General features: G+C 72.6%; 219 protein-coding genes and 1 riboswitch (2 of these 220 running past the window's edge). Of the genes, 102 read left to right on the forward strand and 117 right to left on the reverse strand.

Annotation, left to right across the window (positions count from 1 at the left end; all coding sequences use genetic code 11):
• Positions 1–509: the start of an asparaginase gene (locus ACSBPG_RS00525; protein WP_435535129.1), read on the reverse strand. It extends 610 nt beyond the left edge of the window; the window shows 509 of its 1,119 coding nt (coding positions 1–509); its start codon is at positions 507–509; its stop codon lies beyond the left edge, outside the window.
• Between the two features lie 46 nt (positions 510–555).
• Here ACSBPG_RS00525 and ACSBPG_RS00530 point away from each other — a divergent pair, with 46 nt between their 5' ends.
• A complete protein-coding gene (locus ACSBPG_RS00530; protein ID WP_435535130.1) occupies positions 556–1,119 on the forward strand; it encodes an RNA methyltransferase in 564 nt (187 codons plus the stop codon).
• Positions 1,120–1,141: 22 nt separating this feature from the next.
• Here ACSBPG_RS00530 and ACSBPG_RS00535 read toward each other — a convergent pair whose 3' ends face one another.
• Both ACSBPG_RS00535 and ACSBPG_RS00540 read right to left on the reverse strand, forming a co-directional pair.
• Entirely contained in the window at positions 1,142–1,813 is a 672-nt protein-coding gene (locus ACSBPG_RS00535) for a ChrR family anti-sigma-E factor (protein WP_435535131.1), read from the reverse strand.
• Positions 1,810–2,385, reverse strand: a complete 576-nt coding sequence (locus ACSBPG_RS00540; RefSeq protein WP_435535132.1) for a sigma-70 family RNA polymerase sigma factor — start codon at positions 2,383–2,385, stop codon at positions 1,810–1,812. Before ACSBPG_RS00540 ends, ACSBPG_RS00535 begins: the two co-directional genes overlap by 4 nt.
• Between ACSBPG_RS00540 and ACSBPG_RS00545 the strand changes: the two genes are divergently transcribed.
• From ACSBPG_RS00545 to rlmN, 3 genes are all read left to right on the forward strand, one after another.
• A complete protein-coding gene (locus ACSBPG_RS00545) occupies positions 2,384–2,551 on the forward strand; it encodes a hypothetical protein (RefSeq protein WP_435535133.1) in 168 nt (55 codons plus the stop codon). The genes ACSBPG_RS00540 and ACSBPG_RS00545 overlap by 2 nt on opposite strands.
• Before the next feature lie 103 nt (positions 2,552–2,654).
• Positions 2,655–3,191, forward strand: coding sequence for an invasion associated locus B family protein (locus tag ACSBPG_RS00550; RefSeq protein ID WP_435535134.1), 537 nt, complete (start codon positions 2,655–2,657; stop codon positions 3,189–3,191).
• A gap of 77 nt (positions 3,192–3,268) precedes the next feature.
• Positions 3,269–4,465 (forward strand): 23S rRNA (adenine(2503)-C(2))-methyltransferase RlmN, encoded by a 1,197-nt coding sequence (gene rlmN, locus ACSBPG_RS00555; protein ID WP_435535135.1) that lies wholly within the window; start codon positions 3,269–3,271, stop codon positions 4,463–4,465.
• Between the two features lie 134 nt (positions 4,466–4,599).
• On the opposite strand, the gene ccmI is transcribed toward rlmN, so the two are convergent.
• The 11 genes from ccmI to coaBC all read right to left on the reverse strand — a co-directional run bounded on the left by ccmI (position 4,600) and on the right by coaBC (position 13,996).
• Positions 4,600–5,964: a c-type cytochrome biogenesis protein CcmI gene (gene ccmI / locus ACSBPG_RS00560; RefSeq protein ID WP_435535136.1), complete on the reverse strand. Its 1,365-nt coding sequence runs from the start codon at positions 5,962–5,964 to the stop codon at positions 4,600–4,602.
• On the reverse strand, positions 5,964–6,470 hold the full coding sequence (locus ACSBPG_RS00565; RefSeq protein ID WP_435535137.1) for a cytochrome c-type biogenesis protein: 507 nt from the start codon (positions 6,468–6,470) through the stop codon (positions 5,964–5,966). The genes ccmI and ACSBPG_RS00565 overlap by 1 nt, the downstream gene beginning before the upstream one ends.
• The gene (locus ACSBPG_RS00570) at positions 6,467–7,012 is read right to left on the reverse strand and encodes a DsbE family thiol:disulfide interchange protein (RefSeq protein WP_435535138.1); all 546 of its coding nucleotides are present in this window, start codon (positions 7,010–7,012) and stop codon (positions 6,467–6,469) included. Before ACSBPG_RS00570 ends, ACSBPG_RS00565 begins: the two co-directional genes overlap by 4 nt.
• Before the next feature lie 16 nt (positions 7,013–7,028).
• Positions 7,029–9,017 carry a heme lyase CcmF/NrfE family subunit gene (locus ACSBPG_RS00575; RefSeq protein WP_435535139.1) on the reverse strand — a complete coding sequence of 663 codons (1,989 nt, stop codon included), beginning with the start codon at positions 9,015–9,017 and terminating at the stop codon, positions 7,029–7,031.
• A gap of 7 nt (positions 9,018–9,024) precedes the next feature.
• Positions 9,025–9,486 (reverse strand): cytochrome c maturation protein CcmE, encoded by a 462-nt coding sequence (ccmE, locus tag ACSBPG_RS00580; protein ID WP_435535140.1) that lies wholly within the window; start codon positions 9,484–9,486, stop codon positions 9,025–9,027.
• On the reverse strand, positions 9,483–9,713 hold the full coding sequence (gene ccmD / locus ACSBPG_RS00585) for a heme exporter protein CcmD (RefSeq protein ID WP_435535141.1): 231 nt from the start codon (positions 9,711–9,713) through the stop codon (positions 9,483–9,485). The genes ccmE and ccmD overlap by 4 nt, the downstream gene beginning before the upstream one ends.
• 102 nt (positions 9,714–9,815) lie before the next feature.
• Positions 9,816–10,535 (reverse strand): heme ABC transporter permease, encoded by a 720-nt coding sequence (locus ACSBPG_RS00590; protein ID WP_435535142.1) that lies wholly within the window; start codon positions 10,533–10,535, stop codon positions 9,816–9,818.
• A 220-nt stretch (positions 10,536–10,755) separates the two neighbouring features.
• The gene (cysK, locus tag ACSBPG_RS00595; protein ID WP_435535143.1) at positions 10,756–11,730 is read right to left on the reverse strand and encodes a cysteine synthase A; all 975 of its coding nucleotides are present in this window, start codon (positions 11,728–11,730) and stop codon (positions 10,756–10,758) included.
• A gap of 75 nt (positions 11,731–11,805) precedes the next feature.
• Positions 11,806–12,261, reverse strand: a complete 456-nt coding sequence (locus ACSBPG_RS00600) for an RrF2 family transcriptional regulator (RefSeq protein WP_435535144.1) — start codon at positions 12,259–12,261, stop codon at positions 11,806–11,808.
• Positions 12,261–12,734: a dUTP diphosphatase gene (dut, locus tag ACSBPG_RS00605; RefSeq protein WP_435535145.1), complete on the reverse strand. Its 474-nt coding sequence runs from the start codon at positions 12,732–12,734 to the stop codon at positions 12,261–12,263. Before dut ends, ACSBPG_RS00600 begins: the two co-directional genes overlap by 1 nt.
• Complete coding sequence (coaBC, locus tag ACSBPG_RS00610; RefSeq protein WP_435535146.1) at positions 12,731–13,996, reverse strand: bifunctional phosphopantothenoylcysteine decarboxylase/phosphopantothenate--cysteine ligase CoaBC; 1,266 nt, start codon at positions 13,994–13,996, stop codon at positions 12,731–12,733. Before coaBC ends, dut begins: the two co-directional genes overlap by 4 nt.
• 270 nt (positions 13,997–14,266) lie before the next feature.
• Between coaBC and ACSBPG_RS00615 the strand changes: the two genes are divergently transcribed.
• Together ACSBPG_RS00615 and ACSBPG_RS00620 are read left to right on the forward strand one after the other, a co-directional pair.
• Entirely contained in the window at positions 14,267–15,655 is a 1,389-nt protein-coding gene (locus ACSBPG_RS00615) for a sigma-54-dependent transcriptional regulator (RefSeq protein WP_435535147.1), read from the forward strand.
• Between the two features lie 347 nt (positions 15,656–16,002).
• The gene (locus ACSBPG_RS00620) at positions 16,003–16,212 is read left to right on the forward strand and encodes a cold-shock protein (RefSeq protein ID WP_435535148.1); all 210 of its coding nucleotides are present in this window, start codon (positions 16,003–16,005) and stop codon (positions 16,210–16,212) included.
• Here ACSBPG_RS00620 and ACSBPG_RS00625 read toward each other — a convergent pair.
• Positions 16,190–19,228 carry a response regulator gene (locus ACSBPG_RS00625; protein ID WP_435535149.1) on the reverse strand — a complete coding sequence of 1,013 codons (3,039 nt, stop codon included), beginning with the start codon at positions 19,226–19,228 and terminating at the stop codon, positions 16,190–16,192. The two genes, ACSBPG_RS00620 and ACSBPG_RS00625, sit on opposite strands and share 23 nt — an antisense overlap.
• A gap of 176 nt (positions 19,229–19,404) precedes the next feature.
• Here ACSBPG_RS00625 and ACSBPG_RS00630 point away from each other — a divergent pair, with 176 nt between their 5' ends.
• Positions 19,405–20,187: an SAM hydrolase/SAM-dependent halogenase family protein gene (locus ACSBPG_RS00630; protein WP_435535150.1), complete on the forward strand. Its 783-nt coding sequence runs from the start codon at positions 19,405–19,407 to the stop codon at positions 20,185–20,187.
• On the opposite strand, the gene ACSBPG_RS00635 is transcribed toward ACSBPG_RS00630, so the two are convergent.
• The 4 genes from ACSBPG_RS00635 to ACSBPG_RS00650 all read right to left on the reverse strand — a co-directional run bounded on the left by ACSBPG_RS00635 (position 20,184) and on the right by ACSBPG_RS00650 (position 22,182).
• A complete protein-coding gene (locus ACSBPG_RS00635; protein ID WP_435535151.1) occupies positions 20,184–20,561 on the reverse strand; it encodes a response regulator in 378 nt (125 codons plus the stop codon). The genes ACSBPG_RS00630 and ACSBPG_RS00635 overlap by 4 nt on opposite strands.
• 94 nt (positions 20,562–20,655) lie before the next feature.
• A complete protein-coding gene (locus ACSBPG_RS00640) occupies positions 20,656–21,315 on the reverse strand; it encodes an HAD family hydrolase (RefSeq protein WP_435535152.1) in 660 nt (219 codons plus the stop codon).
• Between the two features lie 59 nt (positions 21,316–21,374).
• On the reverse strand, positions 21,375–21,584 hold the full coding sequence (locus ACSBPG_RS00645) for a hypothetical protein (protein ID WP_435535153.1): 210 nt from the start codon (positions 21,582–21,584) through the stop codon (positions 21,375–21,377).
• A 166-nt stretch (positions 21,585–21,750) separates the two neighbouring features.
• Positions 21,751–22,182, reverse strand: a complete 432-nt coding sequence (locus ACSBPG_RS00650) for a Fur family transcriptional regulator (protein ID WP_435535154.1) — start codon at positions 22,180–22,182, stop codon at positions 21,751–21,753.
• Positions 22,183–22,359: 177 nt separating this feature from the next.
• On the opposite strand from ACSBPG_RS00650, the gene ACSBPG_RS00655 reads away from it, so the two are divergent.
• Positions 22,360–23,238 (forward strand): transglutaminase family protein, encoded by an 879-nt coding sequence (locus tag ACSBPG_RS00655; protein WP_435535155.1) that lies wholly within the window; start codon positions 22,360–22,362, stop codon positions 23,236–23,238.
• A gap of 208 nt (positions 23,239–23,446) precedes the next feature.
• Positions 23,447–24,688: a sensor histidine kinase gene (locus ACSBPG_RS00660; RefSeq protein ID WP_435535156.1), complete on the forward strand. Its 1,242-nt coding sequence runs from the start codon at positions 23,447–23,449 to the stop codon at positions 24,686–24,688.
• Positions 24,689–24,730: 42 nt separating this feature from the next.
• Here ACSBPG_RS00660 and dnaJ read toward each other — a convergent pair whose 3' ends face one another.
• The gene (gene dnaJ, locus ACSBPG_RS00665; RefSeq protein ID WP_435535157.1) at positions 24,731–25,882 is read right to left on the reverse strand and encodes a molecular chaperone DnaJ; all 1,152 of its coding nucleotides are present in this window, start codon (positions 25,880–25,882) and stop codon (positions 24,731–24,733) included.
• Positions 25,883–26,009: 127 nt separating this feature from the next.
• Positions 26,010–27,938, reverse strand: coding sequence for a molecular chaperone DnaK (gene dnaK / locus ACSBPG_RS00670; RefSeq protein ID WP_435535158.1), 1,929 nt, complete (start codon positions 27,936–27,938; stop codon positions 26,010–26,012).
• Between the two features lie 597 nt (positions 27,939–28,535).
• Between dnaK and ACSBPG_RS00675 the strand changes: the two genes are divergently transcribed.
• Positions 28,536–28,736 carry a hypothetical protein gene (locus ACSBPG_RS00675; RefSeq protein WP_435535159.1) on the forward strand — a complete coding sequence of 67 codons (201 nt, stop codon included), beginning with the start codon at positions 28,536–28,538 and terminating at the stop codon, positions 28,734–28,736.
• A gap of 19 nt (positions 28,737–28,755) precedes the next feature.
• Here ACSBPG_RS00675 and ACSBPG_RS00680 read toward each other — a convergent pair whose 3' ends face one another.
• Positions 28,756–29,253 carry a hypothetical protein gene (locus ACSBPG_RS00680; RefSeq protein ID WP_435535160.1) on the reverse strand — a complete coding sequence of 166 codons (498 nt, stop codon included), beginning with the start codon at positions 29,251–29,253 and terminating at the stop codon, positions 28,756–28,758.
• A 40-nt stretch (positions 29,254–29,293) separates the two neighbouring features.
• On the opposite strand from ACSBPG_RS00680, the gene ACSBPG_RS00685 reads away from it, so the two are divergent.
• Positions 29,294–30,214 (forward strand): DUF1848 domain-containing protein, encoded by a 921-nt coding sequence (locus tag ACSBPG_RS00685; RefSeq protein ID WP_435535161.1) that lies wholly within the window; start codon positions 29,294–29,296, stop codon positions 30,212–30,214.
• A 38-nt stretch (positions 30,215–30,252) separates the two neighbouring features.
• Here the strand turns inward: ACSBPG_RS00685 and grpE are convergent, their stop codons facing one another.
• Complete coding sequence (gene grpE / locus ACSBPG_RS00690) at positions 30,253–30,891, reverse strand: nucleotide exchange factor GrpE (protein WP_435535162.1); 639 nt, start codon at positions 30,889–30,891, stop codon at positions 30,253–30,255.
• 67 nt (positions 30,892–30,958) lie between these two features.
• A complete protein-coding gene (gene hrcA / locus ACSBPG_RS00695; RefSeq protein WP_435535163.1) occupies positions 30,959–31,993 on the reverse strand; it encodes a heat-inducible transcriptional repressor HrcA in 1,035 nt (344 codons plus the stop codon).
• Positions 31,994–32,197: 204 nt separating this feature from the next.
• Here hrcA and rph point away from each other — a divergent pair, with 204 nt between their 5' ends.
• The 3 genes from rph (at position 32,198) to hemW (ending at position 34,752) form a co-directional block, all read left to right on the forward strand.
• A complete protein-coding gene (rph, locus tag ACSBPG_RS00700) occupies positions 32,198–32,914 on the forward strand; it encodes a ribonuclease PH (protein ID WP_435535164.1) in 717 nt (238 codons plus the stop codon).
• A gap of 78 nt (positions 32,915–32,992) precedes the next feature.
• Entirely contained in the window at positions 32,993–33,598 is a 606-nt protein-coding gene (gene rdgB / locus ACSBPG_RS00705) for an RdgB/HAM1 family non-canonical purine NTP pyrophosphatase (RefSeq protein WP_435535165.1), read from the forward strand.
• The gene (gene hemW, locus ACSBPG_RS00710) at positions 33,595–34,752 is read left to right on the forward strand and encodes a radical SAM family heme chaperone HemW (RefSeq protein WP_435535166.1); all 1,158 of its coding nucleotides are present in this window, start codon (positions 33,595–33,597) and stop codon (positions 34,750–34,752) included. The genes rdgB and hemW overlap by 4 nt, the downstream gene beginning before the upstream one ends.
• Positions 34,753–34,893: 141 nt before the next feature.
• Here the strand turns inward: hemW and ACSBPG_RS00715 are convergent, their stop codons facing one another.
• Positions 34,894–36,048 carry a penicillin-binding protein activator gene (locus ACSBPG_RS00715; RefSeq protein ID WP_435535167.1) on the reverse strand — a complete coding sequence of 385 codons (1,155 nt, stop codon included), beginning with the start codon at positions 36,046–36,048 and terminating at the stop codon, positions 34,894–34,896.
• 32 nt (positions 36,049–36,080) lie between these two features.
• On the opposite strand from ACSBPG_RS00715, the gene rsmI reads away from it, so the two are divergent.
• The 5 genes from rsmI to ACSBPG_RS00740 all read left to right on the forward strand — a co-directional run bounded on the left by rsmI (position 36,081) and on the right by ACSBPG_RS00740 (position 39,502).
• Positions 36,081–37,007 (forward strand): 16S rRNA (cytidine(1402)-2'-O)-methyltransferase, encoded by a 927-nt coding sequence (gene rsmI, locus ACSBPG_RS00720; protein WP_435535168.1) that lies wholly within the window; start codon positions 36,081–36,083, stop codon positions 37,005–37,007.
• The gene (locus tag ACSBPG_RS00725; protein ID WP_435535169.1) at positions 37,004–37,378 is read left to right on the forward strand and encodes a YraN family protein; all 375 of its coding nucleotides are present in this window, start codon (positions 37,004–37,006) and stop codon (positions 37,376–37,378) included. Before rsmI ends, ACSBPG_RS00725 begins: the two co-directional genes overlap by 4 nt.
• A gap of 87 nt (positions 37,379–37,465) precedes the next feature.
• Positions 37,466–38,299, forward strand: coding sequence for a SirB1 family protein (locus ACSBPG_RS00730; protein WP_435535170.1), 834 nt, complete (start codon positions 37,466–37,468; stop codon positions 38,297–38,299).
• Positions 38,300–38,331: 32 nt separating this feature from the next.
• On the forward strand, positions 38,332–39,273 hold the full coding sequence (gene gshB / locus ACSBPG_RS00735; protein ID WP_435535171.1) for a glutathione synthase: 942 nt from the start codon (positions 38,332–38,334) through the stop codon (positions 39,271–39,273).
• Positions 39,274–39,334: 61 nt separating this feature from the next.
• Complete coding sequence (locus ACSBPG_RS00740; protein WP_435535172.1) at positions 39,335–39,502, forward strand: hypothetical protein; 168 nt, start codon at positions 39,335–39,337, stop codon at positions 39,500–39,502.
• A 29-nt stretch (positions 39,503–39,531) separates the two neighbouring features.
• Here the strand turns inward: ACSBPG_RS00740 and ACSBPG_RS00745 are convergent, their stop codons facing one another.
• On the reverse strand, positions 39,532–40,425 hold the full coding sequence (locus tag ACSBPG_RS00745; RefSeq protein ID WP_435535173.1) for an SDR family oxidoreductase: 894 nt from the start codon (positions 40,423–40,425) through the stop codon (positions 39,532–39,534).
• 92 nt (positions 40,426–40,517) lie between these two features.
• Here ACSBPG_RS00745 and ACSBPG_RS00750 point away from each other — a divergent pair, with 92 nt between their 5' ends.
• Positions 40,518–41,384 (forward strand): helix-turn-helix transcriptional regulator, encoded by an 867-nt coding sequence (locus tag ACSBPG_RS00750; protein ID WP_435535174.1) that lies wholly within the window; start codon positions 40,518–40,520, stop codon positions 41,382–41,384.
• A 305-nt stretch (positions 41,385–41,689) separates the two neighbouring features.
• The gene (locus tag ACSBPG_RS00755; protein WP_435535175.1) at positions 41,690–42,808 is read left to right on the forward strand and encodes an adenylate/guanylate cyclase domain-containing protein; all 1,119 of its coding nucleotides are present in this window, start codon (positions 41,690–41,692) and stop codon (positions 42,806–42,808) included.
• Here the strand turns inward: ACSBPG_RS00755 and ACSBPG_RS00760 are convergent.
• A complete protein-coding gene (locus ACSBPG_RS00760; RefSeq protein ID WP_435535176.1) occupies positions 42,774–43,604 on the reverse strand; it encodes a c-type cytochrome in 831 nt (276 codons plus the stop codon). The two genes, ACSBPG_RS00755 and ACSBPG_RS00760, sit on opposite strands and share 35 nt — an antisense overlap.
• The gene (locus ACSBPG_RS00765) at positions 43,601–44,467 is read right to left on the reverse strand and encodes a thermonuclease family protein (protein ID WP_435535177.1); all 867 of its coding nucleotides are present in this window, start codon (positions 44,465–44,467) and stop codon (positions 43,601–43,603) included. Before ACSBPG_RS00765 ends, ACSBPG_RS00760 begins: the two co-directional genes overlap by 4 nt.
• A 212-nt stretch (positions 44,468–44,679) precedes the next feature.
• On the opposite strand from ACSBPG_RS00765, the gene ACSBPG_RS00770 reads away from it, so the two are divergent.
• The gene (locus ACSBPG_RS00770; RefSeq protein ID WP_435535178.1) at positions 44,680–46,581 is read left to right on the forward strand and encodes an adenylate/guanylate cyclase domain-containing protein; all 1,902 of its coding nucleotides are present in this window, start codon (positions 44,680–44,682) and stop codon (positions 46,579–46,581) included.
• A gap of 78 nt (positions 46,582–46,659) precedes the next feature.
• Here ACSBPG_RS00770 and ACSBPG_RS00775 read toward each other — a convergent pair whose 3' ends face one another.
• The 5 genes from ACSBPG_RS00775 to ACSBPG_RS00795 all read right to left on the reverse strand — a co-directional run bounded on the left by ACSBPG_RS00775 (position 46,660) and on the right by ACSBPG_RS00795 (position 49,752).
• On the reverse strand, positions 46,660–47,370 hold the full coding sequence (locus ACSBPG_RS00775) for a glutamine amidotransferase (protein ID WP_435535179.1): 711 nt from the start codon (positions 47,368–47,370) through the stop codon (positions 46,660–46,662).
• A gap of 176 nt (positions 47,371–47,546) precedes the next feature.
• On the reverse strand, positions 47,547–48,473 hold the full coding sequence (locus ACSBPG_RS00780; protein ID WP_435535180.1) for an MBL fold metallo-hydrolase: 927 nt from the start codon (positions 48,471–48,473) through the stop codon (positions 47,547–47,549).
• Positions 48,474–48,535: 62 nt separating this feature from the next.
• A complete protein-coding gene (locus ACSBPG_RS00785; protein ID WP_435535181.1) occupies positions 48,536–49,360 on the reverse strand; it encodes an alpha/beta fold hydrolase in 825 nt (274 codons plus the stop codon).
• Positions 49,361–49,367: 7 nt separating this feature from the next.
• Positions 49,368–49,505 carry a hypothetical protein gene (locus ACSBPG_RS00790; protein ID WP_435535182.1) on the reverse strand — a complete coding sequence of 46 codons (138 nt, stop codon included), beginning with the start codon at positions 49,503–49,505 and terminating at the stop codon, positions 49,368–49,370.
• Between the two features lie 16 nt (positions 49,506–49,521).
• On the reverse strand, positions 49,522–49,752 hold the full coding sequence (locus ACSBPG_RS00795; RefSeq protein ID WP_435535183.1) for an isochorismatase family protein: 231 nt from the start codon (positions 49,750–49,752) through the stop codon (positions 49,522–49,524).
• Between the two features lie 132 nt (positions 49,753–49,884).
• Here ACSBPG_RS00795 and ACSBPG_RS00800 point away from each other — a divergent pair, with 132 nt between their 5' ends.
• Positions 49,885–50,088: a hypothetical protein gene (locus ACSBPG_RS00800; RefSeq protein WP_435535184.1), complete on the forward strand. Its 204-nt coding sequence runs from the start codon at positions 49,885–49,887 to the stop codon at positions 50,086–50,088.
• Between the two features lie 44 nt (positions 50,089–50,132).
• Here ACSBPG_RS00800 and ACSBPG_RS00805 read toward each other — a convergent pair whose 3' ends face one another.
• The 7 genes from ACSBPG_RS00805 to ACSBPG_RS00835 form a co-directional block, all read right to left on the reverse strand.
• Positions 50,133–50,906, reverse strand: coding sequence for an ABC transporter ATP-binding protein (locus tag ACSBPG_RS00805; protein ID WP_435535185.1), 774 nt, complete (start codon positions 50,904–50,906; stop codon positions 50,133–50,135).
• Positions 50,900–51,964 carry a FecCD family ABC transporter permease gene (locus ACSBPG_RS00810; protein WP_435535186.1) on the reverse strand — a complete coding sequence of 355 codons (1,065 nt, stop codon included), beginning with the start codon at positions 51,962–51,964 and terminating at the stop codon, positions 50,900–50,902. Before ACSBPG_RS00810 ends, ACSBPG_RS00805 begins: the two co-directional genes overlap by 7 nt.
• Complete coding sequence (locus tag ACSBPG_RS00815) at positions 51,961–53,082, reverse strand: ABC transporter substrate-binding protein (RefSeq protein WP_435535187.1); 1,122 nt, start codon at positions 53,080–53,082, stop codon at positions 51,961–51,963. Before ACSBPG_RS00815 ends, ACSBPG_RS00810 begins: the two co-directional genes overlap by 4 nt.
• Entirely contained in the window at positions 53,079–54,311 is a 1,233-nt protein-coding gene (locus ACSBPG_RS00820; protein ID WP_435535188.1) for an MFS transporter, read from the reverse strand. Before ACSBPG_RS00820 ends, ACSBPG_RS00815 begins: the two co-directional genes overlap by 4 nt.
• A gap of 32 nt (positions 54,312–54,343) precedes the next feature.
• A complete protein-coding gene (locus ACSBPG_RS00825) occupies positions 54,344–56,707 on the reverse strand; it encodes a TonB-dependent siderophore receptor (protein WP_435535189.1) in 2,364 nt (787 codons plus the stop codon).
• A gap of 239 nt (positions 56,708–56,946) precedes the next feature.
• On the reverse strand, positions 56,947–57,894 hold the full coding sequence (locus tag ACSBPG_RS00830; protein WP_435535190.1) for a FecR family protein: 948 nt from the start codon (positions 57,892–57,894) through the stop codon (positions 56,947–56,949).
• A gap of 81 nt (positions 57,895–57,975) precedes the next feature.
• Entirely contained in the window at positions 57,976–58,497 is a 522-nt protein-coding gene (locus ACSBPG_RS00835) for an RNA polymerase sigma factor (protein ID WP_435535191.1), read from the reverse strand.
• Between the two features lie 348 nt (positions 58,498–58,845).
• Here ACSBPG_RS00835 and ACSBPG_RS00840 point away from each other — a divergent pair, with 348 nt between their 5' ends.
• From ACSBPG_RS00840 to ACSBPG_RS00865, 6 genes are all read left to right on the forward strand, one after another.
• Positions 58,846–59,715: a FadR/GntR family transcriptional regulator gene (locus ACSBPG_RS00840; RefSeq protein WP_435535192.1), complete on the forward strand. Its 870-nt coding sequence runs from the start codon at positions 58,846–58,848 to the stop codon at positions 59,713–59,715.
• Positions 59,716–59,719: 4 nt separating this feature from the next.
• Entirely contained in the window at positions 59,720–60,745 is a 1,026-nt protein-coding gene (locus ACSBPG_RS00845; RefSeq protein WP_435535193.1) for a TRAP transporter substrate-binding protein, read from the forward strand.
• Positions 60,746–60,858: 113 nt separating this feature from the next.
• The gene (locus ACSBPG_RS00850; protein WP_435535194.1) at positions 60,859–61,455 is read left to right on the forward strand and encodes a TRAP transporter small permease subunit; all 597 of its coding nucleotides are present in this window, start codon (positions 60,859–60,861) and stop codon (positions 61,453–61,455) included.
• Between the two features lie 4 nt (positions 61,456–61,459).
• Positions 61,460–62,788: a TRAP transporter large permease gene (locus tag ACSBPG_RS00855; RefSeq protein ID WP_435535195.1), complete on the forward strand. Its 1,329-nt coding sequence runs from the start codon at positions 61,460–61,462 to the stop codon at positions 62,786–62,788.
• A 12-nt stretch (positions 62,789–62,800) separates the two neighbouring features.
• Positions 62,801–63,949: a galactonate dehydratase gene (gene dgoD / locus ACSBPG_RS00860; protein ID WP_435535196.1), complete on the forward strand. Its 1,149-nt coding sequence runs from the start codon at positions 62,801–62,803 to the stop codon at positions 63,947–63,949.
• A complete protein-coding gene (locus tag ACSBPG_RS00865; RefSeq protein WP_435535197.1) occupies positions 63,943–66,084 on the forward strand; it encodes a dihydroxy-acid dehydratase domain-containing protein in 2,142 nt (713 codons plus the stop codon). The genes dgoD and ACSBPG_RS00865 overlap by 7 nt, the downstream gene beginning before the upstream one ends.
• Positions 66,085–66,097: 13 nt before the next feature.
• On the opposite strand, the gene ACSBPG_RS00870 is transcribed toward ACSBPG_RS00865, so the two are convergent.
• The gene (locus tag ACSBPG_RS00870) at positions 66,098–67,036 is read right to left on the reverse strand and encodes a phosphotransferase (protein WP_435535198.1); all 939 of its coding nucleotides are present in this window, start codon (positions 67,034–67,036) and stop codon (positions 66,098–66,100) included.
• A gap of 236 nt (positions 67,037–67,272) precedes the next feature.
• On the opposite strand from ACSBPG_RS00870, the gene ACSBPG_RS00875 reads away from it, so the two are divergent.
• From ACSBPG_RS00875 to ACSBPG_RS00885, 3 genes are read left to right on the forward strand one after another with little or no spacing between them, the layout of a single operon-like run.
• Positions 67,273–68,322, forward strand: coding sequence for an ABC transporter substrate-binding protein (locus ACSBPG_RS00875; RefSeq protein ID WP_435535199.1), 1,050 nt, complete (start codon positions 67,273–67,275; stop codon positions 68,320–68,322).
• A complete protein-coding gene (locus ACSBPG_RS00880) occupies positions 68,319–69,338 on the forward strand; it encodes a FecCD family ABC transporter permease (RefSeq protein ID WP_435535200.1) in 1,020 nt (339 codons plus the stop codon). Before ACSBPG_RS00875 ends, ACSBPG_RS00880 begins: the two co-directional genes overlap by 4 nt.
• Positions 69,335–70,132, forward strand: a complete 798-nt coding sequence (locus ACSBPG_RS00885; RefSeq protein WP_435535201.1) for an ABC transporter ATP-binding protein — start codon at positions 69,335–69,337, stop codon at positions 70,130–70,132. Before ACSBPG_RS00880 ends, ACSBPG_RS00885 begins: the two co-directional genes overlap by 4 nt.
• A 275-nt stretch (positions 70,133–70,407) precedes the next feature.
• Here the strand turns inward: ACSBPG_RS00885 and ACSBPG_RS00890 are convergent, their stop codons facing one another.
• The 5 genes from ACSBPG_RS00890 to ACSBPG_RS00910 form a co-directional block, all read right to left on the reverse strand.
• Entirely contained in the window at positions 70,408–71,295 is an 888-nt protein-coding gene (locus ACSBPG_RS00890) for an RNA polymerase factor sigma-32 (protein WP_435535202.1), read from the reverse strand.
• Between the two features lie 331 nt (positions 71,296–71,626).
• The gene (locus ACSBPG_RS00895) at positions 71,627–72,445 is read right to left on the reverse strand and encodes a hypothetical protein (RefSeq protein ID WP_435535203.1); all 819 of its coding nucleotides are present in this window, start codon (positions 72,443–72,445) and stop codon (positions 71,627–71,629) included.
• A gap of 146 nt (positions 72,446–72,591) precedes the next feature.
• On the reverse strand, positions 72,592–73,092 hold the full coding sequence (locus tag ACSBPG_RS00900; protein WP_435535204.1) for a CarD family transcriptional regulator: 501 nt from the start codon (positions 73,090–73,092) through the stop codon (positions 72,592–72,594).
• 359 nt (positions 73,093–73,451) lie between these two features.
• Positions 73,452–73,790: a ferredoxin FdxA gene (gene fdxA, locus ACSBPG_RS00905; RefSeq protein ID WP_435535205.1), complete on the reverse strand. Its 339-nt coding sequence runs from the start codon at positions 73,788–73,790 to the stop codon at positions 73,452–73,454.
• A gap of 145 nt (positions 73,791–73,935) precedes the next feature.
• Positions 73,936–74,847 (reverse strand): LysR substrate-binding domain-containing protein, encoded by a 912-nt coding sequence (locus ACSBPG_RS00910; protein WP_435535206.1) that lies wholly within the window; start codon positions 74,845–74,847, stop codon positions 73,936–73,938.
• Between the two features lie 74 nt (positions 74,848–74,921).
• Here ACSBPG_RS00910 and ACSBPG_RS00915 point away from each other — a divergent pair, with 74 nt between their 5' ends.
• Entirely contained in the window at positions 74,922–76,166 is a 1,245-nt protein-coding gene (locus ACSBPG_RS00915; protein WP_435535207.1) for a YbfB/YjiJ family MFS transporter, read from the forward strand.
• 62 nt (positions 76,167–76,228) lie between these two features.
• A complete protein-coding gene (locus tag ACSBPG_RS00920) occupies positions 76,229–76,825 on the forward strand; it encodes a DUF938 domain-containing protein (RefSeq protein ID WP_435535208.1) in 597 nt (198 codons plus the stop codon).
• Positions 76,826–76,834: 9 nt separating this feature from the next.
• On the opposite strand, the gene ACSBPG_RS00925 is transcribed toward ACSBPG_RS00920, so the two are convergent.
• The 3 genes from ACSBPG_RS00925 to ACSBPG_RS00935 all read right to left on the reverse strand — a co-directional run bounded on the left by ACSBPG_RS00925 (position 76,835) and on the right by ACSBPG_RS00935 (position 80,670).
• Positions 76,835–77,587, reverse strand: a complete 753-nt coding sequence (locus tag ACSBPG_RS00925; protein ID WP_435535209.1) for a TerC family protein — start codon at positions 77,585–77,587, stop codon at positions 76,835–76,837.
• A 121-nt stretch (positions 77,588–77,708) separates the two neighbouring features.
• Positions 77,709–78,140: an RNA-binding S4 domain-containing protein gene (locus tag ACSBPG_RS00930; RefSeq protein WP_435535210.1), complete on the reverse strand. Its 432-nt coding sequence runs from the start codon at positions 78,138–78,140 to the stop codon at positions 77,709–77,711.
• 10 nt (positions 78,141–78,150) lie between these two features.
• Positions 78,151–80,670 carry a helicase-related protein gene (locus tag ACSBPG_RS00935; RefSeq protein WP_435535211.1) on the reverse strand — a complete coding sequence of 840 codons (2,520 nt, stop codon included), beginning with the start codon at positions 80,668–80,670 and terminating at the stop codon, positions 78,151–78,153.
• 149 nt (positions 80,671–80,819) lie between these two features.
• Here ACSBPG_RS00935 and ACSBPG_RS00940 point away from each other — a divergent pair, with 149 nt between their 5' ends.
• From ACSBPG_RS00940 to ACSBPG_RS00970, 7 genes are all read left to right on the forward strand, one after another.
• Positions 80,820–82,394 carry a hypothetical protein gene (locus ACSBPG_RS00940; protein ID WP_435535212.1) on the forward strand — a complete coding sequence of 525 codons (1,575 nt, stop codon included), beginning with the start codon at positions 80,820–80,822 and terminating at the stop codon, positions 82,392–82,394.
• Between the two features lie 127 nt (positions 82,395–82,521).
• Positions 82,522–84,399: a molecular chaperone HtpG gene (htpG, locus tag ACSBPG_RS00945; protein WP_435535213.1), complete on the forward strand. Its 1,878-nt coding sequence runs from the start codon at positions 82,522–82,524 to the stop codon at positions 84,397–84,399.
• 109 nt (positions 84,400–84,508) lie between these two features.
• The gene (locus ACSBPG_RS00950; RefSeq protein ID WP_435535214.1) at positions 84,509–84,724 is read left to right on the forward strand and encodes a hypothetical protein; all 216 of its coding nucleotides are present in this window, start codon (positions 84,509–84,511) and stop codon (positions 84,722–84,724) included.
• A gap of 178 nt (positions 84,725–84,902) precedes the next feature.
• A complete protein-coding gene (locus ACSBPG_RS00955) occupies positions 84,903–85,712 on the forward strand; it encodes a hypothetical protein (RefSeq protein ID WP_435535215.1) in 810 nt (269 codons plus the stop codon).
• 72 nt (positions 85,713–85,784) lie between these two features.
• The gene (locus tag ACSBPG_RS00960) at positions 85,785–86,573 is read left to right on the forward strand and encodes a HesA/MoeB/ThiF family protein (RefSeq protein ID WP_435535498.1); all 789 of its coding nucleotides are present in this window, start codon (positions 85,785–85,787) and stop codon (positions 86,571–86,573) included.
• 23 nt (positions 86,574–86,596) lie between these two features.
• The gene (locus tag ACSBPG_RS00965) at positions 86,597–87,037 is read left to right on the forward strand and encodes a DsrE family protein (RefSeq protein WP_435535216.1); all 441 of its coding nucleotides are present in this window, start codon (positions 86,597–86,599) and stop codon (positions 87,035–87,037) included.
• 20 nt (positions 87,038–87,057) lie between these two features.
• Positions 87,058–87,321 (forward strand): hypothetical protein, encoded by a 264-nt coding sequence (locus tag ACSBPG_RS00970; RefSeq protein ID WP_435535217.1) that lies wholly within the window; start codon positions 87,058–87,060, stop codon positions 87,319–87,321.
• An 88-nt stretch (positions 87,322–87,409) separates the two neighbouring features.
• On the opposite strand, the gene phoB is transcribed toward ACSBPG_RS00970, so the two are convergent.
• The 10 genes from phoB to ACSBPG_RS01020 form a co-directional block, all read right to left on the reverse strand.
• Positions 87,410–88,114 (reverse strand): phosphate regulon transcriptional regulator PhoB, encoded by a 705-nt coding sequence (phoB, locus tag ACSBPG_RS00975; RefSeq protein WP_435535218.1) that lies wholly within the window; start codon positions 88,112–88,114, stop codon positions 87,410–87,412.
• Positions 88,115–88,157: 43 nt separating this feature from the next.
• The gene (gene phoU, locus ACSBPG_RS00980; RefSeq protein ID WP_435535219.1) at positions 88,158–88,883 is read right to left on the reverse strand and encodes a phosphate signaling complex protein PhoU; all 726 of its coding nucleotides are present in this window, start codon (positions 88,881–88,883) and stop codon (positions 88,158–88,160) included.
• A gap of 43 nt (positions 88,884–88,926) precedes the next feature.
• Positions 88,927–89,673 carry a phosphate ABC transporter ATP-binding protein PstB gene (pstB, locus tag ACSBPG_RS00985; protein WP_435535499.1) on the reverse strand — a complete coding sequence of 249 codons (747 nt, stop codon included), beginning with the start codon at positions 89,671–89,673 and terminating at the stop codon, positions 88,927–88,929.
• Positions 89,674–89,749: 76 nt separating this feature from the next.
• Positions 89,750–91,081: a phosphate ABC transporter permease PstA gene (gene pstA, locus ACSBPG_RS00990; RefSeq protein WP_435535220.1), complete on the reverse strand. Its 1,332-nt coding sequence runs from the start codon at positions 91,079–91,081 to the stop codon at positions 89,750–89,752.
• Positions 91,074–92,456 carry a phosphate ABC transporter permease subunit PstC gene (gene pstC / locus ACSBPG_RS00995; RefSeq protein ID WP_435535221.1) on the reverse strand — a complete coding sequence of 461 codons (1,383 nt, stop codon included), beginning with the start codon at positions 92,454–92,456 and terminating at the stop codon, positions 91,074–91,076. The genes pstA and pstC overlap by 8 nt, the downstream gene beginning before the upstream one ends.
• 102 nt (positions 92,457–92,558) lie before the next feature.
• Positions 92,559–93,599, reverse strand: coding sequence for a PstS family phosphate ABC transporter substrate-binding protein (locus tag ACSBPG_RS01000; RefSeq protein WP_435535222.1), 1,041 nt, complete (start codon positions 93,597–93,599; stop codon positions 92,559–92,561).
• 171 nt (positions 93,600–93,770) lie between these two features.
• Complete coding sequence (locus tag ACSBPG_RS01005; protein WP_435535223.1) at positions 93,771–95,336, reverse strand: ATP-binding protein; 1,566 nt, start codon at positions 95,334–95,336, stop codon at positions 93,771–93,773.
• Positions 95,337–95,461: 125 nt separating this feature from the next.
• A complete protein-coding gene (locus ACSBPG_RS01010) occupies positions 95,462–97,738 on the reverse strand; it encodes an NADP-dependent malic enzyme (protein WP_435535224.1) in 2,277 nt (758 codons plus the stop codon).
• 191 nt (positions 97,739–97,929) lie between these two features.
• Positions 97,930–98,676 (reverse strand): creatininase family protein, encoded by a 747-nt coding sequence (locus tag ACSBPG_RS01015; RefSeq protein ID WP_435535225.1) that lies wholly within the window; start codon positions 98,674–98,676, stop codon positions 97,930–97,932.
• A 229-nt stretch (positions 98,677–98,905) separates the two neighbouring features.
• Positions 98,906–100,591, reverse strand: a complete 1,686-nt coding sequence (locus tag ACSBPG_RS01020) for a methyl-accepting chemotaxis protein (RefSeq protein ID WP_435535226.1) — start codon at positions 100,589–100,591, stop codon at positions 98,906–98,908.
• A 236-nt stretch (positions 100,592–100,827) separates the two neighbouring features.
• Here ACSBPG_RS01020 and ACSBPG_RS01025 point away from each other — a divergent pair, with 236 nt between their 5' ends.
• The 4 genes from ACSBPG_RS01025 (at position 100,828) to ACSBPG_RS01040 (ending at position 103,837) form a co-directional block, all read left to right on the forward strand.
• Positions 100,828–101,457, forward strand: a complete 630-nt coding sequence (locus tag ACSBPG_RS01025; RefSeq protein ID WP_435535227.1) for a DUF5671 domain-containing protein — start codon at positions 100,828–100,830, stop codon at positions 101,455–101,457.
• The gene (locus tag ACSBPG_RS01030) at positions 101,454–101,888 is read left to right on the forward strand and encodes a hypothetical protein (protein ID WP_435535228.1); all 435 of its coding nucleotides are present in this window, start codon (positions 101,454–101,456) and stop codon (positions 101,886–101,888) included. The genes ACSBPG_RS01025 and ACSBPG_RS01030 overlap by 4 nt, the downstream gene beginning before the upstream one ends.
• A 132-nt stretch (positions 101,889–102,020) precedes the next feature.
• The gene (locus tag ACSBPG_RS01035) at positions 102,021–103,556 is read left to right on the forward strand and encodes a YifB family Mg chelatase-like AAA ATPase (RefSeq protein WP_435535229.1); all 1,536 of its coding nucleotides are present in this window, start codon (positions 102,021–102,023) and stop codon (positions 103,554–103,556) included.
• Positions 103,557–103,624: 68 nt separating this feature from the next.
• A complete protein-coding gene (locus ACSBPG_RS01040) occupies positions 103,625–103,837 on the forward strand; it encodes a hypothetical protein (protein WP_435535230.1) in 213 nt (70 codons plus the stop codon).
• A 44-nt stretch (positions 103,838–103,881) separates the two neighbouring features.
• Here the strand turns inward: ACSBPG_RS01040 and ACSBPG_RS01045 are convergent, their stop codons facing one another.
• From ACSBPG_RS01045 to adh, 4 genes are all read right to left on the reverse strand, one after another.
• Positions 103,882–105,741, reverse strand: coding sequence for a NahK/ErcS family hybrid sensor histidine kinase/response regulator (locus tag ACSBPG_RS01045; RefSeq protein ID WP_435535231.1), 1,860 nt, complete (start codon positions 105,739–105,741; stop codon positions 103,882–103,884).
• Positions 105,738–106,922: a nitric oxide-sensing protein NosP gene (gene nosP / locus ACSBPG_RS01050; protein WP_435535500.1), complete on the reverse strand. Its 1,185-nt coding sequence runs from the start codon at positions 106,920–106,922 to the stop codon at positions 105,738–105,740. Before nosP ends, ACSBPG_RS01045 begins: the two co-directional genes overlap by 4 nt.
• A gap of 121 nt (positions 106,923–107,043) precedes the next feature.
• Complete coding sequence (locus ACSBPG_RS01055) at positions 107,044–107,424, reverse strand: DUF779 domain-containing protein (RefSeq protein ID WP_435535232.1); 381 nt, start codon at positions 107,422–107,424, stop codon at positions 107,044–107,046.
• 78 nt (positions 107,425–107,502) lie between these two features.
• Complete coding sequence (adh, locus tag ACSBPG_RS01060) at positions 107,503–109,023, reverse strand: aldehyde dehydrogenase (protein WP_435535233.1); 1,521 nt, start codon at positions 109,021–109,023, stop codon at positions 107,503–107,505.
• Between the two features lie 289 nt (positions 109,024–109,312).
• On the opposite strand from adh, the gene pedF reads away from it, so the two are divergent.
• From pedF to ACSBPG_RS01080, 4 genes are all read left to right on the forward strand, one after another.
• Positions 109,313–109,762, forward strand: coding sequence for a cytochrome c-550 PedF (gene pedF, locus ACSBPG_RS01065; protein ID WP_435535234.1), 450 nt, complete (start codon positions 109,313–109,315; stop codon positions 109,760–109,762).
• Positions 109,763–109,956: 194 nt separating this feature from the next.
• A complete protein-coding gene (locus ACSBPG_RS01070; RefSeq protein WP_435535235.1) occupies positions 109,957–111,837 on the forward strand; it encodes a methanol/ethanol family PQQ-dependent dehydrogenase in 1,881 nt (626 codons plus the stop codon).
• 67 nt (positions 111,838–111,904) lie between these two features.
• The gene (locus ACSBPG_RS01075) at positions 111,905–112,513 is read left to right on the forward strand and encodes a pentapeptide repeat-containing protein (RefSeq protein ID WP_435535236.1); all 609 of its coding nucleotides are present in this window, start codon (positions 111,905–111,907) and stop codon (positions 112,511–112,513) included.
• Between the two features lie 197 nt (positions 112,514–112,710).
• A complete protein-coding gene (locus ACSBPG_RS01080) occupies positions 112,711–113,358 on the forward strand; it encodes a response regulator (protein ID WP_435535237.1) in 648 nt (215 codons plus the stop codon).
• A gap of 13 nt (positions 113,359–113,371) precedes the next feature.
• Here ACSBPG_RS01080 and znuA read toward each other — a convergent pair whose 3' ends face one another.
• Positions 113,372–114,415 carry a zinc ABC transporter substrate-binding protein ZnuA gene (znuA, locus tag ACSBPG_RS01085; RefSeq protein WP_435535238.1) on the reverse strand — a complete coding sequence of 348 codons (1,044 nt, stop codon included), beginning with the start codon at positions 114,413–114,415 and terminating at the stop codon, positions 113,372–113,374.
• A 103-nt stretch (positions 114,416–114,518) separates the two neighbouring features.
• Between znuA and znuC the strand changes: the two genes are divergently transcribed.
• Together znuC and znuB are read left to right on the forward strand one after the other, a co-directional pair.
• Positions 114,519–115,337 (forward strand): zinc ABC transporter ATP-binding protein ZnuC, encoded by an 819-nt coding sequence (znuC, locus tag ACSBPG_RS01090; protein ID WP_435535239.1) that lies wholly within the window; start codon positions 114,519–114,521, stop codon positions 115,335–115,337.
• Between the two features lie 13 nt (positions 115,338–115,350).
• Entirely contained in the window at positions 115,351–116,139 is a 789-nt protein-coding gene (gene znuB / locus ACSBPG_RS01095) for a zinc ABC transporter permease subunit ZnuB (RefSeq protein ID WP_435535240.1), read from the forward strand.
• Positions 116,140–116,146: 7 nt separating this feature from the next.
• Here znuB and ACSBPG_RS01100 read toward each other — a convergent pair whose 3' ends face one another.
• Genes ACSBPG_RS01100 through ACSBPG_RS01110 form a run of 3 tightly spaced genes read right to left on the reverse strand, consistent with a single transcriptional unit; the run spans position 116,147 to position 116,891 of the window.
• Positions 116,147–116,398: a hypothetical protein gene (locus ACSBPG_RS01100; RefSeq protein WP_435535241.1), complete on the reverse strand. Its 252-nt coding sequence runs from the start codon at positions 116,396–116,398 to the stop codon at positions 116,147–116,149.
• Positions 116,395–116,727, reverse strand: a complete 333-nt coding sequence (locus ACSBPG_RS01105; protein WP_435535242.1) for a hypothetical protein — start codon at positions 116,725–116,727, stop codon at positions 116,395–116,397. The genes ACSBPG_RS01100 and ACSBPG_RS01105 overlap by 4 nt, the downstream gene beginning before the upstream one ends.
• Positions 116,715–116,891, reverse strand: coding sequence for a hypothetical protein (locus ACSBPG_RS01110; protein WP_435535243.1), 177 nt, complete (start codon positions 116,889–116,891; stop codon positions 116,715–116,717). Before ACSBPG_RS01110 ends, ACSBPG_RS01105 begins: the two co-directional genes overlap by 13 nt.
• 149 nt (positions 116,892–117,040) lie before the next feature.
• Between ACSBPG_RS01110 and ACSBPG_RS01115 the strand changes: the two genes are divergently transcribed.
• From ACSBPG_RS01115 to ACSBPG_RS01145, 7 genes are all read left to right on the forward strand, one after another.
• Positions 117,041–117,844, forward strand: coding sequence for a (Fe-S)-binding protein (locus ACSBPG_RS01115; RefSeq protein WP_435535244.1), 804 nt, complete (start codon positions 117,041–117,043; stop codon positions 117,842–117,844).
• Between the two features lie 13 nt (positions 117,845–117,857).
• Positions 117,858–119,297: a LutB/LldF family L-lactate oxidation iron-sulfur protein gene (locus ACSBPG_RS01120; protein WP_435535245.1), complete on the forward strand. Its 1,440-nt coding sequence runs from the start codon at positions 117,858–117,860 to the stop codon at positions 119,295–119,297.
• A complete protein-coding gene (locus tag ACSBPG_RS01125) occupies positions 119,294–119,983 on the forward strand; it encodes a LutC/YkgG family protein (RefSeq protein ID WP_435535246.1) in 690 nt (229 codons plus the stop codon). Before ACSBPG_RS01120 ends, ACSBPG_RS01125 begins: the two co-directional genes overlap by 4 nt.
• A gap of 14 nt (positions 119,984–119,997) precedes the next feature.
• Positions 119,998–120,552 (forward strand): Smr/MutS family protein, encoded by a 555-nt coding sequence (locus ACSBPG_RS01130; RefSeq protein WP_435535247.1) that lies wholly within the window; start codon positions 119,998–120,000, stop codon positions 120,550–120,552.
• 421 nt (positions 120,553–120,973) lie between these two features.
• A complete protein-coding gene (locus ACSBPG_RS01135; RefSeq protein ID WP_435535248.1) occupies positions 120,974–121,378 on the forward strand; it encodes a helix-turn-helix domain-containing protein in 405 nt (134 codons plus the stop codon).
• A 101-nt stretch (positions 121,379–121,479) separates the two neighbouring features.
• Positions 121,480–122,277, forward strand: a complete 798-nt coding sequence (dapB, locus tag ACSBPG_RS01140; protein WP_435535249.1) for a 4-hydroxy-tetrahydrodipicolinate reductase — start codon at positions 121,480–121,482, stop codon at positions 122,275–122,277.
• 66 nt (positions 122,278–122,343) lie between these two features.
• Positions 122,344–123,171: a DUF1206 domain-containing protein gene (locus ACSBPG_RS01145; protein WP_435535250.1), complete on the forward strand. Its 828-nt coding sequence runs from the start codon at positions 122,344–122,346 to the stop codon at positions 123,169–123,171.
• A 13-nt stretch (positions 123,172–123,184) separates the two neighbouring features.
• Here the strand turns inward: ACSBPG_RS01145 and ACSBPG_RS01150 are convergent, their stop codons facing one another.
• From ACSBPG_RS01150 to hisB, 7 genes are read right to left on the reverse strand one after another with little or no spacing between them, the layout of a single operon-like run.
• Positions 123,185–123,550, reverse strand: coding sequence for a histidine triad nucleotide-binding protein (locus ACSBPG_RS01150; protein ID WP_435535251.1), 366 nt, complete (start codon positions 123,548–123,550; stop codon positions 123,185–123,187).
• Positions 123,551–123,558: 8 nt separating this feature from the next.
• Positions 123,559–123,897, reverse strand: a complete 339-nt coding sequence (locus ACSBPG_RS01155; protein ID WP_435535252.1) for a phosphoribosyl-ATP diphosphatase — start codon at positions 123,895–123,897, stop codon at positions 123,559–123,561.
• On the reverse strand, positions 123,890–124,654 hold the full coding sequence (hisF, locus tag ACSBPG_RS01160) for an imidazole glycerol phosphate synthase subunit HisF (protein ID WP_435535253.1): 765 nt from the start codon (positions 124,652–124,654) through the stop codon (positions 123,890–123,892). The genes ACSBPG_RS01155 and hisF overlap by 8 nt, the downstream gene beginning before the upstream one ends.
• Positions 124,651–125,403, reverse strand: coding sequence for a 1-(5-phosphoribosyl)-5-[(5-phosphoribosylamino)methylideneamino]imidazole-4-carboxamide isomerase (gene hisA, locus ACSBPG_RS01165; protein ID WP_435535254.1), 753 nt, complete (start codon positions 125,401–125,403; stop codon positions 124,651–124,653). Before hisA ends, hisF begins: the two co-directional genes overlap by 4 nt.
• Complete coding sequence (locus tag ACSBPG_RS01170) at positions 125,400–125,963, reverse strand: N-acetyltransferase family protein (protein ID WP_435535255.1); 564 nt, start codon at positions 125,961–125,963, stop codon at positions 125,400–125,402. The genes hisA and ACSBPG_RS01170 overlap by 4 nt, the downstream gene beginning before the upstream one ends.
• A 3-nt stretch (positions 125,964–125,966) precedes the next feature.
• Positions 125,967–126,611, reverse strand: coding sequence for an imidazole glycerol phosphate synthase subunit HisH (gene hisH / locus ACSBPG_RS01175; RefSeq protein WP_435535256.1), 645 nt, complete (start codon positions 126,609–126,611; stop codon positions 125,967–125,969).
• A 20-nt stretch (positions 126,612–126,631) separates the two neighbouring features.
• Positions 126,632–127,255, reverse strand: a complete 624-nt coding sequence (gene hisB, locus ACSBPG_RS01180; RefSeq protein WP_435535257.1) for an imidazoleglycerol-phosphate dehydratase HisB — start codon at positions 127,253–127,255, stop codon at positions 126,632–126,634.
• 189 nt (positions 127,256–127,444) lie between these two features.
• On the opposite strand from hisB, the gene ACSBPG_RS01185 reads away from it, so the two are divergent.
• The 3 genes from ACSBPG_RS01185 to hslU all read left to right on the forward strand — a co-directional run bounded on the left by ACSBPG_RS01185 (position 127,445) and on the right by hslU (position 130,711).
• The gene (locus tag ACSBPG_RS01185; RefSeq protein ID WP_435535258.1) at positions 127,445–128,743 is read left to right on the forward strand and encodes a serine protease; all 1,299 of its coding nucleotides are present in this window, start codon (positions 127,445–127,447) and stop codon (positions 128,741–128,743) included.
• Between the two features lie 103 nt (positions 128,744–128,846).
• On the forward strand, positions 128,847–129,395 hold the full coding sequence (gene hslV, locus ACSBPG_RS01190; protein WP_435535259.1) for an ATP-dependent protease subunit HslV: 549 nt from the start codon (positions 128,847–128,849) through the stop codon (positions 129,393–129,395).
• Positions 129,395–130,711, forward strand: a complete 1,317-nt coding sequence (gene hslU / locus ACSBPG_RS01195) for an ATP-dependent protease ATPase subunit HslU (protein WP_435535260.1) — start codon at positions 129,395–129,397, stop codon at positions 130,709–130,711. The genes hslV and hslU overlap by 1 nt, the downstream gene beginning before the upstream one ends.
• Positions 130,712–130,744: 33 nt before the next feature.
• On the opposite strand, the gene ACSBPG_RS01200 is transcribed toward hslU, so the two are convergent.
• Positions 130,745–132,256 (reverse strand): alpha/beta hydrolase, encoded by a 1,512-nt coding sequence (locus tag ACSBPG_RS01200; RefSeq protein WP_435535261.1) that lies wholly within the window; start codon positions 132,254–132,256, stop codon positions 130,745–130,747.
• Between the two features lie 217 nt (positions 132,257–132,473).
• Between ACSBPG_RS01200 and ACSBPG_RS01205 the strand changes: the two genes are divergently transcribed.
• From ACSBPG_RS01205 to ACSBPG_RS01245, 9 genes are all read left to right on the forward strand, one after another.
• Positions 132,474–132,698 carry a hypothetical protein gene (locus ACSBPG_RS01205; RefSeq protein WP_435535262.1) on the forward strand — a complete coding sequence of 75 codons (225 nt, stop codon included), beginning with the start codon at positions 132,474–132,476 and terminating at the stop codon, positions 132,696–132,698.
• Between the two features lie 186 nt (positions 132,699–132,884).
• A complete protein-coding gene (locus ACSBPG_RS01210) occupies positions 132,885–133,112 on the forward strand; it encodes a hypothetical protein (protein ID WP_435535263.1) in 228 nt (75 codons plus the stop codon).
• Positions 133,090–133,485 (forward strand): MarR family transcriptional regulator, encoded by a 396-nt coding sequence (locus tag ACSBPG_RS01215; protein WP_435535264.1) that lies wholly within the window; start codon positions 133,090–133,092, stop codon positions 133,483–133,485. Before ACSBPG_RS01210 ends, ACSBPG_RS01215 begins: the two co-directional genes overlap by 23 nt.
• Before the next feature lie 211 nt (positions 133,486–133,696).
• Positions 133,697–134,581 carry a helix-turn-helix domain-containing protein gene (locus ACSBPG_RS01220; protein WP_435535265.1) on the forward strand — a complete coding sequence of 295 codons (885 nt, stop codon included), beginning with the start codon at positions 133,697–133,699 and terminating at the stop codon, positions 134,579–134,581.
• 154 nt (positions 134,582–134,735) lie between these two features.
• Complete coding sequence (locus tag ACSBPG_RS01225; protein WP_435535266.1) at positions 134,736–136,889, forward strand: TonB-dependent siderophore receptor; 2,154 nt, start codon at positions 134,736–134,738, stop codon at positions 136,887–136,889.
• A 118-nt stretch (positions 136,890–137,007) separates the two neighbouring features.
• Positions 137,008–137,796: an ABC transporter ATP-binding protein gene (locus ACSBPG_RS01230; RefSeq protein WP_435535267.1), complete on the forward strand. Its 789-nt coding sequence runs from the start codon at positions 137,008–137,010 to the stop codon at positions 137,794–137,796.
• Positions 137,793–138,698 (forward strand): ABC transporter substrate-binding protein, encoded by a 906-nt coding sequence (locus tag ACSBPG_RS01235; RefSeq protein WP_435535268.1) that lies wholly within the window; start codon positions 137,793–137,795, stop codon positions 138,696–138,698. The genes ACSBPG_RS01230 and ACSBPG_RS01235 overlap by 4 nt, the downstream gene beginning before the upstream one ends.
• Positions 138,691–140,700, forward strand: a complete 2,010-nt coding sequence (fhuB, locus tag ACSBPG_RS01240) for a Fe(3+)-hydroxamate ABC transporter permease FhuB (protein ID WP_435535269.1) — start codon at positions 138,691–138,693, stop codon at positions 140,698–140,700. The genes ACSBPG_RS01235 and fhuB overlap by 8 nt, the downstream gene beginning before the upstream one ends.
• Positions 140,701–140,750: 50 nt before the next feature.
• Positions 140,751–142,442, forward strand: coding sequence for an ABC transporter ATP-binding protein (locus tag ACSBPG_RS01245; RefSeq protein ID WP_435535270.1), 1,692 nt, complete (start codon positions 140,751–140,753; stop codon positions 142,440–142,442).
• A 155-nt stretch (positions 142,443–142,597) separates the two neighbouring features.
• Here the strand turns inward: ACSBPG_RS01245 and ACSBPG_RS01250 are convergent, their stop codons facing one another.
• The 3 genes from ACSBPG_RS01250 to ACSBPG_RS01260 form a co-directional block, all read right to left on the reverse strand.
• Complete coding sequence (locus ACSBPG_RS01250) at positions 142,598–143,215, reverse strand: pyrrolidone-carboxylate peptidase (RefSeq protein ID WP_435535271.1); 618 nt, start codon at positions 143,213–143,215, stop codon at positions 142,598–142,600.
• A 4-nt stretch (positions 143,216–143,219) separates the two neighbouring features.
• Entirely contained in the window at positions 143,220–144,224 is a 1,005-nt protein-coding gene (gene trpS / locus ACSBPG_RS01255) for a tryptophan--tRNA ligase (protein WP_435535272.1), read from the reverse strand.
• Between the two features lie 101 nt (positions 144,225–144,325).
• The gene (locus tag ACSBPG_RS01260) at positions 144,326–145,318 is read right to left on the reverse strand and encodes a helix-turn-helix transcriptional regulator (protein ID WP_435535273.1); all 993 of its coding nucleotides are present in this window, start codon (positions 145,316–145,318) and stop codon (positions 144,326–144,328) included.
• Positions 145,319–145,630: 312 nt separating this feature from the next.
• Here ACSBPG_RS01260 and ACSBPG_RS01265 point away from each other — a divergent pair, with 312 nt between their 5' ends.
• Positions 145,631–149,173, forward strand: coding sequence for a beta strand repeat-containing protein (locus ACSBPG_RS01265; protein WP_435535274.1), 3,543 nt, complete (start codon positions 145,631–145,633; stop codon positions 149,171–149,173).
• Between the two features lie 39 nt (positions 149,174–149,212).
• Here the strand turns inward: ACSBPG_RS01265 and murJ are convergent, their stop codons facing one another.
• From murJ to ACSBPG_RS01280, 3 genes are all read right to left on the reverse strand, one after another.
• Positions 149,213–150,763: a murein biosynthesis integral membrane protein MurJ gene (gene murJ, locus ACSBPG_RS01270; protein ID WP_435535275.1), complete on the reverse strand. Its 1,551-nt coding sequence runs from the start codon at positions 150,761–150,763 to the stop codon at positions 149,213–149,215.
• 45 nt (positions 150,764–150,808) lie between these two features.
• Positions 150,809–151,507 carry a hypothetical protein gene (locus tag ACSBPG_RS01275; RefSeq protein ID WP_435535276.1) on the reverse strand — a complete coding sequence of 233 codons (699 nt, stop codon included), beginning with the start codon at positions 151,505–151,507 and terminating at the stop codon, positions 150,809–150,811.
• A gap of 141 nt (positions 151,508–151,648) precedes the next feature.
• Entirely contained in the window at positions 151,649–154,528 is a 2,880-nt protein-coding gene (locus ACSBPG_RS01280; RefSeq protein ID WP_435535277.1) for a [protein-PII] uridylyltransferase, read from the reverse strand.
• A gap of 204 nt (positions 154,529–154,732) precedes the next feature.
• Between ACSBPG_RS01280 and ACSBPG_RS01285 the strand changes: the two genes are divergently transcribed.
• A complete protein-coding gene (locus ACSBPG_RS01285) occupies positions 154,733–155,653 on the forward strand; it encodes a GGDEF domain-containing response regulator (RefSeq protein WP_435535278.1) in 921 nt (306 codons plus the stop codon).
• On the opposite strand, the gene ACSBPG_RS01290 is transcribed toward ACSBPG_RS01285, so the two are convergent.
• The 9 genes from ACSBPG_RS01290 to ACSBPG_RS01330 form a co-directional block, all read right to left on the reverse strand.
• Positions 155,646–156,194: a phasin family protein gene (locus ACSBPG_RS01290; RefSeq protein WP_435535279.1), complete on the reverse strand. Its 549-nt coding sequence runs from the start codon at positions 156,192–156,194 to the stop codon at positions 155,646–155,648. The two genes, ACSBPG_RS01285 and ACSBPG_RS01290, sit on opposite strands and share 8 nt — an antisense overlap.
• Positions 156,195–156,321: 127 nt before the next feature.
• A complete protein-coding gene (gene metZ / locus ACSBPG_RS01295; RefSeq protein WP_435535280.1) occupies positions 156,322–157,554 on the reverse strand; it encodes an O-succinylhomoserine sulfhydrylase in 1,233 nt (410 codons plus the stop codon).
• 42 nt (positions 157,555–157,596) lie between these two features.
• Positions 157,597–157,676: riboswitch (SAM riboswitch) on the reverse strand.
• 152 nt (positions 157,677–157,828) lie between these two features.
• Complete coding sequence (locus ACSBPG_RS01300; RefSeq protein ID WP_435535281.1) at positions 157,829–158,746, reverse strand: hemolysin family protein; 918 nt, start codon at positions 158,744–158,746, stop codon at positions 157,829–157,831.
• On the reverse strand, positions 158,743–159,291 hold the full coding sequence (ybeY, locus tag ACSBPG_RS01305; protein WP_435535282.1) for an rRNA maturation RNase YbeY: 549 nt from the start codon (positions 159,289–159,291) through the stop codon (positions 158,743–158,745). Before ybeY ends, ACSBPG_RS01300 begins: the two co-directional genes overlap by 4 nt.
• On the reverse strand, positions 159,288–160,331 hold the full coding sequence (locus tag ACSBPG_RS01310; protein WP_435535501.1) for a PhoH family protein: 1,044 nt from the start codon (positions 160,329–160,331) through the stop codon (positions 159,288–159,290). The genes ybeY and ACSBPG_RS01310 overlap by 4 nt, the downstream gene beginning before the upstream one ends.
• A 5-nt stretch (positions 160,332–160,336) precedes the next feature.
• Positions 160,337–161,731 (reverse strand): tRNA (N6-isopentenyl adenosine(37)-C2)-methylthiotransferase MiaB, encoded by a 1,395-nt coding sequence (miaB, locus tag ACSBPG_RS01315; RefSeq protein WP_435535283.1) that lies wholly within the window; start codon positions 161,729–161,731, stop codon positions 160,337–160,339.
• Positions 161,732–161,991: 260 nt separating this feature from the next.
• The gene (locus ACSBPG_RS01320; protein WP_435535284.1) at positions 161,992–162,834 is read right to left on the reverse strand and encodes a lysophospholipid acyltransferase family protein; all 843 of its coding nucleotides are present in this window, start codon (positions 162,832–162,834) and stop codon (positions 161,992–161,994) included.
• Between the two features lie 27 nt (positions 162,835–162,861).
• Complete coding sequence (locus ACSBPG_RS01325; RefSeq protein WP_435535285.1) at positions 162,862–163,683, reverse strand: GNAT family N-acetyltransferase; 822 nt, start codon at positions 163,681–163,683, stop codon at positions 162,862–162,864.
• 258 nt (positions 163,684–163,941) lie between these two features.
• Positions 163,942–164,358, reverse strand: a complete 417-nt coding sequence (locus ACSBPG_RS01330; protein ID WP_435535286.1) for a MucR family transcriptional regulator — start codon at positions 164,356–164,358, stop codon at positions 163,942–163,944.
• Between the two features lie 121 nt (positions 164,359–164,479).
• On the opposite strand from ACSBPG_RS01330, the gene ACSBPG_RS01335 reads away from it, so the two are divergent.
• Positions 164,480–164,704: a sulfurtransferase TusA family protein gene (locus ACSBPG_RS01335; protein ID WP_435535287.1), complete on the forward strand. Its 225-nt coding sequence runs from the start codon at positions 164,480–164,482 to the stop codon at positions 164,702–164,704.
• On the opposite strand, the gene ACSBPG_RS01340 is transcribed toward ACSBPG_RS01335, so the two are convergent.
• Entirely contained in the window at positions 164,701–165,177 is a 477-nt protein-coding gene (locus tag ACSBPG_RS01340) for a GNAT family N-acetyltransferase (RefSeq protein ID WP_435535288.1), read from the reverse strand. The two genes, ACSBPG_RS01335 and ACSBPG_RS01340, sit on opposite strands and share 4 nt — an antisense overlap.
• The gene (gene tsaB, locus ACSBPG_RS01345; protein WP_435535289.1) at positions 165,174–165,857 is read right to left on the reverse strand and encodes a tRNA (adenosine(37)-N6)-threonylcarbamoyltransferase complex dimerization subunit type 1 TsaB; all 684 of its coding nucleotides are present in this window, start codon (positions 165,855–165,857) and stop codon (positions 165,174–165,176) included. Before tsaB ends, ACSBPG_RS01340 begins: the two co-directional genes overlap by 4 nt.
• Before the next feature lie 179 nt (positions 165,858–166,036).
• On the opposite strand from tsaB, the gene ddpX reads away from it, so the two are divergent.
• Complete coding sequence (ddpX, locus tag ACSBPG_RS01350) at positions 166,037–166,588, forward strand: D-alanyl-D-alanine dipeptidase (protein ID WP_435535290.1); 552 nt, start codon at positions 166,037–166,039, stop codon at positions 166,586–166,588.
• A 158-nt stretch (positions 166,589–166,746) separates the two neighbouring features.
• The gene (locus tag ACSBPG_RS01355) at positions 166,747–167,775 is read left to right on the forward strand and encodes a polysaccharide deacetylase family protein (protein WP_435535291.1); all 1,029 of its coding nucleotides are present in this window, start codon (positions 166,747–166,749) and stop codon (positions 167,773–167,775) included.
• A 5-nt stretch (positions 167,776–167,780) separates the two neighbouring features.
• Here the strand turns inward: ACSBPG_RS01355 and ACSBPG_RS01360 are convergent, their stop codons facing one another.
• Positions 167,781–168,329 (reverse strand): NifU family protein, encoded by a 549-nt coding sequence (locus ACSBPG_RS01360; protein ID WP_435535292.1) that lies wholly within the window; start codon positions 168,327–168,329, stop codon positions 167,781–167,783.
• A 182-nt stretch (positions 168,330–168,511) separates the two neighbouring features.
• Here ACSBPG_RS01360 and ACSBPG_RS01365 point away from each other — a divergent pair, with 182 nt between their 5' ends.
• Both ACSBPG_RS01365 and ACSBPG_RS01370 read left to right on the forward strand, forming a co-directional pair.
• Entirely contained in the window at positions 168,512–169,702 is a 1,191-nt protein-coding gene (locus ACSBPG_RS01365; protein ID WP_435535293.1) for an adenylate/guanylate cyclase domain-containing protein, read from the forward strand.
• Complete coding sequence (locus tag ACSBPG_RS01370; protein WP_435535294.1) at positions 169,699–171,141, forward strand: fused MFS/spermidine synthase; 1,443 nt, start codon at positions 169,699–169,701, stop codon at positions 171,139–171,141. Before ACSBPG_RS01365 ends, ACSBPG_RS01370 begins: the two co-directional genes overlap by 4 nt.
• Positions 171,142–171,164: 23 nt before the next feature.
• On the opposite strand, the gene ACSBPG_RS01375 is transcribed toward ACSBPG_RS01370, so the two are convergent.
• From ACSBPG_RS01375 to ACSBPG_RS01390, 4 genes are all read right to left on the reverse strand, one after another.
• Positions 171,165–171,692, reverse strand: a complete 528-nt coding sequence (locus tag ACSBPG_RS01375; RefSeq protein ID WP_435535295.1) for a universal stress protein — start codon at positions 171,690–171,692, stop codon at positions 171,165–171,167.
• A 2-nt stretch (positions 171,693–171,694) separates the two neighbouring features.
• Positions 171,695–172,462 (reverse strand): TIGR02186 family protein, encoded by a 768-nt coding sequence (locus ACSBPG_RS01380; RefSeq protein ID WP_435535296.1) that lies wholly within the window; start codon positions 172,460–172,462, stop codon positions 171,695–171,697.
• A complete protein-coding gene (locus ACSBPG_RS01385; RefSeq protein WP_435535297.1) occupies positions 172,459–173,379 on the reverse strand; it encodes a sulfite exporter TauE/SafE family protein in 921 nt (306 codons plus the stop codon). Before ACSBPG_RS01385 ends, ACSBPG_RS01380 begins: the two co-directional genes overlap by 4 nt.
• A gap of 91 nt (positions 173,380–173,470) precedes the next feature.
• Positions 173,471–174,466 carry an adenosine kinase gene (locus tag ACSBPG_RS01390; RefSeq protein WP_435535298.1) on the reverse strand — a complete coding sequence of 332 codons (996 nt, stop codon included), beginning with the start codon at positions 174,464–174,466 and terminating at the stop codon, positions 173,471–173,473.
• A 143-nt stretch (positions 174,467–174,609) separates the two neighbouring features.
• On the opposite strand from ACSBPG_RS01390, the gene ACSBPG_RS01395 reads away from it, so the two are divergent.
• Together ACSBPG_RS01395 and ACSBPG_RS01400 are read left to right on the forward strand one after the other, a co-directional pair.
• On the forward strand, positions 174,610–175,287 hold the full coding sequence (locus ACSBPG_RS01395) for an EI24 domain-containing protein (RefSeq protein ID WP_435535299.1): 678 nt from the start codon (positions 174,610–174,612) through the stop codon (positions 175,285–175,287).
• Between the two features lie 357 nt (positions 175,288–175,644).
• The gene (locus tag ACSBPG_RS01400) at positions 175,645–176,217 is read left to right on the forward strand and encodes a bactofilin family protein (RefSeq protein WP_435535300.1); all 573 of its coding nucleotides are present in this window, start codon (positions 175,645–175,647) and stop codon (positions 176,215–176,217) included.
• A gap of 30 nt (positions 176,218–176,247) precedes the next feature.
• On the opposite strand, the gene nth is transcribed toward ACSBPG_RS01400, so the two are convergent.
• Positions 176,248–176,907: an endonuclease III gene (gene nth, locus ACSBPG_RS01405; RefSeq protein ID WP_435535301.1), complete on the reverse strand. Its 660-nt coding sequence runs from the start codon at positions 176,905–176,907 to the stop codon at positions 176,248–176,250.
• 56 nt (positions 176,908–176,963) lie between these two features.
• Between nth and ACSBPG_RS01410 the strand changes: the two genes are divergently transcribed.
• Positions 176,964–177,482 carry a DUF2244 domain-containing protein gene (locus ACSBPG_RS01410; protein WP_435535302.1) on the forward strand — a complete coding sequence of 173 codons (519 nt, stop codon included), beginning with the start codon at positions 176,964–176,966 and terminating at the stop codon, positions 177,480–177,482.
• Positions 177,483–177,556: 74 nt separating this feature from the next.
• Entirely contained in the window at positions 177,557–178,444 is an 888-nt protein-coding gene (locus ACSBPG_RS01415) for a bifunctional transcriptional activator/DNA repair enzyme AdaA (RefSeq protein WP_435535303.1), read from the forward strand.
• Position 178,445: 1 nt separating this feature from the next.
• Here ACSBPG_RS01415 and mltA read toward each other — a convergent pair whose 3' ends face one another.
• Both mltA and ACSBPG_RS01425 read right to left on the reverse strand, forming a co-directional pair.
• Positions 178,446–179,660 carry a murein transglycosylase A gene (gene mltA, locus ACSBPG_RS01420; RefSeq protein ID WP_435535304.1) on the reverse strand — a complete coding sequence of 405 codons (1,215 nt, stop codon included), beginning with the start codon at positions 179,658–179,660 and terminating at the stop codon, positions 178,446–178,448.
• Positions 179,657–180,334: a Tim44/TimA family putative adaptor protein gene (locus ACSBPG_RS01425; RefSeq protein WP_435535305.1), complete on the reverse strand. Its 678-nt coding sequence runs from the start codon at positions 180,332–180,334 to the stop codon at positions 179,657–179,659. Before ACSBPG_RS01425 ends, mltA begins: the two co-directional genes overlap by 4 nt.
• Before the next feature lie 154 nt (positions 180,335–180,488).
• On the opposite strand from ACSBPG_RS01425, the gene ACSBPG_RS01430 reads away from it, so the two are divergent.
• Entirely contained in the window at positions 180,489–181,019 is a 531-nt protein-coding gene (locus ACSBPG_RS01430) for an FxsA family protein (protein WP_435535306.1), read from the forward strand.
• Between the two features lie 254 nt (positions 181,020–181,273).
• Positions 181,274–181,804, forward strand: coding sequence for a protein-export chaperone SecB (gene secB, locus ACSBPG_RS01435; protein WP_435535307.1), 531 nt, complete (start codon positions 181,274–181,276; stop codon positions 181,802–181,804).
• A gap of 65 nt (positions 181,805–181,869) precedes the next feature.
• Here secB and rho read toward each other — a convergent pair whose 3' ends face one another.
• Positions 181,870–183,126: a transcription termination factor Rho gene (rho, locus tag ACSBPG_RS01440; RefSeq protein ID WP_435535308.1), complete on the reverse strand. Its 1,257-nt coding sequence runs from the start codon at positions 183,124–183,126 to the stop codon at positions 181,870–181,872.
• 546 nt (positions 183,127–183,672) lie between these two features.
• Between rho and ACSBPG_RS01445 the strand changes: the two genes are divergently transcribed.
• A complete protein-coding gene (locus ACSBPG_RS01445) occupies positions 183,673–186,384 on the forward strand; it encodes a cation-transporting P-type ATPase (protein WP_435535309.1) in 2,712 nt (903 codons plus the stop codon).
• A gap of 1 nt (position 186,385) precedes the next feature.
• On the opposite strand, the gene hemJ is transcribed toward ACSBPG_RS01445, so the two are convergent.
• Positions 186,386–186,811 carry a protoporphyrinogen oxidase HemJ gene (gene hemJ, locus ACSBPG_RS01450; protein ID WP_435535310.1) on the reverse strand — a complete coding sequence of 142 codons (426 nt, stop codon included), beginning with the start codon at positions 186,809–186,811 and terminating at the stop codon, positions 186,386–186,388.
• 30 nt (positions 186,812–186,841) lie between these two features.
• Complete coding sequence (gene hemE / locus ACSBPG_RS01455; RefSeq protein WP_435535311.1) at positions 186,842–187,888, reverse strand: uroporphyrinogen decarboxylase; 1,047 nt, start codon at positions 187,886–187,888, stop codon at positions 186,842–186,844.
• A gap of 402 nt (positions 187,889–188,290) precedes the next feature.
• Here hemE and ACSBPG_RS01460 point away from each other — a divergent pair, with 402 nt between their 5' ends.
• The 5 genes from ACSBPG_RS01460 to dnaQ are packed head-to-tail and all read left to right on the forward strand — an operon-like array spanning position 188,291 to position 191,921.
• A complete protein-coding gene (locus ACSBPG_RS01460; protein ID WP_435535502.1) occupies positions 188,291–189,127 on the forward strand; it encodes a pyruvate, water dikinase regulatory protein in 837 nt (278 codons plus the stop codon).
• A gap of 3 nt (positions 189,128–189,130) precedes the next feature.
• Positions 189,131–189,763, forward strand: coding sequence for a Maf family protein (locus ACSBPG_RS01465; protein WP_435535312.1), 633 nt, complete (start codon positions 189,131–189,133; stop codon positions 189,761–189,763).
• Positions 189,763–190,599, forward strand: coding sequence for a shikimate dehydrogenase (locus ACSBPG_RS01470; protein WP_435535503.1), 837 nt, complete (start codon positions 189,763–189,765; stop codon positions 190,597–190,599). Before ACSBPG_RS01465 ends, ACSBPG_RS01470 begins: the two co-directional genes overlap by 1 nt.
• Positions 190,600–190,606: 7 nt before the next feature.
• A complete protein-coding gene (gene coaE, locus ACSBPG_RS01475; RefSeq protein WP_435535313.1) occupies positions 190,607–191,251 on the forward strand; it encodes a dephospho-CoA kinase in 645 nt (214 codons plus the stop codon).
• On the forward strand, positions 191,244–191,921 hold the full coding sequence (gene dnaQ / locus ACSBPG_RS01480; protein WP_435535314.1) for a DNA polymerase III subunit epsilon: 678 nt from the start codon (positions 191,244–191,246) through the stop codon (positions 191,919–191,921). Before coaE ends, dnaQ begins: the two co-directional genes overlap by 8 nt.
• 3 nt (positions 191,922–191,924) lie before the next feature.
• Here dnaQ and ACSBPG_RS01485 read toward each other — a convergent pair whose 3' ends face one another.
• Genes ACSBPG_RS01485 through ACSBPG_RS01495 form a run of 3 tightly spaced genes read right to left on the reverse strand, consistent with a single transcriptional unit; the run spans position 191,925 to position 195,472 of the window.
• Positions 191,925–192,902: a quinone oxidoreductase family protein gene (locus ACSBPG_RS01485; RefSeq protein ID WP_435535315.1), complete on the reverse strand. Its 978-nt coding sequence runs from the start codon at positions 192,900–192,902 to the stop codon at positions 191,925–191,927.
• 57 nt (positions 192,903–192,959) lie between these two features.
• Positions 192,960–193,421, reverse strand: coding sequence for a methylated-DNA--[protein]-cysteine S-methyltransferase (locus tag ACSBPG_RS01490; protein ID WP_435535316.1), 462 nt, complete (start codon positions 193,419–193,421; stop codon positions 192,960–192,962).
• Between the two features lie 5 nt (positions 193,422–193,426).
• Entirely contained in the window at positions 193,427–195,472 is a 2,046-nt protein-coding gene (locus ACSBPG_RS01495; RefSeq protein WP_435535317.1) for a thioredoxin domain-containing protein, read from the reverse strand.
• Between the two features lie 186 nt (positions 195,473–195,658).
• Between ACSBPG_RS01495 and ACSBPG_RS01500 the strand changes: the two genes are divergently transcribed.
• The 7 genes from ACSBPG_RS01500 to ACSBPG_RS01530 all read left to right on the forward strand — a co-directional run bounded on the left by ACSBPG_RS01500 (position 195,659) and on the right by ACSBPG_RS01530 (position 201,934).
• Complete coding sequence (locus ACSBPG_RS01500; protein ID WP_435535318.1) at positions 195,659–195,910, forward strand: DUF6489 family protein; 252 nt, start codon at positions 195,659–195,661, stop codon at positions 195,908–195,910.
• On the forward strand, positions 195,907–196,266 hold the full coding sequence (locus ACSBPG_RS01505) for a (2Fe-2S) ferredoxin domain-containing protein (RefSeq protein ID WP_435535319.1): 360 nt from the start codon (positions 195,907–195,909) through the stop codon (positions 196,264–196,266). The genes ACSBPG_RS01500 and ACSBPG_RS01505 overlap by 4 nt, the downstream gene beginning before the upstream one ends.
• Positions 196,267–196,293: 27 nt before the next feature.
• Positions 196,294–197,622 carry a tRNA uridine-5-carboxymethylaminomethyl(34) synthesis GTPase MnmE gene (gene mnmE / locus ACSBPG_RS01510; protein ID WP_435535320.1) on the forward strand — a complete coding sequence of 443 codons (1,329 nt, stop codon included), beginning with the start codon at positions 196,294–196,296 and terminating at the stop codon, positions 197,620–197,622.
• Positions 197,623–197,708: 86 nt separating this feature from the next.
• Entirely contained in the window at positions 197,709–199,577 is a 1,869-nt protein-coding gene (gene mnmG / locus ACSBPG_RS01515; RefSeq protein WP_435535321.1) for a tRNA uridine-5-carboxymethylaminomethyl(34) synthesis enzyme MnmG, read from the forward strand.
• Positions 199,578–199,585: 8 nt separating this feature from the next.
• Positions 199,586–200,191 carry a 16S rRNA (guanine(527)-N(7))-methyltransferase RsmG gene (rsmG, locus tag ACSBPG_RS01520; protein WP_435535504.1) on the forward strand — a complete coding sequence of 202 codons (606 nt, stop codon included), beginning with the start codon at positions 199,586–199,588 and terminating at the stop codon, positions 200,189–200,191.
• Between the two features lie 46 nt (positions 200,192–200,237).
• Positions 200,238–201,020: a ParA family protein gene (locus ACSBPG_RS01525; RefSeq protein WP_435535322.1), complete on the forward strand. Its 783-nt coding sequence runs from the start codon at positions 200,238–200,240 to the stop codon at positions 201,018–201,020.
• Positions 201,020–201,934, forward strand: a complete 915-nt coding sequence (locus ACSBPG_RS01530) for a ParB/RepB/Spo0J family partition protein (protein WP_435535323.1) — start codon at positions 201,020–201,022, stop codon at positions 201,932–201,934. Before ACSBPG_RS01525 ends, ACSBPG_RS01530 begins: the two co-directional genes overlap by 1 nt.
• A 73-nt stretch (positions 201,935–202,007) precedes the next feature.
• On the opposite strand, the gene ACSBPG_RS01535 is transcribed toward ACSBPG_RS01530, so the two are convergent.
• Positions 202,008–202,997 carry a zinc-dependent alcohol dehydrogenase family protein gene (locus ACSBPG_RS01535; protein ID WP_435535324.1) on the reverse strand — a complete coding sequence of 330 codons (990 nt, stop codon included), beginning with the start codon at positions 202,995–202,997 and terminating at the stop codon, positions 202,008–202,010.
• Positions 202,998–203,102: 105 nt separating this feature from the next.
• Between ACSBPG_RS01535 and ACSBPG_RS01540 the strand changes: the two genes are divergently transcribed.
• Positions 203,103–203,999 carry a LysR family transcriptional regulator gene (locus tag ACSBPG_RS01540; RefSeq protein ID WP_435535325.1) on the forward strand — a complete coding sequence of 299 codons (897 nt, stop codon included), beginning with the start codon at positions 203,103–203,105 and terminating at the stop codon, positions 203,997–203,999.
• A 22-nt stretch (positions 204,000–204,021) separates the two neighbouring features.
• Here the strand turns inward: ACSBPG_RS01540 and holA are convergent, their stop codons facing one another.
• The 7 genes from holA to ACSBPG_RS01575 all read right to left on the reverse strand — a co-directional run bounded on the left by holA (position 204,022) and on the right by ACSBPG_RS01575 (position 212,043).
• Entirely contained in the window at positions 204,022–205,044 is a 1,023-nt protein-coding gene (gene holA / locus ACSBPG_RS01545; protein WP_435535326.1) for a DNA polymerase III subunit delta, read from the reverse strand.
• Positions 205,045–205,060: 16 nt separating this feature from the next.
• Positions 205,061–205,576: an LPS assembly lipoprotein LptE gene (lptE, locus tag ACSBPG_RS01550; protein WP_435535327.1), complete on the reverse strand. Its 516-nt coding sequence runs from the start codon at positions 205,574–205,576 to the stop codon at positions 205,061–205,063.
• Positions 205,563–208,133 carry a leucine--tRNA ligase gene (gene leuS / locus ACSBPG_RS01555; protein ID WP_435535328.1) on the reverse strand — a complete coding sequence of 857 codons (2,571 nt, stop codon included), beginning with the start codon at positions 208,131–208,133 and terminating at the stop codon, positions 205,563–205,565. The genes lptE and leuS overlap by 14 nt, the downstream gene beginning before the upstream one ends.
• A gap of 62 nt (positions 208,134–208,195) precedes the next feature.
• On the reverse strand, positions 208,196–208,738 hold the full coding sequence (locus ACSBPG_RS01560) for a DUF3576 domain-containing protein (protein ID WP_435535329.1): 543 nt from the start codon (positions 208,736–208,738) through the stop codon (positions 208,196–208,198).
• A gap of 116 nt (positions 208,739–208,854) precedes the next feature.
• Complete coding sequence (locus ACSBPG_RS01565) at positions 208,855–209,367, reverse strand: invasion associated locus B family protein (RefSeq protein ID WP_435535330.1); 513 nt, start codon at positions 209,365–209,367, stop codon at positions 208,855–208,857.
• A gap of 192 nt (positions 209,368–209,559) precedes the next feature.
• Positions 209,560–210,630: a porin gene (locus ACSBPG_RS01570; protein ID WP_435535331.1), complete on the reverse strand. Its 1,071-nt coding sequence runs from the start codon at positions 210,628–210,630 to the stop codon at positions 209,560–209,562.
• Between the two features lie 333 nt (positions 210,631–210,963).
• Entirely contained in the window at positions 210,964–212,043 is a 1,080-nt protein-coding gene (locus ACSBPG_RS01575; RefSeq protein ID WP_435535332.1) for a porin, read from the reverse strand.
• A gap of 356 nt (positions 212,044–212,399) precedes the next feature.
• On the opposite strand from ACSBPG_RS01575, the gene ACSBPG_RS01580 reads away from it, so the two are divergent.
• On the forward strand, positions 212,400–213,140 hold the full coding sequence (locus ACSBPG_RS01580; protein ID WP_435535333.1) for a YggS family pyridoxal phosphate-dependent enzyme: 741 nt from the start codon (positions 212,400–212,402) through the stop codon (positions 213,138–213,140).
• An 81-nt stretch (positions 213,141–213,221) separates the two neighbouring features.
• On the opposite strand, the gene ACSBPG_RS01585 is transcribed toward ACSBPG_RS01580, so the two are convergent.
• The 3 genes from ACSBPG_RS01585 to ribA all read right to left on the reverse strand — a co-directional run bounded on the left by ACSBPG_RS01585 (position 213,222) and on the right by ribA (position 216,109).
• A complete protein-coding gene (locus ACSBPG_RS01585) occupies positions 213,222–213,785 on the reverse strand; it encodes a L,D-transpeptidase family protein (RefSeq protein WP_435535334.1) in 564 nt (187 codons plus the stop codon).
• A complete protein-coding gene (locus ACSBPG_RS01590; protein ID WP_435535335.1) occupies positions 213,785–214,783 on the reverse strand; it encodes a hypothetical protein in 999 nt (332 codons plus the stop codon). The genes ACSBPG_RS01585 and ACSBPG_RS01590 overlap by 1 nt, the downstream gene beginning before the upstream one ends.
• Before the next feature lie 183 nt (positions 214,784–214,966).
• A complete protein-coding gene (gene ribA, locus ACSBPG_RS01595) occupies positions 214,967–216,109 on the reverse strand; it encodes a GTP cyclohydrolase II (RefSeq protein ID WP_435535336.1) in 1,143 nt (380 codons plus the stop codon).
• A 233-nt stretch (positions 216,110–216,342) separates the two neighbouring features.
• Between ribA and ACSBPG_RS01600 the strand changes: the two genes are divergently transcribed.
• The 4 genes from ACSBPG_RS01600 to ACSBPG_RS01615 all read left to right on the forward strand — a co-directional run.
• Positions 216,343–217,227: a RibD family protein gene (locus tag ACSBPG_RS01600; protein ID WP_435535337.1), complete on the forward strand. Its 885-nt coding sequence runs from the start codon at positions 216,343–216,345 to the stop codon at positions 217,225–217,227.
• A complete protein-coding gene (locus ACSBPG_RS01605) occupies positions 217,220–218,188 on the forward strand; it encodes a zinc-dependent alcohol dehydrogenase (protein WP_435535338.1) in 969 nt (322 codons plus the stop codon). Before ACSBPG_RS01600 ends, ACSBPG_RS01605 begins: the two co-directional genes overlap by 8 nt.
• 76 nt (positions 218,189–218,264) lie before the next feature.
• Positions 218,265–218,669: a 6-pyruvoyl trahydropterin synthase family protein gene (locus ACSBPG_RS01610; protein WP_435535339.1), complete on the forward strand. Its 405-nt coding sequence runs from the start codon at positions 218,265–218,267 to the stop codon at positions 218,667–218,669.
• Positions 218,666–219,091, forward strand: the beginning of a protein-coding gene (locus ACSBPG_RS01615) for a glycosyltransferase (protein WP_435535340.1). 633 nt of this gene lie beyond the right edge of the window; 426 of the gene's 1,059 nt are visible here — the first part of the coding sequence; it begins with the start codon at positions 218,666–218,668; the stop codon falls past the right edge of the window. Before ACSBPG_RS01610 ends, ACSBPG_RS01615 begins: the two co-directional genes overlap by 4 nt.

Below are 219,091 nucleotides of genomic sequence, written 5' to 3' on the forward strand. Positions count from 1 at the left end.
CAGTTGTTGTGCAGCGCCGTCGGCGCGGCGCCGTCGCGCAGCAGCGCGTGCGCCGTCTCCTCGTCGTAGGGCAGGTGGGCGCCGCATTCGCAGTCGTCGACGGTGCAGCCGATGCGTTCCAGCCAGCGCGCCGCCAGCGCGGTGTGCACCGGCTCGCCGTTGTGCGAGGCGCAGGCCAGCGCCAGCTCCTCCTCGCCCAGCCCGAAGGCGTCGAAGGCGCCGCTCTCCAGCAGCGGGACCGCCTGCAGGGACTTGATGGCGGAGCGCGGGAACACCGGCGCCTCGACGTCCCCCCAGCGGGCCAGCACGCGCCCGCCGGCGTCGACGATGCAGGCGTGGCCGCGGTGGCGCGACTCCACCGTGCCGCCGCGGGTCACCTCGACGAGGATCGGCGCGCCGGCGGGTCCGGAGAGCGCCGCGTGCCCGGCGGCCCCGGCGTGGTCCCGCTCATGGTGCCCGTCGTGGTGAGGGTGGCCGCCGCAGCAGCCGTCGGTGTGATCGTGGGTCATGGCCGCAAGACTTGCCCCAGCCGGGGCTCCTGTGCAAGGTGCGCGCATGCGTGGATATTTCGCCATAGGGGTCGAGCGCGTCAGCAAGCCGGGCAACGTCGGCAACCTGGTCCGCTCCGCCCACGCCTTCGGGGCCTCCTTCTTCTTCGCCGTCGATCCCGAACCGGACCTGCGGGAGATGCGGTTCGTCGACACCTCGGGGGCCGACGTACACCTGCCGCTGTACGTGTACGACAGCGTGCCGTCGCTGATGCTGCCGAAGGACTGCACCCTGGTCGGCGTCGAGCTGACCGAGGACGCCGTCGAGTTGCCGAGCTTCCGCCACCCCCTGCGCGCGGCGTACGTGCTGGGGCCGGAGCGCGGCAGCCTGTCGCCGGAGCTTCAGGAACGCTGCGCCTTCACGGTGAAGATCCCGACCCGCTTCTGCGTCAACGTCGGCGTCGCCGGGGCGCTGGTGATGTACGACCGGATGATCTCGCTGGGCCGCTTCGCCGAGCGTCCGGTGCGTACGGGCGGCCCCACAGAGGCGGCGCCGACGCATGTCCACGGGCCGCAGAAGATCCGCAACCGCGCCGCCCGGCGCAAGGCCCTGCGCGGCGGCGCGGCGTAGGGGCGCGGCGCCGGCGCCGCCGTCACAGGCGCAGGAAGGGATTCAGCAGCCGCCCGAACGGCCCGGTCAGACGCAGGGAGCCCACCGTCACCGACAGGCACAGGCAGCCCTCGGCGTCGGCGCGCGGCCGGTGGTCGACGTTCTCGTCGCCGACCGCGACGTCGCCGCGCAGGAAATGGCCATAGTGGTCGGTGAAGCCGCCGTCCAGCACCATCGACAGCTCCATGCCGTCGTGGCTGTGCCGCGGCACGGCGGCGCCCGGAGCGATGCGGACGAGCTGGGCGCTGCCGCTGGCGAGGGGGATGTCGGCGACGCGGATGCCCGGCACCTTGGTCCGCCAGGCCAGCGACTCGACGCAGCCACCGAGGTAGGAGCGCAGCGGCTCCGGCAACAGCGGCCCGCCGGCGCGCCCGGCCGGCGGCAGGCGCACGATGTCGCCGACGGGGCGCAGCGGCGCCGGCCCGTCGTCGTCGAGCCGGGCCAGCGTGCGCTCCAGGCAGTCGGGCGACAGCGGCTCCGGCTCGATGCCGTCGAGCATGGCGCCGCCCACCGCCTCCAGATCGACCACCGCGGCGCGGCAGTTCGGGCACAGCGTCATGTGGGACGCCACGACCAGCGCCGGTCCCTCGCCCAGGCCGCCGCTGGCGTAGTCCAGCAGCAGCGCGTCGCCGGGATGGTGGGTCGGCAGGCTCATGACGGCTCCCTCAAGACCTTGCGCAGCCGCTCCAGGGCCAAGCGCAGTCGCGATTTCACGGTGCCCAGCGGGATGCCCCGCTCGACGGAGATGGCGCTGTGCGGCTTGTCCTCGAAATAGGCCAGGCGCAGCAGCTCCGCCTGTTCCGGCGGCAGGTCGTCGAGCGCGGCGCGCAGCCGGCCGGCGCTCTGCGCCGCCTCCAGGCGGCGATCGGCGGGCTCCGCCGGATCGGGGACCAGCGCGGGGTCCGCGGGGTCGACCTCCGGCCGCGACTCGCGGCGGCGCAGGTCGACGCGGCGGTTGCGGGCGACGGTGAAGATCCAGGTGGCCGCCGAGGCGCGCACCGGATCGAACAGCTCGGCGCGGCGCCACACCAGCAGCATGACGTCCTGCACCAGCTCCTCCGCCTGCTGGGGATCGCTGCCCTGGCGGCGCAGGTACGCCTTCAGCCGCGGCGCGACCTGCGTGAACAGGGCGGCGAAGGCGGCGCGGTCGCGCTCACGGCCGACGGCCAGCAGCAGATCGTCGAGCGAGGGGGTCGCCTCGGCCGCCGTGGAAGGAAGGTCCTGCATGGCCGCATTGAAGGCGAAGCCAGGCCGCCGCACAAGTCGCTCGTGGCGGGCGGTCCATGAAAAGAGGCAGGACCACGCGGCGGACGTGGTCTCGATGGCCGGGCAGCATCGCATCATGGGGGCTTTTACGACGAACACCGGGCAATGGATCACGGCCGCGGCATGAAAGTGCGGCACCGCCGCCACGGTATTGCCCGTTTTGGGTTCAATCCTCATCCGAATTGGGATAACGTCTCCCGCACCCGAAACCACTTCGCAGTTGCACAACGATGCCGCAAACCCGCACCGTTCGTGGCGCCGCCGTCTCCGCCGTTCTGGCGCTGGCCGCGGCCGTCCTGCCCCACGTGGCGTCGGCGGCCGAGCCCAAGTACCTGGGCAGCTTTCGCGACTGGAACGCCTTCTCGTTCGACGAAAACGGCCAGACCGTCTGCTACATGTCGAGCCAGCCGAAGAAGAAGGAGCCGGCGCGCGCCAGGCGCGGCGACATCTACGCGCTGGTCACCCATCGCCCCGCCGAGAACACCTACGACGTCGTGAGCATCATCGTCGGCTATCCGTTCAAGGCGAACAGCGAGGCGACGATCCAGATCGACGGCAAGGACTTCGCCCTGTTCACCGACGGCGAGACCGCCTGGGCCCGCGACAGCCAGACCGACCGCGCGATCGTCGAGGCGATGCGGGCGGGCCGCTCCATGGTCGTCAAGGGCCAGTCGTCGCGCGGCACCAACACCACCGACACCTACAGCCTGATGGGCGTGTCCGACGCCTACGAGGCGTTGGCCGGCGCCTGCAACGTGAAGCGCTGACGTCCGCGGCGCGGTCGTCGGTTTTTCACATCGCTGCCTTTTGACAGCGGCGGGGGCGCGGCCTAAGTATGTGGGCCATGAACGCGCTCCCCCTCGCTGCCCCCTCCGTCGTGCCCGCCCCGCCGCCGGCCGCCCCTCTGCCGGCCGCCGACACGGCCGGCCGCAAGAACCTCGTCGGTCTCTCCCGCCCGGAGCTGGAGGCCGAGATGGTCGCCTTCGGCCTGGAGAAGTTCCGCGCCCGCCAGCTCTGGCACTGGATCTATCACCGCGGCTCCACCGACTTCGCGGCGATGACCACGCTCGCCAAGCCGGTGCGCGACCGTCTCGCCGAGGCCTACGCGGTGCTGCGCCCGACGGTGGTGCGCGACCTGTCCTCGACGGACGGGACGCGCAAGTGGCTGCTGCGCATGCCCGACGGCCAGGAGGTGGAGAGCGTCCACATCCCCGAGGAGGACCGCGGCACGCTGTGCGTCTCCTCCCAGGTCGGCTGCACCCTGACCTGCCGCTTCTGCCACACCGGCACCCAGCGCCTGGTGCGCAACCTGACGGCGGCGGAGATCGTCGCCCAGGTGATGCTGGCCCGCGACGCGCTCGGCGAATGGCCGGCCCCGCCCGACGGGCGGATGATCTCGAACATCGTCATGATGGGCATGGGCGAGCCGCTGTTCAACTACGAGAACGTGGCCCAGGCCCTGAAGATCGTCATGGACGGCGACGGCATCGCCATCTCCAAGCGGCGCATCACCCTGTCGACGTCGGGGGTCGTCCCGGCGATGAAGCGCTGCGGCGAGGAGCTGAACGTCAACCTCGCGGTCAGCCTGCACGCGGTGACCGACGAGCTGCGCGACCTCATCATGCCGATCAACCGGAAATACCCGCTGGCCGAGCTGATGAAGGCCTGCCGCGAGTACCCCGGCCTGTCCAACGCGCGGCGCATCACCTTCGAGTACGTCATGCTGAAGGGCATCAACGACAGCCCGGCCGACGCCCGCGCCCTGGTCCGGCTGCTGGAGGGCGTTCCGGCGAAGATCAACCTGATCCCCTTCAATCCCTGGCCGGGCGCGCCCTACGAGCGCTCCACCGAGCGGGCGATCCAGGTGTTCGGCGACATCGTCAACGCCGCCGGCTACGCCAGCCCGGTGCGCACGCCGCGCGGCGAGGACATCATGGCCGCCTGCGGCCAGCTCAAGAGCGCCAGCCAGCGCCTGTCGGCCGCCGAGCGCGCGGCGATGGAGCGCGTGGTTGCCGAGAAGGACGCCGCTCTGTCATTGTGAGCGGCACAGAACGGATCCCGAAGGACCTCTCGCCGGCCAGCCCTCCCCCGCTCTCGGCGGACCGCCGGTCTGCGCGAGAGCGAAGCGGGGGGCCGGGAGGGGGACCTTATTCAGCCGCCTGTTCCGGAACCGCCTCAGCCCCCCTGCTTCAGCGCGTCGATGCGCTGGCGCAGGATATCGCGGTTGGGGTCCTTGGGGTCCATCGACGCCAGCAGGCGGTTCCACAGCTCCGACGCCTCGTCCTTGCGGCCGCTCATGGCGGCGTCGAGGCCGAGCAGCCACAGGGCGTCGGCGTTGTCCGGGGCGATCTGCAGCACCTGGCGCAGCACCGCGGCGGCCTCGGCCGGCATCCCGCCGTTCTCGCCCTGGGGCGCGCGGGCCAGCAGGGCGTCGGCGTAGGCCAGCAGCGCCTCGGCGTCGCCGGGGGCACGCTCGACCGCCTGCTTGCCGGCCTCGACCGCCTTGTCGTGCTCGCCCAGCACCGAGTAGGAGCGGGCCAGGCGCTTCCACCCCGCCACGTCCGAGGGGTCGTCGCGCAGCCGGTCGGCCAGCGACTGGACCATGCCGCGGATCTGCGGGTCGTCGACGGCGCCGTCGACGGTCTGCGGGGCGGCCGGCGGCGCCGGCTGCGGCACGGCGGCGTCCGCGTCGAGGCCGAGCCGTCCGGCGGCCTGGCGGATCTGCGCCTGGATGGCGGGCAGCCACGGCGCGTCGGCCGGCGTGTCCGCCGCCAGCGCCTGCCAGCGCTGCAGGGCGCCCGGCACGTCGCCGGCCTGGAAGCGGGCGAGCGCGAGATAGAAGCGGGCGCGCGGCTCCTTCGGATCGGCGGCGGCGACGGCGGCGAACGCCTCCTGCGCCGGCTCCGGCACGATGCCGCCGTTGGCGTTGGTCAGCGCCTCCGCCCAGGCCGCCTTGAGGTCGAGGTCGCCGGGCGCCAGCGCCGCGGCGCGGCCGAGCGCCTGCGCGGCGTCGGCGTAGCGGCCCATCTTGGCGTAGGTGCGGCCGAGCAGGTCCCAGCCCGCGCGGTCGTCGGGGTTGGCGGCGAGGTGCTCCTTCAGCTTGTCGATGGCCGCCAGCACCTGCGGCGGCGGGCCGCCCTGCTCCCGCTGAAGGTCGCGCGAGGCCAGCGGCATGGCCGGCACGTCGGGGTGCCCGAGCGGCAGATAGACCGCCAGCGCCCCCAGCGGGATCAGCACGGCGAGCAGGACGGCCAGGACCTTGGAGCGGGCCGGCACCGCCGCCGGCGCCGCCGGGGCTCCCTTGCCCTCCCCGGCGACGGCCAGCATGCGGCGGCCGATCTCGGCCTTCGCGGCGGCCGCCTGGGCATCGCTGATCAGGCCGCGCGCCCGTTCGCGCTCCAGCTCGGCGAGCTGGTCGCGGTAGACCTCCAGGTCGTAGGCGGCGCGGGGGCCGGCGACGGGGCGCGGCTTCAGGAGCGGCGGAACGATCAGCAGCACAACGCCGGCGGTCATGGCCGCGGCGACGATCCAGAACAGCATCAGGGCCCGTCCTTGAGAAGCGCGTCGAGGCGCCGGCGCTCGTCCTCGCTGAGCGGTGCCGTGTCGCCGCCGCCCGGCGCCTGACGGCGGCGCAGGTAGACGGCCACCGCCGCGGCGCCGACGGCGAGCAGCGCGAAGGGGCCGCCCCACAGCAGCAAGGTGGTGCCCTTGAACGGCGGCCGCAGCAGCACGTAGTCGCCGTAGCGGTCGGTGACGTAGTCCAGCACCTCGGCGTTGCTGTCGCCGGCGGTCAGGCGCTCGCGCACCACCACCCGGAGGTCGTGGGCCAGCGGCGCGTTGGAGTCGTCGATCGACTGGTTCTGGCAGACCAGGCAGCGCAGTTCCTTGGAGAGCTCCCGCGCCCGCGCCTCGAGGGCGGGATCGGCCAGCATCTCGTCGGGCTGGACGGCCAGCGCCAGCGGCGCCAGCCCCAGGAGGGCGGTGACCAGGAGGGCGGCGACCAGGAGCGCCGCGCCCGGCCGCCGGGAGGTGGCGCGCGCCCTCATCCCTTCCTCAGCGTCTCGACCAGGGGGAGGATGGTGGTCTCCACCGCCTCGGGCGTCAGGGGGCCGGTGTGCTTGTAGCGGATGCGCCCCTGGCGGTCGACGACGAAGGTCTCGGGCACGCCGTAGACGCCCCAGTCGATGGCCACCCGGCCCTCGAGGTCGGCGCCGACGCGGGCGTAGGGATCGCCGTTGCGGGCGAGCCAGGCCTGCGCGTCCTCGGTCTTGTCCTTGTAGTTGATGCCGTGCACCGGGATCTTCAGCTCCCGCGACAGGCGGGTGACGATGGGGTGCTCCTGCTTGCAGGGCACGCACCAGGAGGCGAAGACGTTGACCAGCGTCACGTCGCCCCGCAGGTCGCCGCTGGCGAGCCCGCCCGCCCCCTCCTTGTCGCGGCCGGGCAGGCCGGGAAGCTGGAAGGCCGGCACCGGCTTGTCGATCAGGACCGAGGGGATCTCCCGCGGGTCCCGCTTGAAGCCGACGAAGAAGGCGACGCCGATGCCGACGAGCAGCAGCAGCGGCAGGAGGAAGAGAAGGCGGCGCATGGTCGTTCGCTGATCCTCATTCGGCCGCGTGCGCGGCGGCGGTCGGCTTGGCCGCGCGGCGGCGCTCCGGCGCGCCGATGCGCAGGCGCCGGTCGCTCAGGGACACCAGGCCGCCGACCACCAGGCCGACGCAGCCCAGCCAGATCCACGGCACGAAGGGGTGGTGGTAGAGGCGCACCGTCCACTGCCCGGCCTCGTTGGGGTCGCCCAGCGCCACGTAGACGTCGGCCAGCCAGTTGGTGTGGATCGCCGCCTCGGTCGTCGTCATCTGCTGCGACGCGTAGAAGCGCCGTTCCGGCGTCAGCACGGCGACGACGTCGCCGCCGCGGCGCACGGTGAAGCGGCCGATGTCGGTGCGGTAGTTCTCGACCAGGCCCTGGTCGACGCCGTCGAAGGTCACGGCATAGCCGGCGATCTCGGCGCGGTCGCCCACCCGCATGGCCTGGATGTGCTCGCTCTGCCACGCCGAGGTGCCGACCATGCCGACGATGGCGATGCCGAGCGAGGCGTGGGCGATGGTGGTGCCCCAGGCGCCGCGCGGCAGGCCGGCGGCGCGGGCCAGGCTGTCCTTCAGCGGGATGCGGAACAGGCGGACGCGCTCGGCCATCTCGGCGAGCGCGCCGAAGAAGGCCCAGGCGGCCAGCCCCATGCCGACCAGCGCCATGACCGGGCCGCCATAGGCCCACACCGTGACCAGCACCACCGCCACGGTGGCGGCGGCCGCACTCCACAGCCGCTTCAGCGCGCCCGGCAGGTCGCCGCGCTTCCACGAGAGCAGCGGGCCCACCACCATGACCGCCACCACGGGGATCATCAGCGGCACGAAGGTCGCCTCGTAGAAGGGCGGGCCGACCGACACCTTGCCGAGCTCCAGGACGTCCAGGAACAGCGGGTAGAGCGTGCCGATGAACACCGTCGCGGTGGCCGTGGAGAGCAGCAGGTTGTTCAGCACCAGCGCCCCTTCGCGGCTGACCGGGGCGAACACGCCGCCGGCCTTCAGGGCAGGGGCCCGCCAGGCGTAGAGGGCCAGCGAGCCGCCGGTGGCGATCAGCAGCAGGAACAGGATGAAGACGCCGCGCTCCGGATCGACCGCGAAGGCGTGCACCGAGGTGAGGATGCCCGAGCGCACCAGGAAGGTGCCCATCAGCGACAGCGAGAAGGTGACGATCGCCAGCAGGATGGTCCAGGTCTTCAGCGCGTCGCGCTTCTCCACGACGATGGCGGAGTGCAGCAGCGCCGTGCCGGCCAGCCACGGCATGAAGGAGGCGTTCTCCACCGGGTCCCAGTACCACCAGCCGCCCCAGCCCAGCTCGTAGTAGGCCCACCAGGAGCCCATGGCGATGCCGAGCGTCAGCGACGACCAGGCCACCAGGGTCCACGGCCGCACCCAGCGCGCCCAGGCCGGGTCGACCCGCCCCTCGATCAGCGCCGCCGCGGCGAAGGAGAAGGCCATGGAGAAGCCGACGTAGCCGAGATAGAGGAAGGGCGGGTGGAAGGCGAGGCCGGGGTCCTGCAGCAGCGGGTTGAGGTCGTTGCCCTCCAGCGGCGCCGGGATGACGCGCACGAAGGGGTTCGAGGTGATGAGGATGAAGAGGTAGAAGCCGACGCCGATCATCGCCTGGACGGCGAGCACCCGCGCCTTCAGGGTCGGCGGCAGGTTGCTCCCGAACAGGGCGACCGCGGCGCCGAACAGCGCCAGCATGGCGACCCACAGGATCATCGACCCCTCGTGGTTGCCCCACACGCCCGACAGCTTGTAGAGCATCGGCTTCAGCGAGTGGCTGTTCTGGACCACGTTCTGCACGCTGAAGTCGGACACCACGTAGGCCCAGGTCAGCGCCAGATAGGCGACGGCGATCAGCAGCACCTGCGCCAGCGCCGCCGGCCGGGCCACCGCCATCCAGGCGGCGTTGCCGGTGGCGGCCCCCGCCAGCGGCAGGCTGGCCTGGACCAGCGCCACGAACAGCGCCAGCACCAGCGCGTAATGGCCAAGTTCGGGAATCACCGGACCGTCACTCCTTCGCCAGCGTCTTGGCGGTGTCCTTGAAATGCTCGGCGCGCTTCAGCGCGTCGGCCACTTCGGGCGGCATGTAGTTCTCGTCGTGCTTGGCCAGCACCTCGCGGGCGATGAACACGCCGTCGGGGCGCAGCTTGCCCTCGGCCACCACGCCCTGGCCCTCGCGGAACAGGTCGGGCAGCTGGCCGCGGTAGGTGACCAGCACGCCGGCGACGCCATCGGTCACCCGGAAGTCGGTGGTGACGCCGTCGGGCAGGCGCTTGACGCTGCCGTCCTCCACCAGCCCGCCGAGACGGAAGCTGCGGCCGTCCACCTCGGCGGCCTTGGCCTGCAGGTCGGACGGGCTGAAGAAGAAGACGAGGTTGTCCTCGAACGCGGTGAGCGCCAGCGCCGTGGCGGTGCCCAGCCCCAGCAGCGCGAGGCCCAGCATGTAGAGACGCCGTTTCTTCCTGGTCATCCTTCACCCATCTCCGCCGCCGTCCGGTGCACGGCGGCCTTGGTGGCGGCCTCGCGACGGGCGCGGCGGCGCGGCGGCCGGCTGCCCTCCAACGCTTTCAGCGTCGCCTCGCGCCCGCGCAGTCCCTTCAGCGAGGCGGCCAGAAGCCCGATCAGCACCAGCGCCGTCACTCCGTAGGACGGCCAGACGTAGGCGGCGTATCCGCCCATATCGAAGAATTCGGTCATGGCGCTCGACGGGCCGTTTCCTGGACTGTGCACAAACGAACAGCAACGGTGTGGCGGTTTCAAGGCATTTCGCTAATTTTGCACTGCAAAAAATCAGCGCCGTCAGCCCTGCGCCTCGCTCAGCCGCAGCGTCTGTATTTTGCGCGCCAGGATCTCCGACTTCAGGCGCAGCAGCACGACGCTGACGAAATAGGCGGTGAATCCCAGCGCCATCACCGCCAGCGGCACCAGCATGGCGGCGTCGATGGTCGGCCCGCCCATGCGGATCACGCTGGCCGGCTGGTGCAGGGTGTTCCACCAGTCGACGGAGAACTTGATGATCGGGACGTTGACCACCCCGACCAGCAGCAGCACGTTGCCCGCCTTGAGCCCCCGCTCGGGATCGTCGAAGGCGTTCACCAGCGCCATGTAGCCGAGGTAGAGGAAGAACAGGATCAGCATGCTGGTGAGGCGGGCGTCCCACACCCACCAGGTGCCCCACATGGGCGCCCCCCACAGCGAGCCGGTGATCAGGCAGACCGCGGTGAAGCCGGCGCCGACGGGGGCGGCCGCCTTGGCGAAGAGATCGGCCAGCGGATGCTTCCAGACCAGCGCCACCGCCGCCGCCGCCGCCATGTTCACATAGATGAACAGGGCCATCCAGGCGGCCGGCACGTGGACGTACATGATCCGCACCGTCTCCCCCTGCTGGTAGTCGGGGGGCGAATCGAACAGGCCGAGGTACAGACCCGCCGCCAGGAACACGACCGCCGTCCCCGCCGCCCAGGGCTGGATCGCGGAGGCGAGACGGAGGAAGCGGGCTGGATTGGCGAATCGATGCATGGTGCGCGCCGTCTTAAGCGGATCTTCCGGTCCATATAAGCTCAGACATGCCCGACGGCGAGGGGCTTTGCCTTGATCTCGGTCAGAAGTTCCGGCGCCCGTCCGCGGAACCCGGGCCCCGACGGCGTGCGTCATTGTGAAGCAGGCCGGAGGGCGGGGCCGGCCCGGGGCCGGCGCCGATGGTTCCGCCCGGCGGGCGGAACCATCGGCGCCGGGCGGCTTACTCCAGCCCCTCGAACAGGGCGGTCGACAGGTAGCGTTCGGCGAAGGACGGCAGGATGGCGACGATCAGCTTGCCGGCGTTCTCCGGCCGGCCGCCGACCTCCAGGGCCGCCGCCAGCGCCGCACCCGACGAGATGCCGACCGGCAGCCCCTCCAGACGGGCCACCTTGCGCGCCGTCTCGAAGGCCCGCTGGTTGGAGATGCGCACCACCTCATCGATCAGCCCGGTGTCCAGGATGTCCGGCACGAAGCCGGCGCCGATCCCCTGGATCTTGTGCGGGCCGGGCATGCCGCCGGACAGGACCGGGCTGTCCTCGGGCTCCACCGCGACCGCCTGGAAGCCGGGCTTGCGCTCCTTCAGCACGCTGGCGACGCCGGTCAGGGTGCCGCCGGTGCCGACGCCGGAGATCAGGATGTCGACCTTGCCGTCGGTGTCGCGCCAGATCTCCTCGGCGGTCGTGCGGCGGTGGATCTCGGGGTTGGCGGGGTTCTTGAACTGCTGCGGCATGAAGGCGTCGGGCAGCGACGCCAGCAGCTCCTCCGCCTTGCGGATGGCGCCCTTCATGCCCTCGGCGGCCGGCGTCAGCTCCAGCTCGGCGCCCAGCAGCTTCAGCATCTTGCGGCGCTCGATCGACATGCTCTCGGGCATGGTCAGGATCAGCCGGTAGCCCCTGGCGGCGGCGACGAAGGCCAGCGCGATGCCGGTGTTGCCCGAGGTCGGCTCGACCAGGGTCGTCTTGCCCGGGGTGATGCGGCCGTCGCGCTCGGCCGCCTCGATCATGGCGCTGCCGATGCGGTCCTTGACGCTGGCCAGCGGGTTGAAGAACTCGCACTTGCCGACGACGTCGGCGGCCACCCCGGCGTCCTCGGCGAGGCGGCGGACGCGCACCAGCGGCGTCGCCCCGATGGTGTCGAGGATGCTGTCGTAGACCTTGCCGCGGAACTCGGAACCTTTGGAGTCTGGGCCGGCCATGATTCTCCCCCTATCGTTCGTGAAATGCCCGTGTTTCACACCTTGGCAGCGAGAGTACTCCGCGGCCGCCGGGTTTCAAATGCTAAAGTCGATGCGGTCCTCGGTCTCGCTCTCCACCCCGGCGGTGCGGGCGCGCATGCAGAGGTCCTCGATGGTGACGGAATCGAGGCGGCGCATGCAGTCGTCCTGCAGCTCGGCCCACAGGGGCCGCACCACCTTGTGGCCGAGGATGGAGCCGGCGGGATCCTCGATGGGGTCGCTGGCGGTCTCCATGGCGCGGACGATGCGGACGATCTCGCCCACCGTGATGCGCCGGCGCTCGCGGGCCAAGCGGTAGCCGCCGCGCGGGCCGCGCACCCCGGCCAGCACGCCGTCGCGCACGAGCTGCTGCAGCACCTGCTCCAGGTAGCGCTTGGGAATGCCCTGGCGGCGGGTGATCTCGCCGGACTGCACCGGCTCGGTGCCGGCGTTGTAGGCGATGTCGAGCACCGCCTCGATGGCGAACATCAGCTTCTTGGAAATGCGCAACATCACGGGGCGTCCTGGCTGAACTGTCCGGTCGAGCCGAAGCCGCCGGTCCCGCGCGCGCTGTCGGGAAGGGCGGCCGTCTCGTCCCAGGCGATCCGGTCGTAGCGGGCGACCACCAGCTGGGCGATGCGCTGGCCGCGCTCCACCACGAACGGCCGGTCGCCGTGGTTGATCAGGATGACCCCGACCTCGCCGCGGTAGTCGGCGTCGATGGTGCCGGGGCTGTTGAGCACGGTCACCCCGTGCTTGAGCGCCAGGCCGGAGCGCGGGCGCACCTGCGCCTCGTGGCCGTCCGGCAGGGCGACGGCGATGCCCGTCGGCACCAGGGCGCGGCCGCCCGGCGGGAGCTCCAGCGGCGCCGCCACCGCGGCGAGCAGGTCGAGGCCGGCGGCGTGGGCGGTGGCGTAGGCGGGCAGGTCCAGGCCGTCGGCGTGCGGCAGACGCACGACGGGAACGTGGACGCGGGGGCTGGTCACGGAACCTCTCTCTCCAGCTGCGCGGCGATGGCGGCGGCGAGGCGCGCGGCGACCGCGTCCTTGCCCATGGTCGGCCAGTGCTCCACGGCGTCGCCGCGGATCAGGTGGACGGTGTTCTCGGCGCCGCCGAAGGTGCCGGTGTCGGGCGACACGTCGTTGGCGACGATCCAGTCGCACCCCTTGCGCGCCCGCTTGGCCAGCGCGTGCTCGACCACGTCCTGCGTCTCCGCCGCGAAGCCGACCACCAGGCGGGGGCGCTGCGCCGCCGCCTGCCCGGCCAGGGTGGCGAGGATGTCCGGGTTCTCGGCGAGCTCCAGGCGCGGCGGGCCGCCGGCGTCCTTCTTCAGCTTCTGACCCGCCGCGTCCTTCACCCGCCAGTCGGCGACGGCGGCGGCGCACACGGCGATGTCGGCGGGCAGCGCGCCGAGGCAGGCCTCCAGCATCTGGCGCGCCGTCTCGACGGCGACGACGGTGCAGCCCGCCGGGTCGGGCTCGCGCGTCGGGCCGCTCACCAAGGTGACCCGGGCGCCCAGCGCGGCGAGCGCCGCGGCGATGGCGTGCCCCTGCTTGCCCGAGGAGCGGTTGGCGATGTAGCGCACGGGGTCGATCGGCTCGTGGGTCGGCCCCGAGGTGACGAGGGCGTGCCGGCCGGCGAGCGGCGGCGCCGCGCCGGAGCCGGCCGGCGCTCCGGCGAAGTGGGCGGCGACCGCCTCGACGATCTCCATCGGCTCGGCCATGCGGCCCGGGCCGTGCTCGTTGCAGGCCATCGGCCCGACGTTGGGGCCGACGCGGCGCACGCCGCGCCGCTCCAGCAGCGCCATGTTGGCCTGGGTGGCCGGGTGCAGCCACATCCGCACGTTCATCGCCGGGACCACCAGCACCGGCTTGTCGGTCGCCAGCAGCACCGTGGCGGCGAGGTCGTCGGCCATCCCCGCGGCCATGCGGGCGAGCAGGTCGGCGGTGGCCGGCGCCACCACCACCAGGTCGGCCTCGCGCGACAGGCGGATGTGCCCCATCTGCGACTCGTCGGTGAGCGACCACAGGTCCTGGTACACCGTGTCCTCGGTCAGCGCCTGCACCGACAGCGGCGTGACGAACTGCGCGCCGCCGCGGGTCAGGACGGCGCGCACCGCGGCGCCGCGCTCGCGCAGGCGGCGGATGAGGTCGAGGCACTTGTACGCCGCGATGCCGCCGGCGATCACAAGCAGGATGCGCCGTCCCTGCAACGACGACGGCACCGCCGGGGCCTGGGGACCGCTCACAACCGCACCTCGACCTTGGATTTACGAATCGGTTTGTAGAATTCAGATATTCCATCACGGCGATTTGGACAAGCGCCGATCGCGTGCCGGCGGACTGGCAAACCCGCCAGCGCGAAACGATCTTACAGGCAGACGGGCATATTCCGACCGGTGCCGGACATCCTGAACCCCCCGGCTTAGTGATTCCTTCACCAGTCCCATGCCCTATTCGACATAAGGATGGGATTTGGCCCTTTTGCCGACGACCCGCCCCATTCCCGCCGGGATGCCATGGACACCACCGCCACCGTTCTGCTCGTCGAAGACACCCCGTCGCTGGCGCGCGTCTATGCCGAGTATCTGAAGAAGGACGACTATCGCGTCGTCGCCGTGGAGACCGGTGCCGCGGCCCTGGAGGCGCTGGCCGACGGCAAGCCGCGCATCGTGCTGCTCGACCTCCAGCTCCCCGACATGCACGGGATGGAGGTGCTGAAGCGCGTCGAGGCGCAAGGGCTGCCGTGCGCCGTCGTCATCATCACCGCGCACGGCTCGGTCAACGTCGCCGTCGAGGCGATGCGGCACGGCGCCTACGATTTCCTGGTCAAGCCCTTCTCCGCCGACCGGCTGACCATCACCGTGCGCAACGCCATGGAGCGGCTGCGCCTGTCGCAGATCGTCGACACCTGGCAGGCCGACCTGGCGCGCGCGCGCTTCCACGGCTTCATCGGCTCCTCCCTGTCGATGCAGGCGGTCTACCGCATCATCGACAGCGCCGCCTCGTCCAAGGCGACGGTGTTCATCACCGGCGAGTCCGGCACCGGCAAGGAGGTCTGCGCCGAGGCGATCCATCGCCAGAGCCCGCGGCGCGACCGGCCCTTCGTCGCCATCAACTGCGGCGCCATCCCGAAGGACCTGATGGAGAGCGAGATCTTCGGCCACGTGAAGGGGTCCTTCACGGGCGCCGTCTCCGACCGCGAGGGGGCGGCGGCGCGGGCCGACGGCGGCACGCTGTTCCTGGACGAGATCTGCGAGCTGGAAGCCAACCTGCAGACCAAGCTGCTGCGCTTCATCCAGACCGGCACCTACATGCCGGTGGGCGGCACCCGGCTGGAGAAGGTCGACCTGCGCATCATCTGCGCCACCAACCGCGACCCGCTGCACGAGGTCGAGGAGGGGCGCTTCCGCGAGGACCTCTACTACCGCCTCCACGTCATCCCCATCCACCTGCCGCCCCTGCGCGAGCGCGAGGACGACGTGGTGGCGATCGCCCGCCATCTGCTGCTGGAGTACGCCCAGGAGGAGGGCAAGGGGTTCGTGCGGTTCGCGCCCGAGGCCGAGGCCGTCTTCCGCACCTACCACTGGCCGGGCAACGTGCGCCAGGTGCAGAACGTGGTGCGCAACATCGTCGTGCTGCACGACGGCGACACCGTCCTGCCGACCATGCTGCCGCCGCCGCTCGCTCCCGGGCTCGCCGTGGCGGCCGCCCCGCCGGCGGCCGCCCCGGCCGCGGCGGCGCCGCCGCGGCCGATCAAGCCGCTGTGGGAGGTCGAGAAGGAGGCCATCGAGGAGGCCATCGCCACCTGCGACGGCAACATCCCGCGCGCCGCGGCGCTTCTGGAAATCAGCGCCTCGACCATCTACCGCAAGCGGCTGGCCTGGCAGGCCGAAGGAAAGATGTGACGCCGCAAGCGAAGGCCGTTCCGCCTGCGCATCCTCCGACGCCGGACCTTGGCGGCGGGCGGGGCTCACGCCTTCGCCGGGACCGCGTATTTCTTTGCGGCGGCCCTCCGCCGTTGGGCATAGGCCGGCGATCCCTCTTGCCGCCCGGGGACGCGCACGTTTAGCCTCGGATGCGCGTCATCGTTGGTGCCGCACGGCCGACGGCACCCGGCCGCGGCCGCGCGCCAGCCGATGCGCTCGGGGCCGATCGCGTTTCAGGCCGTTCGGCCGCCACCCGGCCGCGTTTCCGGCGAGCGCCTGCGCCCGGCCGTGCCCGCCCACCGACCACGGAGCAAGGAGTTCGCTCAATGGCCACCGGCACCGTCAAATGGTTCAACACCACCAAGGGCTATGGCTTCATCGAGCCGGAAGGCGGCATCAAGGATGTGTTCGTGCACATCACCGCGGTGCAGCGGTCGGGGCTGCGCGGCCTTCTGCAGGGCCAGCGCGTGCAGTACGAGGTCGCGCGCGGCAACAACGGCAAGGATGCCGCCGTCAACATCCTGGTGATGGAGTAGCTCCGGCCGCCGCCCGGTCGTCCGCGGGGTCGAGCAGGCCGCGCGTCCGGTAGGCCTCTTCGGCGGCGCGCGCCAGCACGGCGACGTCGCGGCGCATGGCGGCCATGGCGTCGCCGTCGCCCTCGCGGCACGCCTGCTCCAGGTCGCGCGCCCGTTGCGCCAGCCGGCGGGCTCCGAAGGTCCCCGCCGTGCTCTTGAGGGTGTGCGCCTCCCGCTGCAGGGTGGCGGCGTCGAGTTCGGCGCCGGCGATCCGCCGCACACGGTCGCGGGTCTCCTGGACGAACTGGCGGACCAGATCGGCCACCAGATCCGCATCGAGATCCTCGGCGAGCTGCGCCAGCACGCCGGCATCCAAATCAGGGTTTGCCAAATCAGGGTTTGCCAAATCAGGGCCTGCCGCCTCTGGGCCGGCCGGAGTGAGGCCGGCCGGAGCGGAATCCTCCGGCGGGGGGGTGGCCGGTTCGCGGATCGGTGCGGTCATGGCGGGATCCTCGCGGTCGGCCGTCGCGGACCCGGCGGGCCGCGCGGCGGCGGTGGGAGCGGCCGGTTCCGGGGCGCGGAGCCAGCGGGCCACCGTCTGCAGCAGGTGCAGGCGGTCGACGGGCTTGGCGATGTGGTCGTTCATCCCGGCGGCCAGGCAGCGCTCGCGGTCGCCTTCCATGGCGTCGGCGGTCATGGCGACGATGGGCAGCGCGCCGGCGGGCGGCGGCAGGGCGCGCAACGCCCGCGCCGCCTCGAGGCCGTCCATTTCCGGCATGGCGATGTCCATCAGGACGAGATCGTAGGGCAAGGTGCGCGCCGCCTCCACCGCCTCCAGGCCGTTGGCGGCGACGTCGACCTGATGGCCGGCGGCCTTGAGGATGGCGACGGCGACCATCTGGTTGGTCGGGCTGTCCTCGGCCAGCAGGATGCGACCGCCGCCGGCGCCGACCGCCGGCCCGGCGGGCGCGGCCGGCCGCGGCGCCGGCTCGTCGCCGGCGCCGAGCGCGGCCAGCAGGCGGCCCTGGCGCACCGGCTTCACGACCACCGCCGCAAGGTCGCGGCCGCGGCCTTCGACGGCATGGCCGACCAGCGTCATCAGCACGAGGCGCCCGACGCCGGCGCGGTGCAGCGCCGGGACGAGGGCCTCCAGGTCGGCGTCGCCGGCCGGCAGCGCGTTGGCGTCGATGAGCGCGGTGTCGAAGCCGGCGTCCGGGGCGGCGGCGCAGCTCCGCTCCTGGGCCGCCGCGAGGTCGGCGGTTTCCGCCACCTCGGCGCCCCAGGAGCGGAGCTGGGTGGCCAGGGTGCGGCGGCTGACCGGCTGCGCGTCGATCAGCAGGAGGCGCCTGCCGTCCAGGGGCATCGCCCCTTCGGCGGCGCCGGGCACGCGCTCGAAGGGAACGACGAACCAGAAGCGGCTGCCGCCGCCGGGCCGGCTGTCGAAGCCGATGCTGCCGCCCATCGCCTCCACCAGCCGCTTGGAGATCGCCAGGCCGAGCCCGGTGCCGCCGTAGCGGCGCGACAGCATCGGGTCGACCTGGGTGAACTCGGTGAACAGGGTCGGCCTTGCGTCCTCGGGAATGCCGATGCCCGTGTCGGTCACCTCAAAACGCAGGGCGACGGAGGATTCGTCGCCGTGGCCGTCCGCCGCCGAGACGCAGACCGCGACGCCCCCCCTCTCGGTGAACTTCACGGCGTTGCCGGCGAGGTTCAGCAGGACCTGACGGAGCCGGCCGGCATCGCCGCGCACCGCCGCCGGCAGCCCGCCGGGCACGCAGGCGACCAGGGCGATGCCCTTGGCGGCGGCGCGGGCCGCCAGCAGGCCGACGGCGCTCTCCACCACGTCCACCGGCGAGAAGCGGTTGGCCTCGAGGACGAGCTTGCCGGCCTCCATCTTCGACAGGTCGAGGATGTCGTTGAGGATGGTCAGCAGCGCCTCGCCGGATTCCCGCGCCGTCTGGGCGTAGAGCCGCTGCTCCTCGCCGAGCGGCCCGTCCAGCAGCAGCCCGATGGTGCCGAGGACGCCGTTCAGCGGCGTGCGCAGCTCGTGGCTGATCATGCGCAGGAAGTCGGACTTGGCCTGGCTGGCCCGCTCCGCCTGCTCCTTGGCGAAGCGGAGCTGCGCCTCGGCGGTGCGGTGGACGGTGATGTCGTGGGCCGAGACGATGGTGACGGGACGGCCGTGATGGGTCGTCTGGCGCGTCTCGCCCTCGACGATGCGGCGTTCGCCGTCGACGCGGCGGCAGGTGACCTCGAAGCGGTCGTCCCGGCGTTCGGCCAGGCGCCGGCGCACCAGGTCGTGGTCCTCCGGCACCACCAGCGCCAGCACCGGCAGGCCGATCAGCCCTTCCAGCGGCCGCCCGGTCAGGGCCACGGCGGCCCGGTTGGCGTCCAGCACGATGCCGTTCTCATGCACCAGGATGGCGTCGGTGGCGGCATCGGACAGCTTGCGGAAGCGCTCCTCGCTCTCGCGCAGCTCGTCCTCGCGCCGCTTCAGTTCGGTGATGTCGGTGTGGATGCCGACGAAGCCACCGTCGGCGGTGCGCCGCTCGTTGACCTTGACCCAGCGGCCGTTGCCCAGGCGCAGTTCCAGCGGGCGGGACGGCATGCGGTGGTGGCGCAGCCGCTCGGCGATCCAGTCCTCGTGGTCGGCCGGGTCGCAGTCGGCATACTGCCCCCGCTCGGCGCCGGCCCGCAGCAGGTCGCGGAAGACGACGCCCGGCGCGACCGGCCCGCTCAGCGCGTAGAAGGCCCGGAACGGCTCGTTGCAGACGACCAGCCGGTCGTCGCCGTCGAACAGCGCGAACCCCTCGTTGATCGTGCCGATGGCCTCGGCGAGCCGGTGCTCGGCCAGGGTGACGCTGGCCTGGGCCTTGCCGATCACCGCCGCCTCGCGGCGGAACACCAGCAGCAGCAGCAGAAGCGCCGTCAGGGAGCCGGTCACCGCCCACAGGGCTTCCCAGCGCGACTCGTCCAGCGCGTCGAACAGGGCATGCCCCATGCTGGCCAAGACCAGCAGCGCCGCAATCAGCTTCATCGGCAGCTCGCGTGTGCGAACAAAGGCAGAGGACATGGGCGGCGCGACCCTGGCATCCCGGAACTCGGGCGATCCTATCCGAACCGCCGCGACCACGGACAGGAAAGTTCCTCGGGGCAACGAATTGCGATGCACCGTGGCTTAACGGGCCCGTCCCGCGCCGCTATCATGGCGCCATGATCGTGCTGTTCACGGATTTCGGCCTGGCCGGCCCCTACACGGGGCAGGTCAAGGCGGTTCTGGCCGGGCTCGCGCCGGGCGTCCCGGTGATCGACCTGATGGCCGACGCGCCGGCCTGCGATCCCCGCCGCGCCGCCTATCTGCTGGCCGCCTACGCCCCGGAATTCCCCGCCGGGTCGGTCTTCGTCTGCGTCGTCGATCCCGGGGTCGGCGGCGAGCGGCGGCCTCTGGTCGTCGACGCCGACGGGCGGCGCTACGTCGGGCCCGACAACGGCCTGTTCGAACTGGTCCGCCGCCGCGCCGGCGACGTCCGCGTCCGGCGCATCGACTGGCGGCCGGCGCGCCTGTCGGCCAGCTTCCATGGCCGCGACCTGTTCGCCCCGGTGGCGGCCCGGCTGGCGCTCGGCCAGACGGTGGCCGGCGCTCCCCTCGCCCCGGCGGCGATCGCCCGGCCGGACTGGCCGGACGACCTCGCGGAGATCGTCTACGTCGACGTCTACGGCAACGCCATGACCGGCCTGCGCGCCGCCGCCCTGCCGCCGCAGGCGGTTCTCGAGGCCGGCGGGCGGGCGGTGCGCCGCGGCCGCACCTTCGCCGACGTCGGCCCGGGCGAGGCGCTGTGGTACGAGAACTCCAGCGGGCTGGCCGAGATCGCCGTCAACCGCGGGCGGGCCGACCGCGATCTCGGCCTGGCCGTCGGCAGCGCGGTCACGGTCGCGGCCCAAGCCGGTTTGCCCGGATCGGGCCACACCTCGGCCGGCCCGGGCGCACCAGCCTAGCCGGCCTCGGCCAGGCAGCGGTCGAGCTGCTCCAGGTCGACCGGCCGCGGCAGGACGGGCAGGGCGCCGTCGCACGCCGGTTCGGCCCGGCCGCCGGTGAGGATGATCCGCGTGTGCGGGCAGACGATGCGGGCCACCGCCGCCACCCGGTCGCCGTCGTAGGGCGCCATGCTCCGGCACAGCAGCGCCAGCGCCGGCTCCTGTTCGCCGATCAGCGCCAGCGCGCGGTCGCCGTCCGCGGCCTCGGCGACGGCGTAGCCGCGTTCGGTCAGGTGGCGCACCAGGAGGGCGCGCTGCGCGGGGTCGTCGTCGGCGACCACCGCCCGCAACGCGCCGGATTCGGCGCCGCCGACCGGCAGGTCGATGCTGAACACGGCCGCAACCCTCCGTTCGTCCGTCCGCCGACGCTGCATAGCACAGCGCCGGCCGGTACGGGGCGGGGCGGTCGCGGGTGCGACAAATCGCGCTTCAGCGGATCTTCACCACCACCTTGCGGTCGAGCAGTTCCAGCATCGGCCGGTCGCTCGGGTGGTTGCCGTAGCCCCAGGTCTCGCCGAAGGGACCGTGCGCGGCGAGCCAGGCGCGCACCCGCGTCGCCTTGTCGGCGCGCACGCAGTTGCCGGTGCTGAGCTTGCCGGTGAGGCACCCGTCGGCCACCTCCATGCCGGTCGCCAGCAGGTCGTCGACGGCGACGCCGCGCAGCAGGACGGGCATGTAGACGTCCAGCGCCCCGGTCGCCACGACGACCCGGCGTCCGGCCCGGCGGTGCGCCTCCAGCGCCTCGACGGAGGGCTGGTACCAGCGCAGGCGGCGGGCCAGCCGCTCGGCGGCGGCGGCGGCGTCGGCCAGCGGCAGGCCGCGCAGCGTCCGCTTCAGCAGGATCGCCTTGACCGAGCCGGGGAAGTCGCAGCCCGGGCCGCGGCCCCGCAGATGGCGGTGGCAGGCGGAGCGGATGGCGTCGGCCAGCGCCAGATGGGTGCGGCGGCGGCCGATCACCTCGCCGACGAACATCAGCAGGCTGTCGCCATGGATCAGGGTGCCGTCGAAGTCGAAGAAGGCGACGCCGCCCGGCGTCGCGGTCGCCGACGGGAGCGGTGCGCAAGGGGCGGAGGAAAGGTGCGTCGCCATGGCGGTGGTGTAGCAGAATCCGCGGGCGGCGGCAGGTGAAAAAGGCGGGACCGCCACTCTCAGTGGCGCACGCCGGGCTGCGGCAGCGGGGCCCCGCCCTCCTCGGCGTCCTCATCGTCGACGAGGTCGCGCAGCGCCTCGTCCAGCCCCTGGCGCAGGGCCACGATCTGCTCGAACACGGCGGCGGTGTGCTGTTCCAGCCGCCGCACCCGTTCCTCCAGTCCGTCGAGGCGGCGGACGAGGTCGTCTCGGTGTGCGTTGTCCATCATTCGGGTCCCGTCGCGATCGAAGCCGTCGCTTTTAAAGCTGGACCCGACATCCGCCGCCGCCCAGGGCCGCAGGCGGCGCACCCCGCAAGAGCCCGGACGAATCCCGTTGGCTACTCCGCGACGCCCGTCCGTACGGCGGCTCCGGCGGCGTCGGCCCGGCGGTCCCTCAGTCCGCCCCTCCTTCGCCGCTGCGCGCCAGCGGCACGGCGTAGAGCTCCAGCCGGTGGCCGACCAGCCGGTAGCCCAGCTCGCGGGCGATGGCCTCCTTCAGGCGCTCCAGCTCGTCGTTGGTGAACTCCACCACCTCGCCCGACTCGAGGTTGATGAGGTGATCGTGGTGTTCGTCCTTCTTCTCCTCGTAACGGGCACGTCCGTCGCCGAAATCGAGTCGCTCGATGACCTGGGCGTCCTCGAACAGGCGCATGGTGCGGTAGACGGTGGCGATGGAGATCCGCGGATCGAGCGCGACGGCGCGGCGGTGCACCTCCTCGACGTCCGGATGATCGGTCGATTCCGACAGCACGCGCGAGATCACGCGGCGCTGGTCGGTCATCTTCAATCCCTTGTGGGCGCAGATATCTTCGATGCGCGAGGACATAGCTCTGTGATCCCAACCCTTCCTGGCCCTATTCTTATGCCGCCCGGAGGCGTATCGGGGCAAGGCCGAGTCCCCAGGTAAAGATAGAGCGGACGGAACCATTCTCAAACATCCGCGTTGCGTCGCCGCCGCCCGCATGGGGTGGCCGCCCCCATCCCGCAGCCGAGAGCCAAGACGATGACCGTCCTCTCCGTCCGCCACACCACCACCTACCGCTACAGCCAGCCGGTCCGGTTCGGCGATCATCGGCTGATGTTCCGCCCCCGCGACAGCCACGACCTGCGCCTCCTGGAAACCCTGCTGGTGATGAGCCCGCCGGCCGAGGTGCGGTGGATGCACGACGTGTTCGGCAACTCCATCGCCATCGCCCGCTTCACCGAGGAGGCGGCGGAGCTGCGAATCGAAAGCCGCATCCGCCTGGAGCCCTTCACCCCCGAGGTGCCCGACTTCCCGGTGGAGGAGTACGCCCGCACCTACCCCTTCAGCTACTCGGCCGAAGAGGTACCGGATCTCGGCCGCACCATGGAGCGCCACTACCCCGACCCCGAGCACCTCGTCGACGCCTGGGCCAAGGAGTTCCTGCAGGCCGAGGACGGCGTGCCGGAGACGCTCGACCTGCTGACCCGGATGACCGGCGCCATCAAGGAGACTTTCACCTACGCGGCCCGCGACGAGGAAGGCACGCAGGACCCCGTGACCACGCTCACCAGCCGCAGCGGCAGCTGCCGCGACTTCGCGCTGCTGATGATGGAGGGCGTGCGCAGCCTGGGCTTCGCCGCGCGCTTCGTCTCCGGCTACCTCTACGACCCGGCGCGCGACGACGGCAGCGCGATGGTCGGCGGCGGGGCGACGCACGCCTGGGTGCAGGTCTACCTGCCCGGCGCCGGATGGGTCGAGTTCGATCCCACCAACGGCATCGTCGGCGGCCAGAACCTGATCCGCGTGGCGGTGACCCGCGACCCCACCCAGGCGGTGCCGCTGTCGGGCTCCTGGATCGGCCCGTCGAACAGCTATCTCGGCATGACCGTCGACGTGCAGGTCGCGGCGGAGGAGTAGCCGCTGGAGCGGGATCACTCCAGGTGGAATTGTCTGGAGTGATCCCGCTCTAAATTCAAATGTTCAGAGCAAGATTCACGCTTTTGGCCGGACCGGCCAAAAGCGATCTTGCTCTAGCCGCCGCAACAGCGAATCCGTCACAATCCGGTGCTACTGTCCCGTCATGACCGGCCGGTTCCGATCCCCAGGCACGACGCGGGACTCAGCGGTGGACGTTCTCGATTCCCCGAGTGCCGGCACGGCCGGCGGCGCGAGCGCGGCGGCGCCCTTCGACGAGGACGCCGCCTTCACCGCCGCCCGCCTGGCCCGGCCGGAAGCGCCGGTCGCCCCCGAGACGCCGGGCCAAGCCGTGTTCGAGCGCTTCGTGGCGTCGCCCTCTCTGCACGCCATCGCCGTGGTCGAGGACGGGCGCGTGGTCGGGCTGGTCGACCGGGCGGAGCTGCTCACGACCTTCGCCAAGCCGCTGATGCGCGACCTCTACGCCCGCCGGCCAGTGCGCCTGCTGATGGATGCGGAGCCGCTGGCGGTGGAGGCGGCGTTGACCCTGGGCGAGGTCGGCCAGCGGATCGCCGCCAAGCCCGAGGCGCTGGCCGCCGGCTTCGTCGTCACCGAGGGCGGGCGCTACCGCGGCGTCGCCTCGGCCATGGACCTGATGGCGTCGTCGGTGGAGCAGGCCGACCTGCGGGCCCGCCAGGTCGAGGAGGCGCGCGCCGCCGCGGAAGCGGCCAACCGCGCCAAGACCGCCTTCCTCGCCAACATGAGCCACGAGATCCGCACGCCGCTCAACGCCATCATGGGCTTCGCCGAGATCCTGCAGCAGGAGATGGCGGGGCCGCTCGGCAACGACCTCTACCGCGAGTACGCCGGCGACATCGTCGAGAGCGGCCGCCACCTGATGGAGCTGATCAACGACCTGCTCGACCTGTCGAAGGCGGAGGCCGACAAGCTGGATCTGCAGGAGGGGCCGGTCGACGCCGCCCGCGTCGCCCACGGCTGCGTCCGCCTGGTGAACGAGCGCGCGGCGCGGGCACGGGTGCATCTCGAGGTCACCGTGCCGCGCGACCTCGCCCCGCTCCACGCCGACGAGCGCAAGCTGCGGCAGATGCTGCTGAACCTGCTGTCCAACGCGGTGAAGTTCACGCCCGTGGGCGGCACGGTGATGCTGGCCGGCGGCCTGGGCGGCGACGGCGGCGTGCGCCTGTCGGTCCGCGACACCGGGGTCGGCATGACGGCGGACGAGCTGGCCAAGGCGATGGAGCCGTGGGGACAGGTGAACAGCGCCCTCAACCGCCGCCACGTCGGCACCGGCCTCGGCCTGCCGCTGACGCGGCGCCTGATCGAGCTGCACGGCGGCGCGCTGGAGACCGACAGCGTCCCCGGCCGCGGCACCACCATGACGCTGGTCTTCCCGCCGTGGCGGACGGGGAACGCGGATTCGGGAGGGCGATGAACCGGGCGGCGTGGCCGCATCGGCCACGCCGCAGCGGCCGCCCTACTCCTTCAGGTCCTCCCACAGCTCCTTCACCTTGGCGAAGAAGCCTTCGGACTGGGGATGGCTGCCCTCGTTGCCGGCCTTCTCGAACTCGCGCAGCAGCTCGGTCTGGCGCTTGGTCAGGTTGACCGGCGTCTCCACCACCGCCTGGATGTACATGTCGCCGCGGTGCGGGCTGCGCAGCACCGACATGCCCTTGCCCTTGAGGCGGAACTGGTGGCCGGTCTGGGTGCCGGAGGGCACCGAGATCTTGGCCCGCGTCCCGTCGATGGTCGGCACATCGACGGTGCCGCCCAGGGTCGCCGTCACCATGGGGATGGGCACCCGGCAGTGGATGTTGGCGCCGTCGCGCTGGAACAGCGGGTGCGGCGCCACGGCCAGGAAGATGTAGAGGTCGCCCGGCGGGGCGCCGCGCAGGCCCGCCTCGCCCTCGCCGGCGAGGCGGATGCGCGTGCCGTCCTCGACGCCCGCCGGGATGTTGACCTGGAGCGTCTTCTCCTTGCGCTGCCGGCCGGCGCCGCCGCAGCCCTTGCAGGCGTCCTTGATGATGCGGCCCTGGCCGTGGCAGGCCGGGCAGGTGCGCTCGATGGTGAAGAAGCCCTGCTGGGCGCGCACCTTGCCGTGGCCGGCGCAGGTCGGGCAGGTGATCGGCTGGGTGCCGGCCGCGGCGCCCGAGCCGTTGCAGGAGTCGCACACCACCGAGGTGGGGACGCGCACGGTGGACTGGGAGCCCTTGAAGGCCTCCTCCAGCGTGATCTCGAGGTTGAAGCGCAGGTCCTGGCCGCGGCCCGAGGCGCCGCCGCCGCCGCCGCGCCGGCCGCCCATGAACTCCCCGAACATCTCGTCGAAGATGTCGGCGAAGCCGCCGCCGCCGAAGTCGAAGCCGCCGAAGCCGCCGCCGGCGCCGCCGCCCGGCCCGCGGCCGCCGTCGAAGGCGGCATGGCCGAAGCGGTCGTAGGCGGCGCGCTTCTGCTCGTCCTTCAGGACGTCGTAGGCCTCGTTGATGTCCTTGAACTTATGCTCGGCCTCCGCGTTCCCCGGATTGCGGTCGGGGTGGTGCTGCATCGCCAGCTTGCGGTAGGCCTTCTTGATCTCGTCCGGGCTGGCGGTCTTGGCCACGCCGAGCAGTTCGTAATAATCCTGTTTCGCCATGGGGCTTCGAACGCCTCGCCTCTGTCAACGGCCGATGGGGGCGGCCCCGCCGGCCGCTCCCCGTCCGCCCGCGCGGCAGGCGCGGGCGGACGGGGTGTAGCACGGACCCGGTCGGGCCGGCGTGACGTTACGCCGACTTCTTCTTGTCGTCGTCGACCTCTTCGAAGTCGGCGTCGACCACGCCCGGCTCGGCTTGGCCGCCGGCACCGCCGCCGGCCGCCTCGCCGCCGCCGGCGGCGGCCGCCTGGCCCTCGCCGGCCTTGTACATCGCCTCGCCGAGGCGCATGGAGGCCTGGGCCAGGGCGTCGGTCTTGGCCTTGACGGCCGCCGGGTCGTCGCCCTCCATGGCGGTCTTCAGCTCGGCCACCGCCTTCTCCGCCGCCTCGCGGTCGGCGGCCGGGATCTTGTCGCCGCCTTCCTTGATGGTCCGCTCGGTGGTGTGGATCAGGGCGTCGGCGTGGTTGCGGGCGTCGACCATCTCGCGCCGCTTCTTGTCCTCCTCGGCGTGCGCCTCGGCGTCCTTCACCATCTTCTGGATGTCGGCGTCGGACAGACCGCCGGAGGCCTGGATGCGGATCTGCTGCTCCTTGCCGGTGGCCTTGTCCTTGGCGCCGACGTTGACGATGCCGTTGGCGTCGATGTCGAAGGTCACCTCGATCTGCGGCACGCCGCGCGGCGCCGACGGGATGCCGACCAGATCGAACTGGCCGAGCAGCTTGTTGTCGGCCGCCATCTCGCGCTCGCCCTGGAAGACGCGGATGGTGACGGCGGTCTGGCTGTCCTCGGCGGTCGAGAACACCTGGCTCTTCTTGGTCGGGATCGTCGTGTTGCGGTCGATCAGCCGGGTGAACACGCCGCCCAAGGTCTCGATGCCGAGGCTGAGCGGGGTCACGTCGAGCAGCAGGACGTCCTTCACCTCGCCCTTCAGCACGCCGCCCTGGATGGCGGCGCCGATGGCGACCACCTCGTCCGGGTTGACGCCGCGGTGCGGCTCACGGCCGAAGAACTGCTTCACCGCGTCGAAGACCTTGGGCATGCGGGTCATGCCGCCGACCAGGATCACCTCGTCGACCTCGCTGGCCTTCAGGCCGGCGTCCTTGAGCGCCGCCTGGCAGGGGCCCATGGTGCGCTGGATCAGGTCGTCGACCAGCGCCTCGAGCTTGGCGCGGGTCAGCTTGATGTTGAGGTGCTTCGGGCCGGACTGGTCGGCGGTGATGAAGGGCAGGTTGACTTCCGTCTGCATCGACGAGCTGAGCTCGATCTTCGCCTTCTCCGCCGCCTCCTTCAGGCGCTGCAGGGCGAGACGGTCCTTGCGCAGGTCGATGCCCTGCTCCTTCTTGAACTCGTCGGCCAGGTACTCGATGACGCGGGCGTCGAAGTCCTCGCCGCCGAGGAAGGTGTCGCCGTTGGTCGACTTCACCTCGAACACGCCGTCGCCGATCTCCAGGATGGAGACGTCGAAGGTGCCGCCGCCCAGGTCGTACACGGCGATGGTGCCGCTGCCCTTCTTCTCCAGGCCGTAGGCCAGCGCGGCGGCCGTCGGCTCGTTGATGATGCGCAGCACCTCGAGCCCGGCGATCTTGCCGGCGTCCTTGGTGGCCTGGCGCTGGGCGTCGTTGAAGTAGGCCGGCACGGTGATGACCGCCTGGGTCACCTTCTCGCCGAGATAGCTCTCGGCCGTCTCCTTCATCTTGCCGAGGATGAAGGCGCTGATCTGGCTCGGGCTGTACTTCTTGTCGAACGACTCCACCCAGGCGTCGCCGTTGTCGCCGGCGATGATCTTGTAGGGAACGAGCCCCTTGTCCTTCTCGGTCAGCGGATCGTTGTAGCGGCGGCCGATCAGGCGCTTGATCGCGAAGAACGTGTTCTCGGGGTTGGTGACCGCCTGGCGCTTGGCCGGCTGGCCGACCAGCCGCTCGCCGTTCTGGGCGAAGGCGACCATCGACGGCGTGGTGCGCGCTCCCTCGGCGTTCTCGATCACCTTGGCGCTGCTGCCCTCCATGACGGCGACGCAGGAGTTGGTGGTGCCGAGGTCGATGCCAATGACTTTGCTCATGTCTAACCTCTGGTTTCCGGCAGATCCGGGGCGGCCCTTCCGACCGGCACCGCCCGGGTCCCCATGGGGTTCGTTGGGTGGGGTTCGATGGAACGGTTCGGGTGAACTGTGACGGCTCGCGGGAGATATAGGCAGGTCGGGTAGCGCGTGCAACGCCCCGTCGCCGCGCCGCGCCGCATGCCGGGCGCGCGCCGCCTCCGCCGCGGACGTCCCACGGCGCTTGCCGGACGCCGGGGTTCGCCTTGCAGGAGAGGCGAGAGCACACGAAGAGATGCGCGGTATATATCCGGGTATTCACACACGCGTATGATGGCGCGGCGTCTCGCCACAGTAGCGGCGATCAAAAATCGGAATTCTCATCCCCCCTTAACTTTTCGTTAACAGTGCTCGATGTTGCTCTGCCGCATCAGTGACTTATGATCGCCGGTCTTTACTGCTGTCGGCAAGAATCTCGTGGTGAAAAGAGCTCCGCAGCATGGTATATGCTTCGATGCATCCGGTGGCGGGCCTTGGCCCGGACTGGCGCGGCGGGACCGACGGGAACCGATCGACGAGCAACCTCTTCATGACGAGCAACCGCTTCATAGGGTGACCACGATGAAGGAAGATCGGCGCGGCGTGGCGCTTGCCATCAAGTCCTGCCTGGACAGCCTGAAGGACGACGCCGCCAAGAGCGAGCTGGACGACCTGGCGCGCTTCATCGGCCTGGCCGCCCTGGCGGCGGAGGAGGCGGCGCTCGGCGACGCCAAGGCGCCGCCGTTCGAGCGCTACTTCGCCGGCGGGGTCGGCCACTGCTGAGGCGGCCCCACACGACGCCCTACACGGCGTCGGCCAGCAGGTCCGCCGCCCGGACCGCCGCGTCCAGCGCCGCCAGGGTGTCGACGTAGGGTGCCCGCCCGTCGCACGCCGCCGGCAAGGCGAAGCTGAACATCGCCACCCGGACGCTTCCCTCCCGTTCGGCCCCGACCAGCCAGAGATAGTGGGTCTCGGCCCGGCCGTCCTCCTCGGCCACCAGCACCGCCATGGCCAGGGTGGCGCCGTCGGCGCGCCGCTCCACCGTGCGGTCGCCGACGCGGGCGTCGTCGGGCCGCACGAAGCGCATCGTCATCTCGTGCAGCAGGGCCGCCGCCGTGCCGCCGGCCCGCGGCGCGCGCTCGTCCACCAGCACCCGCAGCTCGCCGGCGTCCGCCGCCGGCCGGAACACGGCGACGTCGTGCCCTTCCGCCCGCTCCGTCAGGGCGATCCAGTCCGGCGGGATGCGGAAGCGCACCCGCCCTTCCCATTCGACGCTGCGCCAGCTCCGGTCCGTCTCCATATCATGCCTTTCCCTGTCCTGGTCCGTTCCGGTCCGGCCGATGATCGTCTCCGCCAGCTACCGCACCGACATCCCGGCCTTCTACGGCCGCTGGTTCCTCAACCGCCTCGCCGCCGGCTACGCGCGGGTCGCCAACCCCTACGGCGGCCCGCCGGCCCGGGTCGACCTCACCCCGGCGGCGGTCGACGGCTTCGTGTTCTGGACGCGCAACCTCGCCCCCTTCCGTCCCGCCCTCGACGCGGTGGAGGGGCTCGGCCTGCCCTACGTGGTGCAGCACAGCATCACCGCCCTGCCCCGCCCGCTGGAACGTTCGGTCGTCGCCTGGGAGACCGCCGTGGCGCAGGTCCACGCCCTGCGCCGGCGCCACGGCCGGCGGGCGGCGGTCTGGCGCTACGACCCCGTGGTCACGACGACGCTGACCCCGCCGGACTGGCACCGGGCCACCTTCGCCCGGCTGGCGGGGGCGCTCGCCGGGACGTGCGACGAGGTCGTCGTGTCGTTCCTGCAACCCTACCGCAAGACCGCGCGCAACCTCGACCGCGCCGCCGGCGAGCACGGCTTTTCCTGGCGCGATCCCGACGCGACGGAGAAGCGCGCGCTGCTGGCCGACCTCGCCGGGCTGGCGGCCGAGCACGGCATGGCGCTGACCCTGTGCAGCCAGCCCGACCTGCTCGCCGGACCCGGGCCCGCCGCTGTCGGGCCCGCCGGTGTCGGGCCGGCGCGCTGCATCGACGCCGCGCGGCTGGCCGACGTCGCCGGCCGCCCCGTCGCCGCCCCGACGCGGGGCAACCGCCCCGGCTGCCTGTGCGCCCGGAGCCGCGACCTCGGCGACTACGACACCTGCCCGCACGGCTGCGTCTACTGCTACGCGGTGGCCGACCGCGACCGCGCCGGCGCCCGCTTCCGGGCGCACGACCCGGCCGGGGACTTCCTGTTCCCGCCGCGCCGGGCGGCGGGATGACGGGCGGCCCTCAGGCCGCCCCGGTCACGCCGCCCCGGTTACGCCTTGGTGTCGACGCGCTGGCCGCCGGTCTCCTCGGCGCCGGCCTTGGCGACGCCGACCATGGCCTCGCGCAGCAGACGGCCGTGGATGGTGTAGCCGGCCTGCAGCACCTGGACGATGGTGCCGGCGGGCTTGCCGGTGTTCTCGATCTCGAACATCACCTGGTGGAAGTTCGGGTCGAAGACCTCGCCCTGGGGGTCCAGCTTCTTGATGCCGGCGCGCTCGAAGGCGGCCAGCAGCTGGCGCTCGGTCGCCTCGACGCCGGTCGCCAGGCTCTTCAGCATCTCGTCGTGCTCGCGCCCTTCGGGCGGCACCGCGTCGAGGGCGCGGCGCAGGTTGTCGGCGACGCTCACCAGCTCCTTGGCGAAGCTGGAGACGGCGTACTTGGAGGCGTCCTCGCGCTCGCGCTGGGCGCGGCGGCGGGTGTTCTCGGTCTCGGCCATGGCGCGCAGGAGCTGGTCCTTGAGGCCGGCGACCTCGGCTTCCAGCTTGGCCACGCGGTCTTCGGCCTTGTCCGCGGCGGGAGCGGCGCCGGCCTCGGCGGACGGCGCCGCCGCCTCGCCGCCGACGGCGTCGGCGGGCTGGCCGTTGATGGCGGTGTCGGCGTCGGTGGGCTTCTTGTCGGGGTCGCTCATGATGTCTCTCAAGGTCAGGTTTCGCTCTGTGCGGTCGGCGGGGGCGGCGGTGGAGGCGGGGGCGGGGTCAGCCGACGAGGCGGCCGATCACCTTGGCCGTGTAGTCCACCAGCGGGATGATGCGGGCGTAGTTGATGCGGGTCGGGCCGATCACGCCGATGGCGCCGATCACCCGCTCGCGGCTGTTCTGGAAGGGGGCGATGATGAGCGAGCAGCCGGAATGGCCGAACAGCACGTTCTCCGCGCCGATGAAGATCTGCACGCCGTCGCCCTTGCCGGTGGCGTCCAGCAGGCGGAGCATCGCCTCCTTGGTCTCCAGCGCCTCGAACAGGGCGCGCACCCGCTCCAGGTCGGACAGCGCGGTGACGTCCTGCAGCAGCTTGGACTGGCCGCGGACGATGAGCTGGCCGTCGCCGCGGCTGCCGCCCCAGGTGGCGAGGCCGGCCTCGACGACGCGGCGCGACAGCTCGTCCAGCTCGGTGCGCTGGCTCTCGATCTCGGTGCGGACCTCCTGGCGCGCCTCCTCGATGGTGCGCCCGACCAGCTTGGCCGTGAGATAGTTCGAGGCCATCCGCAGGGTCGAGCCCGGCAGCCCCAGGGGCACCTCGACGACCCGGTTCTCCACCAGCCCGTCCTCGTTCACCAGCACCACCAGGGCGCGGCCGGGACCGAGCGAGACGAACTCGATGTGCTTGAGCGGCCGGTCGGTCTTCGGCGCCAGCACCAGCCCGGCGCAGCGCGACAGGCCGGACAGCATGGAGGACGCCTCGGCCAGCGCCTCGGGCAGGGAGCGGCCGGCGGCGTGGCACTTGGCCTCGATCGCCTCGCGCTCCTCGTCCGGCAGGGAGCCGATCTCCAGCAGCCCGTCGACGAACAGGCGCAGCCCGGCGTCGGTGGGGATGCGGCCGGCCGAGGCGTGCGGCGCGTAGAGCAGCCCCTGCTCCTCGAGGTCGGCCATGACGTTGCGGATGGTCGCCGGCGACAGGCTCATGCCGAGCCGCCGCGAGATCGTGCGCGAGCCCACCGGCTCGCCCGACTCCACGTAGGCGTCGACGATGAGCCGGAAGATGTCGCGCGATCGCTGGTTCAACTCGCTGATCATGGGTGCCTGCCGGTCCACGGGGGCGCCGCCGGCCCGCCGAAAGGCGGCGGACCGTCGCGCGCGGTGAAATTTAGGCAGAAGCCGTTGGTGAATCAATGAGCCCGGGGCGGCCGGCGGCGCGCCCCGCCCGATGCGCCACTGGACGCCGCCCCCCGCGAGCGGCTAGCGTGCCGGCCCGTCAACAACCCCTCTGGACCGACTCCGATGCGCCCCTCCGGCCGTGCCCCCGACCAGCTCCGCGCCGTCTCCCTGGAGCCCGGCTTCGCCAAGTACGCCGAAGGCTCCTGCCTCGTCCGCTTCGGCGACACCCACGTGCTGTGCACCGCCAGCGTCGACGACGGCGTGCCGCGCTTCCTGAAGAACACCGGGCTCGGCTGGGTGACGGCGGAGTACGGCATGCTGCCGCGCTCCACCCACAGCCGCACCGACCGCGAGGCGGCGCGCGGCAAGCAGAGCGGCCGCACCCAGGAGATCCAGCGCCTGATCGGCCGGGCCCTGCGCGCCGTCACCGACCGCGCCGCCATGGGCGAGGTGCAGATCAAGATCGACTGCGACGTCCTGCAGGCCGACGGCGGCACCCGCACCGCCGCCATCACCGGCAGCTACGTCGCCCTGCACCTCGCCTTCCAGCACCTGATGGAGATCGGCGCGGTCAAGCGCATGCCGCTGACCGACAGCGTCGCCGCCGTCTCCTGCGGCCTGTTCAAGGGAGCGCCGGTGCTCGACCTCGACTACGCCGAGGACTCCAACGCCCAGGCCGACGCCAACTTCGTGCTGACCGGCAACGGCGGCATCGTCGAGATCCAGGGCACGGCCGAGGAGAAGCCCTTCAGCGACGCCGAGTTCCAGGCGCTGATGACGCTCGCCCGCCAGGGCGTGGCCGAGCTGACGGCGCTGCAGAAGGCGGCGCTCGGCGGTTGATCCGTGGGAGGCGGCCCGACCGGCCGCCTCGATCGGCACCACCGAACAGGCGACACACCGAACAGGAGTGAGCGTGCCATGCCCGACACCGCCCCGCGCCGTTTCTCCGGCGACACGCTGGTCATCGCCAGCCACAACCCCGGCAAGGTCCGCGAGATCGCCGCGCTGCTGGGGCCGTACGTGAAGCACTTCCCCTCCTGCGTCGAGGTCGGCCTGCCCGAGCCGGAGGAGACCGGCGACAGCTTCGTCGCCAACGCCGTGCTGAAGGCCCGCGCCGCCGCCGCGGCCGGCCACGTCGCGCTGGCCGACGACAGCGGGCTGGCGGTCCACGCGCTGGGCGGCGCGCCCGGCATCTATTCGGCCCGCTGGGCCGGCCCGGCCAAGGACTTCCGCGCCGCCATGGAGCGGGTGGAGGGCGAGCTCGCGGGCACGGCCGACCGCTCCGCCCACTTCGTCTGCGCCCTGGCGCTGGCCTGGCCGGACGGCCACGTCGAGACGGTCGAGGGGCGGGTCGACGGCGCCCTGGTGTGGCCGCCGCGCGGCGACCGCGGCTTCGGCTACGATCCGGTCTTCAAACCGACCGGGCTCGACATCACCTTCGGCGAGATGGACCCGGCGGAGAAGCACCGCATCAGCCACCGGGCCGACGCCTTCCGCCAGCTTGTGGAGCGATGCTTCCGATGACCCCCGATCCCGGCTTCGGGATCTACGTCCATTGGCCCTTCTGCCTCTCGAAGTGCCCGTACTGCGACTTCAACAGCCACGTCCGCGAGCGGGTCGACCATCAGGCCTGGCGCGGCGCGCTGCTGCGCGAGCTCGACCATTACGCCGGCGCCACCGCCGGCCGCCGGGTCACCTCGGTGTTCTTCGGCGGCGGCACGCCGTCGCTGATGGAGCCGGCCACCGCGCAGGCCGTGCTCGACCGCATCGCCGCCCGCTGGCCGCTGGCCGAGGGGCTGGAGGTCACCCTGGAGGCCAACCCCACCTCGGTCGAGGCCGGGCGCTTCCGCGCCTTCCGCGCGGCCGGGGTGAACCGGGTGTCGCTGGGCATCCAGGCGCTGGACGACACGGCGCTGCAGGCGCTGGGCCGCCGCCACAGCGCCGCCGAGGCGCTCGGGGCGATCGCCCTGGCGGCGCGCACCTTCGACCGCTTCTCCTTCGACCTGATCTACGCCCGGCCCGGCCAGGGGGTCGCCGCCTGGGAGGCGGAGCTGGGCCGCGCCCTCGACTTCGCCGTCGGGCACCTGTCGCTCTACCAGCTCACCATCGAGGAGGGGACGGCCTTCCATCCCCTGCACGCCCGCGGCGAGCTGGTGCTGCCCGACGAGGAGGTCGCCGGCGACCTCTACGAGGCGACGCAGGCGCGCCTGGCCGCCGCCGGCCTGCCCGCCTACGAGATCTCCAACCACGCCCGCCCCGGCGAGGAGTGCCGGCACAACCTGACCTACTGGCGCTACGGCGACTATGTCGGCGTCGGTCCCGGCGCCCATGGCCGCCTCACCCTGGACGGCGGAAAGGTCGCCACGCGGGCCCACCGCGCCCCCGAGGTGTGGCTCGACCGGGTCGCCCGCCACGGCCACGGCGCCCATGCGCCGGAGCCGGTGGCCGTCGCCGACCGCGGCGCCGAGCTGCTGATGATGGGCCTGCGCCTCGCCGAAGGCGTCGCCCGGGCACGGCTGGTCGAGGAGACCGGGCGCGACCTGCCAGGGCTGGTCGACGCGGCCGCCCTCGACCGGCTGGTGGAAGCCGGCTTCCTGGACCTCGACGCGACCACCCTGCGCGCCACCGCCGCCGGCCGCCAGCGGCTCAACGCCGTCCTGGGAGCGCTGCTTGGGTAGGACGCGACGTCGTCGCCTCGGTCCCCCACCCAACCCCCTCCCCCACTGCGCGGGGGCGGGCTTTCTCCTCCCCCCGCGCAGTGGGGGGAGGCCGGGAGGGGGGACTGGGCGCGCGCGCCAACAGACGCGGCGGGCCGGAGGTCACTGCCCCAGCGCCTCGAAGCTGCGCGGGGCGGGATCGAGGACGCGGGCGCCGGTCGGGGTGATCTCCAGCACCGCCAGGCCGCGCTCGACGATGCCGGTGGGGTGCAGGCGGAACAGGCCGTCGACGCCGCCGAAGCCGTTGGCGTCGGTGAGGGTGGAGCGCGAGAAGGGCTGCGAGGCGCCCATCCGCGTCAGCACCGCCGCCAGCGCCGTGGCGTCGTAGGACAGGGTCGCCAGCCGCGGCGGCTCCTTGCCGTAGGCCTGGCGGAAGCGCGCCTCGAAGTCGCGGCGCTGGTCCGGTTCGGGGGCGGCGAACCAGGCGCCGACCATGGCCGGCTCGCCGCCCATGCCGGGTTCGTCCCACAGGCCGGTGCCGAGGAACTGCAGCGGCTGGGCGGCGACGCCGGCGCCGCGCAGGGCGGCGGCGAGATCCTTGACCCGCTGGCCGCCCTCGGCGAGCAGCACCGCCTGCGGCTGGGCGGGCGACTGGGCGACCTGGCGGGCGAGGATGGAGAAGTCGTTGAGCCCCGGCGCGTAGCGCTCGGCCTGGACCACCTGGGCGCCGGTGCGGCCGGCCGCCGCCTGCAGGGCGCTCACCACGGCGTCGCCGTAGGCGTCGCTGGGCGCCAGCACGGCGACGCGGGTGACCCCGCGCGAGCGCGCGAAGCCGACCACCCGCGCCACCTGGTCGGCCGGCACCAGCCCCATGACGTAGGTGCCGGGGCCGCCCTGGGTCCAGTCGGTGGTGAAGGCGACGACCTCGACGCCGGCGTTGAGGGCGATCGGCCGGACCGCCGCCACCTCCTGCGCGAACAGCGGCCCGAGGATCAGCCGCGCCCCTTCCGACACGGCGGAACGGGCGGCCTCGGCGGCCCCCTGCGGCGTGCCCTTGGTGTCGCGCGGCAGCAGCTCGAAGCGGTCGCCGGCGCGCTCGAACAGGGCGAGCTGGGCGGCCTCCAGCATCGGCTGGCCGATGCTGGCGCTGGGGCCCGACAGCGGCAGCAGCAGCGCCACCTTCACCGGCTGGGCCACCGGCGCCGCCGCCGGCGCCGGCTGCGGCGCTTGTGCGGCCGGCGGCCGCCCCGTTACAGTCGGGGCGCAAGCGGCGAGCGCCAGCGCCGCCGTCACGAACAGGACGCGGACGCACGTCAAGCCGCGCGAACGAGAGAGAGGTGTCGCCAGTCGTGCCACCGAAAGTCTCCACTCCAGGTCGGGCGCCCAGCGCCGCCCACGGTCCGGCTGAAGGTAGCGACGGCGGAGCCACAAGTAAACTCGCGGCCGGCCTTTATCTCGTCGCCACCCCCATCGGCAACGCCGCCGACATCACCCTGCGCGCGCTGGACACCCTGCGCCGCGCCGGCGCCGTGGCCTGCGAGGACACCCGGGTGACGGGCAGGCTGATGCAGATCCACGGCGTCACCACGCCGCTCGTCTCCTACCACGAACACAACGCCGCCCGCATGCGTCCGCTGCTGATCGAGCGCATGCAGGCCGGCGAGGCGCTGGCGCTGGTCTCCGACGCCGGCACGCCGCTGGTCTCCGACCCCGGGTACAAGCTGGTGCGCGCCTGCGTCGAGGCCGGGGTGGCGGTGACCGCCCTGCCCGGCCCGTCGGCGCCCTTGACGGCGCTGGTGCTGTCGGGCCTGCCGAGCGACCGGTTCCTGTTCGCCGGCTTCCTCGCCAGCAAGAGCGCCGGGCGGCGCGCCGCCCTGGGCGAGCTGCGGACGGTTCCGGCGACGCTGGTGTTCTTCGAATCGCCGAACCGGCTGGCGGCGTCGCTGGCCGACATGGCGGAGCTGCTGGGTGCGCGGCCGGCGGCGGTGGCGCGCGAGCTGACCAAGCTCTACGAGGAGGTGCGCCGCGGCCCCCTGCCCGAGCTGGCCGCCCATTACGCCGCCGCCGGCCCGCCGCGCGGCGAGGTGGTGGTGGTGGTCGGTCCGCCGGACGCCGACGCCGCGCCGGAGGAGGCGGACGTCGACGCCGCCCTGGCCGAGGCGCTGGGCCGGCTGTCGGTGCGCGACGCCGCCGCCGAGGTGGCGGTGCGCACCGGCCGGCCGCGGCGCGCCGTCTACGCCCGGGCCCTGGAACTGGCGCGGGGAAGCGGGTCGTGAGCCCGATCGGCACGGAGGAGCGGCGGCGCACCGAGGCCTACGGCCGCTTCGCCGAGGCCCTGTGCCGCCTGAGCCTGCGCCTGAAGGGCTACCGCATCCTCGCCGAGCGGCTGCGCACGCCGCTCGGCGAGATCGACATCGTCGCCCGGCGCGGCGACACGCTGGCGGTGGTCGAGGTCAAGGCGCGCGCCGACTGGGCCGCCGCCAGCGAGGCGGTCAGCGCCCGCCAGCGCGGCCGTCTGGCGCGGGCGGCGCACGCCTACCTGGCCACCCACCCGCAGTACGCCGGCTTGACCTTGCGCTTCGACGTGATGCTCGTTACCCCTTGGTCCTGGCCGCGCCACCTGCGCGATGCCTGGAGGGTGACCTAGCCCGCCGAGATGGACGGCCGGCACCAGCCGCATACATGGTTTTGCACGATGCGGGCCCGGCGACGGGACCCGCAGGAGAAGGACACCGTGACCAGCCGCGCCGACGCCCGCGAGACCCTGCGCCGCATAGGCTCCCAGCCCGACGAGGCGATCGACCTCGCCGAGGCGGCACTGGCGCTGGGCGCGCTGGAGCGTCCGCAGGTGCCGCTGGAGCGTTACCGCCGTCACGTCGCGGCCCTCGCCCGCGACATGGCCGACCGCTTCGATCCCGCCACCGACGGACTGGAGAGCCGCATCGCCGCGCTGCACGCCGTGCTGGTGGAGCGGCACGGCTACGTCGGCGACACCGAGACCTACGACGACCTGCAGAACGCCAACCTGCTGCGCGTCATCGACCGCCGGCGCGGCCTGCCGGTGGCGCTCGGCATCCTCTACCTGCACGCCGGGCGGGCCCAGGGCTGGCCGATGGTCGGCCTGAACTTCCCCGGCCATTTCCTGGTGCGCCTGGATTGCGAGGGGGACCGGGCGATCCTCGACCCCTTCAACGACGGCCGGGTGCGCAGCGTGGTCGAGCTGCGCGAGCTGCTGAAGGCCAGCGCCGGCAACGCCGCCGAGCTGGAGCCCGGCCACTACGCCGCCGTCGGCAACCGCGACATCCTGCTGCGCCTGCAGAACAACCGCAAGCTCCGCCACCTCTCGGCCAACGAGGTGCCGCAGGCGCTGGAGGTGCTGGACTCCATGCGCCTGTTCGCCCCCGACGAGCCGGCGCTGTGGCGCGAGACGGGCCTGCTGGAGGCGCACCAGGGCAACCTGGAGGCCGCCATCGGCGCGCTCGAGACCTTCCTCGGTCTGGCCGACGACGACCGCCAGCTCCATCAGGCGGCGATGCTGATCCAGCAGCTCAAGCACCGCCTGGATTGAACCGAACAGGCCCCCACCGGAGACATTCCGCCATGAGTCTCGCCGTCGCCTTCCAGATGGATCCCATCGAGTCCATCAACATCGACACCGATTCCAGCTTCATGATGGCGCTGGAGGCGCAGCGGCGCGGCCACCGCCTCTTCCACTACCACCCGCGCGACCTGTCGCTGACCGGCAACCGGCTGACCGCCCGGGTGCGGGCGATGACGGTGGAGCGCAAGCGCGGCGCCCACTACACGCTCGGCGAGCCGCGGGTGGCCGAGCTCACCGAGATGGACGTGGTGCTGATGCGCCAGGACCCGCCCTTCGACATGGCCTACATCACCGCCACCCACATGCTGGAGCACATCCAGCCCAAGGTGCTGGTGCTGAACGACCCCAAGTCGGTGCGCAACGCCCCGGAGAAGCTGTTCGTCACCCACTTCCCCGACCTGATGCCGCCGACCCTGATCACCAGCGACAAGCAGGCGATCCTCGACTTCCGCGCCGAGCACAGGGACATCATCGTCAAGCCGCTGTTCGGCAACGGCGGCGCCGGCGTCTTCCACCTCAAGCCCGACGACGAGAACCTGGGCTCGCTGCTGGAGCTGTTCACCCAGCTCTACCGCGAGCCGGTGATCGTCCAGAAGTACCTGCCGGAGATCCGCCAGGGCGACAAGCGCATCATCCTGGTCGACGGCGAGCCGGTCGGGGCGGTCAGCCGGATGCCCCAGGAGGGCGAGGCGCGGGCCAACTTCCACGCCGGCGGCTCGGCGCGCAAGACCGAGCTGACGGCGCGCGAGCGCGAGATCTGCGCCGCCATCGGCCCGACCCTGCGCGAGCAGGGTCTGGTCTTCGTCGGCATCGACGTCATCGGCGACTTCATGACCGAGATCAACGTCACCTCCCCCACCGGCATCCAGGAGATCAACCGGCTGGACGGCGTCCAGCTGGAGGTGCTGCTGTGGGACGCCATCGAGCGGCGCCGCGGCTGACCGCAACCTCCGCCCGTCTCTCCGGTTGAGGGTGGCGATGCCCGAAACCGGAGGGGACGCGATGAAGCAGCCGCACACCGAACAGGACGTGAAGCACGACGAGGGCCAGCAGAACACCGGCAACCACCGCAAGCCGGACTCGCCGGCCTCCCACGGCGCCGACCGCTTCGGCGGCACCCGCGCGGGGGCGGAGAACGTGGAGCCGACCCGGGGCGACAAGGGCAAGTAGGTCCTCCCGTCGCCGCCCCGGCGCCCCGCTCAGGCGTCGAAGTAGCCCGTCTCCTCGACGTCGGCGAGCAGCCCGGTCTGCGTCGGCTGCCAGCCGAGACGCGCCCGGGTCCGCTCGCTCGCCGCCGCGAGGTCGGCACCCACGAAGTGCGCGAACCAGCCGAAGTGAGCGGCCGCGTCCTCCGCGGACGTGGCGACGGCCGGCACGCCGAGGCGGCGGCCGATCAGGACGGCGATCTCCTTGAACGGCACGCCCTCCTCGGCGACGGCGTGGTAGGGCCCTCCGGCCGCGCCGTCCTCGAGGGCCAGCCGGAAGGCGCGGGCGGCGTCGAACCGGTGCACCGCGGCCCAGCGGTTGAGGCCGTCGCCGACATAGGCCGACACGCCCTTGTCCCGGGCGATGCCGATGAGGATCGGAACGAAGCCGTGGTCGCCGCGGCCGTGGACGGAGGGCGGCAGGCGGACGACCGCGGCGCGCACGCCACGGTCCGCCAGTTCGGCGGCGGCCGCCTCCGACATGCGGGGATAGGTGCCCGAGGGGGCCGGAGGCGCGTCCGCTTCGGTCGCGGCGCGACCCGCCGTCAGGCCGGCCACCCCGGAGGTGACGAGGAGGGGACGGTCGGAACCGGCGAGCGCGGCGCCGAGCGTTTCGATGGCGCGGCGGTCCAGCGCGCAGCTTTCGGCGAACCGCGAGAAGTCGTGGTTGAAGGCGGTGTGGATCACGCCGTCCGCGGCGGCCGCACCGTGGCGCAGGCTGTCGAGATCCTCCAGCGAGCCGCGCAGGACCTCCGCGCCGGTCGCCGCCAGCTCCGCCGCTCCGGCCTCGGAGCGGACGAGACCGAGCACCGTGTGGCCGGCGGCGATCAGATCCCGGACGACGGCGGAGCCGACGAAGCCGGTGGCGCCGGTGACGAAGACACGCATGGGAAACTCTCCGAAAGTGGTCGGAGGCCACTGTCCGCGCGCGCCGTATCCTGGTAAAGTAGTGACCTTATCGGGGTATAACGGCTAACAGGATGAAGGCGCAGGGGGCGGACGACAACCGGCTGGGACGCTATCTGAGGGACCGCCGCAGCAAGCTCGACCCGGCGGCCTTCGGCCTGTCCGGCAGCCGCAGGCGCACCCCCGGCCTGCGCCGGGAAGAGGTGGCCCAGCGCGCCAACATCAGCCCGACCTGGTACACCTGGCTCGAACAGGGGCGCGGCGGCGCCCCGTCGGCCGACGTGCTCGACCGCATCGCCCGCGCCCTGATGCTGACGGACGTCGAGCGCGAGCACCTCTTCCTCCTCGGCCTGGGCCGGCCGCCGGGGATGCGTTTCCAGGCGGCCGAGGGCGTCACGCCGCGGCTGCAACGGGTGCTCGACGCACTGGACGCCAGCCCGGCCATCGTCAAGACCGTCACATGGGACGTCGTCGCCTGGAACCGCGCGGCGGCCGCGGTGCTGACCGACTACGGGGCGCTCCCGCCCGAGCGACGCAACATCCTGCGCCTCGTCTTCTGCGACCCCCGCGTCCGCGCCGCCCAGTTCGACTGGGAGAGCGTCGCCCGCTTCGTGGTCGGGGCGTTCCGGGCCGACGCGGCGCGCGCCGGCGCCGAGGCGGCGGCGGGCGCCCTCGTCGACGAGCTCTGCCGACTCAGCCCGGAGTTCGCGGCGATGTGGCGCGACCACGACGTCCGCAGCTACGGCGAGGGGGTCAAGCGCCTGCGGCACCCGATCCTCGGGCCGATCGCGTTCGAGTACTCGGCCTTCGCCGTCGACGGCCGGCCCGACCTCGGCATGGTCGTCTACAACCCGGCGACGCCGGCCGACGCCGACCGCATCCGGGCGCTGATCGGATCGCGCCCCGCGCCGCCCGTCGCCGCCGTCGCGGACGGAGGCTGAGCGGCCGACCTGCACCGCCGCGCGCGGTTCCCGGCCCTCCGCGGCGCTGCCGGCCACGCAAGACCGCCCGGCGGCACGCCCACCCCCTCCGATGGGGGAGCGGGCCACCCGGAAGACCTGCGCCTCTCCTTGCGCGGCCTGGAGTGCCGGCGCACGATGCCCGCAATGATACGTTGCGGCCCGGCCGCAGGGCCGCTCCGCGCACGCCGGGGGAGCGCCGAGCAGGGCGACCGGCGGGCCCCGCCCGCGCGGCGAAAGGCGGCGGAACGGGCGGCGGACAGGGCGGACAGAAGGATCCCACCATCATGGCCGACGAGGCCCCGCTGATCCTGGTCGTCGAGGACGACGACAGCAGCCGTTTCGCCCTGGTCCGCCGGTTGCGGTGCGAGGGTTGGGTGCGGGCGACCGGCGCGGCCGACGGGCCCGGGGCGCTGGCCGTCCTCCAGGCGCGGGACGTCGACCTCGTGCTGCTCGACGTCGTCATGCCGGACATGAGCGGCATCGAGGTGCTGGCGCGCATCAAGGCGGACACGCGCTGGCGCGACATCCCGGTCGTCATGATCTCCGGGGTGACGGAGCCCGACCGCGTGGCGCACTGCATCGAGCTGGGAGCCGACGACTGCCTGCCCAAGCCGTTCAACCCCGTGCTGCTGCGCGCCCGGATCGCCGCGTGCCTGGAGAAGAAGCGTCTGCGCGACCGCGAGGCGCTGCACCACGAGCGCGTCGAGGCGGAGCAACGGCGCGCCGACGAGCTGCTGCGGGCCATCCTGCCGGCCCGGGTGGCCGCCGAGCTGAAGGAGCGGACGGTGGTTCCGCCGCGCCGCCACGACGGGGTCGCGGTCCTGTTCTGCGACATCGCCGGGTTCACCGGCTATTGCGACCGCAATCCGCCGGAGCGGGTGGTGAGCGATCTCCAGCGCGTGGTCCATGCCTACGAGGTGGTCATGGCGGTGCACGGGATGGAGAAGATCAAGACCATCGGCGACGCTGTCATGGCCACCGCCGGGCTGCTGAGCCCGACGCCGGACCCGGTGCTGACGGCGGTGCGCTGCGGCTTCGACCTGATCGCCGCGACCAAGCGCTGCATGCCGCACTGGCAGGCGCGCGTCGGCATCCACGCCGGGTCGGTGGTGGCCGGAGTCATCGGCCGCCGGCAGTTCCTCTACGATCTCTGGGGGGACACCGTGAACATCGCCGCCCGCATCACCGCCTGGGCGCCGCCCGACTCCGTGGTGGTGAGCGGCGACGCCTGGCGCGGCGTGACGGCCCGCTGTCCCGTCCGCACGTGCGGCCGGGTCGAGCTGAAGGGCAAGGGGCTCATGGAACTGGTCGAGCCCCTCGCCCCGCCCGCCGCCGCCCGCCCCGTTCGCGGCGACCGCCGGCCGGAGCTCACGGCGCCGTCTTGCGGCCGGCCATGTGGGTGAGATAGGCGACCACCAGGTCGATCTCCCGGTCGCTCAGCATCTCCGGCGTGAAGTCCGGCATCTGCCGGCCGGGCCAGGTGCGCAGCGACGAGCCGGCGCGGATCAGCCGGTGCAGCATGCCCGGCTGCAGGTACTCGGTGGGGTTCATCGGACGGTTGAGGTCGGGGCCCATGGTGGCCGCGCCGGCCCCGTTGAGGGTGTGGCAGCTCATGCACTGGACGACGAACAGCGCCTGCCCCGCCCGCGCGGGATCGTCGGCCGGCAGCGACTCCGCCACCGCCAGCTCCGGCCAGCGGGCGGCCGGCGCCTCGGCGTCGGTGATGCGGGCGAGCTGGTAGGGCCAGTGCTCGCTGCGCACGCCGGACGCCGCGGGACGCAGCCAGACCACGTAGAACGGGCCGGCCGAGACGTCCTTGCCCGGCAGCGGCGGCCACGGGGCGTCGGCCGGCTCCACCGCCACGTAGGGCACGGCTCCCGCGCCGCCGTCGGTGAACACCAGGTCGACCGGCAGCAGGGCGACGAAGCCGTCGCTCGCCACCCCCTCCAGGACGCGGCCCGGCGCCAGGCGGTGGCGCGGCAGCAGGTGGGCCAGCGGCACCGCGCGGTAGGTCATCGCCCGGCCGTAGGCGATGTCCTGCACCGTCACGTCGGTGGCGTCGGCCCGCTCCAGCAGGGCCGCCCGGGTGAAGGTCCGCTCGTCGCCGCCGACCGCCACGGTCAGCGCCGGTTCCGCGGCCCACCCGCCGGCCGGCAGCGTCAGGACCAGCAGCAGCGCCGTCATCACGGCACGGATCATTCGTCTCCTCCCTCTTCGAAGTCCTCCCCGGCGGCGGGATCGCCGGGCCCGGGTACGGCGGGCCCGGGTACGGCGGCCCCGCCGGCGGAGGGCGGCGGGGCCGCCGCATTCGCGCCGTCCAGCCGTTCGACCTGCTCCGGGTGCGTGAGGGCGATCATGGGGCCGTTCCAGTCGCCGATCCAGCCCCGCACGCGCACCGCCGCGCCTTGCAGCGCCAGCGGGTCCATGCCGGCCTCGGCGAAGAGCCGCAGCGCCGGCCCGTCGATGCGCGCGGTGACGTCGCTCCGCCAGTCCGCGCCGAAGTTCAGATAGACCTGACCGCGCATCTTGGCGGCCCGGACGACCCGCCCTTCCACCACCTGCACGGTGTGGCGGTCGCGGCGCAGCGCCTCCGGCTCGGCCGGCCGCACGGCGAAGGCGGCCGTCCCCCACAGACCGCGCCCGGCCTGCCGCGCCGCCGCCTCGACGGCCAGCATGGCGGCCGCGCGGTCGCGGGCGTCGGGCCGCGTCATCACCCGGGCGAGGCCGCGGCGCAGCATCTCCCCCTGCAGCCACAGCCCGTCGTCCCGTTCGGCCTGGGCGAGCAGGCGGCCATGGCGGTCCTCCGGCGGGTGGTCGGGCAGGCGCAGGGTCCGGCCGGCGGCGAGTTCGCCGAGCGCGGTCGCGGCGGCGGCGGCCAGCGGCCAGGGACGGTCGGCCTCCAGCCCCGGCGGCGGCTTCGGCGCCTCGATGCCGGCGAGCCGCAGCCGGCGCCCGTCCTCCAGCGCCAGGGTGTCGCCGTCGACGACGGCGGCGACGCGCGCCTCCGCGGCGGCGGCGGACGCCGCGGCGAACAGCAGCGCCAGGACGAGGAGGACGCGCATCGGTGACCTTGGCAGGGCGGCCGGCTGCCCTCACGTTCACGATGCACGGAGATCCGCACAAGCGAAAAAGGAAGCCGCCGCCATGCGCGTCGGCACCCGGGCGAGCGGGTGAAGATCGTGTCCGGATGATCCGTATTCCCAGCGCTATGACAATCCGGCGCACCGGCCGCGGCGCCGTTGCCCCGCGGCCGGTGCGTGGCTAGGGTGCTGCGATGACCGACACCGTCCCCGTGCCCGCCTCCCCGCAGCCCGGCAAGCGCCGCCGGCTGCACCTGCCGATCGCCGCGGTGCTGGTGGCCGGGTTCGGCTCGCTGATGCTGCTGGCGGTGGCCAGCGTGCTGGTGCTGGGGCTGGTCAGCGCCGGGCGCAACACCTTCAGCCTGCTGAACGACAAGGCGGATCTGGCGCTGTCCGGCGTCGAGGTGCGGGTGCGCCACCAGCTCGACCCCGCCGCCGACCTGGCCAAGTACGTGGCCGGGCTGATCGAGTCCGGCGACCTCGACCCGGCGGACCGGGCGGCGCTGACGGCCACGCTCCGCGGCTCGCTCGCCGCCGTGCCGCACGTCACCGGCGTCGGCTTCATCGGCGCCGACCGCACCGGACTGCGGGTCGGCCGGCTCGACGGCAAGCTCCAGGTCATGCCCATCGACCTGAACACCGCCGACGCCGTGCCGCCGGAGGCGCTGGACGGCGCCGACCGCACCGGCCCGGAATGGGCCGATCCGGCGTGGAGCGCCAGCGCCGGCACCACCTTCATCTCGCTGTTCCACCCCGTGCGCCGGGCCGGCGCCTACGTCGGCCAGGTGGCGGTGGCGGTGTCGCTGGGCGACCTCTCGCGCTTCCTGTCCAACCTCTACGTCGAGCGCGGGGTCAACGCCTTCGTCCTCTACGACGACACGCACGTGCTGGCCCACCCCTCGCTGGCCGCGCTGAAGTTCGACTTCGGCGGCAAGGCGGGGCCACCGCTGCCGCGCATCGACCAGGTGGAGGACCCCGCCCTCGCCGCCCTGTGGACCGAGGGCCGCCAGGCCGAGAGCCTCAAGAAGCGGACCGAGATGCGCTTCGTTCCGACCGGCGGCATCGACACCCTGTTCCTGATGCGCAAGATGGCCGGCTACGGCAAGCAGGAATGGACGGTCGGCATCGCCATGCGGGCCGAGGAGGCCGAGGCCGAGGTGCAGCGGCTCTACACCACGGCGCTGGCGGGGCTCGGCATCCTGCTGGTGTCCGTCGGCGTGGCGCTGCTGGTGGGGCGGCGGATCAGCCGGCAGATCGGCCGGCTGGCCGAGGCGGCCGACCGGGTGCGCGCCTTCGATTTCCGGTCGGTGGCGGAACTGCCCGACTCCAGCCTGCGCGAGCTGAGCCGCGCCGCCACCGCCTTCAACGCCATGGTGGCCGGCCTGCGGTGGTTCGAGACCTACGTGCCGAAGGCGCTGGTGCTGCGGCTGATGCACCGGCAGGGCGGCGCCGCCGGCCTCAGCTCCGAGGAGCGCGAGGTGACGGTGATGTTCACCGACATCCGCGGCTTCTCCGCCCTGGCCGAGGATCTCGGCGCCGCCGACACCGCCGCCCTTCTGAACGAGCATTTCACCCAGCTCGCCGACTGCATCGAGGCCGAGGGCGGCACCGTCGACAAGTTCATCGGCGACGCCATCATGGCCTTCTGGGGCGCGCCGGAGGAGCAGGCCGACCACGCCGCGCGGGCCCTGCGCGCCGCCCACGCCATCGCCGACGCCGTGCACGCCGACAACCGCCGCCGCGCGGCGTCCGGGCTGGCGCCGGTGCGGGTGCGCATCGGCCTGCACTCCGGCCCGGTGGTGGTGGGCAACATCGGCTCGGCCAGCCGCATCAACTACACCATCGTCGGCGACACGGTGAACGTCGCCGCGCGCGTCGAGGAGCTCGCCGCCCGCCTCCAGGGCGAGGCGGAGATGATCGTGCTGGCCAGCGCCGCCACCGCCGCCCGCGGCGACGGCGTCGCCCCCATGGCCTGCCTGGGCAAGCACCGCCTGCGCGGCCGCAGCGGCTCCACCGAGGTGTGGCGGATGATGCCGAACGGCAGCGAGGCCCTGGCCGAAGGCCTGGCGGACGAGGCCAAGCTGGCGCGGTCCTGAGCCGGGGCCCATTTCACGTGAAACGGCGCCCGCCGGCAGCCGGCGCGCCCGCGCCCGGCGGAGGGACGGGAGCGGTCGTCATCGCCGCTGCCCGAGGCCGGCGAGCCATTCCCGGATCATCCGGGCGGAGGCGCCGGCGAGCGTGCGGCCATGCCGCCCGGCATCGACGCGCAGAGCCGCCACGTCGATGCCGGCGGCGGCGAGCTCGTGGGCGTGGCCGACCAGCCAGCGCTCGAACCCGGCACCGACGTCCACCTCCGGGTGGAACTGCAGACCGAGAACGTCGCTGCCCAGCGAGAACGCCTGCTGCGCCACGGCGGCCGTCGAGGCGAGATGCGTGGCGCCTTCCGGCAGGGCATAGGTGTCGCCGTGCCAGTGCAGAACCGCGCAGCCGTCCAGATGGCGGAGCGGGCCCCGCTTTCCCTCGTCGGTCAAGGACAGGGGCGAGAAGCCGATTTCCTTGACCCCGGAGGGGACGACCTTGGCACCGAGCGCCGCGGCGATCAGCTGCGCCCCGAGGCAGATGCCGAGGGTCGGCCGGCCTTCGGCGAGCCGGCCCGCGATGAAGGCCCGCTCGCGGTCGAGGAACGGATAGGCGGCGCCGTCGTAGACGCCGACCGGACCGCCCAGGACGATCAGCAGATCCGGCTCCCGCGGGTCGAACGCGAGGAAGTCGGCATCGCCGACGTCGTCGTACCGGACGGCGTAGCCGTTCTCCTCCAGCGGCGCCGCGAAGCTTCCGAGATCCTCGAAGTGAACATGCCGCAGGGCGACTGCGCTCTTGCCCATAACCCGGTCCTCATGCTGTGCCGAAATCCCACCGGGATCGCCCCATCGGCGATCCGGCCGGTCGATCGGCGGTCTTCCCTCCGGTCACCAGCGGCCCGTCGACGACGGCACGGGGCCCGCCGCCCCGTCCCTGTTCGCACGGCGCGCCGCGGCCGGCAGACCGGGGGGATCTCCGGTCACCCGAGGGCGACGAAGCGGTAGGCGCCGCCGCGCCGCTCGGCGATGCCGAAGCCCGGCGCGGTCCAATGGTAGCCGAGCAGCTTCAGCTTCTCCGCCGCCGCCCGCTCGATGAGGGTGGCGCGGCTGCGGATCGCCAGCTCCTGGTCGGTGTCGAAGCCGAAGCGCCAGCGTGGATGCTCGAACGACACCACGACGTTGGTGATCGCGTCGCCGGTGACGACGAGGCCGTCGTCGCCCGCCAGCTCCAGCGCGATGTGGCCCGGGGTGTGCCCCGGCGTGCCGAGCGCCCGGATGCCGGCGACGATCTCGTCTCCCGGGCGCACCAGCCGCAGCCGGTCGCGGACGGCGCCGAGGTCGCGTTGGGCGCCGAGGGCGAAGCCGTGCAACGCCGCCGGCATGGCGGTGCGGAAATCCGGGTTCATCCAGAACGCCCACTCCGCCTCCGCCACCACGTAGGCGGCGTTCGGAAAGCTCAGCGCCCCGCCCGGCAGCAGCACGCCGCCGGCGTGGTCGGGATGGGCGTGGGTCAGCACCACCATGGTGACCGCCGCCGGATCCACCCCGGCGGCCAGCAAATTGTCGCGCAACCGTCCGGCGGAGGGCTGGAACTTGTCGCCCGAGCCGGTGTCGACCAGGATCAGTTCGTCGCCGGCGCGGATCAGCGGGATGTTGACGCCGACCGGGGCGGCGCCGTCCCGGCCGCCCAGGCGGGCCAGGATGTCGGCCAGTTCGGCCGGCGAGGCGTCGGGCGCGATGACATTGCCGGGCAGCGTGATGAAGCCGTCGCTGAACACCTCGATGCCGAACGCGCCGTGGCTGAATCGGCGGGGCGCGGCGGCGACGGCGCGCGTCGACATGGGCGGAGCCGCGGCCAACGCCGCCGCGCCGGCCAGCACCCGCCGGCGGTCGATGGCAATGGGCATGGAGAACCTCCTCCGGTTCGGCGGCGCGGAGGGAGGAGCGCGCCCCCCTCCGCCCATCCGGGTCACGCCTTGAGAAAGTCCAGCAGGTCGGCGTTGAGCTGGTCCTTGTGGGTGTCGGTGAGCCCGTGCGGCGCGCCCGGGTAGACCTTGAGGATCGAGCCCTCGACCAGCTTGGCCGAGGCGCGGCCGGCGGCGTCGATCGGCACCACCTGGTCGTCGTCGCCGTGGATGATCAGGGTCGGCACGTCGAACGCCTTCAGATCCTCGGTGAAGTCGGTCTCCGAGAACGCCTTGATGCTATCGTAGGTGTTCTTGTGGCCACCCATCATGCCCTGCATCCAGAAGCTGTCGATCATGCCCTGCGACGGCGTGGCGCCGGGCCGGTTGAAACCGAAGAACGGCCCCGCGGCGATGTCCTTGTAGAGCTGCGAGCGATCCTTCAGGCTGCCGGCGCGGATGCCGTCGAACACCTCGACCGGCAGGCCGCCGGGGTTGGCGTCCGTCCTGACCATCAGCGGAGGCACCGCGCCGACCAGGACGGCCTTGGCGACGCGCCCGGTGCCGTGGCGGCCGATGTAGCGGGTGATCTCGCCGCCGCCGGTCGAAAAGCCGACCAGGACCACGTCCCTCAGGTCGAGCGCCTCGATGAGCTGGGCGAGGTCGTCGGCGTAGTGGTCCATGTCGTTGCCGGTCCAGGGCTGGCTCGACCGCCCGTGGCCGCGGCGGTCATGGGCGACGGCCCGGAAGCCGTTGGCCGCGACGTGGAACATCTGGGCTTCCCAGCTGTCCGACGTCAGCGGCCAGCCATGGCTGAAGACCACCGGCTGACCGGAGCCCCAGTCCTTGTAATAGATCTCGACGCCGTCCTTGGTGGTGATCGTGCTCACGGTCTCTTCATCCTTTGGCGGCGGCCGAGGCGGCCTCGGCCTGGGTGGGAACGGTGACCGGGCCGGCGACGGCCAGTCCGGCGGCGAGGCCGGCGCTGCCGGCGAGCAGGTCACGGGGCGGGGTGCCGGTGCGCGACTCGGTCATGGCGCGGGCTCCGTGATCAGGCGGCCGGGATGGTGACGCGGCAGCCGAGATCGTTGGCGGCATACGTGCAGGCGCCGACGCCCATGTGACCCATGGCGCCGCAGGTCGCGATCGCGTCCACGCCGTGCCCGTCGAGGGTACGCTTGAGGTCGGTTTCGCGGAAGGCGCCGAGCGGCGCCCGGAGATCTTCGCCACGTTCCACCATCTCACCGCCGCCATCACCACCGTCCGCTTCGTCCGGCGCCACCCGCGCTGTCAATCCCGGGTCTTGCCGGGCGCTCTCCTGTCCGCCCGCGACGGCGCTGTCCGCTTTTTGGCACAGCACGAGCGCTTGCGGATGCTTAGCCTTCCACGAGGGAAGACGAAGGGAGGATGGGACATGCTGCGGCTTGGAACACGGGTAAGGCTGAATGGTCAGGATGCCCTGATTGTCGCTCGCACGCTCGTCGGCACTCCTTCATACGACGTTCGCCTTACTGATGGCCGCATCGTCAAGTACGCGGCCGAATCGGACCTCGATGTCCCGGGGATCGCCGGTTCCCAGGAAGGCCCGGCCCATGCCGGCGTGGGCGGCCAACCGTGATCCGCCTTCCGATCATCGGGGCGTGACCCCGGGGCACAGGACCCTCAGTCGAGCCCTGCGGCCCGCTGGATCACGCCGTCGACCATCACGTGACGCCAGCCGCGCGAGCACACCTCGATCCGCGCATCGACGCCGTAGACCCGCCGCAGCAGGTCCGTGGACAGGACGTCGCCGGTCGGTCCACAGGCCGCCAGGGTGCCCCCGGCGATGACCATGGTCGTGTCGGCGTACCGCAGGACGTCGTTCAGGTCGTGCAACGCGGCGAAGACAAGGATGCCGCGGTCGCGGGCCAGGGTGCGGATCAGCTCCAGCACCTCGATGCGGCGTCCGAGATCGAGGGCCGATGTCGGCTCGTCCAGCAGCAGCACGGCCGGCTCGCGCACCAGAGCCTGGGCGATGCCGACGAGTTGGCGCTGGCCGCCGCTCAGGTGACCGAGCGGCCGGTCGGCGAGCGGCAGGATGCCGAGCGCGGCGAGCGACGTGTCGACGGCGTGCAGGTCGCCCTCGGCGACCGCCCAGGCGGAGCCCTGCTTGCGCGCGAGCAGCACCACCTCGTACACCGACAGGACCGCCGTCCCTGCCGTGTCCTGCGGCATGTAGCAGATGGCGGCGGGGCCGCGGCTCGTCCCCTCCAGCCGCACCGTGCCGGGGCCCGGCAGCAACCCGGCCATGCGCTTGAACAGCGTCGACTTGCCGGCGGCGTTGGGGCCGATGACGGCGACCACGTCTCCCGCGGCGGCCGGCGGCGTGGTGATGTCGGCCAGCACCTGGCGCCGGCCATGCCGGGCACCGACGCCCTCCAGGCGGAGCGTCACCATGGCGTCCTCCTGGTCAGGACGAGGGAGACGAACACCGGGATGCCGACCAGCGCCGTCACGATGCCGATGGGCAGGATGGCGCCGGGGATCAGCGCCTTGCTCGCGACCGAGCTGGCCGACAGCAGCAACGCTCCGGCGAGCGCCGATCCCGGCAGGAAGAAGCGCTGGTCCTCGCCGATCAGCAGGCGGGCGATGTGCGGACCGACCAGGCCGACGAAGCCGATGGTGCCGACGAAGGCCACCGGGATGGCGGCCAGCAGGCTGACGAGCAGGAGCGTCTCGAGGCGCAGGCGTGCGACCTTGATGCCGAAGCTCGCCGCCTTTTCGTCGCCCAGGCGCATGGCCGTCAGCGTCCAGGCGCGGCGGACGAAGAGGGGCAGCACGGCCAGCAGGCAAGCGGCGGTGACGGCGACCTTCGTCCAGGTCGCCTTGGTCAGGCTGCCCATCGTCCAGAACACCACCGCCGCCAGCGCCTCGGCCGAGGCCAGATACTGCACCAGGGCCAGCAGGGCGTTGAAGCTGAACACCATGGCGATGCCCAGGAGCACGATGGTCTGCGCGTCGACTCCCCGGCGCATGCCGAGCGCGTGGATCAGCAGGGCGGCGAGCATGGCCATGGCGAAGGCGTTGACGGGCACCATGACGCTCACCGCGGCGGGAACCAGGGCCAGCCCGAAGGCGAGCGCCAGCGCCGCCCCGAAGCCGGCGGCGGCGGACACGCCCAGCGTGAAGGGGCTGGCCAGCGGATTGTTGAGGATGGTCTGCATCTGCGCGCCGGCCACCGAGAGCGAGGCCCCCACCACCACCGCCATGACGGCGACCGGCATGCGGATGTCCCACACCACCACGGCCGTCCGCGGCGGCGCACCCGCCGGGTCGACCAGGGCGGCCAGCACGTCGCCCAGGGAGAGACGCGCGGGCCCGAGCGCCAGGTCGAGACAGACCGACAGCCCGAGCGCCACGGCCAGGCCCAACAGCAGCCAGAGCCGCCGGCCGACGCGCGCACGGTAGCGGGCGCGGGCATCCGCCGGACCGGCGACGGTGCCAGCGGGGCTCACGGCCGGGGCTCCAGCGACCCGAAGTAGCCGGGCCGGTAGGGGATGGGCAGGAAGCGCTCGTGCAGCTCGCGGAACGTCGCCTCGGGGTCCAGGTCGGCGAACAGATCCGGATGGAACCATTTGGCCATCTGCTGCACGGCGACGAACTGGTAGGGGCTGTTGTAGAACTGGTGCCAGACCGCGTGGAAGCGGCGGTGTCGTTGCGCCGTGGTGCCGCTGTAGGCGGGATGATCGAGATAGGCGGCCAGCTTGCGGCGGATCGCCGGACCGTCGCCGCCCGGGCCGACCGGGATCCAGGCGCCACCCGGGACATAGGCGTCCCACCGGGCGCTGGTGACCACCACGTGGGCCGGGTCGGAGACGATGACCTGCTCCGGGTTGACCTGCCCGAAGGTGCCGGGAATGAACGGTTCGGCGACGTTGCGTCCGCCGGCGAGCGTCACCATGGCGCCGAAGTTCGCCGCGCCGAAGGAATGGCAGCACTCGTCGTAGAACCCGCCGGCGCGCTCCACGAACACCGCCGGGCGTTCCGGCCGCGCCGCCGCCAACCGCGCGCTCACCCGCTCCAGCTGGGTACGGCGGAAGCGGATCAGCTCCTCGGCCCGGCGCTCACGGCCCAGCAGCGTGCCGAACAGGCGGATCGACGGCTCGGTGTTGGTCTCCGGGGCGTGGCGGAAGTCGACGTAGACCACGGGGATGCCCAGGGCCGCCAAGGTCCCGACATAGTCGGTCTCCTCGGTCGCCCGGCGCGTCTCCAGGTTGAGGACCACCACGTCGGGTTTCTGGCTGACGGTGGTTTCGATGTCGATCAGGCTCTGTTCCAGGCCGGAGAAGGCGGGGATGCCCGCGAAGGCCGGGAACCGCGTGCGGTACGCCTCCCAGCTCGCGGGGTCCGCCTCGATCAGGTCGTTGCGCCAGCCGACGATGCGGCCCGCCGGGTCCTCGCGGTCGAGGGCGGCGATGATGTAAAGCTGACGCCCCTCGCCGAGCACCATCCGCCGCACCGGCGCCTCCACCGTGACGGTGCGGCCGGCGACGTCCCGCACCGTCACCGCCGCGGCCGGGGCGGCCGGCAAGAACGGGGCGGCGAGGAGCGCCCACAGCACGATTCGGATCATTCCTGGTCTCCTGGGAGCGACGGGCGCACGACGGCCGGCCGGATCGCCAGGCGGGTCGCGATGATCAGCGCGACACCGGCGGCGTAGAGGGCGGCGACCACCGCGTAGACATGGTCGAGGCCGAGCGAGCCGGCGGCCCAGCCGCCGACGGCGATGCCGGCCACGGACGAGAGCTGCGCCGTCCCCTGCGCCAGGCCGAGCAGCCGTCCCTGACGGTGGTCCCCGGCCCCGCGCGAGAGGACGGCGAGGAGCACCGGTGTGGTGGCGGCGAGCAGTCCGCCCCAGACGAAGTGGAGGGCGGCGAACAGCGCGACGGAACCGGTGGTGCCCAGCACGCCCGCCACCGCCACGCAGCCGGCGACCACCGGCCAGAGCCGCTCCAGCACCTCGGCCGGAGGGCGGCCTTGGAAGTGGTCGGCCCAGCGCCCCGCCGCCGCGACGAAGCCCAGGGCGAGCAGCCCGTAGCACAGGCCGACGACCCAGTTCTCCACGGCGAAGGTGGCGACGACGTAGGGTGCGAACGTCGCCTGGGTGACCATCCGGGCGGCCAGCAGGACGCCGACGATGGCGAGGATGGCGGCGACGGGAACGGCCGGCGGCGACGCGGCGGCTCCCGCGGCCGGACGCCGTCCGCCGGCGACCGGGGGCCGGCCGCTCGCCTCCGGCAGCATCAGCGCCACCGCCGCCAGGCAGCCGGCGCAGAGCACGGCCGCCGTCACGTTGATCCAGGCGAACGGAGCATGGTCGAGGATGACGCCGCCGGCGACCGCCCCGGCCAGCGACCCGACGTTGGTCGCCGCCTGCAGCATGGCGAACAGCCGTGCCCGCCGTTCCGGGCTGACGACGCCGACGCCGTAGGCCTGCGCCGGCGCGATGTAGCCGGCGCAGGCCCCTTGCAGGAAGCGCAGCAGCAGAATGGCCCAGACGTCGTTCGCCCAGGCCAGCGCGAGTTGGGTCGCCGCGAGACCGGCCAGGGCGCGCAGCATCATCAGGCGGTGGCCGAACCGGTCGCCGAGGCGTCCCCAGGCGGTGCTGGTCACAAGCACGCCCAGCATCGGCCCGACATAGACGGCCACGCCGGCGACCGCGGGGGGCGCGCCCGACGGGTCCACGGTGCGCAGGTGGAGCGGCCAGAAGGGCCCGCTCATCTCCATGGCGCCCATGGAGATGAACTGGACCACGAGGAGGATCGCGACGGGTCGGCGCGCGGCGACGGCGGGCGAAGTCATCGGCGTTCGGCGGACGAGGGCGGCAGCGTCGCTCAGAATTCCGCGCTCACCGACAGGAGCGCCGTGCGCGGCGCACCGAGCGTGATCATGCCCCAGCTGTTGACGCTCGCCCAGTAGTCCTCACCCAGGACGTTCTGCACGGTCGCCCGAACCGTCACCGGGGTCCGGGCGATCTCGGTGCGGTAGCGCGCGCCGATGTCGAGGGTCGTCCAGGCCGGGATCGACTGGGTGTTGGCGGTATCGACGTACTGGCGGCCGGTGTGGGTGACGGTGCCGACCAGCGTCAACCCAGGCGCGAAGGGGGTGTCCCACTCGGCCGTGAGGTTGGCCTGGACCTCGGCCACGCCGACCGGGGTGTTGCCGCGGGTGGCGGCGCTGCCGGTCTCGGTGAGATCCGCGTCGAGCAGCATGACGCCGCCCAGCAGACGGACGCCCGGCGTCACCTCGCCGAACACCGTCAGCTCCAGGCCGCGGTTGCGCTGCTCGCCGTCGCTGGTGTAGACGCCGCCCGCCAGTTGGCCCGAGGGCTTGGTGATCTGGAAGGCGCCGAAGGTGGCGCCGAAGGTGCCGAAGTCCAGCTTGATGCCCGCCTCGACCTGCTTGGCGACATAGGGGGCCATCGCCTCGCCGGCGTTGACGGCGGTGGTCGGAGCGATGTCGCCCTTGCTCAGCCCCTCGATGTAGTTGGCGTAGAGCGAGACGCGGTCCCACGGCTTGACCACCACCCCGACCATCGGCGTCACGGCATCGTCGTCGTAGGTCGAGGTCACGGCGCCGTCGGCGCCGAAATTGGTGGATTCGATCGTCTGGTATCGCACGCCCAGCGTCAGGTCGACCCGGTCGTTCCAGAACGACAGGGTGTCGGCCAGCGCCACGCCGCGCAGTTCGGTCTCCGAGATCTTCGGACGCGACGCCGGCTCGGCGACGGCGGTCGGGGCGACGATGACCGGCGTGTAGAGGTTGGACCGGATCGGGACGGTCGAATAGACGGCGCCGCGCCGGAAGGTATCCTCGTAGTGCGTGGCCTGCAGGGTGACGCGATGGCCGACGCCGGCGGTGTCGAACGTTCCGCGCACGCCGGTGTCGGCGGTGAGGCGGCTGGTCTTGAACCGCATCGCCGACACGCTGTCCTGGGTGTCGCCGGCGGTGTTCTGGATCTGCGGATAGCCGAACAGGCGGTCCACCTCCGTGGTGCCGCCGCCGACGTCGCCGAACAGGGTGACCGCATCGGTCAGGTCGTACTCGGCTCGGAACAGGACGGAGCGGTCGGTGGCTTCCGACCACTCCCACGGCTGGGTGATGTTGTGCCGCCCGTCGGGTGCGCCGGGTACGGGAACGCCGGCACGGATGAGCAGCTCGCGCGTCGGGGCGTTCATGTCCTCGCGCTGATAGACCAGATCGAGGCTGGCCCGCAGCCGGTCGCCGGCGTAGTCCAGCGCGGCGGCACCGAAGCCGGCGGTGCGCGTCTGATGGTCGAGGGCGGTGTCGCCGTCGTGGTACCCGGCGTTGAGACGGACGCCGAACGCCCCGTTCTCGCCGAAGCGCCGGCCGACGTCGGCGCTGCCGCCCGCCTGTTCCCCCGGCCCGTAGTCGGCGGTGACCCGGGTCACGTCCTCGGCACCGGCCCGCTTCGGCACGATGTTGATGACGCCGCCGACCCCGCTGTTGGGGGCCATGCCGTTGAGCAGCGCCGTCGGCCCCTTCAGCACCTCGATCCGCTCCGCGAAACCGGCCAGGGCGCGGTAGTTGGGGGCGACGCCGTAGACACCGTTGAACGCCATCTCGCCCGAATTTCCGTTGTTCATCGCGAAGCCGCGGATGGAGTAGGAATCGAGCATGCCGTTGCCGCTGCTTTGCGCCCGCACCGACGGATCGTTGCGGATGACGTCGGCGACGGTCTGGGCCTGCTGGTCCTCGATGCGCTCGCGGGTGTAGCTGGTGATGCTGACCGGCGCGTCCATCGCGTCGATGTTGCCGAGGAGGCCGACCTGCCCGCCCCGCGCCACCTGGCCGCCGGCGTAGGCCGGCAACAGCGCGCCGGCGGGCGCCGTCTCTTCGACGCGGACCGGGTCGAGCACGGTGATCCCGGCGGCGGACGGCGCCACCAGCACCGCGGCGTTCTCCTCGGTGAGGCGGTAGGTGATGCCGGTGCCCTGGAGCAGGCGGTCCAGCGCCTCGGTCACGGTCATGGTGCCCTGGACGACGCGCTCCCCGTCGAGGACCGGCAGCTCGGCCGTGTAGGCGATGCGCCAGCCGGTCTTCAGACCGATCGCGGCGATGCCGTCGGCGAGCGAGCGGGTGCGGATGTCGAAGGTGTGACGCGCGTCCCCCGCCTGGACCTGCTGTGCCGCTGCCGGCGTGACGGCCGTCACGACGCACGGACTGACGCCGGCCATCAGGGCCGCGGTGATCGCCGGATGAATCGAACGCCTGAACGGAACCGACGGCATCTCGTCTTGCCCCCTCGCATGTGCCTTGGACCGGCAGGTTTCCCCTGCTCAGCCCGATCAGACGCACGGCGCGGGCGAGTCCTCACATGGGCGGCGGAAAATTCCTTAGAGCAAGATCGCTTTTGGCCGATCCGGCCAAAAGCGATCTTCCTCTAAACATTTGAATTTAGAGTGTGAATCCCACTCTAGTGGACGAGGGTCAGCCAGGGCGACAGGGCGACCACGGTCGAGCCGGCGGCGGCCGCCGCCGTCTCCAGGGACCCCTTCGGATCGGTGAGCGGGAAGGTGCCCGAGACGCGGCGTTCGGCAGCGGCGCCGAGCACGAGGATGCGGCCGGCGACGTGGCGTTCCAGGACGGCCGCCAGATCGGCCAGCGTGATGCCGCGGACGCTCAGGCGGCCGGCGGTCCACGCCAGCGCCGGGGCGACGGAGGCGGGCGCCGACCGGCGGACGGTGCCCGCGGCGACCTCGGCCTGTTCCCCGACCTGCAGGAGGATGCCCTCGTCGGTGGCCGTGCGCACGCGCACCGTCCCCTCCGCGACGCTGACCACCGTGCGGTCGGGAAGCAGGTCGACGCCGAAGCGGGTGCCGACGACCTGCACCCGGGCGTCGCCGGCGGTGACCACGAAGGCGTCACCGTCGCGGTGCCGGACGTCGAAGACGGCCTGCCCGCGCAGCAGTGCGACGGAGCGGTGGCCATCGGCGAAATCGGTGGCGAGCGCGGTGTCGGCCCCGAGATGCAGAAGGGAGCCGTCGGGCAGCGTGGTCACGGTGACGATCCGCCGGTCCGAGACGATGTCCGCCCGCCAGTCCTGCACGACGCCGGGATCGATCACGAACAGAACGGCGACGGCGACGGCCACCGCCGCCGCGGCGCCGAGCCATGACCGCCGGATGGCGCGGACGGTGCGCGGCAGGAGCGCCGGCCGCCCGGCCAGGCGCTGCGCCGGCTCGCCCAGTTGGGCCCAGACCACGCGCATCTGGTCGAACGCCTGCCGGTTCCCCCTGTCGGCGGCAAGCCATGCCTGCAGCCGCGCCTCGTCGTCGCCGGACATGGACCCGCCGGCCCGCTTGGCGAGCCACAGCGCGGCCGCGTCCTTCTGTTCGTCGCTGGGCTGGGGATCGGGTCGCATCACGGTCGGTCGCGTCGTCGCGAGGGTGCCCCTTGCTACCAGATGCCGCCGACGGGCGGCAATCATGCCGGCCGGACTCGGCTACCGCACGTCGTCGCGGTGGAGCGCCAGCCGGTCCTGGCAATGGCGCATCACCCGGGCCAGCTGCTTCTCCACGGCACTCACCGAGATGCCGTAGCGTTCCGCCAGCTTGGCGTTGCTGACCCCTTCCAGGCGGTGGAGGATGAACATCTCCCGCGCGCGCGGCGTCACCTCCATGAGGGCGCGGTCCAAGGCGGACACCGCTTGGCGTGCCTGCACCTGTCCCTCCGGCGGCATGGTCTCGGCGATCCCGATCTGGAAGGGCAGGACTCCGCACAGCGCCTGGTCGCGCGTGCTGGCGCGGCGACGGTGGTCGATCACCGCGTTGCGCAGCGACGCGTACAAGGTCTTGACGTCCGTCTCACCGCCGCGGTGCTGCGGTGTCTCGATCAGGCGCGCATAAACGTCCTGGACCAGCTCCGCGGCGACCTCGCTGTCGCGCACCCGCCGGGTCGCCAGCGCGACGAGGTGGCGCCGATGTTCCTCAAACAGGGCCGCGAGCGTCGAGCGCCAGGAGGTCATGACTGACAGCTTCCGTCGAAAGGCACGGGTCGCGAGGGGGGTGAACACCCGCGCGGGCGGGTCCGCCCGGCACGGGGAGGGGCGGCGCCTCGGCCACGCTATCAAGAGTGATTATCATTTTCAATTGGATCGGCGGCCCGGTCCGACACCGCCGCAACGGCGGCGTCGGGACCGTGCGCGCCGGACGGAACGACCTCCGCCCGGAAGCCGAACGACACCCCGACGTCTCATGTTTGCTTTTGCTGCGACGCAATATTGACTTGGTGCGGTGCAATGTAAGATTTACCTGTACTCTATGTCAGACATAAACTATAAGGACGAGGCAGAGCACGACCAACGGAGGGGGCCATGCCGACACCGCGCCCGGCATCCGCCACGGCCCGCGACCTCGGCACCCGGGTGGCCGAATGGCTGGCGGCGGACCTCTTCTCCGGCCGCTATCAGCCGGGCGAGCTGCTGCCCAAGGAGACCGAGCTGTGCGAGCGTTTCGCCATGAGCCGCCCCTCGGTGCGCTCGGGCCTGCAGATCCTCGCCTCCCTCGGCATCATCCGGCGCATTTCCGGCCACGGCACGGTGGTGGAGGAGTTCCGGGAGTGGAACATCCTCGACCCGCTGGTCACCCGCTGGATGGCCGAGCACGCCGCCCCCAACCCGCAGTTCGTCGCCGGCATCTTCGAGTTCCGCCACGCCACCGAGCCCTACATCTCGGCGCTGGCCGCCCGCAAGGCGACGGCGCGCGACCTGCTGGCGATGGAGGAGTCGTTCCACGGCATGGAGCGCACCATCCGCACCGACCGCACCACCGTGGTCGACGCCCTGGGCCTCACCTTCACCGACCACGACGTGGCGTTCCACGCCGCCATCTACCGCGCCACGCACAACCTGGTGTGGGCGCAGATCGCCCACATCCTGCGGCCGGCCATCACGCTCGTCGTGCGCACCTCCAACGAGACGGCGGAGGAGCTGCGCGACAGCCTGGAGCGCCACCGCCACCTGATGGAGTGCATCCGCCTGCGCCGTCCCGAGGACGCCTTCGACGCCGCGCGCAGCGTGATGGACCGCACCGCCTTCGACCTCGGCCTGGAAGACGTCGGCGCCGCCGACGACCCCCTTCTGGCCCGCTGGAAGCGCACCCTGCTTTCGCCGGGCCCCACTCCGGCGGACGGGATGCTGTTCGCCACCCCCTCAAGCGTCCGAGAAAAGAACCAGGAGGAATAGGCTCATGCTCATGCGTTCCCTCACCCGTGCCGCCGGCCTTGCGCTGGCCGCGACGATCGGCCTCTCGGCCGCGGCCCACGCCGCCGAGTACGAGTGGAAGTTCCAGACCTCGGAGACCGCCGGCGAGCCGCAGTACAAGCTGAAGCAGCAGTGGGCGGACAACGTCGCCACCATGTCCGGCGGCCGCATCAAGATCGACATCCTGCCGACCGGCGCGGTGGTGCCGCACAACCAGACGCTGGAGGCCGTGGGCGCCGGCATCCTCCAGGGCCACCTGACCGACCCCAGCTACTTCTCCGGCAAGAATCCGGCCTTCTCGATGCTGGGCAACCTGGTGGGCGCCTGGGGCGACCCGCTGGAGTTCCTGGAATACATGAACAACGGCGGCGGCGAGGCCCTCTACAACGAGCTGGTCGAGCCCTACGGCGTGCACCTCATCGGCGCCGCCGCCACCGGCCTGGAGTCCTTCCCCTCCAAGCGCCCGATCAAGGCCGTCTCCGACCTCAAGGGCCTGAAGGTCCGCGCCCCCGAGGGCATGGTCTACGACATCTTCTCCAAGGCGGGCGCCGCGCCGGTGAACCTGCCGGGTTCGGAGGTCTACACCGGCCTCGAGAAGGGCGTCATCGACGCCGCCGACTACACCGTGTTCGCCACCAACCAGGCGCAGGGCCTGCACCAGTTCGCCCGCTATCCCGCCTATCCCGGCTTCCACTCCCTGCCGATGGTCGCCGTGTCCATGAACAAGCAGCTCTGGGACGGGCTGCCCGACGACCTCAAGACGATCCTCGCCACCTCGGTCGACGCCCTGGCCTACAACATGGTGTTCGAGCTGAAGAAGCTCGACATCAAGGCCGTCCAGGAGGCGCGCAAGAACCCGGACATCGAGATCATCGACCTCCCCGCGGAGGAGCGTAAGAAGTTCCGCAACATCGCCAAGGAGGAGTGGAAGAACTGGGCCACGAAGAACGAGATGACCCAGAAGATCTACGACTCCGTGACGACGTTCCTCAGCGAACGCAACCTCATGTAGCCGCACCGGCGGGGCGGCGTCCCGGCGGGCCGCCGCCCCGCCCCCCTTCCCAACCGATGACCGGCAATCGTCCGGGGCGCCCCGGCGACGCCCCAGCGGGGGTTTTCTGCGCCATGACGACCAAACCCGACACCATCCCCCCAGACGGCGTGGCCATGGAGCCGCCCGTCGACCGCAGCGGCCAGGACGGCCACGCCCGCGGCGCCCTGGACGCCCTCATCACCGAGGGCGGCCGCGTGCTGGCCTGGCTCGTCCTCGTCGGCGCCGTGATCAGCGTCTACGAGGTCGGCATGCGCTACCTCCTGGACAGCCCGACCTCGTGGGTGCACGAGACGACGGTCTTCCTGATCTCCGTGATTTTCGCGCTGGGCGGCCCCGTCGCCATGGCCCGCGACAAGCACATCCGCGTGCGGCTGATCTACGACGCCGTGCCGCCGCGCTGGCGGCGCTGGCTCGACGTGGCGAACTCGGTGATCACCCTGGTCTTTCTCACCGGCATGACCTACGCCGCCTACGTCATGGTGTGGACGGCCACCCACGCCCCCGGCGGGGCGATCCAGCTCGAACGCTCGGGCACCTCGTGGAACCCGCCCTTCCCGGCCTGGACCAAGGCGATGATCCTGCTCTCGGTCGGCCTGATGCTGGCGCAGACGCTCGTCCACCTGGTGCGCGCCCTGCGCGGCACCGACTACCCCGACGCGGAGGGCTGACGCCATGTGGAATCTCGGCTTCTCGGCGATGGGCATCGAGTGGGGCACCTACGCCCTCGTCGGCGGCATCTTCGGCCTGCTGCTGACCGGACTGCCGCTCGCCTTCGTCACCGGGCTGGTGGCGCTGGTCTTCACCTTCGGCTGGTTCGGGCCGATGGCCCTGCCGCTGGTGACCTCCCGCGTCTACGGCTTCATCACCGAATACTCGCTGGTGGCCGTGCCGATGTTCGTGTTCATGGCGTCGCTGCTCGACCGCTCGGGCATCGCCAAGGACCTCTTCAACGGCATGCGCATCCTCGCCGGCCGGCTGCCCGGCGGTGTCGCGGTGCAGACCCTGGTGGTGGCGTTCTTCCTGGCCGCCATGTCCGGCATCATCGGCGGCGAGATCGTGCTGCTCGGCCTGCTGGCGCTGCCGCAGATGCTGCGCCTCGGCTACGACCGCGACATCTCGATCGGCGTGGTGTGCGCCGGCGGCTCGCTCGGCACGATGATGCCGCCGTCCATCGTGCTCATCATCTACGGGCTGATGGCCAGCGTCTCCATCGCCGACCTGTTCACCGCGGCGATCACGCCGGCGGCGCTGCTGATGTTCTCCTACATGGGCTACGTGCTGTTCCGCACGCTGCGCAACCCGGAGCTGGGCCCGCCGCTGCCGCCGGAGGAGGCGAACATGCCCTTCTCCGAGAAGCTCAAGGCGATGCGCGCCATGGTGCTGCCGGCGCTGATCGCCTTCCTGGTGCTGGGCACCATCTACGGCGGCGTCGCCTCGGTGACGGAAGCGGCGGCGATGGGCGTGCTCGGCGTCTTCATGGCCACCGTGGTGCGCCGCGAGCTGACCTGGCGCCTCGTGCACGAGGCGGTGGTGCAGACCCTCAACACCTGCGGCATGATCATCTGGATCGGCATCGGCGCCGCGGCGCTGGTCGGCGTCTACAACCTGATGGGCGGCAACGCCTTCGTCTCCAACGCCATCCTCGGCCTCGACGCGCCGCCGATCGTCATCATCATGGTGATGATGCTGATCCTGCTGATCCTCGGCCTGTTCCTCGACTGGATCGGCATCGCCATGCTGGCCCTGCCGATCTTCGTGCCGATCGTCATCAAGCTGGGCTACGACCCGATCTGGTTCGGCATCCTGTTCGCCGTCAACATGCAGGTCAGCTTCCTCAGCCCGCCCTTCGGCCCGGCCGCCTTCTACCTCAAGGGCGTGGCGCCGCCGTCGATCACCCTGAAGCACATCTACGGCGCCGTCGCTCCCTTCATCGTCATCCAGATCCTCGTCCTGGCGGCCATCCTGTTCTATCCGCCGATCGCCATGTGGGTGCTGGATTAGGAGTTCCCCGTCATGAAGATCACCAAGCTGACCACCTGGCAGGTGCCGCCGCGCTGGCTGTTCCTGAAGATCGAGACCGACGCCGGCGTCGCCGGCTGGGGCGAGCCGGTGATCGAGGGCCGCGCCGCCACGGTCGAGGCCGCCGTCCACGAGCTGGCCGACCATCTCGTCGGCAAGGACCCGCGGCGCGTCGAGGACATCTGGCAGACCCTCTACCGCGGCGGCTTCTACCGCGGCGGGCCGATCCTGATGAGCGCCATCGCCGGCATCGACCAGGCGCTGTGGGACATCAAGGGCAAGCATCTCGGCGTGCCGGTGCACGAGCTGCTGGGCGGCCGGGTGCGCGACCGCATGCGCATGTACTGCTGGATCGGCGGCGACCGCCCGGCCGACGTCGCCCGCCACGCCCGGGAGGTGGTCGCCAAGGGGTTCACCGCCTTCAAGATGAACGGCACGCCGGAGATGCAGATCGTCGACAGCCACGCCAAGGTGGAGGCGGCGGTGGCCCGCGTCGCCGAGGCGCGGGAGGCGGTCGGCTCCGACGTCGGCATCGCCGTCGACTTCCACGGCCGCGTCCACCGCCCCATGGCCAAGGTGCTGCTGCGCGAGCTGGAGCCGTTCCACCCCCTGTTCGTCGAGGAGCCGGTGCTGCCGGAGCACCTGCACTGCCTGCCCCAGCTCACCGCCGGGCTGGGCTATCCCATCGCCACCGGCGAGCGGCTGTTCAGCCGCTTCGACGTCCGCGCGGTGCTGGAGGCGCGCTGCGTCGACATCCTGCAGCCCGACCTGTCCCACTGCGGCGGCCTCACCGAGGGGCGCAAGATCGCGACCTTGGCCGAGACCTTCGACGTCGCCATCGCCCCCCACTGCCCGCTGGGGCCGCTGGCCCTCGCCGCCTCCCTGCAGCTCGACGCGGTGTCGCACAACGCCTTCATCCAGGAGCAGAGCATGGGCATCCACTACAACCAGGGCAACGACGTGCTCGACTACCTCGTCGACCCGGCCCCGCTCGCCATCGTCGGCGGTTACACCGCCATTCCCAGCGGCCCCGGCCTCGGCGTCGAGATCGACGAGGACTTCGTCGTGGAGCGGGCCAAGGAGGGCCACCGCTGGCGCAACCCGGCGTGGCGCCACGAGGACGGGAGTGTGGCCGAATGGTAGACCGTCCCGCCGCCATCGTCATCGACGAGGCCGCCAACCCCTACCGCGACTGCATCCAGGGGCTGGCCAACGAGCCGATCACCGTCGTCCGCCTGCTGGAGGACGCCGTCCGCGAGGTGCCGGGCGCCGACCCCGGCGACGTGACCATGGCCGAGGTGGTCTCGCGCCTCGTCGCCAACCGGCCGCGGGTCGTCGTCATCGGCGGCTCGCCCGACCACCCCGCCCATCTGCTGGACCGGGCGCACACGCTGATGGCGGCGGTGCGCATCTGGCAGAACGGCGGCGTGCCGTTCGCCTTCTCGGTGCCGGTGATCTGCGACGGCACGGCGCAGAACAACATCGGCCAGAGCTACAGCCTGGCGTCGCGCAACGACACGGCGCGGGCGGTCAACATCAACTTCGAGGGGCACAGCTACCACGCCGCCTACGTGCTGGCGGGCTGCGACAAGAGCCCGAGCGCCGTCCTCTCCGGCCTCGCCGCCGCCGAGGTGGCGCGCCGCCACCGCGGCGACCAGGCGCCGGTGTGGGCGGTGTTCGCCCCCTCCCACGTGCTGAAGGGCGGCACGATCCCCAGGAACGTCCGCGGCGACCTGGAGCGCCTGGCCGAACGGGCGCGCGCCGCCGGCCACGCCGACCTCGCCGGCGACATCGTCGAGAACCTCTCCTACATCCTGCAGTGCTCGTCCGACGAGGCGTTCGCCGGCCAGCTCCGGCGCGCCCGCAACCTCGACCTGGTGGACGCGGCGGAGGAGCGCCGGCTGCTCGACGCGCTGGCCGAGCACACCTGCGACAAGGCCGGCGGCGTGTGCGCCTTCAACGGCACCGGCAACTCCTCGCGCACCCTGCTCGCCGCCTTCGGCCTGACCCCGCCGGAGCTGGAGCTGCTGACCGGCCTGCCCGGCCCCGACGCGGTGGCGCGCGGGGTGGACCGGCTGTTCGCCCTCTTCAACAAGCCCGCGTTCAGCGTCTGCGCGCTCCTCCAGGCGAACTTCGCCAACGCCGTGCGCATCCACAACGCCACCGGCTCGTCCAGCAACATGCTGCTGCACCTGCCCTGCATCATGCGCCATGCCGGCTTCGACGTGACGATCGCCGACTACGCGGCGATCCGCGACACGACGCCGGTGCCGGAGATCTTCGCCCACAGCCTGACCGCCGGGCGCGACACCTTCGTGCTGGCCCAGCAGTTCGCCGCCGGCAAGCACCGCGGCATGGAGAGCCTCTACCGCGTGCTGGCCGACCTCGGCGTCGCCATGGACCTCGACGCGCCGACGGTCACCGGGACGACGTGGCGGCAGCGCGTCGCCGGCCTCGCCACCCCCGTCGATCCGGCGCTGGGCGACGCGGCGGTGATCCGCACCACGCCGGTGCGCCGGCGCTCCGGCGTCGAGGTGCTGAGCGGCAGCTTCTTCGAGAGCTGCGTCGTCAAGGTGTCCGGCATGTCCGACGCCCAGCTCGCCCACTTCGACGACCACGTCTTCGTGGTGCGCGTGTACGAGAACGAGCACCTCTGCAACGCCGACTTCGCCGCCCGCGACCTGGTCGAGCGGCTGGGCGCCACCGACGGCGTCGACGAGGCGCTGCTGCGCGCCGTCGTCGCCCGCAACGGCGGGACCTTCGGCGGCGTGCGCGAGATGCTGGAGGCCAACGCCCTGTCCTTCGCCTTCATCATCGCCGGCCAGGGGCCGATGGCCTACGGCATGCCGGAGATGTTCGCGCCGAGCCAGAACCTGCGCCACCACCGGCTGCTCGAGGCGTCGTCGATCCTGATGACCGACGGGCGCTATTCCGGCGTGACCAAGGGGGCCTGCATCGGCCACGTGACGCCGGAGGCCTTCGCCGGCGGCGGCATCGGCGCGCTGCGCGACGGCGACGTGCTGCGCCTCAGCCTGACCCGGCGCCGCATCGACCTGCTCGACCGCGCCGCCTTCCTGGAGGGCCGCGAGGTCGCCGTCGATCCCACCGCCGACCCGGCGCGCCGGGCGCTTCAGGCCGCCCGCCAGGCCCGGATGGAGGATCGCCGCCTCGACATCGCCGCCTGCAACGTCATGGACGTGGTGTCCGACGCCGCGCGCGGCGTCGTGCCGCTCGCCGTCGACCGCCGGGCGACCCGGAACTGGCGGGAGGTGCCCTGACCGCCGGCGGCGGTCAGGCCGCGTCCCCCGCCACCAGGGCGGCCCATTCGGCGGACAGCCGCTCCCACGGCTTGGCGCGCGCGGCGCGCTCGCCAAGCAGGTGGCAGGCCAGGCCGTCGGCGAAGGTGAAGGCGTCGCCGTGGGCGTCGGCGAACATGCGGCGCGCGCCGTCCTGCACCAGGCGGTGCCTGGTGAAGCGGCGGGCCAGCAAGAGCAGGTCGGAGCCGACGATGTCCTCCCGCGCCATCTCCCAGTCCAGGAAGATCGCCCCGCCGCCGTCGACCGCCAGGTTGGAGACCGAGAGGTCGCCGTGGCACAGGCTGACCGCCACCAGCGGGTTGCGCTCGACCAGCCGCCGGAGGTGGGCGACCAGCGGCAGCGCGCCGTCGGCGTCGCGCAGCGCCGCCGCCGGCATCATTCCGTCCAGCGGCCGGCGGGTCACCCCGTAATGGCGGGCGAGACGGCGCAGCGGCTCGACGATCTCCTGCTCGAACCGGTCGCCGTCGCAGCAGATGGTCCACTGGCGGCCGCGGACCAGGTCCTCGTCCATGAGGAGATAGCCGTCCCGACGGATCACCGTGTCGATCCGCGGGAACCGGATGCCCGAACCGGGCAGGACGTCGCGGCGCACCCGCCTCTCGTTCTCGGTGCCCGGACCATAGCGGCTGTCGATGACCACGACCTTGTAGGAACGGTCGCGCTGCAGGTCGAAGACGCGCAGCCGGAACCCGTCCTCGCTGATCTGCATGGCGTCGGCGGTGGTCGGCAGATGCACCGGGTGGCGCCGGCCGACCAGCCAGAGCTGCAGGATGCGCCGGCGGTTGAAGGCCGGCAGGCCGCTCGGCCGGAAGGTGAAGGCGTTGCGCGTCAGGCGCGGCAGCGCCTTCGTCCCGGCGAGCCGCGCCTTGTGCTGGACGAAGGGCGTTTCACCCGTGGGGTAGAGGGCCTTCAATTCCTGTACAATCGGGAATGCTGAGAACATGGTCGTTTGGGAGGATCGAGGGGTTGGTTAAGGTGTTATTTTTAGGAAGGAATACATGATTTTCCGGAGATCGCTGCAACAAAAACGTCATACTAATTCGTGCGTTCCTCCGACCGGCGCTGCCGCGCCGGCGGGCGCTCGACGGGCCGGGCCGCTTCGGCCTGCCGTCTGGCGGGAAGCGCCGGCGCCGGTATAGACTGCGGCCCATGGGCGCCTCCTTCCTTCCCGGCCGGCTCGCCGCCGCGCTGGCCCTCGGACTGGCCCTGCTGGGCGGGGCGGCGCCGGCCGCTGCCCGCAGCGTCACGGACTCGGCCGGACGCACGGTCACGGTGCCGGACAGCGTCGGCCGCGTCTTCGCCGCCGGGCCCCCCGCGGCGGTGATCCTCTACACGCTGGCCCCCGACCTGCTGGTGGGCTGGCCGCGCGCCCTGCCCGACGCGGCCGCCCCCTTCGTCGCCGAGCGCTACCGTGCGCTGCCGGAAACCGGTCGGCTCGCCGGGCGCGGCGACAGCGCCAACCTGGAGGTGGTGCTGCGCCACCGCCCCGACCTGATCGTCGACTACGGCTCGCTGGCGCCCACCTTCGTGTCGCTGGGGGAGCGGGTGCAGGAGCAGCTCGGCATCCCCTTCGTGCTGATCGACGGCCGGTTCGAGGCGATCCCCGAGGCCTATCGCACCCTGGGCCGCCTGCTCGGCCGCGAGGAGCGGGCCGGGCGGCTGGCCGCCGCCGCCGAGGCGATCCTCGCCGAGCGCGACTCCCTGCTGGCGGCGGTGCCGCCGGCGGAGCGGCCGCGCGTCTATTACGGCCGCGGCCCCGACGGGCTGCAGACCGGCCTGGCGGGCTCCATCAACGTCGAGCTGATCGAACGGGCCGGGGCGGTCAACGTCGCGGCCGGCGCCGGCCGCGGCTCGCTCGCCGACGTGTCGATGGAGCAGGTGCTGGGCTGGGATCCCGACGTCGTCGTCACCATCGACCCCACCTTCTTCCGCGGCGTGCGCGACGACCCGCGCTGGCAGGGCATCCGCGCGGTGCGCGCCGGGCGCATCCATCTCGCCCCCGCCCTGCCCTTCAGCTGGATCGACTTCCCGCCCTCGGTGAACCGCCTCATGGGCGTGCGCTGGCTGGCCCATGCGCTCTATCCCGACCGTGCCGCCGGCGACCTGCGCGCCCAGGCGCGGGACTTCTACGCCCTGTTCTACGGCCACGACCTCGGCGACGCCGACCTCGACGGCCTGCTGGGGGCGGCCCGGCCGTGAGCCCCGGGCGGACCGCCGCCGGGTTGGCGCTGGCGACGGCGGCGCTGGCCGTCCTGGCGCTCGCCGCCTTCACCGTCGGCCAGTTCCCGGTGGCGCCGGCCGACGCCCTGGCGGTGCTGGCGGCGCACCTGACGGGCGCCGCGCACGGCCTGCCGCCGGTGGTCGACACCGTGGTGGTGCAGGTCCGCCTGCCGCGGGTGCTGTCGGCCATGCTGGTGGGGGCGGCGCTGGCGGCGGCCGGCGCCACCTACCAGACGATGTTCCGCAACCCGCTGGTCTCCCCCGACATCCTCGGCGTCTCCTCGGGCGCCGGGCTGGGGGCGGCGCTGGGGATCGTCCTGGCCCTGCCGGCGGCGGCGATCCAGGGCGTGGCCTTCGCCTGCGGGCTGGCGGCGGTGCTGGCGGTGTCGCTGATCGCCCGGCTGGTGCGCGGCAGCCACGACGAGACCCTGGTGCTGGTGCTGGCGGGCGTCGTCGTGGGGTCGCTGCTGGGGGCCGGCATCGCCCTCCTGACCTATCTCGCCGACCCGTACGACCAGCTCCCGGCGATCGCCTTCTGGATGCTGGGCAGCCTCGCCTCGGTCAAGCTGCCGGACCTGCCGTCGTCGCTGCCGGCCATCGTCGCCGGGCTGGTGCCGCTGGCGCTGCTGCGCTGGCGGGTCAACCTGCTGGCGCTCGACGAGGAGGAGGCGCAGGCGCTGGGCGTCCACACCGGCCGGCTGCGGCTGGTGCTGATCGTCGCCGCGACCTTGATGACGGCGGCGGCCGTGTCGATCACCGGCATCGTCGGCTGGGTCGGGCTGATCGTGCCGCACATCGCCCGCCTGCTGGTCGGGCCGGAGTTCTCGCGCCTCCTGCCGGCGGCGGTGCTGATCGGCGCCGCCTACATGCTGGGCGTCGACACCCTGGCGCGCACGGCGGCGCCGGTCGAGCTGCCGCTCGGCGTGCTGAACGCCTTCGTCGGCGCGCCCGCGTTCCTGTGGCTGCTGGCCCGCAGCCGGCGGAGTTGGCGATGACCCTGGCCGCCGAATCCCTGGCCTTCGGCTATCCCGGGAAGCCGGTGGGGGCGGACGTCGGCTTCACCGTCGCGCCGGCCGAGGTGCTGGTCCTGCTCGGTCCCAACGGCAGCGGCAAGACCACCCTGTTCAAGACGCTGCTCGGCCTGCTGCCGCCCCGCGGCGGGCGGGTGCTGGTGGACGGACACCCGCTCGACCGCCTGCGCCCGGCCGACCGGGCGCGGGCGCTGGGCTACGTGCCGCAGGCCTCGGCCGGCACCTTCCCCTTCACCGTGCTGGACACCGTGCTGATGGGCCGCGCCGCCCGCCTCGGCCTGTTCGCCGCCCCGTCGCGCGGCGACCGCGCCGTAGCCCTGGCGGCCCTCGAACGGCTCGGCATCGCCGACCTCGCCGGGGAGCCCTACACCCGCATCAGCGGCGGCCAGCGCCAGCTCGCCCTGTTCGCCCGCGCCCTGGCCCAGGAGGCCCGCTTCCTGGTGATGGACGAGCCGACCGCCAGCCTCGACTTCGGCAACCAGGTGCGGGTGCTGCGCCACGTCCGCGCGCTGGCCCGGTCGGGCATCGGCGTCGTGCTGTCGACCCACGATCCCGGCCACGCCTTCCAGGTCGGGCATCGCGTGGCGCTGCTCCGCGACGGCCGCCTGACGGCGCTCGGCGCCCCGGAGGCGACGATCACGGCGGCCAGCCTGAAGGAGCTTTACGGCGTCGACACCGTGGTCGACGCGGTGTGGGACGCCGCCGGCGGGCGCCGCGTCCACGTCAGCGTGCCGCTGCTCGGCGCGCCCGGCGGCTGAGCCGCCGGCATGGCGGGAGCATGTCCACACAAGCGGGTGAGGTGTGGCGTTGATCCCTCCCTCGCCCCCGGCGGGTGAGGGAGGGGCCCGGCCGGAGGCCGGGAGGGTGGGGGCAAGGTGTTCCTGACCGGGCCGGCGCCCCCGCCACGCATCGTCGGTCTTCGGTATGCCCGCCGGACCTTGCCCCCACCCGGCCCCCCCCCCCGGCGGTGCCGGGGGAGGGCCTAAATCGGTCGGCTCGCGGGATGTCGTACCGCGACGTCCGTCGCCCGGCGTCACGCCTCGGCGAGCAGGTCGGCGTAGCCTTCGACGCGCTTCAGCATGGACTGGCGCAGCTTCATCAGGGCGCGGTGCTCGAGCTGGCGCACCCGTTCCTTGCTGACGCCCAGCTCGCGGCCGAGCTCCTCCAGGGTCGCCCCCTCCTCGCGCAGGCGGCGCTCCTCGATGATGGTGCGCTCGCGCGGCGACAGCTCGCCCAGGGCCTCGGCCAGCCAGTGCGAACGGGTGCCGGCGTCGCGCATGCCGATGACGACGTCCTCCGGGCTCGGCCGCTGGTCGGCCAGGAAGTCCTGCCAGTCGTCGTCGGAGCCGTCGGCGACCGGCGCGTTCAGCGACTGGTCGGCGGCGGACAGGCGCATCTCCATGGCCTCGACCTCGGCGACGTCGACCTGCAGCTCGGTGGCGATCCACTCGCGCCCCTCGCGGGTCATGCCGGTGCCGTTGCCGGCGCTCTCGATGCGGGCGCGCAGGCGGCGCAGGTTGAAGAACAGCGACTTCTGCGCCGCCGTGGTGCCGGTGCGCACGATCGACCAGTTGCGCAGGATGTAGTCCTGCATGGCCGAGCGGATCCACCAGGCGGCGTAGGTGGAGAAGCGCACGTCGCGGTCCGGCTCGAAGCGGCTGGCGGCCTGCATCAGGCCGACGTTGCCCTCCTGCACCAGGTCGCCCATCGGCAGGCCGTAGTTCCGGAAGCGCGCCGCGGTGGCGACGACGAGGCGGGTGTAGGCCCGCACCAGCGTGTGCAGCGACCGCTCGTCGCCGGTGTCGCGCCAGCGGCGCGCCAGGTCGAACTCGTGGTCGCGCGACAGCAGCGGTTCCCGCATCGAAGCCTTGATGAAACTCAGGTTGGCGCGCTGAGTCTCCGGATCGTCGATATAGGCCATCGGCTTGTCCCTTCCTTCCCGTCTCCTCGGCTGCGCATCGCGTCGGCGCGCACGCCCCCGTTTGCGGCCAGACGTTTCGACAACAGCCGGTCTTCCACCCCGTTGCATGCTTTTACGCAGGGGACGGCACGGCGGATCACCGCCGCGCCGGGAAAAGCGGCGGAGCCGGACGCACGCGGGTCACCCGGCGGCGCGGCAAGGGACGGGCCGCGCCGACGCACAGGGCCGGCCCCGGCCGGGGGGAGGTCGGGGGAGACGGGGGGGTCGGCACCCCCTCACATATCCGTGATGGGCGGGACGTCAAGCCCCTCCCCCGGAAGGCCGGGGGCCCTCAGGCCTGGAACAGCTCCAGGAGGTCGCCGGTGGGGGAGACGACGCCGCACACCAGCGGCCCGCCGAAGCCGCAGCCGCCGTCCAAGGTGGCGGTGAAGTCGCCGGCCTGGACGCCCTGGCGGGCGGGATCGTAGCCGCGCACGACGCGGGCGAAGCCGCCGTAGGGACCGTCGATGCGGGCGAAGCCGCTGCCGCCCCACCAGAAGCTGTCGCCCTGGTGGCCGAAGGGCCGGCCGGGGTCGATGCCGGCGTTGACCAGCAGCACCCCGCCGGGTTCCACCGCCTCGGGGCTGCCGGTGAAGGCGGCCCGCCGCAGCGCGCTGAACAGCGTGGCGTGGCCCGGCCGGTCCTGCATGGCGGCGCGCAGCGCCGCCGTCCAGCGGCCGAGCGCGACGTTGCCGCCGCGCGCCGCCGCCACGCCCTGCTCGGCGCTGCCGCCGTAGGCCGCCAGCACCGGCGCCAGCCCCTGGCGCATCATCCAGTCCAGCACCTCACGCGGGTTGGGGGCGAAGTGGAGCTGCAGCAGCTTCTGCCACATCTCCTCCTGGCTGCCGCGGAGATAGACGACGTCCTCGGCCATCAGGCCGCGCATCGCCAGCAGGGAGCGGCGGAAGGCCAGCAGCTCGTCCAGGGTGGCGAGCGCCGCCTCGCCCCAGCCGATCATGTTGCCGAGATAGACGAGCCGGTCGCCGGGCCGGAACTCGGCGGCGATGGCCGCGTGCAGCGCCGCCAGGCGGTCGACCTGGGCATGGACCGCGGCCACCGCCCAGATGCGGCGGGGGCGGCCGAGATCGGCGAATTTCTGCGTGTCCGACATCGGCAAGGGGCGGGTGCGACTCGGCTGTTGCGCGAAGGGCGGTCGGCCGAGTGTATGCGGGGCCCCGCGGCGAAGGAAGGCAAAACGAAGGGGGCGGTGCCGCGGCACCGCCCCCTTCGCCAAAACGTCGCAACGCTGCGGGCCGCTCAGGCGGCCTTCTTGAGAACCTGCTCGAGGCGCTCGGTCGCCTTCAGCTCGTCGATCTTCTCCACCGCGGCGAGCTCGCGGGCCAAGCGCTCCAGCGCCGCCTGGTAGATCTGGCGCTCGCTGTAGGACTGGTCGGACTGGTCGGTGCCGCGGTAGAGGTCGCGCACCACCTCGGCGATCGACACGGGATCGCCGGAATTGATCTTCGCTTCGTATTCCTGCGCCCGCCGGCTCCACATGGTGCGGCGGATGCGCGAGCGTCCCTGCAGCGTCTCCAGCGCGACCTTGATGCGGTCCTTGGTGCTGAGACGGCGCAGCCCCGAGTTCTTGGCCTTGGTCACCGGGACCTTGAGCGTCATGCGCTCCTTTTCGAAGGTGATCGCGTAAAGCTGGATCTCCTGGCCCGCGATGTGGTGGGTCTCGATCCCCTCCACCCGACCGACTCCGTGAGCCGGATAGACGACGAAATCCCCGGCCTCGAACTCAAGCTTGTTCGACATCTTGGTTGGCTCTCTTCTCGCGACCACGCCATTTTGCCGCTCCGGGCCCGCCCTGCCCCGTCGCCCGGGCGAAGCAAAGCCGCCCCGGACGTGCGGAGCGAAAAAGGACCCTGTGACGCCCGGCCATCCGGTGGGAATGACTTCACCACGACGGTCGCGACATCAGGAGTCCCTGTTCGATAGGAGTACCGGCAATGGCGCTGTGGCCGGCCCCGGCGCAGGAGTATAGCGATGTTACGCCGGAGTTACAAAGGTTACGGCCCGGCGGTGGCGCGAAATCGGGCGGATCGGCCGAGAATGGCCGACCCGATCATTTTGCATAGCAACATGCGCGCCGGCCCGGCACCGGCGCGCCGGCCTCACGAGCCGCTGCCCGGCTTGGGGCTGAAGAACTTGTCGAACTTGCCGTCCATGCCCTTGAAGCTGTCGGCGTCGGACGGCGCGTCCTTCTTGCGGGTGATGTTCGGCCACTGGGTGGAGTAGTCGCGGTTCAGCTCCAGCCACTTCTCCGCGGCGCCGTCGGTGTCGGGCAGGATCGCCTCGGCGGGGCATTCCGGTTCGCAGACACCGCAGTCGATGCACTCGTCGGGGTGGATGACGAGCATGTTCTCGCCCTCGTAGAAGCAGTCGACGGGGCAGACCTCGACGCAATCGGTGTACTTGCACTTGATGCAGCCGTCGGTGACGACGTAGGGCATGCTTCGGTCTCCGTGTTCTCGCCGGTGCCGGCGATGGGCGCCGTCCGGATGCCCCCGGGGGACGCGACCGAACTGCGACCGAATCGCAATCAAATCGGGAACGACTCGGAGGAAGCACATCGCGTCGCGTGGGCGGCAGGTTTGCCTAGCATGGCGCGTCGGGCCGCTGCAACCCCATCGCGCGTGTGGGCGCTTCCGACGCAGCGCCGCCGCCGCCGCCCCGCGCCGCCGCCAGGAAGGCGGCGAGCGCACGGCTGCCGACGGCGTCGGCGCGGCGGACGAACGATGTCGGCATGCGGCCTAGGCCGCCGGGCAGCGGCCGCGCCGCCACCATGCCGCGCCACGGCTCGCGCTCGACCACGGCGCGCGGCAGCACCGTCACCCCCATGCCGGCGGCGACGCAGCCGAGGATGGCGTCGAGCGCGCCGAACTCCATCACCCGGTAGGGCACGGCGCCGGTCTCGCGCAGCGCCGACTCGGCGCGCGCCCGGTAGGCGCAGCCGCGCCGGAAGGCCAGCAGGGTGCGCCGCGCCGCCGCCGCGCCGTCCGGCGGCCCGACCAGCACCAGCTCCTCCACGAAGGCCGGTTCGGCCAGCAGCTCGGGGTGGTCGACGGCGCCGCCGACAAACGCCCCGTCGAGTCGGAAGGCCAGCACCTCCGCCAGGAGCTGCTCGCTGGGGCCCGGCACGATCGTCAGCTCGACCCGGGGATGGGCGCGGTGGAAGCGGGCCAGCACCGGCGGCAGCCGCACCGCCGCCGTCGTCTCCATGGAGCCGATGCGCAGGGCCCCGCCATGCTCGGCGACGTCGGCCACGGCGGTGCGCGCCTGCTCGATCAGGTGCAGCACGCGGCCGGCGTAGTCCGCCAGCACGCGGCCGGCCTCGGTCGGCACCATGCCGCGGCTGGCGCGGTGGAACAGCGGCGTCCCCAGCTCCGCCTCGAGGCGCTTGAGACGCGCCGTCACGTTGGACTGCACGCAGTTCAGCGTGCGCGCCGCGGCGCTGACGCTGCCGTCCTCGGCCACCGCCCTGACCACCCTGAGCGCGGGAACGTCCATCGCCGGCCCTCCATCACTTTCAGTGAAGATTATCATTCCAACATTTCATTGGAAATGGGGGAACGGCCGGTGCCATGCTGCGCCGCACGACAATGGGGGCCGCCGGCGGCGGCGCCCCGGACGGCGGGGAGGGCGGTGCGATGGTGCGGGAGCTGGTCGGCGGCGTGCTGATGCTGGCGATCGCCATGGGGGTGGGGCGGTTCGCCTTCACGCCGATCCTGCCGGCCATGCAGGACGCCACCGGGCTGGGCGGCGACGGCGCCGGATTCCTCGCCTCGCTCAACTATCTCGGCTATTTCCTGGGGGCGGTGGCGGCCGGGCTGGTGCCGCGCGGGGCGGCGCGCACCGCGACCTTCCGCGTCTCGCTCGTCGCCAGCCTGGCGACGACCGCGGCCATGGGGCTGACCGACGACCTCGTGGCCTGGTCGGCGCTGCGCTTCGTCGCCGGGCTGGCGAGCGCCGGCGTCTTCATCCTCGGCATCGCCATGGTGCTCGACACCCTGGCGCGCGGCGGCCGCGAGGCGCTGGCCGGCTGGATGTACGCCGGCGTCGGCCTCGGCATCGCCGGCTCCGGCCTGTTCGTGGCGCTGGCCGGCGGCCGCCTCGGCTGGGCCGGCGACTGGCTGGCGCTCGGCGCCCTGTGCACGGCGCTGGCCGTCCCGGTGTGGCGCTGGGTGCACGACCGGGCGGCGCCGGCGCGGACGGCCGGCGCGGCGGCCGCCGGGGGCGGCGGCCTGTCGGCGCCGCTCCTGCTGCTCACCCTCGCCTATTTCCTGGAAGGCGGCGGCTACATCATCACCGGCACCTTCGTGGTCGCGCTGCTCAAGGCCAGCCCCGACACCGCCGCGGTGGGCGAGGCGGCGTGGGTGGTGGCCGGGCTGGCGGCGGTGCCGTCGGGGCCGCTGTGGGCGGCCGTCGGCCGGCGGATCGGCCTGTGGCGGGCGCTGATCGCCGCCCATCTCGTGCAGGCCGTCGGCGTGGCCCTGCCGCTGCTCGGCGGGCCGGTGGCGGGCGTGCTCTCGGCGGCCTGCTTCGGCCTCACCTTCGTCGGCATCGTCGGCGTCTCCTTCACCCTGGGCCGGCGGCTGTCGGGCGGCGCCTCGGCGCGGGTGATCGGCGCCCTCACCGCGGCCTACGGCCTGGGGCAGATCCTGGCGCCGCTGCCGGCCGGGATCGCCGTGGAGCACACCGGCAGCTTCGACGGCGCGCTGGCGGGCGCCGCCGCGGCGGTGGCGCTGGCGGCGCTGTGCCTGGCCGCCGGCATGGCGCTGGCGCGCCGCGGCGACGCCGCGCCCCGCGAGGTGCCGTCCGGCGCCTGACCGCGGGCGTTGCGGCGGCGGCCGAGGCGGGGTAGCGTTCGCGCTCCCGGAAGGAGAGGCCGATGACCGACGCCCGCCGCTCCGCCCCCGCGGCGGAGCGCAACCGCGACCCCATCCTGGACGTCCTGCGGCGCGTGCTGCCCGCCACCGGCCTGGTGCTGGAGGTGGCGAGCGGGACCGGCCAGCACGCCGTCCATTTCGCCGCCGCCCTGCCCGGCCTGGAGTGGCAGCCCAGCGACGCCGACGCGCGGGCGCGGGCCAGCGTCGCCGCCTGGCGGGCCGACGCCGGCCTCGCCAACCTGCGCGAACCGCTCGCCCTCGACGCCGCCGCCGGCTCCTGGCCGGTGGCGCGGGCCGACGCCGTGGTCTGCATCAACATGATCCACATCGCCCCCTGGGCGGCGGCGCAGGGGCTGCTGCGCGGTGCGGCGCGCCTCCTTCCGGAGGGCGCGCCGCTGGTGCTCTACGGCCCGTTCCGCCGCGACGGCCGGCACACCGCCCCCGGCAACGCCGCCTTCGACGCCGACCTGCGGGCGCGCGACCCGGCCTGGGGGGTGCGCGACCTGGGCGAGGTCGCCGCCGCGGCGGCCGGCTTCCGGCTGGGCGAGGTGGTCGAGATGCCGGCCAACAACCTCACCGTGGTGTTCCGCCGGGTGTAGCGCAGCCCCCTACTCCCCGGCCGCCCTCTTGCGCCGCCGCGCGTTGCGGGCCAGCAGGTTGAGCGCCTCGACGCCGGCCGAGAAGGCCATCGCCGCGTAGATGTAGCCCTTCGGCACGTGGTAGCCGAAGCCGTCGGCGATCAGGGTCATGCCGATCATCAGCAGGAAGCCCAGCGCCAGCATGACCACGCTGGGGTTGGCGTGGATGAAGTTGGCCAGCGGCGTCGCCGCCAGCAGCATCACCGTCACCGCGACGACCACCGCCACCACCATGATCGGCACGTGGTCGGTCATGCCCACCGCGGTGATGATGCTGTCGATGGAGAACACCAGGTCGAGCACCAGGATCTGGCCGATGGCCGAGGCGAAGCTGGTGCCGGCCTTGCCGGATTCGAACAGGTCCGGGCCGGGGTCGGGGTCGACGTTGTGGTGGATCTCCTTGGTCGCCTTCCACACCAGGAACAGGCCGCCGGCGATCAGGATCAGGTCGCGCCACGAGAAGCCGTGCCCGAAGGCGGTGAACAGCGGTTCGGTGAGCTGGACGATGATGGCGATGGTGCCGAGCAGCGCCAGGCGCAGGATCAGCGCCAGGCCGATGCCGATGCGGCGCGCCTTGGCGCGCATCTCCTCCGGCAGCTTGTTGGTGAGGATCGAGATGAAGATCAGGTTGTCGATGCCGAGCACCACCTCCATGACGATCAGCGTGGCGAGGGCGGCCCAGGCGGCGGGGTCGACGAGAAGGGCGGAGATGGTCTCCATCATGGGTGCTCGGGGCTCCGGATAGGGGCAGGCGCGTCTGGATATGCGCCGGCACTCCGGGCGGCGCAACCACGCCGAACCGCAGAGATGGCGCTCCCGCCCCGGCCGCCGACGGGCCGGTCCCCTACTCCTCCGCCTCGCGCAGCCGCTCCACCGCCCGGCGGTCGCGCTTGGTCGGCCGGCCGGCGCCGGGCGGGCGGGCGGCGGGCGGCCGGACGGCGACGTCCATCGCCGTCTCGCGGGCCGGCGGCGCCAGGTCCTCGTAGAGGGTGCGGGCCTCCTCGGCCGGGCCGCGGCGGCTGCCGAGCGCCAGCACCCTGACGACGCGGATGTGCCGCCCCTGGGGGAAGGTCAGCACGTCGCCGGGGCGGACGGCGTGGTGGGCCTTGGCGACCAGCGCGCCGGAGCAGCGGAAGCCGCCGGCCGCCACCATCTTGGCGGCGAGGCTGCGCGTCTTGTAGAAGCGCGCGAACCACAGCCACTTGTCGATGCGCAGCCGCCCGGCCGCGGTGTCGGCCGGAGACTCGTCGAGGAGGTCGTCGTCGTGGTCGGTCATGGCGGCAGGCTCATCCCGCTCCCTGGAAGTGGCGCAACTTGGCGAAGGGATGGTCGGCGGAGGGCGCCGTCTCGCGCCGCGGCCGGGGGCGGGCGGGCCGGCGGCGGCGCCAGGAGACGGTGCCGTCGGCGGCGACCGCGCGGGCGTAGCCCAGGGCCGCCAGCACCTCGGCCAGCTCCTCGGCGCCGGTGCCGATGATCTGCGCCAGCACCGCCTCGGCCGGCAGGACGCCGTCGCGCGCCTTGACCAGCTCGACCTCCAGCCGGTCCAGCATGTCGACCCGCACCGCCCGCGGCCCGGCCAGGGGATAGCCGATCGCCTCCCAGAACCCGGCGGGCCAGGAGGTTCCCCCCTCCGCCGGCTGCGCCACCACCGAGACGCGGCCGGGCGGCGGCGCCGGCGCCGGCAGGGGGAGCCCGGCGTGGACCGCCCACAGCAGCGCCCGCAGCTCCACCGCCGCCGGCTTCATCAGCGCCGGCACGAACAGGCGCGTCACCCCGAGCCGGACGCCGCGCCGGGCCAGCGCCCGGCGCTCGTCGCGGCCGAGCCCGTCGATCAGCCCGGCGACGGCGGCGCGCGGCAGCACGCCCAGCCCCTCCTCGAGCTGGAAGGCGAGGCCGCGGGCCGCCCCGGCCAGCTCCTCCGCCTTGCCGAGCGCCAGCAGCGGCTTCAGCCGCCGCGCCACGAGCCCCTTGAGCCACGCCTCCAGGCGCACCCGCAGGCGGTCGCGCTGCGGCTGGTCGAGCAGGGTGTCGCCGTGCGGCACCACCATCGGCGCCAGAACCGACGGGCCGGCGGCGAGCCGCGCCACCGCCAGGCCGCGCCACAGCAGCGTCCCGTCGGCGCCGAGCGCGAACGCGTCGTCGGGTTCCTGCTCGAAGGCGCGCACCCGCCGGGCCAGCTCGTCGGCCAGCGCGCGGCGCGCCGCCGACAGCAGCGCGCGCGCCTCGTCGGAGCGGTCGGGGGCGTCGGGGACGAAGCGGAAGCCGGCGAGCTGGCCGACCGGATGGCCTTCGACGACCACCTCGCCGTCGGCGCGCACGCCGCCGACCAGCGCGCGCCCGTCCTTCAGGGTGCGCACCAGGGTCGCCGAGCGGCGGTCGATGAAGCGCTGGGTCAGACGCTCGTGCAGGGCGTCGGACAGCTTGTCCTCGATGGCGCGGGTGCGCTCCTGCCAGTGCACCGGGTCCTTCAGCCAGGCCGGCCGGTTGGCGACGTAGGTCCAGGTGCGGACGTGGGCGATGCGGGCGACCAGGGCGTCGATGTCGCCCTCGGTGCGGTCGAGGCGGGCCACCTGGCGGGCCACCCAGTCCTCGTCGAGCCGGCCGGCGGGGGCGCGCAGGTAGCGGTAGATCTGGCCGAGCAGGCGGGTGTGGGCGTCCGACAGCACCTTGCGGAAGTCGGGCACCTGGCAGACCTCCCAGAGGAGCTGCACCGCCGGCTTGCCCTTGGCCAGGTCCATCACCTCGGGGTCGCGCACCAGGGCCTGCAGCGCCAGATGGTCGTCGGCGTCGCGCGCCCGGATCAGCTCCGGCAGGGGGGCCCGCTCCTCCAGCGACTTCAGGAGGAATCCCGGCGTCTCGAAGCGCAGCGCGGCGTTGCGCCACATCAGGCTCTTCAGCGTCTCGAAGCTGTGGTTCTCGACCCGCTCCACCAGCTCCGGCTCCAGCTCCCCCACCTCGTCGGTGGTGCCGAAGGTGCCGTCGCGCATGTGCCGCCCGGCGCGCCCGGCGATCTGCGCCACCTCGGTCGGCCGCAGGCGGCGCGGCTGGAAGCCGTCGAACTTCACCATGCGGGCGAAGGCGACGTGGTCGACGTCCATGTTGAGGCCCATGCCGATGGCGTCGGTGGCGACGAGATAGTCCACCTCCCCCGCCTGGTAGAGGCCGACCTGGGCGTTGCGGGTGCGCGGGCTGAGCGCCCCCAGCACCACCGCCGTGCCGCCGCGCTGGCGGCGCAGCAGCTCGGCCATGGCGTAGACGTCGGTGGCGGAGAAGGCGACCACGGCGGAGCGCGGCGGCAGCCGGGTCAGCTTGCGGTGGCCGGCGTAGGTGAGCTGGGAGAAACGCGGCCGGCTGACGAACTCGACCCGCGGCACGAGGCGGCGGATCAGCGGCTGGATGGTGTCGGAGCCGAGGAACATGGTCTCCACCAGGCCGCGCGCGTGCAGCAGCCGGTCGGTGAAGATGTGACCGCGCTCGGGATCGGCGCAGAGCTGGATCTCGTCCACCGCCAGGAACTCGACGGCGCGGTCGAGCGGCATGGATTCGACGGTGCACACCCAGTAGGACGGGTGCGGCGGCAGGATCTTCTCCTCGCCGGTCACCAGGGCGACGGCGTTGCGGCCCTTCGCGGCGACGATGCGGTCGTAGTTCTCGCGCGCCAGCAGGCGCAGCGGAAAGCCGATCATGCCCGTCCGGTGGCCGAGCATCCGCTCGATCGCGAGATAGGTCTTGCCGGTGTTGGTGGGGCCCAGCACCGCGGTCACCCGCCCCGCCGGACCGGACGGATCGTAGAGGGCTTCTGCCATAGGTTTAACCATTGGTCCGCGCGCTCCGGGATGCAAGCACAAGCGCCGCCGCGCCGCCAGCACCCGATCTATGCCTCGCCGCCCGTGGACCGCGGACCGCGAACCCTGTTAACTGGGGTGGACCGACCCCGACCGCCAGAGAGGCCCCCATGCCGCGCCCGTCGCGACGCCCGTTTCCCGCCCTCGCCGCCGCCCTCGCCCTGACGCTCGCCGGCGGCGGCGCGTCGGGCGCGCTCGCCCAGACCGCCGCGGCGCCGGGCGATGCGGCCGCCGCGGCTCCCGCGGTGACCGACCAGGGGGCGGCGGCGATGACGGCGGCGCTGGCCGCCGGCATGGAGCGGCTGCTCGCCGACCAGGAGGGGGTGCAGTCCTACGACTGGGACGGCGAGCCCGCGGTGACGCCGGCCGGCGATCATTACGAGGTGACGCTGCCGCCGATCACCGCCGCCTTCGCCGACGGCGGCCGGGCCGACCTCGGCGCGGTGCGCCTGCAGGTGCGGCCGCTGGGCGACGGCCGCTACGGCTTCGCGGCCACCCTGCCCTCGTCCATCGCCCTGGCGGCGGACGACGGGGCGCCGACCGGGTCGATCACCATCGGCCGCCAGACGGTCACCGGCGTGTGGCTGGCCGCCCACGACACCACGGTGTCGTTCGACGCCGCACTGGCCGACGTGACCATGGTGGCGCCGGACAGCGGCGAGCGCCACACCATCGGTTCCGTCACCATGATGGAGGACCTGCAGCCCGACGGCCCCGCCACCTGGAGCGGCCCCATCGCCCTGGCGCTGAGCGACGTCTCGGTGACGCCCGGCGAGGCCGGGGCCCCCGCCTCGCGCTTCGACGGGCTGACGGCGGAGGTGACGGTCAGCCGCCTCGACCTCGAGAAGGCGAACCGCTTCGGCGATCTGGCGAAGGCGGCCGCCGCCGGCGACGCCTCGCCGGCCGGGCTGGTCGGCAGCCTGCGCACGGTGCTCGACGGCGCCACGTTCCGCCTGCGCTTCACCGGCCTGGCCGGGATCGAACCGGCGACCGGCCAGACGGTGCGGCTCGACCAGCTCGCCGTCAGCGGCGGCGTGGAGGGCGTCGACGCCGAGCGGGGCAGCGCCAAGCTGGGCTTCGAGGCGCGCGGCCTGCACCTCGAACCGGCCGCCGCCCCGCCCGCCTTCATGCCCGACCGCTTCGACGTCGACCTGACGCTGGCCGACGTCCCCAGCCGGGCGCTGTGGCAGGCGCTGGCCGGCGCCGCCGAGGACGCCGGCGCGCCCGGCGGGAGGAAGGCGGGCGGGAGGAAGGACGCCATGGACGACCTCGGCGACCGGCTGGTGGCGGTCCTGGCGCAGGCCGGGACGGCGCTGCGCATCGAGCGGCTGCAGCTCAACACGCCGGCGCTGGGGGCGCGGACCACCGGCACCGCCCGGGTCGCCGCCGACAGCGCCTTCGGCGCCGTCGCCGACCTGACGGTGGAGCTGCGCGGCCTCGACGCCGCCGCCGAGGCGTTGCGGCCGGCCCCCGGCCGCCAGCCCGACGAGGAGACCCAGGAGACGCTCGGCATGATCGCCATGCTGCAGGCGATGGGCCAGCAGGCCAAGGACGAGGCCGGCACCGACGTGCGCACCTACCGCATCGAGGCGACCGAAGCGGGCGCCCTGCTGCTCAACGGCGCCGACATGAGCGCCCTGTTCGCCGCGCCGGCGCCGGAGCCCATGGTCAAGCGCAAGGAATAGGCGTCGGCACCGCCCCTCTTGCGCCGAACGGGGCTCTCCCACACATATCCGCCGGGCTTGCCTCCGGCGGCTGCGCCGGCCTGCGTCCCCGACCGAACGACAACAACCCGTGGAAATGGTGATCCCGATGACCGAGGAACGGCTCAGCTTCCAGGCCGAGGTCAGCCGCCTGCTCGACATCGTCGCGCACTCGCTCTACAGCGAGAAGGAGGTGTTCCTGCGCGAGCTCGTGTCCAACGCCTCCGACGCCTGCGACCGGCTGCGCTACGCCGCCCTGACCCAGCCGGAGCTGACCGCCGGCGACGCCGACTTCAAGATCGTGCTGGCGGTGGACAAGGAGGCGCGCACCCTCACCGTCGCCGACAACGGCGTCGGCATGAACCGCGAGGACCTGGTCGAGAACCTCGGCACCATCGCGCGGTCGGGCACCGCCGCCTTCATGCGCCAGCTCTCCGGCGACAGCAAGAAGGACGTCAGCCTGATCGGCCAGTTCGGCGTCGGCTTCTATTCCGCCTTCATGGTCGCCGACCGGGTCGAGGTGCTGACCCGCAAGGCCGGCGAGGAGCAGGGCTGGCGCTGGACCTCCGACGGCAAGGGCGAGTTCACCGTCGCCGAGGCGGCCGACGCGGCGCGCGGCACCCGGGTGGTCCTGCACCTGCGCGAGGGCGACGACGAGTACCTGGAGGAGACGCGCCTCGCCACCATCGTGCGCAAGTACTCCGACCACATCGCCATCCCCATCCGCTTCGGCGAGGGCGACGACGCCAGGACCCTGAACAGCGCCAACGCCCTGTGGATGCGCTCCAAGAGCGAGGTGACGGAGGAGCAGTACAAGGAATTCTACCACCACGTCGGCCACGCCTTCGACGACCCCTGGCTGACCATCCACTGGCGGGCGGAAGGCGCCATCGAGTACACGAACCTGCTGTTCGTGCCCTCCATGAAGCCCTTCGACCTGTTCGACCCCAAGCGCGCCCACCGGGTGAAGCTGTACGTCAAGCGCGTCTTCATCACCGACGGCGCCGAGGGGCTGGTGCCGCCCTATCTGCGCTTCCTCAAGGGCGTGGTCGACAGCGAGGACCTGCCGCTCAACATCAGCCGCGAGATGCTCCAGCACAACCCGATGCTGGCGAAGATCCGCTCCGGCCTGACCCGCCGGGTGCTGAGCGAGCTGGGCAAGAAGGCCGGCGACGCGGCGGTGGCGGCGGAGTACGCCACCTTCTGGGAGAACTTCGGCGCCGTGCTGAAGGAGGGCCTCTACGAGGACTTCGAGCACCGCAAGGAGCTGCTGAAGCTCCTGCGCTTCCGCACCACCGCGGGCGACGGGCTGGTCTCGCTCGAGGAGTACGTCGGGCGCATGAAGGAGGGCCAGGAGGCGATCTTCACCATCGCCGGCGACGACGAGGAGGCCCTGCGCCGCAGCCCGCAGATCGAAGGCTTCAAGGCCAAGGGCGTCGAGGTGCTGCTGCTGACCGACCCGGTCGACGAGTTCTGGGTGCCGGCGGTCGGCGAGTACGAGGGCAAGCGCTTCAAGTCGGTCACCAAGGGCGGCGCCGACCTCGGCCGCATCAAGGGAGCGGACGCCGACGCCGCGGAGAAGACGGACGAGCCGGCGAGCGGCGACCTCGACAGCCTGCTCGCGCTGTTCAAGCTGACCCTGGGCGACGCCGTGAAGGACGTCCGCCGCTCCGAGCGGCTGACCGACAGCGCCGTCTGCCTCGTCGCCGACGAGAACGACATGGACATGCACCTGGAGCGGCTGCTCAAGCAGCACAAGCAGCTCGGCGCGGCGGCGGCGGCCCGCATCCTGGAGCTCAACCCCGGCCATCCGCTGGTGGCGCGGCTGGCCGAGCGGGCCAGGGCCAACGGGTCCGACCCCGACCTCGGCGAGGTGGCGTGGCTGCTGCTCGACCAGGCGCGCATCGTCGAGGGCGATCCCGTTCCGGATCCCGGCGCCTTCGCGCGGCGCCTGTCGTCGCTCGTCGCCAAGGGGCTGGCGGCATGACCCGCGGCTGATTTCCGCGCAGCGGGAAACATTCCGGCGCTCGGGGGTGTCATCGCGGCGCCCGGGTTCCCACCCTTGTCGGGGACCCGAATCGCCAAGGGAGGGCGCGATGACATCCTACGAGACGCTGGCCGACTGGTGCCGGCACGAGCGCATGCAGCAGCAGGCCCGGCTGGAATGGCTGGAGTCCGGCCGCATGCAGGTCGCCACCCGCGACGGCACCGGGCAGGTGATCGACATGACCCTGCAGAGCATCGCCGAGGCGCGGCGCAAGGTCGCCGAGCTGGACGAGCTGCTGGCGCGGGAATCCGCCGCGAACGAATAGTCGCCGATTGTCGCGCCCGCGGCGCCGGTGTACACTTCCCGGGTGATGCCGCCGCTGCGGCCGGCCCCGAGCGGCAGCGCCGGTTGACAATTTGATTGCATTTTATTAAATTGGCATCGCTCGCCGAAGCGGCGTCGCGGCGCGCGGTCCGGGCATCGCAGCAAGGGAGTTGGCGGCCATGGGCGTGACGATCCCCAACGCCTCGGATTGGAAGCTCTTCAAGATCACCGGCTCGACCAGCGAGCTGGGACCGAAGGGGATGTCCACCGACTACCGCCAGTTCGTGGTGTCGAAGCCGGGCGAGTTCAACTTCAAGCTCAACAACTCCTTCACCAGCGTCAAGATCGTCAACGACCGCAACGAGGTCATCGTCGACGCGAAGTCCGCCGAGGACATCGCGACCGCCAGCGCCAAGCTGCAGGCCGGTTCCTACACCGCCATCATCTCGCAGCAGATCCGCGGGGTGAACGGCCGGGCCTACGATCTGGAGGTGTCGCAGCGCTCCTCGGCCATGGTGCTGGCCTCCGGGGCGACCCTGACCGGCACCGCGCGCGACGCCGCCGGCATCGACTCCGGGGTGCAGAAGCACACGCTCAACGTCGTCCAGGGCGGCGACTTCAACATCGACTTCAGCCTGCCCAACAGCCGCTGGGCGATCATGAGCAAGGACGGCAAGGTGGTCGCCTCCGGCGACACCATGAAGGCGGGCACCAACGGCGATTTCATGAAGAACACCACCCACAAGCTGGAGCCCGGCGAGTACGAGGTGGTCATCGTGCCGCCCACGGACGTCGGCGGCCAGGAGGTGCCGTTCCGCCTGACCTTCGTGCCGAAGACCGCCAGCATCGACACCGCGGCCGCCGAGGAGCGGCCGATCGACAAGATCTTCCGCGAGCGCGAGGCCCGCCTGCAGCAGTGGGCCGCCGAGGAGGCCAGCGGCGCGACGACCGGCAACCAGCCCTACAAGATGACCTTCGCGCTGGTCTGAGGGGGCAGCGCTGCGGCACGGTCCGGCGTGAATCCGTAGGCAGGGCGGGCGCGCTGCGCTATGCTCGGCGCCATGGACTTCACCGAATCCCAGCTCCACCGCTATTCGCGCCACATCATCCTGCCGGAGGTCGGCGGGACCGGTCAGGCGAGGCTGCTGCAGTCGAAGGTGCTCGTGGTCGGCGCCGGCGGGCTCGGGTCGCCGCTGCTGCTCTACCTCGCCGCCGCCGGCGTCGGCACGATCGGCGTCGTCGACGACGACGTGGTCGACCTGTCGAACCTGCAGCGCCAGGTCATCCACGACGAGTCGGCGCTCGGCCGGCCGAAGGTGGAGAGCGCCGCCGCCCGCATGGCCGCCCTCAACCCGGACGTCCGGGTGGAGGCACACAAGACCCGGCTGACCCGCGACAACGCGCTGGACCTGATCGGCCGGTACGACCTGGTGGCCGACGGCTCCGACAATTTCGCCACGCGCTTCCTGCTCAACGACGCCTGCTATCTCGCCGGGCGCACGCTGGTGTCGGCGGCGATGCTGCGCTTCGACGGGCAGGTGTCGACGTTCAAGGCCCATCTCGGCGACGAGCATCCCTGCTACCGCTGCCTGTTCCGCGAGCCGCCGCCGCGGGGCATGGTGCCGTCCTGTTCGGAAGGGGGGGTGCTGGGGGCGCTGGCCGGGCTCGTCGGCACCCTGCAGGCGACCGAGGTGCTGAAGGAGCTGCTGGGCGTCGGCGAAAGCCTGTCGGGCAGCCTGCTGATGGTCGACGCCCTCAACGCCGGCTATCACCGGATCGCCGTGAAGCCCGACCCGGAGTGCCCGCTGTGCGGGCACCATCCGTCCATCACCGACCTGTCCGCCCATTGACGGCTCTCGCGGGGAGGCCCGCCATGCAAGGTCCCGACAGCCTGTCCATCGTCGTGTTCTCCGGCGGCTTCGACCGGGTGCACTACGCGCTGGTGATGGCCAGCGCCGCCGCCGCCACCAACCGCCGGGTCACCCTGTTCTTCACCGGCCGGGCGCTGCGCGCGCTGGTGCACGAGCACGAGCCGGGCGTGCTGGGCTGGCACGACCTGGACGCCGCCGACGACGGCAGCCGGCCGCTCGAGCGCGACCGCTACTTCGCCAAGCAGGGCCTCGCCACCTTCGAGGAGCTGCTGGGCGCCTGCGTCGCCCTGGGCGTCACGGTGATGGCCTGCGAGATGGGCCTCAAGGCGCTGGGGCTGCCGGCCGAGCGCGCCCGCCTGCGCGACGACGTGCCGGTGCAGCGCGGCGGCGTGGTGACCTTCCTGAACGAGGTCACCCCCGGCGGCGCCACCCTGTTCGTGTGATCCCTCTGTCCGTGCGAGCCATGACCGACCCCGCCGTGCTCCACGCCGCCAACCGCTTCGAGGCGGTGGCCGCCGCCGCCCTCGACGGCGTCCCCCATGACGCGGACCTCCGCCGCCTGGTGGCCGAGACGCGGGCCCGCGGGCCCGCCTTCACCGGCCAGGTGGCGCACGCCCTGACGATGATGATCGGCTGGATCGCGGAGGACGACGCCGTCCGCTTCGCCCCCAAGATCGCGATCCTCAATGAGGCGGTGGTCGCGTTGGTGGGAAAACCAGATGAATAAATTAGAAGATCGGAAGATTATAAGAATGAAAGAATGATTTCTCGCCCAATCCTTCGATCTTCCGATCTTCGATTTTCATATCAGCACGTCACGTGGACTTCATGTCGAGAGCGTAGCCGGCGGAGCGGACGGTGCGGATGAGGTCGCTCTCCGTCTCCTCGTTCAGCGCCTTGCGCAGGCGGCGGATGTGGACGTCGACGGTGCGCGGCTCGACGTAGACGTCGTGCCCCCACACCACGTCGAGGAGCTGTTCGCGCGAGAACACCCGGCCGGGGTGCTGCATGAAGTGGCGCAGCAGCCGGAACTCGGTGGGGCCGAGATGGACGTCGCGGTTGTTGCGGCGCACCCGGTGGGCCGCCAGGTCCATCACCACGTCGCCGAAGCGCAGCGTCTCCTCCGCCAGTCCCGGGGCGGCGCGGCGCAGCACGGCGCGCATGCGGGCCACCAGCTCGGTCGGCGAGAAGGGCTTGGCGATGTAGTCGTCGGCGCCGGAGTTGAGGCCGCGCACCCGGTCGGCCTCCTCGCCGCGGGCGGTCAGCATGATGATCGGGATGTCCCGGGTCTTGGGATTGCGGCGCATCTGCCGGCACACCTCGATTCCCGACATCAGCGGCAGCATCCAGTCCAGCAGCACGATGTGCGGCGTCTGCTCGTTGGCGAGCAGCAGGGCCTCCTCGCCGTCGCCGGCGGAGATCGCCCGGAACCCCTCCTTCTCCAGATTGTACTTCAGCAAGGTGACGATGTCGGCTTCGTCCTCGACCACGAGGACCAGCGGCTTCAACGCCGAATTCATGACTCCCCCACCGTGTCGGCGCCCCTCTTGCGCCCGCGTCTGCTCAAGCATCGCCGTCCGCCTCCGGCGTCACCACCGCGAAGCTGCTGGCGTCGCTCTTCGGTCGTTCCATCATCAGCGGCTCGCCGACGACGAGGAAATGGATCGTCTCCGCCACGTTGGTGGCGTGGTCGCCGATCCGTTCGAGATTCTTCGCCATGAACAGCAGGTGCGTGCACGGCGTGATGTTGCGCGGGTCCTCCATCATGTAGGTGAGGACCTCGCGGAACAGGCTGGTGTAGAGGTCGTCGAGCTCCTCGTCGCGCTGCCAGGCGGCGATCGCCTTCTCGACGTCGCGCTCGATGTAGGCGTCGAGCACGTCCTTCATGATCTCCTCGACCAGCCGGCCCATGCGCGGCAGCGCCGCCGCCGGGCGCACCGTCGGCACCTGGGCGAGCGCCAGCGACCGCTTGGCGATGTTGGCGGCGTAGTCGCCGATGCGCTCCAGGTCGGCGGCGATCTTGAGGGCCGAGACGATCTCCCGCAGGTCCTGCGCCATGGGCTGGCGCAGGGCGAGCAGGCGGATCGCCTCCTGGTCGATCTCGCGTTCGTACTCGTCCAGGCGCAGGTCGGCCTGCATGACCTGGGCGGCGAGGCCGACGTCGCGCCGCGCCACCGCCTTCACCGAGGAGCCGACCTGCGCCTCCGCGACCCCGCCCATCTGGGTCACGAGGTTGGACAGGCGCTGCAGTTCCTGGGCGAAGGAACGGACGATGTGCTCGTTGCTCATGGCGTTCCCCCCATCCGGACGCGTTCGACCGCGCCGGCGCCGATCAGCCGTAGCGACCGGTTATGTAGCCCTGGGTGCGCTCGTCGCGCGGGTTGGTGAAGATCTCCTCGGTGTCGTCGCACTCCACCATGTCGCCGAGGTGGAAGAACGCCGTCTTCTGCGAGACGCGCGCCGCCTGCTGCATGTTGTGGGTGACGATGACGATCGTGTAGTTCTCGCGCAGCTCGTCGATCAGCTCCTCGATGTGCGCGGTGGCGATCGGGTCGAGGGCCGAGCAGGGCTCGTCCATCAGGATCACCTCCGGGCTGACGGCGATGGCGCGGGCGATGCACAGGCGCTGCTGCTGGCCGCCGGACAGGCCGGTGCCGGGCTCGCGCAGGCGGTCCTTCACCTCGTTCCACAGGCCGGCGCGCTGCAGCGAGGTCTGGACGATCTCGTCCATCTCGTCGCGGTGGGTGGCCAGGCCGTGGATCTTGGGGCCGTAGGAGATGTTGTCGTAGATCGACTTCGGGAACGGGTTCGGCTTCTGGAACACCATGCCGACCCGCGCGCGCAGCTGCACGGCGTCGATCCGCTTGCCGTAGACGTCCTCGCCGTCGAGGGCGATCAGCCCTTCGACCCGGCAGTTCTCGATGGTGTCGTTCATGCGGTTGAGGCAGCGCAGGAACGTCGACTTGCCGCATCCCGAGGGGCCGATCAGCGCCAGCACCCGGTTCTCCAGGATCTCGATGTTGATCCCCTTGAGCGCCTGCTTGGCGCCGTAGAAGACCTTGACGTCCCGGGCCACCATCTTGGCGCCGGGGGTGGCGGCGGCGGGCGCGGCCACGGCCGGGGACGCCTGAACGTTGGTCTGGATGTTCATCGGGTTACCACCGCCTCTCGAATTTCTTGCGCAGGATGACCGCGACGGCGTTCATCGCGATGAGGAAGCCCAGCAGGACCAGGATCGCCGCCGAGGTGCGCTCGACGAAGGCGCGTTCCGGGCTGTCGGCCCACATGAAGATCTGCACGGGCAGCACCGTGGCGCTGTCGGTGAAGCCGCCGGGGACGTCGACGATGAAGGCGACCATGCCGATCATCAGCAGCGGCGCCGTCTCGCCGAGCGCGTGCGCCATGCCGATGATGGTGCCGGTGAGGATGCCCGGCATGGCCAGCGGCAGCACGTGGTGCAGCACCGCCTGCAGGCGCGACGCCCCCACCCCCAGCGCCGCCTCGCGGATCGACGGCGGCACCGCCTTCAGCGCGGCGCGCGCGGCGATGATGATGATGGGCAGGGTCATCAGCGCCAGCACCACGCCGCCGACCACCGGCGCCGAGCGCGGCATGCCGAAGAAGTTGAGGAACACCGCCAGGCCGAGCAGGCCGTAGACGATGGACGGCACCGCGGCGAGGTTGTTGATGTTCACCTCGATGAGGTCCGTCCAGCGGTTCTTCGGCGCGAACTCCTCCAGGTAGATGGCGGCGGCGACGCCGATCGGCACCGACAGGGACATGGTCACCACCAGCGTCAGGAAGGAGCCGACGATGGCGCCCCAGATGCCGGCCTGCTCCGGCTCGCGCGAATCGCCGGCCGTGAACAGGGTGGTGTTGAAGCGCTTCTCCACGTCGCCCTTGGCCGTCAGCGCGTCGATGGCGCCGACCTGCAGGTCGTTGACGCGGCGCTGGCTCTCCGGCACGTCGCGCGGGATGAAGCCCTTGACGAACTGGTCGACGTCGTCCGACGCGTTGACCCAGACGGCCTGCGTCGTGCCGATCAGGTCGGGATTCTCCTGCAGCATCCGGATCAGCGTGTAGGGCGCGCCCGACGACAGGATGTCGGACAGGGTGCGGCGCTCCGACCGGCCGGTCACCTCGGGGAACTGCGCCGCCAGCGCGTCGCGCAGCAGCTTCATCGTGTTGGCCTGGCCGATCACCGCCGGGTCGCGGGTGCCCTGCGGGTCGATCTCGGCCGGGTCGAAATGGACCTCCAGGCGCACCTGGGTCTGCCAGAAGGCGGTGTAGCCCTGGGCAAAGATGGTGCCGAGCAGGACCACCAGCATCACCGCCGCCAGGCTGACCGCGGCGATGCCGTAGGCCTTGAACCGCTGCTCCGCAGCGTAGCGGGCGCGCAACCGAGCGGCGAACGCATCGCTCTGGTAGTGCGACCGGGGCCGGGCGACGGTCATCTCCCGTGTGCCCTGTTCGACCATGTCAGTCATACTTCTCCCGGTACTTCTGGACCACCCGCAGGGCGATCATGTTGAGGGACAGGGTGACGGCGAACAGGACGAGGCCGAGCCCGAAGGCCGACAGCGTCTTGGGGCTGTCGAACTCCTGGTCGCCGACCAGGAGCGTGGCGATCTGCGTGGTCACCGTGGTCACCGCTTCGAGCGGGTTGGCCGTGAGGTTGGCGGCGAGGCCGGCCGCCATGGTGACGATCATGGTCTCGCCGATGGCGCGGCTGCCGGCCAGCATGACCGCGGCGACGATGCCGGGCAGCGCCGCCGGCAGGACCACCTGGCGGATGGTCTCCGACTTGGTGGCGCCCAGCCCGTAGGAGCCGTCGCGCAGCGACTGCGGCACCGCGTTGATGACGTCGTCCGACAGCGAGCTGACGAAGGGGATGATCATCACGCCCATGACGAAGCCGGCGGCCAGCGCCGATTCCGACGAGACGTCGAGGCCCAGCGACTCGCCGATGCCGCGCACGAAGGGCGCCATGGTGAGGGCGGCGAAGAAGCCGTAGACGACGGTCGGGATGCCGGCCAGCACCTCCAGGATCGGCTTCAGCGCCGAACGGACGTGGGGCGGGGCGTATTCCGACATGTAGATCGCCGCCATCAGGCCGACCGGCACCGCGACGATCATGGCGATGAGGGTGATCAGCAGGGTGCCGACGAACAGCGGCACCGCGCCGAACGACCCGGACGAGCCCACCTGGTCGGCGCGGATCGCCGTCTGCGGGCTCCACTGCAGGCCGAACAGGAAGTCGAGCACGGGATAGGCGGCGAAGAAGCGCATCGCCTCGAACGCCAGCGACAGCACGATGCCCAGCGTGGTCAGGATGGCGACCAGCGAGCAGAGCACCAGGAAGACGTTGATGACCCGTTCCACCTGGTTGCGGGCCCGCAGGTCCGGGGCGATGCGCTGACGGGCGAGGACGAGGCCGGCGAGCGCCAGCGACGCGCCGACGGCCAGCAGCATCCAGTCGCCCAGCGCGTGCAGCGTGTTGTAATGGTCCGCCGCGGCGAGGATGGCGGGATCCGGCGTCCGCCCGGTGGCGATGCCGGCCGCCAGGTTCAGGATGTCCGCCTTGACCAGGCTGAGCGCCTGGGTGCTGCCGTCGGTGAGCTCGGCCGGCAGCGCCCCGACCACGAGCTGCATGACGATCCAGCCCTCGGACGCCGTCCAGAACAGGAACAGGAGGAGGGCGGGGAGGCCGGCCCACAGGGCGACGTACATGCCGTAATAGGCCGGCACGGAATGAAGGGCCGCGATCCGCCCGCCGACCGCGTGGACGGCCGATGCGCGCCCCAGGAAGTAGCCGGCGACCGACAGGCCGGCCAGCACCAGGAGGAGAACCGTGATCTGCATGCGACCCCGCCGATGGGTGGCTTATGGATGGCTTGAAAAGGGATCAAAGAGCGCGGGACGGGAATGGACGGCCCCGGGGGGCCGTCCGTCCCGACGGAACCGTCAGAGCTTCATCGGGGTCATGTTGACCACCGTGGAGCGGACGTCGTCGCGCTCCGCCTTCGGCAGGGCGATCAGGCCCTTGTCGGCGAGGTAGCCGTCCTCGCCCATGGCGCGCTCGGCGGTGTACTCCGCCACGAACTCGCGGATGCCGGGGATCACGCCGACGTGCGCGTTCTTGATGTAGACGTAGAGCGAACGCGACACCGGGTACTTGCCCGAGGAGATGTTCTCGTAGGTCGGGTCGACCTTCTCGACCTTGGAGGCCTGCAGCTTGTCCTTGTTCTGGTCGAGGAAGCTGTAGCCGAAGATGCCGAAGGCGTCGGGGTTGGCGACCAGCTTCTGGACGATCAGGTTGTCGTTCTCGCCGGCCTCGACGTAGGCGCCGTCCTCACGCACCGCGGCGCAGGCCTTGGTGAGCTCCTTCTTGTCGGTGAGGATCTGGGCGACCTCCTTCACCTCGGAGCAGCCGTGCTCCATGACCAGCTCGGTGAAGGCGTCGCGGGTGCCGGAGGTCGGGGGCGGGCCGAGGACCTCGATCTCCTTGTTGGGCAGGCTGGCGTCGACGTCCGACCACTTCTTGTAGGGGTTGGCCACCATCTTGCCGTTGACCGGCACGTCCTTGGCCAGCGCCTTCCAGAGCTGCTCGCGGGTGACGTCGATGTGCTTGGCGTCCTTGGAGGCCGCGAAGACGATGCCGTCGAAGCCGACCTTCAGCTCGGTGATGTCCTTGACGCCGTTGGCGGCGCACTGCTCGACCTCGGACTTCTTGATGCGGCGCGAGGCGTTGGTCATGTCCGGATGAGCCGGGCCGACACCGGCGCAGAACAGCTTCAGCCCGCCGCCCGTGCCGGTGGACTCGACGACCGGCGTCTTGAACTGGCCGGTCTTGCCGAAGGTCTCGGCGACCGCCGTGGTGAACGGGAACACGGTCGACGACCCGACGACGCGGATCTGATCGCGCGACTGGGCGTTGGCGGCGCCCGCGACGACGGACAGGGCCACGGCCGCGGCGGCCGTAAGGGCGAGCTTCTTGGTGATCACGATGATCCCTCCTGAGAACCGGTTTGGCTGACGGCGGGGCCTGGGATCCCGCCTTGTCGCAACGGGGTACCCCGTCGACGGCTGGGCCGGACGTTAGTCGTCGTTCGCGACCACCTTATTGCAGTTCGATGACGGTTTCGTGACAGCGGTCAGGGAATCCGCGAGGGTCCCCTATGCGGCGCCGGAACCGGTCCGCCGCAGCGCCACCTCCGGCGCCGGCAGCGCCGCCGGCTCGGCGACGGGCAGATAGACCGTGAAGGTGCTGCCCACCCCGACCTCGCTCTCGATGGTCAGGCGGGCGCGGTGGCGGTTCAGGATGTGCTTGACGATGGCCAGCCCCAGCCCGGTGCCGCCCATGGCGCGCGAGCGCGCGGCGTCGACCCGGTAGAAGCGTTCGGTCAGCCGCGGCAGGTGGGTGCGGGCGATGCCCTCGCCACGGTCGGCGACCGCCACCGACACCATGCGCACCGGCGTGCGCGGCGGCCGCCGGCCGCCGGCCGCCGCCGCGGCCCCCGCTGCGACGGCGGTTGCGGCGGCGAGTCCGGCCATGGTTCCGGTGGCCCCCACCGCGGCGCCGTCGGTGACCGCCACGGTGACGGTGACGGGGGTGTCGGACCGGGCGTACTTGATGGCGTTGCCCACCAGGTTCTGGAACACCTGGGTGAGCTGGTCGGCGTCGCCGACCACCGCCGGCACCGTCTCCGGCGCCTCCAGGCGCAGGGCGATGCGCCGCGCCGCCGCCTTCAGCTCGAAGGCGTCGAGCACGCCGCGCACCCGCCCGACCACGTCGACCCGGTCGGACGGCGGCATGTGCTCGTCGAGCTCGATGCGCGACAGCGACAGCAGGTCCTGGACCAGCCGGGTCATCCGGCTGGCCTGCTCGTGCATGATGCCGAGGAAGCGGTCGTGCGCCTCGGCATCGTCGCGCGCCGGCCCGCGCAGCGTCTCGATGAAGCCCAGCAGGGTCGACAGCGGCGTGCGCAGCTCGTGGCTGGCGTTGGCGATGAAGTCGGCGCGCATCTGCTCCGACCGCCGCAGCGCGGTGATGTCGTGCAGGGTCAGGATCGCCATGCGCGTCACCGCGCCCGGCCGCCCCGCCGCTCCGGCGGCGGCCGGGTCGGCCGGCAGGGCGCGGCGCTGGAACGGCTTCACCCGCAGCTCGAACACGCGCTCCACCGGCACCGGCAGGCTGAACTCGATGGTGCGCGAGGCGGCCCCGGCGAGCACCGCGTCGACCGCCTCGAGCACCGCCGGGGTGCGCAGCGAGGAGGCGAGGTCCCGCTCCGTCATGCGCTCGCCGAACAGGCCGCGCGCCGCCGTGTTGGCGCGCGCCACCCGGCGGCCGGAATCCACCAGGACCAGCGGGTCGTGCAGGGCGTCGAGGATCGACTCGTCGACGTCGAGCAGCAGCTCCGCCTGCTCGCAACGCCGGGTCAGCGCCCGGTGCAGCCGGCCCACCGGCCCGGCGAGGCCGCGCACGGCGGCGATGCCGCCCGCCGGCGGCGGCTCCCCGGCGGCGCCGTCCGCCAGGCGGTCGATCCAGGCGGCCACCGCCGCCGCGTCGCGGACGACCTGCCGCAGCACCAGCAGCGTCGCCGCCAGCGCCAGCGCGGCGACGGCGAGCCCCGGCAGCGCGCCGGAGCCGCCGAACGGCAGGACCGCGGCCGCGGCCAGCACCAGCAGGACCGCGGCGGCGACGAGGACTGTCCGGAGCGAGGGCGAAACCGCGGATCCCATGGGCGCACGACGTGACGGATCGGGGGACACGCCCCCGGGGGACCATACATCTACACCAACGCGGCCCGGCCGGTGAGGGGTTCACAAAAGATTCACGCCGCGCTCCCGGGGCCGGGCCGCCGGCCTCACCACGCCAGCGAATCGTGGGCGGCCAGCGCCGCCATGGTGACCACGTCGCCGACGCCCGCCCCCATGGGAACGATCTGCGCCGCCTTGTCCAGGCCGATCATCAGCGGACCGATGACCTGGCTGCGCGTCGTCTTCTGCAGCAGCTTGGCCGAGATGTTGGCGGCGTGCAGCGCCGGCATCACCAGCACGTTGGCCGGGCCGGAGAGGCGGCAGAAGGGATAGACCCGCCTCATCAGCTCGACGTCGAGCGCCACGTCGGCGGACATCTCGCCGTCGTACTCGAAGTCGACGCGGCGGGAATCGAGCACGGTGACCGCCTCGCGCACGCGCGCCACCTGGCTGCCCGCCGCCTGCTGGCCGAAGTTGGAGTAGGACAGCAGCGCCACCCGCGGCTCGTGCCCCATCTGCCGCGCCTTGGCGGCGGCCTGGACGGCGATGTCGGCCAGGGTCACGCTGTCCGGCACCTCGTGCACGGTGGTGTCGGCGATGAACACGGTGCGCGGCCGGCTGACCATCACCGTCAGGCCGAACACCCGCTCGTTCGGCCGCGGGTCGAGGACGCGGCGGATCTCGTCGAAGCAGACCGAGAAGGAGCGGGTCAGGCCGGTGACCATGGCGTGGGCGTCGCCCTGCGCGACCATGCAGGCGGCGAAGACGTTGCGGTCCTGGTTGACCATGCGCTGGCAGTCGCGGTAGAGCGCGCCGCGCCGCTGCAGCCGGCGGTACAGGAAGTCGCCGTAGCGCTGGGTGGCGTCGGACAGGCGGGCGTTGTGGATCTCCAGCTCCGCCACCGAGTGCTGGCCGAGGGCGGCGAGCCGCTCGCGGATCACCTCCTCGCGGCCGAGCAGCACCGGCGTGCCGTAGCCGGCCTGGCGGAACGCCAGCGCGGCGCGGATGGCGCGGTCCTCCTCCCCTTCGGCGAAGACGACGCGGCGCGGGTTGGCGCGCACCTTGTCGAGGATCAGCTCCAGCGAGTCGGCGGTCGGGTCGAGGCGGGTGCGCAGGGTGTGGCGGTAGCCCGCCATGTCGATGATCGGCTTGCGGGCCACCCCCGACTCCATGGCCGCCTGGGCGACCGCCGGCGGCACGGTGACGATCAGGCGCGGGTCGAAGGGGACGGGGATGATGTAGTCGACGCCGTAGCGCAGGCGGCGGCCGGCATAGGCGGCGTCCACCTCGTCGGGCACGTCCTCGCGCGCCAGCTTGGCCAGGGCGTTGGCGGCGGCGACCTTCATGGCGTCGTTGATGGTGGTGGCGCGCACGTCCAGCGCCCCGCGGAAGATGTAGGGGAACCCCAGGACGTTGTTGATCTGGTTGGGATAGTCGGAGCGGCCGGTGGCGACGATGGCGTCGGCGCGCACCGCCCGCACCTCCTCGGGCGTGATCTCGGGATCGGGGTTGGCCAGCGCGAAGATGATGGGGCGGTCGGCCATCGACGTCACCATGCGCGGCGTCACCGCCCCCTTCGCCGACAGGCCGACGAAGACGTCGGCGCCGGCCAGCGCGTCGGCCAGCGTGCGCGCCGGCGTGTCGACGGCGAAGGAGGACTTCCACTGGTTCATGCCCGTGGTGCGGCCGCGGTAGACCACCCCCTTGGTGTCGCACAGCACGATGTTCTCGCGCGCCACGCCCAGGGCGTTGAACAGCTCGGCGCAGGCGATGCCGGCGGCGCCGGCGCCGTTGACCACCATGCGGACGTCCGGCAGGCGGCGGCCGGTGATGTCGCAGGCGTTGATCAGGCCGGCGGCGGCGATGATGGCGGTGCCGTGCTGGTCGTCGTGGAAGACCGGGATGTCCATCAGCTCGCGCAGGCGCTGCTCGATGACGAAGCAGTCCGGCGCCTTGATGTCCTCCAGGTTGATGCCGCCGAAGGAGGCGCCGAGATAGCGCACGCAGTTGACGAACGCATCGACGTCGGCGGTGGACACCTCCAGGTCGATGCCGTCGACGTCGGCGAAGCGCTTGAAGAGGACGGCCTTGCCCTCCATCACCGGCTTCGACGCCAGCGCGCCGAGGTCGCCCAGCCCCAGCACCGCCGTGCCGTTGGAGACCACCGCCACCAGGTTGCCCTTGGCGGTGTAGTCGTAGACGGTCGACGGATCCTCGTGGATGCGCAGGCAGGGCGCCGCCACCCCCGGCGAGTAGGCCAGCGACAGGTCGCGCTGGGTGGTGAGCGGCTTGGTGGCGCTGATCTCCAGCTTGCCGGGGCGGCCGCCGGCGTGCAGCAGCAGGGCTTCTTCTTCGGTGATGCGCTTGGTGTCGGTGTCGGCCATCGGAGTGTCCTCGCGGTCTGACGCTTGACGGCCGGTTCTGTCGGCTGCCGGCCTTGAGCGGAGCGCGCGATGGTAGTCCCGTTGCCGCACGCCCGCCAGCGCGCCATCGCCGCAACGCGCACGTTTCGATCGGAAACGGCCGTGGAAACGACCGATTGCCGCGGCGGAGCGTCCGCCCCGGCAATCTTCGTTCAGGCCTGCGATACGAAGGTGCGGTACTGCACGGCGATCGCCTGCACCGCCGCCTCGAGCAGGCGGGCGCCGTGCTCCGGCCGGGCGAGCGAGGGGGCGGAGCCGATGCGGCCGTCGGGATAGCGGCGGCGGAAGTCGCGGGCGTCGTAGAAGCTGCCCGACGGGGCGACGTGCGGCTCCATGGCCGCGGTCTTGATCGCCTCGGGGAAGAGGTGCTGGGTGAGCGACACCTCGGACGGGGTGGCGTGGGAGCCCTCGGCGCTGCCGAACAGCTCCTTCGACAGGGCGCCGACGGCGGCGTTGTCCCACCAGTTGACGAACTGGCAGCGCAGTTCGGGCGCCGCGGCGCCGAGGCGGGCGCGCTGGTCGGCGTAGATCTCGTAGAAGGCGGCGCGCAGGGTGGCGATGTTGCCGCCGTGGCCGTTGACGAACAGGAAGCGCTCGAACCCGTGTTCGGCCAGCGCCGTCACGTAGTCGCGCAGGAGCGCGATCAGGGTCGACGGCCGCAGGGTCATCGAGCCGGGAAACTCCATGTGGTGCACCGCCATGCCCACCGGGATGGTCGGCCCCACCAGGGCCGAGACCGCCTCGCCGACGCCGCGGGCGACCGCCTCGGCGCACAGGGCGTCGGTGCCCATCAGGCCGTTCGGCCCGTGCTGCTCGATGGAGCCGATGGGCATGACGATCCCCTTCGACGTCTTCAGATAGGCCTCGACCTCGGGCCAGGTGCACAGCGACAGGAGCACGGGACTCGTTCCTTCGTTCGAATGATCCGGCATGGACCGAGAGAGAATAGGGCGGCGCGGCGGCCGGCCCAAGGCGCGGACCGGGATGCGGTACGGCGTCTCCCCCGGCCGGCCGCAGCCTAGGGTATGTCCCCGTCTTTCACCATGCGCCGCCACAGGCCCTCTCCCGGCGGAGCCGAGGGAGGGTTACCCAGCGGTCGACCTGTGCGTTGCGTAGGGCCGGCCGCCCTCAGGCGGCGCGCACGCTGGCGAGGAAGGTCGTCACCTCGCTGCGCAGCCGCTCCGCCTCGCGCGCCAGCAGGCCGGCGGCGCCCAGCACGTTGCCGGCGATGGACGCCGTCTCCTCCACCGCCTTGTGGGCGGCGTCGACGTTGCCGGCCACGCGCTGCGTGCCGTCGGCCGCCTGCTGCACGCTGCCGGCGATCTCGCGGGTCGCCGCACCCTGCTGCTCGACCGCCGCCGCCACGGTGGCGGTGATCTCGTTCATGCGCGCCACCGTGCCGCCGACGCCCTGGATCGCCGTCACCGCGGTGCCGGTCATCGACTGGATCTCCGTCACCGTCGCCTGGATCTCTTCGGTGGCGCGGGCGGTCTGGGTGGCCAGCGCCTTGACCTCGGAAGCGACGACGGCGAAGCCCTTGCCGGCCTCGCCGGCGCGCGCCGCCTCGATGGTGGCGTTCAAGGCCAGCAGGTTGGTCTGTCCGGCGATGCCGCTGATCAGGGCGACGATGTCGCCGACCCGCTTGGCCGAGTCGGCGAGCTTGGTCATGGCGGCGTTGGCGCGGTCGGCCTCCGACACGGCGTCGGCGGCGATCTGCGAGGAGTGGGCGACCTGGCGGGAGATCTCGTGGATCGACGACGACAGCTCCTCGGTGGCCGAGGCGACGGTGCCGACGTTGGCGCTGGTCTGGTCCGCCGCCCCGGCGGCGGCCGTCGTCTCGCCGCCGGCCAGCGCGGCCGAGGCGCTCATGGCGTTGGCCGAGGATTCCATCTCGACCGCCGACGAGGCGATGGCGTCGACCACCGACTTGACCGAGCTCTCGAAGCCGTCGGCGAGGCCGCGCATGGCGCGCTGGCGCTCGTCGGCCGCCTCGCTCTTGAGACGGTCCTGCTCGGCGTCGAGGCGCGCCGCCTCGGCGGACCGCTCCTTCAGCACGGCGACGGCCTGGGCCATGGTGCCGATCTCGTCCCGCCGGTCGACCCCGGGGATGGCGGTGCCCAGCTCACCGTCGGCCAGCCGGTGGGTGGCGTCGGACAGCGCCAGGATCGGCCGGGTGATCCGCCGCCCGAGCCAGAGGGCGGCGCCGAAGGTCAGCAGCGCCACGGCGGCGACGATGCCGCCGGTCAGGACCGTGTTGTCCCAGACGTCGGCCTCGACGTCGTCGAGATAGATGCCGGACCCGACCACCCATTTCCACGTGCCGGTGAGCTGGGAATAGGACGCCTTGCGCACCGGCGGGGTGTCCTTGGCCTTGGGCCAGAGATACTCGGTGAAGCCGCCGCCGGCCTTGGCCGCCTCGATCATGTCGTAGCTGAAGCGGGTGCCGTTGGAGTCCTTGTCGTCGATCGAGGCGACGCCCTCGCGGTCCTTGCGCAGCCCGTGGACGATGATCACGCCGTCGAGCCGGCGCACCATCACGTACTCGTTGCCGTCGAAGCGGATGGCCCGCAGCGCGTCCTTCGCGGCCTCCTGCGCCGCCTCCACGGGCAGTTCGCCCTTGGTCGCCTTGTCCTCGTAGAAGGCGACGATCTTCGATGCCGCCTCGACGACGACGCGCGCCCGGGCGCGGTGCTCGTCGACGGTGACGGTGCCGATGGTCCGGATCGACAGGAGGCCGACCACCGCCAGGGCAACCAGGGCGACGATCGGGATGATGACGATGCGGCCATTGATGCTGCGGAATGCGGTGCGCACGGTCGGGTCTCTCACGCTGCTTCGGGACGTCTTGCGCCCCTCGAAAGAGGCACCCCCTTTGTCACATACGAAAATGAAGTGCGCGTTAACATTCCGTCTCGCAAACTGATAATCGGCGCGACCAGGGCCGCCCTGCGGCGGTGCCGGAGGGGCCGCGGTGCGCTGGCATTCCCCCGTCGCCGGACCTACATTCGCGCGCGACGGTCGCTTGGCCGGTACCGGAGGGGATCGCACCGATGACGTCGCAGGCAACCGAGTTCGTGCGCGGAGCCCTCGCCGCGGGCATCGACCGCCGGCGCATCGCCGAAGCCCTTCGCCAGGCGGGCTGGCCGGAGTCCGACACGCGGGCGGCGCTCGACTCCTATGCCGACGTCGCCTTTCCGCTGCCGGTGCCGCGCCCGAAGCCCTCCCCGTCGGCACGCGAGGTGTTCCTTTACCTGCTGGCCTTCGGCGCCCTGTACGTCTGCGCCTGGCACGTGGGAGCGATGGCGTTCGCCTTCATCGACCGCTTCCTTCCGGATCCCGCCGCCTACGACCACGGGTACCGCGGATTCGCCGACACGGTGCGCTGGAACGCGGCGGCGCTGGTCGTCTCCCTGCCGCTCTTCCTGCTGACCTTCCGCACCGTCGAAAACGCGATCGTCGCCGACCCGACGAAACGCGGTTCGTGGCCACGGCGATGGCTGACCCACCTGACGCTGCTGTTCGCCGCCGTGGTCATTTCGGGCGACCTGGTGGTGCTCGTCTACAGCGTCCTGGGCGGCGAGTACGGGCAACGCTTCCTGCTGAAGGTGGCGACCGTCGGGGTCATCGCCGGCGGGATCTTCACCTATTTCCTGTCCGACATGCGTCGCGAGGCCCCATGAGGCGCCCGGCCGCCCTGTTCGCCGGCGCGGTGGCGGCGGCGGGCCTCGCCGCCCTCGCCGCCGGCATCGTCGCCATCGGTCCGCCGTCGGAGATCCGCGAACGGCGGCTCGACACCGAGAGGATCGCCGACCTGCGCGAGATCGCCGGCGCCATCGACCGTCACCTGCACCGGACCGGCGCCCTGCCGGCCGGGCTGGACGCGCTGAACACCGCCGACCAGCCGGTCGCCCTGCGGTCGGCCGACCCGGCGACGGCCGAACCGTACGACTACGCGGCCACGGGTGCGCGCTCGTACCGGCTGTGCGCCACCTTCGGCCGCCCCACCCCGACCGACGGGGACGGCGGCAACCCCGATCGCACCCCGGGTTTCTGGCGCCACGGCGCCGGCCGCCAGTGCTTCTCCATCGACGTCCCCCCGGCGCCCCGATGACCGCCGCCGCCCCGCCCGCAGGGCGGTAGGGAGGCGCGGGCGGCCCGGCCGAGCCTTGGGCGACCCTTCCGGCTGGCAAACGCCGGGCCGCCACCATACAGTTGCGTGTGCGCGGCGAGGGGGTGGTGCGGCATGGTTGCGCGGGTCAACACGGTGGCGTTCCAGGGCATCGAGGTCATGGACATCGACGTCCAGGTGCAGATGTCGGGCGGGCTGGTCGCCTTCACCGTGGTCGGGCTGCCGGACAAGGCGGTGGGCGAGAGCCGGGAGCGGGTGCGCGCCGCCCTGCACGCGCTGGGCCTGGCGCTGCCGGCCAAGCGCATCACCGTCAACCTCGCCCCGGCCGACGTGGTGAAGGAGGGCAGCCACTTCGACCTGCCCATCGCGCTCGGCCTGCTGACCGTCATGGGCGTCCTGCCGGACGAGGAGATCGGCCGCTTCTCGGCGCTCGGCGAGCTGGCGCTGGATGGCGCGGTGACGGCGGTGGCCGGCGTGCTGCCGGCGGCGATCAACGCGCTGGCCGGCGGGCGCGGGCTGATCTGCCCGGAGGCCTGCGGCGGCGAGGCGGCGTGGGCCGGCGAGGAGCTGGAGGTGCTGGCGCCGGGCTCGCTGCTGGCGCTGGTCAACCACTTCAAGGGCACCCAGGTGCTGGTCCCGCCCAAGCCCCGGCTGCAGGAGGCCGATCCCCACGGCGGCCCCGACCTCAAGGACATCAAGGGCCAGGAGACCGCCAAGCGGGCCCTGGAGGTGGCGGCGGCCGGCGGCCACAACCTGCTGATGGTCGGCCCGCCGGGGTCGGGCAAGTCGATGCTGGCGGCGCGCCTGCCCGGCCTGCTGCCGCCGCTCGACCCGGCGGAGGCGCTGGAGGTGTCGATGATCCATTCGGTCGCCGGCCACCTCGCCGACGGCAAGCTGCTGACCCGGCGCCCCTTCCGCGACCCCCACCACAGCGCCTCGCTGCCCGCCCTGGTGGGCGGCGGCCCGCGCGCCCGGCCCGGCGAGATCTCGCTGGCCCACACCGGCGTGCTGTTCCTCGACGAGCTGCCGGAGTTCCCGCGCCCGACCCTGGAGGCGCTGCGCCAGCCGCTGGAGACCGGCCGCTCCACCGTCAGCCGGGCCAACGCCCACGTCACCTACCCCGCCCGCGTCCAGCTCGTCGCCGCCATGAACCCGTGCCGCTGCGGCCATCTCGACGACCCGGCGCTGGCCTGCGCCCGCGCCCCCAAATGCGCCGCCGAGTACCAGGCGAAGATCTCCGGCCCGCTGTTCGACCGCATCGACCTGCACGTCGACGTCCCCGCCGTCGCCGCCGCCGACCTCAGCCTGCCGCCGCCGGCCGAGGGCAGCGCCGCGGTCGCCGCCCGGGTCGCCGCCGCCCGCGCCGTCCAGGCCGCGCGCTACGCCGCGTTCGGCGCGGCGCCGGGCGGGCGGGCGCTGCGCACCAACGCCGACGCCGACGGCGAGCTGCTGGAGACGGTGGCGTCGCCCGACGCGCCGGGCCGTGCCCTGCTGACCGAGGCGGCGGAGCGGCTGAAGCTGTCGGCGCGCGGCTACCACCGCGTCATGCGGGTGGCCCGCACCCTGGCCGACCTCGACGGCGCCGCCGGCGTGCGCCGCCTGCACGTTGCCGAGGCGCTCAGCTACCGCCGCATGGCGCCGGGGCGCTAGGCATTTGCGCAACGGCCCGATCGAGCGTCAAATACCCGTACAACGATGCCGCCACGCCCGGGGGACCAATGACCGACCTGATCGAGGCACTGTGGGAGCTGCTGATCGAGAACAGCCTGGTGCGCTGGTTCTTCATCGGCCTGCTGGTCGGGCTGGCGGCGATCGGCTGGATGCTGTGGACGGGCGTCGAGATGGACGGCGGCGACGCGGTGATGGGCATCGTCGCCAGCGGCGTCGTCGTGCTGGGCCTGCGCCTCGCCCTGTGGTTCGTCCGCGGCTGAGCACCGCTCCGGGCCGGTTCCGGCGCCCCGTCGGCGCCCCGTCGTCACCCCGCCGCCACCAATTCCGACATGACGGCGCGGAGCTGCGCCGGCTTCACCGGCTTGGTCAGCAGCAGACAGCCGGCGGCCCGCGCCTCGTCGGCCAGTTCGGTGGTGCGGTTGGCGGTGATGATGACGGCGGGCAGGACGGTGCCGGCGGCGGCCCGCAGGCGGGCCACCTCGTTCACACCCAGCGCGCCATCGTCCAGATGGTAGTCGGCGATCAGCAGATCGGGCGCCCGCGGCAGCTCGGACAGGCGGGCCAGCGCCTCCTCCCCGGTGGTGGCCGACACCACCTCGCACGACCAGCCGCGCAGCAGCACCTCCATCCCCGCCACCACGGCCGGCTCGTTGTCGAGCACCAGAACCGAGGTGCCGGCGAGCCGGTCGGCCAGCGGCCGGGCCGCGGCGGCGGCGATGCCGCCGGCGCCGCGCGCCACGCGGCGGTCGGTGCCGCGCGGGACGGTGACGGCGAAGACCGATCCCCGCCCCGGCTCCGACCGGACGGTGACGCGGTGCCCCAGCATGCGCGCGACACGGTCGACGATGGCGAGGCCGAGGCCCATGCCGCGGTCGGCGCCCTTGGCACCGGGCGTGTCGAGCCGGCGGAACTCCTGGAAGATCTCGCCCAGCTTGTCGGGCGGGATGCCGGGGCCGCTGTCCCACACCTCGATGCGCACGCCGCCCGCCACCCGCCGGCAGCCGACCAGCACCCGGCCCCGCTGCACGTAGCGCAGGGCGTTGGACAGGAAGTTCTGCACGATGCGGCGCAACAGGCGCATGTCGCTGCGCACCACCGCGCCGCTGCCCACCACCCGCAGCGCGATCCCGCGCTCCATCGCCACCGCGGCGTATTCGTTGGCGAGCGGCACCAGGATGCCGCGCAGGGGGAAGTCCGTCACCTCCGGGGTCACCGCCCCGGCGTCGAGCTTCGATATGTCCAGCAGCGCCGACAGCAGGTCCTCGACGGAGGCGAGGGCGGCGTCGACGTTGCGCACCAGCTCTCCGTTCGGCTCCGGCTGTTCCAGGTCGGCGAGGGCGGAGACGAACAGGCGGGCGGCGTTCAGCGGTTGCAGAAGGTCGTGGCTGGCCGCCGCCAGGAAGCGGGTCTTGGACAGGTTGGCCTGCTCCGCGTCGGCCTTGGCGAGGCGGAGCGCCGCTTCGGCCGCCACGCGTTCGCTCACCTCCTGCTGGAGCTGGTCGTTGAGGCGCATGAGCGCGGCCTTCTCCGCCTGTTCGGCCTCGCGCCGCCGCTCCTCCTCCCGCTTGATGTCGGTGATGTCGGTGTAGACGCCGACGATGCCGCCGTCGCGGATGCGGCGCTCGTTCACCTGGATCCAGCGTCCGTCCGACAGGCGGCTGATGAAGGGGCCGTTCATGCCGTGGCGGTGCTGCAGCCGCTCGGTCAGCCACACCGCCGGCACCGGCTCGCTGACGGCGGCGGTCCCGGCCACCATGACGGCGATGTCGGCGAAGCGGATGCCGGGCTGGATGCGGTCGGCCACGCCGGTCCAGTAGGACAGGTACTTGCGATTGCACAGCACCAGCCGGTCCTCGGAATCGAACAGGGCGAAGCCCTCGTTCACCGACTCGATCGCCTCGTAGAGGCGCGAGCGCATGGTCTCCGCCAGCTCCTTGGCGCGGGCCAGGTCGCGGTGGCTGTCCTCCAGCTCGCGCAACGCCCGCTCCAGCTCGGCGGTGCGCTCGCGGATCTTGTGCTCCAGCACGATGGCGGTCTGGAACAGGGAGAAGGCGCCGCCCTGGAAGTCCATGGAGCGCTCCACCCGGTCCATCAGCACCCGGTTGATGCGGCGGAGCTTGGCGTTCTCGCGCTCCAGCTCGGCGATGCGGGCCGCGTCCGTCACGACCGCCTCCCGCCGATCGCCACGCCGGTGAAGGTCTGGTTGACGTGCATGCCGTTGTACTGCTCGCCGTAGGCGCAGAAACCGACGACGCGGTGCCGCGCCAGGCGGGCGGAGATCTCCGCGGCCAGCCCCCGCTGCTCCATCTCCAGCCGCCGCAGGATGCAGTCGCAGCCGAGGATCAGCGCCGGTTCGCCCACCTCCGCCCGGATGCCCTCCATCAGCGCGTCGAGGTTGGCAAGCGGGTCCACCCCCTCCGCGACCGTCAGCACGATTCCCTCGTCGATCGCGCAGAAGAAGGTGAGGCTCGCGTCCTCGTTCACCTTCTGGATGGAGCGGACATGGTACTGGCCGCCGACGCGCACCACCACGGGGTGGCTGGCGAAGATCATCGGCGTCAGCGCCTCTCCCTCCAGCCCGACGAGGCGGGCGTATTCCGGGCCGGCGGGCTCGGCGTTGATCTCGGTGACGACGCGCCGCTGCGGGTCGGCGCCGGTCACCACCATCTTGCGGTCGGCGCTGACGAAATGCTGGGTGCGGAAGACGCTGAAGGGCCGCGCCGTGGTGAACAGCGCCACCACGCCGGCGTTGGCGTGGAAGACACCGCCGTGCAGCACGAAGGTGCGCTCGAAATGCAGGTCGTCGCCGGCCGAGGCGCCGAACAGCGGGATGTCGAGCAGCGCGCCGTGCAGCGCGCTCACCACCAGATCCTCGCTCAGGGACAGGCCGTCGATCAGCAGCATGGCGAAGCTGTCCGCGGCGGGGCCGAGCGGCCGGGCGCGCGCCGCCAGCGCCGCGTCGCGCCGGCCCAGCAGCGTGCGCGCGGTGGTGCCGCCGTCCTCGAAGCGGAAGCCGTCCACGCCCTCCACCAGGGTGGTGACGATGCTGAAGTCCGCGGAGGGGAAGCCCACGGCCACCACCGCCCCGGTGGTGTAGCCGTCCGGCCCGATCTCCCCCGCGGTGGTGCAGCCGATCACCGGAACCGGCCCGAACCGTTCGGCCAGCGCCGCGGCCAGCGCGCCGCGGTCGTAGCGCGGCGCCACGAAGACCAGCACCAGCTCCAGTGGCTCGCCGGCCATCCCCTCGTGCAGCTCCCGCGCCGCCGCGGCGGGGTCGTCGGCCCGCGACAGGGCGCACGGCAGGGCGGGCGGTCCGGCCGGCGCGCGCGGCACCTCGGCGACCATCTCCGACACGGCGGATCCCTCCGGCATTGGTGCGTGTGCGGCCAGGGTACTCCACGGGTGGCGGCGGGCAACCCCGATCCTGGGGATGGTGGATGAGACCATGGTCGGACCACCGCGCCGGTCAGACCGGATCGCCGGCCGGCGCCGGCGCCGCAAGCCCCGCCATCTCCTCGTCCGTGAAGAGGCGGGCGCGCGCGATGAAGCGGACGCCGTCCGGCGCCTCCAGCGAGAAGCCGCCGCTGCGCGACGCCACCACGTCCAGCACCACCTGGCTGTGCTCCCACCAGCCGAAGGTGTCGTCGGCCATGCAGAAGGGCGCGCCGCCCACCGTGCCGAGGCGGAGATCCCGCCCGCCCAGCCGGAATTCCCCACGCGGCAGGCAGAGCGGCGCGCTGCCGTCGCAGCAGCCACCGGACAGGTGGAACAGCAGCGGCCCGTGCTTGGCGGTCAGCCGCGCGATCACGGCGAGGGCCGCGCCGGTGGCGGTCACGCGGTCGGTCATGAGCGTTCCCCGACGAAGGTTCGGGCCGGGAGCGACGCGCCCCCGGCCCCGGTCCACCCGATGGAAGGACGGCGCCGATCAGAAGAAGCCGAGCGCCTTCGGGCTGTAGCTGACCAGCAGGTTCTTGATCTGCTGGTAGTGGTCCAGCATCATCCGGTGCGTCTCGCGCCCGATGCCCGACTGCTTGTAGCCGCCGAAGGCCGCGTGCGCCGGGTAGAGGTGGTAGCAGTTGGTCCACACGCGGCCGGCCTGGATGCCGCGGCCCATGCGGAAGGCGCGGTTGCCGTCGCGACTCCACACGCCGGCGCCCAGGCCGAAGGTGGTGTCGTTGGCGATGGCCAGCGCCTCCTCCTCGGTCTCGAAGGTGGTGACCGACACCACCGGCCCGAAGATCTCCTCCTGGAAGACGCGCATCCGGTTGTGCCCTTCCAGCACCGTCGGCGTGACGTAGTAGCCGCCATCCAGCTCGCCGCCGAGATGGGCGCGCTCGCCGCCGATCAGCACCTTGGCACCCTCGGCCCTGCCGATGTCGATGTAGGACAGGATCTTCTCGAGCTGCTCCTGCGAGGCCTGGGCGCCGATCATGGTCGCCGGGTCGAGCGGGTGGCCCTGCTTCACCTGCGCCACGCGGGCGACGGCCCGGTCCATGAAGCGGTCGTAGACCGACTTCTGCACCAGCACGCGGCTGGGGCAGGTGCAGACCTCGCCCTGGTTCAGCGCGAACATGGCGAAGCCTTCCAGCGCCTTGTCGAGGAAGTCGTCGTCCTCGGCCATGACGTCGGCGAAGAAGATGTTGGGCGACTTGCCGCCCAGCTCCAGCGTGACCGGGATGATGTTCTCCGCCGCATACTGCATGATCAGGCGGCCGGTCGAGGTCTCGCCGGTGAAGGCGACCTTGGCGATGCGCCTGGAGGTGGCGAGCGGCTTGCCCGCCTCGATGCCGAAGCCGTTGACCACGTTGATCACGCCGGCCGGCAGCAGGTCGCCGACGATGTCCATCAGCACGAGGATGCCCATCGGCGTCTGCTCGGCCGGCTTCAGCACCACGCAGTTGCCGGCGGCCAGGGCCGGCGCCAGCTTCCAGGCGGCCATCAGCAGCGGGAAGTTCCAGGGGATGATCTGGCCGACGACGCCCAGCGGCTCATGGAAATGGTAGGCGTAGGTGGTGTGGTCGATCTCCGCGATCGAGCCCTCCTGCGCGCGGATGCAGCCGGCGAAATAGCGGAAATGGTCGATGGCGAGCGGCACGTCGGCGGCGCGCGTCTCGCGGATCGGCTTGCCGTTGTCCAGCGTCTCCGCCAGGGCCAGGACCTCCAGCCGCTCCTCCATCCGGTCGGCGATCTTCAGCAGCAGGTTGGCGCGCTCGGTGGGCGAGGTGCGGCCCCAGGCGTCCTTCGCCTTGTGCGCCGCGTCCAGCGCCAGCTCCACGTCGGCGGCCTGCGACCGCGCCACCTCGCACAGCGGCTTGCCGCTGATGGGGGTGATGTTGATGAAGTACTGGCCGTCCAGCGGGGCCACCCACTGGCCACCGATGAAGTTGTCGTAGCGCGGGCGGAATGCCACTTGCTTCTGCAGCGTGTCGATGGCTTGGTGGAGCATTGGCCGATCCTCATCGTTGCTTCCGGCCGCCGGGCATCGGCCAGGCCGGAATGTTTTCCCGGCTCCGTCATCCGACGTTTTCGTGGTTCGGGTAAATGATACTATGGTCGGATGGGACGGCCGGCCGCCCGATACCGCCGCTGCCGCGCCACGCCATCCGACCATCGTATCATGGGCGCGGTGTCGGCGATCCGCCGGCGTCGCACCATGGTCCAATTATTTGGTGGTCGAACGACCTTCTATGATCCCGGCCGACGAGCAAAGCCCGGTTCATGGAAAGGACGCACCAATGACCTCCACGTCCCCCCGGACGCCGCCCCTCGCCGGCCTGGTCCTCGGCACCGTCGCGGCTCTCTCGGTGGCCGTCCAGGCGCCGTCGGCCAGCGCCCACGGCGACATGACTCCCCAGGCGGTCGACACCACCGGCCTCGATCGCCTCGGCCCCGACTGGCGGGACAGCAACCCCTACCGCGGCAACACGCGCGCCATCGACATCGGGGAATCGGCCTTCAACCAGAACTGCGCGCGCTGCCACGGGCTGGGTGCGGTGTCCGGCGGCATCGCGCCGGACCTGCGCTTCCTGGAGAAGGGCGACAGCGGCGACGAGTGGTTCAGGGAGCGGGTGACCAACGGCGCCATCCGCGGCGGCGTCACCTACATGCCCCGCTTCGGCGAGGCGCTGGGTCAGGAGGCGCTGTGGGCGATCCGGAGCTGGCTCGAGACCGTCCACGAGGAATGACCGGCATGCCGGCGCCGCGGCCGGTCGCGCCGGCGGCGGCCGGCGCCGTCCGCGCGCCGCGGCGGCGGAGGGGCGCGACATGGCGGAGGTGCCGGACCGCCCGCCCCCCGAGAAGAACGCCGCCGGGAAAGGCGGCAGAACCACGCTCCCCGCTCATCGGAGCGCCGGGAACAATCATGGAAGGGAAAACGCTCATGACCCTCATCCGGTCAACCGCAGGAACGTCGCTGAAGAAGACCGTCAATCCGCTGGCCGTGGTCACGGTGAGCGTCCTCGCCGCGACGGCGCAGCCGGTCACCGCCGGTCCGGTCACCTGGGACGCCATCGCCGAGGACGCCGCGACCACCAAGGACGTCCTCATGTACGGCATGGGGCTGGAGGGCAAGCGCTTCAGCCCGCTCGCCCAGATCAACAGCGACAACGTGGCGGGGCTGGTCCCCGCCTGGTCCTTCTCGTTCGGCGACGAGAAGCAGCGCGGCCAGGAGACGCAGGCGCTGGTGCACGAGGGGGTGATCTACATCACCGCCTCCTATTCCCGGATGTTCGCGCTGGATGCGAAAACCGGGCGCAAGCTGTGGTCCTACAGCGCGCGGCTGCCGGACGACATCCGTCCCTGCTGCGACGTGATCAACCGCGGCGCCGCCATCTACGGCGACAAGGTGTTCTTCGGGACGCTCGACGCCTCGATCGTCGCCCTGAACAAGGACACGGGCAAGGTCGTCTGGCGCAAGAAGTTCGGCGACCACAAGGCCGGCTACACGATGACCGGCGCGCCGACGATCATCAAGGACATGAAGACCAACCGGGTCATGCTGATCCACGGCTCGTCCGGCGACGAGTTCGGCGTGGTCGGGCAGCTCTACGCGCGCGATCCCGACACGGGCGAGGAAATCTGGATGCGGCCGCTGGTCGAGGGGCACATGGGCCGCCTCGACGGGAAGGACAGCACGCCGACCGGCAACCCCGACGCGCCGTCCTGGCCCCGCGCCGCGGACGGCAGGCCGGTGGACGCCTGGCACCATGGCGGCGGCGCGCCGTGGCAGAGCGCCACCTTCGACCCGGCGACCAACACCATCGTCATCGGCGCCGGCAACCCCGCCCCCTGGAACGGCTGGGCGCGCTCGCCCGGCGACAGCCTCTTCACGTCGGGCCAGGCCTATGTCGACCCGACCACCGGCGCGCTGAAGGGCTTCTACCAGCACACGCCGAACGACACATGGGACTTCTCGGGCAACAACGAGATCATCCTGTTCGACTACACCGACGCCTCGGGCAAGACCGTCAAGGCGTCGGCGCACGCCGACCGCAACGGCTTCTTCTTCATCACCGACCGCGACAGGCTGGCGGCTCCGGGTGGCGAGATCAACCGTCCGACGGCGCTGATCGCCGCCTACCCGTTCGTCGACGGCATCACCTGGGCGAAGGGCTTCGACACCAGCACCGGCCGTCCCATCGAGGTCGAAGGACAGCGCCCGCCCCTGCCGGCGGAGGGCGAGAGCAAGGGCAAGGTCGTGGAGGTGTCCCCGCCCTTCCTGGGCGGCAAGAACTGGAACCCGATGGCCTACAGCGAGGACACCAAGCTCTTCTACATCCCGGCCAACCACTGGAAGGAGAGCTACTGGACCGAGCATGTGAGCTACAAGGAGGGGGCCGCCTATCTCGGCATGGGCTTCCGCATCCACAAGATGTTCGATGACCATGTCGGCGTCCTGCGGGCGCTCGATCCCAAGTCCGGCAGGACGGTGTGGGAGCACAAGGAAGAGCTGCCGCTGTGGGCCGGCGTCGTGACGACGCGCGGCAACCTCGTGTTCACCGGCACCGGCGACGGCTACCTCAAGGCCTTCGACGCCCGGACGGGCAAGGAGCTGTGGAAGTTCCAGACCGGCTCCGGCATCGTCTCGTCGCCGGTCACCTGGGAGCTGGACGGCGTCCAGTACATCGGCGTGGCCTCCGGCTACGGCGGCGCGGTGCCGCTGTGGGGCGGCGACATGGCCGACCTGACGACCCGCGTGTCCCAGGGCGGTTCCTTCTGGGTGTTCAAGCTGGCCGACATCAAGCTCGCCGGCAACCGCTGACCGCCGTCCCCGCGGCCGGCCACGGAACGGCCGGCCGCCCCCCTGTGCGCCCCACCCCTGAACGGGCATGACCATGATCGCGACCTTGCAGGACCGTCTTCTGATGCCGGCGGCGCTGGCTCTGCTGCTCGCCCTCGCCATCCCGGCACGGGCCGAGGAGGCCGACGACGAGCCGCCGCGCCAGGAGGCCGGCGGCTGCCTCCTCGTCCCGCAGACATCGTGCCCCGGCGCCGATCTGCGGCACCGCGACCTGCGCAACCTCGACCTCCGCGGTGCGGACCTGCGGGGTGCCAACCTGTCCCGCGCCGACCTGCGGCACGCCAACCTGACCGGGGCGGAGCTGGCCGGCGCCAACCTGACCGCCGCCGACCTGCGGCTCGCCTTCCTGCAGGGCGCGTCGTTCCGCGGCGCCCGGATGATCGGCGCCGACCTCGAATTCGCCCGCGCCGCCAAGGCGGATTTCGAAGGCGCCGATCTGGAATCCGCCAACCTCGAGATGATCCGCGCGAACGGCATCCGTCTCGTCGGCGCCAACCTGACCAACAGCAATCTTCAGGAAGCCAAGCTCTACGACGCGAACATGATGAACGCCCGGATGGAGGGGGCGAAGATCCGGTTCGCGATCTTCCAGAGCGCCTTCATGGAAGGGTGCCGCGGATGCCCGTTCGACTGGTGACGGAAACGACGGGGAATTCACAGGGAAGCCGGGGAGGGAAGCCGGCATAGGGAAGCCGGTGGCCCGCCGCAGACCCCGAACGTCCCGCCAAAGGATTACCGTTGGCGCCGCCAGCAATTCTCTTGGCGCCTCCTCGCCGGGTCTGTCATGATCGTGCCCGAGGGAACGCTCATCAAGACAAGCGTGGACAACACGCCATGACACGCATCCTGATCGCCGACGACCACCCGATGGTGCGCGACGCCCTGCGCAGTGCCGTGTTCTACTCCTGCCAGGTCACCGACGTGCTGGAGGCGGACGCGTTGGACGGCGTCGTCAGCGCGCTGGAGGAGCGCGGCGACCTGGACCTCGTCCTGCTCGACCTCAACATGCCCGGCATGGACGGGCTGTCCGGGCTGCGCATGCTGCGCCGGCGCTTTCCGGCCACCCCGGTGGTGGTCGTCTCGGCCCACGACGAGCCGCGGCTGGTGCGGGAGGCGATCCAGTCCGGCGCCACCGGCTTCATCCCCAAATCCACCCCGCGCGACGCCATCGCCGGCGCGCTCCGCGAGGTGCTGCTGGGCAACGTCTACGTCCCCGCCGCCGCTGAGGAGGCATCCGCCGAGGACGAGGCGGAGGAGAAGGAGGCGGCGGAGATCGCGCGCCGCATCGCCACGCTCACCGCCCAGCAGCAGCGCGTCCTGGAGTTGCTCGGCACCGGCAAGCTCAACAAGGAGATCGCCTTCGAGCTGAGCATCACCGAAACCACGGTGAAAGCCCACGTCTCCGCCGTCCTTCAGAAGCTCAAGGTCTACAGCCGCACCCAGGCCGTGGTGATCGCCGGACGGGCCATGTCACGGCGCTGAAGCGAAGTCCCGCTTAGCCCTTCAGGCAGCCCGCCAGCGACGCGGCGAGGCCCCGCATCAGCGCCGGATAGAGGTCCGGCCCGTCGGGCAGGTCGGCGCCGACCGGATCGAGCACGCCGGTGCGCGCCCCGGTCCCCTCGACGATGGTGCCGACCAGCTTCGGCTCGAACTGCGGTTCGGCGAAGACGCAGACGGCGTCCAGCCCGGCGATCTTGGCGCGGATCTCCGACAGGCGCCGGGCCGAGGGGCGCTGCTCCGGGCTGACCGTGATGGCGCCGACGGCGTTCAGGCCGTAGCGCGCCTCCAGATAGGGATAGGCGTCGTGGAAGACGACGAAGGGCTTGTCCTTCACCGGCGCCAGGGTCGCCGCCAGCTCGCCGTCGAGCGCGTCGAGCCGGGCCGCGGCGGCGGCGGCGTTGGCGCGGTAGGCCGCGGCGTTGGCCGGGTCGGCGGCGGCCAGCGTGTCGGCGACCGTGGCGACGATGGCCTTGGCGTTGCGCGGGTCCAGCCAGAGATGGGCGTTCACGTGCTCGTGCCCTTCGTGGCCGTGCTCCCCGTGGTCATGATCCCCGTGGTCATGATCCCCGTGGTCATGATCCTCGTCGTCATGATCCTCATGGGCGTGCTCCTCGTGGTCGTGCCCGTCGCCGTGGTCGGCGTGCTCGCCGCCGTGGCTGTGGGCTTCCCAGGCGCCGCCCCCGCGCGCCTCCAGCAGGGTCAGGCCGGGGGCCTCCATCAGCTCGACGATCCGCGCCGTGCCGGCGATGCTGTCGAGGGGCTTCTCCAGGAAGCCCTCCAGCCCCTCGCCGATCCAGAACACCACGTCGGCGCCCTGCAGGGCGCGGGCGTCCGAGGGCCGCAGCGCGTAGGTGTGGGGCGAGGCGCCGCCGTGCACGATCAGGCCCGGCTCGCCCACGCCCTTCATCACGGCGGCGACCAGGGAGTGCAGCGGCTTCACCGAGGCGACCACGGCCGGCGCCGCGGCGGCCGGCGCGGCGGCGCCGGCGAGCACGCCGGCGACCAGGGGAACGGCGAGGAGGGCTGGCAGCGGGCGCATGGCAGGTCCTTTTCGGTGGGCGCCCGCGGCGCGGCGCTGGACAGCCGCGGCGTTTGGGCGCATAGGAGAACGCGCGCCGCAGATTGTGACGTTATAACATAACATGTCAAGCCCCTCCCCGCCCCCCGGCGATCCTCTCCCGCCCGCCAGCCCGCTGGTGGAGGTGCGCGGCCTGACCGTCGCCCTCGGCGGCCGGACCGTGCTCGACGGCGTCGACCTCACGGTCGGCCGTGACGAGATCGTCACCCTGATCGGCCCCAACGGCGCCGGCAAGACGACCCTGGTGCGCGCCGTGCTGGGGCTGGTCGCGCCGGGCGCCGGCACGGTGGTGCGGCGGCCGGGTCTGCGGGTCGGCTACATGCCCCAGCGCATCGCCGTCGACGCGACCTTGCCGCTGACGGTGCGCCGCTTCCTCGGCCTGTGGCGGCGGGTGCGGCAGCCGCGCCTGGCGGCGGCGATGGCGGCGGCGGGGGTGGCGCACCTCGCGGACTCCCCGGTGCAGTCGGTGTCGGGGGGAGAGATGCAGCGGGTTCTGCTGGCCCGCGCCCTGCTGGCCGAGCCCGACCTCCTGGTGCTGGACGAGCCGGACCAGGGGGTCGACGTGCACGGCCAGGCCGAGCTGTTCGCCCGCATCGACGCGGTGCGCAAGGAGCGCGCCTGCGGCGTGCTGCTGGTCAGCCACGACCTGCACACGGTGATGGCGCGCACCGACCGGGTGCTGTGCCTCAACCGGCACGTCTGCTGCTCCGGCCGGCCGGAGGACGTGCGCCGCCACCCGGAATACCACGCCCTGTTCGGCCGCCACGCCGACGCGCTGGCGGTCTACGTGCACCACCACGACCACGCCCACACCGGCGACGGCCGCGTCGTCCCCGGCCCCGGCCCCGGCCCCGGCCCCGGCCACGACTGCTGCGACCACTGACGGAGGCCGGGCGATGGACGACTTCATGATCCGGGCGCTGGTGGCGGGCTGCGGCATCGCCGCGGTGGCGGGGCCGCTCGGCTCCTTCGTGGTGTGGCGCCGCATGGCCTATTTCGGCGACACGCTCGCCCACTCGGCGCTGCTGGGGGTGGCCCTGGGATTCCTGCTGGACGTCGAGCCCACCCTCGGCGTGGTGGCGGTGTGCGTCGTGCTCTCGCTCCTGCTGGTGGCGCTGCAGCAGCGCCGGGCGCTGGCCTCGGACACGCTGCTCGGCATCCTCTCCCATTCCTCGCTGTCCCTGGGGCTGGTCGCCATCGCCTTCCTGGAGACCCTGCGGGTCGACCTCGTCGGCTATCTCTTCGGCGACATCCTGGCGGTGACCACGGCCGACATCGTGCGGGTCTACGTCGGCGGCGGGCTGGCGCTGGCCGGCGTGGCGGCGCTGTGGAACCGCCTGCTGGCGGTCACCGTCGACGAGGACCTGGCGCGCGTGGAGGGCATGCCGGTGGTGGCCCTGCGCCTCGCCTTCATGCTGCTGATCGCGGTGGTGATCGCGGTCGCCATGAAGATCGTCGGCATCCTGCTGATCACCTCGCTGCTGATCATCCCCGCCGCCGCCGCCCGCCGCTTCGCCCGCACGCCGGAGCGGATGGCGGTCCTGGCCTCGCTGATCGGCATGGCGGCGGTGGTCGGCGGCATGCTGGCGTCGCTGGCCTGGGACCTGCCCGGCGGCCCCAGCGTCGTGGTGACGGCGGCGGCCCTGTTCCTGGCCAGCGCGCTGGTGCCGGTGCGGGCGGGATGAGGGATGGTCAGACGCCCGGTTCGGGATCCGGCAGCCACGACGTCTCCACACCGTCGGTCTCCGACGGAATGTCGATGATGGCCGGATTTGGATTGCGCCGGGCCGCGCGGACGTTGCGCCAGATGCTCTCCGCAGCACCCGCTGGCAACGCGCCGGTCCGTTCGAGACCAGTGAGGAACGCCCGGGTCGACACGGAGTGCACCGGACGGGGTCCGTAGAACTGTGGATCGGCGAGGCGAGATTCCTCGAACAGGATCATATGGGGCCGTCACCCACCCGCCCCAGCTTGATGGCGTTGAGCACCGGCTCCTCGCCGAGGTCGGACGGGGCATTCATTCCGGAGCGCCGCAGCGCCGCCGCCATGCGCCCCACCTCGGTCTCGACGATCTCAAGATAGGAAGGCTTGCCGTCGATCCAGGCACGGATGATCCGTCCGGCCTCGCTCTTCGGGTTCCAGGTCGCCTCGTAGACGACCTCGTCGGTCAACACCACCGGGACGGAAAGACGACCCAGCAGGTCCAACGCCTGGCCCAGCGCCAAGGTGAACAGCGGCCCGGTGTCGGCGAGTACGACCGTCACTCGGGCCATGGTTCGGCACCCAGCAGCGCCGCGACGATGTGGGCCTCGATCTCCACCGCCTTCTTGTCCTCTTCGGTTTCCGATTTGGCGAGGACGTAGGCGACGATGGCGTCGGGATCGCGGGGATCCCAGCCCTGGGCACGAATCCACTCCCGGCGCGGCGGCATTCTCATGGGGTCGGCTTCTGGCAAAGCGGCGGAACGGGACCAACGGCGCCGATCGTAGGCTGTTTCCTCGGAGGCGGCACCTTCCTTGCTGACGGCGCGGCCACCACGTATTGTCCAGCGCTCCGCCCTGTTCGTTTCCGGAACCGACCGTCTCCATGCCCGATCCCGCGCCCACCCCCGATCCCCAGCCGTCGCCGCCGACGGGACGCCGCGTCGGGCTGTTCGTCACCTGCCTCGTCGACCTCTACCGGCCGACCGTCGGCTTCGCCGCGGTCAAGCTGCTGGAGGAGGCGGGCTGCACGGTGGAGGTGCCGGCCGGGCAGACCTGCTGCGGCCAGCCCGCCTACAACGCCGGCCGGCGGGCCGACGCGCAGGCGCTGGCGCGCCGCACCATCGCGCTGTTCGAGGGGTTCGACCACGTGGTGGTGCCGTCGGGCTCCTGCGCCGGGACGATCCGCGTCCACTACCCCGAGCTGCTGGCCGACGATCCCGCCTGGGCGCCGCGGGCCCGCCATCTGGCGGCGCGCACCCACGAGCTGGTGTCGTTCCTCACCGACGTGCTGGGGCTGTCGGCGGTGGCGGCGCGCCACGCCGGCGCCGTGACCTACCACGACTCCTGCTCCGGCCTGCGCGAGCTGGGGATCCGCGAGCAGCCGCGCCGGCTGCTGCGCTCGGTCGCGGGACTGGAGCTGCGGGAGATGGCGGGGACCGAGGTGTGCTGCGGCTTCGGCGGCACCTTCTGCGTCAAGTATCCCGACGTCTCCGGCCGCATGGTCGCCGACAAGGCGGCGGCGGTCGCCGCCACCGGCGCCGCGACGGTGCTGGCCGGCGACATGGGCTGCCTGCTCAACATCGCCGGCAAGCTGTCGCGCGACGGCTCCCCCGTCGCCGCCCGCCACGTCGCCGAGGTGCTGTCGGGGCTGGCCGGCACGGTGCCGCCGATCGGCGCCAAGGGCTGAAGGGGGGACGCCCATGCAGCCGACATCCCGCCGCTTCCCCGAGAACGCCCGCGCCGCGCTGGCCGACGAGCGCCTGCAGTACATGCTGGGCAAGTCGGCCGGCGGCTTCCAGGTGCGCCGCGCCATGGCGGCCGAGCGCCTGCCCGAGTTCGAGACCCTGCGCGACCAGGGCAAGGCGATCAAGGACCACACGCTCGCCCACCTCGACCTCTACCTCGAACGCTTCGAGCAGGCGGTGGCCGCCCAGGGCGGCACCGTCCACTGGTGCCGCACCGCGGCGGAGGCCCGCGACACCGTCCTCAGCCTGTGCCGCGAGGCCGGGGCGAAGACGGTCACCAAGGGCAAGTCGATGATCGCCGAGGAGATCGCGATCAACGACCACCTCGAGGCCAACGGCCTCGTCCCCATCGAGACCGACCTCGGCGAGTACATCGTCCAGCTCCGCAAGGAGCCGCCCAGCCACATCATCGCCCCGGCCTTCCACGTCTCCAAGGAGCAGGTCGCCGACGCCTTCCGCGCCGCCCACGCCGAGCTGCCCGCCGACCGCCCGCTGGCCGAGCCGCGGGAGCTGCTGGCCGAGGCGCGGGCGATGCTGCGCCGCCGCTTCCTGGAGGCCGACGTCGGCATCACCGGCGCCAACCTGCTGATCGCCGAGACCGGCCAGACCGTCATCGTCACCAACGAGGGCAACGGCGACCTGACGCAGACCCTGCCGCAGACGCACATCGTGCTCGCCTCCATCGAGAAGGTGGTGCCGACCCTGGAGGACGCCGCCACCGTGCTGCGCCTGCTGGCGCGCTCGGCGACGGGCCAGGAGTTCTCGGCCTACACCACCTTCTCCGCCGGCGGCCGGCGGCCCGGCGATCTCGACGGGCCGCAGGCCTTCCACGTGGTGCTGCTCGACAACGGCCGCTCCGCCCTGCTCGGCACGGAGTTCCAGGAGGTGCTGCGCTGCATCCGCTGCGGCGCCTGCATGAACCACTGCCCGGTCTACGGCGTGGTCGGCGGGCACGCCTACGGCTGGGTCTACCCGGGGCCGCTCGGCGCCGTGCTCGACCCGGCGCTGATCGGGCTGGAGGAGGCCGGGCACCTGCCCAACGCCTCGACCTTCTGTGGCCGCTGCGAGGCGGTCTGCCCGATGCGCATCCCGCTGCCCAAGATGATGCGCCATTGGCGCGAGCAGGAGGTGGCGCGCGGCCTGCAGCCGGCCGCCATGCGCCGCGGCCTCGGCCTGTGGGCGTGGTTCGCCAAGCGCCCCGCCCTCTACCACGCCGCCGCGCGCACGGCGGTGCGCCTGCTGAAGGCGGTCACCCGGGGCAAGGGCCGTGCCGCCGCCCTGCCGCTGGCCGGCGGCTGGACCCGCCACCGCGACCTGCCGCCGCCGGAGGGGCGCACCTTCCAGGAATTGTGGGCCCGGGAGCTGCGGACCGGACGCCGGGGAGGCCGGCGATGAGCGAGGCCCGCCGCCAGATCCTCGACGGCATCCGCCGCTCGCTCGGCCGGCCGGAGGCCGACGGCGAACGCGCCGGCACCGTCGCCGCGCGCCTCGCCCGCCACCCTCGCAACCTCGTCCCCGCCCGCGCCCGCATCGCCGAGGCCGAGCGGGTCGCCCTGTTCGTGCAGATGGCGACCGAGGCCTCGGCGACCCTGGAGCGGCTGCCCGACCTCGCCGCCGTCGCCGGGGCGGTGGCCGACCACCTCGCCGCCCACAACCTGCCGGCCGAGCTGCGCGTCGCCCCCGACCCGCTCCTCGACGCGGTGCCCTGGTCGGCGCGGCCGACCCTGACGGTGAGCCGCGGTCCCGCCCGCGGCGGCGACGCCGTGTCGCTGACCGGGGCGGCGGCGGGGATCGCCGAGACGGGCACCCTCCTCTTCGTTTCGGGACCGGAACATCCCACCACCCTGAACTTCCTGCCCGACACCCACATCGTCGTCCTGGAGCGCCGGCGCATCCTCGCCACCTACGAGGACGCCTGGGATTCGTTGCGGGAACGTTTCCCCGAAGGGCCGCCGCGCGCCGTGAACCTGGTCACCGGCCCGTCGCGCACCGGCGACATCGAACAGACCATCCAGCTCGGCGCCCACGGGCCGCGGCGGCTGCACATCCTCCTCGTCGGGGATGGCGGGCCGGCCGGCTGAGGGGCGGCGGGACGATGGCGCGCAAGCGGACGCTCAGCGAGGAGGAACGCCGGCTGTGGCGCCTTGTCATGCGCGATGCCCAGCCCCTGCCCGGCCGCACCCTGGCCGAGGAGATGACCTCGGCGCCGCCGGCGCCCGCCCCGCCGCCGGAGGCGGCGCCCGCCGCGGCGCCGACGGCGCCGGCACCGGCCCGGCGGGGCAAGCCGGCGCTGCCGCCGCTGCGCCCGGGCGAGCACGTCGACATGGACCGCCGCTCCGCCGACCGGCTGCGCCGCGGCCGCATGGAGATCGACGGGCGCATCGACCTGCACGGCATGACCCAGGCGCAGGCGCACGGGGCCTTGGCCGCCTTCGTCCACCGCTGCTGGCACGAGGGCCGGCGCTGCGTGCTGGTGATCACCGGCAAGGGCAGCTTCAGCCCGGAGGGCGGCGTGCTGCGCCGCGCCGTGCCGCGCTGGCTGGCCGATCCGCCGCTGCGGCCGATGATCCTGGCGGTGCAGCCGGCCCAACCCATGCACGGCGGCGAGGGCGCGCTGTACGTGCTGATCAAGCGGCGCCGGGACCGCTGAGGACCGTGCCGTCGCCCGCCCCCGCTCCGCCCCGCCGCCCGCGTCCCAGGCGCGCCTCCGCCCGCTGGGGAGAGGACTCCCGCGACGCCCGGACGCTTTTGACGAGTCCCCCTCAATCCACCCATCGGACGAAGAAAAAAGCCCCTCTCCCCGTGCGGGAGAGGGGTTGGGGTGAGGGGGCGGCGCCGCAGGCGCGGTCAACGGCGGCTTACAGATGCCTAACCGCCGGATGGCAGCCCCCCCCTTGCCGGGCAACAGGTTTCCTTTGCGCTGACGCGCGACGGTCCCCTCACCCCAGACCCCTCTCCCGCAAGGGGAGAGGGGCTTTTGGAGACCGCCGGCCGGTCCATCCCGCCGGATGTGGGACCACGATGGCCCCTCCGGGAGCGGGTCCGGTCCTCAGCCGCCGCCGGTCGGCGCCATGACCCCGTTCGGCGAGAGGGTCCGCACCTTGCGCGCCGCCAAGGGCGTGACGCTGAAGCAGATGGCGGCCGACCTGCACATCTCCTCGGCCTACCTGTCGGCGCTGGAGCACGGCAAGCGCGGCCAGCCCTCGGCCCAGCTCGTCCGCCAGGTCTGCGCCTATTTCGGCATCATCTGGGACGAGGCGGAGGAGCTGGAGCGCCTCGCGGCGCTCTCGCACCCCCGCGTCACCGTCGACACCGCCGGGCTGAGCCCGAAGGCCACCGAGGTCGCCAACCGGCTGGCCGAAGGCATCCACGCCCTCGACGACGGCGCCCTGGACGCCCTGCTGGGGGTGCTCGACGCCGCCGCGCGGGCCGCCGCACGGGCCGGCGGCCGCCGCCGCCGCGCCGGCCGCCGCTGAGCCGCCGCTGGGCCGCCGCTGGGCCGCGCAACCGCTGGCCGGGCCCCGTCCATGTGTGCTACAGGCCGGACGTTGGTTGGTCCTGCGGGCGGGAGGCGGACATGAAGATCGGCGTGGTCGGGTGCGGTGGTCGGATGGGGCAGATGCTGGTGCGCGAGATCCTCGCCACGCCGGGCTGCACGCTGGCCGGCGGCACGGAGCGGGTCGGCGGCCCCCTGGTCGGCCGCGACGTCGCCGTCATCGCCGGGCTGGAGCCGGCGGGGGTGGCGGCGGTCGACGACGCGGTGCCGCTGTTCGCCGAGGCCGACGCCGTCATCGACTTCACCACGCCGGAGGCCACCGAGCGCCACGCCGCGCTGGCGGCGCAGAGCCAGACCGTTCTGGTGGTCGGCACCACCGGCCTCAACCCGGCGCAGCAGGAGTCGCTGGCCAGGGCGGCGACCCACACGCCGATCGTCCAGGCCCCCAACATGTCGGTCGGCGTCAACCTGCTGTTCGCGCTGGTCGAGCGGGTGGCCGGCGTGCTGGCCGAGGACTACGACATCGAGATCGTCGAGATGCACCACCGCCACAAGGTCGACGCCCCGTCGGGCACGGCGCTCGGCCTCGGCCGCGCCGCCGCCGCCGGCCGCGGCGTGGCGCTGGACGAGGTCTGGCAGAAGGTGCGCGACGGCCACACCGGCCCGCGCACGCCGGGCGCCATCGGCTTCGCCACCCTGCGCGGCGGCGACGTGGTGGGCGACCACAGCGTGGTCTTCGCCGCCGAGGGCGAGCGCATCGAGCTGACCCACAAGGCGTCGAGCCGCCAGGTCTTCGCCAAGGGCGCGGTGCGCGCCGCGCTGTGGGCCAACGCCAAGCCGTCGGGCCTCTACTCCATGCGCGACGTGCTCGGGCTCTGAGGCGCCCGGACGGAACCGCCGCGCCGCCGCCGGGGTTGTAAGCGGCACCGGAAGGGGGGCGGTGCCATGCAAGGGCTTGCGCGGTTCCGCGGCGTCGAGGGCTTGGCCCGGCTGGGCTACGCGGCGCGCGGACTGGTCTATCTGGTGGTCGGCTGGTTCGCCGTGCTGGCGGCCGAAGGGCGCGGCAGCCCGACCGACACCAAGGGGGCTTTGGTCAAGCTGCTGACCCAGCCGATGGGCGCGGTGCTGCTGGGCGTCGTCGCCCTCGGGCTGGCGGCCTACGCGCTGTGGCGGATCGCCGAGGCGGCGCTCGACGTCGACGGCCGCGGCCGCGAGCCCAAGGCGCTGGCGACGCGGGCGGCGCACGTCGCGTCGGGGCTGCTCCACCTCAGCTTGGCCGCCGCCGCGGTCGGCCTGCTGGCGACCGGGCACGTCGGCAACGGCGATTCCTCGGCGCGGGACTGGACGGCGTGGCTGATGGCGTGGCCGCTCGGGCGCTGGCTCGTCGCCGCCGTCGGCGTCGCCGTGATCGCGGCCGCCTTCGCCCATTTCGCCAGGGCCTGGACCGCCGGCTTCTGCCGCCACCTGACCGTGTCGGGCCACGCCCGGCGCATCGTCGAGCCGCTGGGCCGCGCCGGCTACGCCGCACGGGGCGTGGTCTTCACGCTCGTCGGCCTGTTCTTCCTGACCGCCGCGTGGCAGGCCGACGCCTCGGAATCCGGCGGCCTGCGCCAGGCGCTGCGCACCCTGCAGGATCAGCCCTACGGCCCGTCGCTGCTCCTGGTCGTCGCCGCCGGGCTGGTGGCGTTCGGCCTGTTCGGCTTCGTCCAGGCCGCCTACCGCCGCATCGACGTCGACCGCGCCGAACGCAAGGTCTGGCGGGTGGTGACCTAGGGGGGTCGCGCCGTCACCCCTTGGCGGGGCCGATCATGCCGCCGAGGTCGCGGCCGGCGAAGATGTGGATGTGCAGGTGCGGCACCTCCTGGTGGGCGTCGCGGCCGCAGTTGGCGAGGATGCGGTAGCCCGGCTCGACCGCGCCGACCTGGCGGGCGACCTCGCCGACGGCGCGGAACAGGCCGGCGATCTCGGCCTCCGAGGCCTTGGCGGTGAAGTCGTCCATGCCGACGTACTCGCCCTTGGGGATCACCAGCACGTGGGTCGGCGCCTTGGGGTCGATGTCGTGGAAGGCCAGCGCGGTGTCGCTCTCGTAGACCTTCCGGCACGGGATCTCGCCGCGCAGGATGCGGGCGAACACGTTGTTGCGGTCGTACATGGTCGGACTCACCCCTCCGTCTTGCGTGCCGTCTTCTCGTCGATGCCGCTGGTGCCCTCGCGCGCCTGCAGGAGCGTCCACACCTCCGCCGGCTCCACCCCGGCGTCGGCCCACAGCACCATCAGGTGGTAGAGCAGGTCGGCGGATTCCGCGGCGATCTTGGCGCGGTCGCCGCGCATCGCCTCGATCACCGTCTCCACCGCCTCCTCGCCCAGCTTCTGGGCGATCTTGGCGGTGCCGCGGGCGTAGAGCTTGGCGGTGTAGGAGGTCGACGGATCGGCCCCCTTGCGCGACGCGACGGTGCGGTGGAGGCGGTCGAGGATCTCGGCGGTCGGGCGCTCAGCCATGGGCGCGCACCGGGATGCCGGCGCGGGCCAGCGCCGCCTTGGCCTCGCCCACGGTGTAGGTGCCGAAATGGAAGATCGAGGCGGCCAGCACCGCGGTGGCGTGGCCGTCGCGGATGCCCTCGACCAGATGGTCGAGCGTGCCGACGCCGCCCGACGCGATGACCGGCACCCGCACCGCGTCGGCCACCGCGCGGGTCAGCGCCAGGTCGAAGCCGCTCTTGGTGCCGTCGCGGTCCATCGAGGTCAGCAGGATCTCGCCGGCGCCGTAGGCGGCCATGCGCCGCGCCCACTCCACCGCGTCCAGCCCGGTCTCCTTGCGGCCGCCGTGGGTGAACACCTCCCACCGCTCCGGCCCCGTGCGCTTGGCGTCGATGGCGACGACGATGCACTGGCTGCCGAACTTCTCCGCGCCCTCGCGCACGAACTCCGGGCGGTGGACGGCGGCGGTGTTGATGGACACCTTGTCGGCGCCGGCCAGCAGCAGCTTGCGGATGTCCTCGACCGTGCGCACGCCGCCGCCGACGGTCAGCGGCATGAACACCTGCTCGGCGGTGCGGCGCACCACGTCGAAGATGGTGTCGCGGTTCTCGTGGCTGGCGGTGATGTCGAGGAAGGTCAGCTCGTCGGCGCCCTCGCGGTCGTAGACCCGCGCCTGCTCGACGGGGTCGCCGGCGTCGATCAGGTCGACGAAGTTCACCCCCTTGACGACCCGGCCGTCCTTGACGTCCAGGCAGGGGATGACGCGCATCTTCATCATGGCCGGGAATCCTCGCGCACCCCGTCGGACAGCAGCGCCAGCGCGGCCCCGGGGTCGATCCGCCCGTCGTAGAGGGCGCGCCCGCAGATCACGCCCTCGATGCCGGCCTCCTCCTCCCGCTTCAGCGCCTGCAGGTCCTCGATGGAGGAGACGCCGCCCGAGGCGATGACCGGGGTGGTCAGGTGGAAGGCGAGGTCGGCGGTGGCCTCGACGTTGACGCCGCCCATGGCGCCGTCGCGGTTGATGTCGGTGTAGATGATGGCGGCGACGCCGCTGTCCTCGAACCTCAGCGCCAGGTCCAGCGCCTTGATCTCCGAGGTCTCGGCCCAGCCGGCGACGGCGACGTAGCCTTCCCGCGCGTCGATGCCGACGGCGACCCGGCCGGGGAACTGGCGGCAGGCCTCCCTCACCAGCTCGGGGTTGCGCAGGGCGACGGTGCCGAGGATGACGCGGCGCACCCCCTTGGCCAGCCACATCTCGATGGTCTTCAGGTCGCGGATGCCGCCGCCGAGCTGCACCGGCAGGTCGCCGACCGCCGCCAGGATGCGCTCGACCGCCTCGGCGTTCACCGGCCGGCCGGCGAAGGCGCCGTTGAGATCGACGAGATGCAGCCACGCGAAGCCCTGCGCCTTGAAGGCGGCGGCCTGGTCGGCCGGGTCGGTGTTGAAGACGGTCGCGTGGTTCATCTCGCCGCGCACCAGCCGGACGCAGGCACCGTCCTTGAGATCGATGGCGGGGTAGAGGATCATTGCGGCGTATCGTCCAGTTGCGGGTTCGAGGTGAGGTCTTTGTAGTAGAAGTGGCCGGGCACCGGCCGGCCGTCGACCAGGGCATAGTAGGGGTGGGTGCCCCAGTGGGTGAAGCCCAGGTGTTCGTACATCACGATGGCCGCCTCCTGGCTGGCCCGCACGTCCAGGTTCAGGATGCGGAATCCCAACTCGCGGGCGGTGCGCTCCACCACCAGGGTCAGCTTGCGCGCCAGCCCGTGGCCGCGCGCCCAGGGGGCGACGAAGGCGGTGGTGAGGGAGCAGGCGTGGGCCTGCGCCTCGTTGTTGCGGGGCGGGCGGACGAGCTGGGCCGAGCCGGCGATCACCCCGTCGAGGCGGCCGACGAAGAGGATGCGCTCCGGCACCACCAGCACGCCCCGCCAGTAGCGTTCCATGACGTCGCGCGGCGGCGGCTCGACCCAGCCGAAGCCGCCGCCGCCGCGGATCGCCTCGTCGGCGGCGTCGCACAGGTCGTGCAGGTCGGCGGCGCGCAGACGCTCCTCCACCCGCTCGACCGTGGCGATGGGGGTCAGGCCCGACATCGCTCAGGGAGTCCAGGTCAGGAAGTTGGCGATCAGGGTCAGGCCGGCGGCCTGGCTCTTCTCCGGGTGGAACTGGGTGCCCACCAGGTTGGCGCGGCCGATCACCGCGGTCACCGGCCCGCCATAGTCGACCCGCGCCAGCTCGGTCGCCGGATCGGCGCAGCGGAACCGGTAGGAGTGGACGAAGTAGCCGTGGGCGTCGGCCGGCAGGTTGCGCAGCACCGGGTGGTCGCGCAGCAGCACCAGGTCGTTCCAGCCCATGTGGGGGATCTTGAGGGCGGGGTCGGCGGGCTCCAACGGCACCACCTCGCCGTCGATCCAGCCCAACCCCTCGTGCACGCCGTGCTCCAGCCCGCGCGCCGCCATCAGCTGCATGCCGACGCAGATGCCGAGGAACGGGCGACCGCCGCGGATCACCGCCTCCTCCAGCGCGTCGCGCATGCCGGGGACGGCGTCGAGCCCGCGCTTGCAGTCGGCGAAGGCGCCGACGCCGGGCAGGACGATGCGGTCGGCGCGCCGCACCGCGTCGGCGTCGGCGGTGACCAGGACGTTGCAGGGAAGGCCGGCCTCGGCGGCCGCGCGCTCGACCGCCTTGGCGGCGGAGCGCAGGTTGCCGGAGCCGTAGTCGATGAGGGCGACCGTCGCCATGGGATCAGGAAACCTGTGGGTTAGAGCGAGCCGCCGAGCGTGCCCTTGGTGGACGGCACGGCGTCGGCCTTGCGGCGGTCGATCTCGACCGCGGACCGCAGGGCGCGGGCCAGCGCCTTGTAGCAGCTCTCGACGATGTGGTGGTTGTTCTCGCCGTAGAGGGTCTCGACGTGCAGGGTCAGCCCGGCCGACCCGGCGAAGGCCTGGAACCATTCGCGGAACAGCTCGGTGTCCATGTCGCCGATCTTGTCGCGGCTGAAGGCCACCTTCCACACGAGATAGGGGCGGTTGGAGAAGTCCAGCGCCACCCGCGTCAGGGTCTCGTCCATCGGCACGTAGGCGTGGCCGTAGCGGCCGATGCCCTTGCGGTCGCCCAGCGCCCTGGTCACCGCCTGGCCGATGGCGATGCCGGTGTCCTCGGTGGTGTGGTGGTAGTCGATGTGCAGGTCCCCCTCGGCCACCACGGTCAGGTCCATCAGGCTGTGGCGCGAGAGCTGCTCCAGCATGTGGTCGAGGAAGCCGATGCCGGTGCGCACGTCGTAGACGCCGCTGCCGTCCAGGTTCACCGCCACCCGGATGCGGGTCTCGGTGGTGTTCCGCTCGATGGTGGCGCGCCGCGCGCCGCTCGGTGGGGAGGTGTCCATGGCCGATGGTTTAGCACCAACGCACGGCGTGCGCCAGCGCCCGCGGGCCTGCGTTTTCACCCCCTCGCGCGGCCCCGCCCGGGTCCGCCGGGGACGTGCCGCCGCGGGCGGGGCGGCGGAAAGAGCGGATTTGCACGCGGGAACGCTCCACGCTATGCTTCATTGCAGCCATGACGTGCATATCGCCTTATGCGCACACCGCTCCCGATCCTGGCCCTTCTGCTCCCCGCCTGCGCCGCCTGGTCGAGCGGGGAGCCGCCGCCGCCCCGCGCGGTGCCGCCGATGGTGGCGCCGGGGGCGACGGAGCCGCTGCGGTTCGGCGGCCTGGGGCTGGGCTCCATGCGCCGCGGCACCGAGATCGGCCGCTACGTCTGGGGGATCGACTGCGCCGCGCCGTTCGGCCGGACCTTCTGGACCAGCGGCCGCCACCTGCGCGAGGGGACGAGCTGGGAGGAGCGCTTCGCCGAGGTCATGGGCGCCGCCGGCTACGACGTCGCCGGCGGCGGCGACCGCTTCTACGAGATCAAGGAGCAGCGCCGGCGCGCCCGCTACAGCGTGGCGGCGGAACTGCGCGACGTCCGCCTCGAGCTGTGCCGGCGCGAGGACTGGATCACCGGCGCCGACCTCGGCATCAGCGGGGCCGGCTCGGTCAAGGTCGACTGGGCGCTCTACGACGCCGAGGCGGCGCGCCTGCTGCACCGGGTGACCACCACCGGCAGCGCCGCCGTCGACGGCGGGGTGCCCGAAGGCGACGTGCTGCTGATCGAGGAGGCGTTCGCCGCCGCGGTCGAAGGGCTGGCGGCCGACGACGGATTCCGCGCCGCCGTGGCGAAGGGCGGTGGACCGCCGCCGTCCCTTGTCCCGGCGGCGCTGCAGCCCGCCGGCCCGCCGGCCGCCGCGGCGCTGGGCGTCGACACGCCGCCGCCGCTGGGCGGCACGGTGGAGGCGGCGCGCGGCCGCATCGCCGCCGCCCTGGTGGCGGTCGGCACCGGCCGCGGGCTGGTGGTCGGCGAGGCCGAAGGCGGCGCGGTCCTGCTGGCGCCGGCCGCGGCGGCGGGGGGCGGCGACACGGTGACCGTGCGGCCGGCCGAGGGCGTGGCCCTCGACGGCGCGGTCGCCGGCCGCGACGCCCGCACCGGCCTCGTCCTGGTGCGGGTGCCGGCGCGGCTGACGGCGCTGCCGCTGCGCAGCGGCGGCGTGGCCGTCAGCGAGCCCGTGCACCGGCTGCTGGACGGCCGCGGCCGCACCGCGGCGGGCATCGTCGGCGGCCGCCACACGGACGCCCGGTGGGGCGGCACGGTGCTGCTGGCCGACCTCGACGGGCCGCCGCCGCGGCCGGGCGACCCGCTGCTCGACGATGCCGGCAACCTCGTGGGACTCGCCCTGCCGGAGGCCCCGGCCATGCCCGGCGACGACGCGCTGCCGGCCTTCGTCCCGGCCGGCGACGCCCTGGCGGCGCTCGGCGCGACCCTGCGCGGGCGACCTTAGGCGGCCTTGACCGGCCGGGAGGATTGCCCCACATGCACAGCCAACCGTCCGGCATCACGGTCGATGCGCGGATGGCCCTTTCCATTCCCGGTGCCCGGATTCCATGACTTCCCACGATCCCATCCAGTGGCACGGCACCACCATCCTGTCGGTCCGCAAGGACGGCCGGGTGGTGATCGCCGGCGACGGCCAGGTCTCGCTCGGCCAGACGGTCATCAAGCACAACGCCCGCAAGGTGCGCCGGCTGGCCGGCGGGGCGGTGATGGCCGGCTTCGCCGGCGCCACGGCCGACGCCTTCACCCTCTTCGAGCGCCTGGAGGCCAAGCTGGAGCAGCATCCGGGCCAGCTCACCCGCGCCTGCGTCGAGATGGCCAAGGACTGGCGCACCGACCGCTACCTGCGCCGGCTGGAGGCGATGATGGCGGTGGCCGACCGCGACGTCTCGCTGGTGCTGACCGGCAACGGCGACGTGCTGGAGCCCGAGGACGGGCTGATCGGCATCGGCTCGGGCGGCGCCTACGCGCTGTCGGCGGCGCGCGCGCTGGTCGACGTCGACGGCCTGGACGCCGAGGCGATCGCCCGCAAGGCGATGCGGATCGCCGCCGGCATCTGCGTCTACACCAACGAAAACGTCGTCGTGGAATCCATGTGATGACCGCCTTCAGCCCCCGCGAGATCGTCTCCGAGCTCGACCGCTACATCGTCGGCCAGCACGACGCCAAGCGCGCCGTCGCCATCGCCCTGCGCAACCGCTGGCGCCGCCAGCAGCTCGCCGAGGGCCTGCGCGAGGAGGTGCTGCCGAAGAACATCCTGATGATCGGCCCGACCGGCGTCGGCAAGACCGAGATCGCCCGGCGCCTGGCCAAGCTGGCCCAGGCGCCGTTCCTCAAGGTCGAGGCGACCAAGTTCACCGAGGTCGGCTACGTCGGCCGCGACGTCGAGCAGATCGTCCGCGACCTCGTCGAGATCGCCATCGCGATGACCCGCGAGCGGTTGCGCAAGGAGGTCGTCGCCAAGGCCGAGGTGCGCGCCGAAGAGCGGGTGATCGACACGCTGTGCGGCGAGAACGCCAGCGCCGAGACGCGGCAGAAGTTCCGCAAGATGCTGCGCGAGGGCACGCTGAACGACAAGGAGATCGAGATCCAGGTGGCCGACACCACCATGGGCGGCATGCTGCCCACCTTCGACGTGCCGGGCATGCCGGGGGCGCAGATGGGCATGCTCAACCTCAACGACATCTTCGGCAAGGCGTTCGGCGGCCGCACCAAGCCGCGCCGCATGACGGTGGCCGAGAGCTACGCGGTGCTGGTGGCCGAGGAGTCCGACAAGCTGCTCGACCAGGAGAAGGTGGTGGCCGAGGCGATCCGCTCGGTCGAGCAGAACGGCATCGTCTTCCTCGACGAGATCGACAAGATCTCCGCCCGCTCCGACGCCCGTGGCGGCGCCGACGTCAGCCGCGAGGGGGTGCAGCGCGACCTGCTGCCGCTGATCGAGGGGACCACCGTCAACACCAAGCACGGGCCGGTCAAGACCGACCACGTCCTGTTCATCGCCTCGGGCGCCTTCCACCTGGCCAAGCCGTCCGACCTGCTGCCCGAGCTGCAGGGGCGCCTGCCCATCCGCGTCGAGCTGAAGCCGCTGTCGCGCGACGACTTCAAGCGCATCCTGACCGAGCCGGAAGCCAGCCTGATCAAGCAGTACAAGGCGCTGATGGCGACCGAGGAGCTGACGCTGGAGTTCACCGAGGACGCCATCGACGAGCTGGCCCGCCTGGCCGCCGAGATCAACACGACGGTGGAGAACATCGGCGCCCGGCGCCTGCACACGGTGATGGAGCGCCTTCTCGAGGAGATCAGTTTCACCGCCGGCGACCGCGCCGGCGACAGCGTGACCATCGACGCCGCCTACGTCACCGAGCGGGTCGGCAGCCTCGCCAAGAACGCGGACCTGTCGAAGTTCATCCTGTAGGGGGTGGTCGCGCCCGTCCCCCGGCCGTGACGATCACTCCGCGACGAACCGCGGCGCCGCTGCGGCACCGGGGCAGGGCCGGACGCGGGCCGGATCCGGCGTCTCCACGAAGGCCACCGCCCGCTCCAGGGCGCACGCGTCGCTCGCCGTGACGATGTGGCCGGCGGCGCGGAACACCAGATGGCGGCTGCGCGGCAGGGTGGCGGCGGCGCGCGCGCCCCAGGACGGCGGCGTGAAGGGATCGTAGGCGCCGGACAGCAGCAGCACCGGCACGGCGCTCGCCACCGCCAGCCGCTCGCCGGGCTCCTGCACGCCGGCCGGCCAGTCGGCGCAGACCCGGCGCAGCGGCGCCGGATCGGCCGCCGCCCCGAAGGGCAGCGCGCGGCGCCACGCCGCGGCGACCCGGACCGGGTCGGCGGGGTTGACGGTCTCGCGGCACTCGATGGCGAACGCCATGCCGTCGGCCGTCTCGGGATCGCCCAGCCAGGGGCCCGGGGCGAACAGCGCCAGCTCGTCGAGCCGGCCGCGCGCGGCGCGCCCGAGCATGGCCGGCAGCAGCGGCAGCGGATCGCTCTCGGCCATCGCCTCCAGGGCCGCCGCCAGGGCCGCCGCCCCGTCGAGGCGCACCACGCGCGGCGCGCCCGACGCGTCGGCGCCGCCGACCTCGACGTCGGCCGGCGCCAGGTCGAGTCGGGCGACCAGCCGGGCGACACGCCGTTCCAGGTCGGGGAAGGCGGTGCGGCAGCGGCGGCTCGCCGCGCAGTCCTCGAACAGCCGGGCGAAGGTGGCCGCGGCGACCGCCGGCTGCTCCTCCAGGGCGGCGATGCCGGGCGGGTAGACGCCGTCGAGAACCGCCGCCCGCACCCGGCCGCCATGGCGCCGCAGCGCCTCCAGGGCCACCCGCGTGCCGTACGACACGGCCAGCAGGTTGACGCGCTCCGCCCCCAGGGCGGTGGCGAGGTCGACGAGGTCGTCGGCAAGCGCCGCCGTGGAGAAGGCCGTGAGGTCGACCCCGGACGCCCGCAGACGCTCGGCGCAGGCCCGCAGGGCGACGGCCTCCAGGGCGTCCCGCCGCTCCGCCGCCACCGGCCGGGACGCCGGCGCCGCCGCCAGGGCGTCCAGTTCCGGACAGTCGGTGTCGGGCTCGGCCCGGCCGGTGCCGCGCGCGTCGAACAGGACGACGTCGCGCTGGCGGCGGAAGGCCGCCGAGGTCTCCCACCACGCCTCCATCCGCTCCTCCACGCCGGTGCCGGTGCCGAACACCGCGGCCCCCGGGCCGCCCTCCACGAACAGCAGGGGATCGGCGGCGGGCGACGCGGCGGGGCTGCGCAGGATGGCGACGGGAAGCCGCAGGGTGCGGGCGCCGGCCCGGTCGCGGTGCTCCGGCACCTCCAGGGTGGCGCAGTCGGCCCGCTCGCCCTCCGGCACGCTGAACCAGCACGCCGCGGGCAGCAGCCGCGGCGCGGCGCCGGGCGCCGCCGGCGCGGCGGTCAGGGCGGCCAGCAGGGCGGCCGCCGGGAGGGCGAGGGAACGGGACGGTGGCACGGCCGGACCGGGCGGATGCGGAGGGGACCCGTCCTGTTTGACGCGGATCGGGCGGCGAAGTCCAGCGCCGGGCGACAGGGGCGCGGCCGGCGTGACCAACCGGCCACAGGCGGCGTCCGCCTTCGCGGCGGGCGGCCGGCCGCCCCCCACCAACGGGCGGTTGACGAAATTTATCCGATGTAGGATCGTTTGCCCACCTGCATCTATGGAGACCCCCATGGAAAGCCTCTGGCAGACCGCGTGGCGGCGATGGCTGCACGCGCGCAGCCTGCACGGCGTCGACCACCTGTGCGATCATCTGCGCCGCGACATCGGCGTCGACACCGTCGATCCGCTGGCCCAGGCCGGCCGGGACGGCACCGGCCGGGAAACCGCCGAATCCATCCGGACACGCAACTCTTGCCACTCTCGGACATTCGGCGTCTTGCACGAATGGCGCTGAACGGCGATACCTGAACCTCCCGCAACCGACCCTTCCACCAGGAGAGCGTCATGAAAACCATTCCCCTCACCCTCCGAGTTCCCAATCACCGAGTTCCCGAGTGGCGAGCTTGCAACGATCAGCCGCGAGGTCGGCATCGGCACGCGGCGGGACCGTCCAGCGACTTTCGGATAGCGAGGGGATACAATGAGCGTCTTTCTGGGTTTTTGCGGTCATCGAGTCTTCGTTGAGCACGCCCGTTGGGCAACACCGGCCGGTCGCTTCGACCTGCGGCGGGAAAACGGGGAATACGTGGTATGGCTCGGACGCCTGAACATCATCTACACGCCGGCCCGCTGGGTGCCGCCGCCGCCGATCACGGCGTGCCCGCGCCGCGCCGCGGGAGCCGCTGATGGCGACCCGCGCCCGCCCTGACGCGGTGACGACCATCGTCCGCGTCCTCGAGGCGTTCCGCACGCTCGACCCCGACCTGCCGATCCAGTACGCGCTGTCCTTCCTCACCATCGCGCAGAACGAGGGCATCTCCGTGGGCGAACTCGCGGAACGTCTGGGCATCGCCCAGTCCTCGGCCTCGCGCAACGTCGCGGCGCTGAGCCGCTGGCATTCCTTCGGCAAGGCCGGCCTCGACCTCGTGCAGTCGCAGGAGGACCCGCGCGAGCGCCGCCGCAAGATCGTCAGCCTGACCGACAAGGGCCGCGCCTTCCTCGACGGGATGCGCGCCATCGTCGGCAGCGAGCGCCGCCCCGCCGCCGAGAAGCCGGAACCCCGCCGCGCCCGCAGCGCCTGAGCGGCCCCGCCTGAACGGCCCCGCCGGGCCGCCCGCGGGCCGGCGCCCGGCACGGGCAGCCGATGTGGCCGTCCGCCATGAGCAACGGCCCGCCGGTGATTGCGAATGACACTTGTTCGCATTTAAGAACGGCTCTATAACGCATCGGTGCCGCCCGCAGCCGCGCCCCCTGCGCGACAGGCGCGGACGCCGCGACGAGAGAGCCCGCCCCATGACGTTCCAGCCCCAGATGCAGAGCCGGATCGAAGGGATCACCGTCCTCGATGAGCTGAAATGGCGGACCTGGGACGGGGTCATCGCCGACGTCTGGCACGTCGCCTGCTCCGACGAGGCGCGCGGCGAGTACGTCGCCCCCTACCCCCGGCTGGTGGTGGTCCTGGAGCACGACGGAGACGGCGACGTCGACCTGACGACGACGCGCGCGCCGGCGGGGTCCGGGCGTCCCATCGCCCGCCATCCCCTGTGCTACGTTCCCGCCGGCGTGCGGGTGTGGTCGCGGCTCGCCCGCATCCGCCGCCTGCGCCACCTCGACCTCCACCTCGACATGGACGCGCTCGCCCGGCGGTTCGGCGACCAGGTCGACAGCGAGGCGGTGGAGACGCCGCGCCTCAAGTTCGCCGACGACGCCCTCCTCGGCCTCGCCCGCCTGATCGCCGCGGAGTGCACGGCGCCCTCCGGCCTGCACGACCTGTACGGCGACGGCCTGGTCACCGCCCTGCTGGTGTCGCTGCTGCGGGTGTCGCGCAAGGCCGACCGCCGGCGCGGGCAGCTGCCGCCGCGCCAGCTCCGGCGCGCCATCGACTTCATCGAGGACAACTGCGTGCGCAACATCCGCCTGCAGGAGCTGGCCGAGCTGACGGGCCTGTCGCAGTCCTACTTCTGCTCGGCCTTCAAGGCGTCGACCGGCATGCCGCCGCACAAGTGGCAGATGCGGGCGCGGGTCGACCGGGTGAAGGCGCTGCTGCACCGTCCGGACGTCACCCTGGCCGACGCCGCGGCGGCGGCCGGGTTCGCCGACCAGGCCCACCTCACGCGGGTGTTCCGCCAGGTCGTCGGCACCACGCCGGCCGCCTGGCAGCGGAACCTCGCGGTCTGAAGATCGTCCAAAAATCATCCAAGGATGCGCAAGACGGTTCAATCCTCACTCTTGATCTCATGATACCAACCCGCTCATCGCTGGCAATGCGTCTCGACATCTAGGTATAGATGGGACAACGCCCTGCAGCCGGTCTTGATTGGTGGGGTATGCTATGGAATTTGTTCGGAACCGCCGCATCGGGTATATTCTGCTTCAGACGACGGCCGTCGTCGGACTCTTGTGCCCGTCGATCGCCTATTCTCAAGACGCCAACGATACCATCGTCCTCGACCGCCTCACCGTCGGCGGCACGGCGCCGGCCGAGGACGCCACCGGACCGGTCGAGGGCTACGTCGCCAACCGCACCACCGCCGGGGCGAAGACGGGAACCCCCATCGAGGAGGTGCCGCAGTCGGTGTCGGTGATCGGGCGCGAGGAGATGGACGACCGCGGCGCCGAGAAGGCCGACGAGGCGCTGCGCTACACGGCGGGCGTCTTCGCCCAGCCCTTCGGCGCCGACACCGACACCAACTGGCTCTACATCCGCGGCTTCGACGCGACGCAGACCGGCGTCTACCAGGACGGGCTGGCGCTCTACAGCTACGGTTTCGGCGGGCTGTTCGTCGACAGCTTCACCCTGGAGCGGATCGAGGTGCTGCGGGGCGCGTCGTCGGTCCTCTACGGCGCCAGCAACCCGGGCGGCCTCGTCAACTACGTCAGCAAGCTGGCCGACGGCCGGCGGGTGCGCCACGTCGAGACCGGGATCAACGATGCCGGCAACGCCCATCTCGGGTTCGACATCGGCGACCGCTTCAACGAGAAGCTGGACTACCGCGTCGTCGGACGGATCGCCGGCGGCGACACCTACAGCGACCATGCCGACGGCATGCGCGGCACCCTCCAGTCGAGCCTGCGCATCCGGCCGACGGACGACACCAGCCTGACCCTGTTCGCCAACTACACCGACATCGACGAGTCGCACGTGGGCGGCGCCTTCCTGCCCTATGTCGGCAGCGTGGTCGACGCCCCCTTCGGCAAGATCGATCCCGACGCCAACTTCACCGAGCCGGGCAGCGACGAGTACCGCCGCCGTCAGGTCTCCGTCGGCTACCGGTTCGAACACGCCTTCGACGACACCACGACCTTCCGCCAGAACACCCGCTACACCTACGCGGACATCCACGAGGTCTCGATCTATCCCTACGGCTACAACGGCTTCTCGGCGACGCCGACGGATCCCGACAACCTCCTGTCGCGCATCAACTTCGAGCATCAATCCGAGGTCAACTCCTTCCTCATCGACAACCAGCTCGAGAAGAAGGTGGCGACCGGCCCGGTCGACCACACGTTCCTGGTCGGCGTCGACTACCGCTACTACCGGCTCGACCAAGTCCAGCTCTCCGGCTCGGCGACGCCGATCAGCGCCACCGACCCGGTCTACGGCGCCGTCCAGGGCGAACGGTCGCCCTACATCGACCAGGTGCTGACGCTGAACCAGGTCGGCGCCTATCTCCAGGACCAGATGCGCTTCGGCCAGGGCTGGATCGTCACCCTCAACGGCCGCTACGACCATGTCTCCACGGAAGCCGACGGCAATCCCGAGTACGAGGGCGACGACGGCAAGCTGAGCGGCCGCGCCGGCCTCGCCTACGAGTTCGCCAACGGCATCACGCCCTACGCCAGCGTGTCCACCTTCTTCAACCCGGTCCTGGGCTCGTCGGCGGTTGCCGGCGTCTACAAGCCGGAGACCGGCCACCAGGTCGAGGTCGGCGTGAAGTACCTGCCGGACTGGATCGACGGCATCTTCACGGTGGCGCTGTTCGACCTGACCCGCAAGAACGTGGTGACCGGCCCGTTCCTCGGCGAGACGCAGATCGGCGAGGTGAACTCGCAGGGCGTCGAGGTCGAGGCGAAGGTGGACATCACGCCCAACCTCAGGGGCACGGCGGCCTTCACCGCGCTCGACCTGGAGATCACCGAGGACGCCAACGAGGCGCTGACCGGCAACACGCCCTACCTCGTGCCGGAGACCCAGGCGTCCGCCAGCCTGGACTACACGTTCCGCGACAACGTGCTCGACGGCGTGGTCGTCGGCGGCGGCGTGCGCTACGTCGGTTCGTCCTGGGCTGACAACGAGAACACGCTGAAGGTGCCGTCCGCCACCGTCTTCGACGCGCGCATCGGCTACGCCAAGGACAACTGGGGCGCCGACCTCTTCGTGACGAACCTCTTCGACAAGGAGTACGTCGCGAGCTGCCAGACCCAGTACTCCTGCGCCTACGCCGAGGGACGGGTGGTGAAGCTGAACCTGCACATGACCTGGTGACGCCGGGCCGAAGCGGCGGCAGACGGTTGCCCCCTCCCTCCCCCGCTCCGCGGGGGAGGGTCAGGGTGGGGGCCGAACGCCGGGCCGCTCCGTCTCACCGGCAGCAAGAGGAACACCGATGGACCGCGAAGAACCGGCACTCTACCAGCTCGACGACGTGGAGGTCGCGGCGGGCGGGCGACGCATCCTGCACGGCCTCTCCCTGACCCTGCCGGCGGGCCGGATCTTCGGGCTGGTCGGCGCCAACGGCTCGGGCAAGAGCACCCTGGTGCGCGTGCTGGCCCGCCAGCAGCGGCCGAGCGGCGGCCGCGTCCTCTTCATGGGCGACGCCATCGCCGCCGCCAGCGACCGCAGCTTCGCCCGCAACGTCGCCTACATGCCCCAGTTCACCCCGCCGGCCGAGGGCCTGACGGTGCGCGAGCTGGTGGCGCTCGGCCGCTTCCCCTGGCACGGCGCGCTCGGCCGCTTCGGCGCCGAGGACGCCGCCAAGGTGGCCCGGGCGATGCGCGAGACCGACCTCGACCGCCTCGCCGACCGGCTGGTCGACAGCCTGTCGGGGGGCGAGCGCCAGCGCGTGTGGCTCGCCATGATGCTGGCCCAGGACACCCGCTGCCTGCTGCTGGACGAGCCGACCTCGGCCCTCGACATCGCCCACCAGGTGGAGATGCTCGACCTCGTGCGGGCGCTGAGCCGGTCCCGCGGCATCGGCGCCGTCGTCGTGCTGCACGACATCAACATGGCGGCCCGCCTGTGCGACGAGATCCTGGCGCTGCGCGACGGCCGCCTGGTGGCGCGCGGCACGCCCGCCGCCATCATGAACCCGGACGTGCTGGCCGGCATCTACGGCATCGCCATGGGCACGCTGCCGCACCCGCGCACCGGCGCCCCCATCGGCTACATCCAGTGACCGCGGGTCCCGTCCGCCTGAGCCGCCGCCATGCGCTGGCGCTGATGGCCGCCGCCGCGCTGCCGGTGCCGGCCCGCGCCGCCGCCGCCGCCACCGCCACCGCCCGGGTCGCGGCGATCGACTGGGCGGCCCTGGAAACCCTGCTGATGCTCGGCATGGCGCCGGTCGCGGCGACCGAACTCCGGCAGTTCCGCCGCATCGCCATCGAACCGGAGCTGCCCGGGGGCGTGGCCGACCTCGGCCTGCGCGGCGCGCCGAACTACGAGATGCTGCGGATCGCGGCACCCGACCTGATCCTCAGCTCCAACTACTACGAGGCCCAGCGGGCCAACCTGGAACGCATCGCGCCGGTCCTGTCGCTGCCGGTCTACCTGCCCGGCGAGCCGCCCTACCCCCGCGCCGTCGCCGCGGCGCTGGAGCTGGGGCGCCGTCTCGGGCGCGAGAACCTTGCCGCCGCCGCGGTCGCGGCGGCCGAGGCGGAGATCGCCGGTCACGCCGGCACCCTGCGCCCCCTCGCCGGCCGGCCGGCCTACGTCGTCAATTTCGGCGACCCCCGGCATGTCCGCGCCTTCGGCGCCGACAGCCTGTTCGGCGACGTCCTGACGCGGCTCGGGCTGCACAACGCCTGGTCGGCGGACACCCGCTACGCCGCCATGGCGCCCGTGGGCTTCGAGGTGCTCGCCCGCGTGCCGGAGGCGGTCGTCGCCATCGTCGAACCGACGCCGCCGGAGGTCCGCTGGGCGCTGGCGGACAGCGCGCTGTGGAACGCGCTGCCGATGGTGCGGGGCGGCCGGGTGGTGACGCTCCCTCCGGTCAATCACTTCGGCGGCCTGCCGGCGGCGCGCCGGTTCGCGCGGCAGTTCACCGCGGCCCTGACCGGCGCGGGGATCGCCGATGGCTGAGATCAGCGAACGCCGGCACCGACGGCCCGTCGTGCCCCGCTGGCTGCCCCTGTGGGGCGGCCTGGCCCTGCTCGCCGCCGCCCTGTCCGCGGTGCCGATCGCCGATCCCCTGCCCGGCTTCACCGATCCGGCCGTGGGCGGACCCGACCTCGAAGCGGTGGCCCTGCACCATCTGGTGTTCCCGCGCATCGCCATGGCCCTGGTCGCCGGGGCGGCGCTCGGCCTGTCCGGGCTCCTGCTCCAGCGCGTCCTGCGCAATCCGCTGGCGGAGCCGTCGACCCTGGGCATCGCCGCGGGGTCGCAGTTCGCCATGGTGGCGGCCAGCCTCTACGCGCCCGTCCTGATGGAGCATGCCCGCGAGGGCGTGGCGCTGGCCGGCGGGCTCGCCGCCGCGGCGCTGATCCTCGGCCTGACGTGGCGGCGCGGGCTGGAGCCGGTCTCGGTGGTGCTCGCCGGCATGATGACCGCCCTGACGGCCACCGCCGCCAGCGCCTCCTTCATCCTCGCCAACGGCGAATACCTCTTCTCGATCTTCGTGTGGGGCGGAGGCTCGCTGGTCCAGCAGAGCTGGGGGCCGACCGTCACCATCGCCGTCCGCCTGCTGATCGGCGTCGCCGCCGCCGTCCTGCTGGCCCGCCCGCTCGCCGTGCTGGGGCTCGACGACGCCAGCGCCCGCAGCGTCGGGCTGGCCCTCCACACCACCCGATTCCTCATCATCGCCGTGGCCGTCTGGCTGGCGGCCTCGGTGACCGCCGAAGTGGGGGTGATCGGCTTCGTCGGGCTGGCGGCGCCGGCGCTCGCCCATCTCAGCGGCGCGCGGTCGCAGACCGAGCGGCTCGTCGCCACCCCGCTGATCGGCGCGCTTCTGCTCTGGCTGACCGACGGCGCGGTCCAGCTGCTGGCAAGCGTCGGCGGCGAGCGCGTGCCGGCCGGCGCGGCGACCGCCCTGCTCGGCGGGCCGCTGCTGCTGTGGCTGCTGCCGCGCCTGCGCATGGTCGAGTGGCCGTCGCTCAACGCCCGCCCCGCGTCGGCGCGCCGCAGCGGACGGCCGCGGGCGGCGCTCGCCGTCCTCGCCGGCCTCCTGCTGGCCGCCGCCGCCGTCGGGCTGGTGGTCGGCCGCACGCCGGACGGCTGGCACGTGGCGGGCGGCGACCTCCTTCTCGACCTCATGCCGTGGCGCGCGCCGCGCCTGGCGGTGGCGCTCGCCGCCGGGGCCATGCTGGCGGCCTCCGGCTGCCTTCTCCAGCGCATCACCGGCAACCCGCTGGCCAGCCCGGAGATCCTCGGCGTCGCCACGGGCGCCGGCGTCGGGCTGGTGATCGCCCTGTTCGCCCTGCCGGACGCGGGCACCGCGGTGCGCTCGGCCGCCGCCGCCGCGGCCGCCGTCGCCGTGCTGGTCGCCATCCTGGGGCTCGCCGCCCGCGGCGGCTTCGGGCCGGAACGCCTGCTGCTCGGCGGCATCGCCATGGGCGCCCTGTGCAGCGCCGTCCTGACCGCCGTCATCGCCACCGGCAGCCGGGAGGCGTTCGAGCTCCTGCGCTGGATCAGCGGCACGACCAACGAGGCGACGCCGGCGGAGGCGTGGTTCGCCCTGGCGGCGGCGGCCTGCCTGCTCGCCCCGCTGCCCTTCGCGGCGCGCTGGCTGGACATCCTGCCGCTCGGCGGCGCCGCGGCGCGCAACCTCGGCCTGCCGGTCGCCCGCAGCCGCATGCTCCTGGTGGTGCTGGCCGGCGTGCTCGCCGCCACCGCCTCACTGTTCGTCGGCCCCTTGAGCTTCGTCGGCCTGATCGCCCCCCATCTGGCGCGCCTCATCGGCCTCGCCCGGCCGCTCGCCCAGGGCACCGGCGCGGTGCTGATCGGCGGCGCGCTGATGATGCTGTCGGACTGGCTTGCCCGCACCGTGGCGTTCCCGTACCAGTTGCCGCTCGGCCTGTTCGTCGCGCTGCTGGGCGGGCCCTACCTGATCTGGCTGCTCGGCCGGGGTGTCCCCCGCCCGGGCTGAGCGGTTCCCGCCGCCCGCACCTTTCGACCCGCATCCTTGGATTGGACCCGATGCTTCGCCGTTTCTTCGCCTACTACCAGCCCTACAAGGCCCTGTTCGCCCTCGACATCGTCTGCGCGGTGCTGTCGGGCGTCCTGGAGCTGGGCTTTCCCATGGCGGTGCGGTCGTTCGTCGACCAGCTCCTGCCGACCCAGGACTGGGGGCTGATCGTCGCCGCCTCGATCGGGCTGCTGGTGATCTATCTCGCCAACGGCGGGCTGATGGCGGTGGTCGTCTACTGGGGCCACAAGCTCGGCATCAACATCGAGACCGAGATGCGCCGGCGCAGCTTCGACCACCTGCAGAAGCTGTCCTTCAGCTTCTACGACAACAACAAGACCGGCCACCTCATCGCCCGGGTGACCAAGGACCTGGAGGAGATCGGCGAGGTCGCCCACCACGGTCCGGAGGACCTGCTGATCGCGGTGATGACCTTCATCGGCGCCTTCGTGCTGATGGTGATGGTCCACCCGCCGCTGGCCCTGATCACGGCGGTGATCGTCCCGATCGTCGCCTGGGTGACCAGCCGCTACGGCGGCCGCATGACCCGCAACTGGCAGGCCCTCTACTCCCGGGTCGGCGCCTTCAACGTCCGCATCGAGGAGAACGTCGGCGGCATGCGGGTGGTCCAGGCCTTCACCAACGAGGACCACGAGCGCACCCTGTTCGCCCACGACAACGAGCGCTACCGCCGCACCAAGCTCGACGCCTACCGCATCATGGCGATGTCGACGACGCTCAGCTACATGAGCATGCGGCTGATCCTGATCGTCGTCATGCTGGCCGGCGCCCACTTCGTGCTGACCGGCGGGCTCAGCCAGGGCGGCTTCTTCGCCTTCCTGCTGCTCGTCAACGTGTTCTTCCGGCCGATCGAGAAGATCAACGCGGTGATCGAGACCTACCCCAGGGGCATCGCCGGCTTCCGCCGCTACCTCGACCTCCTGGAGACGCAGCCGGACATCGCCGACCGCCCCGGCGCCGTGCCGGCGCCGCCGCTCACAGGCAACATCCGCTTCGAGGGCGTGACCTTCGGCTACGGCGGGACCCGGCCGGTGCTCAACGGCATCGACCTGGAGATCGAGGCGGGCAGGACCGTGGCTCTGGTCGGTCCGTCGGGGGCGGGCAAGACGACCATCTGTTCCCTGCTGCCGCGCTTCTACGAGGTCGAGGGCGGGCGCATCACCATCGACGGCATCGACATCCGCGACATCACCTTGGCGTCGCTGCGCCGCCAGATCGGCGTGGTCCAGCAGGACGTCTTCCTGTTCGGCGGCACCATCCGCGAGAACATCGCCTATGGCCGGCTCGGCGCCGGCGACGCCGAGATCATGGAGGCGGCCCGGCGCGCGCGCCTCGACGGGCTGATCGCCTCGCTGCCCGACGGGCTCGACACCGTCGTCGGCGAGCGCGGCATCAAGCTGTCGGGCGGCCAGAAGCAGCGGGTGACGATCGCCCGCATGTTCCTGAAGAACCCGCCGATCCTGATCCTCGACGAGGCGACGTCGGCGCTGGACACCCAGACCGAGCGCGAGATCCAGCAGTCGCTCACCGAGCTGTCGCGCGGGCGCACCACGCTGGTGATCGCCCACCGCCTGGCGACGATCCGCAACGCCGACAAGATCATCGTCATCGACGGCAGCGCCGGCATCCGCCAGCGCACCTACGACGAGATCGCCGACGCCGACGACGCCCGCAGCGCGTGAGGGCGGCGGGCCGGAGGTTTTGGCGCACCTCCGCCCCCACCCCGACCCTCCCCCGCTTCGCAGGGGAGGGTGCCTTTTCTTGCCCTCCCCTGCGAAGCGGGGGAGGGAGGGGACCCGCGGCGTTGCCGCGGGGAGGGTGGGGGCAATGTCGCCCCTCAGGGCGCCTCGCCCAGCCCGCGGCGCAGCGCGTCCACCAGGGTGCGCACCGCCCGCTCCAGCCGGTCGAACGCCAGGCCGCTGCGCCCGCTGTGGCCGGCCACCTGCTCCGGCAGGGGCGGCACGTGGATGAACGCCGTCGGCAGATCGAGGCCGCCGGCCTCGACCATGTGGCGGGCGCGGAAATAGAGATGGTTGCAGACGTAGCCGCCGGCATGGTCGCTGATCGCCACGGGCACGCCGGCCTGCGCCAGGACGCGCACCAGGAGCGGCACCGGCATGCCGCAGCCGTAGGCGGTGGGGGCGCCGGCGACGATCTCCGCCCCCGCGCGCACGACGCCGGCGTTGTCGGCCTTGTCGCTCTCGTCGCGGTTCCAGGCCAGCCGCTCGACCAGCACCGAATCCGTGCGGAACGACAGCCCGAAGGACAGCACCGCCACCGGGGCGTGGCGCTCGACCAGCCCGGCCAGGACGGTGCCGCAGGTGTCGTACTCCACCGGCAGCACGGCGGTGATCACCCCCTCCATGCCGGCCAGCCGCTCCATCAGCAGGGCCGTCGGGTTGACGGCGTGCTCGTCGAACGGCTGGAACCCGGTCAGCAGGAGCGGGCCGGCCATGGCGTCAGGTTCCCGGCCGCAGCAGGCCGATGATGTCCTTGATCTCGGCGAGGTGCGTCTCGGCCATGGCGGCGGCGCGCTCGCCGCCGGCCCGCAGCAGCCGGTCGATCTCCGCCTTGTCGCCCATCAGCTCGTTCATGCGCCGGGTGATGGGGGCGAGCTTGGCCACCGAGACGTCGACCAGCGCGCCCTTGAAGGCCGAGAACTGGGCGCCGGCGAAGCGGCCCAGCGTGTCGGCCCGCGACTCGCCGGCCAGGGCGGCGTAGATGGTGACGAGGTTGTCGGCCTCGGGGCGCTTCTCCAGCTCCTCGACGCTGTCGGGCAGCGGCTCGGGGTCGGTCTTCGCCTTGCGGATCTTGAGCGCGATGGTGTCGGCGTCGTCGGTCATGTTGATGCGCGAGTACTCGGACTCGTCCGACTTGCTCATCTTCTTGGTGCCGTCGCGCAGCGACATCACCCGGGTCGCCTCGCCGAGGATCTGCGGCTCGGGCAGCGGGAAGCACTCGACCCCGTAGTGGCGGTTGAAGGCGCCGGCGATGTCGCGGGCCAGCTCCAGGTGCTGCTTCTGGTCCTCGCCCACCGGCACGTGGGTGGCCTTGTAGAGCAGGATGTCGGCGGCCATCAGCACGGGGTAGGCGTAGAGGCCGAGGTTGGCCATGTCGCGCTGCTTGCCGGCCTTCTCCTTGAACTGGGTCATCCGGTTCAGCCAGCCGATCGGCGTGTGGCAGGACAGGATCCACGACAGCTCGGAGTGCTGCGGCACGAAGGACTGGTGGAACAGGACGTTGCGCTGCGGGTCGATGCCGGCGGCGATGTAGGCGGCGGCGACCTCGCGGATGTTGTTGCGCAGGACGTCCGGCGCCTGGGTCTGGGTCAGCGCGTGCAGGTCGACGACGCAGAAGATGCACTCGTACTGGTCCTGCAGGGCGACCCAGTTGCGCAGCGCGCCGAGGTAGTTGCCGAGGTGGAGCTGGCGGGTCGGCTGCATGCCGGAGAAGATGCGGTTCAAGGCACTGTCCTCGCGCGTCTGTCGCGAAATCCGGGAAGGCGGCTGTTATCGCGCCGCAGCGCCGGCCGGTCAAGCCGCGGACATCGGGCCTTGCGGGAAGGTTACCGCCCGGCGAGTGCGCCCTTGCGGCGCACCGGCGGCGGGAGCGCCTCGTTGTAGCCGCGCGGCGGCACGCCGAAACGGGCGGTGAACGCGTTGATGAAGTTGGTGACGTGGTTGTAGCCGACGCGGTGGGCGATCTCCTTCAGCACCACGTCCTCGGTGGTGATGGCGCGCCGGGCGTGTTCCAGGCGCTCGTTGCGCAGCAGTTCGAACGCCGTGGTGCCGAACACCGCGCGGAATCCGGCGTTGAGGCGGCGCTCGGTCATGCCCACGGCGGCGGCCAGCGCGCCCAGGCTCGGCGGGTTGCGCATGTCGGCGACCAGGCGGTCCCGCGCCTCCTCGACCATCGCGCGCTCGCGGGCCGAGACGGCCTCGGGCCGCCGTCTCGGCGCCTCGGCCACGGCCGCGGCCTGAAGCGCCAGGAGCTGGAGCGCGACCCCCTCCATGAAGAGGATGCGCAGCGGCCCGTTCAGGCCCGGGGCGAACAGGTCCTCCGCCAGCCGGCGCAGGCGCGGCGACGCCGGGGTGGGAACGACGGGCGTGTGCGCCGGGTCGGGGGCGAACAACGGCTCCAGCGGCCTCGGCACCACGCCGTCGAGCAAGCCGACGGCGCGGTCGAGGTCGAAGGCGTAGCCCGTCAGCCGCAGGCTCTGGCCGCCGCGCATGGTGACCACCGACGAGGTCTCCAGCGGGCGGAAGAGCATCGCCTGCTCCGGCGCGATCCGCAGCTCCGTGCTGTCGGTGAAGCGGTGGTCCAGGACCCCCGACACGCTGATCTGGCCGGTCAGCCAGAGCGTGGAGGCGCCGTTGCGCGGCTCCACCACCATGTCGCGCAGCACCTCCGCGGCGACCAGGAAGACCCGCAGACCGTCGGCGATCTCGATCCGCTCGACGCTGCCCTGCCAGTTCTCGTCCGCGACCGGGGTGCGTTCCTCGATCCACAGCGACGTGCGGCCCGTCGCCGCGTGCAGCAACCATTCGATGTCGGGCACGGCGCGGCGTCTATGGCGAGGGAACCAGGGGGCGGCACGGGTGATGGAGCTGTCGGTTGCGCATAGCTTCCGGTCCGTTGCTCATACACCGCCAACGTTGATGCAATCCGATGGCGTGGACAAGGATTTGTGGACGATCCATCGACTTTTTCGGACGCATTGCGTGGAATTTCCGGACAGCGCAGAGCGGGTCGCCGCGTCTGACGCCACCATCGGCCCACAGCCGATCACCGCACCGCCACCCCCTCGACCCTCACCCTTGACCCCCGCCGCCCGGACGGACGGTCGGGCACGCCGCCGGGGACACACGCCATGACGATCGACGTCAGCTCGGAAAGCGCGCTGCGCGCCGCGATCTTCGCCGCCAACGACGGGGGCGGGGCCGACACCGACATCCGGATCACGGCGAACATCACCCTGTCACAGCCGCTGCCGATGATCACCCGCGACATGACCATCACCGGCGCCAGCCCGGCCACGACGGTGAGCGGCGGCGGCAACCACCGGGCGTTCTTCGTGCAGGCCGGCACGGTGACCATCAGCAGCCTGACCGTCGTGGACACCAGGGCGGAGGGCGGGGCCGGTGGAGACGGTCGCCAAGGCGGCGGGGGCGGCGGTGGACTGGGTGCGGGCGGCGCGGTGTTCGTCAACGCCGGCGCCGCGGTGACATTGAGCGGCGTCTCGGTCGGCGACGCCGCGGCGGTCGGTGGTGCCGGCGGGAGCAGGGACGGAACGTCGGGCGGCGGCGGCGGCGGCGGCGGCGGTCTCGGCGGCGCCGGCGCGACCTCAGGGGCCAACGCGGTCGGCGGCGGCGGCGGCGGCGGCTACGCCGGAAACGGCGGGGCCGGCGGCGATTACAACGGTGGTGGCGGCGGCGGCGGCGAATTCGGCAACGGCGGAGTCGGCGGGAGTGGCGGCGGCGGCGGCGGCGGGCGCCTGGGCGCCGGTGGCGCCAGCGACAGCGGCAGCGCACCCCGCGGCGGCGGCGGCGGCGGCGGCGCTGCGCTGGGCGATGGAGGAGCCACAGGCACCACGTCCGCCGGCGGCGCCGCCACTGGCGGAGGAGGGGCCGGCGGCGCGCCGGGCGGTGGCGCCGGCGCCGACGGCACCGCGGGCGGCGGCGGGGGCGGCGGCGGCGGCAACACCGCGAGCGGCATCGGCGGAGCCGGTGGCACATCGGGCGGGGGCGGCGGCGGCGGCTGGCAGGGCGGCGGCGGCGCGGGTGGGATCGGCGGCGGGGGCGGCGGCGGCAGCGCCGCCGCAACCGGTGGAGCGGGCGGCGATTTCGGCGGCGGCGGCGGCGGCGGCAACAACGCTGTCGGCGCTGACGGCGGTTTTGGCGGCGGCGGCGGCGGCGGCGGTTTCAACGGGCTTCTCGGCGGCACGGGAGGATTCGGTGGCGGGGGCGGGGGCTCCGGCGCGGGAAACACCACCGCCGGAGCTGCCGGCAGCTTCGGCGGGGCCGGGGGCATCTGGGGCGGCGGCGGCGGCGGCGGCGGCGCGCTGGGCGGTGCGGTGTTCGTGCGCGACGGCGGCAGCCTGACCATCACCGACAGCGTCTTCGCCGGCACCTATTCGGTCACCGGCGGTGCCGGCGGATCGGCCACCGGAGCAGGCTCGACCGCCGGCGCCGCCGGCCAGGCTCGCGGCTCGGTGATGTTCCTCGACGGCACGGCGACGACCACCGCCGAGGTCACCACCGGCTCGCGGACGATCGCCGGCACCGGCGCCATCGCCGGCAGCGGCGGCCTGACCAAGTCGGGCGTGGGCACCCTGGCGATCACCGGCGCCAACGCCGACTATTCGGGCACGACCACGCTCGGCGCCGGCACGCTCGCCATCGGCAACGCCGACGCGCTCGGTACCGGCGGCATCGCACTGAATGGCGGCACGCTGCGCACCGACGCCACGTCGCTCGCCATCGACAACGCCATCACCCTCGGCGCCAGCGGCGGCACGGTCGACACCAACGCCAACGACGCCACGCTGTCGAACGTCATCAGCGGCAACGACATGGCCAAGGCGGGAGCCGGCACGCTGACGCTGTCCGGCGCCAACACCTACACCGGGACCACCACGGTGAGCGCCGGCACGCTCGCGGTGGCCGGCGACGGCAACCTGGGCGCCGGTGCGGTCACCCTGGACGGCGGCACGCTGGCCGTCACCGGCGGCGGCACCATCGACAACGCGGTCAGCCTCGGCGCCGGCAACGGCACCGTGTCGGCGAGCGGCGCCGACGTGACCCTGTCCGGCCTGATCTCCGGCACCGGCGGCCTCACCAAGACCGGCGCCAACGCCCTCACCCTGGACGGCACCAACACCTACTCCGGAGCGACGACGGTGAGCGCCGGCACCCTGTCGGTCGCCGGCGACGGCAACCTCGGCGCCGGTGCGGTCACCCTGGACGGCGGCACGCTCGCGGTCACCGGCGGCGGCACCATCGACAACGCGGTCAGCCTCGGCGCCGGCAACGGCACCGTGTCGGCGAGCGGCGCCGACGTGACCCTGTCCGGCCTGATCTCCGGCACCGGCGGCCTCACCAAGACCGGCGCCAACGCCCTCACCCTGGACGGCACCAACACCTACTCCGGAGCGACGACGGTGAGCGCCGGCACGCTCTCGGTCACCGGGGCGCTGGACGGCACCGGCGCGGTCAATGTCGCCGCGGGCGCGACCCTGGCCGGCTCCGGCAGCATCGCCGGCGCGGTCGCCGTCGCCTCCGGCGGGTCCCTCGCCCCCGGCAACAGCCCGGGCACGCTCGCCACCGGAAGCCTGACGCTGGCGGCCGGCGCGACCCTCGCCATGGAGATCAACGGCACCGCCGCCGGCACGCTGCACGACCGGATCGCCGTCACCGGCACCGTCGGCCTGTCCGGTGCCACGCTGACCACCACCTTCGGCTACACCTCGGCCACCGGCGACAGCTTCGTGCTGATCGCCAACGACGGCGCCGACGCCGTAACCGGAACCTTCACCGGCCTCGCCGAGGGCGGCACCGTCACGAGCGGCGGCCGCACCTACCGGATCAGCTACGCCGCGGGAACCGACGGAAACGACGTGGTGCTGACGGACGTCACGCCGGCCCCTCCGTCGGGCGGCGATGGCGGCGGGAGCGGCGGCCCATCGCCCCTGTCCGGCACCACCGGGCCGGATCGGCTGATCGGGACGTCCGGCGCCGACACGATCGACGGCGGCAGCGGAGACGACACCCTGTCGGGAGGGGCCGGCGGCGACAGCCTGCTCGGCGGCAGCGGCGGCGACGCCCTGTACGGCAACCAGGGCAGCGACGTCCTGCACGGGCAGGAGGATCCGGACACCCTGTTCGGCGGCCAGGACGACGACCTCCTCTACGGCGACCAGAGCGACGACCTGCTCTACGGCAACCTGGGCGCCGACACGCTCTATGGCGGGCAAAGCGGCGACGCGCTGTTCGGCAACCAGGGCACCGACATCCTGTTCGGCGGCCAGGGGGATGACGTCCTGTTCGGCGGCCAGGGCGACGACCGGCTCGACGGCAACCTGGGCGCCGACACCCTGGCGGGCGGCCTGGGCGCGGATCTGTTCATCGTCCGCGCGCCCGGCGAGGGCGGCGACACGATCCTCGACTTCCAGGCAGGGGTGGACCGGATCGCGGTGGTCAGCCCCAACTTCGGCACTCTCGCCACCGGCAGCCTGGCTGCGGCCAACTTCGCCCTCGGCAACCCCGCCGACGCCACCCCGGCCTTCGTCTTCGACACGCAGACCGGGGCGCTGTCGTTCGACGCCGACGGAACGGGGGCGGGAGCCGCCGTCACCATCGCCACGCTCCAGGTCCGCAGCCTGTCCGCCTCGGACATCCTCGTCCTGGCGGGGTGACGAACGGACCGGCGGCCACCCGCTGCCCACCCGCCGCCGTCACCGCCGGCGCCGCAGCAGCGCCTTCACCTCACCCAGATGCGCCGCGCCCAGCGCATGCGCCAGTCCGCCGTAGAGGGCGCCGCCCAGCCCCAGCAGCAGGGCCAGGGCGGCCAGCCGCACCGCGCCGGAGCCGGCGTAGAGCCAGGGCGCGAGCAGCGCCGAACCGCCGGCGAGGGCCAGCCCCATGAGCAGGGCGGCGAGGACGATGCGCGGGGCGCGCCGGCGGGCGCGGTCGTCGATCTCCAGCAGGCCGCGGGCGCGCAGCGCGCGCACCAGCAGCGCCACGTTGAGCCAGGCCGTCAGGCCGGTCGCCAGCGCGATCCCCACCTGGGCCAGCCCCTGGAGCAGCAGGAAGGCCAGCAGCCCGTTGGCGACCGTCACCGCCACCGCCACCCGCACCGGCGTGGCGGTGTCCTGGCGGGCGAAGAAGGCCGCGCTCAGCACCTTGGTGACGACGTAGGCCGGGATGCCGACGGCGTAGGCGGCGAGCGTCCACGCCGTGGCCGACGCCTCGGCCGGGCCGAAGGCGCCGCGCTCGAACAGCACGGCGACCATCGGGCGGCCGGCGGTGACCAGGGCGACCGCGGCCGGCAGGCCGAGCAGCAGGCTGAACTCCAGCGCCCGGCTGAAGTCGTGGCGCATGGCGTCGCGGTCGCCGGCGGCGGCGTGGCGCGCCAGCAGCGGCAGCAGCGCCGTGCCGATGGCGATGCCGATGATGCCGAGCGGCAGCTGGTTGAGGCGGTCGGCGTAGTAGAGGTACGAGACCGCGCCCGAGGGCAGCAGCGAGGCCAGGATGACGTCGACGAACAGGTTGATCTGCATGACGCCGGCGCCGACCGCGCCGGGCCCGACCAGGCGGAACAGGCGGCGGATGGCGGGCGACAGGCGGGGCCGCGGCAGGCGCACGACGACGCCGGCGGCGCGGCAGGCCCAGGCCATCCACACGAGCTGCACCACCCCCGACACCGTCACGCCCACCGCCATGGCGGCGCCGCGGTCGGCGCCCAGCGCGGGCGCCAGCAGCAGCGCCGCGATCAGCGTCAGGTTGAAGGCGATGGGGGCCGCCGCGAACGGCCCGAACCGGCCGAGCGCGTTGAGCACGCCGCCCAGCAGCGCCACCAGCGAGACCAGCATCAGGTAGGGAAAGGTCAGGCGGGCGTAGCCGACGGCCAGCGCGAACTTGGCCGGCTCGTCGGCGAAACCGGGGGCCAGCCCCACCATCAGGTGCGGCATCGCCGCCACCGCCAGCACGGTGAAGGGCACCAGCACGCACAGCAGCACCGCCATCGCCTCGCCGGCGAAGGCCACCGCCGCCGCCCGCCCCTCCTTCTGCAGCCGCTCGGAGAAGAGCGGGACGAAGGCGACGGAGAAGGCCCCCTCGGCGAACAGCCGGCGGAAGAAGTTGGGCAGCTTCAGGGCGACGAAGAAGGCGTCGGCCACCGGCCCGGCCCCCAGCAGGGCGGCGGTCAGCACGTCGCGAAGGAAGCCGGCGACCCGGCTCAGCATGGTGAGGCCGCCGACGGTGGCGACGGATCGCGCGAAGCTCATGGGGCCGGGGGTATAGCCCGGCCCCACAGGAATGGAAAGCGACGGTTATTGGCTGGCGCCGCCGCCCTGCCCGTCCTCGCCGACCACGGCGTTGTCGTCGCCGCTGTACTCGAAGGTGGGCAGGCCGCGGATCTGCTCGGCGTCGCCGGCGGCCAGCAGCTCCCGCTCGCCCGGACGGACGCGGACGCGCTCCAGCGGCACCCGCACCATGCGGTCGTTCTCGGCCAGGGAGACGACCAGGGCCTCGGGGGTCTCGTCGTCGCCGCGCAGCACGTCGCTGACCTCGCCGATGGCCTCGCCCGAGGCGGAGCGCAGCGGCGTGCCGATGGCGCCGCGCGCCTCCCCGGCGAACGCGGCGGGATCGAGCGGCTGGCCGGCGGCCGCCGCCGTGCCGGAGCCACCGCTGCCGGACGGCGCGCCGCTCGACCCCGAGGTCGCCGCGGCCTGGCCCTCCGGCGGCTCGACGACGACCACGTCGGCGCCGTCTTCCGGCGGAATGACGGTCACGTCGGCTTCAGGGGCCGCCTCAGGGGCTGATTCGGGAGCCGCGTCGGCGACCGTGGCCTGGTCGTTCTCGGCGGCGGGCGACGCCGGCTCGACGGCGGCCGTGTCCTCCTCGACGACGGCCGGGGCCTCCGAGACGTCCGTTTCGTCGCCGCAGGCGGCCAGCAGCCCCAGCGCGACCGTGCCCATCAGGGCGGCGCGCAGCAGCGGAAGCGTGCGTCGGTGTTGGATGGCGTTCATCGGATTCCTCGCGGTCTGTCAGGATCGATCGGCCGCCCCGCAGGCCGTCGCCGATCCCCCGCCCCAACCGCGTCCGGCCCGTCGGGTTCCCTCCCCTCTCCCGTCCGGTCCCTCACCCGTCCGGACGGGTGACCCGTCCGGTCAGTCGGCCGCCTTGGCGGCGCGGCGGCTGGCGGCGACCTTGGCGCGCACGCTGCGGCTGCCGCGGTGGAGCGGCGGCGCCTCGCCGGCCGGATCGGCGAGCGCGTGCAGCAGCCGCTCGCGCACCTGCGCCAGCTTCGCCTCGTGGCTCACCTTCAGCCCGAACACGTCCTTGACGTAGAAGACGTCGATCGCCTTCTCGCCGTAGGTGGCGATCTTCGCCGAGGAGATCTGCAGGGACAGGTTGGACAGCGCCCGCGTCAGGTCGTAGAGCAGCCCCGGCCGGTCGCGCCCGTTCACCTCGATCACCGTGTGGGTGGTGGAGGCGTTGTTGTCGATCAGCACGCGCGGCGGCACGTGGAACACCCGGGTGCGGCTCGGCTGGCTGGTGCGCCGCTCGCCCAGCTCGCGCAGCGGCTTGAGCTGGCCGCCCAGGACCTTCTCGATGGTGACCGCCAGCCGCGCCAGCTTGTCGCCGCCCTCGAAGGCGCCGCCCCCGGAGGCGTCCTGCACGGAGAAGACGTCGAGCGCCATGCCGTTGGTCATGGTGAAGATCTTGGCGTCGACGATGTCGGCGCCGCAGGCGGCGAGCGCCCCGGCGAGGCGCGAGAACAGGCCGTGGTGGTCGGTGGTGTAGATCGTCACCTCGGTCACGGCGCGGCCGCGGTCCACCCGCGTCTCCACCGTCAGCGGCCGCCGGTCGCGCTCGGCGGCGCGCATCAGGCGGGCGTGGTGGGCCAGGGTCTCGCGGTCGAAGGTCAGCCAGTAGGCGGGATAGCCGAGGCCGACGTGGTGGTCGAACTCCTCGGCCGTGAAGTCGGCCACTTCCTCGCGCAGCGCCGCCTGGACGGTGGCGATGCGCCGGCTGCGCCCCTCGGCCGAGAAGCCGCCGGACATCAGCTCCTCGGCACGGTTGTAGAGCTCCCGGAGCAGCGTGGCCTTCCAGTTGTTCCAGCGCCCCGGCCCGACGGCGCGCACGTCGCAGGCGGTGAGCACCAGCAGCAGCCGCAGCCGCTCCGGCGACTGCACCAGCGACGCGAAGTCGCGCACCGTCTTGTCGTCCTCGAGGTCGCGCTTGAAGGCGGTGAAGGACATGGCGAGGTGCCAGCGCACCAGCCACGCCACCGTCTCCGTCTCCTCGGCCGAGAGCCCCAGGCGCGGGCACAGCTTCTCCGCCACCCGGGCGCCGAGGACGGAATGGTCGCCGCCGCGGCCCTTGGCGATGTCGTGCAGCAGCATCGCCACGTAGAGGGCGCGGCGCGACACCACCTTGTGGATGATCTCGCTGCTCAGCGGCAGCTCGCCCGTCAGTTCGCCCGCCTCGATGCGGTGCAGGATGCCGATGGCGAACAGCGTGTGCTCGTCGACCGTGTAGACGTGGTACATGTCGTACTGCATCTGCGCGACGACGCGGCCGAAATCGGGGATGAAGCGGCCCAGCACGCCGGCCTCGTTCATCCGCCGCAGCGCCAGCTCCGGGTCCTTGCGGCCGGTCAGCATCTCCAGGAACAGCCGGTTGGCCTCCGGGTCGTTGCGCACCTTCGGGCCGATCGCCGTCAGCGAACGGGTGATGGCGCGCAGCGCGTTGGGATGGATGTCGATGTCGTGGCGCTGCGCCACGTGGAACAGCCGGATCATGTCGATCGGCTGTTCCTTGAACTGCTTGTCGTGGCGCACGTTGAGACGCTCGCCGTCGACGACGAAGCCCTCGACGTCGCGCCGGCGCGCCACCGCCGCCAGGCGCAGCAGGTTGAAGCGCGGCGGCCGCTTCGACTCCGCCTCCAGGGCGGCGCAGAAGATGCGGGTGAGGTCGCCGACGTCCTTGGCCACCAGGAAGTAGTGCTTCATGAAGCGCTCCACCCCCTTGGTGCCGGCGTGTTCGGTGTAGCCCATGCGGGCGCCGATCTGCGTCTGGACGTCGAAGGTCAGGCGGTCCTCCATGCGGCCGGTCAGGTAGTGCAGGTGGCAGCGCGCCGTCCACAGGAAGTTCTGCGCCTTGGCGAAGCGCTGCGCCTCCTCGGGCAGCAGCACGCCCTTCTCCACCAGCTCCTCCACCCCTTCCACCCGGTACAGGTACTTGGCGATCCAGAACAGGGTCTGCAGGTCGCGCAGGCCCCCCTTGCCGTCCTTCAGGTTGGGTTCCAGCACGTAGCGGCTGTCGCCCAGCTTCTGGTGGCGGGCGTCGCGCTCGGCCAGCTTGGCCTCGACGAACTGCGGGCCGGTGCCGGCCACCACCTCCTTGTCGAAGCGCTTCTTCAGCTCGTGGAACAGCTTGCGCTGGCCCCACAGGAAGCGCGCCTCGAGCACGGCGGTGCGGATGGTGATGTCGGCCTTGGCCTGGCGGATGCACTCGTCGACGCTGCGCACGGCGTGGCCGACCTTGATGCCGAGGTCCCACAGCACGTAGAGCATGTACTCCACCACCTGCTCGACCCGCGCCGTGCGCTTGTAGGGCAGCAGGAACAGCAGGTCGATGTCGGAGAACGGCGCCAGTTCGCCGCGGCCGTAGCCGCCGGTGGCGGCGATGTCGAACTGCTCGCCGGTGGTCGGGTTGGCGCTGGGGAACATGTGGGTGACGGCGAAGTCGGCCAGCGTGCGCACCACCCGGTCGGCGAGGTAGCAGTTCTGCCGCACGCAGTCCTCGCCCGAGCCGCCCGCCTCGAAGCGCGTCCGCACCTCGGCGCGGCCGGCGTTGAGCGCCTCGCGCAGGCAGGCGATGACGTGCGGGCGCAGCCGCTCGCCGGTGCCGTGCTCCGCCACCAGCGCGTCGAGCTGCCCGATCAGCTTGCGCCGCGAGATGATGGCGCGGCGGTTGGGGATCTCCGGAACCGGGGCGGCGACCGGGGCGGTGGAGAGGGCGGGGACGCGGGGAGACAGCATCGGGCGGGCCTGCGCAGCAACGTTCGGACGAGGGAGATGGTCCACCGCGACCATAAACCCAATGGCCGGTGGGTGCACGGGACTCTCGCGCGCGGTCGCGCCGCAACAAGTTGCCGTGCGGCAGCGCCCGAGCCTGGAAACGGCTCGGCGGCCTTGCTAGGATGCCGCGCATTTTTTGGTCGGACGGCCGACACAAGGTGTCGTATGCGCATTCTCGTGGTCGACGACTCGCCGTTCAGCCGCAAGGCCCTGTGCGCCCAGCTGGCCAAGCTCGGACACGAGGTCACCGGCATGGCCCAGGGCAGCGAGGCGCTGGAGCGCTGCCAGGAGGAGCGCTTCGACGTCGTCCTCGTCGATTTCCGGGCCGGCGACATGGAGGGCCAGGAGGTGTGCTGGCATCTGCGCTGCGGCCAGAGCGGCACCCACCACGTCTATCTCATGCTGATGGTGCCCGGCAGCATCACCGGCCAGTTCACCGACATCATCGAGAACGGCGCCGACGAGCTGCTGCGCAAGCCGGTCGACGAGGCGTGGCTCGACGCGCGCCTGCTCGCCGCCTCGCGCGTCGTGCGGATGCAGCGCGAGCTGGAGCGGCTCGCCATCACCGACGGCCTGACCGGCGCGCTGAACCGCCGCCATTTCCTGGAGCGCGGCCTGGAGGAGGTGCAGCGGGCCCGCCGCCACGGCCGCGACCTGGCGCTGCTGATGCTCGACATCGACCATTTCAAGGCGATCAACGACACCCACGGGCACGCCGCCGGCGACGACGCCATCCGCACCTGCGTGCGGACCTGCCGCGCCATGATCCGCCAGACCGACGTGCTGGGCCGGCTCGGCGGCGAGGAGTTCGCCATCCTGCTGCCCGAGACCGACCGGCCGGGCGCCACTCTGGTGGCCAACCGGGTGCGGGGCGCCATGGCGATCACCGGCGTCGTCCTGCCGGCGGGGCGCACCATCCAGTTCACCGTCAGCGTCGGCGTCGCCTTCCTCGGCGCCGCCGACCGCACGGTGGAATCGATGCTGGCGCGCGCCGACGCCGCGCTCTACCGCGCCAAGCACGGCGGCCGGAACCGGGTGGAGATCGAGACGGCGGACGCCGCCGCGACGCAGCCGGCCGCTAGCTGACGGCGGGGAAGGCGCCCCACCAGCCGCTGTGCCGCCGCTCCAGGCGGCGGGCGTTGGCGCTGGCCCGGCGGTGCATCGGCGCCAGCGCGGCCCCGCCCAGCGCCGCCGCCGCCTCCGCGAAGCGCAGGCCGGCGGCCATGCCGGAGGCGATGCTCTCCTCCATCCAGCGCCGCTGCACGTCCAGCAGGTCGAAGGGCGTGCGGCAGGCGCCGACGCCGCCGACCGCCAGGGCCGCGGCCTGCGCCGGCCCGGTCAGCAGGGCCATCCAGGCGTCCTGCAGGTCGGCGATGCCGGCGGCCAGCGCCGTCGCCGACTCCGCCGCCGCCTCCACCTTCTCGGCGCCCATGCGCACGAACTCCGGATCGACCAGCGCCTGCGGGTCCTGCATCGCCCCGGCCAGCATGGCGGTGCGGTAGCCGATCGTCCGCGCCGCCGCGACGCCGAGCTCGCCCTGCAGCGTCGCCGTGCGCATCAGGTCGTCCATCATCGCCGCAAGCCGCGCCGCGGCCCGATCCCGACCGCCGTTCCCGGATCCCGCCATGCCGTGTTCTCCTGCCGTGCCCGCGGTCAACGGGCGCGCCGCCGCGGCGTTCCCGGCGGCGGCCTGCCCCCGCCCGGACGGGCGGGGAATAGACCAGACGGCAGGGGAATGCAACAACCGTGGTACCTCACACGGCCGCGAGCGCCCGCTCCAGGTCGTCGAGGATGTCCTGGGGATCCTCCAGCCCGACCGACAGGCGGATCAGGCCGGGCCGGATGCCGGCCTTCGCCTTGTCCTCGTCGCTGAGGCGGGCGTGGGTGCTGGTGGCGGGGTGGGTGATCAGCGACTTGGAATCGCCCAGGTTGTTGGAGATCAGCACCATCCGCAGCGCGTTCATCAGGCGGAACGCCTCGGCCTTGCCGCCCGCCACCTCGAACGTCACCATGGTGCCGCCGCCGGCCATCTGCCGGCGCGCGAGGTCGTGCTGCGGATGGCTCTCCAGCAGGGGGTAGACGGTGCGGGCGATCTTCGGGTGGGTGGCGAGGAACCCGGCGACGGCGGCGGCGGCCTCGGTCTGGGCGCGCACCCGCAGCTCCAGCGTCTCCAGGCCCTTCAGCAGCACCCAGGCGTTGAACGGGCTGATGGTGGGCCCGGTGTTGCGCACGAAGGGGTGGATGACCTCGGCGCCGTACTTGGCGTCGGCCGCCAGGATCATGCCGCCGAGGCAGCGGCCCTGGCCGTCGATGTGCTTGGTGGCGGAATAGACGACGACGTCGGCGCCGAAGCTCAGCGGGCGCTGCAGCACCGGCGTGGCGAAGGCGTTGTCCGCCACCACCGTGGCCCCGGCGGCGTGGGCGAGATCGCACACCGCCTGCAGGTCGACGAGCTCGAGGGTCGGGTTGGCGGGGGTCTCCAGGAACACCATGGCCGTCGGTTCGGCGAGGGCGGCGCGCCACTGCTCGAGGTCCGGCCCGTCGACCAGCACCGGCCGGATGCCGTAGCGCGGGGCGATCGTCTTGATGACGTGCAGACAGGACCCGAACATGCCCCACGGCGCGACGATGCGGTCGCCGGCCTTGAGGTGGCACATCAGGGCGGCGAACACGGCGGCCATGCCGGTGGTGGTGGCGTAGGCCCAGGCCGCCCCCTCGTAGGCCGCCAGCCGGTCCTCGAACATGGCCGCCGTCGGGTTGCGGAAGCGCGAGTAGACGTGGCGCAGCCCGTCGGTCTGGAACGCGGCCTCGGCCTCCTCGGCGGCGCCGTAGACGAAGCCGGAGGTGAGGAACAGCGCCTCGGAGGTCTCGTCGAAGGCGGAGCGCTGGATGCCGCCGTGCACGAGCTGCGAGCGGGGCCGCAGGCCGCCGACCTCGGGATTGCGGTGGGCGGGCTTGCGCTGGGCGGGGGTCTCGGGGGTGCTCATGGGCTCGGGTCTCCTGGCGCCGCTGTGACCGGTGGTCTAGGCGCGGGGACGGCCCGGACCTCTTTAGCGGTTTGTTTAGCGTGGTCCGCAAGCCGGTCGGTCAAATCACCACGTGCCCGGCGTTTTAGGACGCCGCGCGCCGGGCGTCAAGCCGGGTCGTCCGACGGCGGCCGGGGGCGTGCGGCTCGGCAACGCGAAGATTGAAAAGGATGAAAGGATTTTCGTCTTTCGATCCTTCAATCTTTGCGTTGTCCATCCGCACGCCCGTCGGCGCCTACCCCGTCGCCGCCAGCAGCTTGGTGTCCACCGGCACGTTGCGCACGCGCAGGCGCTTGATGCGGCGGGGATCCGCCTCGACGATCTCGAACTCCAGGCCCGAGGGGTGCTTGAGCAGTTCGCCGCGGGCCGGCACGCGGCCGGCCAGCGACACCACCAAGCCACCCAGCGTGTCGATGTCCTCGCGCTCCTCCTCGGCCAGCACCGGCCCGACGCGGTCCTCGAAATCCTCGATGGCGACGCGCGCGTCGGCCATCAGCGAGCCGTCGGGACGCTCCACCAGGCGGGGCGCCGTGGCGTCGTCGTGCTCGTCCTCGATCTCGCCGACGATCTCCTCCACCAGGTCCTCGATGGTGACGAGGCCGTCGATGCCGCCGAACTCGTCCACCACCAGGGCCATGTGCTGGCGGGTCTGGCGCATCTGCACCAGCAGCTCCACCACCGGCATGGACGGCGCGACGATCAGCACCTCGCGCACCAAGTCGCGCAGCGCGCAGGTGCGGTTGCCGGCGATGCAGGTGACGACGTCCTTGATGTGGATCATCCCCACCACGTCGTCGAGCGTCTCGCGGTAGACCGGCATGCGGGAGTGCTGCTCCTCCGACATGCGCTGGATCAGGGTGGGGATGTCGGTGTCGACGTCGACGCCGACGATGTCGGCGCGCGGCACCATCACGTCGACGACGGTGCGGTCCCGCAGCTTGAGGATGTTGGCGAGCAGCGCGCGCTCGCTCGCCGCCATCGACCCTTCGGTCTCATCCTCCTCCTCGATCAGCTCCTCGATGGTGTCGCGGAGCGTCGTGTCGCCTCGGCCCCGGATCACGGAGCGCAGCCACCCGCGGAAGAGGTGGCCCAGCGAAGTGTGGTCTTCGGCCCCGTCTTCACGGGGCGTTCGACTGTCGGAGGTCTCGGTCATCGTCCTGGAGGTTGCGGTTGCGTCGAAAGCGGTGGATCCGAGGACCCGGACGGCGGCGCGCCGGCATAGGGGTCGGCGACGCCGAGCCCGGCCAGCACCTCCACCTCGCGGCGTTCCATCTCGTCGGCCTCGGCGTCGTCCTCGTGGTCGTAGCCCAGGAGGTGGAGCGTCCCGTGCACCACGAGGTGGGCGAGATGGTCGCCGAGCGCCTTGCCCTGTTCGGCGGCCTCGCCGGCGACCGTCTCCCAGGCCAGCACGACGTCGCCCAGCAGGGTCGGCGCGCCGGGGTCGGGATCGGGCCCCTCGGCCTCGGTCAGGGCGAAGGACAGCACGTTGGTGGGCTTGTCCTTGCCGCGGTAGTCGCGGTTGAGGCGGTGGACCAGGGCGTCGTCGGCCAGCACCAGCGACAGCTCGGCCGGGCCGTCGCCGTCCCAGGCCGCCGCCAGCGCCGCCAGGCAGGCGCGCTCGGCCAGCCACTCCGCGTCCTCCGGCCATGCCCCGGCCTCGCGGGTGACGATCACCTCGACGGCGGACGGCTCGCTCACCGGCCCCCTCCTCCCCGGACGTGGCCGGTGCGCCCGGCGTCGTGGTGGGCCGCCTCGTGGCGGTCGTAGGCGCGGATGATGCGGCTGACCAGCGGGTGGCGCACCACGTCGGCGTCGCTGAAGCGCACGAAGCGCACCCCGTCCACCGCCTGCATGCCGGGCCCGCCGCCGAGGATCTCGACGGCGTCCTTGAGGCCGGAGCGCACGCCCGCCGGCAGGTCGATCTGCGAGGTGTCGCCGGTCACCGCCATGCGGCCGCCCTCGCCCAGGCGGGTGAGGAACATCTTCATCTGCATGGGCGTGGTGTTCTGCGCCTCGTCGAGGATGACGAAGGCGTCGGCCAGGGTGCGGCCGCGCATGAAGGCGAGCGGCGCCACCTCGATCTCGCCCGAGGCCAGGCGCTTCTGCACCTGTTCGGCCGGCAGCATGTCGTAGAGCGCGTCGTAGAGCGGGCGCAGGTAGGGGTCGACCTTCTCGCGCAGGTCGCCGGGCAGGAAGCCCAGCCGCTCCCCGGCCTCGACCGCCGGGCGGGACAGCACGATGCGGTCGACCTGGCCCGAGGTCAGCATCGCCACCGCCTGCGCCACCGCCAGATAGGTCTTGCCGGTGCCGGCGGGCCCCAGGCCGAACACCAGCTCGCTCTCCGCCAGCGCCTGGAGATAAGCGGCCTGGGCCGGCGAACGCGGGGTGATCGCCCCCTTGCGCCGGGTGCGCACGGGGAAGTCGGGCCGGCTGATGGCGGCCAGCACCTGGTCGCGGGTCTGCGGGTCGGGGGCGGCGGTGGCCATGCGCAAGGCGGCGTCCACCTCGGCCGGGCCGACCGGCAGGTTGCCCTGCAGGCGGGCGTAGAGCGCGTCGATGGCCGAGCGCGCCGCCCCCGCCGCCTCGGCCGGGCCGGCGATGGTCAGCGCGTTGCCGCGGGAGATCAGCGACACCCCGAGCTGCGTTTCGATGCGGGCGAGGTTCCGGTCGTGCTCGCCATAGAGCAGCGGGACGAGCCGGTTGTCGTCGAAGCGGAGGTCGATGCGATGGTCCGGCAGATCGTTCAAGCCGGCATCTCCATGGTCTGTTCGGCACCGCCGCCGGAGCCGGAGGCGTAGACGCCCGTCGCCACCCGGCCGGCCAGGCTGTTGGGATGGGCCGCCTCCACCGTCACCGCGGCGATGGCGCCGAGAAGCCGCGCGCCGGCGTCGGCGTGGACGGACTGCATGTAGGGACTGCGCCCCAGCAGCTGGCCCGGCCGCTTGCCGGGGCGGTCGAACAGCACGGGAACCGTGCGTCCGACGAAGCCGTGGTTGAAGGCCTGCTGCTGCGCGTCGAGCAGCTGCTGCAGCGCCGCCAGCCGCTCGGTCTTCACCCCCTCGGGGACCTGCACCGCCTCGGTGGCGGCCGGGGTGCCGGGGCGCGGGCTGTACTTGAAGGAATAGGCCTGGGCGTAGCCGACCTCGCGCACCAGGCGCAGGGTCGCGGCGAAGTCGGCGTCGCTCTCGCCGGGGAAGCCGACGATGAAGTCGCCCGACAGCGCCAGGTCGGGCCGCGCCGTGCGCAGCCGCTCCACCAGCCGGCGGTAGTCGTCGGCGGTGTGCCGGCGGTTCATGGCCGCGAGCACGCGGTCGGATCCCGCCTGCACCGGCAGGTGCAGGTAGGGCATGAGCTGCGGCACCTCGGCATGGGCGCGGATCAGGTCCTCGTCCATGTCGCGGGGGTGCGAGGTGGTGTAGCGGATGCGCTCCAGCCCGTCGATCTCCGCCAGCGCGCGGATCAGCCGGCCGAGCCCCCAGGTGGAGCCGTCGGGGCCGTCGCCGTGCCAAGCGTTGACGTTCTGGCCGAGCAGGTTGATCTCGCGCGTGCCGGCGGCGGCGAGGCGGCGCGCCTCGGCCAGCACCTGGGCGGCGGGCCGCGAGAACTCGGCGCCGCGGGTGTAGGGGACGACGCAGAAGGTGCAGAACTTGTCGCATCCCTCCTGCACCGCCAGGAAGGCGGTGACGCCCGAGGCGGCGGACTCGTCCGGCAGGAAGTCGAACTTGGACTCCGCGGGGAACTCGGTGTTGAGCACCGCCCCCGCGGCGCGATGGGCGCGCGCCACCATCTCCGGCAGGGTGTGGTAGGTCTGCGGGCCGAAGACGATGTCGACGTAGGGCGCGCGGGCGACGATCTCCTCGCCCTCGGCCTGGGCGACGCAGCCGGCCACCGCCAGGATCATGCGGTCGCCGTCGCCGCTCTCCTTGCGGTCCTTCAGCGTGCGCAGCCGCCCCAGCTCCGAGAACACCTTCTCGGCGGCCTTCTCGCGGATGTGGCAGGTGTTGAGGATCACCATGTCGGCGCCGTCCGGTTCCTCGACCGGCCGGTATCCCAGGGGAGCCAGGACGTCCGCCATGCGGGCGGAGTCGTAGACGTTCATCTGGCAGCCCCAGGTCTTGATGAAGAGCTTCTTACTCAACCCCTTTCCTTCCGCGCCAATAACCACGGGCGCCTTCCGCGCCAGTAACAACAGGCGCTTGCGCGCCAATGACGACAGGCGCTTCCGCGCCAATGACAACAGGCGCGCCGGCCCCCTCGCTCCAGCGCGCCGCGCCGGACTGCCGGCCGTTCGATCTGCTGGGAATATGGTATCGCAGGGGCCCCGGGGCTAGTCAATCGCGTCGCGCCGTCTCTCGCCTTTCGGGCAGGGCCGGGGCACCGGACGCTCAGGAGGGACGCTCAGGAGGCGACCGCCTCGACCGGGACGGGTTCGTCCTGCGGCGCGGCCGCGGCCGCCGGCCTGGGGCGGCCGCTCACGGCGCGCTCGACGCCGCCGGCCACCTCGCGCCAGCAGTGCTCGGCCAGCGCCTTGCGGCTGGAGAAGGCGTCGAGGGTCACCGGCTCGTGGAACTCCACCTCGACGGTGATCCGGCCGAGCGTGAAGGCCCGCCAGAGGTGCGGCGCCAGGTCCATGTCGCCGTACCAGGCGTAGACCGGGCGGAAGGCGATCCCCATGGGGATGCCGTCGAGCCGCGTCGCGGCGACGCTGACGGGCTGCACGGTCAGCGGCCGGTCGTCGACGCGGGCCGAGGCGACGGCGAACAGGGCGGTCTTGAAGGGCAGGGTGCGGTTGCCGTCCGACGAGGTCCCTTCGGGGAACAGGATCAGGTTGTCGCCGGCCTCCAGCCGCCCGCGCATGTCGTCGCGCTGGCGCCCGGCGGTGCTGCGGTTGCGGCGCTCGACGAAGACGGTCCGCTGCAGCTTCGCCAGCAGGCCGAAGAAGGGCCAGCGCGCCACCTCGGTCTTGGCGACGAAGGAGCCGGGGATCAGCCCGCCCAGCACCATGATGTCGAGATAGGAGGAGTGGTTGGAGACGAAGAGCACCGGGCCGCCCTGCGCCACGGTGCCGCGCACCACCACGTCGAAGCCGATGATGCGCCAGCACGAGGCGTGATAGAACACCGGCAGGCTGCGGCGCAGCCCCCAGCCCAGCGCCACCGCCAGCGCCTGCAGCGGGATCAGCAGCAGCGTCCAGGCGAGATAGACGGCGATGCGGACGGCGCCGACGACCGGCGAACCCATGGCTGCGTCCCTCCGGCCGCGGCGCACCTAGGCGCCGGCGGCGTCGCCGTGTCGCCGCTCGTAATGCTTGTAGTATTTTTCCGTCACCAGGTCGGTCTTGACGACGACGCAGACGTCGGTGGTGTTGAACTGCGGGTCGATGACCGCGCCGTCGCCGACGAAGCCGCCCAGGCGCAGGTAGCCCTTGATCAGCGGCGGCAGGTCGTTCAGCGCCCGCTTGGCGTCGAGCGCGCCCGGCTCCATCAGCCGCATGTCGACGTGGAGCTCCGGCAGCGCCACCGGGCGCAGCGCCGGCGGCGCCAGATGGTGATGGTAGAGGTAGGACAGCGGCTGGGCCAGCGCCTGCACGTCGTTGCCGGGCAGGCTGGCGCAGCCGAACATCAGCTCGATCCGGTGCTGGAAGACATAGGCGGCGATGCCCCGCCACAGCAGCTGCATGGTGCCGCGGGTGCGGTAGGCGGCGTCGACGCAGCTCCGCCCGAGCTCCAGCACCTCGCCCGGCAGCGACACCAGCGGCGTGATGTCGTACTCGCTGGAGGAATAGAAGCGGCCGGCGCGTTCGGCCATCGGCCGGCGGATCAGCCGGTAGGTGCCGACGACCGCCTCCGGCCCCGGGCCGCGGGCGTGGTCGATCACCAGGAGGTGGTCGCAGTGGACGTCGAAATCGTCGAAGTCGCGGCGCCGCGCCGCCATCTCCGGCGACGGCTTGGCCGTCATCTCCTCGTAGAAGACGCGGTAGCGCAGCGCCTGGGCGCTGTCGACCTCGGCGTCCGAGCGTGCCAGCCGCACTTCCAGCGTGCCGACGCGGAGGTCGCCCGCAATGCCCTGGTCCGAAATGATGTCCGACATGGCCTGCATCGTGCTGCCTGGATCGTGCTGCCTGGTTCGCGCTGGTCGCGACGGTGGCGGACCGTCCCCGCCGCAAACGGTTGGGGTGATCCAGGCAATAGGCATATCACGAAGCGCCGCATGCCGGTCAACCACGACGTCCGCGCCGGGACCGCCGTTCACCGAACCGTCACGCGGCGCGGCCGCCGGCCCCGGGGCGCGCCGCCGGCGCGCGCCCTCGGGCCGCCGCCGCGAGACCGGGCCTGCCGCGTGCGGCCGTCAGGCGGCGCCGCGGCGGGCGCGGGTGCCGAGCCCGATCTGCTTGGCCAGCGAGCTGCGCTGGCGGGCGTAGTTCGGCGCCACCATCGGGTAGTCGGCCGGCAGGCTCCAGCGGTCCCGATACTCCTCGGGCGTCATGTTGTAGGCCGTCTTGAGATGCCGCTTCAGCATCTTCAGCTTCTTGCCATCCTCCAGGCAGACGATGTAGTCGGGCGTCACCGACTTCTTGATCGGGACCGCCGGCTGCGGCCGCTCCTCGGCGGGGGCCGGCTCGGCGCCGACGTTCGACAGCGACCTATACACCTGTTCGATCAGGGTCGGAAGATCGCCCAGAGCCACTGTATTGTTGGAGACGTGTGCCGCCACGATCTCCGTCGTCAGAGACAACAGCTCGGTGGAAGGGGACCCATTGCTCATGTATGATTGCTCCACGGCTAGGCGTTCAACCTTCATATAAAGTGGTTCGCGGCCGGGTGCAATATCCAATCTTTGTACGGAAGAGGAAGACGTGGACGAAAAAAGGACCGCGGACTTATTTTTGGACATCACCGCCGAGGTCTGCCCGTTGACGTTCGTCAAAACGAAGTTGTCGGTGGAGCGCATGGCGGCCGGCCAGACGCTCGAAGTGCGCCTGAACGCGGGCGAGCCCTTGCAGAACGTGCCGCGTTCCTTGGCCGAACTGGGCCATGCCGTGTTGGCGGTGGAGGCCGAGGACCCCGCAGACCCCGCCGGCACCCACCGCCTGTGGGTACGGAAGGCCTAGAATCCGCTGCCGTAGGAATGGCGCAGGACCAGCGCCGTCGCCCGGCCGTCCGGGCGCCTGTAGTATCCCGGCCGCCGGCCCACCGCGAAAAAGCCGGCATCCGTGTAAAGGGCGCGCGCCGCCATGTTGTCCTCGGCGACTTCCAGGAACACGGCGGTGGCGCCGAGCCTCTGCATTTCCGCCAATGCTTCGTCCAGCAGACGGCGGCCGAGGCCGGCGCGCCGGCGCGCCGGCGGCACGCCGATGGCCAGGATCTCGCCGTCCTCCGCCGCCACCCGCGCCAGCACGAAGCCGAGCGGGTTCGGCGCCGCGGCGGTGCCGCCCACGGCCAGCCGGCCGAAGGTGCCGGGCTGGCCCAGCAGGGTGGCGACGAAGCCGTCCGACCATGGCTCCTCGGGAAAGCAGAGCTGCTGCAGGGCGGCGACGACGGCGGCGTCGAACGGCCCGGCCGGGCGCAGGACGACGTCGCTCACGGACGCCCGCCGGCGGTCGGCCGCGCCTTCGGCACGGTCACGTCGGGGGCGCGCAGATAGAGCGGCTGGGGCGGCAGCCCGACCGCCCGTTCGCCGCCCAGCGCCGCCACCACCGCCGCGTCGGGCAGGCCGGGTCCGGCGGCGAAGGCGGTGTCGCGGCGCCCTTCGAGGACCGGCCGCAGCGCCGCGGCGCCGTCGCCGGCGACCAGGAGGGGAGCGGCGGCGGCGAGCCAGCCCGGCACCGCGGACGGCTCCAGCAACGCCGGCTCCCCCCGCGGCGCGAGGTCGCCGTCGAAGAGCTGCAGGAAGGGTTCGGCGCGCCGGGAGTCGATGGCGACCAGAAGGGCGCGCCCGGCGCGCTCGGCCTCCGGGACGCCGCGCGCCACCGCCTCGAAGGTGGTGACCCCGACCACCGGGACGCCGGCCGCCAGGGCGAAGCCGCGCGCCGCCGCCAGGGCGATGCGCAGGCCGGTGAAGGCGCCGGGGCCGACCGTCACGGCGATGCGGTCGAGCGCGTCGAACCCGATGCCGGCCTCCGCCAGCACCGCCTGCGCCATCGGCACCAGCGCCTCCGCCTGGCCGCGCACCATGGGCGGCGCGCGGCGCGCCACCACCCGCCCGTCGTCCCACAGCGCCGCCGAGCAGCCGGTCGTCGCGGTGTCGAGACCCAGTACCCTCATCGCCCTGCCTTTGTCTCGCCGACGGCCCGGCGGCCCGGACCGCATGCTCCTTCCCTATACCGTGGCCCCGGGGAGAACAAATAAATCCGTGTGTTCGCGGCACGACCCGTGTACGTCGTGGGCCGTTCCGGCCGGCCGCGACGGTGCCGGCCCCGCCACGACAGGCCCCACGGTCCCCCATGCTGATCGAGATCGCCCCTCCGGCCTTCGACGTCGACGTCGAGCTCGTCTACGCCACCGCGGCCAATCTGGCCGGCCGGCCGGTCTACCGCCGCCCGGTCTGCCTGCTGCACGCCGACGCCGCGGCCCGCCTCGCCGCGGCCGCCGCCCTGGCGCGCGGCGCCGGCCTGCGGCTGCGCGTCTACGACGCCTTCCGCCCGGTGGAGGCGCAATGGGAGCTCTGGCGCGCCTTCCCCGACCCCGTCTACATCGCCGACCCGCGGACCGGCTCGACCCATTCCCGCGGCGTCGCCGTCGACCTGACCCTGGCCGACGCCGACGGCCGGCCGCTCGACATGGGCACCGGCTTCGACGACATGACGGAGCGGTCGCACCACGGCCGCACCGACCTGCCGGCCGCCGTGCAGCGCAACCGCGCCCTGCTGCTGGGGGTGATGACGGCGGCCGGCTGGCGCCACTACGACGCGGAGTGGTGGCACTACCAGCTGCCCGGCAGCGACCGCTATCCGCTGCTGACCGACGCCGCGGCCGGCGGCCGCATGATGGGATGAGTGGCCGCCGGGGCACACCCGACTGTTGCCGATCCGCACCACGGAACGACGGAAGCGGGGGCGCGGCTGTTCGCCGCTTGTTCCGCGGCGGCGGCTTGTGCCACACCCGGCGGTGAGGGCTGTCGCACGACGGCGGCCGCCGGGGTTGTCCTGCCGACATGCCGCTTCGCCCTGCCATCCTCCTGCTGCTCGCCGTGCTCGGCGTCCTCTCCGCCCCGCCGGCGCCGCGCGCCGCCGAACCGGCCGGCGCGGTGGTGTTCGCCTACAACCGCTTCGGCGAGGACGAGATGCCGGCCAGCAGCATCCGCATCGACCAGTTCGAGGCCCATCTCGAGGAGCTGACGTCGGGCGACTACACGGTCCTGCCCCTGCCGACGATCGTCGAGGCGCTGCGCGCCGGCCTGCCTCTGCCCGACCGCACCGTCGCCATCACCGTGGACGACGCCAGCCGGTCCTTCTACAGCCAGGGCTGGCCGCGGCTGCGCGCGGCCGGGCTGCCGTTCACCCTGTTCGTCGCCAGCGATCCGCTGGACCGCGGCGCCGCCACCCACATGACCTGGGACGAGCTGCGCCGGCTGGCCGGGCAGAGCGGCGTCACCATCGGCGCGCTCGGCGCCTCGACGCAGTCCCTGGTCGACCGCGGCGCCGCCGAGGCCGCCGCCGACCTGCGCCGTGTCGAGGCCCGGCTGGTCGCCGAGCTCGGCCGGCCGGCGACGCTGTTCGCCTACCCGCAAGGGGAGTATTCGTCGGCCGTCCAGGCCCTGGTGGCGGAGCGCGGCATGACCGCGGCGTTCGGCCTGCAGTCCGGCGTGCTCTACGCCGGTGCCGACGTGCAGGCGCTGCCGCGCTTCGTGATGACGGAGGCGTTCGGCAGCATCGACCGCTTCCGCCTCGCCGCCAACGCGCTGCCGCTGCCGGTGGTCGACGTGACGCCGGAGGATCCGGTGCTGGCCGTCAATCCGCCCCTGGCCGGCTTCACCGTGTCGGCCGACGTCGGCGACCTGTCGCAGCTCGCCTGCTTCGCCTCGGGGCAGGGCCGGGCCACCGTGGAGCGGGTCGCCGACGACCGCATCGAGGTGCGGATCGCCGACCCCTTCCCGCCCGGCCGCGCCCGGCTGAACTGCACGCTGCCCACCGCCGAGGGGCGCTGGCGCTGGTTCGGCATGCAGTTCGTGGTGCCGGAGTAGCTCCGTCAGCGGACGGCGCGCACTTCCTGCACCTCGGGGACGTAGTGGCGCAGCATGTTCTCGATGCCCGCCTTGAGCGTCGCCGTCGAGCTGGGGCAGCCGGCGCACGCCCCCTTCATGTGCAGGTAGACGACGCCGCGGTCGAAGCCGTGGAAGGTGATGTCGCCGCCGTCCTGGGCCACCGCCGGGCGCACGCGGGTGTCCAGCAGCTCCTTGATCTGCTGCACGATCTCGTCGTCGTCCTCGGCCGCCCCGTCCTCGTCGGCCGCGCCGGTCAGCACCGGGCGGCCGGCGGTGAAGTGCTCCATCACCACGCCGAGGATCGACGGCTTCAGGAGGTACCAGTCCTTGCCGTCCGCCTTGGTGATGGTGATGAAATCGGCGCCGAGGAAGACACCCTCGATCCCGTCGATCTCGAACAGCCGCTCGGCCAGGGGCGAGCGGCCGGCCTCGGTGCGCGAGGGGAAGTCGGCGGTGCCGCGCCCGAGCACCTCGCGCCCCGGCAGGAACTTCAGGGTGGCCGGATTGGGGGTCTGCTCGGTCTGGATGAACATGGTCCTACGGTCCTTTCATGGTGCGCCGAAGAGCACTGGCGGCGCCCTGGAAACTTGGGCAGAATCCCCGGCGAGATCAAGCATGGCGTCGAAGGGTCATTGTCGTGGATACGGGCGCGCCCGCAGCAGGCGAACTCACGGAAGGGCGCGCGCCCGATCGGTCGATCCCCTGCCAGCACGCGGTGATCGACTGGCTTCTCACCGACGGCCGCCGGCACACCGGCGTGCCGGAGTTCATCGACGCCCTGTGCCGCCACCTGCGCACGGTCGGGGTGCCGCTGGCGCGCTGTTCGCTGGCGCTGACCCTGCTGCACCCGCAGATCCGCTCGATGAGCTACTACTGGCGCGTCGACCTCGCCGAGGTCGAGGCGATCGAGCGGGCGCACGGCATCGAGTCCTCCATCGACTATCTCACCAGCCCGGTCGCCGCCATCATGGAGCAGGGCGCGGAGGCGCTGCGCTTCCGCCTGGAGCGCATGGCCCCGCCCTGGCCCTACCCGGTGGTGGGCGAGCTGCAGGCCCAGGGCTACACCGACTACGCGGTGATGACGCTGCGCTTCTCCGACGGCCGGCCGAACATGGCGAGCTTCGCCACCGACCAGCCCGGCGGCTTCACCACCGCCGACCTCGCGGCCATCGACGCCATGCTGCCGGCCATGGGCGCGGTGCTGGAGACGATGGTGCTGCGGCGCCTCGCCACCACGGTGCTCGACACCTACGTCGGCCGCCGCACCGGCGCCCGCATCCTGTCGGGCGACATCCGGCGCGGCACCGGGGCGGCCCTGCGCGCGGTGCTGTGGCAGTGCGACCTGCGCGGCTTCACGGCCCTGGCCGACCGCCTGCCGCGCGAGGAGCTGATCGCCCTGCTGAACGGCTATTTCGAGGTGATGGGCGGGGCGGTCGAGGCGCGCGACGGCGAGATCCTGAAGTTCATCGGCGACGCCCTGCTGGCGGTCTTCCCCCTGCCCGACGCGCCCCCCGACGCCCCCTGCGGCGCCGAGTGCGACCGCGAGGCCTGCACCCGCGCCCTCGACGCCGCCGAGGCGGCGCTGGCCGGCATGGCCCGGCTGAACGCCGAACGCGCCGCCTGGGGACAGCCGGTCCTGCACTGCGGCATCGCCCTGCACCTGGGGGACGTCATGTACGGCAACATCGGCGCGCCGAGCCGCCTCGACTTCACCGTCATCGGCCCGGCCGTCAACCTGGTGAGCCGGCTCGAGAGCCTGTGCAAGCGCCTCGAGCGGCCGGTGCTGGCCTCGGCCGCGGTGGCCGCCGCCTGCGGCGACCGGATGCGGTCGCTGGGCTGGCACCCGGTCAGGGGGCTGCGGGATCCGGTGGAGGTGTTCGCGCTGGCGGCGGATCCGACGCCGTGACCGGGACGCGCGCCCGAGTCGCCCTGCCCGTCGCCGCCTTCGCCGCGGGATGGGGCCTGATGATGCTGGAGATCCTCGGCGGCCGGCTGATGGCGCCGCACTACGGCTACTCCGTCTACCAATGGGGGGCGGTGATCGGCGTCGTGCTGGGCTTCATGGCGGCCGGCTACTGGAAGGGCGGCGCGGTCGGCGACGGCGGCGGCGCGCTGCCGTTCCTGCGCGGCGCCCTGCTGGCGGGTGCCGCGTGGGCGGCGGCGACGCCGTGGATCGGCCCGGCGGCCCTGGACGGCTCGTCCGGCGGCATGGGCCCGGGGGTGGGATCCGTGGTCGGCGCGGCGCTCCTGCTCGGCGTGCCGTCGTTCGCGCTGGCCACCGTGTCGCCGATCTGCGCCGGCCTGTCCGGCTCCGGCGGCGTGGCGGCGCGGGCCGGGCGGATCTACGCCGTCGGCACCCTGGGCAGCATCGGCGGCACCTTCTTCGCCGCCTTCTACGCCATTCCCACCATCGGCGTCTCGGCCGGCTACGCCGTGGCGGCGGCGGTGCTGGGTGCCGCCTGCGCCGCGCTGCCGGGCGGCGGGCGCTTCGCCGCGGCGGCCGCCGTTCTCGCCGCCGGGGCGTGGGGCGCCGGCCTGGCCGAGGGGCGCGGCTTCGCCGTCTACCGCGAGACGCCGCACAACACGATCTACGTCCGCGAGGACGCGGCGGAGGTGCGGCTGCACCTCAACGCCCTGTGGGCGGTGCAGTCGCGGCTGCGCAAGGACGGCGGGCCGACCGGCATGTACTACGACCTGTTCGCCGCCGGCCCGGCCCTGGCCGAGGGGCGGCGCGTCCTCGTCCTCGGCTTGGCCGGCGGCGTCGCCGCGACGCAGATCGCCCGCGCCTGGCCGGACGCCGAGGTCGTCGGGGTGGAGCTGGACGCGGCGGTGGTGGAGGTCGCCCGCGAGCGTTTCGGGCTCGACGGCGTACGTGTCGTGGTGGACGACGCCCGCCGCTACGTCGAGCGCGCCGGCCCGGTGTACGACGTGATCGTCGTCGACCTGTACGCCACGGCCATCATCCCCTTCTTCGCCGCCACCCGCGAGTTCTTCGCGGCCCTCGGCGCGCGGCTGGCGCCCGGCGGCGCGGTGATGATGAACGTCGCGGCGCCGGCCGACCGCGACGCCCTGGTGGGGCCGCTGGGAGCGACCATGGCCGCCGTCTTCCCTTCGGTCTTCCTGGCCGACGCCGGGCGCGGCAACTGGCTGCTCGTCGCCACCGCCGACGAGCGCTCGGCCGCCGGCCTGCGCGTACGCCTGGAAGAGGCGCCGCTCCCCGCCCTGTACGCCGCCCGCCGCCTCGCCGACACCCTGGCGCCGGCCGATACCGCCGGGCAGCCGGTGCTCACCGACGACCGCAGCGACATCGACCTGCGCAGCCTGCGGGCGCTGTACGGCGGCTGAGGGCGGTGGGCGCGGAACGGCGGTCAGGTTATGGCTTCGAGCTGCTCGTCGCTGAGGCCGCCCGGCACCACGGTCAGCGGGATGCCCAGCTTGCCGATGCCGCGGCCGGTGAAATAGGAGATCAGCGGCCCCGGCCCTTCGGGGCCGATCCCGGCGCCCAGCACCAGGATGGAGATGCCGGGTTCCTCCTCCATCAGCGCCATCAGCTCGTCGCGGCGGTCGCCCTCGCGGATGTAGAGGACCGGCAGGGTGCCGGTCATCGCCACCACCTCGCGGGCCAGCTTCTGCAAGGTCTGCTCCGCCTCGGTCCGCTGCTCCTCGCGCATCAGGTTCTCCACCGCCAGCCAGTGCTGCATCTCGCCCGGCTCGATGACGTAGAGCAGGGCGACGCGGCCGGCCGACTTCTTGGCGCGCAGGCAGGCGTAGCGCAGCGCGACCTTCAGCTCCGGGCTCTCGTCGACGACGACGAGGAAGATGCGCTGCGGCATGGCGGCCGGGGGGGTGGCCGGGGTGGCGGGATCGGCGGCTTCGGGGGCGGTCGGTTCGCTCATCGCTACACCTTTCGGAAGAGGGCTCCGGCCAACCAGCCGGCGGCCACGGCGCCGATCACCGCGACGACGCCGTACAGCAGCGGCTTGCCGCGGGCGAAATCGGTGACCTCGGCGCTGAAGCCCACCTTGGACACCACCAGCGGGGTGGTCTGGGCGCTGACCACCTCGCCGTTGCGGATCAGGAACACTTCCACGTTGTAGAGGCCCGTCGGCACATTGGCCGGAAAGTAGATGTTGGTGCGGAACAGCCGTTCGCCAAGGAAGTTCACCTCCGCCCGCTCGGCGCCGTAGAGCCCCTCGCGCTGCTTGTTGCGGATGAGCGCCGCGCGGAAGGCGACCAACTCGGCCGGCGGCAGCGGCTCGCTCGGTTCCAGGATCAGGTTGGCGGTGCCGATCTGGTGGCGTTCCAGCACGGGATCGCCGGCGAAGTCCTCCAGCGGCCGGCTGCTCGCCACGACGTAGTAGCTCGGCACCTGCTCGAACACCGCGCTGTTGCGGTTGACCCAGATGCCCGCGATGCGCGCCTTGCGGCGCACGGTGGCGTCGATGCGCGGACCGGTCACCACCACCGCCACGTCGCCCTCGCCGCCGGTGGAGCCGAACAGCACCACCTCGGTGCCGGTGAAGCCGGTGGTGATGGCGATGAGGTGGCTCGACAGGTCGGCGACCAGCGACTGGGCGCGCGCCGTCACCGCCAGGGCGAGCGCGGCGGCCAGCACCGCGCCGGCGAGTCCGCCGGCGACGACGGCCCCCCGGCGCACCAGGGTCATCGCACCACCCCGCTGCTCACGGTGAACAGGTCCTCCGGCGTCACCACCAGGTCCCAGGCGAGACGCAGCGCCACCGCCACCACCAGCAGGCCGAGCAGGGCGCGCGCCTGCTCGCCGCGCAGGTAGCCGCCGGCCTTGGTGCCGAACTGGGCCCCCACCACGCCGCCGACCAGCAGCAGGAGCGCCAGCATGACGTCGACGGTGTGGTTGGTGGCGGCGTGCAGCAGGGTGGCGATGGCGGTGGTGAAGATGATCTGGAACAGCGACGTGCCGGCCACCAGGGCGGTCGGCATGTTGAGCAGGTAGATCATCGCCGGCACCAGCATGAAGCCGCCGCCGATGCCCATGATCGCCACCAGCATGCCGCCGATGGCGCCGATCCCGGCCGGCAGCAGGGCCGAGATGTAGAGCTTGGAGCGGTGGAAGCGCATCTTCAGCGGCAGGCCGTGCAGCCAGATGTGGTGGTGCAGCTTGCCGCGGGTCGCCGTCGGCGAGCGCCGGCGCAGCAGCGCGCGGGTGCTCTCCGCCAGCATCAGCGAGCCGATGACGCCGAGGAAGAAGACGTAGCTGAGGCCGATGGCGATGTCGATCTGCCCCAGCCGCTGCAGGATGCCGAAGATCCACACGCCGATCGAGGTGCCGACCAGGCCGCCCAGCAGCATCACCACGCCCAGCTTGACGTCGACGTTGCCGCGCCGCCAGTGGGCCAGCACGCCCGACACGCTGGCGGCGACGAGCTGGTTGGACTGGGTGCCCACCGCCACCGCCGGCGGCACGCCGATGAAGATCAGCAGCGGCGTCATCAGGAACCCGCCGCCGACGCCGAACATGCCGGAGAGGAACCCGACCAGCCAGCCCATGACCAGCACGACCAGGGCGTTGACCGACATCTCGGCGATCGGCAGGTAGACTTGCATGGAGCGGGTCCGCGGCAGGCGAGGCGCAGGAGGGCGGCGGAAACCTTAGCGCAGCGCCCCCGCCAACCCAAGGCTTTACGGCATGCCGGCGTTACAGCACGCCCTTGGCGCGGACGAGCCCGGCCAGCGACACCTCCGGGCGGGCGCCGACGTGGCCGATGATCTCGGCCGCCGCGACGGCGCCGAGGCGGCCGCACACCGCCGGCGCCAGGCCGCGGGTGTAGCCGTAGAGGAAGCCGGCGGCGTAGAGGTCGCCGGCGCCGGTGGTGTCGACGACGTGGGCCACGGGATCCGCCGGCACCTCGTGCACCTCGCCGCCGGCGACGACGACCGCTCCCTTCTCGCTGCGCGTCAGGGCCGCCACCTTGCCGAGCCGCCGCACCGCCGCCAGCGCCTCCTCGAACCGGTCGGTGCCGTAGAGGGCGCCGATCTCGTGCTCGTTGGCGAACAGCACGTCGACGTGGTTCTCGACGAGGTCGAAGAACTCGCCGTGGTGGCGGTGGACGCAGAAGGCGTCCGACAGCGACAGCGACACCGCGCGGCCGGCGCCGTGGGCGATGCCGGCGGCCTTGCGGAACGCCTCCTTGGCGCGCGGCGGATCCCAGAGGTAGCCCTCCATGTAGGTCACCCGCGAGGCGGCGACGAGCGCCTCGTCGATGTCCTCCGGCCCCAGCTCGACGCAGGCGCCGAGATAGGTGTTCATGGAGCGCTGGGCGTCGGGCGTCACCAGGATCAGGCAGCGCGCGGTCGGCGCGCCGTCGTGCAGGGGGTCGGTGGCGAAGTGGACGCCGGCCGAGCGGATGTCGTGGCGGAAGACGGTGCCGAGCTGGTCGTTGCAGACCTTGCCGATGTAGGCGCCCGTGCCGCCCAGCGAGGCGAAGCCGGCCATGGTGTTGCCGGCCGAGCCGCCGGAGACCTCGATGCCGGGGCCCATGCGGCCGTACAGCTCCTCGGCCCGGGCGGCGTCGATCAGGGTCATCGCCCCCTTGTCGATGCCGTTGGCGGCGAGGAAGGCGTCGTCGGCATGGGCAATCACATCGACGATGGCATTGCCGATGCCGGTGACGTCGTACGCTGCGGCGTCCATGGGAACTCCTGATGTTGATGGCGGACCGTCGGGGTCGGCGGAGTATAGCGGGGCCGGGCGCCATCACAAGGCCGGCCGGCGCCCTTGCCGCGCCGCGGCGGCGTGGCTAGAACGTCGGGGGTGTCCGCGAAGGAGGAACCGCCATGATCCGCGCGCTGGTGCTCGGGTTCTCGCAACTGTCGGATCCGGCGTCGCGCCGCATCGTGCTGATCGGCGTCATCGGGGCGTTGGCGGCGTTCGTCGGCCTGTTCGTCCTGGTGGAATGGCTGCTGCTGGGCACCGCCCTGACCGACTGGGCCTGGATCGACGCCGCCATCGACGTGCTGGGCGGCCTGCTCGTGCTGATCGCCGCCTGGGTGCTGTTCCCCGGTGTCGTCGCGGCGGTGTCCAGCCTGCTGCTGGACGAGGTGGTGGACGCCGTGGAGCGCCGCCACTACCCGGGCCTGCCGCCGGCCTCGTCGCCGGGGTGGCTGGTCGAGTTCGGCACGGCGCTGCGCTTCCTGGCCGTCGTGGTGGCGGTGAACCTGGTGGCGCTGCCGTTCTACATCGCGGCACCGGGGTTGAATCTCGCCGTCTATTACCTCGTCAACGGCTATCTCCTGGGGCGTGAGTACTACGAATTGGTGGCGATCCGCCGCGTCGGCCGCCGCGGCGCCGCGCAGGCCCGGCGCGAAGCGGGCCTGAGACCTTTTGTGGCCGGTGTCATTATCGCCTTCCTTTCGACGGTCCCGGTGCTGAATCTGTTCGTCCCGGTCATTGCGACGGCCTTCGTGGCGCACGTCTTTCATTCCAAGAATGGCCACTTGCGGCCGCCGGGATGACCGTGATAACCCGCTTTCATGGTCTTCGCGCGGACCATGGCGCGGTCACCGAAGACGCCCATCCGACCTGACCAGAACCAGGGGACTTCCTGCATGCTGTTCGGACGAAAGACCCCGCCGGCCGGCTCGCCCAAGCTCGCGGGCGCCGACACAGCCGGAGCCGCCGCGCCGACCTTGGCGCCCGCGGCTCCGGCGCCGACACCACTCCCGCCGACCGCCGAGATCCCGTACCCGGACGAACCCACTGCGGAGTCCCCTGGCTCGGCCGTGGTCCCCGCGCCTTCGCATTCGCCGGCGTCGCCGCAGCCGAGCTTGGCGCCGACGCTCCGCTCGCCCTACTCCGACAAGGCTTCCGACATGAACACCGCACCGCCCAAGCCGCCGACCTCGCCCGCCGCCGCCCCGGCCTTCAAGGCCGACATCCCGCGCCGCATGGTGGACATGCCGGGTGCCGTGCCGCGGCGCCCCGAAGCCGCCCCGGCCGCCGCCGCGCCGGCACCGGCGCCGGTTGCCCCGCCGCCTGCTCCCGCCCCCGCGGCGACCGTCGAACAGCGCCGCCTGACCGTCGGCCGCGACATCTCCCTGTCCGGCGAGATCGCCTCGTGCGACGTGCTGGTCGTCGAGGGCACCGTCGAGGCCAAGCTGCGCGACGGCCGCAACATCGAGATCGCCGAGTCCGGCCTGTTCAAGGGCTCGGTCGAGATCGACGAGGCCGACATCGGCGGCCGCTTCGAAGGCGACATCAAGGTGCGCGGCCGTCTGCGCGTGCGCTCCACCGGCAAGATCAACGGCTCGATCCGCTACGGCGAGCTGGAGGTCGAGGCCGGCGGCCGCCTCATCGGCGACATCCAGGTGTTCAGCCCGGCCGCCGGCGGCACGGCGGCGCCGGCGGCGGCCGCGCCGACCCCGGAGATGGCCCCGGCGGAGTGAACCGTCCGCGCCCGCGGCCCTGACCCGACATCAGCCCGGCACGGCCGCCGCCGTGCCGGGCTTCGTCTTGTCCGGATAGGCGCAGAGGTCGCGCACCGCACAGACCGGGCAGTCCGGCCGCCGCGCCTTGCAGACGTAGCGCCCGTGCAGGATCAGCCAGTGGTGGGCGTGCCGGCGGTAGGGCGGCGGCACCACCGCCAGCAGGCGCCGCTCCACCGCCTCGGGGGTCTTGCCCGGGGCCAGGCCGGTGCGGTTGGCGACGCGGAAGATGTGCGTGTCGACCGCCATCGTCTCCTCGCCCCAGGCGACGTTGAGCACCACGTTGGCGGTCTTGCGGCCGACGCCGGGCAGCGCTTCCAGCGCGTCGCGGTCGCGCGGCACCTCGCCGCCGTGGTCGCGCTCGAGGATCTCCGACAGCTTGATGACGTTCTTGGCCTTGGTGTTGAAGAGGCCGATGGTCCTGATGTGCTGGCGCAGCCCCTCCTCGCCGAGCTCCAGCATCTGGCGCGGCGTGCGCACCCGCTCGAACAGGGCGCGGGTCGCCTTGTTGACGCCGGCGTCGGTGGCCTGCGCCGACAGCACGACGGCGACCAGCAGGGTGAAGGGGTTGACGTATTCCAGCTCGCTCCTGGGTTCCGGGTTGGCGGCGGCCAGGCGGCGGAACAGTTCTTCGACGGCGGGGGTTTCCATGGGGCCGACTGTAGCCGGCTTTACGGGAAACGCAATCGGGGGCAGGATCGACGACCATGAACGGCAGCGACGACCAGGCCCGCCAGACGGGCGTCCGCGTCTTCTTCGACGCCATCCTGCACCCCCACCGCAGCCTGGGGCGCACCGGCTTCCTGGTGCTGATGACGGCGGTGGTGCTGGTCAGCGCCGGCGTCGGCGTCCTCTTCCTGATGCAGGGGGCGTGGCCGGTCACCGGCTTCTTCGGCCTCGACGTGCTGCTGCTCTACTGGGCGTTCCGCGCCAACTACCGGTCGGCGCGGCGCTACGAGCGGGTGCGCCTGACCGAGGCCGACCTGACGGTGCAGCGGGTGGCCTGGCGGCAGCCGGAACGGCTGTGGCGCTTCCAGCCCAACTGGCTGCGGGTGACGATGGACGACCCGCCGCGGCACGAAAGCCAGGTGACCCTGTCCTCGCACGGCCAGTCGGTGGTGGTCGGCTCCTTCCTCAGCCCCGAGGAGCGGGCGGACTTCGCCCGGGCGCTGCGTCGCGCCCTCGACGCCTGGCGCCGCCCGCCCTGCCGTCCCAGCCCGGTGTAGGACGGCGCAAGAAACGGGTTGGAGCGCCGCCGGCAGCGCGCCACAGTCGTCGGCGTGAACCGGGGAGACCTGCCATGTCCTGCCTCCATCCCATCGACGATCCCGCCGACGCGCGCCACCACCGCGCCATCGCCGGCGCCATCCGCCACATGGTCGAGCACTGGGCGGAGCAGCCGACGCTGGAGGATCTGGCCGCCGCCGCCGGCATGAGCCCGTTCCATTTCCAGCGCCTGTTCAGCCGCTGGGTCGGCATCAGCCCGAAGCGCTTCGTCCAGTTCCTGACCCTCGACCGCGCCAAGCGTCTGCTGGAGGAGAACCGCAGCGTGCTCGACACCGCGCTCGACGTCGGCCTCTCGGGACCGTCGCGCCTGCACGACCTGTTCGTGTCCTGCGAGGCGATGACGCCCGGCGAGTACAAGGCGCTGGGCCACGGCCTGACCATCCGCTGGGGCCTGCACGACTGCCCGTTCGGGCGCGCCCTGATCGCCGCCACCGACCGCGGCGTGTGCTGGCTGAGCTTCTCCGACGCCGAGGACGGGGCCGACGCCCGCGCCGAGTTCGCCGCCGCCTGGCCGGCGGCGCGGCTGGTGGAGGACGCCGACGCCACCGCCCCGCTGGTGGCGCGGGTGTTCGCCCCGGCGGCGGCCGGCGGCGAGCCGATCCGCCTGCTGCTGCGCGGGACCAACTTCCAGATCAAGGTCTGGGAGGCGCTGCTGCGCATTCCGGAAGGAGCGGTGGTCAGCTACGAGGACGTCGCCCGCGCCATCGGCCAGCCGACGGCGTCGCGGGCGGTGGGCGCCGCCGTGGGGCGCAACCCGGTGTGCGTGCTGATCCCCTGCCACCGGGTGATCCAGAAGTCGGGGGTCGTCCACAACTACCGCTACGGGGTGCCGCGCAAGCGCGCCCTGCTCGCCTGGGAGCAGGCCCGCCGCGCCGACGACGACGGCTGCGCCGCGGCGTGACCTACGCCCGCGGCTCGACGCCGCGCGGCAGCAGCAGGAAATAGCCGCCGCGGCTCTTCATCGCCCCGGCGCGCCGTTCCGCCTCGTCGCCGTAGCCCCAGAAGACGTCGCCGCGCACCGGCCCGCGGATGGCGCCGCCGGTGTCCTGGGCGATCAGCAGGCGCTGCAGGCGCGCCCCGCCGTCCAGCGGATCCTCGGCGTCGAGCCACACCGGCACGCCGTAGGGCACGAAGCGGCGGTCGACGGCGAGGCTGCGGCCGGCGGTCAGGGTCACCCCCTGGGCCCCCGTCGGCCCCTCGCCGCCCAACTCGCGGAAGAAGACGTAGGACGGGTTGAGGTTCATCACCCCGTCGGCCTCGGCGGGGTGGGCCCGCAGCCAGTCGCGGATGGACTGGAGCGAGACCTCCTCGCGGGTGAGGGCGCCGCGGTCGATCAGCGCCTTGCCGATGGCGAAGTAGCGGTGCCCGTTCTGGCCGTCGTAGCCGACGCGGACCTGGCTGCCGTCGCGCAGGGTGATGCGGCCCGAGCCCTGGATCTGCAGGAAGAAGGCGCCGATCGGATCGTCGACCCACAGCAGCTCCAGCCCCTTGCCCTTCAGCGCCCCGGCCTCGATCGCCGCGCGGTCCTCGTACGGCTTGAGCGCGCCGTCGACGACCCGGCCGGCGATGCGTTCGCCTTTCCAGCGGTCGGAAAAGGCGGCGAGGTCGACGGTCACCAGATCCGGCGGCCGCCGGTAGAGCGCGGCGGGAAAGTCGAGGTTCGGCGTGCGCGAGCCCCTGAGCTCCACCTCGTAGTAGCCGGTGAAGAGTCCGGCGCGCTCCTCGCCGTTGGCGGCGGCGTAGGGGGTGAACCATTCCTCGAAGAAGGCGCGCGCCGTGGCGTCGTCGCCGGGCGGCAGGGCCGCCAGCCTCTCGCACGGCGGCCGCCAGTCGGCGACCGTCCCGGCGACGCCGTCCGGCCCGACCGGCCGGTCGTCCGGCTTGCCCTTCAGCGTCGCGCAGGAGCGTGCCAGGGCGGGCACCGCCTCGGCCACGCGGTCGGCCGACCAGCCGGGCAGCGCCTCGTAGGCGACGCGGGTGAGGGTCAGGCGATCGGGCGTCGGCTCGGGCTCGCTGGCGCGCTCGCAGGCACCGAGCGCCAAGGCGGCGAGAACGGCGGCGATCCCGAACGCCCGGGGCTGCCGGACGCCCGGGAACGGCGGGCGGAGGCGGATCACGACGGGGTGCGGGTCTCGACCAGAGCCCAGTTGGGATCGCGCGACCGCGTGTCGCGGGCGAAGGTCCAGATGTCGACCACCTCGACCGCCGTGTTGGGATCGCCGTCGACGATGGCGCCGTTGGCGTCGCGGGTGACGTTCACCTGATGGGAGACGAACTTCACCGACACCAGCGCGGTGCGCCCGTCGAGCCGGGCCTCGGCGACGTCGGCGTCCTCGATGCTCTCGATGCGGGTCTCCAGGGTCTCCCCGGCCGCCTGGCGCTCGCGGATGGCACGGGCGAAGTTCTCGTACACGTCGTCGGACAGCAGCGGCCGCAGCGCCGCGGTGTCGCCCCGCGCGAAGGCGTCGACGATCATCTCGAACGCGGCGCGGGCGCCCTGGAGGAAGCGCTTCTCGTCGAAGTTCGGGTCGACGCCGGCGATCTGGGCGATGGCGGCGGCGAGCGACAGGGGCTCGTCCGGCGAGGCCGGCTCGCTCGGCTGGCCGCGGGGCCGGCCGGGCATCGTCACCACGTTGTCGGGGCGTCCCTGGTCCGGCCGCGGCGCGTAGGGATTCGGCCGCTGCCGCTCCTCGCCGTTGCGGCGGCCGAGCACGCTGCGCAGCCGGTAAACCAGGAAAGCCGCGATCATCGCGAATATGACGATCTCGATGAACACGAATCCATCACCCATCGGCGCGGTCCTTGTGGGTTTGCCCTGGACCCCCCGGCAGGCTGTGACTAAGTGTACCCAAAGGGTGCCCACCAGACGAGGTGCCCGGTTTCGGTACGGGCGGTGTTTCCTCCCGACTACATAGGGGCTTGGGTCCCAAAGAGCAAGGATGGGCATGAATCCGCTGTTGCTGTTCCTTCTACTCCCGCTGGTGGAAATCGCGGTGTTCATCCAGGTCGGATCGTGGATCGGCGTGCTGCCGACCATTGGCCTGATCCTGCTGGCCGGCCTCGCCGGCACCGTCCTGCTGCGCCGCCAGGGCCTGGCCGTCCTGCGCGAGGCCCAGGCCTGCACCGACCGCGGCGAGCTGCCGGTGGACGCGGTGTTCCGCGGCTTCTGCATCGTCGCCGGGTCGATCCTGCTGATCATCCCCGGCTTCGTCACCGACCTCCTCGGCATCCTGCTGTTCGTGCCGCCGCTGCGGGCGGCGCTCGGCCGCTGGATGCTGGAGCGGATGCGCGGGCGCGGCGACCTGCGGGTGTGGACGAACGGCCGCGAGACGGACCCGCGCCGGCCCTCGCCGGGCCGGGTGATCGACGTCGAGTACGAGGAGGTGCATCCCCGCGACGGGAACGACGGGGCGGCGCCGCGGTTGGAGGAGTCACGCTGGCGGCCCGCGCGCGACGATTCCGACCGGCGCGGCTGAGCAGCCTTTCCCAACCCCGCCGGCAGGGCGGCGGGCGCCGAAAACCCGCAGGGCGACTCGGACAGAAGGCGGCACAGCGCGGAGCCGGCGGCTTCGCCCCGGCCCGGCCGCAGGCGGCCCGATCCGGGGAGGCCCGCTCGGCGCCGACGACCACGTCCGGGCGGGCGGCAGCGGGTTGCCGGCTACAAGGATCCGTGCTAGCCAGCCCCAGGCTCAACCCCTGAAATGGCCGGTTGCCGGCCAGGAGTTCCATCATGTCCGACCAACCGACGGCCGCCGGCAACGGTGCCGGCGAGAACGCCCAGGGCGGCGCCAGCGCCATGCCGGTGCACATCCTCGCCCAGTACATCAAGGACTTCTCGTTCGAGAACCCGAACGCGCCGCAGAGCCTGATGCCGGGCCAGCCGCAGCCGCAGGTCAACATCGGCGTCGACGTGCAGGCGCGCCTGGCCGCCGAGAACGTCTACGAGGTGGTCCTCCACCTGCGCTGCGAGGCCAAGCAGAACGAGAACACCGCCTTCCTGGTCGAGCTGGCCTACGGCGGCCTGTTCCAGCTGCCGGGCCTGGCCCCGGAGCATCACCGCCCGGTGCTGATGATCGAGGGGCCGCGCCTGCTGTTCCCGTTCGCCCGCGCCATCGTCGCCGAGGCCACCCGCGACGGCGGCTATCCGCCGCTGATGATCAATCCCATCGACTTCGCCGACCTGTTCCGCCGCCAGATCGCCGCGCAGGCCGGCCAGGCCCAGGGCGGCGAGGCGAAGCCGGAAGGCCAGCCGCCGTTCTGAACGGCCGGGCGCCGGGCGCCTGAAAACCGACGCGGGGGCTTGCGGCCCCCGCGTCTTTTTTTCGCCTACTGGTTCATCGATTCGAAGAAGTCGGCGTTGGACTTCGTGTACTTCAGCTTGTCGACGAGGAAGTCGACGGCGTCGGTGACCCCCATCGGCATGAGGATGCGGCGCAGGATCCACATCTTCGACATGGTGCCGCGGTCGACCAGCAGCTCCTCCTTGCGGGTACCCGACTTGGAGACGTCGATCGCCGGGAAGGTGCGCTTATCCGAGAGCTTGCGGTCGAGGACGATTTCCGAGTTGCCGGTGCCCTTGAACTCTTCGAAGATCACCTCGTCCATGCGGCTGCCGGTGTCGATCAGGGCGGTCGCGATGATGGTCAGCGACCCGCCCTCCTCGATGTTGCGGGCGGCGCCGAAGAAGCGCTTGGGCCGCTGCAGGGCGTTGGCGTCGACGCCGCCGGTCAGCACCTTGCCGGAGCTCGGCACCACCGTGTTGTAGGCGCGCGCCAGGCGGGTGATGGAGTCGAGCAGGATGACGACGTCGCGCTTGTGCTCGACCAGCCGCTTGGCCTTCTCGATCACCATCTCGGCGACCTGGACGTGGCGGGCCGCCGGCTCGTCGAAGGTGGAGGAGATCACTTCGCCTTGCACCGACCGCGCCATGTCGGTCACCTCTTCCGGCCGCTCGTCGATGAGCAGCACGATCAAGTAGGCCTCGGGGTGGTTGGTGGCGATGGAGTGGGCGATGTTCTGCAGCATCACCGTCTTGCCGGTGCGCGGCGGCGCGACGATCAGCCCGCGCTGCCCCTTGCCCAGGGGTGCCACCAGGTCGATGATGCGGCCGGTGTAGTTCTTCTTCGTGGGATCCTCGACCTCCATGCGCAACCGCTCGTCGGGATAGAGCGGCGTCAGGTTGTCGAAGTTGATGCGGTGGCGCACCTTCTCCGGCGCGTCGAAGTTGATCGTGTTGACCTTGAGCAGCGCGAAGTAGCGCTCACCGTCCTTGGGCGCCCGGATCTGCCCTTCCACCGTGTCGCCGGTGCGCAGGCCGAAACGGCGCACCTGGCTGGGGCTGACGTAGATGTCGTCGGGACCGGGAAGATAGTTGGCCTCCGGCGAGCGCAGGAACCCGAACCCGTCCTGCAGCACCTCCAGCACCCCGTCGCCGAAGATCGGAACGTCGTTCTCGGCCAGCTGCTTGAGGATGGCGAACATCATGTCCTGCTTGCGCAGGGTGCTGGCGTTCTCGATCTGAAGCTCCTCCGCGAACGCCAGAAGCTCTGCGGGGCTCTTGCACTTCAACTCTTGGAGATGCATCGGTGGCCTATGGACATGATCGGTCGGATGATTCGGGAGGATGGCCCTGGCCGGCGGGGGGTGCGCCGGGGGAAGACGGCGTCGGCGAAAGGCCGACGGAGTCGGTCGCCGTAGCCGGCGAATGGCGAGGGCCGGTACGCCGGAGTTGACGCTGAAAGCGTGGTATCGCCGGGTAGGATGGAACGTCCGCGGGTCGTCGAGCCCCGCGGTACACATTGGGTAGCGGATCGGGCCCTTCAAGTCAAACGAAAGAGGAGGCGGGTCGAAGGACTTCGGCCCGTGCGGCAACGCGCCGCCGACGGTTCCGGCGCGACGGCCGCCAAGGCCCTTCGCCGTCGAGTGGTGCCGATTTCCAGACATATCGCACTGATTGCGTACCCCGCAAGAGCCATGGCGTCCATCGCACCGTGCATCCCGATCTCCCCGTCGCCGGCGGCCGCTCCCGGCCCGTTCGGGATTTTTGTCGCAGGGTCTGGCGATGGCGGCGCCGTCTCACGACGTCTGAGGCATCCCTTTCCCCACCGGACCGTTCCGAGGAGCCGCAGGATGAGCCCGCTCGACACCGGATCCCTCGACGCCCCCTGGCACGCCCGCTCCGCCGACGAGACGCTCGACGCCCTCGACAGCCCCGACGGCGGCCTGACCGCCGCCCAGGCGGCGGACCGGCTCGCGCGCTTCGGCGCCAACCGCCTGACCCCGCCCAAGCGCCGCTCGGCGCTGATGCGCTTCCTGGTGCAGTTCGACAACATCCTGATCTACGTGCTGATCGGTGCCGGCCTCGTCAGCCTGCTGCTGGGCGAGCTGACCGACGCCGGGGTGATCGCCGGGGTGGTCCTGATCAACGCGCTGATCGGCTACGTCCAGGAGGGCAAGGCCGAACAGGCGCTGGACGCCATCCGCGGCATGCTGTCGCCCCATGCGACGGTGCTGCGCGACGGCCACCAGCTCGCCCTGCCCGCCGAGGAGCTGGTGCCCGGGGACCGGGTGATCCTGGCCTCGGGCGATCGCGTGCCGGCCGACCTGCGGATCGTGCGGGCCAAGGGGCTGCGCGTGCAGGAGGCGGCGCTGACCGGCGAATCCCTCCCCGTCGCCAAGACCACCCTCGCGGTGGCGGAGGACGCGGCGTTGGGCGACCGCACCGGCATGGCCTATTCCGGCACCCTGGTGGTCCAGGGGCAGGGCCTCGGCGCGGTGGTCGCCACCGGCGACCGCACCGAGATCGGCCGCATCGGCACCCTGCTGGCCGAGGTGCAGACCCTGACGACCCCGCTGCTGGCGCAGATGGCGGTGTTCGGGCGCCGGCTGTCGGCGGTGATCCTGGCCACCGCGGCGGCGACCTTCGCCTACGGCACCGTCCTCGACGGCCAGCCCTGGCCGGAGATGGTGATGGCGGCGGTCGGGCTGGCGGTGGCGGCGATCCCCGAAGGCCTGCCGGCGGTGATGACCATCACGCTCGCCATCGGCGTCACCCGGATGGCCCGGCGCAACGCCATCATCCGCCGTCTGCCGGCGGTGGAGACCCTGGGCTCGGTCGGCGTGGTGTGCTCGGACAAGACCGGCACCCTGACCCGCAACGAGCTGACGGTGCAGACCGTCGCCACCCTCGACGCCACCTTCGCCGTCAGCGGGATCGGCTACCGCCCGGACGGCCGCTTCCTGCTCGACGGCGGCGACGTCGAGCCCGGCGAGAACCACATCCTGACGGAGATCGCCCGCGCCTGCCTGCTGTGCAACGACGCCGACCTCCACCGCGACGGCGACGGCGAATGGCGGCTCGCCGGCGACCCGACGGACGGCGCCCTGCTGGCGCTCGCCCTCAAGGCCGGCCTGGATCCCGAGGGCGAACGCGGCCATCGTCCGCGCGGCGACGTCATCCCCTTCGAGTCCGAGCACAAGTTCATGGCCACCCTGCACCATGACCACGAGGGGCACGGCGTCGTCTACGTCAAGGGTGCGCCGGAACGGGTGCTGACCATGTGCAGCCAGGTCCTGGGCCCGGGCGGGCCGGTGCCGCTGCAGGCCGACGCCTGGCACGCCCGCGTCGACGCGCTGGCCGGTGACGGCCAGCGGGTGCTGGCGATCGCCGGCCGCCCTGCCCTGCCCGGCTCCACCGAGCTGGAGATGTCCGACCTCGAGGAAGGCCTCACCCTGCTCGGCCTGTGCGGCCTCATCGACCCGCCCCGCGAGGAGGCGGTCGCCGCCGTGGCGGCCTGCCGGGCCGCCGGCATCCGGGTGAAGATGATCACCGGCGACCACGCGGTGACGGCGCGCGCCATCGGCCGCCGTTTCGGGCTGGCCGCCGACGGGCGGTCGCTGACCGGCCCGGAGCTGGACCGCATCGCCGACGCCGATCTGGTGCGCGCCGCCGAGGAGACCGACGTCTTCGCCCGCACCACGCCGGAGCACAAGCTGCGCCTGGTGAAGGCGCTGCAGAGCACCGGCCACACCGTGGCGATGACCGGCGACGGGGTCAACGACGCGCCGGCCCTGAAACGGGCCGACGTCGGCGTCGCCATGGGGCGCAAGGGCACCGAGGCCGCCAAGGAGGCGGCCGCCATGGTGCTGGCCGACGACAACTTCGCCTCAATCGCCCACGCCGTCGAGGAAGGGCGCACCGTCTACGACAACCTGCGCAAGACCATCCTGTTCATGCTGCCGACCAACGGCGGCCAGGCGCTGGTCATCCTGGTGGCCGTGCTGGCCGGCTACACCCTGCCCATCACCCCGGTGCAGATCCTCTGGGTCAACATGGTGACGGCGGTGACCCTGGGGCTGGCGCTGGCCTTCGAGAAGCCGGAGGCGGACGTCATGAAACGGCCGCCGCGGCCGCCGCAGGAAGGCATCCTGCCGGCCGTCCTCGTCGTGCGCATGGTGCTGGTGGCGGTGCTGCTGCTCGCCGCGAGCTTCGGCTTCTTCCTCTACGAGGAGGCGCGCGGATCGACCCTGGAGCGGGCCCGCACCATGGCGGTCAACGCGCTGGTGCTGGGCGAGGTGTTCTTCCTGCTGAACGCCCGCGCCGTCCACGCCTCGGTGCTGAACCGCTCCGGCCTGTTCGGCAGCCGGCCGGTGTGGATCTCCATCGCCCTGATCGTCGCCCTGCAGCTCGCCTTCACCTACGCCCCGCCGATGAACGCCCTGTTCGGGACGGCGCCGATCGGGCCCGTCGACTGGGCGGCGATGGCCGGCGGCGGCGTCCTCCTGTTCCTCATCGTCGAGGCGGAGAAGGCGCTGCGCCGGCGGCCGGCCGGGGCGGCGTGACTCAGAACGGCTTGACGATGACGAGGATGACGATGCCGATCATCAGCAGGGTCGGCACCTCGTTCATGATGCGGAAGTAGCGCTGAGGGTGGGTGTTGCGGTCCTCGGCGAAGGCGCGGCGCCAGCGCGCCATCATCCCGTGCATGACCGTCAGCAGCACGACCAGCAGCAGCTTGGCGTGCAGCCAGCCGTCGCTGAGCCAGCCGGGGAGGATCACCAGCATCCAGATCCCGAAGACGTAGGAGGCGATCATCGCCGGCGTCATGATGGCGCGCAGCAGCCGGCGCTCCATCACCTTGAACTTCTCCGAGGCCGGCGAACCCGGCGCCACCTCGCAATGGTAGACGTAGAGGCGCGGCAGGTAGAGCAGCGCCGCCATCCAGGCGATGATGCTGATGACGTGCAGCGCCTTGACCCATTCGTACACCGGTGCCCTCCTGCGTCGGTTTCTCGCGTCTCAACCCTTGGCCGGCCAGGCGCGCAGCTGGCGGGCCAGCTGGGCCACGTGCTCCGGCGGCGTCTTCTGGGTGATCCCGTGGCCGAGATTGAAGATGAACGGCCGCCCGGCCAGCGCCTCGAGGATCTCGGCAACCGCCGCCTCCTGCGCCGCGCCGCCCGCCACCAGCATGATGGGATCGAGGTTGCCCTGCACCGGCAGGCGCGGCTGCAGGGTGCGCGCCGCCCACAGCGGCGGCACGGTGGTGTCGAGGGCGACGGCGTCGACGCCGCTGTCGCTGACGTAATCCTCGTAGAGCAGCCCGGCCCCGCGCGGGAAGCCGATGACCGGAACGGCGGGGTGGCGCGCCTTGACGCGGGCGACGACGGCCCGCGTCGGCTCGATGACGAGGCGGCGGAAGGCGCTGGCCGGCAGCACGCCGGCCCAGCTGTCGAACAGCTGCACCACCTCGGCACCGGCATCGACCTGCGCCGAGAGATAGTCGGCGGTGACCTCGACCAGCAGGTCGATCAGCGCGGCGAATCCCTTGGGATCGGCGTAGGCCCAGCTCTTGATCGCCGCGAACTCCTTGCTGCCTCCGCCCTCCACCATGTAGGTGGCGACCGTCCAGGGCGCGCCGGCGAAGCCGATCAGCGCCACCTCCGGCGGCAGGGAGCGCGACAGGCGCCGCACCGTCTCGTAGACCGGGGCCAGGCACTCGTGGAACCGCTCGCGGCTCAACCGGCCGAGGTCGGCGGCACCGCGCACAGGCTCCAGCTTCGGCCCCTCGCCCTCCAGATAGTCGAGCCGCTGGCCCAGCGCGTGGGGCACCACCAGGATGTCCGAGAACAGGATCGCCGCGTCCATGCCGTAGCGGCGGATCGGCTGCAGGGTGACCTCCTCGGCCAGCTCCGGGTTGTAGCAGAGGTCGAGGAAGCTGCCGGCCCGGGCGCGGACCTCGCGGTATTCCGGCAGGTAGCGACCGGCCTGGCGCATCAGCCAGAAGGGCGGGCGTTGGCTGACGGCGCCGGCGAGGGTGGCGAGGAGCGGCTTGCGGGATTCCGGCACCGGCTGGTCCTTCGTCGGAGGATCGGTCTTGGCTCTCCCCTATCTCACTATTCTTTTTAGAAGGGGATTGGAAGAGGATGCGGATCCCTGTGGATAACGGTGATCCCGGGTGATCCCGGATCCGTCCACAGGCGGGCGACGGTGCGCCGCAGGGTTTCCCGGCGCTGTGGACGACTCCGCGGCGATCGGGCCTGCGGTGAGGAATCGCGGGGGTTGGAAGGACGGGAGTCGTGGGGATAAACTGACCCGGCGGGACGGCTGTTCCCAGGTTCCGGACCGTGCCGGGGATCCGTCCCGCTGGGCACGGCGCGGGGGGTGGAACACCCGCGACCGGGCACGGATCCGCCGGACGCCGGGATATCCACAGGTTGGCCCACGTTTTCCCACAGCATGTTGGGGATGATGAAAGAGTTTCACCTACATCTGGTATCCGATGCGACGGGGGAGACGATCAACAGCGTGGCCCGCGCCTGCGTGATCCAGTTCGACCAGGTCCGTCCGATCGAGCATTTCTGGAACCTGGTGCGGACCGAGCGGCAGCTCGACATGGTGATCGACGGCATCAAGTCGCATCCCGGGCTGGTCATGTTCACCCTGGTGGACGAACCGCTGCGCCGCCGCCTGCAGGACGTCTGCCGCGAGCTGCAGGTTCCCTGCATCCCCGTGCTCGACCCGCTGATCAACGCGCTGGCGGCCCATCTCGGGCTGGAATCGCAGCGCCAGCCGGGCCGTCAGCACGCCCTCGACGCCGAGTATTTCGGGCGCATGGACGCCATGGAGTTCGCGCTGTCGCACGACGACGGCCAGTCCACCTGGGACCTGCACGAGGCGGACGTGCTGCTGATGGGGGTGTCGCGCACTTCCAAGACGCCGACCTGCATCTATCTCGCCAACCGCGGCATCAAGGCGGCGAACATCCCGATCGTGCCGGGCTGCCCGTTGCCGCCGGAGATCGAGAAGCTCACCCGGCCGCTCATCGTCGGGCTGACCAAGGATCCCGACCGGCTGATCCAGATCCGTCGCAACCGCCTGAAGCTGCTGAACCAGGGGGAGACCTCCACCTACGTCGATCCCGAGGTGGTGCGGCGCGAGGTCCAGGAGGCCCGGCGGATGTTCAGCCGGCGCGGCTGGCCGGTGATCGACGTGACCCGGCGCTCCATCGAGGAGACGGCGGCGGAGATCATGATGCTGCTGGCCCGCCGCCACGGCGGCGGCGCGGCGCCGGCGGCGGGGGCCTGAGGCGTGGCCGAGCCGGCCGACGGCGGTCCGGCGGAGGCCGTCCCGGCGCTGGTGCTGGCGTCGGCCTCGGCGGCGCGGGCGGCGATGCTGGCCCAGGCCGGCGTGCCCGTGGTGCGTGATCCGGCCGACGTCGACGAGGCGCCGGTCAAGCGCTCCTGCCGGGACGCCGGCGTCGGCGTGCAGGCGGCGGCCGAGGCGCTGGCCGAGCTGAAGGCGCGCCACGTGGCGCGGCGCCATCCCGGCGCCCTGGTGCTGGGCGCCGACCAGATGCTGGAGTGCGACGGCGTGTGGCTCGACAAGCCGGGCGACCGCGAACAGGCGCGTGCCCAGCTCCGCACCCTGCGCGGCCGCACCCATCGCCTGATCAGCGCCGCCGTGGTGGTGCGCGACGGCCGGCGGCTGTGGCACCGGGTGGACGGGGCGCGGCTGACCATGCGGCCGTTCAGCGACCGCTTCCTCGAGGAGTATCTCGACGCCGCCGGCGACGCGGTCCTCGGGTCGGTCGGCGCCTACCAGCTGGAGGGCCTCGGCGCCCAGCTCTTCGACCGGGTCGAGGGGGACTTCTTCACCATCCTCGGGCTGCCGCTCCTGCCGGTGCTCGAGTTCGCGCGGACACAGGGGATCCTCACGGAATGATCATCAGCGGCAAAGCGCGGCTGGCCGGCGTCATGGGCTGGCCGGTCGGCCATTCGCGGTCGCCCCGCCTGCACGGGTTCTGGCTGGAGCGCTACGGCATCGACGGCGCCTATGTGCCGCTGGCGGTGCCGCCGCACCGGGCCGTCGAGGCGATCCGTGCCCTGCCCGCCCTCGGCTTCCGCGGCTGCAACGTCACCGTGCCGCACAAGGAGGCGGCGGCGGCGGCGGTCGACCGGCTGGACGGGACGGCGCGGCGCATGGGCGCGGTGAACACCATCGTCGTCGGCGAGGACGGTGCGCTGGAGGGCCGCAACACGGATGGCTTCGGGTTCCTGGAGAACCTGCGGGCGGGCGCGCCGGGGTGGCGGGCCTCCGACGGGCCGGCGGTGGTGGTGGGCGCCGGCGGCGCGGCCCGCGCCGTCGTCGCGGCGCTGCTCGACGACGGCGCGCCGGCCGTCGTGCTGGTCAACCGCACCCGCGAGCGGGCCGAGGCCCTGGCGGCCGACATCGGCGGGCACGTCGCCGTCGCCGATTGGGTTTCACGTGAAACGCTGCTGAGCGACGCCGCGCTGCTGGTCAACACGACGACCCAGGGCATGGCCGGGCAGCTCGCCCTCGACCTCCCGCTCGACGCCCTGCCGGGCTCCGCCGTCGTCACCGACATCGTCTACACCCCGCTGGAGACGCCGCTGCTCGCCGCCGCGGCGGCGCGGGGCAACCGCACGGTGGACGGCCTCGGCATGCTGCTGCACCAGGCGCGGCCCGGCTTCGCCGCCTGGTTCGGCCGGGAGCCCGAGGTGGACGAGGAGCTTCGCCGCTTCGTGCTGGGAGGGTGACCCGGCAATGATCGTCCTCGGCCTGACCGGCTCCATCGGCATGGGCAAGAGCACGGCGGCGCGGATGCTGGAGGGGATGGGCGTGCCGGTGTGCGACTCCGACGCCGTCGTCCACCGTCTCCTGGGCCGCGGCGGCGCCGCCGTCCGCGCCATCGCCGCGGCCTTCCCCGGGGCCGTGCGCGACGGTGCCGTCGACCGCCGGGCGCTGGGCGCCGCGGTGTTCGGCGACCCGGCGGCGCTGAAACGGCTGGAGCGGATCCTCCACCCGCGGGTGCGTGCGGCGCAGGAGCGGTTTCTCGCCGCCGCGGCGCGGCGCGGCGTGGCGGTGGCGGCGCTCGACGTCCCGCTGCTGTTCGAGACCGGCGGCGACCGGCGGGTCGACCGGACCGTGGTGGTGACGGCGCCGGCGGCCGTCCAGCGGGCGCGGGTCCTGGCACGACCGGGCATGACGCCAGAGACGTTCGCCGCTATTCTGTCGCGCCAGACGCCGGACGCCGAAAAGCGCCGCCGCGCCGACTACGTCGTTCCGACGGGGGCGGGAAAGCGGCGGACGCGGGCGGCTCTGGCCGACATGCTTGCCGACGTGAAAGGCCGGCGCGGCCGTCATTGGCCGCCGCGCGGCTACCAGCCGGGGATGAGGACCCATGCGTGAGATCGTTCTGGACACCGAGACGACCGGCTTCAAGCCCGAGGAGGGCCACCGCATCGTCGAGATCGGCTGCGTGGAGCTGGTGAACCACGTCCAGACCGGCGAACGCTTCCACGTCTACATCAACCCGCAGCGCGCGATGCCGGCGGAAGCCGCCGCGGTGCACGGGCTGACCGACGACTTCCTGGCGGACAAGCCGCTGTTCACCGAGGTGGTGGCCGATTTCCTCGCCTTCATCGGCGAGGCGCCGCTGGTGATCCACAACGCCGCGTTCGACATGGCCTTCCTCAACGCCGAGCTGGGCTGGGCGGGGTTCGGCGCGCTGGCCGGCAGCCGCGCGGTGGACACCCTGGCGCTGGCGAAGCAGAAGTTCCCGGGATCCCCGGCCACCCTGGACGCGCTCTGCAAACGCTTCGGCGTCGACAACTCCGGCCGCTCCTACCACGGCGCCCTGCTCGACGCCCAGCTCCTGGCCGAGGTCTATCTCGAGCTGCGCGGCGGCCGGCAGGCCGGGCTGGCGCTGGCCGCCGGACCGGCCGCCCGCAGCGACGGCGCGGTCCGCGTCACCCGCACGGCGCGGCCGCCGCGGCCGCACGCGGCGAGCGAGGAGGAGCTGGCCGCCCACGCCGAGCTCCTCAAGGCGCTCAAGAATCCACTCTGGCTGGCGGAATAGGCGTTACGGCAGCAGCACCGTCGAGCCGGTGGTGCGCCGGCTCTCCAGGGCACGGTGGGCCTCGGCGGCCTCGCGCAGCGGAAAGGTCTGGCGGACCTCGATCCGCACCGCGCCGGCGTGCACCACCTCGAACAGGTCGGCGGCGCTCGCCATCAGCTCCTCGCGCTTGGCGGTGTAGGAGAAGATCGTCGGCCGCGTGACGTAGAGCGATCCCTTGGCCGCCAGCACCTGGAGGTCGAGCGGCGGCACCGGCCCGGACGCGGCGCCGTAGAGCACCATCAGCCCGCGCGGGCGCAGGCAGTCCAGGCTGTCCATGAAGGTTGTCTTGCCGACGCCGTCGTAGACGACGGGAACGCCCTCGCCGCCGGTCAGCGCCTTGACCCGCTCCATGAAGTTCTCACGCGTGTAGACGATGGGATGGTCGCAGCCGTGGGCCCGGGCGAGCTCTGCCTTCTCGTCGGAACCGACGGTGCCGATCACCGTCGCGCCGAGGTGCTTGGCCCACTGGCACAGGATCAGGCCGACCCCGCCGGCGGCGGCGTGGACCAGGACCGTCTCGCCGGCCTGCACCCGGTGGGTGGAGCGCAGCAGCGCCTGGGCGGTCATGCCCTGCAGCAGCATGCCGGCGGCCTGCTCGTCCTGGATCCAGCTCGGCAGCGGGATCAGGCGGTCGGCCGGCATCACCCGCGCCTCGGCGTAGGAGCCCATGGGGCCGGGCGCGTAGCCGACCCGGTCGCCGGCCGCCAGCGTGGTGACGCCGGGGCCGACCGCCTCGACCACGCCGGCGCCCTCGACCCCGAGGACCGCCGGCATCGCCGGCAGCTTGTAGACGCCGGACCGGTGATAGGTGTCGATGTAGTTCAGCCCGACCGCCGTGTGGCGCAGCCGGACCTCGCCGGGGCCGGGGTCGCCGACCGTCACCTCCTCCCAGCGCAGGACCTCCGGACCGCCGTGCTCGTGGATGCGGATGGCGTGCACCATGTGTCTCTGTTCCCCTTGTCGTCGTTCGTTGTCGTCTCGTCCCGCACTCGCTCGGCCTCACGCGGTGGCGAGGGCCGCGGCGCGCTCATGGTCGAGCAGCCAGGCCTTGGTGTCCAGACCGCCGAAGCCGGAATAGCCCCCGGGCCCCGCGCCGGCGACGACACGGTGGCAGGGAATCACGATGGGGATGGGATTACGCCCGCACGCACCGCCCACCGCCCGCGCGGCGGTGCCGAGCGAGCGGGCGAGGTCGCCGTAGCTGGCGACCCGTCCGAAGGGGATCTCCGCCATCGCCTGCCAGACCCGGTGTTGGAAGGGTGTGCCGCGGGGGTTCAGCGGCAGGGCGAAGCGGATGCGCCGCCCGGCGAAATATTCCGCGAGCTGCTCCGCGGCCAGATCGAGCACGGGGTCGGCGTCGCCGCCCGCCGGCCCGGTGCACCAGCCGACGGCGGTCAGGGCGCCGTCGGCGGCGGTCAGGAGCAGGGGCCTGAGGGGGCTGTCGATGATGCGAGTCGCCATGTCCGTCATCTCCCTTGCGCGCGTCCCTGGTCGAGCCCGGCGTCGAGCGCGGCGGCGAGCGCCGCCGGATCGCCGACCGGCGGCGAACAGGCCATGCCGGTGCAGACATAGGCGGTCGCCCGGCCACCGATCATACCCTTTCCGTGGGCCGGATGGGATGGCGGCAGCGCCGCGTCCGGCGCCACGGTCTGGAGGATGCGGTTGGGCAGCGACCGGCCGAGCACGGTGCGGCGCAGCCCGGCGAGGGCATCGTCGTCGGGCGGGCCGACCAGCACGACCAGCAGCGGCTCGTGCAGCAGCTCGGTGTTGTTGAGCAAGGTCGGCAGGGGAAAGAAGTTGCGCGCGAGTTCGCCGGCGAAGGCGCCGACCAGCGCGTCGGCGCGCCGCCGGTAGGCGTCCTCGCCGGTCAGGTGCCAGAGGCGGGCGAGCACCCCGACCATCACCCCGTTGCCGCTGGGGACGGCGGAATCGTGCGCGTTCTTGGTGCGCACGATGAGGTTCTCGGCGTCGTCGGCGGTGAAGAAGTAGCCGCCGGCGTCGTCGTCCCAGTAATGGCGGTCGAGGGCGGCGACCCAGGTGCGGGCGTGGTCGAGATAGGCGCCCTCCCCGGTGGCCTCGGCCAGCGCCAGGGCGGCGCGCGCCATCTGGGCGTGATCGTCGAGGGTGCCCGGGTGCTTGAGCTGGCCGGCCCGCCAGCTGTGGCCGAGCCGGTCGCCCACCGCCATGCGTTCGGCCACGAAGGCGAAGGCGCGCCGGGCGGCGGCCAGCCAGTCCGGCTCGTCGAACACGGCGGCCGCCTCGGCGAGGGCGGCGATCATCAGGCCGTTCCAATCCGCCAGCACCTTGTCGTCCCAGCCCGGCCGCACCCGCCCGGCGCGGGCGTCCAGCAGGACGCGCCGCTGCGCGGCCAGCGCCGCCTCGGCCGCCGCATCGCCCAGGGTCGGGTTGTCGAGGCGGTTGAGGATGGTGGCACCCTCGAAATTGCCGTGCGGGGTGACGCCGTACGCTGCTTTGAAGGCGGCCGCACCGGGACCGAGCAGCCCGTCGATCTCGGCCTCGCTCCACACGTAGAAGCGCCCCTCCTCCCCTTCGCTGTCGGCGTCGAGCGTGCTGGCGAAGCCGCCGCCGTCGGCGACCATCTCCCGCAGCAGCCAGCCCACCGTCTCGCGCACCCGGGTCTCGAACAGCGGATGCCGCGTCTCCTGCCAGACCAGGGTCAGCAGCTCGACGAGCTGGGCGTTGTCGTAGAGCATCTTCTCGAAGTGCGGCACCAGCCAGCGCTCGTCCACGGAGTAGCGGGCGAAGCCGCCGCCGAGATGGTCGTAGATGCCGCCCTGGGCCATCCGGGTGAGCGTGGTCGTCACCGCCTCGCGGTAGGCCGGGCGCCCGGTGCGCCGCCAGGCGCGCCACAGCAGCGTGAAGATCGGCACCTGCGGGAACTTCGGAGCGCTGCCGATGCCGCCATGGACCGGGTCGACCTCGCGGGCCAGCCGCTCGGCCACCTGGTCGATCACCGCCGGGTCGATGCCGTCGCCGGAGCGGTTCTCCCCCAGCTTCGCCAGGGCGTCGGCCAGTGCCGTGACGTTGCGGCGCACCTTGTCCGGTTCCCGGCGGTAGGTCTCGGCGACCCCCTGGAGCACGTCGACGAAACCGGGCCGGCCATAGCGCGAGGTGGGCGGGAAGTAGGTGCCGCCCCAGAACGGCTCCGCCTCCGGGGTCAGGAACATGGTGAGCGGCCAGCCGCCGGGCTGCCCCAGCACCGCCAGCGCGCTCTGGTAGATGTGGTCGACGTCCGGCCGTTCCTCGCGGTCGACCTTCACGCTGACGAACAGCTCGTTCATCACCGCGGCGATGTCGGGGTTCTCGAAGCTCTCGTGGGCCATCACGTGACACCAGTGGCACGCGGCGTAGCCGACCGAGAGCAGGATGGGCTTGCCCTCCGCGCGGGCCCGGGCGAAGGCGTCGGGTCCCCACGGCATCCAGTGCACGGGATTGTCCCGGTGCTGGAGCAGATAGGGGCTCGTCTCCCGGCCGAGGAGGTTGGCGGTCATGGCGGGCATCCCTTTGCTGGTCTTGAATGGTCGAGCCAGTAAGGATGGCGCCGGCCTGCCGATTGCGCCAGGGGTGCCTATCTGTATAGTGGGGCGCGAGCCGGAGCCGCGCTCGCCCCCGCACAACGACGGCACAAGCCCACCCGCTCCGGCGCGCCGCCGCGGCGGCCCGGCGGAGGAACGCCCATGAAGATCACCATCGACGTCGATTGCACCCCGGAGGAGGCGCGGACCTTCCTCGGCCTCCCCGACGTCAGGCCCATGCAGGAGGCCCTGATGAAGGAGGTGCAGAACCGCATGGTCAACGGTCTCAACGCCATGGATCCGGAGACCATGATGAAGACCTGGCTGCCCGCCGGCATCCAGGGAGTCGAACAGCTCCAGAAGATCTTTTGGACCCAGATGGCGGCGGCCATGGGCAAGGATGGCAAGAAGTGAACGATCCGAAGCCTTACTTCGAAGCGCACGTGTTCTGCTGCACCAACCGGCGGCCCGACGGACACCGGCGGGGCAGCTGCGCCGCGAGCGGGTCGGAGAAGCTGCGTGACTACATGAAGGCGCGGGCCCGCGAGCTCGGGCTCGACGGCCGCGTGCGCATCAATTCGGCGGGCTGCCTCGACCGCTGCGAGCTCGGCCCGACCATGGTCATCTATCCCGAGGGCGTCTGGTACACCTACCACTCCCCGGCCGACGTCGACGCGATCCTGCAGACGCACCTGGTCGAGGGCGGCCGGGTCGAGCGGCTGATGCTGGCCACCGAGCAGCGGGAGCTGCGGCCGGACCAGCGGGGCTGAGCGGGGCCGACCCCCGACCGCACGCCGATGGCCGACACCATCTTCGCCCTCGCCACCGCCCCCGGCCGCGCCGGCGTGGCGGTGGTCCGCGTGTCCGGGCCGGCCGCCGGGGCGGCGCTGGACGCCCTCACCGGCCGGCCGCCGCCGGCCCCCCGTGTCGCCACCCTGGCGCGCCTGCGCGATCCGGCGCACGGCGACCGGCTCGACGACGCGCTGGTGCTGTGGTTCCCGGCGCCCCGCAGCTACACCGGCGAGGACGTCGCCGAACTGCACCTGCACGGCGGCCGCGCCGTGACCGCGGCGGTCGTCGAGGCCCTGGCCGGCTGTCCCGGCCTGCGCACCGCCGAGCCCGGGGAGTTCACCCGCCGCGCCTTCGAGAACGGCAAGCTCGACCTGACCGAGGCCGAGGGCCTGATCGACCTGATCGACGCCGAGACGGCGGCGCAGCGACGCCAGGCCCTGCGCCAGATGGAGGGCGCGCTCGGCCGGCTCTACGAGGGCTGGCGCGGCCGCCTGATGCGGGCCCTCGCCCACATCGAGGCCGACATCGACTTTCCCGACGAGGATCTGCCGGCCGGCGTCGCCGACGCGGTGCGCCCGGAGCTGGCGGCGCTGGCGGCGGCGATCGCCGACCATCTGGACGATGCCGGGCGCGGCGAACGGCTGCGCGAGGGGCTGCACGTCGCCATCGTCGGCGCCCCCAACGCCGGCAAGTCCAGCCTGCTGAACGCCCTCGCCCGCCGCGACGCCGCCATCGTCTCGGCGCGCGCCGGCACCACCCGCGACGTCATCGAGGTGCACCTCGACGTCGGCGGCTACCCCGTCGTGCTGGCCGACACCGCCGGCATCCGCGAGGCGGCCGACGAGGTCGAGGAGGAAGGGGTGCGCCGCGCCCTCGCCCGCGCCGCCAGCGCCGACCTCAAGGTGGCGGTCTTCGACGCCGCGCGTTGGCCCGACCTGGACCCGGCCACCGTCGGGCTGGTCGACGCGGCCGCCGTCCCCGTGCTCAACAAGGGCGACCTTGCCGCGGTGAGCGGGCCCGTCGTCGCCGGCCGGCCGGCGCTGGTCGTCTCGGCCGTGAGCGGCGCCGGCCTCGGCGCGCTGGAGCGCCGGCTCGCCGACGAGGCGGCGGCGCGCCTTGCCGGCTCGGGCGCCCCGGCGCTCACCCGGGCGCGGCACCGCCGGGCGCTGGAGGAGTGCCGGGCGGCCCTGCTGCGGTCCCTCGATGCGGCGCTGCCGGAGCTGGCGGCGGAGGACGTCCGGCTGGCGAGCCGGGCGCTCGGCCGGATCACCGGGCGGGTCGACGTCGAGGATCTGCTCGACGTCATCTTCCGGGACTTCTGCATCGGCAAGTGAGGCGAGCGTGTTTCACGTGAAACATCGCCGCGGCCGGCCCGGCAAGCCCCTTGGCAGCGCCGCCGCCCTCCCCTAGATTGCCGCCCATGCGGACCTTCGATGTCATCGTTGTCGGCGGCGGACACGCCGGCTGTGAAGCGGCGGCGGCGGCCGCGCGCATGGGCGCGCGCACGCTGCTCCTCACCCACACCCTCGCCACCATCGGCGAGATGTCGTGCAACCCGGCCATCGGCGGCCTCGCCAAGGGCCATCTCGTCCGCGAGATCGACGCCCTGGACGGCGTGATGGCACGGGTCATCGACCGTGCCGGCATCCAGTTCCGCATCCTCAACCGGAGCAAGGGACCGGCGGTCCGCGGCCCGCGCGCCCAGGCCGACCGCAAGCTGTACCGGCAGGCCATGCAGGCGGTCCTGGCCGAGCAGCCCGGCCTGGCGCTCGAGGGCGGCGGAGTCGAGGATCTGCTCCTGGACGATGCCGGCCGGGTGACCGGCGTCGTCACCGGCTCCGGCGAACGGGTCGGCGCCGGAGCGGTGGTGCTGACCACCGGCACCTTCCTGCGCGGCGTCATCCACATCGGCGACGAGACGGTGCCCGCCGGCCGGGTCGGCGAGGCGCCGGCGGTCGGGCTGGCCCTTACCCTGGAGCGGATCGGCTTCGCGCTGGGCCGGCTGAAGACCGGGACGCCGCCGCGGCTCGACGGCCGCACCATCGACTGGGCCGCCCTCGAACGCCAGCCGGGCGACGAGCCGCCGCCGCCCTTCTCCTATCTGACCGACCGCATCGACACGCCGCAGGTGGACTGCGCGATCACCTGGACGACCCCGGAGGCGCACGCGCTGATCCGCGCCAACCTGCACCGGGCGCCCATGTACTCCGGGCAGATCCAGAGCGTGGGTCCGCGCTACTGCCCGTCGATCGAGGACAAGGTGGTGCGCTTCGCCGACAGGGAGCGGCACCAGGTCTTCCTCGAGCCGGAGGGTCTGGACGACGACACTGTCTATCCCAACGGCATCTCCACCTCCCTGCCCCGCGACGTGCAGCGGGCCGTGCTCGCCGGCATGCCGGGGCTGGAGCGGGCGGTCATGCTGCGGCCGGGCTACGCCATCGAGTACGACTACGTCGATCCGCGGGAGCTGCGGCCGACCCTGGAGACCCGCCGCGCGCCGGGCCTGTTCCTCGCCGGCCAGATCAACGGCACCACCGGCTACGAGGAGGCGGCGGCGCAGGGGCTGATGGCCGGGATCAACGCGGCGCTGCGGGCGGCGGGCGGCCGCGACGGCTTCGTGCTCGACCGTGCCGACGCCTACATCGGCGTCCTCATCGACGACCTCGTCACCCGGGGCACCAACGAACCGTACCGCATGTTCACCTCGCGCGCCGAGTACCGGCTGCTGCTGCGCGCCGACAACGCCGACCAGCGGCTGACGCCCCGGGGCGTCGCGGTCGGCTGCGTCGGCAGCGTCCGCCGCGCCGCCTTCGATCGCAAGCGGACGGCCCTGGAGGCGGCGCGCGCGCTGGCGGGTTCGCTGCGGGCGACGCCGGCCGACCTGCTCCGCCAGGGTCTCCCGGTCAACCAGGACGGGGTGCGCCGCTCCGCCGCCGACCTGCTCCGCTACCCCGACGTCACCCTCCAGGGTCTGGCGCGGGTCTGGCCGATGCTGGCGGAGATCCCCGCCGACGTCGCCGAGCAGCTGGAGATCGACGGGCGGTACGCCGGCTACCTGGAGCGCCAGGAGGCCGACATCCGCGCCTTCCGCAAGGACGAGGCGCTGGCCCTCCCGGCCGACCTCGACGTCGATGCGGTGGGCAGCCTGTCGGCGGAGATCCGCATCAAGCTGCGGCAGGCCCGGCCCGAGACGCTGGGCGCCGCAGCGCGGATCCCCGGCATGACGCCGGCCGCCCTGGTGGCGCTGCTGCGTCACGTGAAACGTCGGCCCGAGTCGGTGGCGGTGTGATGGCGGCGCTGTCCCCGGAGGCATTCGGCGAGGCCGCCGCTGTTTCACGTGAAACGCGGGAGCGGTTCGCCGCCTACGAGGCGCTGCTGCGCAAGTGGCAGCCCTCCATCAACCTGGTCGGCCGATCGACCCTGGACGACGTCTGGCGCCGCCATTTCCTCGACTCGGCGCAACTCCTCCCGCTGCTGCCCGAAGGAACCCGGACGCTGGTCGACCTCGGCAGCGGCGCGGGCTTTCCGGGGCTCGTGCTGGCGATCCTCGGTGTGCCCGACGTCCATCTCGTGGAAAGCGATTCGCGCAAGGCCGCCTTCCTGCGCGAGGCCGCCCGGCTCACCGGCACGGCGGCGACCGTCCACAACCGCCGCATCGAGGCGGTCACCCCCTTCCCCGCCGATGCGATCACCGCCCGCGCCCTGGCGCCCTTGTCCGAGCTGCTGGCGTGGAGCCTGCCTTTTCGCACGCCGCGCACGGTCGCCCTGTTCCTCAAGGGTCAAAATCTGGAAGACGAATTGACCCTCGCCACCAAATCTTGGAGTATGACCGTCGAGCGCTTCGACAGCGCCACGGACCCGCAAGGGACCGTCCTGCGCCTGAGTGGTATCGCCCGTGTCTGAGACGCACCAGACCCTTTCCCGCTCCCCGGCTTTTCGAGAGGCCACCATGTCCGCCGTCCGTGTCATCGCCGTCGCCAACCAGAAGGGTGGCGTGGGCAAGACCACGACCGCCATCAACCTCGCCACCGCCCTGGCGTCGGTCGGCAAGCGCGTGCTCGTCGTCGACCTCGATCCCCAGGGCAACGCGTCGACCGGCCTCGGCATCCCCCGTGCCAACCGGCAGGTCGGCTCCTACGACGTGCTGTTCGACGGGTTGGCCCTGGAGGCGGCGGCCGTGCCGTCTGAGGTGCCGAACCTCTCCATCGTCACCTCGTCGGTCGACCTGTCGGGCGCCGAGATCGAGCTGGTCGGCGCGCCGAACCGGGAATTCCGGCTGCGCGAGGCGGTCCGGCGCAGCGCCCTGGAATACGACTATGTGCTGATCGACTGCCCCCCCGCCCTCGGCCTGCTGACCCTGAACGCCCTGGTCGCCGCCAACGCGGTGATGGTGCCGCTGCAGTGCGAATTCTACGCCCTGGAGGGACTGAGCCATCTGGTGCGGACGATCGAGCGGGTGAAGCGCAGCTTCAACCAGGACCTCGACATCCACGGCGTCGTCCTGACCATGTTCGACAAGCGCAACAACCTCTCCGACATGGTGGCGGCCGACGTCCGCGGCTTCTTCGGCGAGAAGGTGTTCGACACCGTGATCCCGCGCAACGTGAAGGTGTCGGAGGCGCCGTCGCACGGCAAGCCGGTGCTGATCTACGACATGCGCTGCCCGGGGGCGCAGGCCTACATCAACCTGGCCGGCGAAGTGCTGCGACGCGAGAAGAGGCTGGTGGCGTGATGGACGATTCGAAGCGCGCGGCCGAGGGCGGCCGGCGGACCAACCTCGGCCGCGGCCTGTCGGCGCTGTTCGGCGAAGCCACCGAGGACTATTCGGCGCTCGACAAGGTGCGGCAGTCGAAGCAGGTGCCGATCGACTTCCTGCGTCCCGGCAAGTACCAGCCGCGCCGCAGCTTCGACGAGGGGGCGATCCAGAGCCTCGTCGACTCGGTGCGCGAGAAGGGCATCCTGCAGCCCCTCCTCGTCCGCCGCACCTCGGAGTCGGCCAACGACTACGAGATCATCGCCGGCGAGCGGCGCTGGCGGGCGGCCCAGCTCGCCGGCCTGCACGAGGTGCCGGTGGTCATCCGCGAGCTCAGCGACCGCGAGGCGCTGGAGATCGCCCTCATCGAGAACATCCAGCGCCAGGACCTCACCCCGCTCGAGGAGGCGGAGGGCTACCGGCGGCTGATGGAGGAGTTCGAGCACACCCAGGAGGACCTGTCGCGCGTCGTCGGCAAGAGCCGCAGCCACGTCGCCAACATGATGCGTCTGCTGTCCCTGCCCGAGCCGATCAAGCACATGGTCCAGGCCGGCGAGATCACCGCCGGGCACGCCCGCGCCGTGCTCACCGCGGACGACCCGGTGGGGCTGGCGAAGGAGGTCGTCAAGCGCGGGCTCAACGTCCGCCAGACGGAGGAGCTGGCGCGGCGCAGCGCCGAAGGCGCGCGCGAGGGCCGCCCCGCTCCGGTCAAGGACATGGACCTCACCAACCTGGAGGAGGAGATCTCCGCCCGCATCGGCCTGCGCGTCGCCATCAAGCCGCAGGGCAAGCGCGGGTCCATCACGATCCACTACCAGAGCCTGGACCAGCTCGACGAGGTGCTGCGGCGCCTCGGCGAGGACGGCCAGCCGCCGGCCGACGACGCGGAGTAGCGGACCGCCACCGACCGGGACGGCGTGAACGGTCCGCCCCCTGCCCGACCCGTTCCGCCGTTGCGCAGCGCGCTCAAACCGTCACGACGATCTTTCCGAACTGTTCGTTCGACTCCAGGAAGCGGTGGGCGTCGACGATCCGGTCGAACGGAAAGGTCCGGGCGATGACCGGGTGCAATGCCCCTTCCCTCAGCCCGTCGAGGATGAAGGCCTTCGCCGCCTCCAGGCGCGCCGGATCGCCGATGACCTCATGGACGAGGTAGCCGCGCAGGGTCAGCGATCTGCTCAGCGCCGTGAACAGCGGGAACGGCGTCGGCTCCGGGCTGAGACCGCCATACTCGATGAGGATGCCACCGCGCGCCATGGCGGCGGTCAGCGCCGCCAACGACGGCCCGCCGACGGCATCGAAGACGACGCGCACCCCGGCCGGACCGGCGATGGCCCTCAGGGCGGCCCCCAGGTCCTCGTCCGCCGACGCGATGGCGTGCGCGGCCCCGGCGTCGAACAGCGCCCGCACCTTTCCGGATGAGCGGGTGACGGCGATGGGCGTCGCCCCCACCCTGTTGGCGATCTGGATGGCCGCCAAGCCGACACTGCTCGACGCGGCGGTGATGACGATGGCGTCGCCCCTGCGAAGCTTGGCGACGTCGACCAGGGCGCCGTAGGCGGTGAGATAGGGCATCCACAGCGCGGCCGCCGTCTCCCATCCCAGCGACGGCGGGTGCTTGACGGCGTGTTCCGCCGGGAAACGGACGAGCTCGCCATAGGTCGGCCAGCGGACCATGGAGAGCGGCGGCACCAGGCTGACGGCATCGCCCGGCGCGAGGCCGCCGACGGCGGCGCCGACCGCTTCGACGATCCCCGCGGCTTCGAGGCCGAGGCCCGACGGCAGGCCCGGCGTCTCGATGTAGGAACCGGAGCGGAGCAAGGCCTCGGCCCGGTTGAGACCCAACGCCTTGACGCGGATGCGCACCTCTCCCCGGCCGGGAGCGGGAACGTCGATGTCCTCGATGCGCAGAACCTCGGGGCCGCCATGCCGGTGGAAGCGGACGACGCGTGCCATGGGCCGATCACTCCTAATCAGATAGGATGAATGGAGTGTGTCAGCGTGCATGTCCGGGATAAACCAGGCATTCCGAACGACATCGAAAACCATTGGTTTCGAAACATGGACCGTCTTGCGAGCATGGCCGTCTTCGTGAAGGCCGTCGACCTGGGCTCCTTCGCGGCCGCCGCGGCGGCGCTCGAGCTGTCCGGACCGATGGTCGGGAAGCACGTCCGCTTCCTCGAGGAGAGGCTCGGCGTGCGTCTCCTCCATCGCACCACGCGCCGCCAGAGCCTGACCGAGTTCGGACGCGCCTACTACGAACGCTGCCGGGTCATCCTCGCCGAGGCTGATGCGGCGGACGCCCTTGCCGCGGAGCAGCTGTCGGAACCGCGCGGCCGGCTGCGCGTCACCATGCCCGTGCATTTCGGCCGGCGATGCGTCGCTCCGATCCTGCTGGCCCTGGCGCACCGGCATCCGTCGCTGGACCTCGACCTGTCCTTCGGCGACGCCTTCGCGGATCTGGAGGACGGATACGATCTCGCCATCCGGACCGGGAGCCTGCAGGACCGCTCCGGGGTCATCGCGCGTCGGGTTGCGCGGCAGCGCATGATCGTCTGTGCCTCGCCGTCCTATCTCGACAGACACGGCGGTCCGCAGCGGATCGACGACCTCGGCGGCCACCACGCCGTGATCTACCGCCGGTCCGGCCGCATCCGTCCCTGGCTGTTCCCGCGCCCCGGCGGTCCGCCCGTGGAGGTCATGCCGGCCGGTCGGCTGCGGCTCGACGACCTCGACGCGATCGCCGACGCGGCGGCGTCCGGCGCCGGGCTCGCCTGGCTTCCCTCTTGGCTGGTTCGCGACCGCGTGCAGGCCGGCGCGCTCGTGCCGCTGCTGCCGGGCGAGCCGCAGTTCCTCTACGACTGCCACGCGCTGTGGCTGCAGACGCCCTACCTGCCGCTGAAGGTCCGCGTCGCCGTCGATGCGCTGGCGGCCGGACTGCCAGGGCTGATGGGGTGAAGGTGGCCCGCCCCGCGGCGGATCAGCGGCGTGCCAGCGACGCCACCTGGAACAGGGCGCGGGCGCAGACCGTCTCGTCCGGCATGTGGGTGCGCTTGCACTCCGCCTCGGCGTCGACGAGCCGTTCCAAGGCCTGGCGCACCGCCGTCGGCGACCAGCGCCTGGCCTGGTTGGTGAAGCGTCCGCGCATCTTGAAGAAGATCGGCGGCCGCAGCGCGGCGATGGTGGCCTCCAGGGGCCGCCCCTTGGCGGTCTGCGAGCCGACCAGGTGCAGGCGCTGGAAGTGGCGCTGCGCGGCGCGCAGGATCGCCACCGCGGAGGTGCCCTCGGCGAACAGGCGGCCGAGCGAGCGGTCGAGCGTGGCGAAGTCGCCGTCGCCGGCGGCCCAGATCGGCTCGTCCATCTCCAGCGCGCCGCTGTCGCCGACGCAGGCCTGGGCGTCCTCCAGGCGGACGCGCTTCTCCGTCCCCATGTAGAGGGCAAGCTTGTCCATCTCGCCCCGGGCGACCAGGCGGTCGCCGACGAGGTTGCCCGACAGGAAGGCGAGGGCGTCGGGATCGGCGGCGAGGCCGTGCTCGCGCAGCAGGTCGGCGATCACCTGCCCCAGCGACGCCTCGTCCTCCACGTAGCAGGGAACGGCGGCGGCCGCTTCGGCCTCCTCGAACAGCAGGCGCAGCTTGGAGCGCACCGAGAGATCGCCGGCCTCGGCGACCACCAGGCTGTCGCCGGGCGGCAGAGCGCCGAGCAGCGCCGCGAAGGCGCCCGCCGTCGCGTCGTCGGCCTCGCGGATGCGCACCAGGCGGCGGCCGCCGGTGAGCGCGATCGCCGCGGCCTCGTCGGCGAGGCGCGCGGGGTCCTCGACCAGCGCCCGCCCGTACAGCTCGGCCACCCGGAACGGGTCGGCGAGATCCTCGACCACCGTGCGTCCCAGGGTGCGGGAGCGGTCCTGCACCAGGCCGGCGTCGGGACCGTAGAACAGCACCGCGCGGATCTTCGGGTCGGGCCGGCGCAGGAAGCCGTCGACGGAGCGGGGCTGCAGCTTCACCGCCGCCCTGCCCCGCTCACGCGCGGACGAGGACCATGGCGGTCCGCGAGGTGATCTCGTCGGCGATCTGGCGCAGCGCCCGCTCGTAGGCGTCGTCGACGGTCGCCAGGGCCGCGTAGTGCTCTTCCAGGAGGTTGTAGGAGATGAGCGCCCGGGCGCTGCTGGACAGCAGCACGCGGCCGTTGCCGGCGTCCACCACCCGGAAGGGGACGGTGACGACGAGCTGGGCGCGCTCCGCCGAAGCGTCCTTGCGGATCGCCAGCTTCTGTTCGAAGGCCTGGATCGTCGCGTCGAGTCGGTAGGGCTGCTGGGCCGCCTGCTCGGTGGTGTAGAAGCGGTCGATCAGCAGGTTGCGGAGCTGCTGACCGCGCCGGTCGGCGATGTTGGCGATCGCCACCTCGGACAGCTGCTGGGCCGCGCCGCCGACCGCGCCGCGGTCGCCGTACAGCGGCTGGAAACCGCAGGCCGGGAGGAGGGCGGCGGACGCCAGCGCGCCGGCCGCCCGCAGGAGGGCTCGCCTAGACGACGACATTGATCACCCGATTTGGCACGACGATGACCTTGCGCACCGGCTTGCCGTCGATGGCGCGGACGACGTTCTCGTCGGCCAGCGCCGTCCGTTCGGCGACGTCGTTGGCGGCGTCGCGCACCAGCTCCAGCTTGGCGCGCAGCTTGCCGTTGACCTGCACGGCGACGGTGACGGTGTCGTCCACGGCCAGCGCGGCGTCGGCCTGCGGCCAGGGCTGCTCGGCCAGCAGCGTGGCGTGGCCGAGCCGCGCCCACAGCTCCTCGGCCAGGTGCGGCATCATCGGCGCCACCAGGCGCACCGCCGCCTCGTAGCCCTCGCGCAGCACCCAGGCCTCGCCGGCGCCGCCGCCGTCGACCTCGGCCAGCGCGTTGGTCAGCTCGCGCACCCGGGCCACCGCCTTGTTGAAGCGGAACTTCTCCAGGTCGTCGCCGACGCCGGCGATGGTCTTGTGGACCAGCTTGCGGGTGGCCAGGGCGCGCTCGGACAGGGCGGCCGGACGCGGCTCGCCGGGGGCGGGCAGGGCCACCGGGGGCTCCGTCACCATGCGCCACAGGCGGTTGATGTAGCGCCAGGCGCCGTCGATGCCCGCCTCGGTCCACTCGAGGTCGCGCTCCGGCGGGCTGTCGGACAGCATGAACAGGCGCGCCGCATCGGCCCCGTAGGTGTCGATGATGTTGGCGGGATCGACCACGTTCTTCTTGGACTTCGACATCTTCTCGACGCGGCCGACGGCGACCGCGCCGCCGGTGTCGGTCCGCACGTAGGCGCCGGCGTCGTTGCGGACGATGTCCGCCGGCGACAGCCAGGCGCCGGTGGCGGCGTCCTTGTAGGTCTCGTGGTTCACCATCCCCTGGGTGAACAGGCCGGCGAACGGCTCGTCCAGGTTGAGGTAGCCGCACTGCTTCAGGGCGCGGGTCCAGAAGCGCGAATAGAGCAGGTGCAGCACCGCGTGCTCGATGCCGCCGATGTACTGGTCGACCGGCAGCCAGTAGTCCACCGCGTCGCGAGCGAACGCCTCGGTGTCGGCGTGCGGCGAGCAGAAGCGGGCGAAGTACCAGGACGACTCGATGAAGGTGTCGAAGGTGTCGGTCTCGCGGGTCGCCGGCTTGCCGCAGGACGGGCAGGTCGTGTGCTTCCAGGTGGGGTGGTGGTCCAGCGGGTTGCCCGGCTTGTCGAAGGTGACGTCCTCGGGCAGGACGACCGGCAGGTCGGCCTCCGGCACCGGCACGGCGCCGCAGGCGGCGCAATGGATGACCGGGATCGGGCAGCCCCAGTAGCGCTGCCGCGACACGCCCCAGTCGCGCAGGCGGAACTGGGTGGTGCGTTCCCCCTGCCCCGCGGCCTCCATCCGCCGGCCGACCTCCTGCTTGGCCGACTCGACGTCCATGCCGTCGAGGAAGCGCGAGTTGCGCAGCACGCCGGGTCCGGTGTAGGCCTCCGCCGCCACCGCGAAGGCGGCGGGGTCGGCGTCCTCGGGAATCACCACGGGGGTGACCGGCAGCCCGTACTTGCGGGCGAAGTCGAGGTCGCGCTGGTCGTGGGCCGGGCAGCCGAAGATGGCGCCGGTGCCGTACTCCATCAGCACGAAGTTGGCGACGTAGACCGGCAGGGTCCAGGACGGGTCGAACGGATGGACGACCTTCAGCCCGGTGTCGTAGCCCCGCTTCTCCGCCGTCTCGATGGCCTCCTCGCTGGTGCCCAGGCGGTTGCACTCGGCGATGAAGGCGGCGAGCTCGGGATCGCCGGCGGCCAGCTCGGCGGCCAGGGGATGGTTCGGCGAGATGGCGGCGAAGGAGGCGCCGAACAGCGTGTCGGGCCGGGTGGTGAAGACCTCCAGCCCGTCCTCGCGGCCCTGCACCGCGAAGCGGAAGCGCACGCCGGTCGACTTGCCGATCCAGTTCTCCTGCATCAGCCGCACCCGCTCGGGCCAGCGGTCGAGCGTGGCGAGGCCGGCCAGCAGCTCGTCGGCGAAGGCGGTGATCCTGAGGAACCACTGGGACAGCTTGCGCTTCTCCACCAGCGCCCCGGTGCGCCAGCCGCGGCCGTCGATCACCTGCTCGTTGGCCAGCACCGTGTTGTCGACCGGATCCCAGTTGACCCACGATTCCTTGCGGTAGGCGAGCCCGGCCTCGAGGAAGTCGAGGAACATCTTCTGCTCGTGGCGGTAGTATTCCACGTCGCAGGTGGCGATCTCGCGGTCCCAGTCGACCGACAGGCCCATGGTCTTGAGCTGGCCGCGCATGGCGGCGATGTTCTCGCGCGTCCACTTGGCCGGGTGGACCTTCTTCTCCAGCGCGGCGTTCTCAGCCGGCAGGCCGAAGGCATCCCAGCCCATGGGATGCAGGACGTTGAAGCCGGTCGCCCGCTTGTAGCGGGCGATGACGTCGCCGATCGTGTAGTTGCGCACGTGGCCCATGTGGATGCGCCCCGACGGGTAGGGGAACATCTCGAGCACATAGTACTTGGGCCGGGACGGCTCCTCGACGGCCTCGAAGCAGCGGCGCTGCTCCCACGTCGCCTGCCACTTCGCCTCGGTTTCCTTCACATTGTAGCGCGACATGGCGGTCGGCCGGTCCCTTGGTTCCGTTCGCGATGGGTGAGATGTCCGGCGCCGCGGCGCCGTCAGCGGGCCGCCTGGGCGACGCGGAGCTGGCGGGCGCGCGTGAGGATCGCGTCCTCCAGCGAGCGGCCGGTGTCGCTGGCGACGGCGACGTCCTGCCAGGTGCCGCCGGTACGGGCCTGGCGGAACACCGAGACGCGCACGCCGTCGGCGCGGAGCTGGCGGTCGAGGATGTAGAGGTTGACCTTGAACCGCTCGTTCGGCGTCTCCGGCGGCGAGTACCAGTCGGTCAGGACGACCCCGCCGAAGGGATCGGCCTGGACGATCGGCATGAAGCTGAGCGTGTCGAGCGAGGCGCGCCACAGGAAGCTGTTGACGCCGATGCCCGAGGTCTCGTCGGCCCCGTCCTGGCCGCGCTTGCGCGGTCCGCCGAACAGGGTCAGGCCGCCGTCCTCGCCGAGGAGGCTGCCGTAGCGGTAGATGTTGTCGCGCTCCGGCTCGGGCGACTGCACCGCCTCCCCGTTGGAGCTGCAGGCGGCGAGAAGGGCGCCCAGGGCGAGGATGGCGGAACGCACGAAAACAACACGCGGTGAAAGGCCGGTCATGTGGTCACCATTGTGGTCCCGGCACCTCACCGGGGAAAAGCGTCTTCCGGCCGGTATAAAGGAGTGTCACGGGGCGCGCAAGCGGTCGCCACCGCGGGCCGCCGGAGCGGCGCCGATCACTTGCTGCGGCGCGCCGCCATGGCGTCGAGGGCTGCGGAGATCCCCTTCAGGGACACCGAGGCGCCCACCTTCTCCTTGCTGGCTTCGGGCGCGAAGACGACGGTCATCGTCTTGCCCTTCCTCAGCGAGGCGACGAGCTCATCGGGCATCGGGAACCTCAGAACGCAGGCCTCTTTCGTGCAGCCGGCGAAGGGAGCGGAGTAGACGCGGCCCTTGTCGACCTGGAACTCCACGCCGGCGTCCTTGCGGACCTGCGGGGCCGTCTTGATCGCCATGTGCAGTCCGGAGGCCTTGTCCGCGGCGCCGACGGCGACGCCCAACACCTGCGCCTTGGTCTCGGGATCGAGGGCGACGGCGGAGACCAGGCAGTTTCGGTTTTCGACGGGGCCGCTGTCCTCGCACACCAGGGTCCAGTCCTGGAAGGATTTCGTCTCTTCGGCCGCCGCTGGAGAGGTGGCGGCGCCGAGCGCCAGGAGGAGCAGGGGAAGAGCCGGTCGGAACGCGGACATGATCGGGCCTGACTGGGACTGTGGTCGGATGGCGCCGACGTCATCATGCCCCGCCGCCGCCGGTCAAGACGTTTTCGTCGCCCGGATGGCGATGCGTCGACGCGCCCCCGGGAGGCGCGGGTCGCGGGCATGAAAAAGGGCGGCGGTTCGCACCGCCGCCCGATTCCAAGGCCCAGAAACCGCCGTCGCCGGTTAGAACGACATGCGGGTGCTGAACAGCACCAGGTTGCCGTCGTCCTCGATCACCGTACCGGTGGTGCCGGCATCCGCTTCGAACCAGATGTAGTCGGCGCCGACGCTCAGACCGGGCGCAACCTCGTAGGCGACGCCCACGCTCCAGGCTTCCTCTTCCGAGCCCGAGGTGCCGTCGAGCTTGGCATACTGCACGGCAACGCCGAACGGACCGGTCTCGTAGCGAGCGCCGACGTTCCAGGCGTGCTCCCAGAAGCCTTCGAACAGGTAAGACCCGGAGCCGGAATTGAACTCGTTGAAATCGACGTATCCGCCGCCGACGGTGAAGCCCGCATAGCCGAGCTGCAGGCCGGCGACCCACATCGCCTTGTCGCCGTCTTCAACGTCGCCGTCGTCCAGCGCCTTGACGATGCCTGCGCTGGCGGCAACGGACACACCGGAGAACTCGCCGGCATATCCGACCGAACCCTCGAGGAAATCGCTGGCCGTGCCGGGATCCGAGAGGATGGTCGCGTCGCCCTCGTTGAGCTCCGGGGTGTAGCTGACGCCGAACGAGAAGCCGGCGAAGTCGGGGGAGTAGTAGCTGATCTTCGAGCTGTCGCTGACCAGATCGGTCGGGAAGAACGGATAGGCGTTGGCGGCGTCGAAGAAGCCGCTGGAGAACTTGAAGCCGATGCCGTCGAGCTGGCCGATGCCGACCGTCGGCGCATAGACCGCCATGTTGGCGATGGCGCCATCGTTGTCGCCGAGCTCGACACGGCCCCAGGTGCCGCCGACGTAGATCGACGCCTCGTCGGTGCGCAGCGACCGGCCGTCGCCGTCGGCGGCGGTCCGCAGCTCGAGCTCGATATGGACACCGTACTCGAGGCCGTTGTCGGCCTTGCCGTCGGCGTTGATGTGGACCTCGACCTCGTTGGCGAAGTCGAAGTCGTTGTCGTCGGTGTCGTTATCGAAGTAGCCGGCCTGGAAGTCGACGAAACCGCCGAGCGTCACGACCATTTCAGCAGCGGACAACGGCGCGGCGGCGCTGAGCAGCGCGACGGCCGTTCCAGCGAAAAGCATCTTCTTCATTGTTCGATCCTCAGACTTGCCAGGTCCTCGCTGGGCGATGCCGCAACCGAGGATCCCACTGGGAGGTGGCGTGGACACTTGGAATACGTCCATTTTTCATCCACGCTCCTCGCCGTATCAACGGCATTTATCGTTTCGTCCGCCGATGACGGACAGACGTTGCATCTCTACAACACCTTGTGTCCTGCGCGCACACCCGCTGCGCAACGTGCCCAGAAAACCACCAAGGGATTGACCAAAAAACAGAAGCCCACCGCCGGGGCGCATCGGCCGTCGCCAAACGAAAAGGGCGGCGCCACAGGCGCCGCCCCCTCTCGTCGATCGTGGGAACGATCAGAACGACATCTTCGTGCCGACCAGGATGGCGTGGCCGTCGAGCTCGGGGCCACCGTCCACGTCGAGCTCGTACGGGGAGTACGAGACGCCGACGATCAGGCCCGGAGCCACGGTGTACCCGATGTCGAACAGCCACTGGGTGTAGTCACCCTCCTCGAAATCGACCGAGGCGTAGACGACGCTGGCCGAGATCGGGCCGTTGGCATAGGACACGCCGAGGTTCCAGCCGTCCTGAGCCGTGAGCTGCGGCAGGGTGCCGGCGGTGTTGCCGGTGATCGAGGTGGCGCCGCCGCCGGTCAGGGCGTCGTCGTAGTCGATCCAGCCGCCGCCGAGCGTGAAGCCGGCGTAGCTCAGGTTCGCACCCAGCTGCCACTGGGTGAAGTCGTCGCGGCTGCCCTCGCCCTGGGCGTTCACGATGGTGGCGCCGAGAGCGACACCGACGCCGCTGAACTCACCCTTGTACTGCGCGCCGCCTTCGATCCAGTCGGTGTAGCCGCCCGTGGCGCCGTCCGTCAGGATGGTCGCGTCGCCCTCGTTCGCCTCCGGCGCGTACGAGACACCGGCCCGGAAGCCCGCGAAGGTCGGGGTGAAGTAGGTGATCTTGCTCGAGTCGCTGCTGTCGAAGGTCTTCAGGAAGTCGCCGGCCGTGGCGGGGACGCCGTAACGGTCGGACTGGTCCGAGAAGCCGGCGCCGGCGACCGGGGCGGCGATCGCCAGCTGGTCCGAGGCGCCGTCGTCGTCGCCGAGCTCGACGCGGCCCCAGGTGCCGGCCACGTAGATGTTGGCTTCGTCGGTGCGGAAGTTGCGGCCATCGCCGTTCTGCGCGGCGCCGGCGGTCTCCAGCTCGATCTTCACGCCGTAGAGCAGGCCGTTGTCGGCCTTGCCGTCGGCGCGGACATGAACCTCGACCTCGTTGTCGAAGTCGAAGTCGTTGCCGTCGGCCAGATAGTCGTGATCGAAGAAGCCGCCGGTGAAGTTGATGTAGCCACCGAGCTTCACGGTGATTTCAGCGGACGCCGGCTGGGCGAGGACGAGCGCGCCGAGCAGGGCCGTGCTACCGAGTAGAATCTTGTTCATTTCCGTCAACCTCCATTAAGGGCCTGATGGCCGAATAGACCCGTCCGATCCCGTCGTACGCGGTAGCGCCACCGGGGGTCCGGAGAACCCGGTCCGTTAAATACGCCGTGGTGACGAAGCTCTTAAAGGCAAAAGTTGCCTGCTGGCCACAAAAGGGGCACCGTGTGGCACACCGGCCACAAAGCTTTTCGCAGGTGCATCAAGGGCCGGCGGCGCCTGAAACGGCGCTCCCGACGGCGCTGGCGAGGGCGCCCGCGCCGGGCCATACTGTGCCTCCTGTTGATGCACAGGACGGCGACGGCGCGGCGGCTGCCGCACCGGCCTCCTGCGGTGGACGATTTGCGAGCGAGACGACCATGAGCCCTTCCACGCCCGATGCCGCTCACGATCCCGGGACCGATGCCGCGGCCGACGTCGCCGCCCATCTCGCCGCGGTGCGCCGGGCGATCGCCGAGGCGGCGGCCCAGGCGGGGCGCGATCCCGCGGCCGTGACCCTGGTGGCGGTGTCGAAGACCCACCCGGTGGAGCGGATCGAGGCGGCGCTGACGGCCGGGCAGCGGGTGTTCGGCGAGAACCGCGTGCAGGAGGCCAAGGCCAAGTTCCCGGCGCTGCGCCAGCGTTTCCCGGACCTCGAGCTGCACCTGCTGGGGCCGCTGCAGACCAACAAGGTAAAGGATGCGGTCGCCCTGTTCGACACCATCCAGACCCTCGACCGGCCACGCCTCGCCGAGGCCCTGGCGGCGGAGATCGCCCGCACCGGCCGGCGGCCGCGCTGCCTCATCGAGGTCAACACGGGCGAGGAGCCGCAGAAGGCCGGCGTCGCCCCGGGCGATTTCGCGTCGTTCCTCGCCGCCTGCCGCGACACCTGGCGGCTTCCGGTGACCGGCGTCATGGCCATCCCGCCGCAGGACGAGGAGCCGGCCCTCCACTTCGCGCTGCTCGCCGATCTGGCGCGGCGGCACGGCCTGCCGGACGTCAGCATGGGCATGAGCGACGATTTTCCCGTCGCCGTCCGCTTCGGTGCGACGCAGGTGCGCGTCGGCACCGCGATCTTCGGCCGCCGCCCGCCGCCCGGCGACCGACCTGCGGCCCGATGATGTTGCGGGGTTTCCGAGCCCGCCCCTGGGTGGGCGGAGCGGGAACCCCCCATGGCCGGGCACGAACCCGGGCACGGACGGCTACGCCGGAGAGTCGATTCGCAGCACGCTGGCGGGCCCGCAGTCGCGCAGCAGGGCCAGCAGGGCGTCCCCCGCCAGGGCGACGCAGCCGGCGGTCGGCGTTCCCCCGGGGTGGACGAGGTGCATGAAGACGGCGCTGCCGCGACCGGGCACCACCGGGTCGTCGTTGTGGCCCAGCACGACGACGAGGTCGTAGACGTGGTCGTCGCGCCACATCCGTTCATGCCGCCCGGGATAGGGCAGCGTGACCGGCCGGTTGTAGGCGGGGTCGCCGGGGTCGTCGCACCAGCCGTCGGCGGGGGCGATGGCGGCCGTCGGCAGGCCGGTCTCGGGGCGCGGCAGACGGTCGGCCCGCCACAGCACCCGGCGCAGCGGAAAGCGCCCGGCCGGGGTCGCCCCGTCGCCCTCGCGCTTGTCCCGGCGCACGCCGCCGCGCCCCAGCGTGCAGCGGACCTCGCCCCCCGGCCAGCGCAGCCAGCCGTCGGGCAGGACGAGGATCTCCGGGACAGGGATCTCCGGGACAGGGATCTCCGGGACAGGGACGTCCGGGCGGCCGCCGGTCATCAGCCCGACACCTCGACGCCGGCCGGCGCGCGCTGCGCCGCCTTGCGGGCCTGCTCGTACTTGGCGAGGTTGCGCAGCATGACCTCCGACAGCGCCTCCTTGGACACCGGTTGGGGGAAGGCCGCGTCCGGCGCCGGCGCCGTGGCGGCCGCCGCAGCGGCCGCGGGGGCTGGGGCCGCCGCAGCGGCCGCGGGGGCCGGGGCCGCCGGGACGGCCGGGGCGGTCGCGGCCGGCACCATGGCCGGCAGCACGGGTGCGCTCGCCGCCGTCCGCCCCTGGGCGAGCGCCGCGGCGTGGCGCGCCTGGGCCGTGTTGGCGAGGATGGTGTCGCGCGCCGGCATGCGACTCGGGCGGTGCTCGCCGGGCGCCGCGGCGAACGGGTCGTGCCCGCGTCCGACCGTCGCGGCCGGCCGTGCCGCCGTCTCCGTCATGGCCGCCATCGCCGCCTTGGCCGGCGCGGCCCCCTGCGGACCCGGACCGGCCGCGGCCCCCGCGCCCGCCGCGTCGGCGACCGCCGTCGCGGCGGCACCGGCCGTCGCCGGTCCGGCGGCATTGGCCGTCGCCGGTCCGGCGGCATTGGCGGCGGCCGGCCCGGCGGCGCCGGGAGCCGCAGCCACCGCCGTGGCGGTCGCCGCCTCGCCGTCGTCCTCGAGGCCCATGGCGACGAGCATGTGGTCGCCGGCGTCCTTGCCCGTGGTGTCCTCCAGCACGGCGTTGGCCACCGCCACGGCGCCGCCGATCACGCCGCCGAACAGGATGCCGCCCATGACCCGCGCCGGACCGCCGATCTGGTCGCCGGTGACGGCGCGGTAGACCGAGCCGATCACCGGGATGTGCTGCAGCGGATTGATCACGTCGAGGAAGTCCCAGAAGGACAGGTCGGACTCGGCCACCGCGGCCGGCTCCTCCCGGTTGCCGTTGGGCGCCTGCAGCGGCGCCGCCGCTGCCGGCGGGCGGCCGGTGGCGATGGTGCTGCTGTCGATGGCCATGGCGGACATGGTTGCCTCCTGGTCTCGCGCGATCGAGTCGGTCGGCTGCCTACACGCAAGACCCGTGCCAGGGACGGGAGGGGGGACTTGGGCGGGACTCCGCCGGGCCGGCCGGCGCCGGCCGCCGGCCGGCCCCGGCAACATGTGCCGGGCGGGCGGCCAATCGTGCCGCCCGCCGGGCGGGCGGCGCGCTCAGAACAGGTGGCCGCTGCGCTCCGCCTTGGTGCGCAGGTAGCCTTCGTTGTGGGCGTTGGAGGGGAAGACGTGGGGCACCCGCTCCACCACCTCGATGCCGCAGCGGGCGAGCTGGTGCAGCTTGTCCGGGTTGTTGGTCATCAGCCGCACCGCGGTGAAGCGCAGCTGCCGCAGCATCTCCGCCGCCGGCAGGTAGACCCGCTCGTCCGCCTCGAAGCCCAGCATCTCGTTGGCGTCGACGGTGTCGAAGCCACGATCCTGGATGCGGTAGGCGCGCAGCTTGTTGACCAGGCCGATGCCCCGTCCCTCCTGGGCGAGGTAGAGCAGCACGCCGCCGCCGGCGCGGGCGATCTCGGTGATGGCGCCGCGCAGCTGCTCGCCGCAGTCGCAGCGCAGCGAGCCCAGCAGGTCGCCGGTGAAGCACTCCGAGTGGAGGCGGGCCAGCACCGGCCGGTCCGGCGACGGGTCGCCGATGACGATGGCCAGGAACTCCGGCCCGCCGTCGGCCGGGCGGAAGGCGACGACGCGGGCGTCCTCGGCCCCCTCCAGCGGCACCCGCGCCTCGGCGACGCGGCGCAGCGTGCGGACCACGTGGACGCGGTAGTCGGCGACGTCGCGCGCCCGCGCCGCCAGGACGTCGTGGCGCGCCGCCCAGGCGCCGGCGCTGCCGCGCAGGCCGCGCACCGGCACCACCACGGCCGCCGGCAGCAGGCGCGCCACCTTGGCGAGGTCGACCGCCGCCGCCGCCGCCGAGCCCGGCGCCGCGGCGGCGGCGGCGAGGCCGGCCGGCAGGGCCGCCGCCGGCTGCTGCTCCGGGTCGGCCAGACGCAACGCCTCGTCGGCCCGCAGCCCGGCGGCCAGGGTGAGCGCGACCGCGCCGTCCTCGGGTGCCGGGAGGCCCAGCATGGCGGCGCGCCGGCGCGTCACCGCCAGCACCGGATCGCCGCCGGCCAGCCGCTTCAGCCGGGCCAGCGACTCGGCCTCCAGCATCTCCACCGCCAGGACCAGGGCGCACGACCCGTCTTCGGCTTCGACCGCCACCGGCTCGCCCCGCCGCAGGGCGGCCAGGACACGGTCGACGGTGCGCATCGCCGCTTCGTCGACGGGGTGGGGCGGGTCGGGCTGCAGGTCTGCGTACATCGGCCGGGTACCAGGTGAAAGCGCCGCCGGGCGGGCGTCGGCGGCACGGTAGCCGCCGCCGGGGAGAAAAGCAAAAGCGCAAGAGCCGCGCCACCGTCCGCGCGCTGCCCTCACATGGGGGTGGCGGCGGGCCCTGTCACCCTTCGCCGGCCGTCCTCGCCCGCACGGGCGGGCCGGCTCACCCGTTCGGCCGATTCCGGCGGCCCGGCGGCGTTCCCACATGACGGTGCGCCATGAACAGTTTCGACCGTCCCACGCCGGACCGGGTCTGGCAAGCCGTCCTCTCGCTCCGCTCCGTTGCGCGCGGCGCAACGATCGACCCCGTTGCGCGCGGCGCAACGAGCGGCGCGTCCGCGCCGGGCGACGGCGGCCTGCTCCAGGTCACGGCCGACGGCCGCTGGTCGTCGGCGGTCGAGCTGTGCAGCGAGGGGGCGGCGCTGTGCGACCTCTACCTGCCGCTGGTCGCCGCGGCGGCCGGCCGCCCCTACGCCGTGGCCCACCTCGGGCAGAGCCTCGACGGCTGCGTGGCCACCGCCGGCGGCGCCTCGCAGTGGGTCACCGGCCACGAGGACGTGGTGCACAACCACCGCCTGCGGGCGCTGGCCGACGCCGTGCTGGTGGGCGCCGGCACCGCCGCGGCCGACGACCCGCGGCTCACCGTGCGGCACTGCGCCGGCGCCCACCCCGTGCGCGTCGTCGTCGATCCCGGCCGCCGCCTGCCCGAGACCCTGACCCTGTTCACCGACGACGCGGCGCCGACCCTGCTGCTGTGCACGGCCGCGGCGGCGCAGGGCGGTCCGCGCCACGGGGCGGCGGAGGTGGTCGGGCTGCCCGCCACCGCCGACGGCCGCCTCTGCCCGCGCGCCGTGCGCGCCGCCCTGGCCGAGCGCGGGCTCCCCCTGCTGTTCGTCGAGGGCGGCGGGGTCACGGTGTCGCGCTTCCTGGAGGCCGGGGCCCTCGACCGCCTGCAGGTCACCGTGGCGCCGCTGTTCCTCGGCGCCGGCCGCCGCGGCGTCGCACTGCCGGCCGTCGCCGCGATGGACGAGGCGCTGCGCCCGCCGGCCCGCCGCTTCGCGCTGGGGCCGGACGTGCTGTTCGACTGCCGCCTCCATGAGTGACCCGGCCCCCACCGCCTTCTGGGTGCGCGAGCCGGGCCGCGGCGCGCTCGGCCCGGCATCCTGGGGCGACGGCCCGGTGCGGGTGCGCGCCCTCGCCAGCGCCGTCAGCCGCGGCACCGAGAGCCTGGTCTTCCGCGGCGGCGTGCCGGCCGAGCTGCACGCCCTCATGCGCTGCCCCTTCCAGGAGGGGGAGTTCCCCGGGCCGGTGAAGTACGGCTACAGCCTCGTCGGCGTCGTCGAGGAGGGGCCGCCGGAGCTGGCCGGCCGCACGGTGTTCTGCCTGCACCCCCACCAGGACCGCTTCCGGGTGCCGGCCGCGGCGGCGCTGCCCGTGCCCGACGGCGTGCCGGTGCGCCGCGCCACCCTGGCGGCCAACCTGGAGACGGCGGTCAACCTGCTGTGGGACGCCCTGCCCCCGCTCGGCGTGCGCGCCGCCGTGGTGGGCGGCGGCGTGGTCGGCTGCCTGGCGGCCTGGCTGCTCGCCCGCCTGCCCGGCGCCGCCGTGCAGCTGGTCGACGTCAACCCGGCCCGGGCGGCGGTGGCGGCGGACCTCGGCGTCGCCTTCGCCGGGCCCGACGCGGCGGCGGGCGACCGCGACCTGGTGGTGCACGCCAGCGGGACGCCCGAGGGCCTCGCCACGGCGCTGCGGCTGGCCGGCTTCGAGGCCACGGTGGTCGAGGCGAGCTGGTACGGCGACCGGCCGGTGCCGGCGCCCTTGGGCGGCGCCTTCCACCCGCGCCGGCTGCGGCTGCTGTCGAGCCAGGTGGGCAGCATCGCCCCGGCGCTGCGCGGCCGGCGCAGCCACCGCGAGCGTCTGGAGCTGGCGCTGGCGCTGCTCGCCGACCGCCGCCTCGATTCGCTGTTGACCGGCGACAGCCCCTTCGCCGACCTGCCCGCCCTGATGCCCCGCCTCGCCGCCGGTTCCGGCGACGCGCTGTGCCACACCATACATTATGGCTGACGGGACACCTGACCGACGGGACACCTGATCGACGGGACGCCGGGCCGGCGTCCCGCCACTGCGGAGGACACGCGGCATGTACAGCCTGACGGTGCGCGACCACATCATGATCGCCCACAGCTTCAAGGGCGCGCTCTTCGGGCCGGCGCAGCGGGTGCACGGGGCGACCTTCGTGGTCGACCTGGAGTTCCGCCGCGGCGCCCTCGACGGCGATGGGCTGCTGGTCGACATCGGCGCCGCCCGCGGGCTGCTGCGGGCGGTGCTGGAGCCGCTGGACTACCGCAACCTGGACGAGGTGGCGGAGTTCGGCGGGCGCAACACCACCACCGAGTTCCTGTGCGGCGAGATCTTCCGCCGCGTCGCCGCCCGCCTCGCCGACGGGGCGCTCGGCGAGGGCGGGCGGGCGGTGGAGTCGCTGAAGGTGACCTTGCACGAGTCGCCGCTGGCCTGGGCCGCCTACGAGGGCGCCCTGGCGCGATGACGGCGCCGGCGCTGCACCTTCTGGTGCCGGGCCCGCTGGAGCAGGTCACCGGCGGCTACCGCTACGACCGCCGGATGGTGGAAGGCCTGCGCCGGCGCGGCTGGACCGTCGCCGTGCACCCGCTGCCCGGCCGCCACCCGCTGGCCGACGGCCCGGCCGTCGCGGCCGCCGCGGCGACCCTGGCGGGCCTGCCCGACGGCGCCGCCGTGCTGGCCGACGGGCTGGCGCTGCCCAGCCTCGCCGCGGCGATGGCGCGCGAGCGCCGGCGCCTGCGGCTGGCGGCGCTGGTGCACCATCCCCTGTGGCGCGAGGCGGACCTGGACGGGACGCGCCGCGCCGCGCTGCGGCGGCTGGAGGGGGCGGCGCTCGCCTGCGCCCGCCGGGTCGTGGTGCCGAGCCGGGCCACCGCCGCCGACCTCGCC

Origin of the sequence: Azospirillum sp. ST 5-10 (assembly GCF_051225715.1) — a bacterium.
Classification (GTDB): Bacteria; Pseudomonadota; Alphaproteobacteria; order Azospirillales; family Azospirillaceae; genus Azospirillum.

Excerpts from the sequence above, each read along its gene's own strand:
- ACSBPG_RS00530 (WP_435535130.1), top strand. The coding sequence starts at position 556 with ATGCGTGGATATTTCGCCATAGGGGTCGAGCGCGTCAGCAAGCCGGGC.
- ACSBPG_RS00535 (WP_435535131.1), bottom strand. The coding sequence starts at position 1,813 with ATGAGCCTGCCGACCCACCATCCCGGCGACGCGCTGCTGCTGGACTAC.
- ACSBPG_RS00545 (WP_435535133.1), top strand. The coding sequence starts at position 2,384 with ATGGCCGCATTGAAGGCGAAGCCAGGCCGCCGCACAAGTCGCTCGTGG.
- ACSBPG_RS00540 (WP_435535132.1), bottom strand. The coding sequence starts at position 2,385 with ATGCAGGACCTTCCTTCCACGGCGGCCGAGGCGACCCCCTCGCTCGAC.
- ACSBPG_RS00550 (WP_435535134.1), top strand. The coding sequence starts at position 2,655 with ATGCCGCAAACCCGCACCGTTCGTGGCGCCGCCGTCTCCGCCGTTCTG.
- rlmN (WP_435535135.1), top strand. The coding sequence starts at position 3,269 with ATGAACGCGCTCCCCCTCGCTGCCCCCTCCGTCGTGCCCGCCCCGCCG.
- ccmI (WP_435535136.1), bottom strand. The coding sequence starts at position 5,964 with ATGCTGTTCTGGATCGTCGCCGCGGCCATGACCGCCGGCGTTGTGCTG.
- ACSBPG_RS00565 (WP_435535137.1), bottom strand. The coding sequence starts at position 6,470 with ATGAGGGCGCGCGCCACCTCCCGGCGGCCGGGCGCGGCGCTCCTGGTC.
- ACSBPG_RS00570 (WP_435535138.1), bottom strand. The coding sequence starts at position 7,012 with ATGCGCCGCCTTCTCTTCCTCCTGCCGCTGCTGCTGCTCGTCGGCATC.
- ccmE (WP_435535140.1), bottom strand. The coding sequence starts at position 9,486 with ATGACCAGGAAGAAACGGCGTCTCTACATGCTGGGCCTCGCGCTGCTG.
- ccmD (WP_435535141.1), bottom strand. The coding sequence starts at position 9,713 with ATGACCGAATTCTTCGATATGGGCGGATACGCCGCCTACGTCTGGCCG.
- ACSBPG_RS00590 (WP_435535142.1), bottom strand. The coding sequence starts at position 10,535 with ATGCATCGATTCGCCAATCCAGCCCGCTTCCTCCGTCTCGCCTCCGCG.
- cysK (WP_435535143.1), bottom strand. The coding sequence starts at position 11,730 with ATGGCCGGCCCAGACTCCAAAGGTTCCGAGTTCCGCGGCAAGGTCTAC.
- ACSBPG_RS00600 (WP_435535144.1), bottom strand. The coding sequence starts at position 12,261 with ATGTTGCGCATTTCCAAGAAGCTGATGTTCGCCATCGAGGCGGTGCTC.
- ACSBPG_RS00615 (WP_435535147.1), top strand. The coding sequence starts at position 14,267 with ATGGACACCACCGCCACCGTTCTGCTCGTCGAAGACACCCCGTCGCTG.
- ACSBPG_RS00620 (WP_435535148.1), top strand. The coding sequence starts at position 16,003 with ATGGCCACCGGCACCGTCAAATGGTTCAACACCACCAAGGGCTATGGC.
- ACSBPG_RS00625 (WP_435535149.1), bottom strand. The coding sequence starts at position 19,228 with ATGAAGCTGATTGCGGCGCTGCTGGTCTTGGCCAGCATGGGGCATGCC.
- ACSBPG_RS00630 (WP_435535150.1), top strand. The coding sequence starts at position 19,405 with ATGATCGTGCTGTTCACGGATTTCGGCCTGGCCGGCCCCTACACGGGG.
- ACSBPG_RS00640 (WP_435535152.1), bottom strand. The coding sequence starts at position 21,315 with ATGGCGACGCACCTTTCCTCCGCCCCTTGCGCACCGCTCCCGTCGGCG.
- ACSBPG_RS00645 (WP_435535153.1), bottom strand. The coding sequence starts at position 21,584 with ATGATGGACAACGCACACCGAGACGACCTCGTCCGCCGCCTCGACGGA.
- ACSBPG_RS00650 (WP_435535154.1), bottom strand. The coding sequence starts at position 22,182 with ATGTCCTCGCGCATCGAAGATATCTGCGCCCACAAGGGATTGAAGATG.
- ACSBPG_RS00655 (WP_435535155.1), top strand. The coding sequence starts at position 22,360 with ATGACCGTCCTCTCCGTCCGCCACACCACCACCTACCGCTACAGCCAG.
- dnaJ (WP_435535157.1), bottom strand. The coding sequence starts at position 25,882 with ATGGCGAAACAGGATTATTACGAACTGCTCGGCGTGGCCAAGACCGCC.
- dnaK (WP_435535158.1), bottom strand. The coding sequence starts at position 27,938 with ATGAGCAAAGTCATTGGCATCGACCTCGGCACCACCAACTCCTGCGTC.
- ACSBPG_RS00675 (WP_435535159.1), top strand. The coding sequence starts at position 28,536 with ATGAAGGAAGATCGGCGCGGCGTGGCGCTTGCCATCAAGTCCTGCCTG.
- ACSBPG_RS00680 (WP_435535160.1), bottom strand. The coding sequence starts at position 29,253 with ATGGAGACGGACCGGAGCTGGCGCAGCGTCGAATGGGAAGGGCGGGTG.
- ACSBPG_RS00685 (WP_435535161.1), top strand. The coding sequence starts at position 29,294 with ATGATCGTCTCCGCCAGCTACCGCACCGACATCCCGGCCTTCTACGGC.
- grpE (WP_435535162.1), bottom strand. The coding sequence starts at position 30,891 with ATGAGCGACCCCGACAAGAAGCCCACCGACGCCGACACCGCCATCAAC.
- hrcA (WP_435535163.1), bottom strand. The coding sequence starts at position 31,993 with ATGATCAGCGAGTTGAACCAGCGATCGCGCGACATCTTCCGGCTCATC.
- rph (WP_435535164.1), top strand. The coding sequence starts at position 32,198 with ATGCGCCCCTCCGGCCGTGCCCCCGACCAGCTCCGCGCCGTCTCCCTG.
- rdgB (WP_435535165.1), top strand. The coding sequence starts at position 32,993 with ATGCCCGACACCGCCCCGCGCCGTTTCTCCGGCGACACGCTGGTCATC.
- hemW (WP_435535166.1), top strand. The coding sequence starts at position 33,595 with ATGACCCCCGATCCCGGCTTCGGGATCTACGTCCATTGGCCCTTCTGC.
- gshB (WP_435535171.1), top strand. The coding sequence starts at position 38,332 with ATGAGTCTCGCCGTCGCCTTCCAGATGGATCCCATCGAGTCCATCAAC.
- ACSBPG_RS00740 (WP_435535172.1), top strand. The coding sequence starts at position 39,335 with ATGAAGCAGCCGCACACCGAACAGGACGTGAAGCACGACGAGGGCCAG.
- ACSBPG_RS00745 (WP_435535173.1), bottom strand. The coding sequence starts at position 40,425 with ATGCGTGTCTTCGTCACCGGCGCCACCGGCTTCGTCGGCTCCGCCGTC.
- ACSBPG_RS00750 (WP_435535174.1), top strand. The coding sequence starts at position 40,518 with ATGAAGGCGCAGGGGGCGGACGACAACCGGCTGGGACGCTATCTGAGG.
- ACSBPG_RS00755 (WP_435535175.1), top strand. The coding sequence starts at position 41,690 with ATGGCCGACGAGGCCCCGCTGATCCTGGTCGTCGAGGACGACGACAGC.
- ACSBPG_RS00760 (WP_435535176.1), bottom strand. The coding sequence starts at position 43,604 with ATGATCCGTGCCGTGATGACGGCGCTGCTGCTGGTCCTGACGCTGCCG.
- ACSBPG_RS00765 (WP_435535177.1), bottom strand. The coding sequence starts at position 44,467 with ATGCGCGTCCTCCTCGTCCTGGCGCTGCTGTTCGCCGCGGCGTCCGCC.
- ACSBPG_RS00770 (WP_435535178.1), top strand. The coding sequence starts at position 44,680 with ATGACCGACACCGTCCCCGTGCCCGCCTCCCCGCAGCCCGGCAAGCGC.
- ACSBPG_RS00775 (WP_435535179.1), bottom strand. The coding sequence starts at position 47,370 with ATGGGCAAGAGCGCAGTCGCCCTGCGGCATGTTCACTTCGAGGATCTC.
- ACSBPG_RS00780 (WP_435535180.1), bottom strand. The coding sequence starts at position 48,473 with ATGCCCATTGCCATCGACCGCCGGCGGGTGCTGGCCGGCGCGGCGGCG.
- ACSBPG_RS00790 (WP_435535182.1), bottom strand. The coding sequence starts at position 49,505 with ATGACCGAGTCGCGCACCGGCACCCCGCCCCGTGACCTGCTCGCCGGC.
- ACSBPG_RS00800 (WP_435535184.1), top strand. The coding sequence starts at position 49,885 with ATGCTGCGGCTTGGAACACGGGTAAGGCTGAATGGTCAGGATGCCCTG.
- ACSBPG_RS00805 (WP_435535185.1), bottom strand. The coding sequence starts at position 50,906 with ATGGTGACGCTCCGCCTGGAGGGCGTCGGTGCCCGGCATGGCCGGCGC.
- ACSBPG_RS00815 (WP_435535187.1), bottom strand. The coding sequence starts at position 53,082 with ATGATCCGAATCGTGCTGTGGGCGCTCCTCGCCGCCCCGTTCTTGCCG.
- ACSBPG_RS00820 (WP_435535188.1), bottom strand. The coding sequence starts at position 54,311 with ATGACTTCGCCCGCCGTCGCCGCGCGCCGACCCGTCGCGATCCTCCTC.
- ACSBPG_RS00825 (WP_435535189.1), bottom strand. The coding sequence starts at position 56,707 with ATGGCCGGCGTCAGTCCGTGCGTCGTGACGGCCGTCACGCCGGCAGCG.
- ACSBPG_RS00830 (WP_435535190.1), bottom strand. The coding sequence starts at position 57,894 with ATGCGACCCGATCCCCAGCCCAGCGACGAACAGAAGGACGCGGCCGCG.
- ACSBPG_RS00835 (WP_435535191.1), bottom strand. The coding sequence starts at position 58,497 with ATGACCTCCTGGCGCTCGACGCTCGCGGCCCTGTTTGAGGAACATCGG.
- ACSBPG_RS00840 (WP_435535192.1), top strand. The coding sequence starts at position 58,846 with ATGCCGACACCGCGCCCGGCATCCGCCACGGCCCGCGACCTCGGCACC.
- ACSBPG_RS00845 (WP_435535193.1), top strand. The coding sequence starts at position 59,720 with ATGCTCATGCGTTCCCTCACCCGTGCCGCCGGCCTTGCGCTGGCCGCG.
- ACSBPG_RS00850 (WP_435535194.1), top strand. The coding sequence starts at position 60,859 with ATGACGACCAAACCCGACACCATCCCCCCAGACGGCGTGGCCATGGAG.
- ACSBPG_RS00855 (WP_435535195.1), top strand. The coding sequence starts at position 61,460 with ATGTGGAATCTCGGCTTCTCGGCGATGGGCATCGAGTGGGGCACCTAC.
- dgoD (WP_435535196.1), top strand. The coding sequence starts at position 62,801 with ATGAAGATCACCAAGCTGACCACCTGGCAGGTGCCGCCGCGCTGGCTG.
- ACSBPG_RS00865 (WP_435535197.1), top strand. The coding sequence starts at position 63,943 with ATGGTAGACCGTCCCGCCGCCATCGTCATCGACGAGGCCGCCAACCCC.
- ACSBPG_RS00875 (WP_435535199.1), top strand. The coding sequence starts at position 67,273 with ATGGGCGCCTCCTTCCTTCCCGGCCGGCTCGCCGCCGCGCTGGCCCTC.
- ACSBPG_RS00885 (WP_435535201.1), top strand. The coding sequence starts at position 69,335 with ATGACCCTGGCCGCCGAATCCCTGGCCTTCGGCTATCCCGGGAAGCCG.
- ACSBPG_RS00890 (WP_435535202.1), bottom strand. The coding sequence starts at position 71,295 with ATGGCCTATATCGACGATCCGGAGACTCAGCGCGCCAACCTGAGTTTC.
- ACSBPG_RS00895 (WP_435535203.1), bottom strand. The coding sequence starts at position 72,445 with ATGTCGGACACGCAGAAATTCGCCGATCTCGGCCGCCCCCGCCGCATC.
- ACSBPG_RS00900 (WP_435535204.1), bottom strand. The coding sequence starts at position 73,092 with ATGTCGAACAAGCTTGAGTTCGAGGCCGGGGATTTCGTCGTCTATCCG.
- fdxA (WP_435535205.1), bottom strand. The coding sequence starts at position 73,790 with ATGCCCTACGTCGTCACCGACGGCTGCATCAAGTGCAAGTACACCGAT.
- ACSBPG_RS00910 (WP_435535206.1), bottom strand. The coding sequence starts at position 74,847 with ATGGACGTTCCCGCGCTCAGGGTGGTCAGGGCGGTGGCCGAGGACGGC.
- ACSBPG_RS00915 (WP_435535207.1), top strand. The coding sequence starts at position 74,922 with ATGCTGCGCCGCACGACAATGGGGGCCGCCGGCGGCGGCGCCCCGGAC.
- ACSBPG_RS00920 (WP_435535208.1), top strand. The coding sequence starts at position 76,229 with ATGACCGACGCCCGCCGCTCCGCCCCCGCGGCGGAGCGCAACCGCGAC.
- ACSBPG_RS00925 (WP_435535209.1), bottom strand. The coding sequence starts at position 77,587 with ATGATGGAGACCATCTCCGCCCTTCTCGTCGACCCCGCCGCCTGGGCC.
- ACSBPG_RS00930 (WP_435535210.1), bottom strand. The coding sequence starts at position 78,140 with ATGACCGACCACGACGACGACCTCCTCGACGAGTCTCCGGCCGACACC.
- ACSBPG_RS00935 (WP_435535211.1), bottom strand. The coding sequence starts at position 80,670 with ATGGCAGAAGCCCTCTACGATCCGTCCGGTCCGGCGGGGCGGGTGACC.
- ACSBPG_RS00940 (WP_435535212.1), top strand. The coding sequence starts at position 80,820 with ATGCCGCGCCCGTCGCGACGCCCGTTTCCCGCCCTCGCCGCCGCCCTC.
- htpG (WP_435535213.1), top strand. The coding sequence starts at position 82,522 with ATGACCGAGGAACGGCTCAGCTTCCAGGCCGAGGTCAGCCGCCTGCTC.
- ACSBPG_RS00950 (WP_435535214.1), top strand. The coding sequence starts at position 84,509 with ATGACATCCTACGAGACGCTGGCCGACTGGTGCCGGCACGAGCGCATG.
- ACSBPG_RS00955 (WP_435535215.1), top strand. The coding sequence starts at position 84,903 with ATGGGCGTGACGATCCCCAACGCCTCGGATTGGAAGCTCTTCAAGATC.
- ACSBPG_RS00960 (WP_435535498.1), top strand. The coding sequence starts at position 85,785 with ATGGACTTCACCGAATCCCAGCTCCACCGCTATTCGCGCCACATCATC.
- ACSBPG_RS00965 (WP_435535216.1), top strand. The coding sequence starts at position 86,597 with ATGCAAGGTCCCGACAGCCTGTCCATCGTCGTGTTCTCCGGCGGCTTC.
- ACSBPG_RS00970 (WP_435535217.1), top strand. The coding sequence starts at position 87,058 with ATGACCGACCCCGCCGTGCTCCACGCCGCCAACCGCTTCGAGGCGGTG.
- phoB (WP_435535218.1), bottom strand. The coding sequence starts at position 88,114 with ATGAATTCGGCGTTGAAGCCGCTGGTCCTCGTGGTCGAGGACGAAGCC.
- phoU (WP_435535219.1), bottom strand. The coding sequence starts at position 88,883 with ATGAGCAACGAGCACATCGTCCGTTCCTTCGCCCAGGAACTGCAGCGC.
- pstB (WP_435535499.1), bottom strand. The coding sequence starts at position 89,673 with ATGGTGGCCCGGGACGTCAAGGTCTTCTACGGCGCCAAGCAGGCGCTC.
- pstA (WP_435535220.1), bottom strand. The coding sequence starts at position 91,081 with ATGACTGACATGGTCGAACAGGGCACACGGGAGATGACCGTCGCCCGG.
- pstC (WP_435535221.1), bottom strand. The coding sequence starts at position 92,456 with ATGCAGATCACGGTTCTCCTCCTGGTGCTGGCCGGCCTGTCGGTCGCC.
- ACSBPG_RS01005 (WP_435535223.1), bottom strand. The coding sequence starts at position 95,336 with ATGGGATCCGCGGTTTCGCCCTCGCTCCGGACAGTCCTCGTCGCCGCC.
- ACSBPG_RS01010 (WP_435535224.1), bottom strand. The coding sequence starts at position 97,738 with ATGGCCGACACCGACACCAAGCGCATCACCGAAGAAGAAGCCCTGCTG.
- ACSBPG_RS01025 (WP_435535227.1), top strand. The coding sequence starts at position 100,828 with ATGACGTCGCAGGCAACCGAGTTCGTGCGCGGAGCCCTCGCCGCGGGC.
- ACSBPG_RS01030 (WP_435535228.1), top strand. The coding sequence starts at position 101,454 with ATGAGGCGCCCGGCCGCCCTGTTCGCCGGCGCGGTGGCGGCGGCGGGC.
- ACSBPG_RS01035 (WP_435535229.1), top strand. The coding sequence starts at position 102,021 with ATGGTTGCGCGGGTCAACACGGTGGCGTTCCAGGGCATCGAGGTCATG.
- ACSBPG_RS01040 (WP_435535230.1), top strand. The coding sequence starts at position 103,625 with ATGACCGACCTGATCGAGGCACTGTGGGAGCTGCTGATCGAGAACAGC.
- nosP (WP_435535500.1), bottom strand. The coding sequence starts at position 106,922 with ATGGTCGCCGAGGTGCCGCGCGCGCCGGCCGGACCGCCCGCCCTGCCG.
- ACSBPG_RS01055 (WP_435535232.1), bottom strand. The coding sequence starts at position 107,424 with ATGACCGACCGCGTGACCGCCACCGGCGCGGCCCTCGCCGTGATCGCG.
- adh (WP_435535233.1), bottom strand. The coding sequence starts at position 109,023 with ATGCTCCACCAAGCCATCGACACGCTGCAGAAGCAAGTGGCATTCCGC.
- pedF (WP_435535234.1), top strand. The coding sequence starts at position 109,313 with ATGACCTCCACGTCCCCCCGGACGCCGCCCCTCGCCGGCCTGGTCCTC.
- ACSBPG_RS01070 (WP_435535235.1), top strand. The coding sequence starts at position 109,957 with ATGACCCTCATCCGGTCAACCGCAGGAACGTCGCTGAAGAAGACCGTC.
- ACSBPG_RS01075 (WP_435535236.1), top strand. The coding sequence starts at position 111,905 with ATGACCATGATCGCGACCTTGCAGGACCGTCTTCTGATGCCGGCGGCG.
- ACSBPG_RS01080 (WP_435535237.1), top strand. The coding sequence starts at position 112,711 with ATGACACGCATCCTGATCGCCGACGACCACCCGATGGTGCGCGACGCC.
- znuA (WP_435535238.1), bottom strand. The coding sequence starts at position 114,415 with ATGCGCCCGCTGCCAGCCCTCCTCGCCGTTCCCCTGGTCGCCGGCGTG.
- znuC (WP_435535239.1), top strand. The coding sequence starts at position 114,519 with ATGTCAAGCCCCTCCCCGCCCCCCGGCGATCCTCTCCCGCCCGCCAGC.
- znuB (WP_435535240.1), top strand. The coding sequence starts at position 115,351 with ATGGACGACTTCATGATCCGGGCGCTGGTGGCGGGCTGCGGCATCGCC.
- ACSBPG_RS01100 (WP_435535241.1), bottom strand. The coding sequence starts at position 116,398 with ATGATCCTGTTCGAGGAATCTCGCCTCGCCGATCCACAGTTCTACGGA.
- ACSBPG_RS01105 (WP_435535242.1), bottom strand. The coding sequence starts at position 116,727 with ATGGCCCGAGTGACGGTCGTACTCGCCGACACCGGGCCGCTGTTCACC.
- ACSBPG_RS01110 (WP_435535243.1), bottom strand. The coding sequence starts at position 116,891 with ATGAGAATGCCGCCGCGCCGGGAGTGGATTCGTGCCCAGGGCTGGGAT.
- ACSBPG_RS01115 (WP_435535244.1), top strand. The coding sequence starts at position 117,041 with ATGCCCGATCCCGCGCCCACCCCCGATCCCCAGCCGTCGCCGCCGACG.
- ACSBPG_RS01120 (WP_435535245.1), top strand. The coding sequence starts at position 117,858 with ATGCAGCCGACATCCCGCCGCTTCCCCGAGAACGCCCGCGCCGCGCTG.
- ACSBPG_RS01125 (WP_435535246.1), top strand. The coding sequence starts at position 119,294 with ATGAGCGAGGCCCGCCGCCAGATCCTCGACGGCATCCGCCGCTCGCTC.
- ACSBPG_RS01130 (WP_435535247.1), top strand. The coding sequence starts at position 119,998 with ATGGCGCGCAAGCGGACGCTCAGCGAGGAGGAACGCCGGCTGTGGCGC.
- ACSBPG_RS01135 (WP_435535248.1), top strand. The coding sequence starts at position 120,974 with ATGACCCCGTTCGGCGAGAGGGTCCGCACCTTGCGCGCCGCCAAGGGC.
- dapB (WP_435535249.1), top strand. The coding sequence starts at position 121,480 with ATGAAGATCGGCGTGGTCGGGTGCGGTGGTCGGATGGGGCAGATGCTG.
- ACSBPG_RS01145 (WP_435535250.1), top strand. The coding sequence starts at position 122,344 with ATGCAAGGGCTTGCGCGGTTCCGCGGCGTCGAGGGCTTGGCCCGGCTG.
- ACSBPG_RS01150 (WP_435535251.1), bottom strand. The coding sequence starts at position 123,550 with ATGTACGACCGCAACAACGTGTTCGCCCGCATCCTGCGCGGCGAGATC.
- ACSBPG_RS01155 (WP_435535252.1), bottom strand. The coding sequence starts at position 123,897 with ATGGCTGAGCGCCCGACCGCCGAGATCCTCGACCGCCTCCACCGCACC.
- hisF (WP_435535253.1), bottom strand. The coding sequence starts at position 124,654 with ATGATGAAGATGCGCGTCATCCCCTGCCTGGACGTCAAGGACGGCCGG.
- hisA (WP_435535254.1), bottom strand. The coding sequence starts at position 125,403 with ATGATCCTCTACCCCGCCATCGATCTCAAGGACGGTGCCTGCGTCCGG.
- ACSBPG_RS01170 (WP_435535255.1), bottom strand. The coding sequence starts at position 125,963 with ATGTCGGGCCTGACCCCCATCGCCACGGTCGAGCGGGTGGAGGAGCGT.
- hisH (WP_435535256.1), bottom strand. The coding sequence starts at position 126,611 with ATGGCGACGGTCGCCCTCATCGACTACGGCTCCGGCAACCTGCGCTCC.
- hisB (WP_435535257.1), bottom strand. The coding sequence starts at position 127,255 with ATGGACACCTCCCCACCGAGCGGCGCGCGGCGCGCCACCATCGAGCGG.
- ACSBPG_RS01185 (WP_435535258.1), top strand. The coding sequence starts at position 127,445 with ATGCGCACACCGCTCCCGATCCTGGCCCTTCTGCTCCCCGCCTGCGCC.
- hslV (WP_435535259.1), top strand. The coding sequence starts at position 128,847 with ATGACTTCCCACGATCCCATCCAGTGGCACGGCACCACCATCCTGTCG.
- hslU (WP_435535260.1), top strand. The coding sequence starts at position 129,395 with ATGACCGCCTTCAGCCCCCGCGAGATCGTCTCCGAGCTCGACCGCTAC.
- ACSBPG_RS01205 (WP_435535262.1), top strand. The coding sequence starts at position 132,474 with ATGGAAAGCCTCTGGCAGACCGCGTGGCGGCGATGGCTGCACGCGCGC.
- ACSBPG_RS01210 (WP_435535263.1), top strand. The coding sequence starts at position 132,885 with ATGAGCGTCTTTCTGGGTTTTTGCGGTCATCGAGTCTTCGTTGAGCAC.
- ACSBPG_RS01215 (WP_435535264.1), top strand. The coding sequence starts at position 133,090 with ATGGCGACCCGCGCCCGCCCTGACGCGGTGACGACCATCGTCCGCGTC.
- ACSBPG_RS01220 (WP_435535265.1), top strand. The coding sequence starts at position 133,697 with ATGACGTTCCAGCCCCAGATGCAGAGCCGGATCGAAGGGATCACCGTC.
- ACSBPG_RS01225 (WP_435535266.1), top strand. The coding sequence starts at position 134,736 with ATGGAATTTGTTCGGAACCGCCGCATCGGGTATATTCTGCTTCAGACG.
- ACSBPG_RS01230 (WP_435535267.1), top strand. The coding sequence starts at position 137,008 with ATGGACCGCGAAGAACCGGCACTCTACCAGCTCGACGACGTGGAGGTC.
- fhuB (WP_435535269.1), top strand. The coding sequence starts at position 138,691 with ATGGCTGAGATCAGCGAACGCCGGCACCGACGGCCCGTCGTGCCCCGC.
- ACSBPG_RS01245 (WP_435535270.1), top strand. The coding sequence starts at position 140,751 with ATGCTTCGCCGTTTCTTCGCCTACTACCAGCCCTACAAGGCCCTGTTC.
- ACSBPG_RS01250 (WP_435535271.1), bottom strand. The coding sequence starts at position 143,215 with ATGGCCGGCCCGCTCCTGCTGACCGGGTTCCAGCCGTTCGACGAGCAC.
- ACSBPG_RS01265 (WP_435535274.1), top strand. The coding sequence starts at position 145,631 with ATGACGATCGACGTCAGCTCGGAAAGCGCGCTGCGCGCCGCGATCTTC.
- murJ (WP_435535275.1), bottom strand. The coding sequence starts at position 150,763 with ATGAGCTTCGCGCGATCCGTCGCCACCGTCGGCGGCCTCACCATGCTG.
- ACSBPG_RS01275 (WP_435535276.1), bottom strand. The coding sequence starts at position 151,507 with ATGAACGCCATCCAACACCGACGCACGCTTCCGCTGCTGCGCGCCGCC.
- ACSBPG_RS01280 (WP_435535277.1), bottom strand. The coding sequence starts at position 154,528 with ATGCTGTCTCCCCGCGTCCCCGCCCTCTCCACCGCCCCGGTCGCCGCC.
- ACSBPG_RS01285 (WP_435535278.1), top strand. The coding sequence starts at position 154,733 with ATGCGCATTCTCGTGGTCGACGACTCGCCGTTCAGCCGCAAGGCCCTG.
- ACSBPG_RS01290 (WP_435535279.1), bottom strand. The coding sequence starts at position 156,194 with ATGGCGGGATCCGGGAACGGCGGTCGGGATCGGGCCGCGGCGCGGCTT.
- metZ (WP_435535280.1), bottom strand. The coding sequence starts at position 157,554 with ATGAGCACCCCCGAGACCCCCGCCCAGCGCAAGCCCGCCCACCGCAAT.
- ACSBPG_RS01300 (WP_435535281.1), bottom strand. The coding sequence starts at position 158,746 with ATGACCGAGACCTCCGACAGTCGAACGCCCCGTGAAGACGGGGCCGAA.
- ACSBPG_RS01320 (WP_435535284.1), bottom strand. The coding sequence starts at position 162,834 with ATGGGTTCGCCGGTCGTCGGCGCCGTCCGCATCGCCGTCTATCTCGCC.
- ACSBPG_RS01325 (WP_435535285.1), bottom strand. The coding sequence starts at position 163,683 with ATGTCGGACATCATTTCGGACCAGGGCATTGCGGGCGACCTCCGCGTC.
- ACSBPG_RS01330 (WP_435535286.1), bottom strand. The coding sequence starts at position 164,358 with ATGAGCAATGGGTCCCCTTCCACCGAGCTGTTGTCTCTGACGACGGAG.
- tsaB (WP_435535289.1), bottom strand. The coding sequence starts at position 165,857 with ATGAGGGTACTGGGTCTCGACACCGCGACGACCGGCTGCTCGGCGGCG.
- ddpX (WP_435535290.1), top strand. The coding sequence starts at position 166,037 with ATGCTGATCGAGATCGCCCCTCCGGCCTTCGACGTCGACGTCGAGCTC.
- ACSBPG_RS01355 (WP_435535291.1), top strand. The coding sequence starts at position 166,747 with ATGCCGCTTCGCCCTGCCATCCTCCTGCTGCTCGCCGTGCTCGGCGTC.
- ACSBPG_RS01360 (WP_435535292.1), bottom strand. The coding sequence starts at position 168,329 with ATGTTCATCCAGACCGAGCAGACCCCCAATCCGGCCACCCTGAAGTTC.
- ACSBPG_RS01375 (WP_435535295.1), bottom strand. The coding sequence starts at position 171,692 with ATGAGCGAACCGACCGCCCCCGAAGCCGCCGATCCCGCCACCCCGGCC.
- ACSBPG_RS01380 (WP_435535296.1), bottom strand. The coding sequence starts at position 172,462 with ATGACCCTGGTGCGCCGGGGGGCCGTCGTCGCCGGCGGACTCGCCGGC.
- ACSBPG_RS01385 (WP_435535297.1), bottom strand. The coding sequence starts at position 173,379 with ATGCAAGTCTACCTGCCGATCGCCGAGATGTCGGTCAACGCCCTGGTC.
- ACSBPG_RS01390 (WP_435535298.1), bottom strand. The coding sequence starts at position 174,466 with ATGGACGCCGCAGCGTACGACGTCACCGGCATCGGCAATGCCATCGTC.
- ACSBPG_RS01395 (WP_435535299.1), top strand. The coding sequence starts at position 174,610 with ATGATCCGCGCGCTGGTGCTCGGGTTCTCGCAACTGTCGGATCCGGCG.
- ACSBPG_RS01400 (WP_435535300.1), top strand. The coding sequence starts at position 175,645 with ATGAACACCGCACCGCCCAAGCCGCCGACCTCGCCCGCCGCCGCCCCG.
- nth (WP_435535301.1), bottom strand. The coding sequence starts at position 176,907 with ATGGAAACCCCCGCCGTCGAAGAACTGTTCCGCCGCCTGGCCGCCGCC.
- ACSBPG_RS01410 (WP_435535302.1), top strand. The coding sequence starts at position 176,964 with ATGAACGGCAGCGACGACCAGGCCCGCCAGACGGGCGTCCGCGTCTTC.
- ACSBPG_RS01415 (WP_435535303.1), top strand. The coding sequence starts at position 177,557 with ATGTCCTGCCTCCATCCCATCGACGATCCCGCCGACGCGCGCCACCAC.
- ACSBPG_RS01425 (WP_435535305.1), bottom strand. The coding sequence starts at position 180,334 with ATGGGTGATGGATTCGTGTTCATCGAGATCGTCATATTCGCGATGATC.
- ACSBPG_RS01430 (WP_435535306.1), top strand. The coding sequence starts at position 180,489 with ATGAATCCGCTGTTGCTGTTCCTTCTACTCCCGCTGGTGGAAATCGCG.
- secB (WP_435535307.1), top strand. The coding sequence starts at position 181,274 with ATGTCCGACCAACCGACGGCCGCCGGCAACGGTGCCGGCGAGAACGCC.
- rho (WP_435535308.1), bottom strand. The coding sequence starts at position 183,126 with ATGCATCTCCAAGAGTTGAAGTGCAAGAGCCCCGCAGAGCTTCTGGCG.
- ACSBPG_RS01445 (WP_435535309.1), top strand. The coding sequence starts at position 183,673 with ATGAGCCCGCTCGACACCGGATCCCTCGACGCCCCCTGGCACGCCCGC.
- ACSBPG_RS01460 (WP_435535502.1), top strand. The coding sequence starts at position 188,291 with ATGAAAGAGTTTCACCTACATCTGGTATCCGATGCGACGGGGGAGACG.
- coaE (WP_435535313.1), top strand. The coding sequence starts at position 190,607 with ATGATCGTCCTCGGCCTGACCGGCTCCATCGGCATGGGCAAGAGCACG.
- dnaQ (WP_435535314.1), top strand. The coding sequence starts at position 191,244 with ATGCGTGAGATCGTTCTGGACACCGAGACGACCGGCTTCAAGCCCGAG.
- ACSBPG_RS01485 (WP_435535315.1), bottom strand. The coding sequence starts at position 192,902 with ATGGTGCACGCCATCCGCATCCACGAGCACGGCGGTCCGGAGGTCCTG.
- ACSBPG_RS01490 (WP_435535316.1), bottom strand. The coding sequence starts at position 193,421 with ATGGCGACTCGCATCATCGACAGCCCCCTCAGGCCCCTGCTCCTGACC.
- ACSBPG_RS01495 (WP_435535317.1), bottom strand. The coding sequence starts at position 195,472 with ATGACCGCCAACCTCCTCGGCCGGGAGACGAGCCCCTATCTGCTCCAG.
- ACSBPG_RS01500 (WP_435535318.1), top strand. The coding sequence starts at position 195,659 with ATGAAGATCACCATCGACGTCGATTGCACCCCGGAGGAGGCGCGGACC.
- mnmE (WP_435535320.1), top strand. The coding sequence starts at position 196,294 with ATGGCCGACACCATCTTCGCCCTCGCCACCGCCCCCGGCCGCGCCGGC.
- mnmG (WP_435535321.1), top strand. The coding sequence starts at position 197,709 with ATGCGGACCTTCGATGTCATCGTTGTCGGCGGCGGACACGCCGGCTGT.
- ACSBPG_RS01525 (WP_435535322.1), top strand. The coding sequence starts at position 200,238 with ATGTCCGCCGTCCGTGTCATCGCCGTCGCCAACCAGAAGGGTGGCGTG.
- ACSBPG_RS01530 (WP_435535323.1), top strand. The coding sequence starts at position 201,020 with ATGGACGATTCGAAGCGCGCGGCCGAGGGCGGCCGGCGGACCAACCTC.
- ACSBPG_RS01535 (WP_435535324.1), bottom strand. The coding sequence starts at position 202,997 with ATGGCACGCGTCGTCCGCTTCCACCGGCATGGCGGCCCCGAGGTTCTG.
- ACSBPG_RS01540 (WP_435535325.1), top strand. The coding sequence starts at position 203,103 with ATGGACCGTCTTGCGAGCATGGCCGTCTTCGTGAAGGCCGTCGACCTG.
- lptE (WP_435535327.1), bottom strand. The coding sequence starts at position 205,576 with ATGTCGTCGTCTAGGCGAGCCCTCCTGCGGGCGGCCGGCGCGCTGGCG.
- leuS (WP_435535328.1), bottom strand. The coding sequence starts at position 208,133 with ATGTCGCGCTACAATGTGAAGGAAACCGAGGCGAAGTGGCAGGCGACG.
- ACSBPG_RS01560 (WP_435535329.1), bottom strand. The coding sequence starts at position 208,738 with ATGACCGGCCTTTCACCGCGTGTTGTTTTCGTGCGTTCCGCCATCCTC.
- ACSBPG_RS01565 (WP_435535330.1), bottom strand. The coding sequence starts at position 209,367 with ATGTCCGCGTTCCGACCGGCTCTTCCCCTGCTCCTCCTGGCGCTCGGC.
- ACSBPG_RS01570 (WP_435535331.1), bottom strand. The coding sequence starts at position 210,630 with ATGAAGAAGATGCTTTTCGCTGGAACGGCCGTCGCGCTGCTCAGCGCC.
- ACSBPG_RS01575 (WP_435535332.1), bottom strand. The coding sequence starts at position 212,043 with ATGAACAAGATTCTACTCGGTAGCACGGCCCTGCTCGGCGCGCTCGTC.
- ACSBPG_RS01580 (WP_435535333.1), top strand. The coding sequence starts at position 212,400 with ATGAGCCCTTCCACGCCCGATGCCGCTCACGATCCCGGGACCGATGCC.
- ACSBPG_RS01585 (WP_435535334.1), bottom strand. The coding sequence starts at position 213,785 with ATGACCGGCGGCCGCCCGGACGTCCCTGTCCCGGAGATCCCTGTCCCG.
- ACSBPG_RS01590 (WP_435535335.1), bottom strand. The coding sequence starts at position 214,783 with ATGTCCGCCATGGCCATCGACAGCAGCACCATCGCCACCGGCCGCCCG.
- ribA (WP_435535336.1), bottom strand. The coding sequence starts at position 216,109 with ATGTACGCAGACCTGCAGCCCGACCCGCCCCACCCCGTCGACGAAGCG.
- ACSBPG_RS01600 (WP_435535337.1), top strand. The coding sequence starts at position 216,343 with ATGAACAGTTTCGACCGTCCCACGCCGGACCGGGTCTGGCAAGCCGTC.
- ACSBPG_RS01605 (WP_435535338.1), top strand. The coding sequence starts at position 217,220 with ATGAGTGACCCGGCCCCCACCGCCTTCTGGGTGCGCGAGCCGGGCCGC.
- ACSBPG_RS01610 (WP_435535339.1), top strand. The coding sequence starts at position 218,265 with ATGTACAGCCTGACGGTGCGCGACCACATCATGATCGCCCACAGCTTC.